Source organism: Ruegeria sp. CDSC025 (genome assembly GCF_059610805.1).
Genome location: NZ_JBXWOJ010000001.1, coordinates 55,128 through 285,813, shown reverse-complemented (window position 1 = coordinate 285,813; position 230,686 = coordinate 55,128). Strand labels below are relative to the sequence as shown.

213 protein-coding genes, 2 tRNA genes and 1 riboswitch (1 of these 216 running past the window's edge) are annotated in these 230,686 nt (G+C 56.9%); of the genes, 113 read left to right on the top strand and 102 right to left on the bottom strand.

The genetic code is table 11. The annotated features are described in order from the left end of the window. The first annotated feature begins 546 nt into the window (after positions 1-546). From AC2FH8_RS01385 to brxL, 9 genes are all read left to right on the top strand, one after another. Entirely contained in the window at positions 547-747 is a 201-nt protein-coding gene (locus tag AC2FH8_RS01385) for a helix-turn-helix transcriptional regulator (RefSeq protein ID WP_248408550.1), read from the top strand. 155 nt (positions 748-902) lie between these two features. Next, positions 903-1,781: a BrxR family helix-turn-helix transcriptional regulator gene (locus AC2FH8_RS01380; RefSeq protein ID WP_496687809.1), complete on the top strand. Its 879-nt coding sequence runs from the start codon at positions 903-905 to the stop codon at positions 1,779-1,781. Further along, positions 1,782-2,294, top strand: a complete 513-nt coding sequence (locus tag AC2FH8_RS01375; RefSeq protein WP_496687806.1) for a BrxE family protein — start codon at positions 1,782-1,784, stop codon at positions 2,292-2,294. Further along, a complete protein-coding gene (locus AC2FH8_RS01370; RefSeq protein ID WP_496687804.1) occupies positions 2,291-3,079 on the top strand; it encodes a DUF1819 family protein in 789 nt (262 codons plus the stop codon). Before AC2FH8_RS01375 ends, AC2FH8_RS01370 begins: the two co-directional genes overlap by 4 nt. Then, entirely contained in the window at positions 3,060-3,635 is a 576-nt protein-coding gene (locus tag AC2FH8_RS01365) for a BREX protein BrxB domain-containing protein (RefSeq protein WP_496687802.1), read from the top strand. The genes AC2FH8_RS01370 and AC2FH8_RS01365 overlap by 20 nt, the downstream gene beginning before the upstream one ends. Positions 3,636-3,661: 26 nt before the next feature. Next, entirely contained in the window at positions 3,662-7,288 is a 3,627-nt protein-coding gene (brxC, locus tag AC2FH8_RS01360; RefSeq protein ID WP_496687799.1) for a BREX system P-loop protein BrxC, read from the top strand. A 2-nt stretch (positions 7,289-7,290) separates the two neighbouring features. Next, positions 7,291-11,076, top strand: a complete 3,786-nt coding sequence (pglX, locus tag AC2FH8_RS01355; protein ID WP_496687797.1) for a BREX-1 system adenine-specific DNA-methyltransferase PglX — start codon at positions 7,291-7,293, stop codon at positions 11,074-11,076. 3 nt (positions 11,077-11,079) lie between these two features. Then, positions 11,080-13,608: a PglZ domain-containing protein gene (locus tag AC2FH8_RS01350; protein ID WP_496687795.1), complete on the top strand. Its 2,529-nt coding sequence runs from the start codon at positions 11,080-11,082 to the stop codon at positions 13,606-13,608. A gap of 5 nt (positions 13,609-13,613) precedes the next feature. Continuing rightward, positions 13,614-15,701 (top strand): BREX system Lon protease-like protein BrxL, encoded by a 2,088-nt coding sequence (brxL, locus tag AC2FH8_RS01345; RefSeq protein WP_496687792.1) that lies wholly within the window; start codon positions 13,614-13,616, stop codon positions 15,699-15,701. Positions 15,702-15,714: 13 nt separating this feature from the next. On the opposite strand, the gene AC2FH8_RS01340 is transcribed toward brxL, so the two are convergent. The 8 genes from AC2FH8_RS01340 to AC2FH8_RS01305 all read right to left on the bottom strand — a co-directional run bounded on the left by AC2FH8_RS01340 (position 15,715) and on the right by AC2FH8_RS01305 (position 21,860). Beyond that, positions 15,715-15,843 (bottom strand): hypothetical protein, encoded by a 129-nt coding sequence (locus tag AC2FH8_RS01340; RefSeq protein ID WP_496687789.1) that lies wholly within the window; start codon positions 15,841-15,843, stop codon positions 15,715-15,717. Between the two features lie 31 nt (positions 15,844-15,874). Next, on the bottom strand, positions 15,875-16,132 hold the full coding sequence (locus AC2FH8_RS01335) for a hypothetical protein (protein WP_496687787.1): 258 nt from the start codon (positions 16,130-16,132) through the stop codon (positions 15,875-15,877). Next, a complete protein-coding gene (locus AC2FH8_RS01330) occupies positions 16,129-16,803 on the bottom strand; it encodes a YcbK family protein (RefSeq protein WP_496687784.1) in 675 nt (224 codons plus the stop codon). The genes AC2FH8_RS01335 and AC2FH8_RS01330 overlap by 4 nt, the downstream gene beginning before the upstream one ends. A gap of 74 nt (positions 16,804-16,877) precedes the next feature. Further along, positions 16,878-17,132, bottom strand: coding sequence for a DUF6127 family protein (locus AC2FH8_RS01325; protein WP_199908126.1), 255 nt, complete (start codon positions 17,130-17,132; stop codon positions 16,878-16,880). Positions 17,133-17,164: 32 nt separating this feature from the next. After that, on the bottom strand, positions 17,165-18,160 hold the full coding sequence (locus AC2FH8_RS01320; RefSeq protein ID WP_496687781.1) for an FscB: 996 nt from the start codon (positions 18,158-18,160) through the stop codon (positions 17,165-17,167). After that, entirely contained in the window at positions 18,157-21,498 is a 3,342-nt protein-coding gene (locus tag AC2FH8_RS01315) for a VWA domain-containing protein (protein ID WP_496687779.1), read from the bottom strand. The genes AC2FH8_RS01320 and AC2FH8_RS01315 overlap by 4 nt, the downstream gene beginning before the upstream one ends. A 3-nt stretch (positions 21,499-21,501) precedes the next feature. After that, complete coding sequence (locus tag AC2FH8_RS01310; RefSeq protein WP_496687776.1) at positions 21,502-21,720, bottom strand: hypothetical protein; 219 nt, start codon at positions 21,718-21,720, stop codon at positions 21,502-21,504. Further along, positions 21,717-21,860, bottom strand: a complete 144-nt coding sequence (locus AC2FH8_RS01305; protein WP_496687773.1) for a hypothetical protein — start codon at positions 21,858-21,860, stop codon at positions 21,717-21,719. Before AC2FH8_RS01305 ends, AC2FH8_RS01310 begins: the two co-directional genes overlap by 4 nt. Here AC2FH8_RS01305 and AC2FH8_RS01300 point away from each other — a divergent pair. The 3 genes from AC2FH8_RS01300 to AC2FH8_RS01290 all read left to right on the top strand — a co-directional run bounded on the left by AC2FH8_RS01300 (position 21,813) and on the right by AC2FH8_RS01290 (position 25,787). After that, positions 21,813-22,124, top strand: coding sequence for a S24 family peptidase (locus AC2FH8_RS01300; RefSeq protein WP_496688213.1), 312 nt, complete (start codon positions 21,813-21,815; stop codon positions 22,122-22,124). The genes AC2FH8_RS01305 and AC2FH8_RS01300 overlap by 48 nt on opposite strands. A gap of 48 nt (positions 22,125-22,172) precedes the next feature. Continuing rightward, complete coding sequence (locus AC2FH8_RS01295) at positions 22,173-22,343, top strand: hypothetical protein (protein WP_496687771.1); 171 nt, start codon at positions 22,173-22,175, stop codon at positions 22,341-22,343. A gap of 243 nt (positions 22,344-22,586) precedes the next feature. Beyond that, positions 22,587-25,787 carry a phosphoribosyltransferase-like protein gene (locus tag AC2FH8_RS01290; RefSeq protein WP_496687769.1) on the top strand — a complete coding sequence of 1,067 codons (3,201 nt, stop codon included), beginning with the start codon at positions 22,587-22,589 and terminating at the stop codon, positions 25,785-25,787. Positions 25,788-25,999: 212 nt separating this feature from the next. On the opposite strand, the gene AC2FH8_RS01285 is transcribed toward AC2FH8_RS01290, so the two are convergent. After that, positions 26,000-26,443: a hypothetical protein gene (locus AC2FH8_RS01285; RefSeq protein WP_496687766.1), complete on the bottom strand. Its 444-nt coding sequence runs from the start codon at positions 26,441-26,443 to the stop codon at positions 26,000-26,002. A gap of 57 nt (positions 26,444-26,500) precedes the next feature. Between AC2FH8_RS01285 and AC2FH8_RS01280 the strand changes: the two genes are divergently transcribed. Genes AC2FH8_RS01280 through AC2FH8_RS01270 form a run of 3 tightly spaced genes read left to right on the top strand, consistent with a single transcriptional unit; the run spans position 26,501 to position 28,703 of the window. Then, positions 26,501-27,001, top strand: a complete 501-nt coding sequence (locus AC2FH8_RS01280; protein WP_496687763.1) for a DUF2924 domain-containing protein — start codon at positions 26,501-26,503, stop codon at positions 26,999-27,001. Beyond that, positions 26,998-28,323 carry a recombinase family protein gene (locus AC2FH8_RS01275; protein ID WP_496687760.1) on the top strand — a complete coding sequence of 442 codons (1,326 nt, stop codon included), beginning with the start codon at positions 26,998-27,000 and terminating at the stop codon, positions 28,321-28,323. The genes AC2FH8_RS01280 and AC2FH8_RS01275 overlap by 4 nt, the downstream gene beginning before the upstream one ends. Continuing rightward, entirely contained in the window at positions 28,323-28,703 is a 381-nt protein-coding gene (locus AC2FH8_RS01270; RefSeq protein WP_496687757.1) for a hypothetical protein, read from the top strand. Before AC2FH8_RS01275 ends, AC2FH8_RS01270 begins: the two co-directional genes overlap by 1 nt. Before the next feature lie 3 nt (positions 28,704-28,706). On the opposite strand, the gene AC2FH8_RS01265 is transcribed toward AC2FH8_RS01270, so the two are convergent. The 10 genes from AC2FH8_RS01265 to pyrH all read right to left on the bottom strand — a co-directional run bounded on the left by AC2FH8_RS01265 (position 28,707) and on the right by pyrH (position 40,217). Further along, positions 28,707-29,537: a protein NO VEIN domain-containing protein gene (locus AC2FH8_RS01265; protein WP_496687754.1), complete on the bottom strand. Its 831-nt coding sequence runs from the start codon at positions 29,535-29,537 to the stop codon at positions 28,707-28,709. Between the two features lie 390 nt (positions 29,538-29,927). Beyond that, a tRNA-Ser gene (locus tag AC2FH8_RS01260) sits at positions 29,928-30,017 on the bottom strand. Positions 30,018-30,105: 88 nt separating this feature from the next. Next, entirely contained in the window at positions 30,106-32,532 is a 2,427-nt protein-coding gene (locus AC2FH8_RS01255) for a DUF3772 domain-containing protein (protein WP_282027444.1), read from the bottom strand. Then, positions 32,532-33,566, bottom strand: coding sequence for a cysteine synthase A (locus AC2FH8_RS01250; protein ID WP_142634220.1), 1,035 nt, complete (start codon positions 33,564-33,566; stop codon positions 32,532-32,534). The genes AC2FH8_RS01255 and AC2FH8_RS01250 overlap by 1 nt, the downstream gene beginning before the upstream one ends. A 66-nt stretch (positions 33,567-33,632) precedes the next feature. Beyond that, positions 33,633-34,751, bottom strand: a complete 1,119-nt coding sequence (locus AC2FH8_RS01245) for an NUDIX domain-containing protein (RefSeq protein ID WP_496687751.1) — start codon at positions 34,749-34,751, stop codon at positions 33,633-33,635. A gap of 28 nt (positions 34,752-34,779) precedes the next feature. Beyond that, positions 34,780-35,220, bottom strand: a complete 441-nt coding sequence (locus AC2FH8_RS01240) for a TrgA family protein (RefSeq protein ID WP_142634225.1) — start codon at positions 35,218-35,220, stop codon at positions 34,780-34,782. Positions 35,221-35,236: 16 nt separating this feature from the next. After that, positions 35,237-36,445 carry a class I SAM-dependent methyltransferase gene (locus AC2FH8_RS01235; RefSeq protein ID WP_496687748.1) on the bottom strand — a complete coding sequence of 403 codons (1,209 nt, stop codon included), beginning with the start codon at positions 36,443-36,445 and terminating at the stop codon, positions 35,237-35,239. A gap of 69 nt (positions 36,446-36,514) precedes the next feature. Further along, positions 36,515-37,939 (bottom strand): cryptochrome/photolyase family protein, encoded by a 1,425-nt coding sequence (locus AC2FH8_RS01230; protein WP_496687745.1) that lies wholly within the window; start codon positions 37,937-37,939, stop codon positions 36,515-36,517. Positions 37,940-37,987: 48 nt separating this feature from the next. After that, the gene (locus AC2FH8_RS01225; RefSeq protein WP_496687742.1) at positions 37,988-39,214 is read right to left on the bottom strand and encodes an aminotransferase class V-fold PLP-dependent enzyme; all 1,227 of its coding nucleotides are present in this window, start codon (positions 39,212-39,214) and stop codon (positions 37,988-37,990) included. Positions 39,215-39,464: 250 nt separating this feature from the next. Beyond that, positions 39,465-40,217, bottom strand: a complete 753-nt coding sequence (gene pyrH / locus AC2FH8_RS01220) for a UMP kinase (protein WP_142634233.1) — start codon at positions 40,215-40,217, stop codon at positions 39,465-39,467. Between the two features lie 95 nt (positions 40,218-40,312). Here pyrH and miaA point away from each other — a divergent pair, with 95 nt between their 5' ends. The 5 genes from miaA to AC2FH8_RS01195 all read left to right on the top strand — a co-directional run bounded on the left by miaA (position 40,313) and on the right by AC2FH8_RS01195 (position 48,018). Next, entirely contained in the window at positions 40,313-41,206 is an 894-nt protein-coding gene (gene miaA / locus AC2FH8_RS01215) for a tRNA (adenosine(37)-N6)-dimethylallyltransferase MiaA (protein ID WP_281994721.1), read from the top strand. Positions 41,207-41,526: 320 nt separating this feature from the next. Next, positions 41,527-43,197 carry an ABC transporter substrate-binding protein gene (locus AC2FH8_RS01210; protein ID WP_142634235.1) on the top strand — a complete coding sequence of 557 codons (1,671 nt, stop codon included), beginning with the start codon at positions 41,527-41,529 and terminating at the stop codon, positions 43,195-43,197. 117 nt (positions 43,198-43,314) lie between these two features. Further along, positions 43,315-44,361, top strand: a complete 1,047-nt coding sequence (locus tag AC2FH8_RS01205; RefSeq protein ID WP_496687738.1) for an ABC transporter permease — start codon at positions 43,315-43,317, stop codon at positions 44,359-44,361. A gap of 13 nt (positions 44,362-44,374) precedes the next feature. Then, positions 44,375-45,838 (top strand): ABC transporter permease, encoded by a 1,464-nt coding sequence (locus tag AC2FH8_RS01200; protein WP_496687735.1) that lies wholly within the window; start codon positions 44,375-44,377, stop codon positions 45,836-45,838. 92 nt (positions 45,839-45,930) lie between these two features. Then, on the top strand, positions 45,931-48,018 hold the full coding sequence (locus AC2FH8_RS01195; RefSeq protein WP_496687732.1) for a dipeptide ABC transporter ATP-binding protein: 2,088 nt from the start codon (positions 45,931-45,933) through the stop codon (positions 48,016-48,018). Between the two features lie 141 nt (positions 48,019-48,159). Here AC2FH8_RS01195 and AC2FH8_RS01190 read toward each other — a convergent pair whose 3' ends face one another. Beyond that, positions 48,160-48,738, bottom strand: a complete 579-nt coding sequence (locus AC2FH8_RS01190) for a lytic transglycosylase domain-containing protein (protein WP_496687729.1) — start codon at positions 48,736-48,738, stop codon at positions 48,160-48,162. Between the two features lie 207 nt (positions 48,739-48,945). Here AC2FH8_RS01190 and ssb point away from each other — a divergent pair, with 207 nt between their 5' ends. Together ssb and AC2FH8_RS01180 are read left to right on the top strand one after the other, a co-directional pair. Beyond that, on the top strand, positions 48,946-49,443 hold the full coding sequence (gene ssb / locus AC2FH8_RS01185; RefSeq protein WP_142634245.1) for a single-stranded DNA-binding protein: 498 nt from the start codon (positions 48,946-48,948) through the stop codon (positions 49,441-49,443). 18 nt (positions 49,444-49,461) lie between these two features. Then, a complete protein-coding gene (locus AC2FH8_RS01180) occupies positions 49,462-50,532 on the top strand; it encodes a site-2 protease family protein (RefSeq protein ID WP_496687725.1) in 1,071 nt (356 codons plus the stop codon). Here the strand turns inward: AC2FH8_RS01180 and aroB are convergent, their stop codons facing one another. Both aroB and AC2FH8_RS01170 read right to left on the bottom strand, forming a co-directional pair. Continuing rightward, positions 50,533-51,639 carry a 3-dehydroquinate synthase gene (aroB, locus tag AC2FH8_RS01175; RefSeq protein ID WP_496687722.1) on the bottom strand — a complete coding sequence of 369 codons (1,107 nt, stop codon included), beginning with the start codon at positions 51,637-51,639 and terminating at the stop codon, positions 50,533-50,535. Further along, on the bottom strand, positions 51,640-52,227 hold the full coding sequence (locus AC2FH8_RS01170; protein ID WP_281994724.1) for a shikimate kinase: 588 nt from the start codon (positions 52,225-52,227) through the stop codon (positions 51,640-51,642). 79 nt (positions 52,228-52,306) lie between these two features. Here AC2FH8_RS01170 and AC2FH8_RS01165 point away from each other — a divergent pair, with 79 nt between their 5' ends. The 10 genes from AC2FH8_RS01165 (at position 52,307) to AC2FH8_RS01120 (ending at position 64,260) form a co-directional block, all read left to right on the top strand. After that, complete coding sequence (locus AC2FH8_RS01165; RefSeq protein ID WP_185956616.1) at positions 52,307-52,456, top strand: hypothetical protein; 150 nt, start codon at positions 52,307-52,309, stop codon at positions 52,454-52,456. Beyond that, positions 52,446-53,969: a hypothetical protein gene (locus AC2FH8_RS01160; protein WP_271946686.1), complete on the top strand. Its 1,524-nt coding sequence runs from the start codon at positions 52,446-52,448 to the stop codon at positions 53,967-53,969. Before AC2FH8_RS01165 ends, AC2FH8_RS01160 begins: the two co-directional genes overlap by 11 nt. 2 nt (positions 53,970-53,971) lie before the next feature. Further along, entirely contained in the window at positions 53,972-54,925 is a 954-nt protein-coding gene (locus AC2FH8_RS01155) for a site-specific tyrosine recombinase XerD (protein WP_271946685.1), read from the top strand. Between the two features lie 63 nt (positions 54,926-54,988). Then, positions 54,989-56,296, top strand: coding sequence for an HlyC/CorC family transporter (locus AC2FH8_RS01150; protein ID WP_142634257.1), 1,308 nt, complete (start codon positions 54,989-54,991; stop codon positions 56,294-56,296). Between the two features lie 93 nt (positions 56,297-56,389). Next, positions 56,390-58,807, top strand: coding sequence for a GcvT family protein (locus tag AC2FH8_RS01145; protein WP_496687717.1), 2,418 nt, complete (start codon positions 56,390-56,392; stop codon positions 58,805-58,807). Between the two features lie 31 nt (positions 58,808-58,838). Further along, complete coding sequence (locus tag AC2FH8_RS01140; protein ID WP_142634260.1) at positions 58,839-59,438, top strand: nucleotidyltransferase family protein; 600 nt, start codon at positions 58,839-58,841, stop codon at positions 59,436-59,438. Between the two features lie 753 nt (positions 59,439-60,191). Further along, the gene (locus tag AC2FH8_RS01135; RefSeq protein ID WP_496687714.1) at positions 60,192-61,628 is read left to right on the top strand and encodes a Do family serine endopeptidase; all 1,437 of its coding nucleotides are present in this window, start codon (positions 60,192-60,194) and stop codon (positions 61,626-61,628) included. A gap of 183 nt (positions 61,629-61,811) precedes the next feature. Beyond that, positions 61,812-62,492: a response regulator transcription factor gene (locus AC2FH8_RS01130; protein ID WP_142634264.1), complete on the top strand. Its 681-nt coding sequence runs from the start codon at positions 61,812-61,814 to the stop codon at positions 62,490-62,492. Further along, entirely contained in the window at positions 62,485-63,855 is a 1,371-nt protein-coding gene (locus AC2FH8_RS01125; RefSeq protein WP_496687711.1) for a sensor histidine kinase, read from the top strand. The genes AC2FH8_RS01130 and AC2FH8_RS01125 overlap by 8 nt, the downstream gene beginning before the upstream one ends. Before the next feature lie 57 nt (positions 63,856-63,912). Then, entirely contained in the window at positions 63,913-64,260 is a 348-nt protein-coding gene (locus AC2FH8_RS01120; RefSeq protein WP_496687709.1) for a TfoX/Sxy family protein, read from the top strand. 54 nt (positions 64,261-64,314) lie between these two features. Here AC2FH8_RS01120 and ndk read toward each other — a convergent pair whose 3' ends face one another. Both ndk and AC2FH8_RS01110 read right to left on the bottom strand, forming a co-directional pair. Further along, positions 64,315-64,737, bottom strand: coding sequence for a nucleoside-diphosphate kinase (gene ndk / locus AC2FH8_RS01115; protein WP_142634270.1), 423 nt, complete (start codon positions 64,735-64,737; stop codon positions 64,315-64,317). Positions 64,738-64,853: 116 nt separating this feature from the next. Beyond that, a complete protein-coding gene (locus AC2FH8_RS01110; RefSeq protein ID WP_271946668.1) occupies positions 64,854-66,056 on the bottom strand; it encodes a multidrug effflux MFS transporter in 1,203 nt (400 codons plus the stop codon). Between the two features lie 106 nt (positions 66,057-66,162). Here AC2FH8_RS01110 and AC2FH8_RS01105 point away from each other — a divergent pair, with 106 nt between their 5' ends. The 7 genes from AC2FH8_RS01105 (at position 66,163) to AC2FH8_RS01075 (ending at position 73,093) form a co-directional block, all read left to right on the top strand. Next, positions 66,163-68,016, top strand: coding sequence for an ABC-F family ATP-binding cassette domain-containing protein (locus AC2FH8_RS01105; protein ID WP_281994729.1), 1,854 nt, complete (start codon positions 66,163-66,165; stop codon positions 68,014-68,016). Next, positions 68,013-68,633, top strand: a complete 621-nt coding sequence (locus AC2FH8_RS01100; protein ID WP_142634274.1) for a MarC family protein — start codon at positions 68,013-68,015, stop codon at positions 68,631-68,633. Before AC2FH8_RS01105 ends, AC2FH8_RS01100 begins: the two co-directional genes overlap by 4 nt. 40 nt (positions 68,634-68,673) lie before the next feature. Then, entirely contained in the window at positions 68,674-69,255 is a 582-nt protein-coding gene (locus AC2FH8_RS01095) for a retropepsin-like aspartic protease family protein (protein WP_142634277.1), read from the top strand. A 48-nt stretch (positions 69,256-69,303) separates the two neighbouring features. After that, complete coding sequence (locus tag AC2FH8_RS01090; RefSeq protein ID WP_496687704.1) at positions 69,304-69,930, top strand: ImuA family protein; 627 nt, start codon at positions 69,304-69,306, stop codon at positions 69,928-69,930. 61 nt (positions 69,931-69,991) lie between these two features. Then, the gene (locus AC2FH8_RS01085) at positions 69,992-71,206 is read left to right on the top strand and encodes an MFS transporter (protein WP_271946656.1); all 1,215 of its coding nucleotides are present in this window, start codon (positions 69,992-69,994) and stop codon (positions 71,204-71,206) included. Further along, on the top strand, positions 71,203-71,799 hold the full coding sequence (locus tag AC2FH8_RS01080) for a YceI family protein (protein WP_281994730.1): 597 nt from the start codon (positions 71,203-71,205) through the stop codon (positions 71,797-71,799). Before AC2FH8_RS01085 ends, AC2FH8_RS01080 begins: the two co-directional genes overlap by 4 nt. Positions 71,800-71,869: 70 nt before the next feature. After that, positions 71,870-73,093, top strand: coding sequence for an MFS transporter (locus tag AC2FH8_RS01075; RefSeq protein WP_496687701.1), 1,224 nt, complete (start codon positions 71,870-71,872; stop codon positions 73,091-73,093). A 33-nt stretch (positions 73,094-73,126) separates the two neighbouring features. On the opposite strand, the gene AC2FH8_RS01070 is transcribed toward AC2FH8_RS01075, so the two are convergent. Further along, positions 73,127-74,788 carry a flotillin family protein gene (locus AC2FH8_RS01070; RefSeq protein WP_496687698.1) on the bottom strand — a complete coding sequence of 554 codons (1,662 nt, stop codon included), beginning with the start codon at positions 74,786-74,788 and terminating at the stop codon, positions 73,127-73,129. Positions 74,789-74,822: 34 nt separating this feature from the next. Next, entirely contained in the window at positions 74,823-75,539 is a 717-nt protein-coding gene (locus tag AC2FH8_RS01065) for an OB-fold-containig protein (RefSeq protein ID WP_496687695.1), read from the bottom strand. 256 nt (positions 75,540-75,795) lie between these two features. Between AC2FH8_RS01065 and metG the strand changes: the two genes are divergently transcribed. From metG to AC2FH8_RS01050, 3 genes are all read left to right on the top strand, one after another. Then, complete coding sequence (metG, locus tag AC2FH8_RS01060) at positions 75,796-77,514, top strand: methionine--tRNA ligase (protein WP_281994733.1); 1,719 nt, start codon at positions 75,796-75,798, stop codon at positions 77,512-77,514. 289 nt (positions 77,515-77,803) lie between these two features. Then, a complete protein-coding gene (locus AC2FH8_RS01055) occupies positions 77,804-78,982 on the top strand; it encodes an efflux RND transporter periplasmic adaptor subunit (RefSeq protein ID WP_142634293.1) in 1,179 nt (392 codons plus the stop codon). Between the two features lie 3 nt (positions 78,983-78,985). Beyond that, the gene (locus AC2FH8_RS01050) at positions 78,986-82,123 is read left to right on the top strand and encodes an efflux RND transporter permease subunit (RefSeq protein WP_142634295.1); all 3,138 of its coding nucleotides are present in this window, start codon (positions 78,986-78,988) and stop codon (positions 82,121-82,123) included. Between the two features lie 37 nt (positions 82,124-82,160). Here AC2FH8_RS01050 and glpD read toward each other — a convergent pair whose 3' ends face one another. Beyond that, positions 82,161-83,738, bottom strand: a complete 1,578-nt coding sequence (glpD, locus tag AC2FH8_RS01045; protein ID WP_271946636.1) for a glycerol-3-phosphate dehydrogenase — start codon at positions 83,736-83,738, stop codon at positions 82,161-82,163. Positions 83,739-83,941: 203 nt separating this feature from the next. Between glpD and AC2FH8_RS01040 the strand changes: the two genes are divergently transcribed. The 6 genes from AC2FH8_RS01040 (at position 83,942) to AC2FH8_RS01015 (ending at position 88,694) form a co-directional block, all read left to right on the top strand. Beyond that, positions 83,942-84,724, top strand: a complete 783-nt coding sequence (locus AC2FH8_RS01040) for a DeoR/GlpR family DNA-binding transcription regulator (RefSeq protein WP_496687690.1) — start codon at positions 83,942-83,944, stop codon at positions 84,722-84,724. 97 nt (positions 84,725-84,821) lie between these two features. Further along, positions 84,822-84,977 carry a DUF5993 family protein gene (locus AC2FH8_RS01035; protein WP_271946630.1) on the top strand — a complete coding sequence of 52 codons (156 nt, stop codon included), beginning with the start codon at positions 84,822-84,824 and terminating at the stop codon, positions 84,975-84,977. Positions 84,978-84,986: 9 nt separating this feature from the next. Next, positions 84,987-85,556: a disulfide bond formation protein B gene (locus tag AC2FH8_RS01030; RefSeq protein ID WP_496687687.1), complete on the top strand. Its 570-nt coding sequence runs from the start codon at positions 84,987-84,989 to the stop codon at positions 85,554-85,556. A gap of 34 nt (positions 85,557-85,590) precedes the next feature. Then, positions 85,591-85,953, top strand: coding sequence for a DUF3302 domain-containing protein (locus AC2FH8_RS01025; protein ID WP_142634304.1), 363 nt, complete (start codon positions 85,591-85,593; stop codon positions 85,951-85,953). Between the two features lie 21 nt (positions 85,954-85,974). Continuing rightward, the gene (locus AC2FH8_RS01020; RefSeq protein WP_281994737.1) at positions 85,975-87,120 is read left to right on the top strand and encodes an HlyD family secretion protein; all 1,146 of its coding nucleotides are present in this window, start codon (positions 85,975-85,977) and stop codon (positions 87,118-87,120) included. A gap of 11 nt (positions 87,121-87,131) precedes the next feature. Further along, a complete protein-coding gene (locus AC2FH8_RS01015) occupies positions 87,132-88,694 on the top strand; it encodes an efflux transporter outer membrane subunit (protein WP_281994738.1) in 1,563 nt (520 codons plus the stop codon). A 3-nt stretch (positions 88,695-88,697) separates the two neighbouring features. Here the strand turns inward: AC2FH8_RS01015 and mprF are convergent, their stop codons facing one another. Beyond that, complete coding sequence (gene mprF, locus AC2FH8_RS01010; RefSeq protein ID WP_496687682.1) at positions 88,698-91,307, bottom strand: bifunctional lysylphosphatidylglycerol flippase/synthetase MprF; 2,610 nt, start codon at positions 91,305-91,307, stop codon at positions 88,698-88,700. Positions 91,308-91,405: 98 nt separating this feature from the next. Beyond that, positions 91,406-91,834, bottom strand: a complete 429-nt coding sequence (locus AC2FH8_RS01005) for an Lrp/AsnC family transcriptional regulator (RefSeq protein WP_142634311.1) — start codon at positions 91,832-91,834, stop codon at positions 91,406-91,408. Between the two features lie 86 nt (positions 91,835-91,920). Here AC2FH8_RS01005 and rocF point away from each other — a divergent pair, with 86 nt between their 5' ends. The 3 genes from rocF to ocd are packed head-to-tail and all read left to right on the top strand — an operon-like array spanning position 91,921 to position 94,811. Then, entirely contained in the window at positions 91,921-92,841 is a 921-nt protein-coding gene (rocF, locus tag AC2FH8_RS01000) for an arginase (protein ID WP_496687679.1), read from the top strand. Next, on the top strand, positions 92,841-93,761 hold the full coding sequence (gene ctlX, locus AC2FH8_RS00995) for a citrulline utilization hydrolase CtlX (RefSeq protein ID WP_271946611.1): 921 nt from the start codon (positions 92,841-92,843) through the stop codon (positions 93,759-93,761). The genes rocF and ctlX overlap by 1 nt, the downstream gene beginning before the upstream one ends. Before the next feature lie 9 nt (positions 93,762-93,770). Beyond that, a complete protein-coding gene (gene ocd / locus AC2FH8_RS00990) occupies positions 93,771-94,811 on the top strand; it encodes an ornithine cyclodeaminase (protein ID WP_282027451.1) in 1,041 nt (346 codons plus the stop codon). Between the two features lie 67 nt (positions 94,812-94,878). On the opposite strand, the gene AC2FH8_RS00985 is transcribed toward ocd, so the two are convergent. From AC2FH8_RS00985 to AC2FH8_RS00975, 3 genes are all read right to left on the bottom strand, one after another. Next, positions 94,879-96,282, bottom strand: a complete 1,404-nt coding sequence (locus tag AC2FH8_RS00985; protein ID WP_142634319.1) for a TRAP transporter large permease — start codon at positions 96,280-96,282, stop codon at positions 94,879-94,881. A gap of 3 nt (positions 96,283-96,285) precedes the next feature. Then, positions 96,286-96,915, bottom strand: coding sequence for a TRAP transporter small permease subunit (locus AC2FH8_RS00980; RefSeq protein WP_142634321.1), 630 nt, complete (start codon positions 96,913-96,915; stop codon positions 96,286-96,288). Positions 96,916-96,980: 65 nt separating this feature from the next. Next, positions 96,981-97,997, bottom strand: coding sequence for a C4-dicarboxylate TRAP transporter substrate-binding protein (locus tag AC2FH8_RS00975; RefSeq protein WP_496687677.1), 1,017 nt, complete (start codon positions 97,995-97,997; stop codon positions 96,981-96,983). A gap of 428 nt (positions 97,998-98,425) precedes the next feature. Here AC2FH8_RS00975 and acs point away from each other — a divergent pair, with 428 nt between their 5' ends. From acs to AC2FH8_RS00935, 8 genes are all read left to right on the top strand, one after another. Continuing rightward, positions 98,426-100,390, top strand: coding sequence for an acetate--CoA ligase (gene acs / locus AC2FH8_RS00970; RefSeq protein WP_142634325.1), 1,965 nt, complete (start codon positions 98,426-98,428; stop codon positions 100,388-100,390). 7 nt (positions 100,391-100,397) lie between these two features. Then, on the top strand, positions 100,398-101,081 hold the full coding sequence (locus tag AC2FH8_RS00965) for an adenylate kinase (protein ID WP_496687676.1): 684 nt from the start codon (positions 100,398-100,400) through the stop codon (positions 101,079-101,081). Positions 101,082-101,265: 184 nt separating this feature from the next. Then, positions 101,266-101,550 (top strand): DUF4212 domain-containing protein, encoded by a 285-nt coding sequence (locus tag AC2FH8_RS00960; protein ID WP_142634329.1) that lies wholly within the window; start codon positions 101,266-101,268, stop codon positions 101,548-101,550. A 6-nt stretch (positions 101,551-101,556) separates the two neighbouring features. Beyond that, the gene (locus tag AC2FH8_RS00955; protein ID WP_142634331.1) at positions 101,557-103,341 is read left to right on the top strand and encodes a sodium:solute symporter family protein; all 1,785 of its coding nucleotides are present in this window, start codon (positions 101,557-101,559) and stop codon (positions 103,339-103,341) included. 111 nt (positions 103,342-103,452) lie between these two features. Further along, complete coding sequence (locus AC2FH8_RS00950) at positions 103,453-105,276, top strand: DUF294 nucleotidyltransferase-like domain-containing protein (protein WP_271946600.1); 1,824 nt, start codon at positions 103,453-103,455, stop codon at positions 105,274-105,276. A 26-nt stretch (positions 105,277-105,302) separates the two neighbouring features. Further along, complete coding sequence (locus tag AC2FH8_RS00945) at positions 105,303-105,821, top strand: hypothetical protein (RefSeq protein WP_496687674.1); 519 nt, start codon at positions 105,303-105,305, stop codon at positions 105,819-105,821. A 1-nt stretch (position 105,822) separates the two neighbouring features. Continuing rightward, positions 105,823-107,235 carry a 3'-5' exonuclease gene (locus AC2FH8_RS00940; RefSeq protein ID WP_496687672.1) on the top strand — a complete coding sequence of 471 codons (1,413 nt, stop codon included), beginning with the start codon at positions 105,823-105,825 and terminating at the stop codon, positions 107,233-107,235. A gap of 88 nt (positions 107,236-107,323) precedes the next feature. Continuing rightward, positions 107,324-107,824, top strand: coding sequence for a flavin reductase family protein (locus AC2FH8_RS00935; RefSeq protein ID WP_281994740.1), 501 nt, complete (start codon positions 107,324-107,326; stop codon positions 107,822-107,824). A gap of 3 nt (positions 107,825-107,827) precedes the next feature. Here the strand turns inward: AC2FH8_RS00935 and AC2FH8_RS00930 are convergent, their stop codons facing one another. Genes AC2FH8_RS00930 through AC2FH8_RS00920 form a run of 3 tightly spaced genes read right to left on the bottom strand, consistent with a single transcriptional unit; the run spans position 107,828 to position 110,060 of the window. Beyond that, on the bottom strand, positions 107,828-108,307 hold the full coding sequence (locus AC2FH8_RS00930) for a DUF6505 family protein (RefSeq protein ID WP_281994741.1): 480 nt from the start codon (positions 108,305-108,307) through the stop codon (positions 107,828-107,830). Further along, complete coding sequence (locus AC2FH8_RS00925) at positions 108,307-109,002, bottom strand: biotin/lipoate--protein ligase family protein (protein WP_496687669.1); 696 nt, start codon at positions 109,000-109,002, stop codon at positions 108,307-108,309. Before AC2FH8_RS00925 ends, AC2FH8_RS00930 begins: the two co-directional genes overlap by 1 nt. Then, a complete protein-coding gene (locus tag AC2FH8_RS00920) occupies positions 108,999-110,060 on the bottom strand; it encodes an Mrp/NBP35 family ATP-binding protein (protein ID WP_142634347.1) in 1,062 nt (353 codons plus the stop codon). The genes AC2FH8_RS00925 and AC2FH8_RS00920 overlap by 4 nt, the downstream gene beginning before the upstream one ends. 110 nt (positions 110,061-110,170) lie before the next feature. Here AC2FH8_RS00920 and AC2FH8_RS00915 point away from each other — a divergent pair, with 110 nt between their 5' ends. Further along, positions 110,171-110,899: a hypothetical protein gene (locus AC2FH8_RS00915; protein ID WP_496687667.1), complete on the top strand. Its 729-nt coding sequence runs from the start codon at positions 110,171-110,173 to the stop codon at positions 110,897-110,899. Here AC2FH8_RS00915 and AC2FH8_RS00910 read toward each other — a convergent pair. Beyond that, positions 110,893-112,845, bottom strand: a complete 1,953-nt coding sequence (locus AC2FH8_RS00910) for a 4Fe-4S binding protein (RefSeq protein ID WP_496687664.1) — start codon at positions 112,843-112,845, stop codon at positions 110,893-110,895. The genes AC2FH8_RS00915 and AC2FH8_RS00910 overlap by 7 nt on opposite strands. Positions 112,846-113,075: 230 nt before the next feature. On the opposite strand from AC2FH8_RS00910, the gene AC2FH8_RS00905 reads away from it, so the two are divergent. From AC2FH8_RS00905 to AC2FH8_RS00860, 10 genes are all read left to right on the top strand, one after another. After that, complete coding sequence (locus tag AC2FH8_RS00905) at positions 113,076-113,630, top strand: DUF3305 domain-containing protein (protein WP_142634353.1); 555 nt, start codon at positions 113,076-113,078, stop codon at positions 113,628-113,630. Next, entirely contained in the window at positions 113,627-114,208 is a 582-nt protein-coding gene (locus AC2FH8_RS00900; protein WP_496687661.1) for a DUF3306 domain-containing protein, read from the top strand. The genes AC2FH8_RS00905 and AC2FH8_RS00900 overlap by 4 nt, the downstream gene beginning before the upstream one ends. Before the next feature lie 4 nt (positions 114,209-114,212). Continuing rightward, positions 114,213-114,824 carry a TorD/DmsD family molecular chaperone gene (locus AC2FH8_RS00895; RefSeq protein ID WP_496687658.1) on the top strand — a complete coding sequence of 204 codons (612 nt, stop codon included), beginning with the start codon at positions 114,213-114,215 and terminating at the stop codon, positions 114,822-114,824. A gap of 59 nt (positions 114,825-114,883) precedes the next feature. After that, positions 114,884-115,072: a ubiquinol-cytochrome c reductase iron-sulfur subunit N-terminal domain-containing protein gene (locus tag AC2FH8_RS00890; RefSeq protein ID WP_142634359.1), complete on the top strand. Its 189-nt coding sequence runs from the start codon at positions 114,884-114,886 to the stop codon at positions 115,070-115,072. Between the two features lie 107 nt (positions 115,073-115,179). Further along, the gene (locus tag AC2FH8_RS00885) at positions 115,180-118,074 is read left to right on the top strand and encodes a formate dehydrogenase subunit alpha (RefSeq protein ID WP_496687656.1); all 2,895 of its coding nucleotides are present in this window, start codon (positions 115,180-115,182) and stop codon (positions 118,072-118,074) included. 11 nt (positions 118,075-118,085) lie between these two features. Beyond that, positions 118,086-118,679 (top strand): formate dehydrogenase FDH3 subunit beta, encoded by a 594-nt coding sequence (fdh3B, locus tag AC2FH8_RS00880; RefSeq protein ID WP_085821701.1) that lies wholly within the window; start codon positions 118,086-118,088, stop codon positions 118,677-118,679. A 121-nt stretch (positions 118,680-118,800) separates the two neighbouring features. Then, positions 118,801-119,982, top strand: a complete 1,182-nt coding sequence (locus AC2FH8_RS00875) for a formate dehydrogenase subunit gamma (protein ID WP_496687653.1) — start codon at positions 118,801-118,803, stop codon at positions 119,980-119,982. Next, positions 119,983-121,245: a c-type cytochrome gene (locus AC2FH8_RS00870; protein WP_496687651.1), complete on the top strand. Its 1,263-nt coding sequence runs from the start codon at positions 119,983-119,985 to the stop codon at positions 121,243-121,245. Between the two features lie 13 nt (positions 121,246-121,258). Next, complete coding sequence (locus tag AC2FH8_RS00865; RefSeq protein ID WP_271946568.1) at positions 121,259-121,384, top strand: hypothetical protein; 126 nt, start codon at positions 121,259-121,261, stop codon at positions 121,382-121,384. Continuing rightward, the gene (locus AC2FH8_RS00860; RefSeq protein ID WP_281972249.1) at positions 121,385-122,257 is read left to right on the top strand and encodes a substrate-binding domain-containing protein; all 873 of its coding nucleotides are present in this window, start codon (positions 121,385-121,387) and stop codon (positions 122,255-122,257) included. A gap of 2 nt (positions 122,258-122,259) precedes the next feature. Here the strand turns inward: AC2FH8_RS00860 and AC2FH8_RS00855 are convergent, their stop codons facing one another. The 9 genes from AC2FH8_RS00855 to AC2FH8_RS00815 all read right to left on the bottom strand — a co-directional run bounded on the left by AC2FH8_RS00855 (position 122,260) and on the right by AC2FH8_RS00815 (position 131,151). Beyond that, on the bottom strand, positions 122,260-123,075 hold the full coding sequence (locus tag AC2FH8_RS00855) for an ABC transporter substrate-binding protein (RefSeq protein WP_496687647.1): 816 nt from the start codon (positions 123,073-123,075) through the stop codon (positions 122,260-122,262). A gap of 18 nt (positions 123,076-123,093) precedes the next feature. Beyond that, a complete protein-coding gene (locus tag AC2FH8_RS00850; RefSeq protein WP_142634372.1) occupies positions 123,094-123,828 on the bottom strand; it encodes an ATP-binding cassette domain-containing protein in 735 nt (244 codons plus the stop codon). Continuing rightward, positions 123,821-124,534: an ABC transporter permease gene (locus AC2FH8_RS00845; protein ID WP_281972252.1), complete on the bottom strand. Its 714-nt coding sequence runs from the start codon at positions 124,532-124,534 to the stop codon at positions 123,821-123,823. The genes AC2FH8_RS00850 and AC2FH8_RS00845 overlap by 8 nt, the downstream gene beginning before the upstream one ends. Before the next feature lie 153 nt (positions 124,535-124,687). Then, positions 124,688-125,677, bottom strand: coding sequence for an ABC transporter substrate-binding protein (locus tag AC2FH8_RS00840; RefSeq protein WP_496687643.1), 990 nt, complete (start codon positions 125,675-125,677; stop codon positions 124,688-124,690). 60 nt (positions 125,678-125,737) lie between these two features. Further along, positions 125,738-126,583 carry an ABC transporter permease gene (locus AC2FH8_RS00835; RefSeq protein ID WP_496687640.1) on the bottom strand — a complete coding sequence of 282 codons (846 nt, stop codon included), beginning with the start codon at positions 126,581-126,583 and terminating at the stop codon, positions 125,738-125,740. Next, on the bottom strand, positions 126,580-127,512 hold the full coding sequence (locus AC2FH8_RS00830) for an ABC transporter permease (protein WP_496687638.1): 933 nt from the start codon (positions 127,510-127,512) through the stop codon (positions 126,580-126,582). The genes AC2FH8_RS00835 and AC2FH8_RS00830 overlap by 4 nt, the downstream gene beginning before the upstream one ends. Further along, entirely contained in the window at positions 127,505-128,299 is a 795-nt protein-coding gene (locus AC2FH8_RS00825) for an ABC transporter ATP-binding protein (RefSeq protein WP_281972254.1), read from the bottom strand. Before AC2FH8_RS00825 ends, AC2FH8_RS00830 begins: the two co-directional genes overlap by 8 nt. Positions 128,300-128,353: 54 nt before the next feature. Further along, positions 128,354-129,808 (bottom strand): dihydropyrimidinase, encoded by a 1,455-nt coding sequence (hydA, locus tag AC2FH8_RS00820; RefSeq protein WP_496687636.1) that lies wholly within the window; start codon positions 129,806-129,808, stop codon positions 128,354-128,356. Positions 129,809-129,900: 92 nt separating this feature from the next. After that, entirely contained in the window at positions 129,901-131,151 is a 1,251-nt protein-coding gene (locus AC2FH8_RS00815) for a Zn-dependent hydrolase (protein ID WP_496687633.1), read from the bottom strand. A gap of 169 nt (positions 131,152-131,320) precedes the next feature. Between AC2FH8_RS00815 and AC2FH8_RS00810 the strand changes: the two genes are divergently transcribed. Further along, positions 131,321-131,929 carry a TetR family transcriptional regulator C-terminal domain-containing protein gene (locus tag AC2FH8_RS00810; RefSeq protein WP_142634388.1) on the top strand — a complete coding sequence of 203 codons (609 nt, stop codon included), beginning with the start codon at positions 131,321-131,323 and terminating at the stop codon, positions 131,927-131,929. A gap of 253 nt (positions 131,930-132,182) precedes the next feature. Here the strand turns inward: AC2FH8_RS00810 and preA are convergent, their stop codons facing one another. From preA to AC2FH8_RS00795, 3 genes are all read right to left on the bottom strand, one after another. Further along, positions 132,183-133,487, bottom strand: coding sequence for an NAD-dependent dihydropyrimidine dehydrogenase subunit PreA (gene preA / locus AC2FH8_RS00805; RefSeq protein WP_496687631.1), 1,305 nt, complete (start codon positions 133,485-133,487; stop codon positions 132,183-132,185). A 45-nt stretch (positions 133,488-133,532) separates the two neighbouring features. Beyond that, positions 133,533-134,867, bottom strand: a complete 1,335-nt coding sequence (locus tag AC2FH8_RS00800; protein ID WP_496677798.1) for an NAD(P)-dependent oxidoreductase — start codon at positions 134,865-134,867, stop codon at positions 133,533-133,535. 157 nt (positions 134,868-135,024) lie between these two features. Then, on the bottom strand, positions 135,025-135,657 hold the full coding sequence (locus AC2FH8_RS00795; RefSeq protein WP_496687629.1) for a cupin domain-containing protein: 633 nt from the start codon (positions 135,655-135,657) through the stop codon (positions 135,025-135,027). Between the two features lie 171 nt (positions 135,658-135,828). Here AC2FH8_RS00795 and AC2FH8_RS00790 point away from each other — a divergent pair, with 171 nt between their 5' ends. From AC2FH8_RS00790 to AC2FH8_RS00780, 3 genes are all read left to right on the top strand, one after another. Further along, positions 135,829-136,824 (top strand): GT-B fold glycosyltransferase domain-containing protein, encoded by a 996-nt coding sequence (locus AC2FH8_RS00790; protein ID WP_496687626.1) that lies wholly within the window; start codon positions 135,829-135,831, stop codon positions 136,822-136,824. A 72-nt stretch (positions 136,825-136,896) separates the two neighbouring features. Beyond that, positions 136,897-138,189, top strand: a complete 1,293-nt coding sequence (locus AC2FH8_RS00785; RefSeq protein WP_496687624.1) for an O-acetylhomoserine aminocarboxypropyltransferase/cysteine synthase family protein — start codon at positions 136,897-136,899, stop codon at positions 138,187-138,189. Positions 138,190-138,192: 3 nt separating this feature from the next. Continuing rightward, positions 138,193-138,909 (top strand): GNAT family N-acetyltransferase, encoded by a 717-nt coding sequence (locus AC2FH8_RS00780; protein ID WP_496687622.1) that lies wholly within the window; start codon positions 138,193-138,195, stop codon positions 138,907-138,909. Here AC2FH8_RS00780 and AC2FH8_RS00775 read toward each other — a convergent pair. Beyond that, positions 138,906-139,601: an SIMPL domain-containing protein gene (locus tag AC2FH8_RS00775; protein WP_496687619.1), complete on the bottom strand. Its 696-nt coding sequence runs from the start codon at positions 139,599-139,601 to the stop codon at positions 138,906-138,908. The two genes, AC2FH8_RS00780 and AC2FH8_RS00775, sit on opposite strands and share 4 nt — an antisense overlap. A 164-nt stretch (positions 139,602-139,765) precedes the next feature. On the opposite strand from AC2FH8_RS00775, the gene AC2FH8_RS00770 reads away from it, so the two are divergent. Further along, a complete protein-coding gene (locus AC2FH8_RS00770) occupies positions 139,766-141,643 on the top strand; it encodes a hypothetical protein (RefSeq protein WP_496687617.1) in 1,878 nt (625 codons plus the stop codon). Between the two features lie 43 nt (positions 141,644-141,686). Here AC2FH8_RS00770 and hppD read toward each other — a convergent pair whose 3' ends face one another. Further along, positions 141,687-142,784, bottom strand: coding sequence for a 4-hydroxyphenylpyruvate dioxygenase (hppD, locus tag AC2FH8_RS00765; RefSeq protein ID WP_281994757.1), 1,098 nt, complete (start codon positions 142,782-142,784; stop codon positions 141,687-141,689). A gap of 146 nt (positions 142,785-142,930) precedes the next feature. Between hppD and AC2FH8_RS00760 the strand changes: the two genes are divergently transcribed. After that, positions 142,931-143,386: an Lrp/AsnC family transcriptional regulator gene (locus AC2FH8_RS00760; protein ID WP_142634408.1), complete on the top strand. Its 456-nt coding sequence runs from the start codon at positions 142,931-142,933 to the stop codon at positions 143,384-143,386. A 19-nt stretch (positions 143,387-143,405) separates the two neighbouring features. After that, on the top strand, positions 143,406-145,286 hold the full coding sequence (locus tag AC2FH8_RS00755; RefSeq protein ID WP_496687615.1) for a monovalent cation:proton antiporter-2 (CPA2) family protein: 1,881 nt from the start codon (positions 143,406-143,408) through the stop codon (positions 145,284-145,286). A gap of 28 nt (positions 145,287-145,314) precedes the next feature. On the opposite strand, the gene cobT is transcribed toward AC2FH8_RS00755, so the two are convergent. Beyond that, positions 145,315-146,328 carry a nicotinate-nucleotide--dimethylbenzimidazole phosphoribosyltransferase gene (gene cobT / locus AC2FH8_RS00750; protein ID WP_496687613.1) on the bottom strand — a complete coding sequence of 338 codons (1,014 nt, stop codon included), beginning with the start codon at positions 146,326-146,328 and terminating at the stop codon, positions 145,315-145,317. A gap of 79 nt (positions 146,329-146,407) precedes the next feature. On the opposite strand from cobT, the gene cobS reads away from it, so the two are divergent. Next, entirely contained in the window at positions 146,408-147,172 is a 765-nt protein-coding gene (cobS, locus tag AC2FH8_RS00745) for an adenosylcobinamide-GDP ribazoletransferase (protein WP_496687611.1), read from the top strand. An 83-nt stretch (positions 147,173-147,255) separates the two neighbouring features. On the opposite strand, the gene AC2FH8_RS00740 is transcribed toward cobS, so the two are convergent. From AC2FH8_RS00740 to AC2FH8_RS00720, 5 genes are all read right to left on the bottom strand, one after another. Then, on the bottom strand, positions 147,256-147,774 hold the full coding sequence (locus AC2FH8_RS00740; RefSeq protein ID WP_142634416.1) for a CarD family transcriptional regulator: 519 nt from the start codon (positions 147,772-147,774) through the stop codon (positions 147,256-147,258). Positions 147,775-148,056: 282 nt separating this feature from the next. Next, positions 148,057-148,395, bottom strand: coding sequence for a ferredoxin FdxA (gene fdxA / locus AC2FH8_RS00735; RefSeq protein ID WP_085821728.1), 339 nt, complete (start codon positions 148,393-148,395; stop codon positions 148,057-148,059). 66 nt (positions 148,396-148,461) lie between these two features. Next, positions 148,462-148,827, bottom strand: coding sequence for an RNA-binding S4 domain-containing protein (locus AC2FH8_RS00730; protein WP_496687609.1), 366 nt, complete (start codon positions 148,825-148,827; stop codon positions 148,462-148,464). Positions 148,828-148,833: 6 nt separating this feature from the next. Continuing rightward, complete coding sequence (locus AC2FH8_RS00725; RefSeq protein ID WP_496687607.1) at positions 148,834-151,653, bottom strand: helicase-related protein; 2,820 nt, start codon at positions 151,651-151,653, stop codon at positions 148,834-148,836. A 22-nt stretch (positions 151,654-151,675) separates the two neighbouring features. Then, complete coding sequence (locus AC2FH8_RS00720) at positions 151,676-152,245, bottom strand: tetratricopeptide repeat protein (protein ID WP_416383904.1); 570 nt, start codon at positions 152,243-152,245, stop codon at positions 151,676-151,678. Positions 152,246-152,314: 69 nt separating this feature from the next. Between AC2FH8_RS00720 and AC2FH8_RS00715 the strand changes: the two genes are divergently transcribed. The 3 genes from AC2FH8_RS00715 to AC2FH8_RS00705 all read left to right on the top strand — a co-directional run bounded on the left by AC2FH8_RS00715 (position 152,315) and on the right by AC2FH8_RS00705 (position 155,469). Then, on the top strand, positions 152,315-152,605 hold the full coding sequence (locus tag AC2FH8_RS00715; protein WP_142634424.1) for an SCP2 sterol-binding domain-containing protein: 291 nt from the start codon (positions 152,315-152,317) through the stop codon (positions 152,603-152,605). After that, entirely contained in the window at positions 152,605-153,546 is a 942-nt protein-coding gene (locus AC2FH8_RS00710) for an alpha/beta fold hydrolase (protein ID WP_496687604.1), read from the top strand. Before AC2FH8_RS00715 ends, AC2FH8_RS00710 begins: the two co-directional genes overlap by 1 nt. A gap of 102 nt (positions 153,547-153,648) precedes the next feature. Next, complete coding sequence (locus AC2FH8_RS00705) at positions 153,649-155,469, top strand: M3 family oligoendopeptidase (protein ID WP_496687602.1); 1,821 nt, start codon at positions 153,649-153,651, stop codon at positions 155,467-155,469. A gap of 53 nt (positions 155,470-155,522) precedes the next feature. Here the strand turns inward: AC2FH8_RS00705 and AC2FH8_RS00700 are convergent, their stop codons facing one another. Continuing rightward, complete coding sequence (locus AC2FH8_RS00700; protein WP_271946496.1) at positions 155,523-155,741, bottom strand: GDCCVxC domain-containing (seleno)protein; 219 nt, start codon at positions 155,739-155,741, stop codon at positions 155,523-155,525. Between the two features lie 4 nt (positions 155,742-155,745). Continuing rightward, complete coding sequence (locus AC2FH8_RS00695) at positions 155,746-156,069, bottom strand: hypothetical protein (protein WP_271946493.1); 324 nt, start codon at positions 156,067-156,069, stop codon at positions 155,746-155,748. Positions 156,070-156,158: 89 nt separating this feature from the next. On the opposite strand from AC2FH8_RS00695, the gene AC2FH8_RS00690 reads away from it, so the two are divergent. Then, positions 156,159-156,548 (top strand): MerR family transcriptional regulator, encoded by a 390-nt coding sequence (locus tag AC2FH8_RS00690; protein WP_496687599.1) that lies wholly within the window; start codon positions 156,159-156,161, stop codon positions 156,546-156,548. A 33-nt stretch (positions 156,549-156,581) separates the two neighbouring features. Here AC2FH8_RS00690 and AC2FH8_RS00685 read toward each other — a convergent pair whose 3' ends face one another. The 4 genes from AC2FH8_RS00685 to AC2FH8_RS00670 form a co-directional block, all read right to left on the bottom strand. Then, on the bottom strand, positions 156,582-156,851 hold the full coding sequence (locus AC2FH8_RS00685) for a DksA/TraR family C4-type zinc finger protein (RefSeq protein WP_281972270.1): 270 nt from the start codon (positions 156,849-156,851) through the stop codon (positions 156,582-156,584). Between the two features lie 59 nt (positions 156,852-156,910). Next, on the bottom strand, positions 156,911-157,888 hold the full coding sequence (locus tag AC2FH8_RS00680; RefSeq protein ID WP_496688211.1) for a Gfo/Idh/MocA family protein: 978 nt from the start codon (positions 157,886-157,888) through the stop codon (positions 156,911-156,913). Positions 157,889-158,018: 130 nt separating this feature from the next. Beyond that, positions 158,019-158,915 carry an RNA polymerase sigma factor RpoH gene (gene rpoH, locus AC2FH8_RS00675; RefSeq protein ID WP_142634432.1) on the bottom strand — a complete coding sequence of 299 codons (897 nt, stop codon included), beginning with the start codon at positions 158,913-158,915 and terminating at the stop codon, positions 158,019-158,021. Positions 158,916-159,060: 145 nt separating this feature from the next. Then, positions 159,061-160,095, bottom strand: coding sequence for an RluA family pseudouridine synthase (locus tag AC2FH8_RS00670; protein WP_496687596.1), 1,035 nt, complete (start codon positions 160,093-160,095; stop codon positions 159,061-159,063). Here AC2FH8_RS00670 and AC2FH8_RS00665 point away from each other — a divergent pair. Beyond that, positions 160,094-160,396: a DUF6476 family protein gene (locus tag AC2FH8_RS00665; protein WP_496687594.1), complete on the top strand. Its 303-nt coding sequence runs from the start codon at positions 160,094-160,096 to the stop codon at positions 160,394-160,396. The two genes, AC2FH8_RS00670 and AC2FH8_RS00665, sit on opposite strands and share 2 nt — an antisense overlap. A gap of 2 nt (positions 160,397-160,398) precedes the next feature. On the opposite strand, the gene AC2FH8_RS00660 is transcribed toward AC2FH8_RS00665, so the two are convergent. From AC2FH8_RS00660 to AC2FH8_RS00620, 9 genes are all read right to left on the bottom strand, one after another. Further along, entirely contained in the window at positions 160,399-161,382 is a 984-nt protein-coding gene (locus tag AC2FH8_RS00660) for a hypothetical protein (protein ID WP_496687592.1), read from the bottom strand. 26 nt (positions 161,383-161,408) lie between these two features. Further along, positions 161,409-162,407, bottom strand: coding sequence for a glycosyltransferase family 2 protein (locus AC2FH8_RS00655; protein ID WP_496687589.1), 999 nt, complete (start codon positions 162,405-162,407; stop codon positions 161,409-161,411). A 106-nt stretch (positions 162,408-162,513) separates the two neighbouring features. Beyond that, entirely contained in the window at positions 162,514-164,532 is a 2,019-nt protein-coding gene (locus tag AC2FH8_RS00650) for a hypothetical protein (protein WP_281994765.1), read from the bottom strand. Continuing rightward, complete coding sequence (locus AC2FH8_RS00645) at positions 164,529-165,464, bottom strand: hypothetical protein (RefSeq protein ID WP_496687585.1); 936 nt, start codon at positions 165,462-165,464, stop codon at positions 164,529-164,531. Before AC2FH8_RS00645 ends, AC2FH8_RS00650 begins: the two co-directional genes overlap by 4 nt. A gap of 5 nt (positions 165,465-165,469) precedes the next feature. Next, entirely contained in the window at positions 165,470-166,453 is a 984-nt protein-coding gene (locus AC2FH8_RS00640) for a glycosyltransferase family 2 protein (protein ID WP_496687582.1), read from the bottom strand. Positions 166,454-166,719: 266 nt separating this feature from the next. After that, positions 166,720-167,502 carry a dimethylarginine dimethylaminohydrolase family protein gene (locus tag AC2FH8_RS00635; protein ID WP_271946472.1) on the bottom strand — a complete coding sequence of 261 codons (783 nt, stop codon included), beginning with the start codon at positions 167,500-167,502 and terminating at the stop codon, positions 166,720-166,722. Positions 167,503-167,520: 18 nt separating this feature from the next. Continuing rightward, positions 167,521-169,116, bottom strand: coding sequence for a 5-guanidino-2-oxopentanoate decarboxylase (locus tag AC2FH8_RS00630; protein WP_496687580.1), 1,596 nt, complete (start codon positions 169,114-169,116; stop codon positions 167,521-167,523). Next, positions 169,113-170,300, bottom strand: a complete 1,188-nt coding sequence (locus AC2FH8_RS00625) for a pyridoxal phosphate-dependent aminotransferase (RefSeq protein ID WP_496687578.1) — start codon at positions 170,298-170,300, stop codon at positions 169,113-169,115. The genes AC2FH8_RS00630 and AC2FH8_RS00625 overlap by 4 nt, the downstream gene beginning before the upstream one ends. Then, a complete protein-coding gene (locus AC2FH8_RS00620) occupies positions 170,297-170,947 on the bottom strand; it encodes a TetR/AcrR family transcriptional regulator (RefSeq protein ID WP_281994769.1) in 651 nt (216 codons plus the stop codon). The genes AC2FH8_RS00625 and AC2FH8_RS00620 overlap by 4 nt, the downstream gene beginning before the upstream one ends. Before the next feature lie 96 nt (positions 170,948-171,043). Here AC2FH8_RS00620 and AC2FH8_RS00615 point away from each other — a divergent pair, with 96 nt between their 5' ends. Genes AC2FH8_RS00615 through AC2FH8_RS00600 form a run of 4 tightly spaced genes read left to right on the top strand, consistent with a single transcriptional unit; the run spans position 171,044 to position 174,156 of the window. Next, positions 171,044-171,820, top strand: coding sequence for an ABC transporter ATP-binding protein (locus tag AC2FH8_RS00615; protein WP_142634458.1), 777 nt, complete (start codon positions 171,044-171,046; stop codon positions 171,818-171,820). 31 nt (positions 171,821-171,851) lie between these two features. Beyond that, entirely contained in the window at positions 171,852-172,625 is a 774-nt protein-coding gene (locus tag AC2FH8_RS00610) for a transporter substrate-binding domain-containing protein (protein WP_271946456.1), read from the top strand. Positions 172,626-172,672: 47 nt separating this feature from the next. Then, positions 172,673-173,386: an ABC transporter permease gene (locus AC2FH8_RS00605; protein WP_416383908.1), complete on the top strand. Its 714-nt coding sequence runs from the start codon at positions 172,673-172,675 to the stop codon at positions 173,384-173,386. Further along, positions 173,386-174,156: an ABC transporter permease gene (locus tag AC2FH8_RS00600; protein WP_496687575.1), complete on the top strand. Its 771-nt coding sequence runs from the start codon at positions 173,386-173,388 to the stop codon at positions 174,154-174,156. The genes AC2FH8_RS00605 and AC2FH8_RS00600 overlap by 1 nt, the downstream gene beginning before the upstream one ends. A 157-nt stretch (positions 174,157-174,313) precedes the next feature. On the opposite strand, the gene AC2FH8_RS00595 is transcribed toward AC2FH8_RS00600, so the two are convergent. Then, positions 174,314-174,400, bottom strand: a tRNA-Leu gene (locus AC2FH8_RS00595). 142 nt (positions 174,401-174,542) lie between these two features. Here AC2FH8_RS00595 and AC2FH8_RS00590 point away from each other — a divergent pair. Together AC2FH8_RS00590 and lipB are read left to right on the top strand one after the other, a co-directional pair. After that, positions 174,543-175,202: a DsbA family oxidoreductase gene (locus tag AC2FH8_RS00590; RefSeq protein WP_496687573.1), complete on the top strand. Its 660-nt coding sequence runs from the start codon at positions 174,543-174,545 to the stop codon at positions 175,200-175,202. A 38-nt stretch (positions 175,203-175,240) separates the two neighbouring features. Beyond that, entirely contained in the window at positions 175,241-175,900 is a 660-nt protein-coding gene (gene lipB, locus AC2FH8_RS00585; protein ID WP_271946447.1) for a lipoyl(octanoyl) transferase LipB, read from the top strand. Positions 175,901-176,192: 292 nt separating this feature from the next. Here the strand turns inward: lipB and AC2FH8_RS00580 are convergent, their stop codons facing one another. Next, a complete protein-coding gene (locus AC2FH8_RS00580; protein WP_496687570.1) occupies positions 176,193-177,119 on the bottom strand; it encodes a cation diffusion facilitator family transporter in 927 nt (308 codons plus the stop codon). 81 nt (positions 177,120-177,200) lie between these two features. Here AC2FH8_RS00580 and AC2FH8_RS00575 point away from each other — a divergent pair, with 81 nt between their 5' ends. After that, the gene (locus tag AC2FH8_RS00575) at positions 177,201-177,614 is read left to right on the top strand and encodes a MerR family transcriptional regulator (protein ID WP_281972282.1); all 414 of its coding nucleotides are present in this window, start codon (positions 177,201-177,203) and stop codon (positions 177,612-177,614) included. Positions 177,615-177,629: 15 nt separating this feature from the next. Here the strand turns inward: AC2FH8_RS00575 and AC2FH8_RS00570 are convergent, their stop codons facing one another. Together AC2FH8_RS00570 and AC2FH8_RS00565 are read right to left on the bottom strand one after the other, a co-directional pair. Further along, on the bottom strand, positions 177,630-178,049 hold the full coding sequence (locus AC2FH8_RS00570) for an HIT family protein (RefSeq protein ID WP_281994787.1): 420 nt from the start codon (positions 178,047-178,049) through the stop codon (positions 177,630-177,632). Positions 178,050-178,130: 81 nt separating this feature from the next. Beyond that, the gene (locus AC2FH8_RS00565) at positions 178,131-178,886 is read right to left on the bottom strand and encodes a glutathione S-transferase family protein (protein ID WP_282027462.1); all 756 of its coding nucleotides are present in this window, start codon (positions 178,884-178,886) and stop codon (positions 178,131-178,133) included. Between the two features lie 188 nt (positions 178,887-179,074). Between AC2FH8_RS00565 and ctaD the strand changes: the two genes are divergently transcribed. The 3 genes from ctaD to AC2FH8_RS00550 all read left to right on the top strand — a co-directional run bounded on the left by ctaD (position 179,075) and on the right by AC2FH8_RS00550 (position 182,023). Beyond that, complete coding sequence (gene ctaD / locus AC2FH8_RS00560) at positions 179,075-180,748, top strand: cytochrome c oxidase subunit I (protein WP_142634476.1); 1,674 nt, start codon at positions 179,075-179,077, stop codon at positions 180,746-180,748. Positions 180,749-180,887: 139 nt separating this feature from the next. After that, positions 180,888-181,487 carry a 2-hydroxychromene-2-carboxylate isomerase gene (locus tag AC2FH8_RS00555; protein ID WP_142634478.1) on the top strand — a complete coding sequence of 200 codons (600 nt, stop codon included), beginning with the start codon at positions 180,888-180,890 and terminating at the stop codon, positions 181,485-181,487. Positions 181,488-181,531: 44 nt separating this feature from the next. Beyond that, positions 181,532-182,023 carry a DUF2244 domain-containing protein gene (locus AC2FH8_RS00550; RefSeq protein ID WP_142634480.1) on the top strand — a complete coding sequence of 164 codons (492 nt, stop codon included), beginning with the start codon at positions 181,532-181,534 and terminating at the stop codon, positions 182,021-182,023. A gap of 21 nt (positions 182,024-182,044) precedes the next feature. Here AC2FH8_RS00550 and AC2FH8_RS00545 read toward each other — a convergent pair whose 3' ends face one another. Next, the gene (locus AC2FH8_RS00545) at positions 182,045-182,524 is read right to left on the bottom strand and encodes a GatB/YqeY domain-containing protein (RefSeq protein ID WP_142634482.1); all 480 of its coding nucleotides are present in this window, start codon (positions 182,522-182,524) and stop codon (positions 182,045-182,047) included. 184 nt (positions 182,525-182,708) lie between these two features. On the opposite strand from AC2FH8_RS00545, the gene carA reads away from it, so the two are divergent. Together carA and AC2FH8_RS00535 are read left to right on the top strand one after the other, a co-directional pair. Continuing rightward, positions 182,709-183,875, top strand: a complete 1,167-nt coding sequence (carA, locus tag AC2FH8_RS00540; RefSeq protein WP_281972285.1) for a glutamine-hydrolyzing carbamoyl-phosphate synthase small subunit — start codon at positions 182,709-182,711, stop codon at positions 183,873-183,875. 73 nt (positions 183,876-183,948) lie between these two features. After that, positions 183,949-185,820 (top strand): glycosyltransferase, encoded by a 1,872-nt coding sequence (locus AC2FH8_RS00535; RefSeq protein ID WP_496687566.1) that lies wholly within the window; start codon positions 183,949-183,951, stop codon positions 185,818-185,820. Between the two features lie 3 nt (positions 185,821-185,823). Here the strand turns inward: AC2FH8_RS00535 and AC2FH8_RS00530 are convergent, their stop codons facing one another. Continuing rightward, a complete protein-coding gene (locus AC2FH8_RS00530; RefSeq protein WP_142634488.1) occupies positions 185,824-186,471 on the bottom strand; it encodes a GntR family transcriptional regulator in 648 nt (215 codons plus the stop codon). 99 nt (positions 186,472-186,570) lie between these two features. On the opposite strand from AC2FH8_RS00530, the gene AC2FH8_RS00525 reads away from it, so the two are divergent. From AC2FH8_RS00525 to AC2FH8_RS00515, 3 genes are all read left to right on the top strand, one after another. Further along, entirely contained in the window at positions 186,571-187,215 is a 645-nt protein-coding gene (locus tag AC2FH8_RS00525) for a pyrimidine 5'-nucleotidase (protein WP_142634490.1), read from the top strand. Positions 187,216-187,300: 85 nt separating this feature from the next. Next, on the top strand, positions 187,301-187,549 hold the full coding sequence (locus AC2FH8_RS00520; RefSeq protein ID WP_271946430.1) for a hypothetical protein: 249 nt from the start codon (positions 187,301-187,303) through the stop codon (positions 187,547-187,549). A 74-nt stretch (positions 187,550-187,623) separates the two neighbouring features. Continuing rightward, positions 187,624-188,820: a UbiH/UbiF family hydroxylase gene (locus AC2FH8_RS00515; RefSeq protein WP_496687564.1), complete on the top strand. Its 1,197-nt coding sequence runs from the start codon at positions 187,624-187,626 to the stop codon at positions 188,818-188,820. Between the two features lie 10 nt (positions 188,821-188,830). On the opposite strand, the gene AC2FH8_RS00510 is transcribed toward AC2FH8_RS00515, so the two are convergent. After that, positions 188,831-189,958, bottom strand: a complete 1,128-nt coding sequence (locus tag AC2FH8_RS00510) for an aminotransferase class V-fold PLP-dependent enzyme (RefSeq protein ID WP_496687562.1) — start codon at positions 189,956-189,958, stop codon at positions 188,831-188,833. A gap of 229 nt (positions 189,959-190,187) precedes the next feature. Between AC2FH8_RS00510 and hutC the strand changes: the two genes are divergently transcribed. Next, complete coding sequence (gene hutC / locus AC2FH8_RS00505; protein WP_142634498.1) at positions 190,188-190,889, top strand: histidine utilization transcriptional repressor HutC; 702 nt, start codon at positions 190,188-190,190, stop codon at positions 190,887-190,889. 7 nt (positions 190,890-190,896) lie between these two features. Here hutC and AC2FH8_RS00500 read toward each other — a convergent pair whose 3' ends face one another. Then, positions 190,897-191,355, bottom strand: a complete 459-nt coding sequence (locus AC2FH8_RS00500; RefSeq protein WP_142634500.1) for an Lrp/AsnC family transcriptional regulator — start codon at positions 191,353-191,355, stop codon at positions 190,897-190,899. Then, complete coding sequence (locus AC2FH8_RS00495; RefSeq protein WP_271946422.1) at positions 191,352-191,807, bottom strand: Lrp/AsnC family transcriptional regulator; 456 nt, start codon at positions 191,805-191,807, stop codon at positions 191,352-191,354. Before AC2FH8_RS00495 ends, AC2FH8_RS00500 begins: the two co-directional genes overlap by 4 nt. 132 nt (positions 191,808-191,939) lie before the next feature. On the opposite strand from AC2FH8_RS00495, the gene ilvC reads away from it, so the two are divergent. Continuing rightward, a complete protein-coding gene (gene ilvC, locus AC2FH8_RS00490) occupies positions 191,940-192,962 on the top strand; it encodes a ketol-acid reductoisomerase (RefSeq protein WP_142634504.1) in 1,023 nt (340 codons plus the stop codon). A 39-nt stretch (positions 192,963-193,001) separates the two neighbouring features. On the opposite strand, the gene AC2FH8_RS00485 is transcribed toward ilvC, so the two are convergent. After that, positions 193,002-193,346: a hypothetical protein gene (locus AC2FH8_RS00485; RefSeq protein ID WP_496687560.1), complete on the bottom strand. Its 345-nt coding sequence runs from the start codon at positions 193,344-193,346 to the stop codon at positions 193,002-193,004. 77 nt (positions 193,347-193,423) lie between these two features. Here AC2FH8_RS00485 and AC2FH8_RS00480 point away from each other — a divergent pair, with 77 nt between their 5' ends. Next, the gene (locus AC2FH8_RS00480; protein WP_496687558.1) at positions 193,424-194,332 is read left to right on the top strand and encodes a DMT family transporter; all 909 of its coding nucleotides are present in this window, start codon (positions 193,424-193,426) and stop codon (positions 194,330-194,332) included. Here the strand turns inward: AC2FH8_RS00480 and glmM are convergent. From glmM to AC2FH8_RS00435, 9 genes are all read right to left on the bottom strand, one after another. Beyond that, entirely contained in the window at positions 194,329-195,672 is a 1,344-nt protein-coding gene (glmM, locus tag AC2FH8_RS00475; protein ID WP_496687556.1) for a phosphoglucosamine mutase, read from the bottom strand. The genes AC2FH8_RS00480 and glmM overlap by 4 nt on opposite strands. Before the next feature lie 35 nt (positions 195,673-195,707). Continuing rightward, positions 195,708-196,706, bottom strand: coding sequence for a dihydropteroate synthase (gene folP, locus AC2FH8_RS00470; protein ID WP_496687553.1), 999 nt, complete (start codon positions 196,704-196,706; stop codon positions 195,708-195,710). After that, a complete protein-coding gene (locus AC2FH8_RS00465; RefSeq protein WP_496687550.1) occupies positions 196,703-197,623 on the bottom strand; it encodes a dihydroneopterin aldolase in 921 nt (306 codons plus the stop codon). Before AC2FH8_RS00465 ends, folP begins: the two co-directional genes overlap by 4 nt. Positions 197,624-197,723: 100 nt before the next feature. After that, positions 197,724-199,052, bottom strand: coding sequence for a multicopper oxidase family protein (locus AC2FH8_RS00460; RefSeq protein WP_496687547.1), 1,329 nt, complete (start codon positions 199,050-199,052; stop codon positions 197,724-197,726). A gap of 116 nt (positions 199,053-199,168) precedes the next feature. Further along, on the bottom strand, positions 199,169-199,843 hold the full coding sequence (locus AC2FH8_RS00455) for a cell wall hydrolase (protein ID WP_271946407.1): 675 nt from the start codon (positions 199,841-199,843) through the stop codon (positions 199,169-199,171). A gap of 153 nt (positions 199,844-199,996) precedes the next feature. Further along, positions 199,997-202,558 (bottom strand): putative PEP-binding protein, encoded by a 2,562-nt coding sequence (locus AC2FH8_RS00450; RefSeq protein ID WP_281972295.1) that lies wholly within the window; start codon positions 202,556-202,558, stop codon positions 199,997-199,999. Positions 202,559-202,594: 36 nt separating this feature from the next. Next, entirely contained in the window at positions 202,595-204,859 is a 2,265-nt protein-coding gene (glyS, locus tag AC2FH8_RS00445; protein ID WP_496687544.1) for a glycine--tRNA ligase subunit beta, read from the bottom strand. 9 nt (positions 204,860-204,868) lie between these two features. Continuing rightward, a complete protein-coding gene (gene gltS, locus AC2FH8_RS00440) occupies positions 204,869-206,071 on the bottom strand; it encodes a sodium/glutamate symporter (RefSeq protein WP_496687541.1) in 1,203 nt (400 codons plus the stop codon). Next, positions 206,068-206,595 carry a DUF6446 family protein gene (locus AC2FH8_RS00435; protein WP_142634525.1) on the bottom strand — a complete coding sequence of 176 codons (528 nt, stop codon included), beginning with the start codon at positions 206,593-206,595 and terminating at the stop codon, positions 206,068-206,070. The genes gltS and AC2FH8_RS00435 overlap by 4 nt, the downstream gene beginning before the upstream one ends. Positions 206,596-206,687: 92 nt before the next feature. Here AC2FH8_RS00435 and AC2FH8_RS00430 point away from each other — a divergent pair, with 92 nt between their 5' ends. Beyond that, positions 206,688-207,320, top strand: a complete 633-nt coding sequence (locus AC2FH8_RS00430; RefSeq protein ID WP_142634527.1) for a MarC family protein — start codon at positions 206,688-206,690, stop codon at positions 207,318-207,320. 8 nt (positions 207,321-207,328) lie between these two features. Here the strand turns inward: AC2FH8_RS00430 and AC2FH8_RS00425 are convergent, their stop codons facing one another. Further along, the gene (locus tag AC2FH8_RS00425; protein ID WP_496687531.1) at positions 207,329-208,258 is read right to left on the bottom strand and encodes a glycine--tRNA ligase subunit alpha; all 930 of its coding nucleotides are present in this window, start codon (positions 208,256-208,258) and stop codon (positions 207,329-207,331) included. A gap of 204 nt (positions 208,259-208,462) precedes the next feature. Here AC2FH8_RS00425 and AC2FH8_RS00420 point away from each other — a divergent pair, with 204 nt between their 5' ends. Next, positions 208,463-210,199 (top strand): serine protease, encoded by a 1,737-nt coding sequence (locus AC2FH8_RS00420; RefSeq protein WP_496687528.1) that lies wholly within the window; start codon positions 208,463-208,465, stop codon positions 210,197-210,199. A 45-nt stretch (positions 210,200-210,244) separates the two neighbouring features. Here the strand turns inward: AC2FH8_RS00420 and AC2FH8_RS00415 are convergent, their stop codons facing one another. From AC2FH8_RS00415 to metZ, 5 genes are all read right to left on the bottom strand, one after another. Continuing rightward, complete coding sequence (locus AC2FH8_RS00415) at positions 210,245-211,828, bottom strand: thiamine pyrophosphate-binding protein (RefSeq protein ID WP_496687525.1); 1,584 nt, start codon at positions 211,826-211,828, stop codon at positions 210,245-210,247. Further along, entirely contained in the window at positions 211,828-213,276 is a 1,449-nt protein-coding gene (locus AC2FH8_RS00410) for a TrkH family potassium uptake protein (protein WP_142634535.1), read from the bottom strand. The genes AC2FH8_RS00415 and AC2FH8_RS00410 overlap by 1 nt, the downstream gene beginning before the upstream one ends. 50 nt (positions 213,277-213,326) lie before the next feature. Next, the gene (locus AC2FH8_RS00405) at positions 213,327-214,088 is read right to left on the bottom strand and encodes a hypothetical protein (protein ID WP_281994798.1); all 762 of its coding nucleotides are present in this window, start codon (positions 214,086-214,088) and stop codon (positions 213,327-213,329) included. Between the two features lie 275 nt (positions 214,089-214,363). Beyond that, a complete protein-coding gene (gene folE2, locus AC2FH8_RS00400; RefSeq protein ID WP_142634540.1) occupies positions 214,364-215,467 on the bottom strand; it encodes a GTP cyclohydrolase FolE2 in 1,104 nt (367 codons plus the stop codon). A 171-nt stretch (positions 215,468-215,638) separates the two neighbouring features. After that, complete coding sequence (gene metZ, locus AC2FH8_RS00395) at positions 215,639-216,829, bottom strand: O-succinylhomoserine sulfhydrylase (RefSeq protein ID WP_281994799.1); 1,191 nt, start codon at positions 216,827-216,829, stop codon at positions 215,639-215,641. Positions 216,830-216,891: 62 nt separating this feature from the next. After that, positions 216,892-216,969, bottom strand: a riboswitch (SAM riboswitch). A 130-nt stretch (positions 216,970-217,099) separates the two neighbouring features. On the opposite strand from metZ, the gene AC2FH8_RS00390 reads away from it, so the two are divergent. The 4 genes from AC2FH8_RS00390 (at position 217,100) to AC2FH8_RS00375 (ending at position 219,691) form a co-directional block, all read left to right on the top strand. Then, positions 217,100-217,789 (top strand): glutathione S-transferase N-terminal domain-containing protein, encoded by a 690-nt coding sequence (locus AC2FH8_RS00390; RefSeq protein ID WP_271946383.1) that lies wholly within the window; start codon positions 217,100-217,102, stop codon positions 217,787-217,789. A gap of 60 nt (positions 217,790-217,849) precedes the next feature. Beyond that, complete coding sequence (locus AC2FH8_RS00385) at positions 217,850-218,476, top strand: GNAT family N-acetyltransferase (RefSeq protein ID WP_281994800.1); 627 nt, start codon at positions 217,850-217,852, stop codon at positions 218,474-218,476. A gap of 136 nt (positions 218,477-218,612) precedes the next feature. Then, positions 218,613-218,936 (top strand): 2Fe-2S iron-sulfur cluster-binding protein, encoded by a 324-nt coding sequence (locus AC2FH8_RS00380; RefSeq protein WP_142634548.1) that lies wholly within the window; start codon positions 218,613-218,615, stop codon positions 218,934-218,936. Then, positions 218,936-219,691, top strand: a complete 756-nt coding sequence (locus tag AC2FH8_RS00375; RefSeq protein ID WP_271946377.1) for an FG-GAP repeat domain-containing protein — start codon at positions 218,936-218,938, stop codon at positions 219,689-219,691. Before AC2FH8_RS00380 ends, AC2FH8_RS00375 begins: the two co-directional genes overlap by 1 nt. 86 nt (positions 219,692-219,777) lie before the next feature. Here AC2FH8_RS00375 and purD read toward each other — a convergent pair whose 3' ends face one another. Further along, positions 219,778-221,040: a phosphoribosylamine--glycine ligase gene (gene purD / locus AC2FH8_RS00370; protein ID WP_496687516.1), complete on the bottom strand. Its 1,263-nt coding sequence runs from the start codon at positions 221,038-221,040 to the stop codon at positions 219,778-219,780. Between the two features lie 75 nt (positions 221,041-221,115). Here purD and xseA point away from each other — a divergent pair, with 75 nt between their 5' ends. Then, positions 221,116-222,609, top strand: coding sequence for an exodeoxyribonuclease VII large subunit (xseA, locus tag AC2FH8_RS00365; protein ID WP_496687513.1), 1,494 nt, complete (start codon positions 221,116-221,118; stop codon positions 222,607-222,609). Between the two features lie 12 nt (positions 222,610-222,621). On the opposite strand, the gene AC2FH8_RS00360 is transcribed toward xseA, so the two are convergent. Next, entirely contained in the window at positions 222,622-223,017 is a 396-nt protein-coding gene (locus tag AC2FH8_RS00360; RefSeq protein ID WP_496687511.1) for a hypothetical protein, read from the bottom strand. 133 nt (positions 223,018-223,150) lie between these two features. Here AC2FH8_RS00360 and AC2FH8_RS00355 point away from each other — a divergent pair, with 133 nt between their 5' ends. The 5 genes from AC2FH8_RS00355 to AC2FH8_RS00335 all read left to right on the top strand — a co-directional run bounded on the left by AC2FH8_RS00355 (position 223,151) and on the right by AC2FH8_RS00335 (position 227,390). Beyond that, on the top strand, positions 223,151-223,789 hold the full coding sequence (locus AC2FH8_RS00355; RefSeq protein WP_496687509.1) for a lysoplasmalogenase family protein: 639 nt from the start codon (positions 223,151-223,153) through the stop codon (positions 223,787-223,789). Positions 223,790-223,847: 58 nt separating this feature from the next. After that, the gene (gene ftsY, locus AC2FH8_RS00350; RefSeq protein WP_496687506.1) at positions 223,848-224,966 is read left to right on the top strand and encodes a signal recognition particle-docking protein FtsY; all 1,119 of its coding nucleotides are present in this window, start codon (positions 223,848-223,850) and stop codon (positions 224,964-224,966) included. 87 nt (positions 224,967-225,053) lie between these two features. After that, complete coding sequence (locus AC2FH8_RS00345) at positions 225,054-225,956, top strand: EamA family transporter (protein WP_271946361.1); 903 nt, start codon at positions 225,054-225,056, stop codon at positions 225,954-225,956. Positions 225,957-225,973: 17 nt separating this feature from the next. After that, positions 225,974-226,579 (top strand): inner membrane-spanning protein YciB, encoded by a 606-nt coding sequence (locus AC2FH8_RS00340; RefSeq protein WP_142634562.1) that lies wholly within the window; start codon positions 225,974-225,976, stop codon positions 226,577-226,579. A 142-nt stretch (positions 226,580-226,721) separates the two neighbouring features. Further along, positions 226,722-227,390 (top strand): Crp/Fnr family transcriptional regulator, encoded by a 669-nt coding sequence (locus AC2FH8_RS00335; RefSeq protein WP_142634564.1) that lies wholly within the window; start codon positions 226,722-226,724, stop codon positions 227,388-227,390. A 215-nt stretch (positions 227,391-227,605) separates the two neighbouring features. On the opposite strand, the gene AC2FH8_RS00330 is transcribed toward AC2FH8_RS00335, so the two are convergent. The 4 genes from AC2FH8_RS00330 to hflK all read right to left on the bottom strand — a co-directional run. After that, the gene (locus AC2FH8_RS00330; protein WP_496688209.1) at positions 227,606-229,042 is read right to left on the bottom strand and encodes a Do family serine endopeptidase; all 1,437 of its coding nucleotides are present in this window, start codon (positions 229,040-229,042) and stop codon (positions 227,606-227,608) included. A gap of 184 nt (positions 229,043-229,226) precedes the next feature. Next, positions 229,227-229,421: a DUF2065 domain-containing protein gene (locus AC2FH8_RS00325; protein WP_142634568.1), complete on the bottom strand. Its 195-nt coding sequence runs from the start codon at positions 229,419-229,421 to the stop codon at positions 229,227-229,229. After that, complete coding sequence (gene hflC, locus AC2FH8_RS00320; protein WP_142634570.1) at positions 229,421-230,317, bottom strand: protease modulator HflC; 897 nt, start codon at positions 230,315-230,317, stop codon at positions 229,421-229,423. The genes AC2FH8_RS00325 and hflC overlap by 1 nt, the downstream gene beginning before the upstream one ends. Continuing rightward, a protein-coding gene (hflK, locus tag AC2FH8_RS00315; RefSeq protein WP_142634572.1) for an FtsH protease activity modulator HflK crosses the window boundary here: on the bottom strand, positions 230,317-230,686 show its 3' end. The gene runs 773 nt beyond the window's last position; 370 of the gene's 1,143 nt are visible here — the last part of the coding sequence; its start codon lies beyond the right edge, outside the window; it ends in the stop codon at positions 230,317-230,319. The genes hflC and hflK overlap by 1 nt, the downstream gene beginning before the upstream one ends.

The following is a 230,686-nucleotide window of genomic DNA, read 5'->3' as shown; positions in this document are numbered from 1 at the left end:
CAGCGAACAAGCCGAGCGCCGAGTTTTCACCTGTAGTTACCCAACCGACACAGGAATAGGCCCTACCCAACAGTTTGACTGCCTCGCATCCTGAAATTCCCTTGCCTGCAAGAAACAGTAATTCTGGGCCATCTAAATTGGATGAATTCGCTCAACATGGGTTATGTGAATCGCTTACCGAGCCTTTTTTGCTGGGGGGCTCCAAAACAATGTCTGAGATGTGAAACACCTAAGCGTCCAAGACAAGAGCTGGTGTTGTGGCGGAGGGAATGACTCGCTCCGCAATTCGGCTGTTTTGGCGTTTCGGATCGAGTCTAGACGCCACGAAAATCCCTGAAATTTTGAGAAAAGTGTCCGACCCCTTGCCGATAGGCATCTCACTACCGCGAAGGGTCCGACTTAGCTTCGATGGCATGCGCCGTTTTACTCTAGCCCCGCCTGTTTCGGACATAGCCTCGGGACACTCAACATACCGACTTGAATAGGTTTTCTTCTCACGCCTTCGTTCTGCTGCGACCAAAGTGAGTTGCGCAAAAGGAGACGAAAATGAGCGAAGTATGTCTGAGTCAGATCGAACTAGCGGCCCGTTGGAAGATCAGCCACCGAACACTTGAACGCTGGCGTTGGGCCCAGGAAGGTCCACGATACCTGAAAATTGGCGGCCGGGTCGTGTACAGAGTGTCCGACGTCGAGGCATTTGAACGCGAGGTTCAAAGCTTTCCGGACGAGCTACCGGCCGAAGGCTGAGCAACCCGCCTCGCCCCTCCCGGGGCTGCGTCAGCGCGAAAAAGACAATCACACGAAGCATTTCGATTGAACACGACATGACTCCCCGCTAGCGTGCAGACAGCACAAAAAATGGGCGCGTATATTAATCATACGCGCCGAGTCGGGAGTGCGAAGTGGATAACGACAAGTCGGAGCTTCGTTGGGGAGTCGCGCAGCGCCTCGAGTTCATCGAGTTCCGCTTGTTTTGGGAGGGGCATGTGAACCGCAGCGACTTGATGGAACAGTTCGGGCTTTCAGTGAACCAAGCGTCCGCCGACCTGAACCGCTATATCGGGGTCGTGCCGGACAACATGGTTTACGACAAGAGTGCGCGGACATATGTCCGGGGACCAGACTATGCCCCACACTTCCTCAAACCTAATGCCAGCCGCTATCTAGCGCAGCTACGCTCTTTGGCTGATGGCATAATGGACAGCGACGATACCTGGATCGCTGAACTGCCGTCATATGATGCCGCGCCAACGCCCACCCGCGGTGTAAACCCTGTCATTCTGCGATCCGTTGTCGGCGCCATCCGCCGTTCAGAGGCCATCGAGGCGAAGTATCAATCCCTCTCACGGCCTGAGCCGACTTGGCGGTGGATCGCGCCACACGCCATCGGATTCGATGGCTTTCGATGGCACACACGGGCGTTCTGCAAGACCGACGAGGTGTTCAAGGACTTCTTGCTCTCTCGCATCATCTCGACGCGCGGCGTTGAAGCCAGCGAGGTCACGGATGCAGCCGATGCGGACTGGCAAGAGCAAGTAACGCTTGAAATCGGTCCCCACCCAGAGCTGTCCGAAAGCCAGAAAAATGTAGTCGCGCTCGACTATGGAATGCGAGATGGCAAAGCAGAGATTCAAGTGCGCCGGGCGCTTCTCTATTATGCACTCAAGAGACTGGGGCTCGACAACGACGCCGCAGCCCGCCCTCCTCACGAACAGCAAATTGTCCTGGTGTCCCCAATTACAGGCCTGCCAGAGGGCAGTTCTATAGGAAGAGAGGGCTAGATGGTTCTTAGTGAACAGTCCGATTTGATGCGGCGAATAGTAGGTATTCGATATCTTGTCGGGTTCCTCGGCGAGAAATCGCAGTGCAATTGGTGGCCGACATCGTTTTACGAGGCGTCGAGCATTCGGTTTCTAGAACCGGTGTTTTCGCGAACGGCTCCCCTGGCACAGTACCATGGCGCAGTGGAGGCAGCACGTCGGTTTCATGACGAAAACTTAAACGTGGGCTCATTCCATATCTTCCGGCTTCCAGAAGAGATCGAACAAGACCTGCACGAAATGGTGCAGGCACGACTACTCGAGCTCTTTGATCCCGACTTGATCGTTGATCAGGCTGCCGCTCTCAACGCTCTTTCAAAGGTTAGCAATGGAACGGTCGATGAGGCTGTCGGACCTGTGCTGGTTGGAAGAATCGACGAACTCCGCGCATCCGATCTTTTGGACAAGGTTGGTGCAATCTACCGGATGGCGCTGTCCTCCGACACGCAAGCTCTTCCTTACTTGGTCGCATGATGGAACGGGCGCCTTACACAACTCAGTTGCAGGCGGGGCTTGGTCTTGTGAACGAGACGAGAGCTCTTCTCGAGTTGTGGTCGCCTGGCATGTCGGCGAGTCAGTTGCACGATATTGCTCTGAAATCTGGAAGATTTCCGGAAATTACTGCGCGACGGTTACGAAACATCGTCTCAGAATGCTTTGCGCCGCGCTATCTGACGGCCGACGCCGAACCGGCGCTCCATTTGAAGAAACTGTCCGCCGATCTCCCGGCATCGGAGCTCATTCAGCTTATGCTCGTGTTTACAAGCCGAGCAAATCCCATTCTTGGCGACTTTATTCGCGACGTCTACTGGGCACGTTACGCGGGCGGCTACCAAGAGATCTCCAGCGAAGACGCGCGGGCGTTCGTGGAGCGAGGAATTGACGATGGGAAGACATCAAAACGGTGGTCTGAATCGACGATCCGCCGAGTGTCTGCATACCTAACTGGATGTTGTGCCGACTATGGGTTGCTTGAACGTGGACTACGGTCGAGTCGTCGCATTCTTCCGTTTCGGATTTCACCAATAACGAGCGCATATCTGGCCTACGAGCTGCATTTCCGTGGCATTGGCGACAATGCCGTTCTGAACCACGACGATTGGAAGCTCTTTGGTTTAGAGCGAGACGATGTGCTTGAAGAGATGAAGCGTCTTTCCCTGAAAGGCCTCGTCATCATTCAGTCCGCGGGAGATGTCGTGCGGATCAGCTGGAAACAACGCGACATGGAGGAGCTTTGCGATGTCCTCATTAAGGGCTGACTTTGACGAACTTCGTGAGAGGATACGGCATGGCCGCGAGCTCGGGCATGCGAGCTTCGAGCCCATCTACTACCTCATCTTTTCTCCGGAACAGATTTTGGAGGTCAAGCGGCAAACGCCAGCTTGGGAGGCAAAGCTGCACCAAGAAGGATGGGACGTGCACGTTTTCTCGGTCGCCGAAAACCTATGGGCGCTATTGCAAGAGGACCCCTTCTGGTCGTTGTGTGTCCAACAAGACAAAGCCTCACCAACAGATTGGGCTCGTACCAACTTGGCACTGGCTGACATTGTTGCAAACGGTGGTGGCCTACTGCGTAGGCTCGAAGATGCTCTCAAGCCCCTCGAGGGCAACGCGAGCGCGTTGCTCTTAGTCACAGACCTTGAGGCCCTGCATCCATTTCTACGAATTGGTGCGATTGAGAGCCAACTTCAGGGCAAGTTTCACGTGCCGACCATCTTCCTCTATCCGGGGGTTCGCACGGGCAAGACCCGCCTCAAGTTTCTCGGGTTCTACCCCGAAGACGGAAATTACCGCTCTGTCCACGTTGGCGGCTAGAGGCAGAAAAGTTCAGGGATACAAAAATGAGCATTAGATCTCTATTCGATCCAAGCAAAGACATCTACAGGACCATCGAGAAGGTCATCACTTATGGCGCTGCTCAGGAAGACCGCCTGAAGTCAGAGATTGCCGAATACGTTGTGACTGAAAGCATCGAGGAGCAGTTCAGACGGCTTCTCGATCGCATGCAACTCGCAATGGAAGCGGGCGGCGAAAACGAAGTGGGTGTTTGGGTCTCAGGCTTTTATGGATCGGGCAAGAGCTCGTTCACGAAGTATTTGGGCCTTGCTTTCGATGACCAGCGCACGATCGATGGAACGCCGTTCATCAAGTATCTCCAAGACCGCCTGCACAAGCCCCAAACCAAAGCCCTGTTGAACACGGTTGCACAGCGTTTTCCTGCGGCCGTCGTGATGCTGGACTTGGCAAGTGAGATGCTGGCAGGCGCGACGATGGAGGAAGTATCCACCGTCCTTTACTTCAAGGTGCTCCAATGGGCTGGCTACTCCCGCAACCTTAAGGTCGCGGCATTTGAGCGAATGGTAGAAAAAGATGGCCGCACCGAAGAGCTACATCGACTCGTCGCAGAAGCATTGCCAGGAGCGACATGGGATCGTGTTCAGAACAACCCTCTCGCCATTGATGGCCTGATCCCTAAGATCGCGCACGAGATGTATCCGGCGTTGTTCCCAGAAGCGAAAAGCTTCTCTTCGAGCACGGACGGGTTCTTCCAGTTCGAAGACCAACGCGTCCAGGAGATGATCGACATTGTTCGCTCCAAGAGTGGCAAGCAGAACATCATCTTTATCGTCGATGAGGTCGGCCAGTATGTTGCCTCTCGCGACAACCTGATCCTCAACCTGGATGGTCTTGCCAAGAACCTGAAACGTCTTGGAGATGGAAAAGTCTGGATCATCTCTACGGCCCAGCAAACGCTGACCGAAGACGATCCGCGGGCCGCACTGAACTCAGATAAACTCTACAAGCTCAAGGATCGTTTCCCGATTCAGATCGATCTGGAATCCAGCGATATTAAGGAAATCTGCTATCGTCGACTGCTTGGCAAATCGCCAAGCGGTGAAGAGCAGCTTGGGAAATTGTTCGATGCGCATGGTCAAGCGCTGCGACACAACACGAGGCTTCAGGACGCAAAATACTACGATGCCGACTTCACCCGCGAGACGTTCATAAACCTATACCCGTTCCTTCCCGCGCACTTTGACATTCTTCTCCACTTGCTCGGTGCACTGGCCAAGTCGACCGGCGGCATTGGCCTGAGATCAGCCATCAAGGTCATTCAGGATGTTCTAAAGGGTGAAGGTGGAACGACCGCCATGGCAGATCAGCCGGTTGGCTGGCTCGCCACGACCGTTACGCTCTATGACGAACTTGAGAAGGACATTCGACGGGCTTTTCCGTCTGTACATCAAGCTGTCGGCAAGGTGCTCATCCGCTTCCCTGATGGCGACCTTCATCAAGATATCGCGAAATCAGTCGCGGTTCTTCAGATCCTCGGGAACTTGCCAGTTAGTGTCCAGAATGTCGCTAGCTTGATGCATCCATCAATCACCTCAGGGTCCCAACTCGACAAGGTGAAAGACGCTGTCGATGAAATGCTTGGCGACGTGTTGGTTCCGCTCGGAGAGAAGGACGGAAACCTTGTCTTCTTGAGTGAGAAACTTCGGGACATCGAGCAAGAGCGTGGAGCCCTGGCACTTCGCTCCGTCGATGTCCGGCGGATTTTCAGCGACTCTGTGCGTGAAGTTTTCGACCCTTTGCCAAGGGTCAGCCTTCACGGGACATTGGCTGTTGCATCGGGGATCAAAGTCCAATCTGGCAGCGCCGTGACAAGCCTTGCCGGAGACCAGAACACCGTCCAGACAGTCCTGGAGTTGGTGGCTGCCGCCGACTATGACGCAGCGCGCAACCGGATGCTCGACGATTCTCGCAGTCGTACCGGGCGGAACATCATCGGTCTGCTTGCGCGCTCCAATCCAGAACTGGATGATCTGGCAAACGAAATTTATCGGTGCCAGCGAATTGCCGAACTTCATCGGAACGAACCGGACCAGGAGGTTCGCGACTACTGTTCCGGCCAATTGGACCGGGCGGCCAAGCAGGCCACGCAACTTCAAAGCAAGATCAAGCAAACGCTCCAAGCTGGTTCGTTCGTCTTTCGTGGCCAGGCAACAGCCGTGTCTGCGCTAGATTCCAATCTACTGGATGCGGCCAAGAAGCTCCTGAATGATGTTGCGACGCAGGTGTTCGATCGCTACGTCGAGGCGCCTGTGCGCGCAGGTACCGATACTGCCGAAAAATTTCTGAAGGTGGCGAATCCCGCTGCCATAAGCAGCAGTATTGATCCGCTTGGGCTCGTTCAAACCACCTCCGGTCGAGCGTCATTCAAGACCGACCACAAGGCGATGACAAGCATTCGGGACTACATCGACAAACGTGGCACCGTAGATGGGAAGCGACTTCTTGACGACTTCAGCAGCGATCCTTTTGGATGGTCGCCTGACACGACCCGATACATTCTGGCCGCCATGCTGATGGCTGGAGAGATCAAATTGAAGGTCTCTGGTCGAGAGGTGACGGCCGCGGGTCAGCAGGCCATCGATGCGCTCAAGACAAACAATTCGTTCAAACAGATTGGCGTTGCCCTTCGGGATGAGCGTCCGTCAAACGAAACGCTTGACCGCGCTGCAAACCGGCTGACGGAGTTGATCGGCGACATTGTCATCCCGCTTGAACAGGAAATCAGCAAAGCTGCGGCAAAGCACTTCCCACGTTTCCAACACGACTACGGCTCGCTGGGAGAGAAGCTCAGCGGTTTGGGGCTTACTGGAGGCGACCGTGTCCGAGCGATGAACCAGGAGCTTGCGGACGTCCTGTTCACTGACGCGTCAGACGCGCCACAGCGCCTCGGCGCGGAGACGTCAGCTCTCTTCGACAACCTTAAATGGGCACTTGAGGTGAAGCGTTCGCTTGACAATGGCCTTGATGGAACCCTGCGCGAACTCCAGTCGCACCGCCAAGATATCGAAGCGCTCCCGGATACAGGCGTGCCGGGTGAACTGCGGAACGAGCTGAGCGAAGACCTGTCGGCACTCTCCGAACGCCTTAAAACTGAGGACTTCTTCAAGCATAGCGCAGACTTCAGTTCGCTGCTCACGCACGTCAAAGGCCGCGTCCGTGAGGCGGTGATCTCGCTTACAGACCAGCAAAAACTGCGCATCAAGGAAGGTGCGGAAGAGCTTCAGCGCGTGCCAGAATGGGGGGAGTTGACCCAGGAAGAGCGCGGGAGCGCCATCGGCCAGCTGGACGGCCTTGAGCTGACTGCGTCCCACGATCTTGCGGGCCTGCGGAGGCTGTTGGCCCGTGACTATGACATCAGCAGCACGATCGACGAGCTCCGGCGCTCGATTCAACGACAAGGCCAGGAACGCATCCGGCAACGGATCGAGGACGAGCGCGCTGAGAAGGGCAAGAAGGGCCCGGCCAAGTTCGAGCAAGCGGTTTCTGTGCCCACCAAAATGACAACGGCCGCCGACCTGGATGCCCTCATCCTCAAACTCAACGAGATCAAAGCCCAGCTCGCGCTCTACGACGAAATCGAAGTCTCATTCAGCTTCGGCAGTGAGGAGTAAGAATGGCGTTTGATCAGTCCACCCGTAACCGCCTCCAGCGCTTCGTCACCGACGCACGTCGAACTCTGGAAGAGGAATTTACCCGTCAGCTCCAGAACGATTTCGGGCTGGATCCGATTTCCGGCACGGCGTCCCCGCTCGAAAGCCTACGCCACATCAACGACCAGCAACGCGAGACGGCGCGGATCCTGCGCGACACGCTGGCTCACTACTGCGCCAGCGCGGACACCGACACAAAGGCCGGCCTCGATCGCATCGTGCGCGAACAGGCCTTCACCGTTCTGAACCGCCTCGCGGCGCTCAGGATGGCCGAAGCCCGCGGGCTTCTGATGGAATCCGTCGGCAACGGTTACCAGGCCAAGGGGTTCCAGCTTTACGCCCGTCTGGCAGGCACCGGTCTTGGTGAAACCGGCGACGCTTACCGCGTCTATCTCCAGAGCGTCTTTGACGAGCTGTCACAGGATCTACCCGGCCTCTTCGACCGCTTCTCGCCCCAGGGCCGCCTTTTTCCGCGTGAAGCTGCACTGATCCAGGTCCTCACCCTCATAAACCACGGCGAGATCGAACCGCTCTGGGCCGAGGATGAGACGATCGGCTGGATCTACCAGTACTTCAACTCGAAGGAAGAGCGCAAAGCGATGCGCGATGCGTCCCAGGCGCCGCGCAACAGTCGCGAACTGGCGGTGCGCAACCAGTTCTTCACCCCGCGCTATGTGGTGGAGTTCCTGGTCGACAACACGCTGGGGCGGCTCTGGTTCAACTGGACCGGCGGGCAAACCGACCTGCGCGACCGTTGCCAATACCTACTTGTGAAACCGGATGAACAGCCCGAACCCGACAAGCGCCTGCGCGACCCGCGCACGATCAAGCTGCTTGATCCGGCCTGCGGGTCGATGCATTTCGGGCTCTACGCTTTTGATCTGTTCCTGGAGATCTATCGCGAGGCTTGGGCGTGGGAGCAGACCCATGGCCCCGGCTGTCTGGATACTGAGACCGGCGGCAACGCCGATCTGAAACCGCTCAGCCAGACCTATGCCGACCAGAATGCGTTCCTGCACGACGTGCCGCGGCTGATCATCGAACACAACATCTACGGCGTCGACATCGACCCGCGCGCGGCGCAGATCGCGTCGCTGGCGCTGTGGTTGCGGGCGCAGCGGGCCTGGCATGAGGCGGGCGTCAAGGCCAAGGATCGGCCCCAGGTGGGGCGCGGGCATGTGGTGGCGGCCGTCGCTCCCCCGGCCGAGGTGGATCTGCGCAAGCGGTTCATGGAAGAGCTCGATCCGCTGGATGCAGAGCTGTTCGAGAAGACGCTGTTCCTGCTCAAGGGCCTGCCAGAGCTCGGCGTGCTGTTGCAGGTCGAGAAGGAATTGCCTGCTCTTGTGCGCGCCGTGTTTGGCGAGCACGGCGACCTCTTCCGCGAAGAGGATATGGCGCAATGGCAGAAGGCTGAGGCACGGTTGCAGGACGCCCTCACCGAGTTCGCACGCGCCGCGCGTGCCACCTATCAAGGACGGTTGTTTGCGGAAGATGCCCTTCAAGGGCTGCGGATGATCGACCACTGCCGCGAGGTGTTCGACGTGGTGGTGATGAACCCGCCATTCGGCGACGTCTCAAGCGGTTCCAAAACCTACATTTTCAAAACCTTTCCCGTTTCGAAGGCCGATGTGTATGCCGTATTCATCGAACGAGGGCTTCAGCTTCTTAGATCTGGAGGTCAGCTCGGCGCAATCACGTCAAGAACAGGCTTCTATTTAACCTCGCTTCGAAATTGGCGAGAGCTTTTAACAAAAGTAGCGCCAATCACAGGTTTTGTAGATCTTGGACTCGGAGTCCTAGACTCTGCAATGGTAGAGGCAAGCTGCTTTACCGCGAGCAAGCAAGAAGAACCTGTAGATGCTGCATTTATCAACTGCATAAAGGCAAAGGACAAAGACAAGGATTTGCTCGAAGGGATACGGGAGGAGCGAATCAAATGGCTCGATGTGAAAAAATTTGATGAAATACCCGGCTCTCCCTTCTCGTATTGGGCTCCAACTGAACTTGTCGATCTGTTTGCAACGAATGAGCCTTTCTCAGCTAGCGGATTTAGGGTCCGCCAAGGGCTTGGATCAAGCGACAACTTTCGCTTCTTGCGTTTGTGGTGGGAAGTAAATCCCGATACGATCGGATTTAATCGACGCTGGTCCCCATATGCAAAGGGCGGCGGTTATCGCCCTTACTGGGGTGATCAAGAGTTGCTAGTTCTCTGGGAAAACGATGGCCGGGAAATAAAAGAATTTAGTGCTAGTCTTTATGGGTCTTGGTCGAAGCAAATCACCAATGTCGACTTCTACGGACGGTCGGGCTTGACGTACTCGTCACGAACCTCGTCGGATTTTGCTCCGCGAATTTTCTTTGAGGGATCCGCTTTCGACACCAAGGGATCATGTATTTTTGACATCATGGGTCCAGATAAGCCAGAGCGTTTAGCAAAGGCTCTGGTGGTTCTTCAATCTCCAGTGTTTCGAAATCTGTTGAACCTTTGTGTAGCAACGTCAGGCGATACCGCGCGATCATATACTGAAGCGCTAGTCGAAAAGATGCCAACGCCCGACATTGATTTGATCCCGGATCGGGCTGTCGAGATGCTCATGGAAGTTTTGGCGAGTGTGAAAGAATTCACTCGCCTTTCTGAAGTAAGTCAGTGCTTTGATGGCAGCGTAGCTGGCATCGGATCAGCAAAGTCGGCTCTTGATGAAATCAAGCTGAATGCGAAATCGGCCCAGGCGAGATACGAAGCCATCGTCCGAGAATTGGACGATTTGGTGGCTAGTGCATATGGCATTGGAGTAGACGCGATCGATTTCGAACAATCTACATCCTCTCATCCATTTGTTGCACTAGACAATATCCCGGCGGACCCCGAACAGCTAATTGAGCGCCGATTTTCCTGGGCAGTAGGTGTTTCCTTTGGACGTTTCTCTTTGGAAAGGCCAAAGAACTCATCTGCAGGCATATCTGCGATTGAGGTGTTCAAGTCCCAGCCGGTTGTGAACTTGGCTATGGTGAGGGCTCTGGAGGAGCGCACCGCCCCCACAAACCCAATACTAGTTGATGATCAAGGTCATCCTCTAGATATCGTAAGGCATATTGAACAAGTTTTTGAGGATAAGAAAATTGAAACACCTGACTCGCTTCGCGGTTTCTTGAGGCGTAATTTTTTTGCTAAGCATTTGACGACCTATTCAGAAAGCCGCCGCAAGGCCCCGATCTACTGGCCGCTCTCAACCAGTTCAGGCAACTACACGCTCTGGCTCTACTACCCCAGCCTGACTGACCAGACCCTCTTCACCGCCGTCAACGACTTCATCGAGCCAAAGCTCAGCCAAGTCGGCCAGGACGTCGCCGCCCTGCGCACCAAAGGCAGCGCCCGGTCCCGCGACGACGAGAAAACCTTCGAAGCGCTCCAGACCCTCGAGCTCGAACTGATCGAGCTGCGCGACACCCTGTTGGCCATCGCCCAGACCTATCGCCCGAACCACGACGACGGTGTCCAGATCACCGCCGCCCCGCTCTGGCAGCTGTTCCGCCACAAGCCATGGCAGAAGGTCCTGAAGGACACCTGGGCTAAGCTGGAAAAAGGCGACTACGACTGGGCCCACCTCGCCATGGCCTATTGGCCGGACCGCGTGCGCGAAAAGTGCAAGACCGACAAGTCCCTCGCCATCGCGCATGACCTGGAACACCTCTACGTCGAGCCCGAACCTAAACCCACAAAGGCCCGCGGCCGCAAGAAAGATGGGTAACGCATGAGTATTGCCACCTTCATCCGCGACACCGTTTTGCGCCCCCGCCTTCTGCAAGCGGGCTGCATGGTCGTCTATGACCCCGATCACCGGTACCACGACCTGTGTTTGGGACTTGGCGATGACCGCATCCGTGTGATTGACGCCTCTGAAAGCAGCATCGAGAGCCGCCAGGAAGCGATCATGGCACTGCGCGAAGTCGGCAAGGCGAAGCGTGAGATCGATGCGCTGGTGGTCTACGTACCGCAGCGACGCACGGAAACCGATGAAGAAAAGCAAGCTGACCCCTTTTCAATTTATGCGCAAAGCGGAGCGGTTTTTCCCCAGGACGACGGTGACGATTACCTGAGCCTTTGCCTGCGTGCGAAGCCAGATCACGCGACTGAAATACGCCGCATCTTTGCAGGGTCGCCTAATGGCCCGTCCTTCCCTGTGATTGATGCGATTGGCGGTGGTGCCAGCTGGCCACAGCTAAGGGCTGCGCTGAGGGTCGAATCCGGACGCGAAATCCTGACGGCGCTGTTGGCGCCGAGTGCCAAGCAAGCTGACGCCCTCAAGTCTCAAGAAGGCTGGAGCGACGAAGCCCGGGAATTCCTGCGCGCGACCTTGGGGATGAGCGTCAAGACACGAGGCAAGACCTGGACTTCGATCGCCGACGAACTCTGGAGGTTCGTTCTCTTCAGCGAGTTCGTCTTTGATCTGCCGGTTCCCTTGCCGGAGTCTCTCAAGGGCGTTCCTCACTCACCGGTCGAAGCAAAGCCGATCGTCGAGGATGTGTGCGATCGCCTCCGCACCAACCCCGTAACTCGGGACATCTACATTGAGCGCGCGGAGGCCATTGAGGCTGAGCTCTCTCTTCCAGAGCAGTGCCGCGATATCGATGACCTTGGCGATCGCGACACGTTCCCGTTCGAGGAACGCACCTTCCTCAAGGCCGCGATCAAGGGCATCTCGACCAACGAAACTGACACGACCCGCGGCATCATCGGTCGCCATAGGAACTCTGTCTGGATCGGCAAAGGAGAAAGCCAGGCACAGTGGGAATTGATCCGCACCGGCCTAGCGCTGATTGAATGCTGTGACGACAACGAACGCCAGCTACCGGAACACGCTCGATCACAAGCAGATTTGCTAGATTTCTATCTTGGAAGCCTGCGAGAAGCGGACCGCCTTCAACGCGAATTTGAGCAGGCGGTTGGAGACTTTCTCGATCCCCACGACATCATGCACGAAGTCATTGACCAGGCCCGGTCTCGATATCGTCGCCTGGCGGAAAAAATCCAAACAGTCTTTATTAAGCACATCGAGGGTGCGGGTTGGCCTCCGGAAGGCAGATTGGCCAATGCCGACGTCTATGACCGACTTCTGGCCGACCGCCTGAAAGAAAATGGACGAAGAGTTGCTTACCTCATGGTCGACGCTCTACGGTATGAGCTTGGCGTGACACTTGAAAAGCAGCTGTCTGAAGACGGGCCAGTCGAGCTTCAAGCTGCCTATGCCCAATTACCGACAATAACCCTTGTCGGTATGGCCAGCCTTCTTCCTGGTGCCCGAACGCAGTTGTCGCTCGAGATCGAAGGCGACGCGCTCGCTCCGAAACTTGGAACGGCCAAAGTCGGAAACGTCACCCAGAGAATGGATGTGCTTCGAAAGAAGCTTGGTGATCGATTCCAGGAGATGCCTCTGAGCGACTTTGTTCGGGGAAAGCCGAAGATCACGCCCACCGTCGATCTCCTAGTGCTACGATCAACAGAGATCGATAGTCAGCTCGAGAGCAATCCTGAGACCACGCTCGGCTTGATACCAAGCACTTTGAAGCTCATTCGTGTCGCCCTGCACAAGCTGCGTGGAATGGGGTTCAAAGAGGCCGTGATCGTCACGGACCATGGCTTTTTTCTCAACGGTCACGCTGCAGCCGGTGACGTTTGCACTAAGCCGCAAGGAAATTGGCCGGTAAATGCGCATGACCGAGCCCTACTTGGAAATGGAAACAGCGACTCTCACAGTGTTGTTTTAAACTCCGAGAAGCTTGGTATTCGGGGGAGCTTCGCGCAAATCGCTCTCCCCAAGAGCATGGCGCCCTACAGAGCTGGACACCTTTACTTCCACGGCGGAGCTTCCTTGGCGGAGGCCGTTGTACCTGTGATCATTGCCCGCCTCGATAATGAAGAACACTCGACCGCCGCCAAAATGAGTGTCGAACTCAGCTACAAAAACGGCGCGAAACGAATTACGACACGAGTTCCCGTGGTCGAAATTGCATTGGTTTCTGACGACATGTTTGCTCAAGAAGAAAGTGTCGAGGTGCTAATTGAAGCTCAGGACGGAAAGGGGAATGTGGTTGGTGAGCCGCGAGCAGGTGGTGACGTGAACCCCGCAACGCGCACGATCACGTTAACGCCTGGCCAGCGCAAGCAGATTGCCCTGCGAATGGATCCCGACTTTGAGGGGAAATTCTCGATAAAAGCCCTGAACCCAACAACTCTAGCGAGCCTAAGCGCGCTGAATCTTGAGACGGATTATACCGTATGAACGACATGGATGAACTGGACCAACAGCTAACATCAACATTCGATGGCAAGGTTGTTCGAAAAGATCTGCTTCACCGGATCAAGAAGGGCACAAACGTACCAACATTCGTGCTTGAGTTTCTCTTGGCACGCTACTGCGCAAGCGACGACCAGGCTGAAATGGATGCAGGTATGGAAGCCGTGCTTGCAACCCTTCAGGATAATTACGTAAGGCCTGACGAGGCCAATGCCGCTCAATCGAAGGTGGCAACCAAAGGCAAACATCGCTTCATTGACAAGGTTCACGTCCGATACGTTGAAAAGGAAAAAAGGCACTGGGCTTCGCTAGAGAACTTCAACTCGCAGCGCATCGCTATTGGAGAGAAATTCTATCGGGACAACGAGCGGCTCCTCGAGGGTGGAATCTGGGCAGAGGTCACACTTTCACATAACGATATCGAGGAAGATGATTACGCCTTCTACATAGAAGACTTGCGTCCGATTCAGCTCTCACGCTTTGACTTTGAACAGTACACGGATGGCCGCAGCACCTTTACTCGAGATGATTGGCTCAACGTCATCATGAGATCGGTCGGCTTGGAACCGTCCAAGCTTTCTCAACGAGTCAAAATGCACTTCGTGGCTCGTTTGGCCCCCCTTGTAGAGCCCAACTACAACTATATCGAGCTAGGCCCTCGCGGAACCGGAAAGTCGTATTTCTTCAGTGAATTTTCGCCCTACGCGACGCTCATATCTGGCGGTCAGGCAACAAAAGCAACACTCTTCTATAACAACGCTCGTCGTAAGGTTGGTTTGGTTGGCTACTGGGACACAGTGGCATTTGACGAAGTTGGGGGGATCAAGGTCCGTGATCCGGATACGATCCAAATCATGAAGGACTTCATGGCGAATGGACGATTTTCGCGTGGCGCAGAAGTCATCGCTGATGCCAGTCTCAGTTTTGTAGGCAACATCGACCTGTCCGTGAGCCAGGTCGTCAACTCGACAGAATACGACCTCTTTCAGCCGCTGCCGCCCGAACTTGACCTGGCAATAATGGACCGGTTCGCAGCATATATTCCTGGCTGGGAGTTCCCAAAGAACAGCAGTTCATTCTTGACCAGCAGGTACGGATTTATCACTGACTATCTTGCTGAGGCATTCCATTATCAATTTAAGCATACGAATAGATATGAAGAGGTGAATCGGCGCATTCAGCTCGGGAAAGCCGTTGAGGGGCGTGACGAGAAGGGCATCAAGAAAACTGTGGCGGCGTTCTTGAAAATACTTCATCCAAATGGAGCGCCGAGTGACGAGGAATTCGAGGAGTATGTAGCGTATGCGGTGGAATGCCGTCGCCGGGTAAAGGAACAGATGAACAAGCGCAAACCAGATGATGAATTTGCCTTAATTAATCTTTCGTACTTCACTTCAGATGGGACAGAGGTGGTTGTGTATTGTCCGGAGTCAAAAGATGCGGCAGCCACTCAGGAACCGACACGGAGAAGGCTCAACGTTGCTGAGCAGACGGAATCTGAACCGGATGAGGAAGAAGCGTCGACCACCAGCGCCCCCGAGGTTCAGAGTAGCCCGGCCCCAACAACACCGGGTGAGACAAGCCCTGTTCAACCCCAGCTCCGCGAACAACACTTCACCATTATGTATGGAGACACGGGTCACAGTTACGAGTCGATCATCGGCCCATATCTTTCTGGTGCGAAGTCGGTAGTCATAGAGGACCCATACATCCGCCTTCAGCACCAAATTCAGAATTTTGTCCGATTCTGCGAAACAGTATTGCGGTCAGGAACAGTAAAAAAGATTGATTTGGTAACTGGGTATGACGACAAGACCCAGCTCGCGGAAATACATGAAAAGCTTGATGACTTGAAGCAAAGCCTGCTGGAGGTGGACGTTGTACTGGATGTTAAAATCAATTCAAACATGCACGACCGTGAAATCCGCTTAGATAATGGGTGGGTAATCAAGATTGGGCGAGGCCTTGACTTCTACCAGCGCCCCAGCAGTTGGTTCGAGGTTGGGGCGAGTGATTTAAGCTTACGTAAATGCTTGGAGACTAAGGTCGACATCTACAAAGTCGAAACTGCAAAGTAAGGCGTTTGCACTATTACTGGCAGTTACGTGCTTGATCCCGCATGAGAGCATAGTCGCCCATCATCTCGACGACGGCTGATCCATTCGGCAGCGCCGCCAATTCCTCGGCCGCTCGCGCCTGAACCTCCCGGCTGTACTCCACGACCGGCGGACATGTCGCCAACCCGCCTGCTTCAAAACCCTCCGTCGCGCAGCCGGTCAACCAGCTCGTCGCGATTACGAGGACGGCGAGCCGCCGCCTCCAGCATCCGGCGTTGGATTTCAATAGTCTTCTCCCTGGTTTCGAAACGTTCCGCCATGCGACCGACACGCTCACCGGCGCGCCGGATCGAAATCAGGAACAGGACAATGGCGGCGGCGATGGCACCGTAGCGCAAAATGGCCCGCGCCCATGGGTTGGCGGTGATCCCTCCGAGTATGGTGGTGATCATCGCTGCCCCCGCTTCCAATCATCGAGGCGGGCGTAGATCGTGACCGCAATGCCAACGAGCGCCACGGCGATGAAGACCCAGCGAACCGTGTCGAGATATGGCACCAGAGGCAGGACGGCGGACTGGGTCTCGGACAGGACGCTCTGTGCGACTTCGACCCCCGCCGCGCCCAGCGTCGCCACCCCGGCCGCTCCGCCACCTTTCATCGTGCGGCTGTGGCCTAAAACCTCGCGCGCGGGACGTGCTTCCTCGGCGAAAGCCCTCGCTCGGATCGGAAACCGCTCGCCCCATTGGCGGGCCGGGCCAAGATCGACATGGATGAAACCCGAGCGCGGATAGAAGCCGAACCCAAGGAACCCGACTGCGCGTGCCGCCGCCTCGAACACGACCGGGTCATGGTTAGACATTGCGATATCGAAGGCCGCGCCATCCATGTGCTTGGACCGCGTCGCGCCACCGACTGCGCGGTTGTGCTCCGGGCTACGATATGCGGACCGCACGATCAGCGGCTTGCCCAGCCGGTCGCGCAGCGCCTGCAGCTTGTCCAGCGCGGGTTCGTTGATCAGAAGCTTGCCGGTGCCCCGGCATGCGATTTCGGCGGGCGAGAAATTGGGCCAGCGCCAGGTGTCCTCGGGCACGTCGTGCCAATGGTCGTAAAAGGTCGTGGTCATGGTGTCCTCCAGAAACGAAGAAACCCGCCACAAGGGCGGGTGCAGGTGGTCAGGTAAATTGAGGTGGAGCGCGGCTACGGACCGCCGCCGAAGATCTTGAGCTTCAGGGCGATCCCGGCGAGGAGCGCCAGCATCACGCCAGTGGTGATGAGATGCACCGCTGTCTGAACGGCCGTGCGCCGCACGAAGCGGATGCAGTCGAGCAGTGAACGCAGATCTCGGATGTCGAGGGCCGCGTCCTTGCCATCGATTCCGGCATCAGCAAGCGCGCGCTTGGCACCCGCTTCAGCAGCGCGCGTCAGCATCGCCTGGAATTCGATCTCGGACATGCGCATGTCGCCCTGATCGGCGCGAGGAGGCGTCATGACGAGACAATCCCGACTTCCGTCGGCAGCGCGGCCGTGGTCCAGGGCGTGCTGTCGGCCGGGTTAACGTCCCAGGTCGAATAGACCGGACTGGCCATATCCGGCGACGGCGTACCCGGCGACGCATCATAGTCGACCCCGCCGATCCGCAGAAACCCCGCAATACCGGTTGGCCCTGCCGTTCCGAGCTGCGCCAGTTGCTTTACGTGCACGCCCGCGATGGCCGAGGCCCCGGCTGGACCTGTTGGCCCCGCCAGCGAAAATGACAGGCGCTGACCGGCGATGTCGCTCGCGGCGCGAGTGGCGATGTCGCCGTCCTTCACCGCATCGACCCCGCCCGAAAAGGCGTCATAGGTCGCCACCAGATCGGGCGTGCGTCGCGCGAACCGCCTCCCGATGGTCGAGACGCCGTCGAGCACCGCGATATGGGCGTAGTAGCAGGTGGTGTTGGTGTAATAGTCGTGGAGTCCGAAGTTTTTCCAGATGCACTTCACCGGCTTGCCCTTGCCGCCGGTGTTCGGTGCGGTGGCGCTGCTCTGCAGGACGCCGTCGACGTAGAATTCGATGGTAATGTCGGTACCAACCGAGATCCGGGCATCAACCCAGTACGGTTGGCCATCGGCGGCGCTGAACGAGGACGCGCCCTCCTGCGTCGTGTCGCCATAGGCCATTGCGTGGTATTTCTCATCATCACGCTCCGTGCGGACACTGGCGATGAGTCTGCTGCTATCGTCATAGAACTCGAGGAAGCTGCCATCCGTGCCGATGAAACTCGCGGTGTTCGCGGGAGCCCGGTAGCGGAACCCGAGCCACACATCGCCGGTAGGCGGACCCCAGGAGGCCGAGAACGGGACGGAGGCCGTCTCCGTCGTCGTGATCTTGATACAGTTGACGTCGAGATCGGCGTCGAACCCGGCGGCGTCAGCGCTGATGCGGCCCTCGACGCCCGCAAGATCGGTGACCTGGTGGCCGAGATGGAGGATGTGGCTCATGGAAGTACCTCTATGTAGAGAGCGGCCACGGCGGCCGTGAGACGGGACTGGCCGCCCCATTCGTTGAAGATGTCGATGTCCGGTATGGTGAGGCGCGCATCACTGCCAAAGGCGATCCATATGGCGGCGTCTGCGATGGTCAGCTGTGCCGCCCCGCCGCGATCGAGGAAGATTACCGTCTCGGCAACGGTCAAGCGCGCGTCGGCCCCGATCTCGGTCCAGGCGGAGACCTCGGCGACCTTGATACCGTCCGGCATGAAGAGCCGGATCGACCGCGCCTGCCAGGCCTCATAGCTTATGGTCCCGGTCGTGCGCCGCGCCTGCACCCGGACCTCGAAATGTTTCGTGCCGGTGGGTGCTGCGAGGATCGGCACATCCTCCTTGGTCAGCGTGATGCTGTTGGCGGCGCCCACGTCTATCACGGCGGCGGGTGGCTCGATGGTTGTATCGGTATCGGGATCGACCCAGCGAATTTCGACCGCATAGGTGACACCCGGCTCTGGCCCGATGTCGGCCGCGTCATAGGCATCGAACACGCTGCTGGTCTGGGTGAGCCTGTCGCGATGGGACCAGGTCAGCAGGACCGGCCCGAGGTTCAGGACGTTCGGGTTCACGACCGAGACGCCATTGCCGCGCAGATCACCGGCTGGCAGCGGCCGGATCGCGCGGCTGGCCAGCGACACGACATCTTCGGGTGCCTGCGCGAGCGGCAGTGTCCCGAAACCCGTCTCGGGCAGCATCTTGATCGTGACCGACTCTCCGGCAGCAAACCCCGCCTCTGAAGCATTGGCCAGCTGCTGCCAACAGATCACCGGCGTGCCCGCGGGATGGGCCAGCGGAACCGTGTCGAGACACCCGCGCCCGACGGTCAGCGTCGTCGCGCTTACCCCATCGATCCGGACCAACTCATCGCCGATCACGGCCAGCGTGCCGATGGCCACGTCCCCGAGCCCGGTCCAGCTGCCGACGGTAAGGACGCGTTCGGCCGGATCGTCACTGACGTCTGACACGAGCAGCCCCGTCGGCACGAACTCGACCGCTTCTTCCAGCGTGTAACCCGCGCCGTTGTCGCTCCAGACCTGAGCCGAGAGCGCATCGGCCGAAGGCCTTTCCCCAGCCGCGACAATCGCGCCAGCACCGGGGTCCTCATCAAGGAGTGCGTCCGCCTGCGCATGCCCCAACTCCTGGACCAGCAACCAGTATGGCGCTTCAGCCACCCAGCGGCGAGTCAGCGGCTTGGGCGGCAGGATCAGACTGCCGGGATCGCCGCTTTCGCCACCAACAAGGGCGGTCTCGCCAAGCGCGAAGACATCCTCGGCGATCCTGAGGCGCACGCCATTGGCGCGCCCGTCGCCATGATCGATCTCGACGATGCGGACCACGACGCCTTCGAGCCCGCGCCTCGGGTTTGACAGCACGATCACGTCGCCCGGATCGAGATTGGCGCCAACCCGGGAAACGGTGATCTCGCCCGACAGGATCGGTGCCGACAGCGCCCGCAGATCGCGATCCGCGACCCGCACTGCAAGGGACTCGAAGCGAATGCCGGGGTAATCGACTGTGGCGCTAATAACCTGGCCGAGGTCTTGGACAAGAGCCGTGTCTGTTACGCTGACCGATCCGATTTGATCGGTGCGGGCGTCAGAAAACTTTGCCGTGACGCAGTTCACGAGATCTGCGGCCTCACGACGGCCGAGCTCGCCCCAGTCGACGACATTGGTCTCGTCGAAGACCGGCAGCGTCTCTGGATCATAGTCAGCCCGGATCAGGCGCAACTCCCAGCGACCCGAGCGGCGGTCGACATAAAGATAAGCGTCGATGTGCTTCAGCACGTCAGCGATGAAATCCTCGATGGTCGATTCCCGCTGCCAGAGCAGCGACAACCCGAAGCCTTCGGAGAAGAGCGCGTCCGCAGCGCTGGCAAAGCTGGGGCCGATGTCCGAGAACGTGTGCCCGAGCCCCCAATCCCCGTTGGTCAAACACTCCCGGATGATGTGCGCCGGGTTCATGTCGGGGCCTTGCCCGAAGGCTGCGCGAAGCGAGGCGACCAGTGCATCGGGATCGCCGGGCGGCACCACCGGCACACCATCGACGGGCGTGTTGTCGATCTGGGCGGTCGCGCTGGTGTCCGACAGCGCGATGTTGAAGGCGAAGACATCGACCTCCGAGATGCCTGCGAGCGTTGCGATGGCGGTCTGCAGGGTCGAGGCCGGGCTCGGTTCTCCATCGGTCACGAAGATCAGGATGCGGCGTTTGCCGCCCGATCCGTTGAAAAACGCCCCTGCCTGGCTGACCGCGACGCCGAAATCCGTCCCGCCACTGACGGAGCTTGAAAGCGCGTCGACCCAATCCTTGAGCTCGCCGTAGGCCGTGGCATCGGCGTCGCGCCGCAGGATCGAGCCGGAAACGGTGGAGTTCCAGGTGACGATCTGGACGTCGTTGGGCTCCAGGGCATTCTCGCCGATCTCTTCGACCAGACGCGAGACGGCAGCTATTTGAGCCGCCATGCGCGATCCCGACATTGAGCCCGATGCGTCCATGGCGATGTAGATCGCGGCATCCCCGATCCGCACTTCGGGCACGATCTGTGCCTTTTCGGGATACCATTGTTGGCCGCCATCCTCGGCCTTCAGGATCCGCGTCAGGCGCACCGACCATGGCTTGAGGTAGGGGTTTAGGCCGAGAAACACTTGCCGCAGCACCAGCGAGCAGATCCCACGATAGCCCGGCGCGTCTGCCCCGGCATTGGCCGCGAGATAGTCGTTCTGCGCCTGGCTCGGCGCGCCCATCAGCACGTCGATGTCGCCGACGATGCCGCCTTCGCGCTTCTCGCCGCCGAAGAGATCGGGCTTGTTGATCCGGATGCGTCCGCCTGCTGCACCGCCGTTCAGGCTTGGCACGCTGGCCGCATCCGACACCGCCACCGATTGGGCCGTGAAGGCTGTGGCGGCGGGCTCGACGAGCCAGGTGGTGATGCCGCTGCCCGCAGTATAGCTTACAGCTTGGACGGTCACAGTGCGGGTTGTGTTGTCCGTCAGAAGTTGCAGGTCATAGCTCTGGCCGAGCCTAATGCCGCTGAGCATGCCCGGGAACCGGACCTCGGCCACGCTATCGCCCGCTGCGGCAGCAGTGGCGGACATGCCCGTGACCGTGCCGTAGCTTGCCAGCGCGCCGACACCGGTTCCTTGTAACGTGCTCTGACCCGTTCCGATCGACCAGGCTGTGCGGTCATCAACACGGATCTCGTGGATCGCATCCACAGGTCCGTGACAGAGCGCCAGATGCGCCCCAAGCGAATAGCGGTAGCCGACAGTTTGTGACTTGGAACGACCGCCCATGGCTCAAGTCTCTCTCGCGGCGTGTGCGGCGCGTTTCTCAGCCTCTGCGATCACGCGGAATGCCAGGGCGTCACCGGTCGCGGCGAGCACGTCGGCTGGAAGTCCGTCTGCTAGGAAAACCTGCCAGTCGAGGCCATGGCGGCGGAACCATGGCCGCGCGCCCTGAAAGCAAAGCCGTGACGCGCGCAGGTCCTGCACCGTGACGATCAGATCTTCGCTCATTTCTTGCCGCCTTTCTTGCGGATCGGATCGACTTTGAGATCTCCCGCCCAGACGACACCCCGGGCCGCGCCTACCATTTCCGCCGCTCCTGGATAAAGGGCAGCCTCAAGGCCAGTCCGTCGCAGCTGCGTATCATGCATGTGGAGGGCGATAGCATGGCGCCGACCCTGCTGGATGGGGACACTGTGCTGGTCGACATGACCCGTCGCGCACCGAACCCGCCCGGTATCTTCGTTCTGGATGACGGCATGGGGTTAGTGGCCAAGCGACTCGAGCATGTGCCCAACAGCGATCCGCCCGCGGTGCGGGTGATCTCGGACAACGGTTTCTACAGTCCCTATGAGCGCAGCGCGGAGGAAATCCACATCGTCGGCCGCATCCGCTGGTTCGCACGGGAAATCTGACATGATCGAATTTTGCCAGATCGACGAAGCAAACCCGGCGCTGGGGCATTGACCGATGGTGCGGGCGCTGGAAAAGACCTTCGCCCCCTTTGCTGGACAGGCTTGCTGCAAGAAACCCGTGCCAAGGGGCTGCTTCGGACAAAGGAGAGCACATTCACCAAAACGCCGCTGTGGAGAGCGGCGCTGCGGCTGGAGACGGATGAAAAGTTTACCTCGTGACAACATGAACTCCGAGCACTACGACGGTTCGTCGCAAGCATCTGAAAAGTATCTCTTTACCGAGAGATGCGTCCTGACATGCTCGCCTCGTTTCGGTGCCAACGTCGAGCTCTCTGAATCTTTGTGGAGACCTGAGCGCAAGACTTGCAACCCGAAAGCAAGGCACTCATGGTTAGGATGAATCATAGTGAGCAAACGACAGGCAACCTCCGCCTGTAGCAGTACGCTAGCAATAGGCTGAAAATGCACAAAAAATCATCAAAAAGTGGCAAGCACATTTATCTCGTAGAGCAAGCCGTAAGACAGCAAAAACCAGATATTGCTCGCACCGAACTACGCAATTGGCTAACCGACGTTGTAAAAGGCGAGAGTTTAAGTGGATCCTTAGCCGAAATGCTGTCCGAGACAGCACGTAGATCTGTTAAAGACAAACGCATTCCTCCTGTTCTGCTTAGATTTCTTGCCGATGGTGAAGTGATATTAGTTGATGGCTGGAAAAACGACACGCAGCGGTCGATAGTTGAAATCTGTGAAAGTGCCGTCCCTGAGATGTGCAATTTCTTGAAACTAGAAAGTAAAATGCAGACCTTTGAGAAATTTTCATTACTTGAGGGCGCTCATTCAAATTTCTGCAACATACTTAATCCGGTAAAAGTTTCATACGGAGACATAGATTCACTCCTAAACTCCCAGAAGTCGATACTGGCACCATTCAATCATAAGCAGGTCCGTGCCTATTGCGAACCTTTCGGCGTCGACGATCTAAAAGTTGGCATTGAGAGCGTAATTGGTCACCTAAAGAAAGTTGCGAACCCCACAGTCACCTTTCTGGAGGATTTTGAAGACTGTAAACGCGCACTGAAGCAATTAAGAGATGTTGCAAGAGAAATTGGCTCGTTCTTATCTGAAGACTACGCACTGCCATTTGTTGATATGGTCGAGGATCTTCTTAGTAAATACGTGTCGGCGGCCCGGACACGGTTTGCAACCGAAATTAATCCAGGGTGGCCATCTTCAGGTCTGCAAAAGAAGTATCCGCTTCATGAGTTCGAACGAGAGTTCATTCTATCCTTTCCACTTCGCAATGATGGACAAGGAATGGCTGTCGAAATCCGTGCAGAAATTGCCCTAAGTTCAGATTCAATCGTACTTGAGGCACCTTCTGCCTCACTTGGCAACGTGATGCCAGGCGAATTTTCACTGGTTGTAAAAGCCATGGTTATGGCTCCTTGCCAATCGTTCGATGGCCTGCTCGAGCTAGAGTGGTCTGAATTTGGAACTAGTGCAAGAAAAAGCAAAACGCTTGAGTTCACGGTGTCAGCTCAGGCACATGATATTGATTGGGCAAGTCTAACTTATTGGACGCCTTATAGCACTGATGTTGCACAGGGAGCCAACTTCATCGGAAGGGTGGAGCAAGTTCAGCACCTTGCAAGTAAGCTACTTCGCTCACCAATGGAACCCTTCTACATCACGGGACAAAAACGAGTAGGCAAAACTTCCCTAGTTCGTGCGGCAACGACGTTCGCGGAGCAGAATGCGCCAAGTGGTGAGATAAGAAACCATTTCATTCTTTGGGGCGACGTCGCGCACGCCGACCCCAGCATCGCAATGCAGCAAATTGGAGAAAGTATTGAAGATTTTGTTCTCGACAGCCTTCCGGTAAAATCTGACTTGCAAAGGCAGGATTACGGAGGCTCGCTATCTTCACTTCTGAAAGTTTTCGACCTCGCAATGAAAATTGCTCCTCAATCTAAATATGTAATTACAATAGATGAATTTGATGAAATCCCACAAGAGCTTTATCTTTATGGCAATCTCGCCGAGACATTTTTCGCGAATCTGAGATCAATTTCTCGACGCAGCAACGTCTGTATTGTACTTGTTGGCGGCGAAAATATGTCTTACGTCATGTCTCGACAGGGCCAAAAATTAAATAATTTCACAAAGATAAGTTTAAGTTACTTTTCTCGCGACGAGGATTGGCCTGACTTCCAAGAAATGGTAAAGAGGCCTTCTGCAACAAAATTGAGCTGGCATGATGACGCCGTAGCAGAAGTGTTCAATATATCGAATGGGAATCCCTACTACGCAAAACTGGTATGCGCCGGGGTTGCTAGAAGGGCAATTTCCGATAGAGATGCTGATATAACCAAAAACGAGGTCTCTTTGGCCTCGCAGGAGCAACTCTCAACGCTTGGGTCAAATTCATTTGCCCATCTTTGGCAGGACGGCATCCCAAAGTCACCTGAGGATCGAGAGCCAGACATTTTAAGGCGAAGCCGTGTCCTTGTTGCCGCCGCGCGGTGCTTGCGTGATAGCGTACCGCTCACTTTGGATAATTTGGTTGAGCGAAAGGTTTCTGTCGATTTAAACTCGGGAGAGATCCAGAGTGTCCTGAACGACCTTCAGATGCGTCAAATCATTGAAGAAAAATTTGGTGAGTATCATTTTTCCCTTCCGATTTTTAGTGGTTGGTTAGCTGACGTTGGCGCGAGTGAGCTCGTAGCGGACACGCTCAGTGAAGAACTTGCTCAATCAGTTTTGGCTGAAGAGAACGCAGCGATGGTTCGGTCCAATGAGGTGGTCGCTCTTGCGAAGTCATGGCCAACATATCGCGGTAGATCAGTTGGCGCCGATGAAATTCGGGCGTGGTACCAGCAGGTTAAAGAAATAAAAGAACAACGCATCCTATTCGAATTGCTAAAAAAGGTACGAGTTTACAGTGAAGCCCAACTGAGGGAACGCTTGGAAACTGCACATACCTTTGTCAGGAGGGCAATCCCTCCAGAGGTCCAAAAGACCAAAAACCAGCGCCGGAATGATATTGCGGTCGTGTATGTGGATGGAGAAGGAAAGAGCGGATCAGCATATGCGGCGATGTACGCGGAGCAGAACAGAATATCGGCTAAGGCCGTTTTCAGCTCAAGTTCGTTTAAAGAAAAGATAAAGGAGCATAGTGATTTACATGGCCTGCCCGCCGCAGTGGTCATTGTGGATGATATTGCTGCGACAGGAGGCTCTTTAGAAGGTAATGTGAGGAGATTTGTTGATGAGCATGAAGTTATTTTCGGCACTGCAAAACTGAGGGTAATATCTCTGATCGCCACTCAGACCGCTTATGATCGACTAGTTGGTGCGTTTCAAAATATGGGAGTCGATGCGGATTTTCGCGCCTGTGAAGTAATTGGTGATGAGCATATTGCTTTTCCTACGAGCAAAGAGGGATGGGGGTCAGGTGAAAACTGGTTGCGAGCAAAGGCACTTTGCGAGCAAATTGGTTCGAACATTTACCGAAACAATCCGCTAGGTTATGGGGACATGGGCTTGCTAGTGGTATTTCCTACAACGGTACCGAATAATTCTCTCCCAATCCTACACTCCTACTCTAAATCAGGCGGGGATCGGAAATGGTCTCCAATCTTTGAGCGCGTGACACACTAAGAAGCGCAAGAACCCGATGCTTTTGGCATATGAAAGTGAAGATCTTACTTGGATGCATGAGCACCTCAGCTCTACAGAATCTCGTTTTATCAACGCCTCTAGACCAAAGATGTAACTACGTCCTATTTCGCTGGTTGCCCGCCAATGTTTTTGGCGGTCAGGCGACTTCAGTTTTTTCTTGTTTTGGCACACGAGTTTTCGGATCATTTGATTCATGCAAACCGTCGAACCGTTGCTCCGGCAGGAACCCAAGCTTCTACTTTCCGAGCATTGCAATCGTTGGTGAACGACGGTCTTAAAGTCGGGTAGCTATGCATTCCCTGCATTTTTTGCTTTGTGCAATGAATGCCAGTGTTTCGTTCATCCACCTCAAACAAAATCAATCGCTGGGCTTCTCTTGATTTCGCAGGACTACGACAACCCATTGTTTTACCTTGAAATCCCGTCAGCATCGCGGCCACCACAGGGCAAAACAACACCTGAGGTTCGCCCACCATGCCCAATTCCGACGTCAATTTTGCCCCTTCGCCCGAAATGCTCACCACCGATGAGCGTTTGGCAGAACTCGCCCGGATCCTCGCTGCAGCCGTGGATCGCACCAACCCACCGAAAATAAATGAGAATTCTTCGGACGAAGGAGACAGTTCGCTGGACATCCTCGCCCTTGTTCGCCGTCGTCGTCACCAGTTGCGAAACCGAGTTGGAGAGGACGAATGACGAAAACAACAACGAAATCAGTGGAAAAGAGAATAGGCATTGGTGCTGCGCCGAACCACGCTGTCTTGGCGGACCTGGTCGCGCTGAAGGCCATGACCGTGTCGGAGCTGCGCGAGAAATGGGCGGCGATCTTTGATGCGCCCGCGCCGAACACCAGCCGCCAGAACCTTGTGTTGCGGCTGGGCTACCGCATCCAGGAACTGGCCCTTGGTGGCATTGGCCGTGACGCACGGCGAACGCTGGATGCGCTGGCGGCGGAGGTGGCTTCCGGCGAGCCCGGTCAGGTGATGACCGACCCACGACGTCCTTTGCCGGGCACCAAGCTGGTCCGTGAGTGGAACGGCGTCGAGCACACTGTCACGGTGTTGACGAAGGGCTTCGAGTGGCAAGGTCGTCGGTACAAATCGCTTTCTGGCGCGGCGCGGGCCATCACCGGCGCGAATTGGAACGGCTGGAAGTTCTTCGGCTTCACCCCACGCCCGAGGATCAGCAAATGACGCGCCAGACACAGCCGCAACTACCCCGCCGCCTGCGCTGCGCCATCTACACCCGCAAATCGAGCGAGGAAGGGCTCGACATGGAGTTCAACAGCCTCGACGCGCAGCGGGAGGCCTGCGAGGCCTATATCGCCAGCCAGAAGGCCGAGGGTTGGGTCTGCTTGCGTGATCGCTACGATGATGGCGGTTTCTCTGGCGGCACGCTGGAGCGGCCCGCGCTGAAGGATCTGATCGCCGACATCGAGGACGGGCTGATCGACATCGTCGTGGTCTACAAGATCGACCGCCTCAGCCGCGCCCTGATGGATTTCTCCAAGCTGGTGGAGATCTTTGATAAGCACGGCGTAACCTTTGTGTCGGTCACGCAGTCCTTTAACACCACCACATCCATGGGGCGGCTGACGCTGAACATCCTGCTCAGCTTTGCCCAGTTTGAGCGCGAAGTCATCGGCGAGCGGATCCGCGACAAGGTCGCTGCGTCGCGCAAGAAGGGCATCTGGATGGGTGGGCCGGTGCCGCTGGGTTACAACGTGAAAGACCGCAAGCTGATCGTGGACCCGGACGAGGCCGAGGCGGTGCGGACGATCTTCACGCTCTACGCGCGCTCAAGTTCCACGGCGCAGGTGGTCCGCGAGTTAGATGCGCGTGCGATCCTGACCAAGACCGGCAGACCCTACGACAAGACCTCACTCCTCAAGACTTTGCACAACAAGGTCTATCGTGGCCTCGCGGTCCACAAGGGCAACGCCTATCCCGGCGAGCACGACGCGATCATCGACGAGACGCTCTGGGACGAGGTGCATGAGGTGATCGCGAACAACAGGTATCTTAGGAAGGCCGTGGCTCAGGAGCCGTCACCGGCGCTGCTGCGCGGGCTGATCTTCACCGAGACCGGCGTGGCAATGACTCCGCATCACACCAAGAAAGGCACGCGCCGCTATCGCTACTATGTCTCGATGGACGTGATCAAGAAACGCCCCAAGGCAGAGCTTCGCGGGCCGCAGCGGTTGCCGGGTGGCATGGTCGAGGATGCCGTGGTCGGCGAAATCCGTCGCCTGCTGCGCACGCCGGAGGTTGCCGCGCGGGTGTCGCGGACCCTGCGCAAGGATCGGCCAGACCTTGGCGAGGCGGACATCAGCGCCTCGCTGACCCAATTCGACGACATGTGGAAGGCACTGATCCCGGCAGAACAGGCGCGCGTGGTCCGGCTCTTGGTGGCGCGGGTCACCGCCAGCGACGCCGGTCTGGCGGTCGATCTCCGACATGAGGGCTTGGGTGCGATTGCCGCGTTGATGGCACCGGCCAAGCCGGAGGTGGCGTGATGGCAGAGCCGGAAACCCTCCGCGTCCACATTCCGCTCACCCTGCGCAATCGCGGCGGCCGTCCGCGCATCCTGCCGCCCAAGGAGATAGAAGTAGCCATGGATCGCGGCCAGGACGCCCGCCTGCTGCGCGCCATCGGCCGGGCGTGGGACTGGCGGCGCAGGCTTGAGCGCGGCGACGTCAACACCATCGCCGATCTCGCCAGAGAAGAAGGCATCTCTGACCGCTATGTCAGCCGCGTGATCCGGCTGGCATGGCTATCGCCATCGGTGCTGGAACGGCTCGTCTTGCGGCGCGAACCCACGGTACTGTCGGTCTTCGACCTCTGCGGCATTGCGGAAATGCCGTGGGCCGAGCAACCGGGTCGGGTGTTTGATTGAGGGTCAGTGAAAGCTTGCCTGAAAGCTCGTGGCGGTCAGCGAGACGTGGGCGTCCAGCGGCGGGCGCAGTTCGAACGCCTTCGGTTCCCGTGAAAAGTGGTAGAGACGCATGAGGCACCAGTCGGCACGCTGTTCGTCGGCAACAGCCAGCTCGTTGCGCGAGATATGGAATGGTGTGCGTTCCCAGCCGTTGGTCGTCTTCACTTCGATCAGACGACGCCGACCATCCGGCGCATAGCTGGCGATATCATACCCCGCGCCATCGCCATCCTCCTCCGAGACCCACCTGACCTTTGATGCAAGATCGGAACGCCCGGCGCCAGCCAGCACCGATTTCTCGTGCGCCAGCGTGCGTTCCTCTCCAGCCCGGCCAAGCGCACGGTTGCGCTCGTCACGCTCCGCCACATCGAATTTGCGGGCGGTGGCGATGGTTTGCTCAAGCTCAGGAGGGGGCGGCTGGTTGCTGAGCGTCGGGGGCGGTCCAATCCAAAGTTGAGCCGCCTCGCGGAGGCCCATCGCGGGCCGGTCCGGAATGCGGGACAGCCAGCCGGGGTTGAGTTCCAGCCAACGCGCCACCGCCTCTTCAAGTGTGCCCTGGTAGTTTTGCGCGGGCTTGTAGCCGGGGATCCAGTCCTCTCCGATTGCCCGGAGAACCGCGCTGATGTTCTGGTGCTTGAACTCAATCGAACTGCGGTTGCGGTCGATCTGGGCCTGAAGATCGCGATTGTGCGCGGCCTTGTTATAGGACTGACCAGCGAAGTCCGCAGCCAGCATCGCGAAGTAATCGGCGACGATCAGGTCATTCTCTGCATCTGTCCAAGGCCCGTTCGACATGCGGCCAGGCTAGACGCGGGAAAATCATTTGTCATCAGCGGTTTCGGTTGGGGGAATGGGATGCAAACCTACCCAAGGAATCCGTCGATTTACGCTGGCATCCCGAGCAACGCGCCTACCGCATGTTCTGGCTATGTTGCCATCGATGTCGTTCGGAACGCACGTTTGGGTTTTGGCGGGGTTCGGCAGCAGTGCATTGAAAGGTAACGAGAAAACGAGACCGAACCGAAACGGGTGAGGTTCGCCCAAACTGAGACTGAGGGCCATTCTGAGCCCAGCTTCGGCTAGGCGGCGCGTCTATGAGGTTCGGTCGGTTCCTGCAAACCCCTTTGATAACACGGAAAAATCCGTGCCCATCAGGGCGCTGTCACTGGTTCGCAATGGGGATAATGGCGGAGAGACAGGGATTCGAACCCTGGAGACGGTCTCCCGCCTACACACTTTCCAGGCGTGCGCCTTCGACCACTCGGCCACCTCTCCGTGCGGGCGTTATTTGGACTATCGCCTGGGGATTTGCAAGGCCCGATTAGTGTAAAATTCTCTGGCTCGTTTCAGGCCCGAACTTGCCTCAGGGTTCGTCACCATCACCGTCGGAAAGATCAGCCTCGGTCAATTCGGCGGGCGAAGAGGCCGGGGGCGCTTTTGCCTCTGAAACAGGCTCAGATGGGGGCATTTGCGCGTTATCTGACGATTGAAGAGCCTCGGGGTTTCGCAGCCAGACATCACGCTGAGCAAACGGTATCTCGATCCCCTCTTCCACAAAGCGGCGATTGATCTCATGGTTCATGTCGGACTTCACCGAAAGAACCCAATTCACATCCCGCAAAATGGCGCGGATTTCAAAGTCCAGAGAATCCGCACCGAACCCCTGAAACACAACGTTGGGTGCCGGATTCGCCAATACCATCGGATGTGCGTTGGCGATTTCGCCCAGGATTGTCTCGACTACGCGGGTATCGGTACCATAGGCCACCCCGACCGGGACAATGACGCGTCCGATCGTATTTCCACGGGTATAGTTGGTGACAACACCGCTGATCAGGTCCGAGTTTGGGACAATGACATCTGTTCGATCGAAGGTCTCAATCCGGGTCGAGCGTACCGAGATGTCGCGCACATAACCCATCATCCCGTTTACGTCGATCCAGTCGCCTTTTGAGATCGGGCGTTCGACCAAAAGAATAATGCCAGACACAAAGTTCGAGACAATGGTTTGCAGACCAAATCCGATCCCGACAGAGAGCGCCCCGGCCACGATGGCCAGGGACGACAGATCGAAACCCGCAACCATGATGGCGACCAAGGCTGCCAGGAAGATACCGACATACCCCGTCCCTGAAACAATCGCGTTTTGACCACCGGGATCAATGCTCGTCTTTGGTAGCAAAGAGGTCCGCAACCCACCCTGCAGGGCGCGTGTCAGTCCGTATCCGATCAGGAAAACCACCAGAAAAGTAAAGAAATTACTGGGCGAGACTGTCACGCCCCCAATGTCGAATCCCAAAAGAAGCCGCGACCATGCCTCTAACAAATCGGTCTCGCGTGCGCCCCAGATCAGCGCCAGAACCGGCAGGGCCAAAATGGCCATGGCAAAGCCAATCAGAACCGAAAACAATGTGTCTCGGGCTGCCTCACCCTTGCGGGTTATCAATCCATAAACCGAAGTCAGGAATCGTTGAAGGATGATCAGTGCGGCAATCAGGATCAACGATTTTACCGCTGGAAAAACAATGGCCTCAGCAGCGTTGTTATAACCGATGGCGGCCAGAACTGGGCTGACAACTCCCAACAGGAACAATGCTCGGCGCAAGAATTCGACCAGCTGGATGACCCCGGTTCCACGGGCATTGCCATCAGGTTCTGCCTGCACCTCGGCAAGCCGTATCTGCCGCGCACGCAACAGAACCAGAGCAGTTGCAAGAATAACTGGGAAGCCCACAACCGCGCGCGTCGCATCCGAAGTATTCTCGATCTGTTCGAAAAGGTTCCCAAGATCATGCAAAATGAGAAAAACGGCAAGCAGATCCAGGTAGATTCGAAGCTCGGTGATCCGCTTTGGCGAGAGCTTTCTGAAACCCCGCGCCTGCTGCATTACATAGACCTGACGACCAATCCAGTCGTAGTACAGAACAATGGCCGCCCAGAACGGTACGTTTTGTATCAGAAGGGTTCCCCGCAATCCCAATATCCCCGTCAGGACGACGGCTTTTACCAGCAACAAAACACCCAGCCATGGCAGAATTATCCGAAACAGCGATGTCAGGAATGTCCATACGCCAGTTCCCTGCCCCCCTATGGTACGCAGATAGTTCCCAGCAGCCTCGGACCAACGTTTTCCATAGCCCAGCAAAACAATGGCCACAAAGACCAGCAAAAGAATTCCAAGCCCCTGTTTGCGAAGCTGCTCATGCACCACGTCCGTTTGGTAGTTCTGCACAGCCTCGTTGAAAAGGCTTCGGCCCGCTTCAGTCAGGTCAACCCAGGCTGGCCGCCAATAGCTGGGGTTCAGTGGCGATGGGCCGCGCTCCAACAGCTCTTTTTTCTGCCTATTTCGCAGGATCTGGTCAATTTCTGCGATCAGTCCGTTGGCGCGACTGAAGGCCTCGTCGGAAATGATATGCGGCACCCGCAGCGCGTTCAGTTGGTTTTCAAGATGTGAACGCAGCGTAGCAATGTCTTCCGGTTCGGTTGCATCACCTTCCGGTCCGGGACCCAAAGCCTTGATCTGGCTTTCCAGGGTCTGGATACGTTCGGTATTTGCACCACGCGCGCTGTTGAAAACATCTCGATAGGTATGAATTTCCGATCGCAGATTTTCCAGCGAAGCGTTCGAGGCCCGATTGGCCTCGATCACATCTTCGGCCCGATCCGCCGTTTTCACCCAACCCTGATAGTAGTCACTTTGCCGATCCGAAAGCTGTGCCGTTGCAGGACCAGACAGAACTGCAAACAAAAGTGAAACAAGGGCCAGAAACAGGCGGACCTGCCGCAACATCATACGTCCTCGAAAACGCCCGGAATGCTACGCGGCGCCTCGGTCATCCAATCAGGAACAGGCAATTCTTTTTCGCGCAGGAATTCCGGGTTGAACAGCTTGGATTGATAGCGCGTGCCATAATCACACAGGATGGTAACAATGGTATGGCCCGGACCCAGATCCTTGGCCAGGCGCACGGCGCCAGCCATGTTGATGGCGGTCGATCCGCCCATGACCAGACCTTCGTCGCGCAGAAGGTCAAAGATATAGGGCAACGCTTCGTTATCCGTCATCTGATAGGCGAAATCCGGTTTGAACCCCTCAAGGTTCTTGGTGATCCGCACCTGCCCAATACCTTCCGCGATCGAGCTTCCCTCCATCGCGATCTCACCGGTTTTGTAATAGGAATACAACCCGGCCCCCATCGGATCGACCAATGCGATCTTGACGCCTTTGGGCTGCAGGGCCTCGGCCACACCGGCCAACGTGCCACCTGAACCAACCGCACTAACAAAGCCGTCGACCTTACCGCCGGTTTGCTCCCAGATCTCGGGGCCGGTGGTCTCGACATGGCTCTGACGGTTGGCGACGTTGTCGAACTGATTGGCCCAGATTGCGCCATTGGGTTCCGTCTGCGCCAGTTCTTCAGCTAGACGGCGAGAGTAATGTACAAAGTTGTTCGGGTTGCGATACGGCGCTGCCGGGACCTGAACCAACTGTGCACCCGCAAGACGCAGCATGTCTTTCTTTTCTTCGGACTGGGTCTCCGGGATCACGATCACGGTCTTGAAGCCCATCGACGCCCCGACAAGCGCCAGACCGATACCGGTGTTTCCAGCGGTGCCTTCAACGATGGTGCCCCCAGGTTTCAGGTCGCCCCGTGCTATGGCATCGCGAATGATATAAAGAGCGGCACGGTCCTTGACCGATTGACCAGGATTCATGAACTCGGCCTTGCCAAGAATTTCACACCCGGTTTCCTCACTGATACGGCGCAGCCGGATCAATGGAGTTTTCCCTACTGCGTCGGCAAGGTCTTTCGCAATGCGCATGGCGCCCTCATTTCTTTACGTATCAACGAAGATTTACAGATGCTACGCAACAACCACAAGCCGCGATCACGCCCCACGCAGCCTGTCTCTGTTCCGAGCCAGCCAATGCGCCAGTGACAATAGCGGCAAATCCTTGAACCCATGCCCGTCGACTTGATCCATGAACTGAGCATAGGGAATGATTTTGGTGCGGATATCCTCACCTTCCGAGGCCAACCCGCCATCGTCTATCGTTTTCTCAAGATCGGCCAACCCTACGTAAAGATAGACGTATTCGGTGGACGATCCGCTGGACGAATAGGCCTCTCCGGCAAATTCAAGCGACTTGAGGCTGATCTGGGCCTCTTCCATCGCCTCACGCCGCGCAGCCTGTTGCGGCGTTTCACCGGGGTCAATCATGCCTGCAACGGGTTCCCACATCCACGGCTCGGGGTCTTCGATCAGGAAAACCGGCGTCCTAAATTGTTCAACCAAAAGCACCGCATCACGCCCCGGATCATATGGCAGAACCACCACAGCACTGCCCTGCATCAAGCCGTTGCGGTTCAGCACCGACCCCATTGTGCCGTTATTCCGGCGGTGTTGAAGCTGAACCTCCTGCATGCCGAAATAGTCAATATAGGCATGGGTATGCTCGTGTACGAGCACATCCTTCTTCGGATCACGCGCGTCACCGGTTCCGCGTTTGCGCGCAGCCAGCTTGGCCCAGGCGCGGGTTCGGATCGACGGAAAACTGCGCGCGATCTTGACGGCATCGGCCTTGCCGTAATAGCCCATGACCTCTTGCGCGGCGGTTAGGGTCAGATCCGCCCACGCGTCTGCCCAGTCCTGCAAGGACCATAGCTCACCGGGCGACCACAGGTCAGGCTCGGGAAAGAACACGCTGACTTCGACAACAGAGCCATCGGGCAATTCAACGGGCTGCCGCTGCAGATCATAATCAAACCCCCCTTCATAGAAAATCAGTCGCCTGAAATCCTCGGGTTCGAGGCCCTGAACCAGAAGGCCATCCGCAACGGCCCCACGTTCTGGCTTGATCATCGGAAATGCCTCGTCGCGCACGCCGTAAACCGCGTGATCCTTCAGCTTGGCCTCTGACAAAGTCAGGCATGACAGCGGACGGCCAAGCACCAGTTGCAGCAGTGGCAGATGCCGAAGCGTGCCATAGAAAAACAGATCGTTCACAAGGGTATCTCGCGTTGGTGTTTGGGTACTAGCGCCAGCGGCGGCTTGCTTCTTCCGTCGCCAAACCGGCGATAAGAGCGCCAATAGCCAAAGTCCACAGAATTTCCGGAGCTAACAACTGTTCGCCATAGCCAACGCCAATCTTGAATATCGCCATAAGGGCCTCGAACGGGCCGTCATAGCGGTGGCGCATGGCCAAGCGGAACATCTCATAGGTGCCCTGAACGAAAAGACCCCAAAACACCAGCGAGGCAATGCCTGTCAGTCCGTTATTGACGGCAGCGGTCCACCCCTTGCCGGTCCGTTTACCCATGATTTTCCAACCACACGCGACCCCAAGGGCCATGTTGACGACAGTGAAGTAGCCATAGCTTTTGCCTTCTTCACCATTTGCTATGATCATGCTGGAAACCAGAAATGCCACCACCGCCAGACAAAGGGCTGCGACAAGACGTGAGGCGCTGGGCATTCTAAAGGTCCGTTTACTAAGTAGGTTTCGCTATGGTGATCTGTGTCACATCACAGTTGCCGGTGTCAAAGGCCGCGCCGCAAGCGGTCAAATAATAATTCCACATGCGGCGAAAACGCTCATCAAACCCCATTCCCGAAATCTCGTCCCATTTGTCATTGAACGTCTCGTACCAGCGGCGCAGTGTCAGATCATAGCTTTTGCCGAATTCTTTTGACTTCACCACGGTCAGACCCGCATTCTCCACCTGCTCCTGCAGAATTGTCGGAGCCGGAAGCATCCCCCCCGGAAAGATATATTTCTGAATGAAATCAACACCATTCTTATACACATCCCAGCGATGATCGCCGACGGTAATGATCTGCAAGGTTGCCTGTGCGCCAGGTTTTAAGCGATCACGGATAGTGTCGAAATAGACCGGCCAATATTTCTGACCAACTGCCTCGAACATCTCAATAGAGGCGATCCCGTCATATTGGCCCCGTTCGTCACGATAATCCTGCAGCTTCAGATCAACTAAATCTGTAAGTCCTTCTTTTTCAATGCGTTGACGGGCAAAGCTCAACTGTTCCTTGCTGATCGTCAAGCCTGTGACCCGCAGGCCACGCTCTTTTGCTGCATATTCGGCGAAACCACCCCATCCGCAGCCAATTTCCAGAATATGGTCACCGGGTTTGGCACCCATTTCATCAACCAGACTGGCGTATTTAGCGGTTTGTGCCTTTTCCAAGCTTTCCTGTCCGGTTTCGAACAAGGCACTGGAATAGGTCATGGTATCATCTAGCCATAACCCATAGAATTCATTACCTAAATCGTAATGATAAGAGATATTCTTTTTAGCCTGTCGACGGTTGTTTCGATGCAACCAAAAGCGCAGGCGTTCATAGGCCTGTACCAGAAATTTCCCGGTGAAATCGTCGTACACGGTCTCGGTACCCAGATGCACTAGATCCATGAAGGCACGCAGATCTGGTGTGCTCCAATCGCCTTCCAGATATCCGTCTGAAAACCCCAGCTCACCCTCCCGGATAAGTCGTGCAAATACGTCCGGATTGTGAATATCGACCCGTGCGACAGGCCCAGGGCGTTTGCCTTCGGTTCGAAATACACGACCGTCTGGCAAGGCAATATCAAGCTGCCCCTGCTCCATCTGGTTCAGCATATTCAGAACATGTGCAAAATATCTTGGCAGGTCTGTCTGCCCTTCGATTGTAGTTAGAACCATCCGCTCTCCCCTGTGCGGTTGTTGTAGAAGGCTAAAACGAGTTTGTGTTTCTGGCAAGTTTTCAGTTCTTTACCGGCTTTTTCGGCCCTCGTAGGCCGACAAGGCGCGCGCGCGCCCTTCGGCCAAACCCACAACAGGGTTTGGGTATGGCGCAGACGGATCAAGACCCCACTTGCAGGGAATGGCTTCAAAATAATCAAGTGCGCTTGAGGGCGGGTTTGACTGTCCTTCGGCCACCCATTTCCGCACATAGTCGCAATAGGGATCATATTTTTTTTGCTGCGCCTCGGGGTTAAAAATACGGAAAAACGGGGACGCATCTGGGCCGGACCCAGCAACCCATTGCCAACCCATCGCATTTGAGGCCGGATCCCAATCGGTCAGGCAATCGGAAAACCAGCCCATACCGATTTTCCAGTGCGCCATCAGATGTTTGGTCAAATAACTGGCGACAATCATCCGTGCGCGATTGTGCATGCGACCCGTGACGTACATTTGTCGCAACCCAGCATCGACCACGGGAATGCCTGTCCTTGCCTGCTTCCAAGCAATGATCTCGGGGCTAGAGGCGTTTTGGCCCCAAGGGAACTGATCCCATTCCGGTTTCCAGTTGTTGCTTAACAAATGAGGCGTATGGAACATCAAATGATAGGCAAATTCACGCCAAACCAACTGCCGCAAATAGGCTTCGGTACCGGACATGCCGAACATCTCTGCGCCCTGAAGGGCGTGCCAGACGCTACGCGGTCCAATCTCACCCAGCGATAGATATTCGGAAATGCCCGACGTTCCTTCCTCGGCCAGCTGATCCCGGGCTTCGGGATACCCCGAAAGCCGTTCCAAGAACCGATGGAGCGTTTTGAACGCTGCGTCTTCCCCTGGCTGTACATAGCGGGCGCAAACTGATGCCCCGCGGTGCATTCCCGCGGCCATTTCCCACGACTCCAGAGTATCTGTATGCGGCCATTCCTTCGGCGCGGTCAGCGCGGCGGGTCGCGCATGTGGGAATGGAACCTCGCGTTTCTGTACCGATCGCCACATTGGTGTAAACACGCGAAAAGGCGTTCCGGTCTTGGTCTGGACGGTCCAGGGCTCAAAAAGCAGGTGCCCGGAAAACGATTTGGGCTGTACGCCCAATTTGGTCAGAGCCGTCTTGATCCTTGTATCTCGGGCAATCGTGTCCGGATCGTAAGCCCGAGACCAATAGACCTCGGTGGATCCGGTTTCCTTGATCAGGTTTTGCAGAACCTCCAATGCATCCCCGCGCCGCAAGATCAGACGGCTTCCCAACTGCGCCAACGCACGGTCAAACACCTCAAGGCCATTGCCGAGGCGCCATTTAGGAGCCGCACCCAAGGCCTGCCCGAGATCGTCGAAAATATAGACCGGAATAACTGGCCTCCCCGTTGCCGAAGCAGCGCTGAGTGCAGGATGGTCCGACAGTCGCAAATCCTGTCGGAACCACATAATTATCGGCGGGCTCTTGGGTCCCATGACTGCTCCGTATTGTTTACCTTTCTACGCAGCAGTGTCAGAACTGGATCACAAAACTGCGTCCAACGCATTCAAAAGCTGATCAATTTCCCGTTTCGATGTGTAATGCGTAAAGCTGACTCGCAAAACACCTTCACCCAGATCCACACCCATGGCCTGCAAAGGACGCACGGCATAGAAATCGCCGCCACCGGCCATAACCCCATGCGAGGCAAGATTGGCAGCAACAGATTCAGCATTTCGGTTCAGCGCCAGCGCGACCGTTGGCGCACGCCGCGAGGCATCAGAGGTTCCGATCAGACGGACTGCATTGCGATCTTTAACCGCATCCAGAACCGGTTGTAGCAGGGCGATCTCGTGCCCGCGCATCAGGTCGTGGACAAACGCCCCCCGCGCTGCAGCACCAGTTCCGGGTCCGTCATGATGTTCGCATAATAGATCGACGTAATCCGCCATTCCCGCGCTGGCGGCGATCTGTGCGTGATCCGGCCCTGCAGGGGTAAAGCGTTGATAAAGAACATCGCCGTTGAAATAGTGCCCCTGATTGGGCAACAGCTCACCCAATGCCCGGCGGATCACCATGCACCCCTGATGAGGACCATAGGTTTTATACGCCGAAAACAGATAGATATCCGGTCCCAGATCACCGACATTCGGAAATCCATGCGGCGCGTAAGAGACACCGTCGACGCAGACAAACGCGCCAGCCGCATGTGCAATCGCAGTTATCTCGGTAACCGGATTGATTTCCCCGACCACGTTCGAACAATGTGGAAAACAGACCAGACGCACCTTTTCGTCCAGAATGTCCTCAAGATCCTGCGGGTTCAGAGACCCGGATTCGGGGTCTATCTGCCATTCGCGAACCTCTATGCCCTCATCAGCAAGACGGCGCCAAGGCCCCGAATTGGCCTCATGATCTTGATTTGTCACGACAATCGCATCACCCGGCTGCATCCACTGTCGGAATGCCTGCGCCAGAACATAGGTGTTCTGCGTGGTCGACGGGCCAAAGCTCAGTTCATCTGCATCCACACCCATGATCGCAGCCATCCGGGCGCGGGCCTCGTCCATTTCCTCTCCGGCCAGACGGCTGGCATCATAGGGGGCATAGGGCTGAACCTTGCGCTGGGTGTAATAGCGCGTCAAACGATCAAGCACCGGCTTGCAAGTATATGATCCACCAGCATTTTCGAAAAATGCCTGTCCCTTTAGGCTGGGTTCGGAAAAAGCTGGGAACTGCGACCGAACGAAATTGATATCCAGAGTGCTCATGGCACGTGCCTCCTTGATCATGCTTGCCTATCCAAGAGGTGCCCGAGCATGATTTCGGAACCCTCAGAAATCATGGCAGGTCTTCCAGCCCAGCCGACACGTTCAGGTGCCCGCAGAACCTGCGCCTTTGCCGCGCAAGTACGCTGACAAATTGCCCACAGCTTTTGCCATCGTCAAGAACACTGTGCCCTGAACCAAAGAAAAAGCCGGGCAATCATGCCCAGCCTTGAAAATGAGTACCGTTCGGGTGTCAGCCTTGAACTTTTGTGTAGGTTCCCTCACCGGCCAGGATACCGCGGAAACCGCCCGGCTCATCCAATCCGAATACGATCAGAGGCAGGTTATTGTCGCGCGCTAGCGCAATGGCCGATGCATCCATGACTTTCAGCCGCTTTGCCAACACGTCATCGTAGCTGACCGAGTCATAACGCACCGCATCCGAATGTTCTTTGGGGTCTTTGTCATAGACACCGTCCACGCCGTTCTTACCCATAAAGATCGCCTCGCAAGCCATCTCATTGGCGCGCAGTGTCGCTGCGGTATCTGTGGTGAAATACGGATTCCCTGTTCCAGCGGCAAAGATGCAGACCCGTTTCTTTTCCAGATGCCGCACAGCGCGGCGGCGGATGTAAGGCTCGCAAACCTCATCCATACGAATGGCCGAGATCACACGAGTAAATACGCCAACCTCCTCAAGCGCCGATTGCATGCCAAGCGCATTCATGACCGTAGCCAGCATACCCATGTAATCCGCCGTCGTCCGTTCCATCCCCTGGGCTGAACCGCTGAGGCCGCGGAAGATGTTGCCACCGCCGATGACCATGCAGATCTCGACCCCAAGGTCATGCACCGACTTTACCTCTTGCGCGATGCGCTGAACGGTGGGGGGATGCAGGCCAAAACCCTGATCTCCCATCAGCGCCTCGCCCGAAATCTTCAGCATCACACGGCTGTATTTCGCCTTGGTCGTATCGACAGTGTCGGTTGTGGGGGAAAGGGTCATATTGCGCTCCGGGCTGGCACGGGTTTAATTCCGGCGCAAAATGAAGCAAAAGCTCCGCGGGTTCAATGCGGATCATAAGGAATGAGGCAACCTGAATGGCCAATGCCAAGATGACGCAGATTTGGGACCGCCTTCCCCCTATTCCTGACGACAAACCCGTCTTGATCGCTGGGCCCACCGCATCGGGGAAATCAGCATTGGCGCTGAAGATCGCCGAAACGTTCGGCGGCGTGATCGTCAATGCAGATGCAAGCCAGGTTTATGATTGCTGGCGCGTGATCTCGGCGCGTCCCTCCGCCGAGGAAGAAGCCCGCGCGCCGCATCTGCTTTATGGTCATGTGCCTTATGATCAGGACTATTCGACTGGCCACTGGTTGCGCGAGGTCAAGCCATTGCTGTCCGGCGGAAAGCGCCCCATCATTGTGGGCGGTACAGGTTTGTATTTTTCTGCCCTGACCGAAGGTATGGCCGATATCCCGGCGACTCCGACCAAAGTTCGGGCTGCCGCGGATCAACTGGACCTAGCTACACTGATTGATGGGGTCGATGCTAAAACCCTGGCCGGGATTGACACCCGGAATCGCGCCCGCGTTCAACGCGCGTGGGAAGTTCAGCAAGCCACCGGGCGCAGCTTGCGGGACTGGCAAGCCGACACCCCTCCTCCGGTCCTGAACCCGCAAGACGCCGTGCCCATTGTGTTTGATGTCGACAAAGAATGGCTATTGGATCGGATCAGGCGCCGGTTTGACCTGATGCTGGAAAGTGGTGCTTTGGAAGAAGTTGAGGCGATGCGAAACCGGTATGACGCCTCGCTGCCGTCTTTCAAGGCCATCGGCGTTCCCGAGTTGGTAGCCTATCTTGAAGGCCGTATCACACTGGATGACGCGCGCGAGCGTGCCACAATCTCGACCCGTCAATTTGCCAAACGTCAGCGCACGTGGTTTCGCGCACGCATGAGAAACTGGATTCGCGCTGATTTATCAAAGTGATACTTAAGGTCGTTACAAACACATTTTCAAGACAACAGCCGCAGGTTCGAAGTGATCGAATCTGATTGGCGGTCACTTATTTGAATTACCCGGAGCACAGATTAAGCATCCGCGATGACGGAAACTTCGGCCTCAAAATGTCGCTTTTGTGCAGTTGATGACGATTTCCGACATTGACCTCATGGGAAATCTGGTGCCGAATGACGCCATGGGGATGCTGCATATCCAAAAAAAAACACACGAACCTGCTGCCTGACACCAACCGGTCTGAGCGGTTCAGAGCTACTTCATCAAAATCGATGTCACAGGGAGAGACATTAATGAAACACCAAACCATTACCGGAGCGCCGATCCATCGTGCCGCGGAAATGCACGCGCAAGAGTACCGCGACGGGCAACTAAGCCGCCGCGAGTTTTTGGCGCGCGTGACGGCATTGGGGGTTACCGTCCCCGCCGCCTATGGAATGATCGGCCTGGCGTCTCCGGCACAAGCACAAGAGCCACCGCGCGGTGGAACTATCCGCTATCAGATGGAAGTGCGCGCCCTGAAAGATCCACGTACTTATGACTGGACGCAAATTGCGACCTTCACGGCTGGATGGCTGGAATATCTGGTCGAATACAACAATGACGGTTCGTTCAAGCCGATGTTGCTGGAAAGCTGGGAATCCAACGATGACGCGACTGAGCACACGCTGAACGTTCGCAAAGGCGTCAAGTGGAACAATGGTGATGACTTCACCGCAGCGGATGTCGCCCGCAATATCGAAATGTGGTGTGACGCGGCAGTCGAGGGGAACTCGATGGCATCGCGCATGTCATCCCTGGTTGACGAGGCAACCCAGAAAGCGGGTGAAGGTGCAATCACTGTGGTCGATGATCACACGGTCAAGCTGACTTGCAACACGCCCGATATCACGATCATTCCTGGTATGGCCGACTACCCCGCAGCCATCGTGCACAGCAGCCACGATCCCAACAATATGCTGGCCAACCCGATTGGCACTGGCTTCATGATCCCTGAAAGCCACGAAGTGGGCGTAAAGGGTGTACTGGTCCGCAATGAAGAGCACGACTGGTGGGGATATGCTGCGGGCAAAGGTGGCTATATCGATCGGATCGAATTCATCGACTACGGCACCGACCCTGCGGCCTTCCTGGCTGCTTATGAGGCCGAAGAGATCGACATGAACTGGGAGTCGGTCGGCGAATTCGTAGACATCTTTGACAGCATCGGCCTGACACGGTCCGAGATTCCATCGGGCTTTACAATCGTCATCCGCCCGAACCAGCTGGCCGAAGATGCCGACGGCAACAAGATCTACGCCGACAAACGTGTGCGGCAGGCCCTGGCCATGGCCGTCGACAACGCCGTCTGCCTGGAGCTGGGCATGTCGGGATACGGCATTCCTGCCGACAACTGCCATGTTGGCCCGATGCACCCGGAACATGATTCCGCTGTAACCCGCCTGCCCTTTGATCCCGCAGCGGCCAAAGCGCTGATGGACGAGGCCGGAATGGGTGACTTCGAGCATGAGGTTCAGTCCATCGACGACGACTGGCGCCGCAACACGACCGCGGCCGTGGTAGCTCAGTTGAACGATGCTGGCATCAAGGCACGTCATACGGTTCTTCCGGGTTCGACTTTCTGGAACGACTGGACGAAATACGCCTTCTCGTCGACCAACTGGAACCACCGCCCGCTGGGCACGCAGGTTCTGGCGCTGGCCTACAAATCGGGTGTAGCCTGGAACGAGGCTGGTTTCGCCAATGACGAGTTCGACGCGCTTCTGGCCGAGGCAAACTCGATCGCGGATGTCGACAAGCGTCGCGAAGTCATGGCCAAGCTGCAGGCGATCATGATCGAAGAAGGCGTGACCATCCAACCCTATTGGCGGACGGCGATGCGTCACCACCGCGATAATATGGTTGGGGTTGAAAAGCACATCGCCGACCTGCCACAAATCTATAAGTTCGGCGTTCTTTCCTAAGCCGACAGATACAAGCCGCGCCGATTGGGCGCGGCTTTTTCGTCCGTATCGTGGCGACCAAAAAACAGCGAAGTGTGGGGCTTTTGACACCTGCACTGGCCACCAACAGGGGCTAATATGGGACTATTCATTCTAAAGCGTGTCGGCATCATGCTCATCACAGCTTTGTGCCTGACATTCTTGGTCTTCTTCCTCACCAACCTGTATCCAAACCTCGAAAAGCTTGCGAAAACGCAGGGCAATTTTCGTATGTCCGACGAACAGGTTGAAAGCTATCTTCGGAAAAACGGGTATCTGCAGCCGACGCCGATCAAATACGGCGAGTGGTTGGGCGTGCTGCCATCCTATCGGCACACCAACGAAGACGGCAGCGTACAAGGAAGATGTATCCTGCCCGGTGAAACCGCAGAAAGCTCGCCAAGCTTCTGTGGCATCCTGCAGGGATACTGGGGATACTCGTCCGTTTTCAAAGAGGAAGTTTCGAAAGTTGTTGGCACCCGGTTGGCCCTGACCGGTCGGTTGATGCTTTGGGTTATGTTGCTGATGGTCCCTTCGGCGCTGATCCTTGGGGTTCTGGCGGGTATGAAAGAAGGATCGGCCACCGACCGGACCCTTTCAACATTCGCCATCACGACGACAGCGACCCCGGAATATGTCTCGGGCGTGATCTTTATCGCGATCTTCACTTCGTCCGCCGTTGGCCTGAAATGGTTCAAAGGCACCGCGACACAGGCGATGGAGAACCCAACCTTTGAAAACTTCTTCCTACCGGTACTGACTATTGCTCTCTACGGGATGGGCTATATCGCTCGTATGACCCGCGCCTCGATGACCGAGGTGATGACGGCGCAATATATCCGTACCGCGCGGCTCAAAGGTGTTTCCTTCCCGAATATCGTTATGAAGCACGCGCTGCGAAACGCGCTGATCGCACCGTTCACAGTCATCATGCTGCAGTTTCCCTGGCTGCTGAACGGCGTGGTGATCGTCGAGACCCTGTTTAACTATAAAGGTTTCGGCTGGGCGCTGGTTCAGGCAGCAGGCAATAACGACATCCAGCTTCTGCTGGCGATTTCGGTAGTGTCGGTCTTTGTGGTGCTAGTAACGCAGCTGATCTCGGATATCGGCTATGTCTACCTCAACCCGCGCATCCGAATTTCGTAAGGAGGGACAGAACATGGAACCACTTACCTGGACCGGCTCTATCGCCATTCTGAACCCCTTGCTGATGATCGCACTGGGTGCACTAGGGGTATCAATCATCGTCTGGATCTTGGGCAGCATCGTGTTGCCCGAAACGCCGGTCGTCGTGAATATCGACGGCACAATCAATGCAGATACCGGCCTGCGCGGCCTGACGCAGATCGCGCTAAGATACAGCTTTTTCGCCTGCGTTGCGCTGTGTCTGGCATATGTGGTGCTTGGCATTTTGATGGGGACAAGCGCCGGGATTATCGGAGCGATCTCTCGGCAGTTTTTACCTGTCTGGATGTCGCTGATCATCCTGTTTGCAATGTCGATCGCCTTCAAGCGCAAGCTTGGCCTTTACGGCAAACTGTTCGACAGCCCCATCGGTATGATCGGTTTTGGCCTTGTGATGTTCTGGGTCTTTACCGGCATTTTTGGTGCGCTGGACCTGATCGTCACGCATGATCCGCTGGCGCAAGTTTCAGGTATGAAGAACAAGTTGCCCGGAACTCCAATGCCCAGCACCGAGGACGGAACATATTCCTGGTATCTGCTGGGTGGGGACAATCTGGCCCGCGATGTGTTCAGCCGGATGGTCAAAGGGGCATGGATCGTGGTGCAGATCGCACCGATGGCAACCATATTTGCCTTCATGGTCGGGATTACTCTGGGCCTGCCTGCGGGGTTTTATGGCGGACGTCTGGACACGTTCCTGTCCTTCCTGGCAAACCTGATCCTGGCCTTCCCGGTAATCCTGCTGTTCTATCTGCTGGTCACGCCCGAGATCGTGGCAACCGGTGTGCCGAACTATATGGCAGCCGTGTTGTTCGTCTTTCCGATCCTGTTTCTTTGCGTCCTGCTGAATTCGCGGTTCTATACGCGGCCCAATTTCCGCACACCTTTGCTGATCGGAGTGTTGGGCATCGCGATGTGGCTCTATCTATCTCTGATTTCAACAGACGGCTACATCATCGAAACCAACAGCTACAACATCTGGGGACTGCCCACCTATCTGGACCTGTTCAATATCCCCGGCGGCATTCTGGTCGTGTTCGTTTCGGTGGTTTTCGTAAACTCACCCACGGTATTCCGCATCGTGCGTGGCCTGGCGTTGGACATCAAAACCCGCGATTATGTTGCCGCAGCGCAAACCCGTGGTGAAGGTCCATGGTACATCATGCTTTGGGAAATCCTGCCCAATGCGCGCGGGCCGCTGATCGTCGATTTCTGTCTGCGCATTGGCTATACGACCATCCTTTTGGGAACCTTGGGATTCTTTGGCCTCGGGCTACCACCCGAAAGTCCCGATTGGGGGTCGACGATCAATGAAGGGCGCAAGCTCTTGTCGATCTATCTGCACCCTGCCCTGCCACCTGCGCTGGCGCTGTTGACACTGGTTCTTGGGTTGAACCTGTTGGCTGATGGCCTGCGCGAAGAAAGTCTGAAGGACTGATGTATGAGCGGCCGGGGGCCCTGCCCCCGGACCCCCGAGGTATTTTTGGCCAGATGAAGGGGATCCCCGGGATCTGGTGAGGAGCAACACAGATGACCAAACTTGCGTCCTATGAGGGCCCGATATTGGAGATCGACAAGCTGTCGATTTCGTTTTTCACGCGGTTGCGCGAGATCCCTGCAGTGATGGATTTTTCGGTCAGCGTGCAGCCTGGTGAAGCTGTGGGGCTGGTTGGGGAATCGGGGTGCGGGAAATCCACCGTTGCGTTGGGCGTGATGCAGGATCTGGGCAAGAACGGGCGTGTTGTTGGCGGATCCATCAAGTTCAAGGGTCGTGACCTATCCGAGATGACGGCCGAAGAACTGCGCGATATTCGCGGCAATGAAATAGCCATGATCTATCAGGAACCTATGGCCAGCCTGAATCCCGCGATGAAGATCGGTCGGCAGCTGATGGAAGTACCGATGATCCACGAGGGCGTCAGCAAGGACGAGGCCTATGCCCGTGCGCTGGAAGTGGTCACCGATGTACGCCTGCCCGACCCTGAACGGATGCTGAATTCTTTCCCCCACCAGCTGTCGGGAGGCCAGCAACAGCGCATCGTGATCGCGATGGCGCTGATGTCCAAGCCATCGTTGCTGATCCTGGACGAGCCCACCACCGCGCTTGACGTGACCGTCGAGGCCGCGGTGGTCGAGCTGGTCAAGGATCTGGGCAAGAAATACGGCACCTCTATGCTGTTCATCAGCCACAATCTGGGGCTGGTGCTGGAAACCTGCGACCGGCTGTGCGTGATGTATTCCGGCGAAGCGGTCGAGCGCGGCTCAATCAAGGATGTGTTCGACGAAATGCAGCACCCCTATACGCAGGCGCTCTTCCGGTCGATTCCACTGCCGGGTGCGGACAAGAACGCGCGCCCGCTGGTGGCCATTCCGGGCAATTTCCCCCTGCCCCATGAGCGCCCTCCGGGCTGCAACTTTGGCCCACGCTGCGACTATTTCGAGGAAGGTCGCTGTGACGCGCAGAACATTCTGATGGAGGCCGTGCCAGGCAATGACCGGCATCATACCCGCTGTCTGAAATTTCAGGAGATCGACTGGAACGCGCCCATCACCCTGGCCGACCAAAAGGAAAAAGGTGAGATTGGCCGCGTTGTTCTAAAGATGGAAAATCTCAAGAAATACTATGAGGTTGCGGCAAATGCACTGTTCGGCGGCGGCGAAGCTAAGGTAGTCAAAGCCAACGAAACGCTGAGCTTTGAGGCGCATGAATCCGAGACACTCGCCATTGTGGGCGAATCCGGCTGCGGCAAATCCACCTTTGCCAAAGTTCTTATGGGGTTGGAGACGGCCACGGACGGGCAGATCCTGTTGGACAACCGCAATATCGAGGACGTGCCCATCGAAGAGCGCGACGCCAAGACGGTGGGCGAGGTTCAGATGGTGTTCCAGAATCCATTCGACACGTTGAATCCTTCGATGACCGTGGGCCGTCAGATCATCCGCGCTCTGGAAATCTTTGGCGTCGGTAAGTCCGAAGCCGAGCGCAAGAAGCGGATGCTCGAACTGTTGGACTTGGTGAAACTGCCCCGCGCCTTTGCCGAGCGGATGCCTCGACAGCTGTCGGGTGGTCAGAAACAGCGTGTCGGCATCGCCCGGGCCTTTGCCGGGGATGCGCGGATCGTGGTGGCGGATGAGCCGGTCTCGGCGCTGGATGTATCGGTGCAGGCGGCGGTAACCGACCTGCTGATGGAGATCCAACGCGAGCACAAAACCACACTGCTGTTCATCAGCCACGACCTGTCGATCGTGCGCTATCTCAGCGACCGGGTGATGGTGATGTATCTGGGCCATGTGGTCGAGCTGGGCACCACTGATCAGGTGTTTGCGCCGCCCTATCACCCCTATACAGAAGCCCTGCTGAGCGCAGTCCCCATCGCCGATACCTCGGTCGAGAAGCAGCACATCGTCTTGGAAGGCGACATCCCATCAGCGATGAACCCGCCTCCTGGCTGTCCGTTTCAGACCCGCTGTCGCTGGAAGTCCGAAGTCCCCAACGGTCTTTGCGAAAGAGATGTCCCACCCGTGAAAACCCTGGCAGACGGTCATCAGGTCAAATGCCATCTGGCAGACGACATCCTGGCACGTATGGAACCCGTCATAAAAATCGCCGCTGAGTAATGGGATTGGGTACGCAACAAGGGCGTCGGTAAGGTGGTTCCGGCGCCCTAATTAAGCGACACGACCGCAAGCAGCCTGTCACTGAACGCGCTAATTTGGCCAAGCCGCATCACCTGTTGATCCGGCAATTCATCGGGTGGCCTAACCGCCCCAAATCACCTTCACGTAATTCTGGGTTTCCTTGTAGGGTGGTACGCCACCGTGTTTTTCAACAGCCTGAGGTCCGGCATTATAGGCGGCCAGCGCAAGCCGCCAGGATTTGAACTTGCGGAATTGCCAGGACAAATACCGGGCTCCACCTTCAAGATTCTGTTTCGGGTCGCGCGGGTTCACGCCCAATAATTGTGCGGTCCCGGGCATCAACTGGGCCAGACCCAAGGCGCCTTTATGTGACACGGCATGGGGATTCCATCCACTTTCCTGCTGAACAAGGCGCAGGAACAGTTCTTCGGGAACATCGTGTTTACGAGCCGCTTGCCGCGCCATCGCCAGGTACTCACCCCGATAGTTGCCGGAATATCGCTTACTGAATTGTGGTTGAGGCGTCTTAGGCTTCAACCGATCTGAATCGCGGTACTGGGTGGCCGCACGGCCGTCCAAATATTTGGATTGCTTCAGAAAGATATCCTTACGGCTTTTGGTAGACAGCGTATCCGCCGCAGCGAGTCCACAGGTCAACGCAAAGCATAGAACCAATAAAAAACCAAATCTGAAACGCATTAATGCCTGTCCCGCACTGTCACGAACCCGAGTGAGTATATGTATTTCAGCCAATAATGAAAGCATGGTAAATTTTCTATGTGCAAACTCCCGACCAGTTCATTTCTCATGATCCATGTTCCAACCATGGTTCAGGGCGTATAGGGTCTCAGAAATACACAGCGCCAGATTCGGGCGCACTCAAGTCAGTTAAGAACGGGGAAATACATGGCGGGTTCTGTCAACAAGGTCATTCTGGTGGGAAATCTGGGGCGTGATCCCGAGGTACGGTCGTTCCAGAACGGTGGCAAGGTCTGCAATCTGCGCATCGCCACTTCCGAGACCTGGAAAGACCGCAACACCGGCGAACGCCGCGAGCGGACAGAATGGCACTCGGTCGCGATTTTTTCAGAACCATTGGCCCGCATTGCCGAGCAATATCTGCGCAAGGGCAGCAAAGTTTATATCGAAGGTCAGCTGGAAACCCGCAAGTGGCAGGATCAGTCCGGTCAGGACCGCTATAGCACTGAGGTGGTTTTGCGCCCCTATCGCGGCGAGCTGACTTTGCTGGATGCGCGTGGAGAAGGCGGCGGCGGTGGCGGTGGTCAATCCGGCGGTTACGGTGGCGGCCAGGCAGGTGGTGGCTATGGTGACCCCTATGGCGGACAATCCAGCGCCCCGGCACCCGCATCTGGTGGAATAGACGACGACGAGATTCCGTTCTAAGCACACCGGAGACACATCATGACATGGTCCTTCTCGCTCGGCCGACTTTTGGGGTCGGAACTGAAGGTCCATGTCACCTTTTTCCTCTTGTTGGCATGGGTTGGATTCGCTGCTTATTCTACCGGAGGGATGCAGGCCACGATCGGGAATCTGATTTTCGTGCTTGCCCTTTTTGCATGTGTGGTCGCGCATGAGTTTGGTCATGCGCTGATGGCGCGGCGCTATGGCATAAAAACTCCGGACATTACTTTATTGCCGATCGGCGGTCTTGCCCGATTGGAACGGATGCCAGAGAACCCCATGCAAGAGGTATCGGTGGCTTTGGCCGGTCCTGCGGTAAACGTCGTCATCTGGATCATCCTCGTCTTTTTGGGCGCAGGAATGCCATTTGAAACACTCGCCAATATTGATTCACCCGAGACCGGGCTTTTGAACCGCCTCGCCTATGTGAACCTTCTTCTGGCTGCCTTTAATCTCATCCCCGCATTCCCGATGGATGGTGGACGCGTTTTTCGCGCACTGCTCTGCCTGAGGATGGATCGGGTCAAGGCCACGCGCATTGCCGCATTTGCCGGTCAGATAGTGGCGGTAGGATTGGGGTTTCTGGGGCTAAGCACAGGCAATCCGTTGTTGGTTCTGATCGCGGTTTTTGTATTCGTTGCCGCCAATGCAGAAAGCCAGGACGTCGCAATGCGATCAGTGGCGCGTCAGGTTCTGGCCCGCGACGCCATGATCACCGAGTTTCACGCCCTATCGCCAACCGACACGCTTGCGACCGCCGCTCAAGCAGTTATTCACACCACTCAGCATGAATTTCCATTGTTGGACGCAACAGGGAAACTGCAGGGCTTTGTCACGCGCGACCGGCTGTTTGCTGCCCTCGCCAAAGATATTCCCCGGTCAGAATTGGCCAGTTCAATCATGGTTGAGGATATCCCGACAGTGACCCTGAGCAGCGGGTTGGAAGCGGTTCTGAAACAGTTCCACGGGGGTGCCCCCGCAGTTGCCGTCTGCACGCGGTCAGATCAAATGGTCGGCTATATTACCCGTGAAAATATTGGCGAGTTAATGATCATTCGCGGACGTTGATCAACCCAGCGCGTCCTTGAGGACACTCAAAACCGCATCCCGCGGAACATCCGACGTGACAAATGCCTGCCCGATGCCTCGGGCCAGAATGAAACGCAGTTGGCCATCGATAACCTTCTTGTCTTGCGCCATCAGCTCGACCAGCGCTTCGGCGTCGGGCAAATCCCCGTGGATATCGGAAATGTCGGTTTTCATGCCCATCGCACGCAGATGTGCCCGAACCCGGCTTGGGTCCTCTTGCGAACATAATCCAAGTCGCGCCGACAGTTCGAATGCCAGTGCGCATCCAATCGCAACGCCTTCTCCATGCAGCAAACGATCAGAATACCCGGTAGCAGCCTCAAGCGCATGACAGAACGTATGCCCGAGATTCAGCAGGGCGCGATCCCCTTGCTCGGTCTCATCACGAGCGACGATGTCGGCTTTCATCTGAACGGATCGGGTGACGGCCCGAACCCGCGCGGCCATATCCCCGCCCGAGACATCGGGGCCATGGCCCTCGAGCCATTCAAAGAATGCCGCATCCCCCAACAGCCCGTATTTTACGACCTCACCATAACCGGACAGGAAATCCCTGTCGGTCATTGTGCCCAGAACCGAAGTATCCGCCAGCACCAGTGAGGGTTGATGAAATGCGCCAATCAGGTTCTTGCCCTGCGGTGCGTTGATCCCGGTTTTGCCGCCGACCGAACTGTCGACCTGCGCAAGCAGCGAAGTTGGTATCTGAACAAACCGTACGCCCCGGCGCAAAACGGCCGCGGCAAATCCGGCGAGATCACCTATAACCCCACCTCCGAACGCAACCACCACGTCACGCCGCTCGATTTTCTCGGCCAACAGCCATTCGACCGCACGCTCAAAATGCGGCCAGCTTTTGGTCGCTTCGCCCGCGGGCAGCGCCAATGCGGACATTTCGATCCCTGCGCTGGCCAACCCATCCCGCAACGCGTCAAGATGCAGGCTCGCCACGTTTTCATCGGTCAGAACCGCTACTTTGGGTCGCGGTAGCAAAGGCGCTATGCGCTGACCGGCCTGCGCCAGCAGATCGGGGCCGATCTCAACATCATAGGACCGATCCCCAAGCTCAACATGTACGGTTTGGTGCATCTATTTCCGTTCCAAAACATCAGGTCGCGTCATCAGAGCTTTGACGACACGCTCTACCATATCTTCAATCGAGACATCCCCGTCGGAGGAAACCGCCAGATCGGCGCGTTCATAGATCGGAACACGCTGATCGTACAATGCACGAAGGGTCGCAAACGGATTTTCGGTGCGCAAAAGCGGGCGCGTATCCTTGTGGCGAACGCGGTTCCACAAGACACCCAAATCGGCGCGCAACCAAACGGACACCCCGCGTTGAGTGATCATGTCGCGGTTTTGTTCAGTCATAAAGGCACCGCCGCCAGTAGAAAGGATACCTTTTTCCTCGACCAAAAGCCGCCCGATGACCTGGCTTTCCTTGCTGCGAAAAAAGGCTTCGCCATCACGCTCGAATATCTCGGGGATGGTCATGTTGGCCGCTGATTCGATTTCGGCATCGCTATCGAGGAAAGGAACCCCCAACCGAGCGGCCAAAGCGCGGCCTACGGCGGTCTTTCCGGCCCCCATCATACCTACAAGCACCACTGTTTTGTGCAGTGTATAGTCCGAAACGGCAGATGCCGCATGGGTGTTATGCTTAATTTCGCTCATTTCATCGTGAATGACGTGATCTTAGGAAAAATGCCAGTTATAACTTGGTCAAAAGAGAAAATTGAGGCAGCGTTTGACCATGGGCCGTCTGATCAAGTTCCTGATATATCTGATTTGCCTGTGTTTCATCGGGCTGGTGGGATATGTCTACCTGGGTGAGTTTTTTGGTGCAGATTTCTCTGCGCCGCAAAGCGAGGTCAGGGAGCCGGTAATACTGAATGTCGAATAAAGTGGCGGTGGTTGCACTGTTTCTTGCAGGAACAGCGCAGGCGCAGCAGGAACCCCTTTCTGTTATTGAATGGCTGGCCAATCCTCCGGAAAACCTTCCGGGGACGGTTTTGCTTGAGCCACCCGTGGCGCAGCCCGGCGGTCAGCCCGATGTTCTTGTGACCCCGCTTCAGGCATTGTCACAACCCCTGGGCCTGGTTGCTTCGACTGTCACAGGATTGCCTGTCGACATGTGGCAGAACAGCGATCCCCAACGCTTGTCCGAACTGATCGAAAGCGTCCCGGTCAAGTACAACCCTGCAATGCAGCGTTTGCTGTTCACGTTGCTTTTAACCGAAGCTCGGGCACCGACGTCCAGTAAAGGGGAAGAGATTTTGCTTTTGGCGCGGCTCGACCGCCTCATGCATCTTGGCGCTGCGGACCCCACGCAATCATTGGTACAGCTGGCAGGCCCGACGAACAGTCTTGACCGGTTTCAACGCTGGTTCGACGCCACCCTTCTGACCGGGGATGAAGATCGCAGTTGCACGGCGCTGATTGCTCAGCCGCATTTGTCACGGGACTATGCCGCTCAGATTTTCTGCAAGGCCCGGCGTGGGGATTGGGACTCGGCCGCTCTCACGCTTGAGGCAGCCCATGCCCTACAGGTTCTAGCACCACAAGAGCTGGAGGTTCTGGACAGGTTTCTAAGCCCTGAACTGTACGAAGACGCCGAGTATCTGCCGCAACCGGACGACCCCTCGCCCCTGATGTTCCGCTTGTTCGAAGCTATTGGCGAACGTTTGCCCTCGGCTGCTTTGCCCCGCGTCTTCGCAAATGCGGATCTGCGGGATGTTGCGGGCTGGAAGGCTCAGGTCGAAGCCGCGGAACGGTTGACACGCGTTGGGGCGCTAACGCCAAATCAACTGCTGGGGCTCTATACAGAACGGTCTCCGGCTGCGTCTGGAGCCGTATGGGACCGGGTATCGTCGATACAGCGGTTCGAAAATGCACTTGATTCTGGCAATTCGGCAAAGATCGCCAAAGCTCTGCCGGTGGTTTGGAACCAGATGCGCAATATCGGCCTGGAAGTGCCATTCGCTGAACTTTTCGCCGGGCGCCTCTCTCAGGTCAAACTACAGAAACCCGCGGCCGAGGATCTGCGGTGGCGCATTCTGTTGCTGTCAGATCTATATGAAACAGCGGCGTTGTCGGCTCCGGACAATTCTGAAGAAAGTCAGTTTCTGGCTGCGCTGGCTCAGGGTGATCCGGGGCGCGCGCCCTCCCCTTCGCCGCTGGCGGATGCCATCGCAGAGGGGTTTGCATGGGCGGCGCCGGTGCCAACCGATATCAGCAACATGCTGGACGAAGGCCGCCTCGGTGAGGCGCTTCTGGAGACGATGGTCCTGTTTGCCCATGGATCGCGGGGAAATCTGGTCGACCTGACAGCAGCCATGGCAACCCTGCGCCGGGTCGGTCTAGAAGATACCGCGCGCCGCGCCGCGCTGAACCTGCTGATCCTGCAGGGCAGGTGATCATGACGTCTCCGGGCTCTGACGAAATCTGGATTTCGATCTTTCTGGAAGCACAGGCCGCCGAGTTAGGCGCTGCCCAAAATACGCTTGTTGCCTATGGCCGCGATCTCAAGGATTTTTCGGCCTGGCTGCGGCGCCGGAAAATTGGGTTTGCAGAGGCCGACGCCAAGCAGGTTGAGGATTACCTGATCAGTTGCGACGCACAGGGATTGGCTCAATCCACCCGCGCGCGCCGTTTGTCTGCTATAAAACAGATTTATCGGTTTGCATTCGAGGAAGGTTGGCGTTCGACAAACCCCGCGATCAAGATCAAAGGCCCAGGACGGCCAAAGCGGCTGCCGAAAACTCTGGATGTATCCGAGGTGGACCAGTTACTGGCTGCTGCGCGCGAAAGCGGGCGAAACAACATCGAAAAGCTGCGCAATACCTGTCTGATGGAAATCCTGTATGCCACCGGGATGCGTGTCACTGAACTGGTATCGTTGCCGGTGTCATCGGCGCGCGGCGATCCAAGGATGCTCTTGGTATTGGGAAAAGGTGGCAAAGAGCGGATGGTTCCACTGTCCCCACCGGCTCGACAGGCGCTTTCGGCATGGTTGGCGGCTCGGGATGAGACTGACGAAAAGCGTGTTTCAAAGGGTGGGCAGAGTTCCCGATTTCTTTTTCCCTCACGTGGCAAGGCCGGGCATCTGACTCGGCATATGTTCTATCATCTGATCAAGGAACTGGCGGTTCACGGTGGGGTCTCGCCCGAAAAGGTTACACCGCACACCTTGCGTCACGCTTTTGCGACACATCTTCTTGCCAACGGTGCCGATTTGCGATCGATTCAAACATTGCTTGGTCACGCGGATGTGGCGACCACAGAAATCTATACTCATGTCCTGGAAGAACGGCTGGCTGAACTGGTGTTGCAGCATCACCCATTAGCTAAAGATCCAGTTGAAAAGGGCTAACTCCTTGATCCAGTCAAGCCGCGCCCCCATAACAGACGCAGAAACACAAGCAGCTAAGGACCGATGGAACCCTCAACTTCTCTGATCGACGGCACATTCTGGCTTACGTCCGGTGCCATATTGCTATTGCTCTTCTTATCGGGGTTTTTCTCGGGTTCTGAAACGGCTCTGACGGCCTCGTCACGCGGCAAGCTGCGGGCGCAGGCGGACAAAGGGTCGCGCGGGGCGCAGAAGGCGCTGGACATCACCGACGACAACGAACGGCTGATCGGATCGGTTTTGCTGGGCAACAACCTGGTCAACATTCTTGCGGCCTCGTTGGCCACAGCGATGTTCACGCGCCTCTTTGGCGAAAGCGGCGTAGCATTGGCAACCCTGGTCATGACCTTGCTGGTTCTGATCTTTGCTGAAGTTTTGCCCAAGACCTATGCCATAACCAATTCGGAAAAAGCGGCATCCGCCGTTGCTCCGATCATCAGCGTGGTTGTCACCCTATTCTCACCGGTCGTTTCGGCCGTACGCCTATTGGTACGGGGAGTTTTACGCCTGTTCGGTGTACAGATCGACCCGGACAGCAACATTCTGGCCGTGCGCGACGAAATCGTTGGGGCCCTGCATCTGGGCCATTCCGAAGGCGTGGTCGAGAAGGAAGACCGTGACCGTATTCTGGGCGCCTTGGATCTGGGTGAACGTGCGGTTGAAGAGATCATGCTCCATCGTTCGAATATCGAGATGGTTGATGCGGATGACGCTCCCGAGGCGATCCTGAAACAATGCCTTGAAAGCCCCCATACACGCCTGCCTGTCTTTAGGGACGAACCAGAAAACATCGTTGGGGTTGTTCACGCCAAAGACCTGTTCCGCGCTATGTATGCCCATGCAGGAAGCAGCGAACGTGAAAACAACCGATTGAAAGAGTTCGATGTCTCAAAGGTAGCGAACGCCCCTTATTTTGTGCCTGAAACGACCACTCTGGACGATCAGATGCGGGAATTCCTGCGGATGCATAGCCATTTTGCGCTGGTGGTCGACGAATATGGTTCACTCAGGGGTCTAATCACGCTTGAAGATATCCTCGAAGAAATCGTCGGCGAGATCGCTGATGAGTTTGATATTGATGAGGACGTCCCGGTAACGCGAACCGAAGACGGCCAGTACCTTGTTGAAGGCGCCATGACGATCCGCGATGTAAACCGCGCGATGGAATGGTCTTTGCCCGACGAAGAGGCCAATACCGTGGCCGGTCTGGTCATCCACGAAGCGCAGATGATCCCGATCACGGGTCAGGTATTCTCGTTCCACGGTTTCAGATTCGAAGTCGTCGCGCGCGAAGGCAACAGGATCACAGAGCTGAAGATCCGTCCCCTCTGATCCTCTCGCCGCGACAGCCTATGTCGTGAACGGAACAGTATCCCTGGTTCTGCGATTGCAGGCTTTGACTATATCGCAAGGGGAGACTGTGACGTGAAGACAACAACTCAGGTAGCTGTAATCGGTGGCGGCGTTGTCGGGTGTTCGGTTCTTTATCACCTGACCAAGCTGGGCTGGTCGGATGTGATGCTGCTGGAGCGGTCCGAATTGACCAGTGGCTCGACCTGGCACGCGGCGGGTGGTTTCCACACATTGAACGGCGACACCAATATGGCCGCACTGCAAGGCTATACGATCCGGCTGTATAAAGAGCTGGAAGAGATCACCGGCATGTCCTGTGGCCTGCACCACGTTGGCGGCATAACGTTGGCCGACAACCGCGACCGGTTTGACATGCTCCTGGCCGAACGTGCCAAGCACCGCTTTATGGGGTTAGAGACCGAAATCGTAGGCCCTGAAGAGATAAGGAAAATCGCACCGATCACCAATACCGACGGCATCATCGGCGCGCTCTATGATCCGCTGGACGGGCATCTTGATCCGTCCGGAACCACCCATGCCTATGCCAAAGCGGCGCGGATGGGCGGCGCAACAATCGAAACCCATTGCATGGTGCACGAAACAAATCAGCGCGCCGATGGCACCTGGGATGTGGTCACCAACAAGGGCACGATTCATGCTGAACATGTGGTCAACGCTGGTGGGCTCTGGGCGCGCGAGGTTGGCGCCATGGCCGGTGTCTATTTCCCGCTGCATCCGATGGAACATCAGTACCTGGTCACCGACTCGATCCCCCAAATTGAGGCAATTATCGACGCAGGTGGCGAACATCCCCATGTCATGGATCCCGCCGGCGAAAGCTATCTGCGGCAAGAGGGACGCGGTCTGTGCATCGGCTTTTATGAACAAACCTGCAGGCCCTGGGCTGTCGACGGCACCCCGTGGGATTTCGGTCACGAGCTTCTTCCCGATGATTTCGACAAGATCACCGATAGTATTGAATTCGCTTATCGCCGCTTTCCTGTTCTGGCCGAGGCTGGTGTGAAATCGGTGATCCACGGGCCGTTTACCTTTGCACCGGACGGCAATCCTCTGGTCGGGCCGGTTCCGGGGTTGCGCAACTATTGGTCGGCCTGCGGCGTGATGGCCGGGTTCAGCCAGGGCGGCGGCGTTGGTCTGACACTGGCGCAATGGATGATTGAGGGTGAGCCAGAGCGCGACGTCTTTGCGATGGACGTGGCGCGGTTCGGGGATTGGATCAGCCCGGGCTATACCCGTCCAAAGGTCATCGAGAACTATCAGAAGCGGTTCAGCGTCTCTTATCCGAACGAGGAATTGCCGGCAGCTCGCCCAGCCCGCACAACGCCGATGTATGATATCTTTACCGATCTTGGTGCTGTGTGGGGTCAGCAATACGGGCTTGAGGTGCCCAATTACTTTGCCCAAGGGGATGAACCGGGCTATGAAACGCCCTCGTTCCGCCGATCCAACGCATTCGATGCCACCGGGCGCGAAGTTCGGGCCGTGCGATCAGGTGTTGGCATCAACGAAGTGCACAATTTTGGTAAATACCGCATTGTTGGACCTGCTGCCCGTGATTGGCTGGATCGGATCATGGCGGGTCGAATCCCGAAACCGGGCCGCGTGTCGCTAACCCCGATGCTATCACCAAAGGGCAAGCTGATCGGTGATTTTACCGTTTCCTGTCTTGATGAGACCGAGTTCCGTCTGACCGCCTCCTACGGCTCTCAGGCGTTTCACATGCGCTGGTTCCTGCAAAATGCGCAGAATGGCGTGACTGTCGAAAACATCAGCGATCGGCAGAACGGGTTCCAGATCGCAGGCCCAAAAGCCACGCAGGTTCTGGCGGCCTGCACCCGTGATGACCTGAGCGGATTTCGGTTCCTCGATCTGCGCCGCATGACCGTTGGGATGACCGACTGTATCGTCCAGCGCGTCAGCTATACCGGCGATTTGGGGTACGAGGTCTACTGCGATCCCATGGCACAAAGGCAGTTGTGGTGGACCTTATGGCAGGCCGGGCAAGAACGCGGCATCGTCCCCTTTGGTATGCGCGCGATGATGAGCCTGCGACTGGACAAATTCTTTGGCTCCTGGATGCGAGAGTTCTCGCCCGATTACACGGCCGCGGAAACCGGTCTGGATCGGTTCATTTCATTCTCTAAGAACGCCGATTTCATTGGCCGCGCAGCTGCCGAGGCTGAACGCGCCTCTGGCCCTGCCCGTCGACTGGTCGCGTTCGAGGTTGATGCCGAGGACGCTGATGTCAACGCGTATGAGCCGGTTTGGCTGGGCGGAAAGGTCGCCGGGTTTTGCACTTCGGGTGGCTATTCACACTATGCAGGCAAGTCCATTGCCATGGGGTTTCTGCCAACAGACCGCGCTGCGGACGGGCTGGAAGTAGAAATCGAAATACTTGGCCAGTTGTGCAAGGCACGCGTGATCTCAGAACCGTTATTCGACGCCGATGGCGCGCGTATGAGGGGATGACACTGCTTTCATACGTCTGCATTGTCGGCGCATGACGCAAATACCCATCATCCTTCTGGCCGCCGGACAATCCCGGCGTATGCGAGGCGCAGATAAGCTGCTGCAAGAAATTGATGGCTGCCCGCTGCTGCTCCGTTCCGCCCAGACGGCACGGGCTGCATCGTCGGTTATTGTTGCCCTGCCGTCCAAGCCTCATCCCAGGTACGACGTGTTGCAGGGGCTGGACCTGCATCTGGTCGAAATCGCAGATGCGGAAGAAGGTATGAATGCCAGCTTACGAGGGGCCCTGTCTGCTGTTGGGCAAGAGGCCGAAGCCGTCATGGTTCTGCTAGCTGACCTGCCTGAAATCACTCTGGATGACCTTCAGACGCTGATCAAGGCAACTAAGGCGTATCCGGATAAGCTGATCTGGCGCGGGTCGACCGCGTCAGGACAGCCTGGCCACCCTGTGATCTTCAGCCGTCTCCTGTTCGATCAGATCAGCCGCCTGACCGGAGACGAAGGCGCACAATCTGTGGTTCGGGACCATCCGGACAAGGTCCATCTATGTGTGCTCCCCGGCCAACATGCCGTGCTGGATCTGGACACGCCCGAAGCATGGGATATCTGGACCAAAAATCGCAACAGTTAAAACGAGTACGGCCCGGTCAATGAAGACCGGGCCGGTTACCCAATTAAGGACTACCACTTTTCACTGATCCTGAAAGCGCGTCCAGAACACACTAGGCATTCCGAATATTCCGCAACCGAACCTAAACAAGACCCCCTCGTTAACATGCCGCTCAGCGCTTCCAGAGACTGTGACAAGCCGTTGGCACCCCCTAGTGCCGCCGACTTCCCTTCGCTTGGGCAAGACCATCGTCACCTATCAGATGCTCTCAAACAACGTAAAATTGGCCTAAACTTGCATTTTCTGATGTATCAGTTTGGTTTTTACGCAACATTTCTCTCAATGTGTTTCTACTATAGGTTGTTCGTCCGAGAAAATCTAAATGCAAGTACACTCCATTTATCACAGACCATATATATAACATGTTCATAATATGATATGTTTCCGGCAAATTCAGCCTATGACATCAGATCTACTCACAACCAATGGCTGTGTCATAAATCCATCAATTTCTGAGCGCTCGCTTTGTTTATCAAACAGATTTAATTCAACTAAAATCATCATTTGACTGCCGAACAGGCAACAATCCACCGATTCTCACCTTATGATTCGGAAGATTTCCGCGAATCTTTGCCACCCGACGCCGGGATAGAGCCTCTCGTTTGTGGCAAAATTAAGATTTATTAACCAACCAATCAGGAAAGTCACAGACTGATGCAGCATCTCTTGATCCAAGGCGCGGCCAGTGTCGCGTGCTTCAATCAGGAGACCAAAATGAGCATCCGTAAATCCTCTCTTCTTATGCCACGCACATCAAACTGGATAGGCGTCTCAGCGCTGAGTGCGGCATTGTTGGCGACGGCCGCCCTGCCCTCGAAAGCTGACGAAGCGCTGGCTGATTTAGTTGAGAGCGTGTCACCTTCTGTCGTGACCATCATCGCGGAACAAAACGCCGCCAAGGGCCCGGAAAATGGACAGCAGTTTGATTTCGAAGGCCAACCTTTCGGTGAGTTCTTCAAACGCTTTGGCGTGCCTGAAGGGTTCGATGCCCCGCGTCGTGGTCCGTCTCAGGGTTTGGGGTCAGGTTTTGTACTGGATGAAGCCGGGTACATCATTACGAACCATCACGTGGTCGACGATGCCGCGACCGTGACCGTGCGCCTGAATGATGACCGAACTTTTGAGGCTGAGGTGATCGGTACCGACCCGTTGACCGATATCGCGGTTCTCAAGATCGACGCGGGCGAGCCACTTCAGGCCGTAGAGCTTGGCAATAGCGATGTAATCCGTGTGGGCGAGGATGTCGTCGCCATCGGGAACCCGTTTGGCCTCAGCTCGACCGTGACGACCGGGATTGTATCGGCCAAGGACCGCAATATTTCGCAGGGACCTTATGCCGAGTTCATCCAGACGGATGCGGCCATCAACAAAGGCAATTCCGGTGGCCCGCTGTTCAACATGGATGGTGAGGTTATCGGCGTGAACTCGGCCATCTATTCCCCGAGCGGTGGGTCGGTCGGGTTGGGTTTTGCCGTCACGTCGAACATTGTGGACCATATTGCCGCGGATCTGCGCGATGATGGCCAGGTCAGCCGCGGTTGGCTGGGTGTGTCAATCCAGAATGTCAGCCCTCAGATCGCTGCGGCGATGGGAATTGATGCCTCTAACGGCGCATTGGTTTCGGACGTTGTTGCCAACAGCCCTGCCGAAGGCATCCTGGAACAGGGCGACGTCATCCTGACCTTTAACGGCGAACCCGTCGCGTCCAGCAGCGACCTGCCGATCCTTGTCGGGACTACCAAGGTTGGAACAGAAAGCACGCTTACAGTTTTACGCAACGGCAGTGAGCAAGACATAAAGTTGACGATTGGACAACATCAGTCCGCATCGGCCGAAATGGACAAGTCAGTGGATGAAGGCATTTCGGGCACCGCCCTGGGCGTCACCGTTGCACCACTAACAGAAACCAACCGTGCGGAACTGGGCGTGGCCGAGAATATTGACGGTGTGATCGTCACGGACCTGAAACCGGACAGCCCTGCAGCAAAAGCCGGTCTTCAGCGTGGCGACGTGATCGTGAAGCTGGGCAACCAGGATACGGCCACACCTGACGCGCTGAAAGAAGCGCTGGACAGCGAAAAAACCGATCCCGCGCTTGTCCTGATCAACCGTGGCGGCAACCAGATCTTTGTTGCGGTGGAAATCGCCTGATCGAACACCTGCGCGCGCCACGTGATGGGGAGATCTGGCGGGCGCCTCTCTGGCATGATTGAATTGTCCGCAATCTGCCGGAGCAGCCGGGTGCGCAACGACGCACCCGGCATCTAAACCGGTCAAATCTTGTACTTTGTTTGAAAAATTGTGTTTAAGTTCCGGTAGAAAGGATTTCAGATCATGAGCCGACGCCTGTTGATCGTTGAAGATGATGAAGACACCCGGGAATTCATAGCAAAAGGATTCAGCGAGGAAGGATATGTCGTCGAACAGGCCGCGGATGGGCGCGAAGGGCTGTATCACGCCACAGATGGTGGCTTTGACGCCATCGTTCTGGACCGAATGCTGCCCGGTCTAGACGGCCTGTCACTGATCAAATCCATGCGCGCCGCGGGTCTGAAAACTCCGGTTCTGATGTTAACCGCAATGAGCGCGGTCGATGAGAGAGTCAAAGGCCTGAGGGCCGGTGCAGATGATTATCTGGTCAAACCGTTCTCTTTTCAGGAACTGCATGCGCGGATCGAAGCTCTGTTAAGACGCCCGCAGGAATCTGAGGAAAACCCGACCCTGACCTGCCGCGATCTGGATATGGATTTACTGACCCGCAAAGTCACTCGCAACGGGCGAGAGATTACCCTGACACCGCGTGAATTTCAGATTTTGGAGTTCTTCCTGAGACGCAAGAACCGCGTGGTGTCACGCACTATGTTGCTGGAAGGTGTCTGGGATTATCATTTCGACCCGAACACCAATGTGGTTGACGTCCATATCTCGAAACTGCGCCGCCAATTGGATGAAGGCGGAGAGATCCCGTTGATTGAAACAGTCCGGGGCGCAGGTTACATGATATCTGATGGATAACCTGCGGCTTTCGTTCAATAATTCCAGAACACGTTTGGTTCTGGCCAGCATGGTTCTGAGCACATTGCTGACAGCCACCGTGCTGGCCCTTGTCTATGTCACCGCAAATCGCAGTATCGAAAGCGAAACCCGCTCGGTGGTTTCCGCGGAATTGACCGGTCTGGCCGATGAATACGAAAGGCGCGGGCTCATCGGTTTGCTGACAGCCATCGAACGCCGTATTCCCACCGCCTCTGAACGGGATGCCCTTTACTTATTGACCGACCGCAACGGGTCGAAATTGGCTGGCAACCTGAGGCAATGGCCCGATGACATCACTGCCGGAAGTGGTTGGGTCCAACTTGAGCTGCGACGCTCGGACAGCGAACAGCTGGTGCCAATCTCGGCTGCATCCATTCGTCTGCCGGGCGGAGAACGCCTGCTTGTCGGGCGGGATGCGTTGGCACGACAGCAGTTTGACCGTGTTCTTTTACGCTCGGTCGGCTTCGCGCTGGCAATCGCGCTGGCGCTGAGCGTCCTGACAGGCTGGCTGTTTACCAGGCTCGTCTTTTCGCGCCTGTCTGACATCGCCTCGACCGCAGAAAATATCGTTTCAGGCGACCTGTCGCGCAGGATGCCCTTGCGCGGGACCGGTGATGAATTCGATCAGGTTTCAGGTACGCTCAATACGATGCTGGACCGGATCGAGGAATTGGTCAGCAATCTAAGGACAACCTCGAATTCGATCGCGCATGATCTACGCTCTCCTTTGTCGCGGTTGAAACAGCGGGTCGAATCCCTGTCAGATAGCCGCAAATCCGAACAGGATCGCGAAATCGACATCGCGCGCGCGACGACCGAGGTTGATCATGTCCTGCGGGTTCTAGGCCAACTGACTGAGATTTCGCGTGCCGAAGCAGGTGTCGGGCGAGAGCAGTTCGAAGATGTCGACCTTAATCAACTCGTGGCGGACGTGGTCGAGCTCTATGATCCGGTTGCCACGGATCAGGGCGTAACACTTGAAGTTACAGGGTCAACTGCCCCCCTTCCCGGCCACCGCCCCCTTTTGTCTCAGGCACTGTCCAACCTGTTGGAAAATGCTCTGCGATACGCGCCTGATGGTTCGACCATCACGATCAATATTGCGGATGACGGCCGGTACGCTAACCTCAGCGTGCGGGATCGCGGCCCGGGGGTTCCTCAGGACGATCTGGCCCGCCTGCAGATGCCCTTTGTGACGCTTGACCCCGCAAGAACCGAGCGCAATGCAGGTCTTGGGCTGGCTTTGGTTGCCGCGATTTCACATATGCACAAAGGCATGTTCGACGCCCGCAACTGTGACCCGGGGCTTGAGGCCACAATCCGTCTGTCACGCAAACCCTGACCCCCAAGGCAAAAGGATCGGGTGACAGTAATTCTGACACCGGTTAAAACGTCGATTATGTCTGACCCGATCTCAACTATCCGTAATCTCGGCCCGGCCTATGAACAGGCTTGCGCGCGTGCCGGTATCCACTCGGCCCAGCAACTGCGCGAGATAGGCCCCGACGCGGCCTATGCAAAACTCTTGCAGGCAGGATCGCGCCCTCATTTCATCGGCTATTATGTTTTGGTGATGGGGCTGCAAGGCCGCCCCTGGAACGATTGCAAAGGCGAAGAGAAAAAAGCCCTGCGGCAAAGGTTCGACGCAATCAAAGCCAGCAACAGCACTGCGCCGCAAACGAAGATGATCGCCGACTTGGATGCGATCGGCGTCCGGATATCTTCGGACGATTTGAAACCCGCATAGAAAAAGCCGCCCCCGACCCCGGGAGCGGCTTTATAGGCTTGATCTTAAAACAGATTAGCCGACCAGTTCGATGCCCGAGAAGAAATAGGCGATCTCAACCGCTGCGGTTTCCGGTGCGTCTGAACCGTGGACCGAGTTCTCGCCAACCGATTCAGCGAACTCGGCGCGGATGGTGCCGGGGGCCGCATCTGCGGGGTTGGTAGCGCCCATGACTTCGCGGTTCTTGGCAATGGCGCCTTCGCCTTCCAGAACCTGTACAATAACCGGCTCGGACGACATGAATTCGCACAGTTCGTCATAGAACGGGCGCTCGGCATGGACGTCATAGAACTTGCCAGCTTGTGCTTTGGTCATGTGAATGCGCTTTTGCGCTACGATGCGCAGACCGGCCTCTTCAAACTTGGCGTTGATCTTGCCAGTCAGGTTGCGGCGGGTTGCATCGGGTTTGATGATCGAGAATGTGCGTTCCAGTGCCATGTCGGCCTCTCCTTAAAATAGGGCGCGGGGCCCGCGCCGAAATCCATCGCGGGCCGCGTATCATGGTCTGTAGCTTATGAAAAGTGTTATGATGCCCTGCTCCGGCGCTTTGCCGGTCACAATGTGCTGGGCAACGGGTCCAGACTGTCGATCCGACGAACATAGAGCACGGCCAGAAGGCCGATAAAGCTGCACCCGCACATCATGCCAAGCACAAGAAAAGGTCCGTTTTCAGGGCTGACAAAGGCGCCGGTGATCGTGGTCAGAACCGCCCCCAGCGCAACAATCATTGCACCTGACAGGCCCGCCGCGCTGCCTGCCAGTTTGGGACGAACCGACATCACGCCCGACGATGCATTGGCGTTGGTCAGTCCATTGCCGAAACCGACACAGATGGCCGAGCCGAAAAAGACCCAAACCGTACCAAGCCCGACCCAAAACAGAAGCAGCCCGCAAAGCGGCCCTGCCGTGGCCACATTCCGCCCTATCAGGATCATCGTTGTTAACTGCGTCCGCGCCGCCAATCGGCCAGTGACAAAATTCCCGACCATGAACCCGCCGGTGATAATGCCGATCCCAAGACCCAGCATCGCGGGGCTCAGATCAAACCAAGCAGCTGCAACCAACGGTGCACCGGTGATAAAACTGAAAAAACCGCCGATCGAAAATGCCGCGCATAGGGCATAACCCCAAAACCTGCGGGCGCGGAACAGATGCGGATATTCCTTCAGCTGCGCCGCGAATGTTGGGGCGCGGTTTATATTGGTCTCTCCCATATCAAACCACAGCAAAGCCAGCAGACCGGTGCCAAGTAAGGAATACAGAACAAACCCCGAGCGCCAGCCAAACAGCATGTCCAACGCGCCGCCCAACATCGGTCCCAGCATTGGCGCCAATGCCATAGCCATTGCGACATAGCCCAGCTTGCTGGCCGCCTCGTTGGGGGGATAGCGGTCGCGGATTGAGGCGCTGGACAGCACAGACCCGGCGACGACCACAGCCTGAATGAGGCGAAAACCCAGAAACACCCAGATTGACCCAGCCAGCACGCAGCCGATGGATGCGACCACGAAGATCGACATGCAGATCAACAGGACCGGTCTGCGCCCATATCGATCCGACAGAGGACCCATGATCAGTTGCAGCACAGCAGAAACCGCCAGATATCCCGCAACCGCCAGATTCATAAGGCCGTAATCCACCTGAAAGTCCACGCTCATATGCGCCAGCGATGGCAGGAACATATTCAGCGTCAGCACCGACAACGCCGTGGCAAAGACCAGCGTGACCAACGACGGAGGTGTTCGGGCTGTATGCATGATGGAACCGTGTGAAAACTTCAGGCAAAACAGCGCTAACACATTGAATGCCGGTTGAACATGCAAGCTGCTGGCGGCGGCATAACGGCTCTGCTAAGAGCAGCATATGTTACGGATTCAAGACATCACCTATGCCGTTGAAGGCCGCCCTTTGTTCGAGGGCGCAAGCGCAACCATCCCCGATGGCCACAAGGTTGGACTAGTGGGGCGCAATGGCACCGGCAAGACCACCCTGTTTCGCTTGATCCGGGGGGAGCTGGCGCTGGAATCGGGCAGTATCGCTGTCCCGAAACGGGCGCGTATTGGTGGCGTGGCGCAAGAGGTGCCCTCGTCCGATGCCTCACTGATCAATACCGTTCTGGCCGCCGATACCGAGCGCAGCGCGTTGATGACTGAAGCCGATAGTGCCACGGACCCCGGACGCATCGCCGATATTCAGACCCGGCTGGCCGATATAGACGCCTGGTCGGCCGAAGCGCGCGCAGCCTCGATCCTCAAGGGGTTGGGGTTCGATGACGAGGATCAGCTGAAACCCTGTTCGGACTTTTCCGGCGGTTGGCGCATGCGCGTCGCGCTAGCAGCGGTACTGTTCTCGCAGCCTGACCTGTTGCTGCTGGACGAACCGACCAACTATCTGGATCTGGAAGGCGCTCTGTGGCTGGAAAGCTATCTGGCGAAATACCCGCACACGGTGATCATCATCAGCCATGACCGCGGCTTGCTGAACCGCGCTGTGGGGTCGATCCTGCATCTGGAAGACCGCAAGCTGACCTATTACGCGGTGCCTTACGATAAATTTGCGGAACGCCGCGCCGAACGTCTGGCACAGGCGGAATCGGAAAACACCAAGGCCAAGGCGCGCATCGCGCATCTGCAAAGCTTCGTGGATCGCTTTCGCTATAAGGCGTCCAAAGCAGTTCAGGCTCAGTCGCGCCTGAAGATGATCGAACGCATTCAGTTGGTCTCGACCCCGCAAGAGGCTGCTCTGCGCGCTTTTTCCTTCCCAGAACCCGAAGAACTATCGCCCCCGATCATTCAGATCGAAGGCGGTGTGACGGGATACGGCGAGACCGAGGTGCTGCGCAGACTGAACCTGCGCATTGATCAGGATGACCGCATCGCGCTGCTGGGCAAGAACGGTCAGGGCAAATCGACCCTGTCCAAGCTGCTGTCTGATCGTCTGCCGTTGATGGCTGGCAAGATGAGCCGCAGCACCAAGCTGCGCATCGGCTATTTTGCACAGCATCAGGTGGATGAGCTGCATGTGGACGAGACGCCCTTGGATCATCTCCGCCGATTGCGCCCGAATGAAGCACCGGGCAAATGGCGCTCGCGTTTGGCCGGGTTCGGATTGAATGCCGATCAAGCAGAAACCAAGGTCGGGCGGCTGTCCGGCGGTCAAAAGGCGCGCCTGTCGCTGCTGCTTGCCACCATCGACGCCCCGCATATGCTGATTCTGGACGAACCGACCAACCATCTGGACATCGAAAGCCGCGAGGCGCTGGTTGAGGCATTGACCGCCTATTCCGGGGCCGTGGTGCTGGTCAGTCATGACATGCACCTACTGTCGCTGGTGGCGGACCACCTCTGGCTGGTCTCGGACGGATCCGTCAAACAGTTTGACGGGGATCTGGAATCTTATCGGTCCCTACTGCTGGGCCGCGACAAACCTGTTAAGGAAAAGCCGCTGACGGCCAAGCCCAAACGCCCATCGCGCGAGGCGGTTCTGAACCTGCGCGCCGATCTGCGCAAATGCGAGGAACGGATCGAGAAATTGACGGATATGCACGAAAAGCTCTCGGCCAAACTGGCGGACCCCAGTTTGTATGAAGACGACAAGATCAACGACCTAGCGACCTGGAACCGGAAATTTGCCGAGGTGGTCGAGGCAATGCAAAAAGCCGAGGCGCTTTGGGTGGTTGCGGCAGAGCGGTTGGAACAGGCAGAGACCGCAGCATGATGGATACAGCCTTTCTCATAACCTCGTTTACAACATTGCTTGTGGTCATTGATCCGCCAGCACAAACGCCGATCTTTGTGGCCCTGACACAAGGCATGGATCGGCATGCGCGCTATACAATAGCGGTGCGCGCCTGTCTGACGGCGGCTGGGATTCTGGCCATGTTCGCCGCATTCGGCGAGGCGGTTCTGGGCTTTATTGGCATCTCGATGGAGGCGTTCCGCGTTGCGGGCGGCGTTCTGTTGTTCCTCACAGCGCTGGACATGCTGTTCGAACGGCGCACCAAGCGGCGCGAAAACAGCGCCGAAGAAGAAGAGCATCCTGATCCTTCGGTATTTCCGTTGGGTATTCCCCTGATTGCAGGACCCGGCGCGATTGCCACAATGATCCTGCTGGCCGGGCAGCATCCGGGCATAGAGGGTCTGGCCGTGGTGATCGGCATGATGCTGATCGTAGTGGCGATGGTGTTCGTCACCTACCTGTCTTCAGGCGCGGTGGCACGAATTCTGGGCAAGACCGGGCTGAATGTGCTGACCCGCCTGCTGGGCATGCTGCTGGCGGCCTTGTCAGTTCAGTTTATCTTGGATGGGCTAAAAGCCTTTGGATTTGCGTCATAAATCCCCATATTGGATTCGAGTGACTCAGTAAGGTAGCGGTATGGACGGCGACAGCATTGCAAATCTGGCCTATCTTGGATTGCTGGGCGCAGCGGTCGTGGCCTGGTTTATCTCTCAGAACCGGCAAAGCCTGAACAAAACGTTGCAACAGGCTCTGGCCTGGGTGTTTATTTTTATCGGCATCATTGCCGCCTATGGACTATGGGGCGATATCCGCAGCACTGTGGGCCCTGCCCCGCAGATGACCGTGACCGGCGAAAGCATCGAAGTGCCGCGCGCTTATGACGGGCATTACTATCTACCGGTTCTGGTCAACGGAGAACCCATCACCTTTTTGGTCGATACCGGCGCCAGCCAGATTGTGTTGAACGAGGCGGATGCCAGACGCATCGGTGTTGACCCCGATCAGCTGAACTATTTCGGGCGGGCCCTAACGGCCAATGGCGAGGTGCGCACCGCCCCGATACGGCTGGACAGCCTTGAACTGGGGCCGATCACGGATCGCAATGTCTCGGCCTGGGTGAATGAAGGTGCGCTGGATCAGTCCTTGCTGGGCATGGATTACCTGCACCGGTTCTCGAATATTCAATTCGCGGATGGGCGTCTGATCCTGTCGCGCTGATGCCCTCTCGATATTGAGAACATAATAAGAACATGCTAGAGTAATAGCATGTCCACACATCTTCTTGGCCGCAAACCCGCACGACAAATGGCAGGGCTGAATCTCCATCCGCAGATCACCCTGCAACTGGCCCGCGTGCACGAGGCCTGCGGCCCCGCCCGGCGCAGCTTTGCCATGTGGCTGGCCGGTCAGGCACAGGGGCCGGTGTTGTGGATTTCCCCCGCGTGGGAGGCCAGCCAGTTGCACCCAGGCGGGATGATGGCCTTTGCCGATCCTGCTCGGTTCCTGTTTGCCCGCCCCAACCATGCCGAGGATCTGCTGTGGTGCATGGAAGAAGCGTTGCGCAGCGGGGCAACCCCACTGGTGATCTGCGATCTGCCCGAGGCGCCCGGCCTGACGTCGGTCCGACGGATGCATCTGGCCGCGGAACAAGGCGGCACGATGGGGCCAGCCCCGCTGGGCCTGCTACTGACCCCTGGAGATGGCGGCGCACAGGGGGTTGAAACCCGCTGGCACATGGCTGCGGATCATCACGCCGGGGTTCCCTGCTGGACCCTGACCCGCCGTCGCGCCCGCGCCCTGCCCCCGGTCAGCTGGCAGGCCACCCAGACCAAGCCTCATGCCGGGCTGAACCTGACGCGGATCAAAGCCCAAGATGTGTATTGGGGGGAATAAGTTACGCGGCTCACGGCACTTGTGACTAGCCAAGTGCCACATCCAACCCTAGCGTTCCGGTATGAGCCATCCAATCCATGACAGCCGCTATTCTTGGCTTCGCCTTCTGATCACCCTCGCAATCGCTACGGTGGCGAATGTGGGCATGTGGGCGGTAATCGTCGTGATGCCCGCGATCGAGGCGCAATTCAGCGCCGGTCGGGCCGAAGCCTCATTTCCCTATGTCTTGTCGATGATCGGGTTTGCACTGGGGAACATGTGGCTGGGACAACTGGTTGATCGGTTAGGCGTGACCAAGGCACTGATCGGTGCCGCCCTTCTGAGCGCGGTCAGCTATCTGTTGGCAACATGGGCGCCGAATATGCTGCTCTTGTCACTGGCCCATCTGCTGTTGGGGTTGGGCACGGCTGTTGGTTTTGGCCCTCTGATCGCGGATATCTCACACTGGTTCATGAAACGCCGCGGGATTGCGGTGGCGTTGGTTGCCAGCGGAAACTACCTGTCCGGGGCGATCTGGCCAACGCTTCTGTCAGGCATCCTTGCACGTGAGGGATGGCAGCAGGTCTATCTGACGCTGGCGGTCATAACGCTGCTCGTTGTCATCCCCCTGTCTCTGCTGTTGCGCCGGCAAGTCCCGATCGAGGCCCATCAAACCGCCGCCGCCAATGCGCAGATCAACGCGCGCAGCGTGGGAATATCGCCGCGCAGCTTGCAATACGTTCTTGGTCTGGCCGGAATCGGCTGTTGCGTGGCCATGTCGATGCCGCAGGTCCATATCGTGTCCTACTGCGTCGGGCTCGGATATGGCCCGGCGGTCGGGGCCGAGATGCTCTCGCTGATGTTGCTGGGCGGCGTGGTCAGCCGAGTGATCTCGGGGTTGGTCGCCGACAAGCTAGGCGGGTTGATGACATTGCTGGTCGGCTCTTTCCTGCAATGTATCGCCCTATTTCTGTTCCTGCCCTATGACGGGATGGCCTCACTTTACATTATCAGCCTCATGTTCGGTCTGGCGCAGGGCGGCATTGTCCCCAGCTATGCGCTGGTCGTACGTGAATATATGCCCCCGCAAGAGGCCGGAGCACGCGTTGGCTTTGTCATGATGATGACCATCATGGGCATGGCACTGGGCGGATGGATGTCCGGGTGGATTTACGACTTAACCGGAAATTATCAACTGGCCTTTATTAATGGCATCCTCTGGAACGGGCTGAACATCGTTATCCTGCTGATGTTGCTAAGGCGATCGCGGCCCCGCAGGCAGGAGGTCATGATATGACCCAACTGACAAGGCGCGCTGTACTGTCCGGGTTGACCGCCCTGCCATTTGCGCACCCGGCTCTGGCCGGGTTGCGTCCCTATGAACTGGTCCGCAATGGCACTTCCGTAGATTTTACGTTCGAGCTGTCCGGAATCACACAGTCCGGAACCATGCCGATACGATCTGCAGATATCCGAATTGACATGACCGACCTGGCCAACAGCCGGGTGGATGTTTCGCTGAACGTTGCCAAGGCGCGAACCAACCTGCCCTTTGCCCGCAAACCCATGCTCAGCGCTGGGGTTCTGGACGCCACAGGATTTCCCACAATTCATTTCACCTCGACCGATATTCAGCTTGGCAACGGTGGACGTATCTCGAACGGGGCCGAGATCACAGGAGATCTGACCTTGCGTGGTGTAACGCGACCAATCACATTGCGCGCCAATATTTTTCGCCCGCCCGGCAGCGCCCGAGACAACTTGAATAACCTCTCCATCCAACTCAGCGGTTCACTGAACCGTCACGAATTTGGCGCCTCGGGTTATTCCGACCTCGTAAAGGAAACTGTTGGCCTTGATATCCGGGCCAAGATCAAAAAGACTGGATAGATCAAAAACGACGCCACAAAGTCGATAAGCCGCGCGCACCGCGCTGGAAATATCGCAATCTGAGCCCATCATGCGCACGATCATTTCCTTTGCCGCCCTATTTCTTTCCGTCATTCTGCTTCAACTGTCCACCGGTGGCGTTGGCCCGCTGGATGCGATTTCCGGCCTGACCCTGAATTTCACCACTGGGCAGATTGGTCTGTTGGGCTCGGCTCATTTCGTTGGCTTCTTTGTGGGATGCTGGTGGGCCCCGCGCCTGATGGGAAGCGTCGGCCATTCGCGGGCATTTGCCGTTTGCACAGCTTTGGGCGCAATGGGGTTGCTGGGGCACACCCTGACGGACAACGCTTATATCTGGGCGGCCCTTCGGATCGCGTCAGGCGCCTGTGTCGCCGGGTGCTACACAGTGATCGAGGCCTGGCTGAACGCAAAGGTCACGAATGAGACGCGCGGGCGCGCCATGGGCACCTATCGCATCGTCGATATGGGCGCGTCCCTCTGCGCCCAGCTGATCATCGCAGTTCTGCCGCCAGCATCATATGTCTCGTATAACTTGCTGGCGATCCTGTGCTGCGCTGCCCTGTTGCCGCTAACACTGACGCGCGCCAGCCAGCCCGAAACGCCCGACGCCCCGCGGCTGCGCCCGAAACTGGCCTGGAACAGCTCTCCTCTGGCGGTGGCCGGGGTGGTAGTTGCCGCTTTAAGCTCGGCGTCCTTTCGGATGGTCGGCCCTGTTTACGGGCAAGAGGTCGGGCTTGGCGTCGATCAGATCGCGTTTTTCCTGGCGTCTTTCGTGCTGGGCGGCGCGTTGGCGCAATATCCGATGGGATGGCTGGCCGATAAATACGACAGGCGCTGGGTACTGATCTGGCTTTCGGTAGCCGCCGTCCTAAGCTGCGGTGTGACCATGGCCGCCAGCAACACCGGGACCGTCGGCGTCATGCTGGCCGCGTGTTTGTTCGGCTTTACGACCTTCCCGATTTTCTCGGTTTCATCCGCGCACGCCAATGACTTTGCCACAACCGAACAACGGGTCGAGCTCTCTGCCGCGCTGATGTTCTGGTATGCGCTGGGTGCGATTGCCTCGCCTTATGTGTCATCCACCTTGATCCAATCCTTTGGACCCGGCGCGCTTTTTGCCTTTGTAGCGCTTGGCCACGTGTTCCTAATCATCTTTGGTCTGGCGCGGATGCGGTCTCGACCGACACCCGAGGAACGCACCAGTTATGTCTATTCACCGCGGACCTCGTTTACCATCGGACGCTTGCTGAAACGTTCGCGCGAGGGGCGATAGAAATAGGGCCGGGAATATCCCGGCCCATTCGCTTTAGTGTTCGGTCCGTAGTTCCTTGTCGACCTCTTCCACCGGATCAACAGTCGGTTCGAGCGCGCCGTTGACGATACCGCCTACACCGTTCTCCATCGACAGGCCCAGCTCTTCGCCCAGCTTTTTCAGCGCGGGCATCTGCACGGCCATACCCATGATCGAATCCAGCGCCTGGTTCACCACCGGCTTGTCGCCATTGGCGCCTCCGCCACCACCGGCGGCACCGATCCCGCCAACCTGATGGATCTTGATCGAGTCGATCTTTTCGGCAGGTTTGACCATTTCCGCAATGATCGTCGGCATCGCCTCAATCCGGGCCAGATCAACCTTCAGACGGATCTGATCAACGGACAGGGCATTGTCAGCCTCGACAATCGCGCGCTTACCTTCCGCTTCGGCCAGCATGTCGTTCTTCTTGGCCTCGGCGCGGATGTTCAGCGCATCCGCTTCGGCTTGCGCCTCTTCGCGGCGCGCCTCAGCACGGTCAGCGGCGGCCTCTTTCTCGGCCTGGGCGGCCAGACGGATGGCTGTGGCCTGACGTTCCGCCTCACGCGTCGCTTCGATCAGAACGATCTGCTTCTGTCGCTCGGCCTCGGCCACCTGACGGGCGGTAACCACCGCTTCGGTCGCTTTGGTCGCCTCAGCGCGGGCCAGATCGGCAGAGGCACGGGCGCGGCTTTCCTCTTCGGATTTCTGCGCGATGATGATCTGACGCTCTTGCTCGGCAACCTCCAACTCACGCTCTTTCGAGATCTCGGCCTCACGGATTTTACGCTCGCGTTCAATGTCAGCCGCTCGAATTGCTTCCTCGCGCGCAATCCGGGCACGCTCGGTTTCACGTACAGAATCCTCGGTCCGCGCGGCGATCTCGGCCTCTTGCGCCACGCGCAGGGTTTCGATCTGTTGCGTCTGTTCGATGCGCGCCTGCTCTTCGTCCTTGTCGATCAACAGCTTCTGACGCTGAGCTTCCATCGCTGCACGGCGCACTTCCACCTCGGCATCCGCATCAATCTGCGCGCGCTCTTTTTTCGAGGTCGCAATCACCTCGGCCAGCTTGCGCATACCCACGGCGTTAAAGGCGTTGTTCTCATCCAGCGCTTCGAACGGCGTCTGGTCCAACGCGGTCAGCGAGACCGATTCCAGCGACAGGCCGTTTTTCAACAGGTCTTCGGAGACCGCATTCTGCACCTCTTGCACAAAGTCAGCGCGGTTTTCGTGCAGACCGTCCATGGTCATCTGCGCGGCCACGGCGCGCAGACCGTCGATCAGTTTGCCTTCGATCATCTCACGCAGTTGTTCGATATCGAATGTGCGGGCGCCCAGGGTTTGGGCGGCACGTGCGATGCCTTCGTCCGTAGCCATCACCGAGACATAAAACTCGACACCTACATCGACACGCATCCGGTCTTTCGTGATCAGGGCAGCCTCAGCGCTGCGTTGAACTTCAAGGCGCAGCGTTTTCATGTTTACTGGGCTGACTTCGTGCAGAAGGGGGATAACCCAAGCGCTACCGTCCATAATAACTTTCTTGCCGCCAGCACCAGTCTTAACAAGACTGATCTCGCGGGTGGTCCGTCGGTACAACCGTTTCAAAACCAATCCAATTAACACTAGTATCGATAAAACGGTCGCAACAATAATGATCAGGAGTTCAAGTCCCATGCAAAATCCTCCAAGATTGGGGTTTGAAATTTAGTTAGTCTGACAAGCCGACCAGAACGAACCGGTCTTGCCGTCGGTCGCGCAAGACAAGCACTTCGGTGCCTTGTTCCAGCGTATCCTTGTCCTGCAGGGGCTCAGCGCGCAGGTAATGCGCATTGCCAAAGCGATCCATGACCCGCACTTCGGCCGGGCGGCCACGCGATGCTGTCCCTTGCGAGATGAAACCGCGACGGCGGGCCAGCATCCGTTCAGACATCGCCTCGGTCTCGGTTTTCGGCAGCAGGCGGGCAAAGACCGCGCTAAAGCCACGCGCAAACCAGATGCCAAAGGCCCCGGCCGGGATCGCGGCCATCCATGAGGGCAGATCAAAGCCCATCACATCACGCAGGCCCAGCTGCAGACCGATGCCCGACAGGCCGAAGCCAGCCAGCAGAACCACCAGCCAGATCATGAACGGCACTTTGCCAAAGCCCAGCCAGCTTGCAGGACCGTCCGAGGCCACAACCGGCGTTTCCGCCGCGACCTCGGCCAGCTCGAACTCACCCAGATCGACATCCGCGTCCAGATCAAGTTCGAAATCACCAATGTCCAATTCCGGAGCGTCAACCACATCAAGGTCAACCTCGCCCTCACCCGCCATCAGGCTTCCACCCAGCAACAGCGCCACCAGTTCCAGCCCCAAAAGGCCAAACAACAGCGCAATCGCAATGGTAAAGGGCACAAATGCACCCTCGAGTAGAAAACTGAGCATCAGTGGGCTGTCTCCGTAATTGTATACTATGGTATGCAGTAAATATGGGGAGTCATGACAAAGTTTCAAGAGGTTGTGATTCTATATTTCAACCTATGGGTAATTAACATGGTGACACAGCGGCAGTCGGGAAATCCGTTCTTTGGGGTTTTTTCGGTGCCTGGGGCCGGAAAGTGGCATCCGGGCAAAAGCCGGGCTTTTGCTGGGCTGTGACATAAGATAGACGGGCCTGCAGTTACATACGCGGAAACGGAACATGGCTCGGATTCTCATCACCTCGGCGATCCCCTATATCAACGGGATCAAGCACCTCGGCAATCTGATCGGCTCGCAACTGCCTGCCGACCTGTATGCGCGGTATCAGCGCGGCCGGGGGAATGAGGTCATGTTTCTCTGCGCCACCGACGAACACGGCACCCCGGCCGAGCTGGCCGCCGCCAAGGCAGGCAAGCCGGTCGCGGATTACTGTGCCGAGATGCATGGTGTGCAGGCCGATATCGCACAGCGCTTTGGCCTGAGCTTTGATCACTTTGGCCGCTCATCCAGCCCCCAGAACAAGGTGCTGACCCAGCATTTCGCAGGCAAATTGGATGACGCCGGGTTGATCCGCGAGGTGAGCGAGAAACAGGTCTATTCCCACGCCGATGGGCGCTTTCTTCCTGACCGCTATATTGAAGGCACCTGCCCCAACTGCGGGTACGACCGTGCGCGCGGTGATCAGTGCGAAAACTGTACCAAACAGCTGGACCCGACCGACCTGATCGAGCCGCGCTCGGCCATTTCCGGTTCGACCGACCTTGAGGTGCGCGAAACCAAGCACCTGTATTTGCGCCAGTCATCAATGAAGGATCAACTAAACGCCTGGATCGACTCCAAGACCGATTGGCCGATCCTGACCACCTCCATCGCCAAGAAATGGTTACATGACGGCGACGGCCTGCAAGACCGTGGCATTACCCGCGATCTGGACTGGGGCGTGCCGGTCAAGAAAGGCGATCAGGACTGGCCCGGCATGGAGGGCAAGGTCTTTTACGTCTGGTTCGACGCGCCGATCGAATACATCGCCTGCGCCAAGGAGTGGGCTGATGCGACCGGCAAGCCGGATGCCGAGTGGGAGCGCTGGTGGCGCACTGACAAAGGTGCCGATGACGTGCGCTATGTTCAATTCATGGGTAAGGACAACGTGCCTTTCCATACCCTGTCCTTCCCGGCGACCATTCTAGGTTCGGGTGAGCCGTGGAAGATGGTCGACCATCTGAAATCCTTCAACTACCTGAACTATGACGGCGGCCAGTTCTCGACCAGCCAAGGTCGCGGCGTGTTCATGGACCAGGCGCTGGACATCCTGCCTGCCGATTACTGGCGCTGGTGGCTGCTGAGCCATGCGCCCGAAAGCAGCGATAGCGAATTCACCTGGGAGAACTTCCAGCAATCGGTGAACAAGGATCTGGCCGATGTGTTGGGCAACTTCGTCAGCCGGATCACCAAGTTCTGCCGCTCAAAATTCGGCGAGGCGGTGCCCCAAGGCGGCACCTATGGCGACCGCGAGCAGGCCCTGATCGAAGAGCTGACCCGCCGCGTCCGCGCCTATGAAGGGTTCATGGAGGCAATGGAAGTTCGCAAATCCGCCCAGGAATTGCGCGCCATCTGGGTTGCCGGGAACGAGTATCTTCAATCCGCGGCACCCTGGTCGACCTTCAAGGAAGATCCCGAACAGGCCGCGGTACAGGTGCGTCTGGGTCTGAACTTGATCCGGCTCTATGCCGTGCTCAGTGCGCCGTTCATTCCCGAAACCACCGCCCGTATGCTGAGCGCGATGAACACGATGGATACCGCCTGGCCTGACGATGTTGCGGCGGCCCTGTCCGCCCTGCCCGCAGGCCACGACTTTGCCGTTCCCGATGTTCTGTTCGCCAAGATCACCGACGAACAGCGCGAAGACTGGCAGGACCGTTTTGCAGGTGTCCGCACCTAAGACACCCGACCGGGAAAAGAATACAGGGGGCTTAACGGCCCCCTTTTTTCATTTTGCGTTTGATCCAGATTGCCGGAAACGACCTTGCCAGATCAGGGAACTAGCCCTGGCCGATTTGCGTAAACCTGCCGCCCTACAGAAAAATATCCTTGGGTAAGCGATTGCCCTACGGGCTAACACGCTTGAGAAACCTAGCAAAACCAGCCATCCTCACGAAGAGTTTAGGCGACTCGGACCGCTGGCGGCGACCCGAGTTGTGTCCAGTTTTTGTTTCAATGGGGCTTCTGCCATGATCCTTGCATCAACACTTTTCAGCTTTCGACCGAATGACCCCATAGCCAAATCCGTTTGGTATGCCGCAGCTTTGGCCCTGTGTGGGTTGGTGGTGCCAGCTGCCGCGCAGGATAAAAGTGACGCCCCACCGCCCAAAGTGTCCATCGCAGCGGCCTACACGCAAGAAATCACGGACGAGGCGACTTTCATCGGTCGAGCTGAGGCGCTGAACAAGGCCGATATTGTCGCCCGGGTCAGCGGATTTCTGGACAGTCAGAATGTTGAAGACGGCGCGATGGTGAATGAAGGCGACCTTATGTTCACGATCGAGCCGGACCTGTATCAGGCGACACTAGATGCACGGAATGCCGATCTGGACCGTGCCGAAGCAAATCTTGAGCTCGCCAAAGTTGACCTGGCCCGGAAGGAAGAACTTTACAAACGCGATGCCACTCCGGAAAGCGAACGGGATATCGCCCGTGCCAACGAACTTGTAGCCATTGCCGAAGTCAAAGCCGCGAAAGCCGCGATCCAACAGGCCGAACTTGATCTGAGCTATACGAAGGTCCACGCACCGTTCACCGGCCGTATCGGGCGGGTCGCTATCAGCGTCGGGGATGTTGTTGGCCCGAACAACCCACCATTGGTGAATATCGTCAGCGAGGCACCAGTGTATGTGAATTTCTCGTTGAACGAAAAACAGTTTACCTCGGTTCTTGAACAATATGGCGAGAATGCATCGTCGCTGGCCGAAAGCCCCAAAAGCCCGAATGTGCATGTAACGCTGCCCAATGGATCGGACTTGGGCGAAACAGGTTCGATTGTTTTCGTTGACAACCATATCGACCCGCTAACTGGAACGATTGCAATGCGGGCCGAATTCACAAATGCCGACCGGCTGATCCTCGATGGTCAGTTCCTGAGCGTTCATATCGAAGCCCTGGAGCCGACCTTGCAGGTTCTGATCCCGCAGGCGGCCTTGTCACGTGATCAGCGCGGTGATTTCGTTCTGGTCGTTAACGATAAGCAAATGGTCGAACAGCGCTATATCACCACCGGCGACAATGTCGGAACTGCTGTGATCGTTCTAGACGGCCTGCGCGAAGGGGAAAGCGTGATCGTCGAGGGCCTCCAGCGCGTGCGCCCGGGTGTGGCAGTGGATGCTGTCACCGCATCCGAGCAGCCGGGAGAGTAACAGATGTTCTCATCCCTGTTCATCAGCCGGCCCAAGCTGGCCCTAGTTATTTCGCTTGTCCTGACGATCATGGGCGGGATCGGCTATATGGTTCTGCCGGTCGCCCAGTTTCCTGATATTACGCCACCGGTCGTCAGCGTTTCCGCCACCTATACCGGTGCCAATGCCGAAACGGTCGAGAACACCGTCGCCGCGCCGATCGAGGCGCAGGTCAACGGCGTGGATGACATGATCTACATGACGTCCACCTCTTCGGATAACGGCTCGTATTCGTTGAATATTACCTTCGAAGTCGGCACCGACCCCGACATTGCATCCGTTAACGTGCAGAACCGCGTTGCGCAGGCCATGTCTTCGCTTCCGTCAGAGGTGACTTCGTCGGGTGTCGTTACGCAGAAGGCATCGACCAATATGCTGATGCTGGTCACGCTGACCTCACCCAAAAGCACCTATGACAGTGTATTCTTGTCGAACTACGCTTCGATCAACCTGAAAGATGCGTTGGCGCGGGTACAGGGTGTTGGTAAAGCCGACGTTCTGACTAACCTTGAATATGCAATGCGGATATGGATGGATCCCGACAAGATGACCGCCCTGTCGATTTCACCGGGTGATGTCATAAACGCTATCCGAGAACAGAATATCGAAGTGTCTGCCGGTTCGATAGGCTCGCCGCCGGTCCCTGAGGGACAGACATTTCAATATACGATCAAGACCAAGGGCCGGCTGACCTCGGCCGCTGAATTTGGCAATATTGTCATCCGTACTGGTGATGCAGGGGCAATCGTACGCATAAGGGACATTGCCAGAACCGAACTTGGAGCGCAGTTCTATTCGGCTTCGGGTTATTTCCAGGCAGAACCCGCAACGGTTATCGGTATCTATCAAGCCCCCGGTGCCAATGCGTTGGCTGTTTCAGATCGTGTTCAGGCCGAATTAGACCGGCTGTCGCGTTCGTTCCCAACAGATGTTGAATATCAGGTTCCGTTCAACACGACCGACTTCGTGGAACAATCTCTGAACGACGTGGTTTCCACCCTGATGCTGACGTTCGTTTTAGTGATTTCGGTCGTATTTGTCTTTTTGGGCAGTTGGCGTGCCACGATCATTCCGGCGGTTGCTATTCCTGTTTCGCTGATCGGGACGTTCGCGTTCCTGCTGGCGTTTGGGATGTCCCTGAACACAATTTCTTTGTTCGCGCTTGTACTGGCCATCGGGATCGTGGTCGATGATGCCATCGTGGTGGTTGAAAACGTTGAACGCATTATCGCCGACGAAGGGTTGTCCCCGCCTGAGGCGACACGGAAAGCGATGGGCCAAATCACCGGACCTGTCATCGCAACCACACTGGTTCTGCTGGCCGTTTTTGTGCCCGTAACCTTTATGCCTGGCATCTCGGGGCGACTGTATTCTCAGTTTGCAGTCACCATCTCGACTGCGGTCGTGATTTCGTCAATCAACGCTTTGACCTTGTCTCCGGCGCTTTGCGGATTGGTTCTGCGCGCACGCTCAGGTCCGCCCAAGGGTATTTTGGCCCTGTTTGAGCGTTTCATCGGAACGCTGCGTGACGGTTATGTTGTCATTGTCCGAAAACTGTTAATTCTGCCAGTCGCCGGACTGGGCGTCATCGTTGTTCTGGCCATGGGTACAGGGACGATCATGTCGAACACATCAAGCGGTTTTATTCCGCTTGAAGACAACGGCTATCTCTTTGTAGACATCCAGTTGCCAGATGCGGCAACACTGGAACGAACCGAGACTATCGCAGGTCGGGTCGACGACCAAATCCGCGATATCTCGGGGGTCGCCAGTACGGTTCTGATCAACGGGTTTTCGCTGCTGAACGGCACAACCACAAATGGAGCGACCGTTTTTGTGAACCTCGACAACTGGGACGAGCGGCAAGATCCCGACCTGTCTGCCGATGCCATTCTGGGCAAGGTTCTGGCGATTGCAAATGGCGAATCCGCAGCTTCGATCGTGGCCTTCAACCCGCCACCGATTCAGGGCCTCGGCATGTCAGCCGGTGTGGAAATGGAGGTTCAGCAAGTCGGGGGCGGTACGCCTCAGGATCTGGCCTCGGCCGTTGGGTCCTTCGTCTATGCTGCAAACCAGCGACCCGAGATTGGTCAGGCCTATACAACATTCCGGGCCAATGTTCCTCAGCTATTTGTCGATCTGGACCGTGAGAAAGCGAAAACCCTGGAAGTGTCTGTTGCTGAGATTTTCCAGACGATGCAAGCCCAGCTAGGCTCGTACTATGTGAACGATTTCAACCTGTTCGGCCGCGTCTACCGCGTGATGATTCAGGCCGAGGGGAGCTATCGGAACAAGGTCGAAGATATTTCGAACCTGTATGTGCGCTCGACCAAGGGCGATATGGTTCCATTGGGTACGTTGATCGACGTGGAAAACGTGTTGGGGCCAGTCCTGTTAAAACGGCATAACCTGTTCCGTTCGGCAACTGTTACAGCTGTACCTGCGCCAGGGCTGTCCAGTGGCGACGCTATCACTGTGATGACAGAAGAATCCGCCAACGCCCTACCCTCGGGATACGCGTTTGAATGGACAGGTACCGCGCAACAGCAGCTTGCATCCGGCAGCCTTGTGATCATTATCCTCGGGCTTGCTGTCCTGTTCGCCTATTTGTTCCTGGTGGGGCAATACGAAAGCTGGTCGATGCCGGTGTCCATTCTTCTATCGGTTATTGTTGCCCTATTCGGGGCGGTTGCGGCGGTGGCCATCGTGGGTAGCGACATAAACCTGTACACGCAGATCGGGATGATCATGCTGGTGGGGCTTGCGTCGAAGAACGGTATCCTCATCGTTGAATTCGCAATGGAACAGCGTGCCAATGGCCTTTCGATCAAAGATGCTGCAGCCGAAGCCGCCCATCAACGATTCCGCGCGGTGATGATGACCGCCCTCTCCTTCCTGTTGGGTGTTGTACCGTTGCTTGCCGCGAACGGCGCGGGAGCGGCTAGCCAGAAGGCCATCGGTGTCGCCGTCTTTGGCGGAATGCTGGCGGCGACTCTGGTTGGCGTTATCCTTGTGCCGGTACTTTACGCCCTGATGCAGGGGCTGAGGGAATGGCTCAAAGGGACAAAGAACGACCCCGACCCTTCGGAAGAAGCCGCATAAATCAAAAAAAGCCCCGCCAAAAACGCGGGGCTTTTCTTTAATGGGCCAGGCGCTTTTCGATCCAGCGCTGGATGGCAGCGATCTGATCGGCATCAAGTCTTAGGCCCAGCTTGTTTCTGCGCCAGATGGCATCTTCAGCGCAGCGCACATATTCCTTGGTGACCAGCCATTCCATTTCGCGTTCGGTCAGCGTCGCCCCGAACTCTTCCCCCAGATCCTCAGCGGTCTTTGCATCGGCCAGAATAGCGCGCGCCTCGGTTCCATAGGCGCGCACCAGCCGTTCCGCCCATGTGCGATTCAAAAAAGCATAGTCGAATTCCAGACCGGCAATAAGGTCTTGCACTGCGCTAACGGGGAAATCGCCACCCGGCAAAGAAACTCCAGCGGTCCATGGACCGGGCAAATCCGGGAAGTACTCAGCGATTTTCTCAAGCGCACTTTCGGCCAATCTGCGATAGGTCGTAATCTTGCCGCCGAAAACATTCAAAACCGGAGCACCGCCAAGCCCATTGACCTTCAGAGTATAGTCTCTGGTCGCGGCCGTTGCGCTGCTGGCCCCATCGTCATACAGAGGGCGCACACCGGAATAGGTCCAGACGATGTCTTCGCGGGTCACAGGCTGCTCAAAATATTTTGACGCAAACGCACACAGATATTCCTGTTCAGACTCGGTACAGACTGGAGGAACCGATGGGTCTGGGTGATCCTGATCAGTTGTTCCAATAAGGGTGAAATCTCTCTCATAGGGAATGGCAAAGATGATGCGCCCGTCTTCGCCCTGAAAGAAATAGCATTTGTCATGGTTGAATAACCTGTGGGTTACGATATGGCTGCCGCGGACCAACCGAACCCCCTCGCGCGAGTTCACGTGGATTTTTTCCTGGATGATATCGCCAACCCAGGGCCCACCGGCATTGATCAACATCTTTGCCAGGACGATACGGGTTTCGTCATTTTGGTTATCGCGGATCGTCACATGCCAAACATCATCCACCCGCTCGGCTGAAAGAACTTCGGTCCGAACCAGAATATCGGCGCCACGGGCCTCGGCATCACGGGCATTCAGAACTACCAGACGGGAATCTTCGATCCAGCAGTCGGAATACTCATACGCGGTCTCAAACCTATTTTGCAGCGGGACACCTTCAGGCGCGGAACGCAAATTCAGCGCAGAGGTCCCGGGTAGAATTTTCCGCCCTCCAAGGTGATCGTACATGAACAGGCCAAGACGGATCAGCCAGGCTGGACGACGACCACGCATCCAAGGCATCACTGTACTCAGCAGCCGTGAGGTCGGAGTGTCCGAGTCAAATCGCATCCCATCGTGGTAGGGAAGCACAAAGCGCATCGGCCAACTGATATGAGGCATTGCCCGCAGCAGCGTTTCCCGCTCAATCAGCGCCTCGCGGACCAACCTGAACTCAAAATATTCCAGATACCGTAGGCCGCCGTGGAACAATTTGGTCGAGGCCGAGGACGTGGCCGATGCCAAGTCGTTCATCTCGGCCAATGTCACCGACAATCCCCGCCCGGCCGCATCACGCGCGATCCCGCAACCGTTAATACCGCCACCGATGATGAATAGGTCAGTAACCTGGCCAGTCTGCTGTGCCATTTGCAGGTCAGTCCTTTTGCTGAAAACGTGCGGCAATTAACCCGCTCGATACTCGGTTCGTCAATGTAGATTTTCGTTTTTTTTCGCTTAACGAACAAGAATAGTGATTTTTTGTTGTTGTACAAACAATGCTTGATTTCTGCCGGTTGCAATATTGCGAAAAAAGGAACAAAAACGAAAGAACCCAATAACCGGAGCTTCCCTTGTCTCTTTCGTTCCGCCAGTCAGACATCATAGAAATCGCCAAGCAGAATGGTCGCGTCATGGTCGAGGATCTGGCGTTGCAGTTTGGTGTCACGGTCCAAACGATCCGGCGCGATCTTTCCGAGCTTGCGGAATTGGGCAAGCTGGACCGGGTTCATGGCGGCGCGGTCCTGCGATCCGGCGTTTCGAATATCGGTTACGAGGACCGGCGCGCCCTGAATGCTGAAATCAAGACCCGTATCGCACAGGTTTGCGCTGCCAACATACCGGATGGTGCATCGCTTTTTTTGAACATCGGTACATCGACCGAGGCTGTCGCGCATCAGTTGCTAAACCACAAAGATCTTATGGTGGTGACAAATAACATGAATGTCGCGCGTATCCTGGTGGAAAACACGAACTGCCAGATCGTCGTCGCCGGTGGTGTTCTGCGCCGGTCGGACGGTGGTCTGATCGGCAACCTGACAAATTCAACGATTGAACAATTCAAGTTCGATTATGCGGTAATCGGGTGTTCCGCACTGGACGCCGATGGTGATCTTCTGGATTTCGATTTCCAGGAGGTCCGTGTCAGCCAGACTATCATTGCACAGGCCAGACACAGCTTTCTGGTTGCCGATCATTCGAAATTTCAGCGCTCGGCCCCTGCCCGTATTGCCTCGATGTCCGAAGTTGACGTTTTCTTTACAGATCAACTTCTTCCAAGTGGGCTTGCACGTAAATGTAAGGAATGGGGAACGCGGGTCGTATACAGCGGCCGAACCACCGGAGATTCGCATTAAACGCGTAATTCCAAACGTGGTTCTTGTCATAGGCGACCGGCCCTGACAGTATCGCAACATATTGCAATCAGTGCACGGCAAGGGGGAGATCCGGGCCATGATCGCGCTTTTATTTGCGTTACTCACAGCTACTATGGGGCTGAATTATTATAGAAAAACCAAAGCGGCCAATGTTGTGTTCTTCATCACTATGGCCCTAAGTGTTTATTGGCTGAAGTTTCATGCCACCAGCCAACTGACCATTCAGCTGTAGGAGGCCACAATGACACCCGAGCTTTCCCGCACCCTGAACGCGTTGGGAACCCTGGCGGTCAGCCTCGTTCTTGTACTGGCCTTCGGATACCAGCTGGCGCTGAACGAACTGCCCTGCCCGCTTTGCTTATTGCAACGGGTCGGGTTCGTAGCGGTGGGCGTTGGTTTGGGCCTGAACCTGCTATACGGAGCCCGGCCGCAGCATTATGCGTTGATGTTGCTTGCGGCACTGTTTGGGATCAGCGTTTCCGTTCGCCAGATCTTGCTGCATATCGTACCGGGTACCGGCCACTATGGTTCGCCTGTTTTTGGGTATCACTACTACACATGGGCCGCGATCTGCTTTTTTCTGATCCTTCTGGGCACGGCAATCATGCTGCTTTTCGACCATCAATATCAGGACACAACCGACGATCAACCACGGTTCGGGGGCAATACGCTGGCCAAAACCGCGTTCTTTGTGATGCTAGGGCTGGCCGCGCTGAATGCGGGGTCGACCTTGTTGGAATGTGGCCCAGGTATCTGCGCTGACCCGCCGACAAGCTACAAATTGATTGACGAACTGGACACCAACAACTGAGGATGGATAAACCTTCCCTCATGGAGGCATCGGAATGGGACTACTGGGGCAGCCGCTAGGCTATTATGACTATCTGACATTTATCGCACTTATACTGCTGCTGGCCGCTGTAATGGCGCTGTTTCTGTTCATAATGGGACTGCCCGGCCGCATCGCAATCAAACGCAACCATCCGCATGCTGAGGCAGTCAAGATCATGGGCTGGATGGGGTTTCTGGCTGTCGTTCCCTGGATTCACGCCTTTATGTGGGCTTTCCACGATGCAGCCACTGTCGATATCCGCCGTATGCCTGATGATGAACGCGATGCGATACGGAAGGATATCAAACGGTTAGGCGGTGATCTGACCGAAGAATATCGCGATCCACTGGACCCGGACGAAACACAAAAAAGCTAAGGCTAAAGGAAGTCCCACAATATGTTTGTCGCTCTTGGCATTACGCTTTTCTACATCATTTTTGTCTGGCTGATCTTCTTCAAACTACAATGGCTTAAGTTTAGTATCGCCTGGGGCATCGTTTCCTTCTGGGTGGGTGCTCATCTGTTATTGATCTTTATGGTTGCGCTGCGGTTCTTCCAGCCATTTTCGATCGACAGCCACGTGGTCCGCTCAACCATACAGATCGTACCGCGCCTGACTGAACCAACCATCCTTTCCGAGGTTCTGGTCGAGCCGAATACAGAGGTGAAGAAAGGGGATCCGCTGTATCGGTTCGACGACACCGTCTTTGCGCTTGAATTCGAAGAGGCATCCGCACAGTTGGTTGCAGCCCAGCAGAACGCCAAAATTCTGGAACAGGATGTGATCGTCGCGGGTGAAGCCGTCGAGCGAGCAAACGCGCAACTGGCATATGCACTGACCCAGCAGGCACGGTATGAAAACCTTGTCCCTGCGGGTGGTGCCCGAGAGGATGAGCTGGATCGCTGGAACGAGCAGGTCACGGAAGATCAGGCCAAGATAAAAGAGGCCGAAGCCAATCTGGAAAAGGCAAAGCTGGCGCTGGATTCGCAGATCGACGGGGTCAATACCGGAATCGTTCAAGCTCAGGCTCAGTTGGAAAAGGCCCGGTACTTTCTGGACAATACTACGATCTACGCGCCCGAAGATGGTATGATCGTTTCACAACAGGCACGCCCGGGTCTGGTTGTCGGTGACATCCGATTGGGCGCAATCGCCAGCTTTGTGACCAAGGAAAATCCCTATATTCTCGCCACTTACCGGCAGCAGAACCTGAAATTTGTGAAACCCGGGCAACAGGTTGAGGTCGCGCTGGACTTATATCCCGGAGAAATCCTGACCGGCAAAGTCGAGGCAATCTGGTGGGCAACCCGCCAGGGTCAATATCTGCCATCAGGCCGCCTGCCCGGATTTGAACTGCCAAAAATTCCTGGACATATTGCCGTGCAGATTTCGGTCGAAATTCCAGATGGCCACGTCTTTCCCGCCGGTGGACATGCCGCGGTGGCAATCTATACCGGCCAGGGCAAAAGCTTTGAGTTCCTGCGGCGCATCAATATCCGCCTCTATTCCTTCGCAAACTTCATCCGACCACTGGACATTTAAGGACACGCTGTATGACACGGGCCAGGCTAAACCGCAGTTTGATGGGCACAGCCCTGTGTGCCGCGCTGCTGGTGGGATGCGCACCTGTCGGTCCTGATTTTGTGCGACCGAACTCTCCGGTCGTGAAGGAATGGATCGAGGTAAACAACCCCTCAGTCGGTCCCAGCGGCCTCACCTCGCGTAGTGCCCCTGTGGCAAAATGGTGGGAGACCTTCAACGACGCCACTTTGAACCGGTTGATCGCCGAAGCCTATGCCCAGAACCTGGCGCTACAGGTGGCCGGTGCGCGCGTATTGCAGGCCCGCGCACAGCTTGGGATTGCCTTTGGTGAGCTTTACCCCCAATCGCAGGCCATCGGAGGTTCGATCGAGCGGCGCCAGATCAGCGACAATATCGGACCGATTTCCGATATCAATCGGATCATCCCTCTGGATACCGAATTCTCGACCTCGCAGGTTGGCTTCGACGCCCAATGGGAACTGGATGTGTGGGGGCAGCAACGCCGGGGTGTGCAGGCCGCACGATCCAATCTGGCACTTCAGGTCGCTAATTACGATGACGCTTTGGTCACGCTGACCGGCGATGTAGCAGCGTTATATGTAAGCTTCCGCGCGCTGCAAGAAACCCTGTTCGTGGCACGAGAGAATATCAAGCTGCAACAGGAATCGGTTGATCTGACGCAACTGCGTTTCAACAACGGCGTCACCACTGAACTGGATGTGCAAGAGGCCACCGCCCTGCTGAACAATACCATGGCGCTGGTGCCGGAGATTGAAAGCGATCTTCAGCAGACCAAGAATGCTTTGGCTGTTTTACTGGGAACAACACCCTCGCGCATGGCCGGGTTGCTGGGTAATTCCGGTCGTATCCCTTCGGCCCGATCCAACGTCGCCGTTGGAGTACCAGCGGAATTGCTGCGCCGACGCCCGGATGTACGCGCCGCAGAACTGGCCGCTGCCACACAGTCTGCGCAAGTTGGGATCGCGATTGCTGACCTGTATCCCCAGTTCATCCTGTCCGGTTCGATCGGCCTGCAGGCCTCGGGCAGTCAGGACCTGTTTTCATCCGCCAGCAATACTGGGCTGGCCAGTGCCGGAGTGGTCTGGAATGTGCTGAATTATGGGCGGATCAAGAATAATGTCCGCGCCCAGGACGCAGCTTATCAGGCCTTGATTGCGAACTATCAAAACACCGTCCTGACCGCCTATTCCGAGGTTGAAAGCGCCATGGTCGCCTATGCGCAATCACGCAAACAAGTGACATTCTACCAAAACAGCGTCACCGCATCGCGCAAAGCTGCCGAGATCGCGGTGAACCAATACCGGGATGGCATCGCCAGCTATTCCCGCGTTCTGAACACGCAAACCGCATTGCTGCGATCACAGGCCAATCTGATCGAAGCCCGCCAGCAGGTCTCGAGCAATCTGGTTGCAGTCTACAAAGGTTTAGGCGGTGGTTGGCAAATCCGGCAAAATCAGGAGTTCCTGCCGGAAACCGTGCTGGCCGAAATGGCCTATCGCACCGATTGGGGAGACCTGCTGCAACAGGCTCCGATCCAAGCCAGCCTGAACTGAGCGCTATTTCGTCAGACCGCGCAAGCCGCCCGAAATCAGAATGTTGACCTCGTAGAGAATACGCGGCGCGGCCAGTCCTCCGGGGCTGGCCAAATAGTTCGGGCTCCATTCTGGTTCGAATTTCTGCTTGAACGAGCGCAGCCCCTCGAAGTGATAAAACTGTTCGCCATGTTCATAGACAAAGCCGCCAATGCGGTTCCACAGTGATGCCAGTTGCCGGTTTTCGATCCCGGAAAACGGTGCCGCCCCCAGCGAGAACCAGTGGAACCCCTGCTCGGCGCCCCATGACATCATCTCGGCAAACAGCGCATCCATAACAAAACTTGGGCTATCTGGTTCATACCGCATCAGATCCAGCGACAGTTCTGATTTTTGCCCGCCCTGAAACAGGTTAGCAAACGCGACGATCTCACCTGTTTCGCCATTCCGCAGTACCGCGTGGTCGAAATAGGACAGATAGGTTTCATCAAATCCGCCAAGCGCAAAACCTTTCTCGGCCCCAGCCTTTTGCGCCAGCCAGTCATCCGAAATCTTGCGCAACTCGGGCAGGATCAGGGTTAGTTCCTGTTTTGGAATAATCTCGAAAACATACCCTTCGCGTTCGGCCCGGTTCTTGGCCTGACGGAACCGCTTGCGGGATTTTCCGTCCAGCGAAAAATCTTTCAGCGGCACCCGCGCTACTTCGCCAATTTTCAGGATCGACAGGCCAAGGTCTAGAAAGGTCGGCAGGTATTTGGTGGAAACGCTGTAGAAGGCACAAAACTTACCCTCACGGTCCGCCATCTCGCGCAGCTGCCATATCAGCTGTTTACCGGCGGTTTCATCCCCTACTGGCTCACCTTTGGTGACCAGTGCGTTGCCGGTATCGGCATAAGCCAGAAAAGCGGTTTCATCCGGCGCGATCAGGAACTGCTTGTCCCCGGTCAGGGAAATCTGGGATTCTGTGTCTTCGCTTTCCATCACCAGACGTTCGACTACTTCGGGGATTTCTGTGCGGGCTGGAACAGGAATCTCGCGCCCGAACAGAGAGCTAACGGCAACCACCCCAAGGATGACCGCAACCACAAGGCTGGATCGTAGGAACCGCGAGGCGTCGCCGTTCCAGGCAAACTCCCACCACAGGGCATTTTGATATTCGACATGGGAATAAGCAAACAGACCCACCCAAAAGATCACCGCAAGCAATGCAAGAACGCTGACCAGCCAAGGTATGTTCAACCTGAAGATCGAAGCGCCGCTAACCCGATAGAAAGCATCCCGGAACATGGCCAGCAGAACGATGCTACCCACCATGCTGAGCGCTTCGTGCGTATCCAGCCCTTTGGTCAGCGAAGCGACAAAACCGGCCAGCATCAACAGCATGGCCACAACCCAAGCCCGGTAAAGCTTGCGAAACAGCCCCCGTGACACAAGGATCAGCAAGACCCCTACCGCACTTCCGGCCAAGTGGGACGCTTCGACAAAGGACAGGGGTAGGAAATCCCGCAGCACACCCAGGTTACCGCTGCTTGCAGGCAACGCGCCGGAGACCAGAAGTATCACACCGGCCACTGCGGCCACGCCTGCGGCCACCATGGGCACGATCGGACGGATCACTCGATAAACCCAAGTGGCTGCACCAGTAATATGTCGCCGGTGGCTCAGCGCTGATGCCACAGCGATTGAAAGCGTGGCGATGAGGAAGGGAAGAAACGTATAGACCAGGCGGTACAGCAGCAGCGCGGCAATGACATCCGACCGGCCTGACGCGCCAAGTCCCGCGATCATAGTCGCCTCGAAGGCGCCAATTCCACCCGGCGCATGGCTGAGGATACCGACCGCAATCGCGCCAATAAAGATGGTGAAGAAATAGGGGTAGCCGATCCCAAGGTCTGTCGGCAGCAGCACATACAGAACCATCGACGCACCAAACACATCGCCCAAGGCCGCCAGCGTCAGCAACCCGGCCAGTTTGCCGCCGGGAAGGTTAAATCCAACCCCGCCATAGGCCAGCCTGCGCCCGCCTTTCGACAGCCAGATGAACAGCGTTGCCAGAGCGATCAAAAGGCCCAATCCTATGACCGTCTCGACCGTATCGCTGATTGGCAAAACCTTCGATATCCCGTCGGGATGAAAGGTCAGCAAAGCCCCTAACAGCAAGGTCATGCCGGACCAGAAAGCGATCCACGAGGTCGCAATAACCCCAGCGACACGCCCCAGATCCAGCCCCAAAGATGCGTAGATCCGATACCGGATCGCCGTGCCCGTGATGTAGGAAAACCCAAGGCAATTTGACACCGCATAACCACAGGCCCCGGCCATGCCCGCAACCGGCAAAGGGACCTCACCGTCGGCAACGCTCTGGACTGCAAAGACATCGTATAAAGACAGGGAAACAAAGCTAAAAGCGGTCCAGCACAAGGCGATGAACAACAGCGTCCAAGAGGTGTTCGCCACATCCGTCTGAACGGATGACCATTTCACATGTGCAGACAGTTCATGCAGCACGGTCAGGGCGACCAGCATGACGATTACGGGAATGGCGGTTCTGACCAGGGGTCGTTCCAGAAAACCGGATACTCTTTCGGCAAGTCTGATGGCCCAGAGTTCTTTGCCTGTATCCTGATCAGTCATGTGATTTCCCTGTTTCAGGTTTGCAGCTGCCTTTGCGCGGGTGGCGAACGCATCGCAACTTTTACACATATTCCTTGCTGCTCAAAGCACTACAGCAATCAGACGCGGCCTTTCCGAGTAGAAAGAAGCAAGTTGGTTTCGGATCGCGTAATCCCTTCGATCCTGCGGATGCGAAACAGGATTTCATCCAGTTCGGCCAGGGTCTCGGTCCCAATCTCGGCAATCAAGTCCCAACCGCCATTTGTCGAATGGACAGCCCGCACCTGTGGCATGGCGGCAATTTGGGCCATGGTGCGCTCGGTGCCGCGCCCTTCGATTTCCAGCATCATCAACCCTCTGACCGGGCTTTGCGCCACATCCTGCCGTGTCAGAACCGTAAAACCTACAATCTCACCGGATTGCTTCAAACGTTGCAGACGGCTGCGCACTGTTGTGCGTGTGACTCCCAGTGTTTCAGCCAGTTCCGAGAGTGAAGCACGGGCATCCCGATGCAGAGCGCTGAGAAGCTTGCCATCCAAATCGTCCATTCAATACTTCCGTTATGTCACTTGCGGTTCCATTTTGAGCATTTTGATCCCTATCCGCAAGCCACATTGCCGGAGTAGTATTCCATATGGATACAAACAACGTAATTCTGGTTGGCGCCCCGATGGATTCGGGCAAGCGTCGACAGGGCTGCCGGATGGGCCCCGATGCCTATCGGGTTGCGGGGCTTCAATCAGCTCTTTCCGATCTCGGTCTTCACCTACGGGATCTCGGCGATGTCACACCTGACATTCCGGATATGTCCGAACATTCGCATCTCTTCGCCCTGCCCGAGTGTGTCGGCTGGACCAAAGCTCTCAGCCGTGTCGCGCAGGATGTCGCCCCACAAGGCCTGCCAATTTTCATGGGCGGCGATCATGCGCTTTCGATGGGCACGGTTTTGGGCATGGCACAGCACGCCGAGCGGATCGAACGCCCACTGTTCGTTCTCTGGCTGGACGCGCATAGCGATTTCCACACACCCGAGAGCACCGATAGCGGCAACCTGCACGGGACACCCGTAGCCTATTTCACCGGACAGCCCGGATTTGACGACTTCCCACCGGTTTCATCGCCAGTTCCGACCGACCGGGTCGGCATGATCGGTCTGCGCTCGGTCGACCCAGCCGAACGGGCTCGGCTGGAACAGGATCGCGCAATGCTGGCCGATATGCGAAGCATCGACGAAAACGGCATCAAAGCACCGCTGATGGCCTTTCTGGAGCGGGTCCGGGCAGCGGATGGCATCCTTCATGTTTCGCTGGATGTGGATTTCCTTGATCCGTCCATTGCTCCTGCAGTTGGCACAACAGTTCCAGGTGGCGCGACCGAACGCGAGGCTCATCTAGTGATGGAACTGCTGCACGAAAGCGGTCTTGTCTGCTCGCTGGATCTGGTAGAATTGAACCCGTTTCTGGACGAACGCGGCCGCACTGCAAAATTGATGGTGGATCTGGCCGCCTCATTGCTGGGCCGCCGCATCTTTGACCGCCCCACCCGGAGCTTCTGATGCAATCTCTACAAGCCCCACCAGCCGTTGTGATGATCCGGCCCCATGCGTTTGCTTCGAACCCCGAGACACGCGACGACAATGCGTTCCAGACCTTGGCCAACCGCTCGGCAGCGGCCACGTCTGTCCAAGCACGCGATGAACATGATCAGGCGGTGGCGCTGCTGCGCGATGCGGGTATTAAGGTTCATGTCTTCGACGATTTCGGAGACCTCGACACACCAGACAGCGTATTTCCGAACAACTGGTTCTCGACCCATCCCGGCGGACATGTGGCAATCTATCCGATGTTTGTGCCGTCGCGCAGGCGCGAACGTCGCGCCGACGTCATAGAAATGTTGAAACAGGAGTATCGTGTTCAGGACGTGATCGATTATTCCGGGCTTGAACAGGACAGACTGGCGCTGGAAGGCACCGGAGCGATGGTTCTGGACCACATTGGCCGCGTGGCCTACACGGTCAAATCCAACCGCGCCGACCCCGTTCTGTTGGAGCGTTTCTGCACCCATTTCAACTATGAGCCCATCGCATTCGAGGCGCATGATGCCGCAGGACGTGATGTCTATCACACGAATGTTCTGATGGGCATCGGCTCCAAATACGCGCTGATCTGTCTTGATATGATCGCGGACCCCGAACGCCGCGCGACAGTGAAAGCCAGGCTGGAAGAATCCGGTCGCACGGTCATCGACCTGACACATGATCAGATCGCTGAATTTGCTGGCAACGCCATCGAACTGAGCGGCCTGAATGGTCCCGTGCTGGCGCTGTCCAGCCGGGCACTTGCCGCCCTGACCCCGGAACAAATCGCTACAATCGAAGCCAGCGCGACACCTCTGCCGCTTTCGATTCCCACCATTGAAACTGCCGGTGGATCCGTGCGCTGCATGATTGCGGGCATCCACCTGTCCCGCCGATAGGAGCCCCTAATGCAACCATCTGAAAAGGCCCTGGTGCCGTTTGTGTCTGTCGACAATATGATGAGACTGGTCCACCACATCGGCGTCGAACGTATGATCGCCGATATTGCGGCGCAAATCGAAGCTGATTTCAAACGGTGGGAAAGCTTTGACAAAACACCCCGCATCCCTGCCCACTCGCCACATGGGGTGATTGAACTGATGCCAACCTCAGACGGTGAGGCCTATGGGTTTAAATACGTCAACGGCCACCCCAAGAACACCTCCGAGGGCCTACAGACCGTTACCGCATTTGGATTGCTGGCAGACGTCTACACAGGCTATCCGACCCTGCTGACCGAAATGACCATGCTGACTGCATTGCGCACCGCAGCAACCTCTGCCCTGGTCGGCAGTTATCTTGCGCCCAAATCGGCCTCGACCATGGCAATGATCGGGAATGGCGCGCAATCCGAATTTCAGTGCCTCGCCTTCAAGGCCATGTGCGGGATTGATACTGTTCGCTTGTACGATACCGACGCGGCTGCTACCGAAAAATGTGCGGCCAACTTGGCGGGCTCTGGCCTCTCGGTCGTGAAATGCAAATCCCCTGAGGACGCCATCGAAGGCGCGCATATCATCACGACCTGCACGGCGGACAAGAAAAATGCCACGATCCTGACCGATAACTTGGTCGGCCCAGGCGTCCACATCAACGCGATCGGCGGCGACTGTCCCGGCAAAACCGAACTGCACAGGGATATCCTGCTACGCTCTGAAATATTCGTCGAATACCCGGAGCAAACACGTATTGAGGGCGAGATTCAGGCCCTGGAAGACGATCATCCCGTCACCGAGTTGTGGCAGGTCATGACGGGACAGGCCGAGGGTCGCAAAGATGATCGTCAGATCACGTTGTTTGACAGCGTAGGTTTCGCGATCGAGGATTTTTCAGCCCTGCGCTACATCCAGTCCGCAGTCCGGGGCACAGATTACTACGAACCCCTGGACATGCTGGCAGACCCTGACGACCCGCGCGATCTGTACGGAATGCTGATGCGCGCGAAATAGAGATACCCTGCCCCCACGCGCCAGCCGGGGGCAGGTATCACCAAAGATTGACTTCGTCAGATGCCAATTACCCGGCCAGCGAAGGCAGGTACAGAACGATGCCCGGAAAGGCGACCAGCAGCGCAATCGTCACGGCGTCGGCGATGAAAAACGGCGTCACGCCCTTGAACACGTCCTGAACGCTCAGATCAGGGCGGACGCCGGCAACGACAAAGCAATTCAAACCGATCGGTGGCGTGATCAGGCAGAACTCGGCCATTTTCACCACCAAAATACCAAACCAGATGGCGCACATCGGACCGGACATCCCAAACGTACTTTCCGCAGCGGTGACGGCCTCGCCCCCGTTCAGCGCCATAACTGCCGGATAGACAACCGGCAGAGTCAGTAATAGCATCCCGATGGCATCCATGAACATGCCGAGCACCGCATAGGCCAGCAGGATGCAGATCAGGATCAGCATGGGTGACATTGTCAGCGACGTGATCCAGTCGGAAAACGCGCTTGGCAAATCGGCGAAACCCAGGAACCTGACATAGATCAGCACGCCCCAGATGATCGAAAAGATCATCGCGGTCAGTTTGGCGGTCTCAAGCAGTGCGGATTTCAACTCTGCCCATCTCATGCCGTGGAACAGCGCGAAGCAGAACACGATAAAGGCACCGATTGCCCCGCCTTCGGTTGGCGTGCCCCAGGCTTTTTCACCAAACGGGTTATAGACGAAGCAGATGATGATCAGGATCACCGCAACAATCGGTAGGGCACCAGGCAGCGCGGCAAAACGCTGTTTCCAAGTAAAGCCAGTGACCGGCGGGCCGACATTTTTGAACACAACGGCGATGCCGACGATCAGCAGACCATAGATAACCGCCGAAAACGCTCCCGGTATGAACCCGGCGAGCAGCAGTTTGCCCACATCCTGTTCCACGATGATCGCATAAATCACAAGGATCGCCGAGGGCGGGATCAGTGAGGCCAAAGTGCCACCTGCAGCAACTACGCCCGCCGCAAATTGTTTGTTGTACCCGACCTTCAGCATTTCCGGGATCGCGATCCGGGCAAATACCGCAGATGTCGCGACCGATGCCCCCGAGACTGCAGCAAACCCAGCGGTGGCGAACACGGTTGCGACCGCAAGCCCACCCGGAACCCAGGCCACCCAGCGCTTGGCCGCCTCGAACAGCGCGCGCGTGAGGCCTGCGTAATAGGCAAGGTAACCGATCAGGATAAAGGTCGGGATCAGGCTGAGCGTATGGGCTGCAACCTTGGAATGCGGCACTTGCCCTGCGGTTTTTACCGCAACGGTCAGCGCCTTGCCAAATCGGTCAGGATCATATCCGAATTTGGCCCAGAATATCCAAACCAGACCGATCAGCCCCGCCAAAGCCGCGGCAAAAGCCACACGCATTCCGGTGATAACCAGAACCAGCAGACCACCGGTGACCCAGAGGCCAATCTCAATCGAGTCCATATGCTAGTCCTGCCCTTCGAATTGTTCGGCTTCAGCGGCAGCCTGCGCAGCAGCGTCCTGTATCATCGGCACCGCAACTGGGTTTTGTAGGCCCAGCACAAAGGCCCGTCCATAACCCCAGATTTGCAGCACAAGCCGCAAGCAAAGTACCGAAAACGCAATAGGTGCCAGTAACTTGGCAGGCCAGAGCGGGATGCCAATGTCGATCGAGCTGTCCCGGCTCCACAGAGGTGCGCCAAAGTCGAATGATCTGTCGAAATGGGACCAGCTGCCCCAGACCAATGCCAACATGAGCACCAGGATGAGAACGACCGAAATCAACTCGAACAGCCACAAAGCCCGTCCGTGTAGCCGCGAAATGACAATATCCATCCGGATATGGCCCCCATCGCGTTGTACGTAAGAGATACCTAGAAACGCAATCAAAGGCATGGCTTGCTCGATCCAATCGACATAGCCCGGCAATGGCGCGTTATAGGCGTTGCGCCCACTCACCGAGACAACTGCCAGCACCATTAACCCGAACACGGCAATTCCGCTGATCAGTGCAAGCGTACGCTCGGCCCTTAACAGCAGCTGGTCCAGCCTGCTCAGACGGCTATCATCCGCAAGCACCGTCGCCTGTCCTGCCATTCCGCTGGCCCTCTCTGTATTGGAATCAGTGTCCGGGTACCGCGCAGGGTACCCGGAACGCGTGATCAGTTCCCGCCACGCTGTTGTTTCAGCGTCAGTTGAACAAGATCATATAGATCCTGCGCAGGCAGACCCTGCGCGGACATGTCAGCGATCCACTGCTCGCGGATCGGATCAGCAGCCTTGGTGCGGAATTCCTCCAGCACGGCTTCGTCGATCTGAACTTTCTGCACGCCTTTTTCGGTCAACACACCATCCCACTGCTCCAGCAGACCGCCGTAATTGGTGAGATAATGGGCAATGGCCTCGTCGACAGAACTGTTAAGCGCTTCACGATGTTCCGCAGGCAGCGCTTCGTAGGCGTCGATATTGACCACAACCGGACAGTTTACAGTGCCGGGGTTCAGGTTGGCCGTCCACCAGTCGGCTTCGTTGATAGTGCCGAAAGACAAATGTGCGTGCTGAGCAAAGGCCACTGTATCAACAACACCGGATTCCATCGCATTAAACGCCTCGGTCGCGGGCACCGATGTTGGAACACCGCCAACGGCCTCAAACGCCTGGCCCAGCCCGCCAGTCGCACGTACACGCATGCCGTCAAAATCTGCAAGCGTTGAGCGCGGATCACCGGTTCCAACGATATTATACTGGGGCATTGGCGACGTCATGATGATCCGGGCATTCCACTGAGCCATCTCATCCTTAACGGCGGGATGATCATATACAGCGTGGCTGACGGCCACCTCTTCTTCCAAATTGTTCACACCCAGGAACGGCAGTTCAAGTACAGTGATCGCCCGATTTTTGTCGCGGTGATAGCCTGCGCAGAACTGCGCCATCTCGAATGCACCGATCTCAATCCCGTCCAGATTCTCTTTCGGCTTTGACAGCCCGCCATAGCTGACATTGATCGTGAATTCGCCACCGGTTTTTTCGCTGACCAGTTCAGCCAGTTTCTCGACATGTTCGGTAAAGGCCCGGCGTTTGCCCCAGACCGAAGCATTCCATTCTGTTGCTGCAGCTTCGGTAACGAATGCAACAGTCAGGGCGGCGACGGCGGCACCGCTCAACATTTTAGTCATAGTGATTTCTCCCATTGATGCGCCCCCTTTTTTGGGTCGCTTGCGCGTAAAGCTAGCGCCAACATCGATATGTGCCAACCCCTGCCAGACCACCCACCAAAATCTGCAATCCGCCCGCCAGCGCTAACAATCATAAGGTGTATATGAAATGTGTAAATTTCACGGGCGAGCACTTTGAAAACAGTTGAAAAGTGATTAACATCTATATTGCTGTTTTAAATATGCTTTTTTGACATCTTACGATTTCCTTTACAATTCCTTCAAAGGGATTGAAATTTATTAACAAATAAACCCTGCTATTTCTGTAATTTATTTCTTTGTTTTCTGATCTCCGTATTATCCTGCATCGGGAGGAAACAGGTCGACATTGCCTGTTCAGCGGGCAAGATTGTCCCAGTGAATTTAAGTCCAGAGGGAGGAACCTCAGAATGACAACCGCTGCTCAGGCAGATGCCAAAGTTTATCCGCCATCCGCAGAAATTTCAGCGCGTGCGCATGTCGATGCCAAGAAATACGGCGAAATGTACACGGCTTCTATAAACGACCCCGTTGCATTCTGGGGCGAACAGGGCAAACGCGTTGACTGGATCAAACCCTATACCCAAGTGAAAGACGTCAGCTATGATTTGGGCTCGGTCGGGATCAACTGGTATGCGGATGGCACTCTGAACGTTTCAGCCAACTGCCTGGATCGTCATCTGAATACACGCGGCGATCAGACTGCGATCATCTGGGAACCTGATGACCCGAATGAACCCGCCCAACACATTACCTATGCCGAACTGCACCGCCGTACCTGCCGGATGGCAAATATCCTGGTTTCCATGGGCGTGCGCAAAGGCGACCGTGTGGTCATTTATCTTCCGATGATCCCCGAGGCTGCATATGCGATGCTGGCGTGCGCACGTATCGGCGCAATCCACTCGATTGTTTTTGCAGGGTTTTCCCCCGATGCCCTGGCTGCACGCGTCAACGGATGCGACGCCAAGGTACTGATTACAGCTGATGAGGCCCCTCGCGGCGGCCGTAAGACACCGTTGAAGTCAAACGCAGACGCGGCCCTGCTGCACTGCAAGGACACCGTGAAATGCTTGGTTGTCAAGCGTACCAACGGCCAGACCACATGGATCGACGGGCGCGACTACGACTATAACGAGATGGCGCTCGAGGCGGATGACTATTGCGCGCCTGCGGAAATGGACGCCGAAGACCCTCTGTTCATTCTGTATACCTCCGGTTCGACCGGTCAGCCGAAGGGTGTCGTGCACACGACCGGCGGATATCTGGTCTATGCGGCAATGACGCATGAGATCACCTTCGATTACCATGAAGGCGACGTCTATTGGTGTACCGCCGATGTCGGTTGGGTGACCGGCCACAGCTATATCGTCTATGGCCCGCTGGCCAATGGCGCGACCACGCTGATGTTCGAAGGTGTTCCGACCTATCCGGATGCATCCCGCTTTTGGCAGGTCTGTGAAAAGCACAAGGTCAATCAATTCTACACGGCCCCTACCGCTTTGCGCGCCCTGATGGGGCAAGGCAATGAATGGGTCGAGAAATGCGATCTGAGCGATCTGCGCACGCTGGGCACTGTGGGTGAGCCGATCAACCCGGAAGCGTGGAACTGGTACAATGACGTTGTCGGCGGTGGGCGCTGCCCGATCGTGGACACCTGGTGGCAAACCGAAACCGGTGGTCACCTGATGACCCCCCTGCCCGGCGCCCACGCGATGAAGCCCGGCTCGGCCATGAAGCCGTTCTTTGGCATCCAGCCTGTGGTTCTGGACCCGCAATCCGGGGTCGAGATCGACGGCAACGGCGTCGAAGGCGTGCTGTGCATCAAGGACAGCTGGCCCGGCCAGATGCGTACGGTCTGGGGCGATCATGAACGGTTCGAGAAGACTTATTTCTCGGACTACAAAGGCTACTACTTCACCGGTGACGGCTGCCGCCGGGACGAGGATGGCGATTACTGGATCACCGGACGTGTGGACGATGTGATCAACGTCTCGGGGCACCGCATGGGTACGGCCGAGGTCGAAAGCGCTCTGGTGGCACATGCTGCCGTGGCCGAGGCTGCGGTTGTGGGCTATCCCCATGATATCAAGGGGCAAGGCATCTATTGCTATGTCACCTTGATGAATGATCGCGAACCCTCGGACGAGCTTGTGAAAGAGCTGCGCACCTGGGTTCGGACCGAGATCGGACCGATTGCCAGCCCGGATGTGATCCAATGGGCTCCTGGCCTGCCAAAAACCCGCTCGGGCAAGATCATGCGCCGTATCCTGCGTAAGATCGCCGAGAATGATTTTGGATCGCTCGGTGACACATCGACCCTGGCTGATCCGTCCGTGGTCGACAACTTGATCGAAAACCGCGCAAGCAAGTGAGGATGTGATGGACGCTGCCACGATCACTACACCCACCGTACTGATCCTTCTCGGCCCCCCGGGTGCCGGGAAGGGTACACAGGCCCGTATGCTCGAAGACAAATTCGGGCTTGTCCAACTCAGCACGGGTGACCTGTTACGGGCGGCAGTTGCCGCGGGAACCGAAGCCGGAAAAGCCGCCAAAGCTGTCATGGAGGCGGGTGATCTGGTCAGTGACGATATCGTAATTGCAATCCTGCGGGATCGTCTGGCCGAACCGGACTGCGCCAAGGGCGTCATTCTGGACGGCTTCCCCCGCACCACGGTTCAGGCACAGGCGCTGGACGCGCTGCTGTCAGAGACCGGTCAGCAGATCAACGCAGCCATCAGTCTTGAGGTTGAAGACGCTGAAATGGTGATCCGTATTTCCGGCCGTTACACATGTGCCGGATGTGGCGAAGGGTTCCATGATCGGTTCAAAACGCCCGCAGTCGAAGGCAAATGCGACAAATGCGGCAAGACCGAGTTCAAGCGCCGCGCCGATGACAATGCTGAAACCGTCGCCTCACGGCTGGCTGCCTATCATGCGCAGACCGCGCCGCTGATCACTTATTACCAAGACCATGGCGTTCTGAAAGGTCTGAACGCCATGGGCTATATCGAAGACATCGCCGGCAATCTGGAACGGATCGTCAGCGACACAATGAACTAGGGGAATATGACCCGCCCTCAATAAGGGCCGAATTCCTAAAGGAAAACTTCAAAGGACCCGCTCTGGCGGACCAGAGAAGTCTTGCCTGATGCCACCTGGCATCAAGCATATCGAAAAGTGGCCCCGCGCGCTGGAGGGTTAGGACAACGGGCCGCTCAAAGAGGAAGCGAAGGAGGAACCCGCGATGGCGGATCAATCAACACACTCCGCGCAGACTGCCGAAGCCGATAAGGGCTATTGGCAGGCCAACCTGCGTCTTATCTACATCAGCCTGGTGATCTGGGCGCTGGTGTCGTTTGGATTCGGCATTTTGCTGCGTCCACTTCTGTCCGGCATTTCCGTCGGCGGAACCGATCTCGGCTTTTGGTTCGCGCAACAGGGATCCATCTTGGTCTTTCTGCTGCTGATCTTCAACTACGCCTGGCGGATGAACAAGCTAGACGCTGAATACGGCGTTGAGGAGGAGTAAGACCCTATGGACCAGTTTACCATCAACCTGCTGTTTGTGGGCGCGTCCTTTGCGCTTTACATCGGCATCGCGATCTGGGCCCGTGCTGGGTCCACATCAGAATTCTACGCCGCCGGTCGCGGCGTTCACCCGGTCACCAACGGTATGGCGACAGCGGCAGACTGGATGTCTGCAGCCTCGTTCATCTCGATGGCGGGCCTCATCGCCTTTACCGGTTATGACAACTCGTCCTTCCTGATGGGTTGGACCGGTGGTTATGTGCTGCTGGCGCTGCTTCTTGCCCCTTACCTGCGTAAGTTCGGCAAGTTCACCGTGTCAGAGTTCATTGGCGACCGCTTTTACAGCCAGACCGCGCGTATCGTGGCGGTGATCTGTCTGATCGTAGCGTCTGTGACCTACGTGATCGGCCAGATGACCGGCGTTGGCGTAGCTTTTGGCCGCTTCCTTGAAGTGTCAAACACCACCGGGTTGTTAATTGGTGCAGCCGTTGTGTTCGCCTACGCGGTGTTTGGCGGGATGAAGGGCGTGACCTACACACAGGTCGCTCAGTACTGCGTGCTGATCACCGCCTACACAATCCCAGCCATCTTTATTTCCCTGCAACTGACTGGCAATCCGGTTCCGGCTCTGGGTCTGTTTGGTGATACCGCCAGCGGTGAACCGCTGCTGACCAAGCTGGATGCGATCGTGACCGAGCTGGGCTTTAACGAATACACCGCCCACCACTCGGACACGCTGAACATGGTGCTGTTCACGCTGTCGCTGATGATCGGTACGGCCGGTCTGCCGCACGTTATCATGCGTTTCTTCACCGTGCCGAAAGTGGCTGATGCCCGCTGGTCTGCCGGTTGGGCGCTGGTGTTCATCGCACTGCTGTACCTGACCGCCCCTGCGGTTGGCGCAATGGCCCGTCTAAACATCAGTGACATGATGTGGCCAAATGGCGGCATCGAAGGTGGCGCCGTATCCGTCGAAGATATCGACAACGACGCCCGTTATGACTGGATGGCCACATGGAAGAAAACCGGCCTGCTGGACTGGGAAGACAAGAACGGCGACGGCAAGATCCAGTACTATAACGACAAGAATGCCGACATGCAGGCGCTTGCGGAAGAGAAGGGCTGGGTCGGAAACGAGCTGACCAAGTTCAACCGTGACATCCTGGTTCTGGCCAACCCCGAGATTGCCAACCTGCCGGGTTGGGTGATCGGTCTGGTCGCTGCCGGTGGTCTTGCGGCTGCTCTGTCGACCGCTGCGGGCCTGTTGCTGGCGATCTCGTCCGCTGTGTCACACGACCTGATCAAAGGCGCGATCAACCCGCAGATTTCGGAAAAATCCGAGCTTCTGTCGGCGCGGATCGCAATGGGCGTGGCCATTGTTGTGGCGACATATCTGGGCCTGAACCCTCCAGGTTTTGCAGCGCAGACCGTTGCCCTGGCGTTTGGTCTGGCAGCTGCCTCGATCTTCCCGGCGCTGATGATGGGGATCTTCTCGACCCGCATCAACAACACCGGTGCAGTTGCTGGTATGCTGGCTGGTCTGACTGTGACCCTGGTCTACATCTTCCTGCACAAGGGCTGGTTGTTCATTCCGGATACCAACTCGTTCACGGATGCTGATCCTCTGTTGGGTACGATCAAGTCGACTTCGTTCGGCGCGATCGGTGCATTGGTCAACTTCACTGTCGCCTATGTGGTGGCTGGCATGACCAAAGAAACCCCGCAAGAGATCAAGGATCTGGTCGAAAGCGTCCGCATTCCCCGTGGGGCGGGTGCCGCTCAGGATCACTGAGTAGAGATGCGGCCCCTGAGCACCTTGCCAAAGGCCGTTTCTTTCGACTGACTACTCCCGCCCGGCATTCCACCGGGCGGGATTTTTCGAATAGAAACCGAGGAGTATCCGATGCCCCTGCCCCAAGCCGAGATCACGCGGTTTCTGAAATCCGTTCACCCTTATGACGCCCTGCCCGCCGATGATTTGGCAACGCTGTCTGATCAGATCGAAGTTTGGGAGGTCGAAGAAGGATCCCCGGTGTATCAACTGGGCGCGCCCCTGCCCGGCGTATTCGTGATTTACGAAGGACAGGTTGAAATCACTGACAGGAACGGCGCGATTGTCTCTCATCTGGGGCTGCGCAATTCTTTCGGGGAACGCGGTTTACTGAAAGACGGTAAAGCCGCGACCAAAGCGCAGGCGCACGCAAACTCGGTTTTTCTGGTGATCCCGCCCAACCTGATCCGAGACCTCATTGACGAACATGAAATCGTCGCCAAATTCTTTGATCGGACCCGCACGGAACGCTCCAGCCCCCAAAGCCTTGCAACCAGCGCTATCGACGTTCTGATGGCACATAACCCCGCAACCTGCCCCCCTATTACCACCGTTCGCGAAGCGGCGCAGATGATGAGGGACAGACATATTTCCTCTCTCTGCATCACCGAGGGGGACATTCTTTTGGGGATCGCCACCTTACGAGATATCTCGGGCAAATACGTTGCCGATGGGATGTCTGTGGATACCCCTGTATCGGCAATAATGACGGCAAACCCGGTGACGCTGTCGCCGTCGGATATCGGATCGGATGTTCTTCACATCATGATGGAGCGCGGCATCGGCCATATTCCGGTATCCGAAGCTGGGCGTCTGGTCGGAATTGTCACCCAGACAGACCTGACCCACTATCAGGCGGTCAATTCCGCCGAGTTGGTGCGCCGGATAGCAAATGCGCAAACCGCGCAGCAGATGGCAGAAGTGACCGAAGAGATTCCCCAGCTTCTGGTCCAGCTTGTCGCTGCCGGAAATCGCCACGAGATCGTTACGCGCCTGATTACCGATATCGCCGACACAGCCACCAGACGTTTGCTGGCAATGGCGGAAAAACAGCTTGGACCACCACCTGTGCCTTACCTATGGCTGGCCTGTGGATCGCAGGGACGACAGGAACAAACCGGGGTGTCGGATCAGGACAACTGCTTGATGCTGGATGACAAAGTAACCGATGACGACCTGCTATATTTCCAGGCACTGGCAAAAATCGTGTCGGACGGGCTGGATAAATGTGGGTACTTTTATTGCCCGGGCGACATGATGGCGACAAATCCACGCTGGTGCCAACCGGTAAGTGTCTGGCGTGATTATTTTCGCGGGTGGATCGCCAAACCAAACCCCGAGGCGCAGATGCTGGCCTCGGTCATGTTTGACCTGCGCCCCATTGGCGGCGCATTTCACCTGTTCGATGACCTGCAGGCCGAAACGCTGGCCGCGGCCCAAGCGAATTCAATCTTTGTGGCACATATGATCTCGAACTCGTTAAAGCACACGCCGCCGCTAGGCCTGTTACGCGGGTTTGCTACGGTACGCTCGGGTGAACATCGCAACACGCTGGATCTAAAGCATAATGGCGTTGTGCCTGTGGTTGACCTGGCCCGGATATACAGCCTTCAGGGGCAACTGTCCCAGGCCAATACACGTGCCCGCCTGAAAGCAGCTGGGGCGGCAGGCGTCCTCAGCCCCTCAGGTACCCGCGACCTGCTGGACGCTTACGATCTGATCGCCGAAACGCGGCTGGACCATCAGGCCCGTCTGGTGAAAGGCAACAAGAAGCCGGACAATTTCCTGCCCCCTTCCGATCTTTCGGACTTTGAGCGAAGTCATCTGCGAGATGCCTTTGTCGTGGTAAAAACAATGCAATCGGCGGTCGGCCACGGTAAAGGAATGCTGGGCTAAACCCTCAGGAACCTTGGAGAGTATTCATGTTCTTAGAACTGATCGGCACGATATTTGCAGGCGTCGCCCTAGCCGGCATCGTGATGGTGATCAACAAACTGACAGGTGGACGCCTGCCTCGTTGGTCCGCACCAGTCGCGGCGGGCATTGGCATGATCGGGATGACGATCAACAGCGAGTATTCATGGTTTGACCGCACGCGCGATACGCTTCCAGATGGTCTGATCATCATTCAAGAGGTCGAAAGCCGCGCTTTGTACCGTCCCTGGACCTATGCGATGCCCTTTGTTGATCGTTTTGCCGCAATCGACATCCTATCTGTGCGCACCAATGACCAAGTGCCTGAGCAGCGCCTCGTTGAACTGTATTTCTTTGGTCGTTGGGCACCGGTTTCAAAATTGCCGGTCGCTGTGGATTGCGACAAGAACCAACGCGCCAATCTGGCGGATGGGGCAGAGTTTGGTGACAACGGCCAGTTGCTGAACGCCGATTGGGTAACAGGCTCTACGAACGATCCGATCATCGAGGCCACTTGCGGAGTGTAACATGCTGACCCGATTAAGCCTGCGCCTGCGGATTTTCCTGTTCTTCTGCCTACTGGCGGTCGGCGGAGTTGCCGTCAGCTCGGTTGCGCTTTGGGTAAGCTACAGGCGGGCGGCGGATCCGGCCCTTTTTGACGCGTTCATCTTTGCAGAGATCGTCATCGGGTTCGGTCTGCTGGCCGTGATCGCCGCTGTCTGGCTATTGTTCGACGATAATGTCGCCAAGCCGATCGAAAGGCTTTCCGCTGAACTGCGCGCACGAGCGCATGCCGGTGTCAGCCGCGACCTCGATCTGCAAGCCGCACGGTATCTTGGCGACCTGGCCCCTGCGGCTGCCGGTCTGGCCAACCAACTGTCCGACAAGACCATGGGCGTGGCAGAGGCTGTCGCTGCTGAAACCGAGCATCTGGCTGCGGAACAGCAAAGGCTTAGGGCGCTTTTGACTGAAATTCCTGTAGCCATATTGCTGGCTAGCGCCTCTCACAGGCTCGTTTTGTATGACGGACAGGCCGCCGAGGTTCTGGCACAGATTTCGCATCCACGCCTGAATGCGCCACTGTTCGATTACTTCCAGCCAGACGCGCTGCAGAAAGCCTATGCTAAACTGACCAAGACCGGGATGGAGGCATCCTGTTCGCTGACCAGCATTGATGGGGCGCAGACCTATTCAGCCCGCATGAAACCGCTGGGGGAAACTTCCGGCTATATGCTAATCCTAGATGACAGCGCCGCCAATATAGCGCCTGAGGCTGCCAGACCTCTGGTCTATGACTTTGGTTTGCTGAACACATCCACCGACCAATCATTCGAGACATTGCCTCTGCGCGAGCTTTGTTTTGTTGTCTTCGACACCGAAACCACAGGCCTGCTGCCGCACAAAGACGAGATCGTCCAGATCGGCGCAGTCCGTGTGGTAAATGGACGGATGGTCGAAGGCGAAAGGTTGGATATGCTGGTGAACCCGGTCATGCCGATCCCTGCCGCCTCGACCAAGGTTCACAAGATCACGGATCGAATGGTCGAAGGCGCGCCGGAAATCGCCGAAGCCGGGCGTATCTTTCACGAATTCGCGCGAAATGCTGTAATCGTGGCTCATAATGCACCTTTTGATATGGCGTTTCTACGACGCCACGCCGACCGTATGAAAGTTGAGTGGACGCATCCCGTACTGGATACGGTCCTGCTATCAGCGGTCCTGTTCGGCGCCAGCGACACGCACACTTTGGACGCGCTGTGCGAACGGCTGGACATTACAATTCCGCATGAGCTGCGCCATACGGCATTGGGTGATGCAGTTGCCACCGCCGAGGCGCTGGTTCGGATGCTTCCGATGCTGCAAGCGCGCGGGATGAATACGTTTGGCGAGGTCATCGAAGCAACCCGCCGGCACGGTCGTCTGCTTGAGGACCTGAACTGAGGGCGAAATATGCACCTCAGGCGCAGCTTTTCATGGACAATCCCGACTTGCCGTGGCACCTGAGGCGCGGCCACAGAATGAGCGTGAGATGACGGACCGCACCTTCACCCCAACCCCGGACAACAGCACCGCGTTTCGCGAGGCATTGGGGTGTTTTGGAACCGGGGTCACGGTCGTCACCACCGAAACAGCGCTGGGGCCCCGCGCAATCACGGTCAATTCGTTTTCCTCGGTCTCGCTGACGCCTCCGCTGGTGCTGTGGTGCCTGGCGAAGGATTCGAACCGGTTCGACGCTTTCAAAGACTGCGATCACTATTCGATCCATGTGATGGCTGAGGAACAGCAGGAACAGGCCCTAAAATTCGCGCGCGAGGGTGCGGATTTTTCACATGCCAACTGGGCCGCAGATCACCGTGGTCGCCCTCGTCTGGCGGATTGTCTGGCGCGGTTCGACTGCCAGCTTCATGCCCGGCACGAGGCAGGGGATCATCTGATCATCGTGGGTGAAGTCGAACAGGCCATGTACCGCACCGGCAAAGGCCTGATCTTCAAACGCGGTCAATTCGGCGGCTTTGCTGATCTGCTATAAGCCCTATTCGTCCAGCGATCCGTGGACCGCCAGCGCCTCAAGCTGGGTTTCCTGCGGTGTGATGATGCGAAACGCCTCAAGCACCCCGGTTTCAGACAGTTCACGGGCGACGGTCAGCAGAGTATTGGCGGCGTGTTCATCACATAGCTCTGCCATATGCGCGATCTCTTCCTGCGCAACACCCAGGGCGGCCTCGACCGATGGGGCCCCGTAGAATTGCACGAAATGTTCCGCCAAATTCCGGGCAATCTGGTCGATCTCGGCCTGTTCAACCTGCGTCACCGCTACAAAGGTCACCCGGCCGAATGTCTCAACCCCCAACCAACCATTCGCAAAGGCCTGGCGGGCTTTACCCTCCAAATCGCCTTCGCCCCAATTCGAAAACTCGAACCCGCCTGAAATGCACCACTCACCCGTTCGCGCCGGAGAATGAAACACATTCGTGTCGCTTTCATCGAAATGGATCGCACGGGCCAGTTTCATCATCCGTTCTCCAGTAAGTCAGTCAGCGGGTGCAGGCGGGTGTCCGCACCATTGCGGATAAGCATGCCAAACCGTTCATCAGTGCCCAAAAAGACCCCGATCTCGCCAAAGGGTTCGCCAACACCACGCAGCAGGCCCAACCATTCGCTGTGCAACGGCGCGTTGCCGTCTTCTTGCCAACGGTTGAGCCATGTCAGCATATGGCGCGACCAGCTTTCAATCAGTTGGACAGGCTGGACCTCGGCACACCCTTCATCGTAGAGCGCTGTGATATCCGGGGCCTGGCCTGGCGCGGTGCTGGTCTGTAGCAAGGCCAGCTCCCAGCCGACAATCAACCAGTCAGGCTCAATCTGAGGGTCTGAAGTCGACGCAGCAACCTGAAACTTGCCGCAGGTCGCACCATTCACACAGATAGGGCCGCCCCAGTCCAGATGAACGGCAACCTCGGGCGGGGCTAGAGCGCCCAGCGCATTCTGAAACCCAACTCCGCAAAGCGGCAACATCACCATGGCGTCCTGCAATGGAACCTCAGGTGCAAATACAATGGCAACGCGCAAACGGTTGGCCTGAATGTTGTAGACCACCGTTCCGGCATCACAGCCCAGCGCTGCCATCGCCTGGGCGCGTTCGAACGGGTCTTCCCCGCCCTGAACGCCATGTCCAGTCAGCAACGGAGGAAAGACCGGCTGGGTCATGCATTGCCCTTGGTGATCATGTCGCGGGCAATCTTGCGGAAAGCTTCGGCCTGTGCGCTGTCCGGCTTGCTGACAACGATGGGCGCCCCCCCATCCGCCGCAACCCGGATATCCAGATGCAGCGGAATCTCACCAAGCAGCGGAATGCCCAGCGCCTCGGCCTCAGCGGCGACGCCGCCATGTCCGAACACATGTTCCTCATGCCCGCAGTTGGAACAGATATGGGTCGACATATTCTCGATCATCCCAATAATCGGCGTCTTGAGCTGATTGAACATATCGATCCCTTTGCGCGCGTCGATCAGGGCCACGTCCTGCGGGGTCGATACCACGATGGCCCCGTCCACCTTGAACTTCTGGCTGAGCGTCAGTTGCACATCGCCGGTGCCCGGCGGTAGGTCGACAATCAATACATCCAATGCTCCCCACTGAACCTGTCCCATCATCTGTTGAAGCGCGCCCATCAGCATCGGACCACGCCAGACGACCGCCTGACCTTCGTTGGTCATCAGTCCCATCGACATCATCGTGACGCCATGATTGCGCAGGGGCAGGATCGTTTTGCCATCCGGGCTGGCCGGGCGGCCAGAGACACCCAGCATCCGAGGCTGTGAAGGGCCATAGACATCAGCATCCAACAACCCGACACGCCGCCCTTCTGCAGCCAAAGCACAAGCCAGATTTGCGGATACGGTGGATTTACCGACTCCGCCCTTACCGGATGCAACGGCGATGATCCGATCGACACCCGGAACGGCCTGCGGACCTGTCTGAGATGGTTTCGGCTTGGGCTTCAGTTCAGGCGGGGCCTTTTCGGAATGCGCAGTCATCATGGCGGAAACCTTGTCGACCCCCTCCACCAACTGCGCAGCCTGCTCGGCGGCGGCGCGCACCGGCTCCATCCGCTCTGCCTGTTTCGGATCAATCTCAAGCACAAAGCGCACTGTATCGCCATCGACATTCAACGCGCGGACAACTCCGGCGCTGACGATATCCTGGCCTGAAACCGGATCGGTGATTTTCTTCAGGTTCGCCAGAACCGCGTCACGAACACTCATGCCATTACCCTTTTGGTTTGCCCGGTCGTTGGGATACGTTTCATTGCATGTGTCTCCGTCTTTTTTTCGTTCATTTGACGCATTCGGGCGCAGGCCGATAAGCTGCCTTTATGCGGGTTACCTTCTTTTGCCTGAGCTTGCTGCTCTCTGCTACCCCCTCTTGGTCGCAAGAGGCGCTGGGGCTTGCCGCCCCGGATGAGGTTACAGACTCTGGTCTGTTGCAACATATTCTTCCGCGTTTTTCTCTCAAGACCGGGATACGCGTCGTTGCAGACGATTCCGGCGCTATGGCTTTGGGCGGTTCACCGCCAGGTGATCCGGTATTCGAGCGTCATGGCGTCACCTATCACCTGCGCATTGTGGACGACCCAAGGCAGATTCGGTTTCGGGAGTGGCTGCTTTCTGACATCGGCAAACGCACCGTTGAAAGCTTTAGCCCCGATAGCGGCCCGTCCTATTCGGCCAGTTTCACTGTCGAAGCCGCAACAGAGGGTCCGAAGATCGAAGGCGACGCTGTCCTGGGTGCGGAATTGTCGATGACCCATTGCGGGCGGTGCCATGTGATCGGTCCAGAGAACCGAATGAACGGGCTTGGCTCCACCCCCTCTTTCGCCGTGCTGCGGGCTATGCCGGACTGGTCCGAACGGTTCGAGGCCTTCTTTGCCCTGAACCCTCATCCCGCTTTCACACAGATTGAGGACATAACCCCACCCTTCGATCCTCTGCGTCCCCCTCCAATCCACCCGGTCGAGATGACGCTAGAGGAGTTAGAGGCCATTCTGGCCTTTGTCTCGGCCATCAAGGCAGCAGATCTGGGCGCGCCGCTACAGCTTCAATGATCCTTTCTTTTCGAGAAATAGTCCTCGGTCGTGACGACTTTGGGTTTCGGGTTTGACTGAAACGGGTTGTCCTTGTGTTGGAACTGCGCGTTCACGCGACAGTTGTCACACATCTGGATCATGCGCGCCTGCTCGGATGTCGCAAACATCGGATGCGTACCAGACAACTTTTCCATGATACGTTCGACGGTCGATTTGACACCAAAGAGAGCACCGCATTCCACACATGCAAAAGGATCTTCTTCGTTCAACACGTCCTGAGACAGGGCCGCATCACTTAAATCCAGTTGCGGAACCAGAGTTATTGCATTCTCGGGACAGATTGTCCGGCACAGACCACATTGCAGACAGGCATCCTGTTGAAAGTTCAGCTGCGGCATATCCGGGTTGTCGGCCAAAGCGCCTGACGGACAAAGGGACACGCAGCTGAGGCACAATGTACAGGCGTCCGTATCCACCGCGATGGCCCCATAGGGTGCATTCTCGGGCAAGGGCAACGGGGCTGCGGCCTGCGGGTTCAGCGCCTGTGCGGCCAGTCGCGTAATCTGCCTGCGATTTCCCAGCGGCAGAACCGGGTCGGCCAAGGGGGGCGGCACCTCCTGCGCATATAGCAGGTCAGACAGCGCATCGGGATCAGCCTCATCGATCAGGGCCAGACCGCCCGCGCCAGCGATCGCCTGCGCCAACGCCAGTTCTCTGTCCAATGCATCCCTTTCGGTTGTTGGGGCTAGCAGCACATCAACCCGCGCAAACCCATGCGCCAGCGCGGCCAGCATCTCGGCATGGCCAAAGCCCGAGATCACGTTCAGCTCCAGCGGGATCACATCCGCTGGAATCCCGCGTCCGAAACGGGCGGACAGACGGATCATTTCGGCCCCATGCGCGTCATGCACCAACAGTCGGGGGGCTTGCCCGCCTGCACGCCGGTAGGTTCGCGACAGAATGTGCATCCGTGACAGCAGCGCAGAAACGGGCGGATCCTCGTATGTGATCGCAGTCGAAGGGCACACCGCCGCGCATTCTCCACATCCCGCGCAAACCATAGGGTCGATGGCTACATGTTCGCCCGCAGGGGTGATCGCCCCCGTCAGGCAGATATCCAGGCAATTCGTACACCCGACCTGTTCGGCACGGGAATGCGCACAGAGGGATTCTTCCAACCGGACATAGAGAGGTTTTTCAAATGTCCCGACCAGTTGCATGGCCTCGAACGACAGACGCTCCACGGCCACCGCATCTTTGGGATCTGCCCGCAAATACCCCTCGCGCTTGGACGGGGCCTGCACCAGAGGCATGCCGCCCGTCAGATCCACAACCATATCGCATGAGGAGTTCGCCCCGTCGCGCGGTTCGGTCCAGCCAAAGGCCCCGCGCCCACCGGGTTCAAGCTGTTGCAACGCATCCAGCTTTATCGAAAACCCGCCCAGCGCACCTTTCACAGTACGAACGCGCCCGCGCACCACATCAAAGCTGCGCGACATGGGGTCCATGTCATCAGTAGCCAAGACCGTCACGGCCAACTGGTCCGACAGGCGTTCTGCCACTTCAAAGCTCAGCGCGCCGGGCCCGACGATGAAACACGTCCCTTCGCTGACCACATCGACACTGGGTGTGATCGGCTGAGGCAACACCGCCTCAGCAGCCAGCGCGGCCATTTTGGGGGCAGCATCCTGCCCTTGTTCAGACCACCCAGCACGATCGCGAAGATCGACAAACCCTGGCACTTCGACACCTAACTCATCGGCCAGTGCCAGAAAAACATCCTGCTCTTGTGTACAGGCTATTACGACTTTGCCCTCTTGCAGCGGCTGTGCGACGCTTTCCAGTTCTTTCGTACATAATGCGGTGTGAATTCTGGAGCAGGCGACATCGCAAGCTGACGATAGTTTCTCAGCGTCAATGGTTTGCGTTCCCGCACAGTCACATAGCAGCAATCTCGTACCCATAACCTCCCCCGGATGTCCTCCCCAGTCCAAGGTCAGCTTAGAACCTCTGAAGAAAGTAGCAATGCCCGTGGGGGCCGGATCGCCGGAACAAAGCCCGATAATAGCCGCGAGGACCGTAAACAATCGGTGAGGGGTGCATATTCGACCACCCAAGGACTTGGCAGGAAGCTACTTTGTGTACCATAGTAGACCCTGAGGAAGGCAGGGGAGAGCTTTCCAGGGAGGACTTAGTGGCCAAGGCCGCCAGCCAGATTGAAATGCCAATCGGCGTCGTCGTGCGCAAAACACCCGGGGTTACACGCTGGGCGCAATGGAATTGGCGCGCCGTCGCCGTGCTGCCCGGCGCTGGACCGGCCGATTGGCTGGAGATGCGGCGCGAGGGTGAAGCGGTCGAATACCACGCGGCCACCCTGCCCCTGACCCTGTGGTCAGATGAGGCCGAAGCCTACATGGTCAACCTGTCGGACGGGCAACCCTCGATCTATCTGGTCCTGCGCGATGCGCTGGATGGAACACAGCCGATGGACGCTGTGCTGGTGACCGCCTCACCCTTCGAAGGACAGGACTACGCCGATACCGGCGAAGAGCTTGTCGAGAAAATCCCAATGACTGATGGGCTGATCGCTTGGGTACGTGATTTCGCACTGGAGCATCATCGCAACGAAGTCTTCGTCAAGCGCCGCCGTGATAAGAAACGCACCGATCTGGTTGAGGACGGCAAAGGGGATGTACGCATCCGGCAGGACTCGGATGTTTTCCGCGCCCCGCGGAGGATTGTGCAATGACAGAAACCCGCGATTTCTGGTCGCGCCGCAAAGCCGCCGTTCAGGCTGAGGCCAAAGCCGAGGTTGTAGCAGCACAAGAACAGGCTTTCGCTGAACAGCGGGGCGAGCTGGAAGAAAAGACTGACGCTGAAATTCTGGCGGAATTCAATTTGCCCGACCCTGATCAGTTGCAAGTTGGTGACGACGTCTCGGGCTTTATGGCCAAGGCAGTGCCTGACCGATTGCGCCGCCGCGCCCTTCGGCAGCTCTGGCGTCTGAACCCGGTTCTGGCCAATGTCGATGGGCTGGTGGATTACGGCGAGGACTATACCGACGCCGCCTGCGTGATCGAAAATATCCAGACCGCCTATCAGGTCGGCAAGGGAATGCTGGCCCATATCGAGGCTTTGGCCGCTCAGACCGAAGAGGAAGACACAGACCAGATCCCTGAGGTTGAAGAAACCACGCAAGAGCCTGAGTTGCCCGAGGTACCCGAGATGCAATCGTCAGAGCCTGTAATGACTTCTGAAATCGACGACTCGGAAGAGGCAGAGCTTACGCTTGCCCCACGCCGCATGAAGTTTGAATACGAAGGATAACGTTATGACCGCAAGCAACGCGCAAAACCTAGACGTCTCAGCCGAGGATCGTCTGCGCGCGGATTTCTATAACTTCCTTGGGCTGTTGCTGGCCTCTCCACCGGATCATATGTTGCTGTCTCAGGTGGTCGGTCTGACCGGCGATGACACCGATCTGGGACAGGCCATCAAGGCGATGTCGCGGGTGGCAAAAGTGACAAAACCTGCGGCTGCCGAACGCGAATTCAATGCCCTGTTCATCGGGCTAGGACGCGGAGAACTGCTGCCCTATGCCAGTTTCTACCTGACTGGTTTCCTGAACGAAAAACCGCTGGCGCAACTGCGCAACGACATGGCGGTTCGTCAGATCACACGGGCGCAGAACGTGTTTGAACCCGAAGACAATATCGCCTCGTTGATGGAGATGATGGCGGGCATGATTGTCGGACGCTTTGGCGCGCCCGCCTCATTGGAAGATCAAAAAGCGTTCTGGAACAAACACATCGGCCCCTGGGCCGCACATTTCTATTCAGATTTGGAAGCTGCGGAAAACTCGGTTTTCTATGCCTCGGTCGGCACCGCCGGTCGGGTTTTCATGGAAATCGAGCGTGAAGCCTTTCGAATGACGGCGGGATGATCCCGCCATTCGCCAGCGCCCCAATAGGCGCTAGATCGCAATTGGGAAAGGAGGATCCCATGAGCAAAACCAAGGAAGAAGGCGCCACGCGCCGTGACTTCTTGAAACTGGCCGGAACCGCAGCGCCCGCTGCAGTTGCCGCCGCCAGCCTGAGCGGACAAGCCGAGGCAGCCGAGCTGCCGACGGATGAGACCCGCATGCAGGACACCGCGCATACGCGCGCATATCTGGACAGCGCCCGGTTCTGAACCCCGGACGATGTCACCACCCGACTGACGGTTGCGATTGGCCCTGACGTCGGCACCAACAGTACCAAGCCAGCCATAGCTAACATGGCCAGCAAGGGAGGAAAGAAATGCTTAGGAAAAAGACCAACGGGGTTGCGAGACGCTCCCAGCGGACAAGTATCCTGTCCCAGGTCGGCGAGAAAACCGTCGATCGCCGCGCGTTCCTGCGCGGATCGGGCCTGACGATCGGCGGGTTGGCCGCGATCAGCGCCACGGGTGGAACCGTGACGCCAGCCAGTGCCCAGTCAGCGGCCAATCAAGCCGTTGAAAACATCAAATCCATATGCACGCATTGCTCGGTCGGCTGTACCGTAGTGGCCGAGGTGCAGAACGGCGTCTGGATCGGGCAAGAACCCGGCTGGGACAGCCCTTTCAACCTAGGTGCGCACTGCGCCAAGGGGGCCTCGGTCCGTGAGCACGCCCATGGTGAACGCCGCCTGAAATATCCGATGAAAAAGGAAGGCGGCGAGTGGAAGCGCATCAGCTGGGAAGAGGCGATCAACGAGATCGGCGACGGCATGATGAACATCCGCGCAGAATCCGGACCGGACAGTGTGTACTGGCTTGGTTCCGCGAAACATAACAACGAACAGGCCTATCTGTTCCGCAAGTTCGCCGCCTATTGGGGCACGAACAACGTGGACCATCAGGCCCGTATCTGCCACTCGACCACTGTTGCGGGTGTTGCGAATACATGGGGCTACGGCGCCATGACCAACAGCTACAATGACATCCACAACTCCAAGGCTATCTTCATCATCGGTGGCAACCCGGCTGAGGCACACCCGGTCTCGCTGCTGCATGTTCTGCGCGCAAAAGAGCAGAACAACGCGCCGCTGATCGTTTGCGACCCGCGCTTTACGCGCACCGCCGCGCATGCGGATGAATATGTCCGCTTCCGCCCCGGCTCAGACGTGGCTCTGATCTGGGGTATCCTCTGGCACATCTTCGACAACGGCTGGGAGGACAAGGAGTTCATCCGCACCCGTGTCTGGGGCATGGATCAGATCCGTGAAGAGGTCGCCAACTGGAACCCGGAAGAAACTGAGCGTGTGACCGGCGTACCCGGATCACAGCTTAAGCGCGTGGCGCGCACCATGGCCAACAACCGTCCTGGCACGGTGATCTGGTGCATGGGCGGCACCCAGCATACCAATGGCAACAACAACACACGCGCCTATTGCGTGCTGCAGCTGGCGTTGGGCAACATGGGAACGTCGGGCGGTGGCACCAACATCTTCCGTGGCCACGACAACGTGCAGGGTGCGACGGACCTTGGTGTTCTGTCCCACACCCTACCCGGCTATTATGGGCTGTCCGCAGGGGCATGGGGCCATTGGGCGCGCGTTTGGGGTGAAGAGCCTGAATGGCTGTCCGGCCAGTTCGCCTCGATCAAAGACAAGGAGGGCAAGGATAAACCGCTACAGAACGAGCGCGGCATCCCGGTCTCTCGTTGGATCGACGGTGTTCTGGAAGACCCCGCCAACATGGATCAGGACAACAATGTCCGAGCCATGGTTCTGTGGGGGCACGCTCCGAACTCGCAAACCCGCGGGCCGGAAATGAAGACGGCGATGGAAAAGCTGGACATGCTGGTCGTGATCGACCCGTATCCCACCGTTTCCGCCGTTCTGCATGATCGGACCGATGGCGTTTACCTACTGCCGGCCTGTACGCAGTTCGAAACCCGTGGCTCGGTCACGGCCTCGAACCGCTCGTTGCAGTGGCGCGACAAGGTGGTCGAACCGCTGTTCGAAAGCCTGCCGGACGAGGTCATCATGGCCAAGTTCGCCAACAAATTCGGCTGGGCAGATCGGTTCTTCCGCAACATCGAGATGGAGGACCCTGAGACCCCGAATGTAGAAAGCATCACGCGTGAGTTCAACTCGGGCCTCTGGACCATCGGCTATACCGGCCAGTCGCCAGAGCGTTTGAAAAGCCACATGGCCAATCAGCACACGTTCGACAGAACCACGCTGCAAGCTATAGGTGGACCAAACGACGGCGAATATTACGGTCTGCCCTGGCCGTGCTGGGGAACGCCAGAGATGGGTCATACGGGGACACCAAACCTCTATGACATGTCCAAACCGGTGGCCGAAGGTGGCCTGACCTTCCGCGCGCGCTTTGGCGTGGAACGTGATGGCGACAACCTGCTGGCGGAAGGGGTCTATAGCGTTGGGTCGGAAATTCAGGACGGATATCCCGAATTCACGATGCAGATGCTAATGGATCTTGGTTGGGACGGCGATCTGACGGCCGAAGAACGTGCGGCCATCGACGCCGTTGCGGGGCCAAAGACCAACTGGAAAACCGACCTGTCAGGCGGCATCCAGAGGGTTGCGATTGCACATGGCTGTGCGCCCTTTGGCAACGCCAAGGCCCGCACCGTGGTCTGGACTTTCCCGGACCCGATCCCACTGCATCGCGAGCCGCTCTATACCAACCGGCGCGATCTGGTAGAGGACTATCCGACCTATGAGGATCGTCAGTCCTATCGCCTGCCAACCCTGTATGCCTCGATCCAGAAGAACGATTTTTCAAAGGATTACCCGATAATCCTGACGTCAGGTCGTTTGGTCGAGTATGAGGGCGGAGGTGAGGAATCCCGGTCGAACCCGTGGCTGGCCGAACTGCAACAGGACATGTTTGTCGAGATCAACCCCCGTGATGCCAACAACCTGGGCATTCGCGACGGGGCTCAGGTCTGGGTCGAAGGGCCTGAGGGTGGTAAGGTCAAGGTGATGGCGATGCTGACCAACAGGGTTGGTGCCGGCGTGGCCTTTATGCCATTCCACTTTGGCGGCCATTTCCAGGGTCAGGATTTGCGGGACAAATACCCCTCAGGCGCTGATCCCTATGTGCTGGGTGAAAGTTCCAACACCGCCCAGACCTATGGTTATGATTCAGTAACCCAGATGCAGGAGACCAAAGCGACTCTCTGCAAGATCTCAGCAGCGTAAGGAGGACGACAATGGCTAGAGCAAAGTTTCTCTGCGACGCTGAACGCTGCATCGAATGCAACGCCTGCGTAACCGCGTGTAAGAACGAGCACGAGGTGCCTTGGGGCATCAACCGCCGCAGAGTGGTGACGATCAATGACGGCGACCCGGGCGAACGCTCGATCTCGGTTGCCTGTATGCATTGTTCGGATGCGCCCTGTATGGCGGTGTGCCCGGTTGACTGCTTCTATCAGAACGAAGAAGGGGTCGTCCTGCACTCCAAGGACCTGTGCATTGGCTGCGGCTATTGCTTCTATGCGTGCCCGTTCGGCGCGCCGCAATACCCACAGGCAGGCAACTTCGGATCACGCGGCAAGATGGACAAATGTACCTTCTGCGCCGGTGGCCCCGAGGAAACGCACTCGACCGCAGAGTTCGCCAAATACGGTCGCAACCGGATCGCAGAAGGCAAACTGCCCATCTGCGCCGAGATGTGTTCCACCAAGGCCCTGCTTGCCGGTGACGGCGACGTGGTATCGGCCATCTATCGCGAACGCGTCGTGGCGCGCGGTTTCGGGTCTGGCGCCTGGGGGTGGGGCACAGCCTACGACCAAAAAGACGGCTGATCCTTGGCCAAACCTTCCCCGGCGCGCAAACCGTGTGCCGGGGAGCACTAAGATTTTTCGACGAAAAATCTCTGCCCGCCCGGAAAAGGGCCTACGCCAATGACCGCGTCACGAGGTTCATATGACTTTCCTGCGACTTCTGTTCTGTCTCATTGTTTTGACTGTTCCTGCCCTTGCTCAGGATGCTCCGGATCGCAATTCGACGGGTGGGGCGACCACGCTCGAGGATATCTTGGCCCGGCAGCGTGGCGAGACGGTCGATAACGGTTATCGCTCAGGTAACACCGGTCAAGGCAACGCCGAAGGTCTGATGGGCCAGTTGGGCACACGTGGCGTGGCGTCTGACAGCGACGTCTATCGCGCTTTGCGCTATGGCTCGGCGGATGTGACCGTTTCGTCGAACGGTCCTGCGGCCAGCGTCTTGATACAGGACGGAGGCATGTGGTGGTTGAATTTCCGAACAGGCCCGTTACGCGATTACGGCACGTATATTCTGGCCGGGATGCTTGGCATCCTGCTGCTGTTCTTCTTGATCCGGGGTAAAATCCGCATTGATGGTGAAAAGACGGGACGCACGGTTACGCGTTTCTCGGGCTTTGAGCGGTTCGGACATTGGCTGTTCGCGGGCTCTTTCCTTATCCTTGGCCTGACCGGATTGCTGACCCTTTATGGTCGAGACTTTCTGATCCCAATCTTCGGGAAAGAAGGCTTTGCGACCATAGCGCAGGGCTGCAAATGGCTGCATAACAACCTCGCCTGGGCCTTCATGCTTGGTTTGATCATGGTCACTGTGAACTGGATCGCCCACAACATCCCCAACCGCACCGACCTGAAATGGCTGGCCGCAGGCGGCGGGTTGTTCACGAAAGGCAGCCATCCCCCGGCCAAAAAATTCAACGCGGGTCAAAAGATCATCTTCTGGGCCTGTATCCTGCTCGGCGTATCGATCAGCCTGTCGGGCCTGTCTCTGCTGTTCCCGTTTGAGATGCCGCTGTTTGCTAAGACCTTCTCAATCGCAAATGCCACCGGCATCCCGCAGATGTTGGGTCTGAACCTTCCGGTGCAGATGTCACCACAAGAAGAGATGCAATATGCGCAGGTTTGGCACGTGATGGTCGCCTATGTCTTCATCGCCATCATCATCGCGCATATCTACCTGGGCTCGGTGGGGATGGAGGGCGCTTTCGACGCGATGGGCACCGGCGAGGTCGAGGAACAATGGGCGCGTGAGCACCACTCGCTTTGGCTCGAAGAGGTACAGGAAAAAGAGGCCAATAAGGCAGTGGCCTCGCCTGCGGAATAGATGCGCAGTCTAATCCTAGCACTGGTGTTGACCCCCCTGCCCGCTTTGGCCGAGTTCTTCACGCTGAAAGGTCATGGCGGTCCGATCATGGGGATTGCCTCCGCGCCGGACGGCCGGATTGCGACGGCCAGCTTCGACAACTCCGTCGGCCTGTGGTCAGACCGCACGCCGCAATGGCTTGAGGGGCACGAGGCTGCCGTGAATAGCGTCGCCTTTGGCGACACAGCGATCTATTCCGCTGGTGACGACTTTACCCTGCGCCGGTGGCCGGATGGCCAAATCCTCGGGCGGCACAAGGGCAAGATCGTCGATATTGCTGTTTCAAACTCCTACATCGCCACTGCCAGTTGGGACGGCACGATAGGGGTTTGGCCGCTTGACGGGTCAGAGCCAAAGATATTGGGGCCCACAGGCAGCGGTGTGAATGCTGTTGTGTTCACACCAAACGGAGATGCGGTGTATACCGGCGGGGTTGATGGGGCGGTTCGTCTTTGGGATGTCGCAACCGGTCAGGAAAAACTGCGACTGGTTGATAACGGGTTCGGCATCAACGAACTGGTCCTGAATCCCCATGAAAACTGGATTGCCTATGGGGCCGTCGATGGCGTCACGCGCATTCGTGATCTGACTACAGGCGACGAGCATGATTTCACCCTGGACCGCCGTCCAATCCTTGCGCTGGCTCTCAGCCCGGACCGCAGCTTGCTGGCGGTGGGGGACGGAGAGGGTCATATCATGTTGGTCGATACCATCGACTGGCGCATCGCACAGGATTTTCGGGCCACATTGCGCGGCCCGGTCTGGGCGCTGGCCTTCTCAACCGATGGTAAAAACATCTATGCAGGTGGTATAGATGAGGCGATGTATAGCTGGCCGGTATCTGACCTTGGCGACCAACAACAGATGGCCGCGACTGAACCTAGTTTTCTGAAGAACCCTGACCAGATGGACAATGGCGAGCGCCAATTCGTGCGCAAATGCTCGATCTGCCACAGCCTGACGGCGGACGGGCACAGACGTGCTGGACCTACGCTCTCTGGTGTATTTGGTCGCCGGGCGGGCAGCTTACCGGAATATTTCTACTCGGACACGCTGCAAGACTCTGATATCATTTGGAATGGCGAGACGATAAATGCCCTTTTCGACCAAGGACCAGACCATTACATTCCGGGATCGAAGATGCCCATGCAACGGATTACACAAGCGGATGACCGCAAAGATTTGATCGCCTTTCTGCGCCGCGTCACGGCACCGGAAAACTGAACCGGAGGTAAATATGAAAGCCTTTCTAGCCGCTGTTGCCACGATGGCTGTAATTGCCGTCGCTGCGCCATTTGCCTTAGGCCAATTCGGATTCAGCGCGGCGAATGCCAGCGCGGGTTCGGCCGTGCGCCTCGACTGAATGTCAGAATACCTGACCACCAAAGAACTGGCCGACCTGCTGCGCATTGGCGAGCGTAAAGCCTATGACCTTGCTTCATCCGGCGAGGTCCCCTGTGTCCGGGCCATGGGCAAACTCTTGTTTCCAAGGGCCGAAGTCATTGCCTGGCTGAACGCATCGCGCAGCGGACCGCAGGTCGCAGAACCGTCGCTGCCGCCGATCGTGGCGGGCAGTCATGATCCGCTGTTGGATTGGGCTCTGCGGGAAAGCGGGTCGGGCCTGGCAACTTATTATGACGGCTCATTTGACGGCTTGAATCGCCTGAAAGAACGATCAGCGCAGGCTGCGGCGCTGCATATCCACGAGACAGACGGATTTAACACGCAATCTCTCCAGGACCATCTGGGAGAGGCACCCGTCATTCTGTTCGAACTAGCAAAACGCCAGCGTGGGCTACTGATGGCCCCCGGTGTGACTGGGATATCGGACTTTTCTGACCTCCGGGGCCGTCGCATTCTTCTTCGTCAGGACAGTGCCGCCAGTCAACGGTTGTTCGACACGCAACTGCAGGCGCACGGCCTGAACCGAGACGATCTGGATACCCTGCCGACCTGCGCACGTACCGAAGAAGAGCTGGCCATAGCCCTGCATGACAGCAAAGCCGATGCCGGATTCGGCCTGGGTGCGCTTGCGGGGCTGTACAATCTGGGCTTTGCCCCGACCCATACCGAACGCCTGGACCTTGCCATCTGGAGGCGCGCCTATTTCGATGGCCCGATGCTTCGGTTGCTCGGCTTTGTGCAATCCGACCGCTTTGCCACCCGGGCAGAAGAATTCGGCGGGTATGACTTGTCGGATCTCGGAACCATCCATCACAATGGAGCCAGCGGATGACCCTATTGGGCGTTGGGAAAGAACAGCTGCTGGCCGTCGTGCGTGTAAGATGCGATGGCCGCCTGCCCTTCGGGCCCGGTCAACCAGTCAATAAAGCGCTGCCCCGAGGCCGCCCGCACTTTGGGATGCTTGTCAGGGTTCACAAGAATAATCCCATATTGATTAAACAGGCGCGGATCGCCCTCAACCATGACCTCAAGGTTTCCCTTGTTGCCAAAGCTCTGCCAGGTCGCCCGATCCGTCAGCGCATAGGCACCCATCCCACTAGCCACGTTCAGTGTCGCCCCCATCCCGGATCCAGTTTCCCGGTACCAAGTGCCCGAAGCGTCGGTCGGGTCGATACCGGACGAGGCCCAATGGCCCAATTCTGCCTTATGCGTCCCGCTGTCATCCCCGCGTGAGGCGAAGGGCGCCTTGGCCTTAGCCACGGCGGTCAGCGCCGCGATAATGTCAGTCCCACCTTTCACTTTGGCGGGATCGGATTTTGGCCCTACAAGGACAAAATCATTGTACATCACGTCCAACCGCTCAACACCCCAACCATCTGCCACAAACTTCTCTTCGGCAGGTTTGGCGTGAACCAGCAAGACGTCCCCGTCACCGTTGATCGCATTGCGGATCGCCTGCCCTGTACCAACAGCCACCACGCGGACATCAATCCCGCTTTCGGCTTCAAAGCCTGGCAGGATATGGTCGAACAAGCCCGAATTCTGAGTCGACGTGGTTGATTGGACTACAATAAATGGGGTTTCGGTCAATGCGGCTGTAGTGTTCAGGCCAAGCGCTATTACTGCAGCCCCGACGAATTTGCGGATCATTTGAACTCCATATTCAGATTAGGTTACCAGACCACCGGCAACAAACCGGCGCGCGGCGTCACTTGTCGGGGCATCCAGAACTTGTTTGGCAGCACCGTGTTCGACCACGTGCCCGGCCTGCATCATGACGATATCCGCTGCCAGACGGCGTGCCTGACCGATATCGTGGGATACCATGACAATGCGTACCCCACGGTTCGAAGCGCGCAAGATCATCCGTTCGATCATCTGCGTAGCACCAGGATCAAGCGAACTGGTTGGTTCGTCCAGGAACAAAGTCTCCGGGTCCAGCGCCAGCGCGCGCAGGATGGCCAGCCGTTGCGCCTCGCCCCCGGACAGCGATCTGGCGGACTGGCGCGCCTTACCCTCTAGCCCACCTTCGGCCAGCAATTCGTCGATCCGGGATTTGCGAATTGCACGGGACATGCCCTGACGCTTTAGCACAAAATCAAGATTGGCTGACACGGACCGGCGCAACAGAACCGGTCTTTGAAACACCATCGCCTGTCGTGATTTGTGATACGCATTCAGGGCAATCCCGTCCTGCTGAACCCTGCCGCTATCCGGGACGATAAGCCCGTGCAAACAGCGCAAAAGCAGGCTCTTGCCCGCTCCGTTCGGCCCAAGGATCAAAGTTGGTCCCAGCCCCATCAGGGATAACTCTGGCACTTGAAGCAGTGTCTTTCCCTTGCGGGAAATCTGTAAACTGTGAACAGAAAGACATTTCACCATCTCGGGCACCAGATCACGCATGGCGCAACCCTTCCTTCTCGGCCCGCAGGCTAAGCGTGCTGACCATGGCGTTTACTGCGATGGCTATGGCAATCAGGATGGCCCCAAGCGCAAGCGCCAACGCCAAATTTCCCTTGGACGTTTCAAGGGCGATTGTCGTCGTCATCACCCGCGTGACGTGGTTGATATTGCCGCCAACGATAATAACCGCTCCAACTTCGGCAATCGCACGTCCAAACCCTGCCAGCAATGCAGTAACAAGAGACAGCCGCGCATCCCACAATAGCACCGGAATCGATGCCATCCGCGACACGCCGAGTGAGCGGAGTTGCTCGGAATATTCCTCGGCCAGCATTTCGACCACTTGACGTGTCAGTGCGGCAACGATCGGGGTCACCAGAACGACCTGAGCAATAATCATCGCCGTCGGTGTGTAGAGCAATTCAAGGACCCCCAACGGGCCGGAACGCGACAGCATCAGATAGACCAGCAAACCAACCACAACCGGGGGCAAGCCCATCAAGGCATTCATCAAGACGATCAGAATCCGCCGCCCTGGAAAACGCGCAACGGCCAAAGCCGCGCCCATGGGCATCCCGATAACGGCAGAAATCAGAACGGCAAAAACAGAGACTTTCAGGGACAACAGAACAATCGCCCACAGCTCCGGATCCCAATGAAGGATCAAAGCAAGCGCCGACCTGAATTCTGTTGTGAAATCCTGCATTATCTACCTAATACTCCCCATATTGAACAGTTTGCAATAATTTACAGGTAATTACTATGACAAACGCGCTACAAGTGCAGTCACATTTTCGACGCTTCCAACAAAAAACGCGGCCCCATTTGGGACCGCGCCATATTCCATCGTGAACCTGACTCAGTTCAGTGCTGCATCCGAAATCTGATGCGTCCAGGCACCTTCGGGTTGTTTGGTGATAACGGGGTCAGAACCACCGGCAAGCAGCGTCCCTACAGTGCGCTCAAAATCCACCGGATCAAGCGATCCGTTTGAGCCCGCAGTCAGCTTGGCAATCTCACCCATCATACGTTTCTGATGCGCTTCGGTTTGGGCACCAGTCGCGTCATTTTCAAGCACGATATCGGCCGCTTCATCTGGGTTCTCTTCGGCATATTTCCACCCCTTCATCGACGCCCGTACGAAACGTTCCATCTTGTCGACAAATGCCGCGTCGCTCAGGTTCTCTTCAAGAACGTACAGGCCGTCTTCCAGCGTGGCGACGCCCTGATCTTCGTATTTGAATGTGACCAGTTCGTCGGGGCTGACGCCGGAATCTATGACCTGCCAGTATTCGTTATAGGTCATGGTGCTGATGCAATCAGCCTGACGCTGCAGCAGCGGGTCGACATTAAAGCCCTGCTTCAGAACCTCGACACCATTTTCGCTCTTGCCACCGGTATCAATGCCCAGCTGGCTCATCCAGCTCATGAAGGGGAATTCGTTGCCAAAGAACCAGACGCCCAGTGTCCGGTTCTTAAGGTCTTCTGGTGCGGAAATACCGGCATCTTTCCAGCAGGTCAACATCATACCCGAGCTTTTGAAAGGCTGGGCAATATTCACCAGCGGCAGGCCCTTTTCGCGCGCGGCCAATGCAGCTGGCATCCACTCGACCGTCACGTCAGCGCCGCCACCGGCAATGACCTGTGTCGGCGCTATGTCCGGGCCGCCTGGCAGAATTGTGACATCAAGACCTTCTTCTTCGTAGAACCCTTTGTCTTTGGCCACGTAATAACCTGCGAACTGAGCTTGCGTGACCCATTTCAACTGCAATGTCACCTCATCCGCCGACCAGGCTGCACTGGCGGCCAGGCTAAAGGCGGCAACCGCCCCGCTGAGTATCTTTTTCATCTTCACATCTCCTAGTTTCAGTTGGCGCCCCATTTTTCATTTTTGGGGTCTGTTGAATTCTTATCCGCGTTGCGACGGGTGCCAGAAGGTCACCGCCTTTTCGATCATGGCCACCAGACCATAAAATGATGTCCCGGCCAAAGCCGCCACTACGATCTCGGCCCAGACCATATCCAGTGAGAGCTGCCCCACGCTGGTAGATATCCGAAACCCCATGCCAAGCGTCGGTGAGCCAAAGAACTCGGCCACGATAGCGCCGATCAATGCAAGGGTGGTGGATATCTTGAGACCATTGAAAACAAATGGCATCGCGGCAGGCAAGCGCAGCTTCAGAAAGCTCTGCCAATACGTGGCGGCATAAGTCTCCATCAGGTCGCGCTGCATTGCTGTCGCCTCGCGCAGCCCGGCGACGGTGTTCACCAGCATTGGGAAAAAGACCATCACGACAACCACCGCCGCTTTGGAGTGCCAGTCGAACCCGAACCACATGACCAGAATCGGCGCGGTGCCAACAATCGGAAGAGCGGCCACGAAGTTGCCCACGGGCAAAAGCCCAAGGCGCAGAAAATCCCACCGGTCCACTGCAATCGCCATCAGGAAGGCGGCTCCACAGCCGATGATGTAACCGCTCAGCGCGCCCTTGATGATGGTTTGCACGAAATCCATCCAAAGCGTTGGCAAACTGTCCCAGAACCGAATCCAGATAACCGATGGAGCGGGCAGAATGACCAAAGACACCTCAAGGCCGCGCACTAAAAGCTCCCAGATGACGATGATAGTCAGACCAAAGATCAGCGGAGCCAGAAACCGGACCATCCGCGTATCAGCATAAGGCCCGCTGGCCAAGCGGCTGTTCAACCACCATCCCAACAGCCACACACCGAGTGCGCCCAGAATTGGTATCATTGCGCAATCCCCATCCGTTTCAGGACCGACTTTTCAATCAGCCCCAGAAGCCCCACAAGACAGGCCGCCAGAATCGCCGCCGCAAACAGGGCCGACCAGATTTGCACGGTCTGACCATAATAGCTGCCTGCCAGCAGGCGCGCGCCCAGTCCCGCAACTGCCCCGGTGGGCAATTCCCCCACGATGGCCCCTACCAATGAAGCCGCAATGCCTATCTTCAGCGATGTGAACAGATACGGCATCGAGGCCGGCAAACGCAGTTTCCAGAACCCCTGCGCGTGGCTCGCGCTATAGGTACGCAGCAAATCCAGTTGCATCGCATCCGGGCTGCGCAAACCTTTGACCATGCCCACCACGACAGGAAAAAAGCTGAGATAGGCCGATATGACCGCCTTGGGGATAATCCCCTGCACGCCAACGGAATATAGGACCACAATGATCATCGGGGCCAGAGCGATGATCGGGATGGTTTGGCTGACTATCGCCCAGGGCATGACCGACAGGTCCATGACCCGGCTATGTACGATCCCAACAGCCAGCAGAATTCCCAGACCGGTGCCAATGGCAAAACCCAGTATCGTCGCACTCAGCGTCACCCAGCCGTGATAAACCAGCGAGCGCTTTGAGGTGATTTTCTTCTCAACCGTTGTCTTCCATATCTCAACGGCCACCTGATGCGGAGCGGGCAACCGCGGACGATCCTGTTCCCACGTGGCTGGAATGGCAAAGCTATTGTCCAGAACCAGGCTGAATTCGGACAGATCGCGACGATCTTTTGCCGAGGGTGGCTGAACAGTGGCGCCGGCCCGTTCCTGTTCGGTCAGAACGCCTTTGATATTCATCGGAATACAAGCGGCGTACCAAAAGGCTACTATGACGGCCAGTACCGTCAATACAGCCCAGAATGCCTTGAACCCGCTACTATTCATCCGAATGCCCCGCGCGCAACCCTTCTCGCACCCTATGGGCAACTTCGATGAATTCCGGCGTGTCGCGAATATCGAGCGGCCGCTCTTTCGGCAACGGACTGTCGATCACGTCAGTGATCCGTCCGGGCCGAGGGCTCATCACAACGATCTTGGTGCTCAGATAGACGGCCTCAGGGATGGAATGGGTGACAAACCCAATGGTCTTTTCAGTCCGCGCCCAAAGTGCCAGAAGCTGCTCGTTCAGGTGATCGCGGACAATCTCATCCAACGCGCCAAAAGGTTCGTCCATAAGCAGGATATCCGCATCAAAGGCCAGCGCCCGTGCAATGCTGGCCCGTTGCTGCATTCCACCCGATAACTGCCAGGGAAACTTTCCACCAAACCCTTCAAGATCAACAAGTTCCAAAACCTTGTTTACGCGTTCTTCCTGCTCGGCAGCTGTAAACCCCATGATTTCAAGCGGGAGCTTGATGTTCTTGGAAATGGTGCGCCAAGGGTACAGACCCGCGGCCTGAAATACATAGCCATAGGCCCGATTCCGCCGCGCCTCATCCGGGGTCATACCGTTGACGGTCAATGTCCCGCCGGTCGGTGTTTCCAACGCAGCGATGCACCGCAAAAAGGTGGTCTTACCACAGCCGGAGGGTCCGATGAAGCTGACGAATTCTCCCTTTTCGATGGTCAGGTTCACATCCTTCAGAGCGTGGACCGGCCCGTCATTGGTCTGAAAGGTCAGATCCAGTTGCCGCGCCTCGATTACAGGCGGTGCAGCGGTTTCAATATTCATTCCATCCCCTTGAACTTAAACCGTAATAAGACGTGATATCTGCCACATATTCAGTCATACACCGGTTGCTGGAATACCCGTGCGTACCACCGGTCGCGGCGCTGTCAGCTCTTTCCAAGTACTCAGCGCCTTGTTGACGGTTGTATTGGCCTCGCGTTCAACAAATTGGCCATGGCCTTCCTGAGTCCTGATCTCTCCGTCATGCACTGCAACCTGCCCACGGGTCAGAGTAAAGCGCGGCAAGCCTTTGACCTCTTTGCCCTCAAACACGTTGTAGTCGATCGAAGATTGCTGCGATTTCGCGCTGATCGTCTTGCCTTTCTCAGGATCCCACACCACCAAATCGGCATCGGCACCTACAAGAATTGCGCCTTTTCTTGGGTAACAATTCAATATCTTAGCGATGTTTGTTGAAGTGACTGCCACAAATTCATTTGGCGTCAGCCGACCAGTGTTCACCCCATGAGTCCACAGCATCGGCATCCGGTCTTCCAACCCTCCGGTACCGTTCGGGATCTTGGTGAAATCCCCCACGCCAAAGCGTTTCTGATCCGTCGTAAAGGCGCAATGGTCGGTGGCCACGACACTCAACGAACCAGATTGTAATCCGTTCCACAGGCTATCCTGATGCTGCTTGTTTCGGAACGGAGGGCTCATGACCCGCCGCGCCGCGTGGTCCCAATCCTGGTTGAAATACTCGCTCTCATCCAAAGTCAGATGCTGGATCAAAGGTTCCCCCCACACCCGCTTGCCCTGCATCTTTGCACGCCGAATGGCCTCATGCGCCTCTTCGCACGATGTGTGCACCACATACAGCGGCACTCCGGCCATATCCGCGATCATGATTGCGCGGTTGGTCGCTTCGCCCTCGACCTGCGGCGGACGGGAATAGGCATGTGCCTCGGGGCCTGTATTGCCTTCGGCCAACAGCTTTGCGCTGAGTTCGGCAACAACATCGCCATTCTCGGCATGCACCATGGCCGTTCCACCCAGCTCGGCAAGACGCTTGAACGAAGCATACATTTCATCGTCATTGACCATCAACGCGCCCTTATAGGCCATGAAATGCTTGAACGTGTTGATGCCGCGTGTCTCGATCACCGTCTTGAGGTCATCAAACACCTGCTCGCCCCACCAGGTCACCGCCATGTGGAAAGAATAGTCGCAATTTGCACGTGTCGACTTGTTATCCCAGCGCTTGAGCGCATCCAACAGGCTTTCACCTGGGTTGGGCAGAGCGAAATCAACCACCATCGTGGTTCCTCCAGCCAATGCCGCCCGGGTTCCGCTCTCGAAATCATCGCTGGAATAGGTGCCCATGAACGGCATTTCCAAATGCGTATGCGGGTCGATCCCGCCAGGCATCACATAGCAGCCTGTCGCATCCAGTTCCGTATCACCTTTTAGGTCCGGCCCAATCTCGGTGATCACCCCATGCTCGACCCTCACATCCGCCTGGTAAGACAAATCCGCGGTTACGACGGTCCCGTTCTTGATAACAGTGCTCATATCAATCTCCCTGATGCGGTCTGCGCCGCTTGCTTCATCTGGCTACAAATACCTCGGGGGAGTCGCCCAACGGGCGACGGGGGCAGAGCCCCCTATTCCACAATTCCAGCCGTCTCTACGACCGCATGAAACAGAACATCCGCCCCGGCGGCAGCCCAAACCTTGCTGATTTCTTCGGCTTCGTTATGGCTTAGCCCATCCACACAAGGGCACATCACCATCGCTGTTGGTGCAACCCGGTTGATCCAGCAGGCATCATGACCGGCGCCCGAAATGATATCTGTATGAGAATAACCCAACCGTTCAGCCGCATCGCGTACAGCTGCCACGCAGCCATCATCGAATTTCACCGGATCAAATCCGCCAACTTTCTCGAACTCGATCTGTAGGCCCATCTCATCCACGATATCTTCGGCCGCTACGCGCAGACGATTTTCCATATCGGTGATCACGTCCAGATCGGGCGAACGGAGATCGACAGTAAACACAACTTTCCCCGGGATCACGTTACGCGAATTCGGAAACACATCAATATGCCCCGCCGCACCCACCGCGTGGGGCGCATGGGACCAAGCAATCTCGTCAACCTTTTCAAGGATACGCGCCATCGCCAATCCGGCATTCTTGCGCATCGGCATCGGCGTAGACCCGGTATGGGCGTCCTTTCCGGTAACGGTAATCTGGGTCCAGCTGAGACCCTGACCATGGGTGACAACGCCGATATCCTTCCCCTCGGCCTCAAGAATGGGGCCCTGTTCGATATGCAGCTCAAAAAAGGCGTGCATCTTTCGGGCACCAACCTCTTCGTCACCGCGCCAGCCAATGCGGCTCAGCTCATCTCCGAACTTCTTACCATCGGCATCCTCACGGTCATAAGCCCAATCCTGCGTATGCATCCCGGCAAAAACCCCCGAGGACAGCATCGCAGGTGCATAGCGCGTGCCTTCTTCATTCGTCCAGTTGGTCGCAACGATTGGATGTTTGGTCTTGATTCCCAATTCATTGAGCGTGCGAATGATTTCCAACCCGCCCAATACACCCAGAACACCGTCATATTTGCCGCCTGTCGGCTGCGTATCCAAATGTGAACCCACATAGACCGGCAATGCCTCGGGGTCCGTGCCCTCTCGATGCGCAAACATATTGCCCATTTGGTCCAGCCCCATGGTGCACCCTGCCTCTTCGCACCATTTCTGAAACAACGCGCGGCCTGCCGCATCTTCATCCGTCAGGGTCTGACGATTATTGCCCCCCGCAACACCCGGGCCAATCTTGGCCATCTCCATCAGGCTGTCCCACAACCTGTCGCCATTGATCCTGAGGTTCTGCGCCGGAGCTGCCATCCTAGTCTTCCCTGTTGCTTGCGATTTGCTCGCTTTTGGTGTCTTGATTTGACCATCTGGTCAAACTCACGCTATCACGGGTTCGACATCAGTCAAGAAATAGCAGAGCTCGGTGGGAATTTTTGGCATATTCCGCACTTGCGAGCCCAAAAATCAGACAGGCAAAGACATGTCCAAAGACCGCGCACCAACACGAATTCAGAAAAAAAACCGCGCTGCAATTCTAGAAGCCGCTTTGAACGTGTTTTCTGCCTACGGTTTCCGCGGTGCCACCGTCGACCAGATTGCTGCCGAGGCCGGGTTGAGCAAGCCGAATCTTCTGTATTATTTCCCCTCAAAAGAAGCGATTCACACGGCCCTTCTATCTGGCCTTCTCGAGATTTGGCTGGCCCCCCTCCATGATCTCGACGCCGACGGGGACCCTTTGGAAGAGATACGCGCTTATATCCATCGCAAACTGCAAATGAGCCGGGAACTTCCGCGCGAAAGCCGTCTGTTTGCCAATGAACTGGTCCAGGGTGCGCCACGCATACACGATGCATTGTCCAATGATCTCAAAACTTTGATGGATGAGAAGACCGCAATCCTTACGGCCTGGATGGAGCAGGGTAAAATCGCGCGCCTCCATCCCTACCACCTTATTTTCTCCATCTGGGCTTTGACACAGCATTATGCGGATTTCGATGTCCAGGTTCGGGCCATTCTTGGCGACGAAGACCCGTATGAAGGTGCTGAACCGTTCATCGACACGCTCTACCGCAAATTGCTGGCGCCTTAGGTTTTCGTTAGCCGGAACCCGCTCACCCTGAGCCTAGGATGACGCTACTCTTTTCTTCCCTGTCCACACACAGGTGCCGTGGTAAGGCTTTCGTTGGGTGGGTAGAGCGAGAAGTGGGGCATAAGGCGTTCCAAGACTAAGTGAGGAGGCGCGGATATCATCTGATCCGCACCGCCACCCAATATGTCGCAAACTGCCACAACGCCCCCTCATCGACATCCTGCTCTAAGAAAATTCGACGAGTTTTCTTGGACTACTCGGCGGCTTTCGCCATTGGATTGTTGGGATGGGTTGTCCAGTTGCCATATTCGGGCTGCACTTCTTGTCCCGTGCGCGGGTCGATTTCGCCAGCGGCCATCGGCACCATCGAAATACATCCTTCAACCGGGCACACATCCACGCACAGGTTACAGGCCACACATTCGTCATCCATAACCTCGAACACGCGCTCTTCGGACATTGAAATGGCCTGGTGGCTGGTGTCTTCGCAGGCGGCATAGCATCGGCCACACTTGATGCACTGATCCTGATCAATCTTGGCCTTGGCGACATAATTCAGGTTCAGATATTGCCAGTCGGTCACGTTTGGAACCGCAAGACCGACAATTTCCGAGACGTCCTGATACCCTTTTTCATCCATCCATTTCGACAGACCCGCCGTCAGTTCGTCAATGATCTTGAACCCATAGGTCATCGCCGCCGTGCAGACCTGAACATTGCCGCAACCCAATGCCATAAACTCTGCTGCATCGCGCCAGGTGGTCACACCGCCAATACCCGAGATCGGCATTCCTTTCGTTGCCTGTCCACGCGAAATCTCGGACACCATCGACAGGGCAATCGGTTTCACCGCGGGGCCACAATAGCCACCGTGGCTGCCTTTGCCGTCAATCGAGGGTTCAGGGCTGAAGCTATCCAGATTGACACTGGTAATCGAATTAATCGTGTTGATCAGCGATACCGCATCCGCACCACCATTCTTTGCGGCTTCGGCAGGCTTGCGGATATCAGTGATATTCGGCGTCAGTTTCACGATGACCGGTCGGTCATAGTATTTCTTGCACCAGCGCGTCACCATCTCGATATATTCCGGCACCTGCCCTACGGCCGCCCCCATCCCGCGCTCGCTCATCCCGTGTGGACAGCCAAAGTTCAGTTCGATCCCGTCGGCACCGGTTTCGGCAACACGCGGCAGGATAGCCTTCCAGGCCTCTTCCTCGCACGGCACCATGATCGAGGCGATCAGGGCGCGATCTGGATAATCAGCCTTAACCCGCGCCATTTCTTCAAGGTTTACCTCTAATGGGCGGTCTGTAATCAGCTCGATGTTGTTCAGACCCAACAACCGACGGTCTGCGCCGTAGATCGCCCCATAGCGGGGGCCATTAACATTGACGACCGGTGGACCTTCGGACCCGAGTGTTTTCCACACCACACCGCCCCATCCGGCCTCAAAGGCGCGGCGGACGTTATATTCCTTGTCCGTCGGCGGCGCAGATGCCAGCCAATATGGGTTGGGGCTTTCAATTCCCAGAAAGTTCGATTTCAAATCAGCCATTTATCCGGCCTCCCTGATGCTTGCAGGCATCTTGATCATTGAGTTTCACGCAATCAGACTTGCGTGGATATCCATCGCGGCATCGCGCCCCTCGGCCACTGCGGTCACGGTCAGGTCATCCCCGCCTGCGGCGCAGTCGCCTCCGGCCCAGACCGCTTGTACCGATGTGCGCCCGGCGCCCGTGACGGCGATCTTGTTCCCGTCCAACGTCAGCCCTTCGGGCGCTCCTTCCAGCGTCTGACCTATTGCCTTCAGCACCTGATCGGCAGGCAGGCGGGTTTTCTCGCCGGTGCCCTTCAACTGACCGTCATGGCTGGCAGTATACTCCAATTCGATCTCGGCGGCTGCCCCGTTGCCGTGTACGGCTATGGGCTGAACATTGGTCATGATCCTGACACCGTGCGATGCGGCCAGATCCTGCTCATAGCGGCTGGCACCCATCGCCTCGCGTCCGCGCCGGTAGGCGATGGTGACGTTTTCCGCGCCCAGCAATTTCGACTTTACAGCTGCGTCAACCGCGGTCATGCCGCCTCCGATGACGACGACATTCCGCCCAACGGGCAGCTCAGCCAGATCGGCCGCCTGACGCACATCCGAGATAAAGTCGACCGCGTCGCGCACGCCGGTCAGATCCTCGCCGCCCGCTCGCAATGCATTCACACCTGTCAGACCGATGGACAGGAAAACCGCATCATAGTTGTCAACAAGGCCATCCAGCGACAGGCCCTCGCCCAGCACCGATCCGGTCTCGATGGTGATGCCGCCGATCCTCAGCAACCAATCGATCTCAGCCTGAGCGAAATCATTGGTCGATTTATAGGCGGCAATTCCATATTCATTCAGACCACCGGGTTTTGGGCGGCTTTCGTGAATGACCACATCATGCCCCAGCATCGCCAGCCGATGCGCACAGGCTAGCCCTGCGGGCCCTGCCCCGATCACGGCCACCGTTTTGCCGGTGAATGCGGCGCGCTGGAACGGATGGTCGCCCGATGCCATAACGCTGTCAGTAGCAAACCGCTGCAAACGCCCGATCTCGACTGGCGATCCTTCGGCGGTTTCGCGTACGCAGACTTCCTCGCACAGCGTTTCGGTCGGACAAACACGGGCGCACATGCCACCCAAGATATTCTGGCCAAGGATGGTTTCACCCGCAGCTTCAGGCTGACCGGCCTGAATCTGGCGCATGAACAATGGAATATCAATGTCTGTCGGACAGGCCGTCACACACGGCGCGTCATAGCAGAAATAGCACCGATCCGCGGCCACTGCGGCCTCATGCGGGGCAAGTGGTGGATGCAGATCCGTGAAATTCGAGGTCAGCTCATCGCTGGAAAGCCTCCCGGAGACTATGCCGGGGACCATCTGGCCCTGTGCCATCGCTCTACTCCCTGTAGATATGTTGTTATGGCCTCAGCTTGGCACAATCTGATTTTTTATCAAATGGTAAATTTTGCCAAATGGTCAAAAAATGAATAACCAGGCCGAAACACCCGGTTTTTTACTGTACATTGCTGGTTTTTTGGGCCGGAACCGCTCAGATCATCTGTGACAGGTGCCCCGATTTGATCCAAATTCGCGCGCCCTCTGCTCCTGCCAAAGCAGTGGAACGCGCACCTGGCGGTAATCTCAACCAGTCCCAGACCGAAAATTCTTCGTCGGATTCCTGCACCGAACCTGCGATGACAAACAACTCCAACCCATCGACTGCATCCAGATCCAGCTTTTCGCCAGGTGACAGATTCAATACGCGAACATCTTCGCGTGAGTCCTTGAAAAGCTGAAGATTCGAATCCACGGTAATCGACCGACGAATTTCGGTCCTGTCCTCAGGGTCAAACTGGTGCAGTTTGACTAGTATCGTCGCGCCTTCGTTTGACGAAGGCGTATGGGAAGATGTCGGAGGATTGCGCACATAACTACCTGCAGGAAAATCACCGGTCTCGTCCTGAAACACACCGTCCAGCACCAAATACTCCTCTCCTCCATCATGCGTATGGGCGGCAAAGGCGCTTCCTGGGGCAAAGCGGACAATCGTGGTGGCGCGGGCGACCTCTTCCCCGATCCGGTCCAACATCTTGCGCTCGACCCCTGCGGCAGGTGACGCAATCCAGTCATTCCGGTCGAAATGCACAGCAACACGTTTTGTGAAATCTGCGTTAACTCTCATGCGGCTTCTCCTGTTGGGTCTGGTCTCTAGATGGTTGCGCAAGTCCTGAATTCAAAATTCAGATGCATGATCTATGATCACATCTGGTTTTGTGCCACGTCTCTACCTAGTGTACGCCCAACCAAAATTCGAGCAGTGCTGGCCCAACGCCACGAACCCGAGAGACGCCCGATGCAGACCGCCAACAATAAATTCAATATCGTGGTCATCGGCCAAAACAACCGGCTGCAATACGAGGCACTGCTGTTTGCAGCCTCGTTACGACACAGCTGTCCCGATTTCGCTGGCCGCCTGTTCGTTGCCGTTCCTCAACCGGGGGCCCGATGGTCACAGGACCCCAGCATTCAGGATGAGGATGTCCTGAAAGCGTTACACCAGCTTGGGGCCGAAATTCTACCGTTTGAAAACCGGGCTTTCGGTGGAAGCTATCCCTATGGAAACAAGATCGAGGCGCTCTTGTCCTTGCCCAAGGGGGAACCATTTGTCTTTTTCGACAGCGATACGCTTGTCACCGGAGACCTGAATAGTGTGCCCTTCGATTTTGACCGCCCCGGTGCCTCGCTGAAAGTTGAGGGGACATGGCCGCGCCCGACCCTGTATGGTCCGGGGTATGACGGTATCTGGCGCGCCCTGTATGAGCGGTTCGAACTGGATTTCGACAGCTCCTTGGACAAGGCCCAACCAGCCGAATACTGGCGGCGCTACCTGTATTTCAATGCGGGTTATTTCTTTTACAGATGCCCACGCCAGTTCGGCGAACGGTTCCTGGAATATGCCTGCACCATCCGGGATGAGGATATCCCGGAACTCGCGGGCCAAACACTGGACCCATGGCTGGATCAGGTCGCATTGCCGCTGGTTATCCATGCCCTTGGCGGCGGCCGCGACGCACTGCCCACTGGCCTGCTGGACGGGTCGGTCACGTGCCACTACCGTCTGTTTCCTCTGCTGTATGCACGCGAAAGCGACCATGTGATCGAGGTTCTGGAAACTGTGGTTGCGCCCAACAAGTTCAAGAAAGTGCTCAAGGGCTATGACCCAATAAAGAAACTGGTGCTCCAGCGCAAAGGGCACAAAATACGCGAGATGTTCGATCGCGAAAACCTGCCTCAGCGCGAGCAGGTCATTCGCAACAAGATCAAAAGCAAAGGTCTATGGATGCGCTGACAGCAATGTTGTGCGCACGCGTCCAATCGCCTAGAGATTCTGCAACACATAGTCCAACAGGAGATTTCCACCATGTCTGACGGCCCCACCTACGGTTTCGACACGCTTCAAATTCACGCAGGCGCGCGCCCTGATCCGGCAACAGGTGCCCGTCAGACGCCGATTTATCAAACAACGGCATATGTGTTTCGCGATGCTGACCACGCGGCGGCTCTGTTCAACCTGCAGGAAGTCGGCTTTATCTATTCCCGCCTGACCAATCCCACCGTGGCGGTTCTGCAGGAACGCGTGGCAACGCTTGAGGGTGGCGTTGGAGCAGTTTGCTGCTCGTCCGGTCATGCCGCCCAAATCATGGCACTGTTTCCGCTGATGGGACCTGGCTGCAACGTGGTGGCCTCGACCCGGCTGTATGGCGGCACGATCACTCAGTTTAGCCAGACGATCAAACGGTTCGGCTGGTCTGCCAAGTTTGTGGATACTGACGATCTGGATGCTGTGAAGGACGCGATCGACAAAAATACACGAGCGGTGTTCTGCGAATCCATCGCCAACCCGGGCGGCTATGTCACCGATATCCGCGCACTGGCGGATGTGACGGATGGCGCCGGCATTCCGCTGATCGTCGACAACACCTCGGCCACACCCTATCTGTGCCGCCCGATTGAGCACGGCGCGACGCTGGTTGTGCATTCAACCACCAAATACCTGACCGGCAACGGCACTGTCACTGGCGGCTGTATCGTGGATTCGGGCAAGTTCGACTGGTCCGCGAATGACAAATTTTCCTCGCTCAGCCAGCCGGAACCGGCCTATCACGGGCTGAAATTCCACGAGACATTCGGTCCGCTGGCCTTCACATTCCACGGCATCGCCATCGGCCTGCGTGATCTGGGCATGACGATGAACCCACAGGCGGCGCATTACACGCTGATGGGGATCGAGACTCTGTCTCTGCGAATGGAGCGTCATGTAGAGAACGCGCAAAAGATCGCAGCCTGGCTAGAGGCCGATGACCGCGTGGAATATGTGACCTATGCGGGCTTGCCCTCGTCGCCCTATCACGACCGGGTCAAGACGCACTACCCCAAAGGGGCCGGTGCGCTATTCACCTTTGCGGTCAAGGGCGGCTATGACGCCTGTGTCAAACTGGTGAACGCGCTGGAGATCTTCAGCCATGTGGCCAACCTGGGCGACGCGCGGTCGTTGATCATTCATTCGGCCTCGACCACCCACCGTCAGCTGACCCCGGAACAGCAAGAGGCCGCAGGCGCCGGTCCCAGCGTGGTTCGGGTGTCCATCGGCATCGAAGACGCCAACGATCTGATTGCCGATCTGGATCAGGCGCTGGCCAAGGCAACGGCCTGACAAATGGCCGGGCACGATACCAACGATCTAGGCCAACCCATCGGCCGGCCGGTTTCGGGCAAGTTTCCGCGCCCGACGCCGCCTTATACACCGATGGAAGGTCAATATTGCTCGGTCGTGCCCCTTGATGTGAACAGGCATGCGCCCGGTCTGTACCGGGCGTTTGCCAATGACACTGATGGGCGGAACTGGACTTATCTGCCCTATGGCCCATTCGACAGCGAAGAAGATTTCGCCGCCTGGACCCGCGCGTCCTGTATGGATGCCGATCCCATGTTCCACACAGTGCTAGACGATGATGGCACCCCGATTGGCATGGCCTCGTTCCTGCGGATTGAACCTGCGGCCGGTGTGGTCGAGGTTGGGCACATCCATTTCTCACCGCTGCTGCAGCGCAGCCCGAAATCCACCGAGACGATGTACCTGATGATGCGCCGCGTGTTCGACGAGCTGGGGTATCGCCGTTACGAATGGAAATGCGACGCGCTGAATGCCCCGTCCTGCAGTGCGGCCCAAAGGCTGGGCTTTACCTTCGAAGGCGTCTTTCGGCAGGCCACCCATTACAAAGGGCGCAACCGCGATACAGCCTGGTATTCAATCCTCGATACCGAATGGCCGCGCATCCGCTCGGCTTTCGAGGCCTGGCTGTCGCCGGACAATTTTGATCAGTCGGGCCAGCAGCGGCAATCCCTGATGGCCCGAACCAGCGACACATCCTAGTCGGAAATCAGAAATTCCATCGACACGTTGACCGAGACCGAAATCTCGCCCCCGGAAACCGGAACGCCGCCCTCAGCTGCCATGTTCATTGCACGCATTTGCGGCATGGGATTGAATCCTCCGGCCTGTTCGCGGATCATCTGAACCGGACCCAGCGTGACTTCGGCCGCCTGTGCCAGTTGGTTGGCCTTTGCCCGCGCCTCACCGACAGCTTTGGCCCGCGCCTGTGCCTCAAGCGGTGCAGGGTCCTGAATTCCGAAATTCAGCCCGCCGAAATTGTTGGCCCCGTCGTCAATGACCGCATCCATGATGGTACCCAGCTGCGACAGATCGCGAACACGCACCACGACGCTGTTGGATGCGACAAAGCCGGAAATCTCGGGCGGCTCTCCGCTAGAACTGTTCCGCCCAGACCATACCGGCGACAAAGACAGATCACGTGTCTGCACATCACGGGTTTCGATCCCCATCTCATCCAGTCGAGTCAGAATTTTGGTCACCGCGTCCGAAGTCGCCTGCATCGCATTTGATGCCTGTGCATCTTCGTTTGTTACACCCAGGGTAATGGTGGCCATATCCGGGGCCGCATGCACCATGCCTACCGCATCAACAATGATGCGACGTTCTTCCGCAGTTGCCATCCCTACCGACGTCATGGCCAGCACAGCGGCCAGAAAAGCGATTTTCTTCAATATCTTCCCTCCAATTATCCTGATTTCAACATGGGGTTGCACCGGGTCACGGGGCAAGAGGAGACGCAGGCTTTTTCTTTCCCTCGGCGAGATCCTGCTTTAATGTCGGTCTGCGGACGAGGCATCGTTTGCATTGCAACTGACAATTATGGTTCCTCCGGATTATGAAACCCGCTTTTGCGCTGTCCATTTCTACAACCGGAATTTCTTTGCACCACAATTCCGATGGCGACTGGTTCGCCATAGGTGAGGTGTCGTTGGATGCCTCCAACTTGGAAGAGCAGTTGAAAGCGCTTCGGGACAAGGGGTTTGCGCTTGAAAATGACCTGAGCTGCAAGGTCATCATCCCAAGGGATCAGGTCAAATTCATCAAAGTCGATACCGCCGGATCATCCTTCGAAGACACCGAACAGGCTGTGCAAAACGCTGTATCCGATGCCACCCCTTATGACCTGACAGAGCTGGTATATGTCACGGCACATGACGGGGCGACCACATGCGTCGCCGTCGTTCCACGCGATACACTGGAGGAAGCTCGGGGGTTTGTGCTGGGATACGGATTCGTTCCGGTCGCGTTCAGCGCTGCATATGAAACAGATGATTTTCCGACCGAACCGTTTTTCCCGCTTGGGGACGCGCCTGCGACCACAAACGCGCCCAAAGTGATCCCCACAGACCCCGCGCAGGATAGTCCGGTTGTTCACGCGATCGCCGATTCTACCGCTCCGACCAGCTTTTGGCCTGTCCAAAAAGTGGCCGCACCTAACTGGGCCTCTCTGCCATCAGTGCGAATTGCAGCGGCGGTGGCTTTGATGTTGGTGGCCGGTGGCATATGGAGCCTTTTTGGAGAAGACAGCCCTGCCCCTGCCGATTCAGAACTGGCCCTGCTGGACGAAACAATATCCCAACCCGAACCGAGTTCTGGACCTGTCGAGCCTGCAGAGACACCCGCAGCACAGGCCGAAGTCACAGTGCCTGAGACCGCAGAGCCAGAAATGGCACCGACCTCTGAATCAGAGCCCGAGCTGTCTGCAACCGACCAGGCCATTCTTGAGGCGCTGAACGTTGCGCCCGCGTTGGTAGACGAAATCGAGCTTGAGCCTGAACCTCAGTTAGTTCCTACACAGCCGGAGATCGAAATCACGTCACCGGGCCTTTTGATAGCGCCAGCGCAGGATCCGCAAATTGAGCTGTATCTGGCCTCCAAAGACGACTCGAATCTGTCGCGTGATGCAATCGCATTGCCGCCAGTACACACATACGACACCGACCTGCCATTTGATTTCGAACCACTTTCAACCGCTGCCGGGGCAAGGTTCAGCCTTGACGAGCGCGGGCTGGTAATACCAACCAAAGAAGGCGTCTTGAACCCGGACGGAGTGGTTGTCTATTTGGGAACACCTTCTAAAACTCCCCCTCCATCGGCTTTGGTCCGGCTGGAAAAGGCACCTGTTGAGGAAGTGGTCGACAACAGGCTGGCGACATTGCGACCAAAACCAAGGCCCGAGAACCTGACCGAAAATTTTGAACGGCAACGGCTTCAAGGGCGTACATTGAAGGAATTGTCCGGAATTCGCCCGAAACCGCGCCCGGAATCCCTGTTGCGTGCTCCGCCGCCCCCGGAATCGACTGAGCCCCTTGCGGAAATGAGGGTGCCGCGCCCCAAACTCCGACCGGCCGGACTGACCCGGCAGGCCAGTGCAGGTACTGCGACTTTGGGTTCGGCAGCTGGAATTGAACAGCTCAACAATGAGGTCGGAACGTTCCAGCCCAAAACCACAGCGCCCAAAATCCCATCCTCGGCTTCGGTTGCACGGCAGGCCACAATCGACAATGCAATCAACCTGCGGAAACTGAACCTGATCGGGGTTTACGGCAGCCCATCCAATCGCCGCGCATTGGTTCGGCTGCCCAGCGGCAGGTACAAAAAGCTTAAGATCGGGGACAGGCTTGACGGCGGCAATGTCATTGCTATCAGCGACAATGAATTGCGCTATCAGAAACGCGGGCGAAACGTAGTTCTCAAGATGCCACGTGGTTAAGAGGCGGCCTGCGCGGGTGACCACGCAGGATTACCTTCTTGCATCAAGCTGCTGAAATTTCTCCACTTTCAATCTGCTCTCGCTCAATGGATTCGAACAGCGCCTTAAAGTTACCCTCGCCAAACCCATCGTCGCCTTTGCGCTGAATGAACTCGAAGAAAATCGGTCCGATGACCGTTTTCGAGAAGATTTGCAGCAGAATCCGGGTCTCACCACCGTCCAGAACGCCCTCTCCATCAATCAGAATGCCGTGCTTCATCATCCGGTCCAACGGCTCTTCATGATCGACCACGCGGGTTTTGGACAACTCATAATAGGCTTCGTTCGGGCCGGGCATGAACTTCAGCCCCTTTTCGGCAATCGCATCGGTCGAGGCATAGATATCCTCGCTGCCCACAGCGATATGCTGGATGCCCTCGCCCTTGTATTTCTTCAGGTAGGAAACGATCTGCCCGGTTTCACCGCGATCTTCGTTGATCGGAATGCGGATACGCCCGCATGGAGACGTCAGCGCGCGACTAAAAAGACCGGTGAATTTGCCCTGAATGTCAAAAAAACGGATTTCACGGAAGTTGAACAAATCACCATAGAACTTGAACCACTTGTCCATATTGCCCTTGTAAACATTGTGGGTCAGGTGATCGAGATAATAGAACCCATCCCCCCGGGGCTTGGACTGTTCTGTCCATGTGAATTCCTGATTATAGGGCGATGTTTCGTAATATTGATCAATGAAATAGATCAACGATCCGCCAATCCCCTTGATTGCAGGCACATTCAGTGTCTTGTCTGCCGCGTCATAAGGTTCAGCCCCTTTCGCTACAGCGTGCTCATAGGCTTTCTGCGCATCCACGACGCGCCATCCCATCGCCGGAGCACAAGGGCCATGCTCGCCCACGAACCGGGCAGAATAGCTGTCGGGATCTGCATTCAGGATGTAAGTCACATCACCCTGTTGCCACAACTCAATCGCAGGCTTGTCCTTGTGGTGACCTACCAGCGCGAATCCCATCTTTGCGAACAGATCGCGCAGCTCTTGCGGCTCGGGATGTGCGAACTCGACAAACTCGAACCCATCGGTTCCGGCGGGGTTTTCATCCGATATGATTGATTTCGGGGCGTTGTGAGGGAAAGGACCCATGGCGCGTCTCCGTTAATACAGGAATTTATTTGCTGATTTCAAAATACGTCTTAATCGGCACTTTTTTCGCGCATAGTTTTCCAATAACTTAAAGGGGCGCGCGTAAATTGCGCATAAGATTGGCCAATCACGGAGTTTTTCCGCACATGCTTGATTCCACTGATACGCGCCTGCTGTCAGCGCTGCAGAAAAACGCCCACCTAACAGCACACCAACTTGGAGAGATGTTGAACCTGTCGCCCAGTCAGGCTGGTCGCCGGCGCCAACGGCTGGAGGCTGAAGGGTATATCACCAGCTATGTCGCTCGCCTCGATCCTCTAAAGTTAGGGTTGCAGGTGCAGGGTTTTGTTCAGGTTCATCTGAGTACGCACGGCCCCGAGCAATCTGAAGGCTTTGCCCGTATGGTCGAAACACGCGCCGAAATCACCAGCGCATGGACAATGACAGGTGAGGCCGATTATTTACTACATGTCTATTGCGACGATCTATCCGCGCTTAATCGCTTGCTTCATCAGGTAATCCTTCCACATCCTGCAGTGGCTCGGATACAAAGCCAAATCGTTATGGATCAGCTCAAACGCGACGCCCCCCTGCCCACCTGAGCGCATTGAAAGGACGATCATGGACAACTTCCTTTACCAGGCGACGATCTATCTGGCTGCGGCTGTGATCGCCGTGCCGCTTTCGGCGCGTCTGGGACTGGGCTCTGTACTGGGATATCTGGCCGCGGGCCTTGTCATAGGGCCGTTGTTCGGATTGGTGGGTGCGGAAACGGAAAACCTGCAGCATGTGGCTGAATTCGGCGTAGTCATGATGCTGTTCCTGATCGGACTTGAACTGGAACCGCGCGCTCTTTGGGATATGCGGGACAGGCTTTTGGGGCTTGGCGGCCTCCAGGTGCTTTTATCGACCGCAGTGATCGCCAGCGTCGCCATGTATGCAAATCATCCATGGTCCGTAGCCCTGGCAGTGGGGTTGACGCTTTCCCTGTCATCAACTGCGATTGTTTTGCAGACCCTGTCGGAAAAGGGCTTGATGAAAACGAACGGAGGACGGGCGACCTTTTCAGTACTGCTGACTCAAGACATCGCGGTCATACCAATCCTGGCACTGCTTCCACTGCTGGCTCTGCCTGCCATTCCCCAGATTGCAAATGACGGATCTATCAACCGCATATCCACGGGGCACCACGGCGCGGCGAATCATAGCTTGTCATTGGTCGAGGGGTTGCCAGGGTGGGCGGTAACGCTTGTCACCATTGCCGCGATCGGTTTCGTCATTCTCGCCGGAGTGTACCTGACCAGGCCCTTGTTCCGCTTTATTCATGCGACCCGCCTCCGCGAGATGTATACGGCGCTGGCGTTGATGATTGTGGTTGGCATTTCCTTCCTGATGACGCTGGTTGGCCTGTCACCCGCTCTGGGCGCGTTTCTTGCAGGTGTGGTGCTGGCCAGTTCCGAGTTCCGGCATGAAATGGAGAGCGACCTAGAGCCGTTCAAAGGCCTTTTCCTTGGTCTGTTTTTCATCACCGTTGGCGCGGGCATCGATGTCGCCTATTTCTTTGACGACCCCTTCGATCTGATCGGACTGGCCCTGTTGGTAATCTTGGTCAAAGGGATCATTCTGTTCCTGGTTGGCCGCGCATTTAAACTGCGCGGACGCGATCACTGGCTGTTTACACTGGGGCTGGCGCAAGCAGGTGAGTTCGGCTTTGTCCTGCTGGCGTTTTCGACCCAGCAGAATGTGATTCCAGGGGATCTGTCACAAAAACTTTTGATGATCATTGCGCTGACCATGCTGATCACGCCGCTTTTGTTCATCATTTATGATCTTCTCTCGCGCCGGATGGGGGATGGCACACCGGCACCCGAACCGGATGAGATCGACGAGAAAGGCCCGGTCATCATCGCCGGGATCGGGCGATTTGGTCAGATCGTCAATCGTCTGGTGCAGGCAAGCGGGTTCAAAACCATCGTTCTTGACCATAACATCGAAACCATCCAGCTGATGCGTCGCTTTGGCGTAAAAGGGTTCCTGGGGGATCCGACCCGTCCGGAATTGTTGCGCGCGGCCGGCCTTGAAAAAGCATCTGTTCTGGTGGCTGCGATGGATGATCGCAAGAAGGTGACGCGTCTTGTCGGCTATGCGCGCCGCCAGCGCCCAGACCTACATATCGTCGCGCGGGCACGGGATCGGACCCATGTGTACGAGCTGTATCAAGCCGGCGCGAACGACATTGTGCGCGAGACATTCGATGGCTCATTGCGGGCCGGGCGATATGTGCTCGAGAATGTGGGTCTCAGCGAATACGAGGCAGCGCAGGCCGAACAGACTTTCTACCACCATGATCGCATGTCGGTTCGTGAACTGGCAGAGCTCTGGATTCCCGGGCTGCCCACCGCCGAGAACAAAAAATACATCGAGCGTGCGCAGCAGCTGGAAAAAGACCTTGAGACCGAACTGCTGGAATTGGCGGAAGAAAACGACAAAAAATCGGCCTGACCTTCAACTGACGGTCAGGCCGCGCGGATCAACTGTCCGAGACGCCAGCTTCGGCAAAGGTCGCCATGCCGGAATGACAGGCAACAGCGCTTTTGAGGATATTGATCGCCAGCGCCCCGCCAGAGCCCTCACCCAGTCGCAGCCCCAGCTTCAGCAAAGGCTCTTTACCGAGCTTGGCCAACACAGCGCCATGCGCACCTTCCGCGCTCTGGTGCCCGGCGATCGAGTGATCCAGCGCGCTCTCTGAAAGGTCAGACAGACACGCGGCGGCCGCTGAGCAGATAAAGCCATCCAGAATAACCGGAATGTGCAGCGCGCGTGCGGCGGCAATGGCTCCGGCCATAGCGGCGATCTCGCGTCCGCCCAGACGGCGCAGAATCTCTAGCCCATCGCCCGAACCGCCATGTAGCGTAACACCTTCGGCCACCACACGGGTTTTGTTTGCTAATCCCGCATCATCGACACCTGTTCCGCGACCAGTCCAATCGCCCGCCTGACCTCCGAACAAGGCGCAAGCAATCGCCGCTGCGGGGGTTGTGTTGCCGATACCCATTTCACCAACAACAAGAAGATCGGCGTTTGGTCTGACCGCAGTCCACCCGGTGCGCAGCGCCTGCAATAGGTCGTCCTCTGACATAGCTGGACCTGATGTGAAATCCGCGGTCGGTCGTTCAAGCTCCAGCGCGTGGACATCCATCGTAGCACCAGCCGCCTTGGCCAGCTGGTTGATGGCCGCCCCGCCATGTTCAAAGTTCAACACCATCTGCACGGTCACTTCCGGCGGAAAGGCCGAAACACCCTGTGCTGTGACACCGTGGTTTCCGGCAAACACGATAACCTGCGGCGAGGTGATCTGCGGGCGGGCATCCCCGCGCCAGCCTGCATACCAGATTGCCAGGTCTTCCAACCGACCAAGCGCGCCCGGAGGTTTGGTCAGCTGCCCATTACGGTCAGTCGCCCCTTGCGCAGCGGCATCATCGGGCCCGGAGGCTTGCCGGACAGCTTCGCGGAAAGAATTCAGATTGTTAATTTCGGGCAGCATCCAAAGCCTCGTTGCATCAGAGTGGTCCTGCGTGTTTAACCGAAGCGATCAAACCGACAAGACCCTGAAAGGCGCAGGAGTGCTAAAAAACGACACCAAGCTCATTTCTGCCTGGGATATTCCGCTGGCTTTGGTCCTGTTGACGCGTTTGCCCGTGCCGCGGCTGCCTGACAGAGTGTTCTCGCGTCAGGCCAGCGCCGTTTGGGCCTTTCCATTGGCGGGGCTTGTTGTCGGCCTGTTGGCCTGTGCCGCAGGATGGATGGCGACGGCTATGGGGCTGCCGTCGATAGCGTGTGCCATACTTGTCGTTCTTGTCCTGACCATCACCACCGGCGCGATGCACGAGGATGGGCTTGCAGATACCGCCGACGGGCTGTGGGGCGGTTTCACGCCTGAACGGCGGCTAGAGATCATGAAGGACAGCCACATCGGCACCTATGGCGTCCTTGCCCTGATTTCTTCGCAACTGCTGCGCGTGTCGTTGATTACTGCGATCCTTTCGAATGCGGGTTTTGCCACCATATTGGCCGCATGCATCGTTTCGCGGGCTATGATGCCTGTTATTATGTCCGTCCTTCCAAATGCCCGCCAATCAGGCCTTAGCCATTCAGTGGGCGCACCCGGGTCGACCGCGGTGATACTCGGCGGGGCCATGGCGCTGCTGCTCACTCTGCCCATAATCGGGTTGCAGGTGGTTTTCCCGGCGCTGATTGCCACTTTGTCTGCGGTGGCAATGGCGATGCTAGCCAAGGCCAAGATCGAGGGTCAGACCGGTGACATACTGGGCGCTACTCAACAACTGGCCGAGATAGGGTTTCTTATGGCCGTAGCTACGCAGGTTTAGTGGCCCCGATTTCAATAGGTGACTGCAATATAAAAAGGCCACCTCCTTGCGGGGATGGCCTTAAAACTTTGATTTTAGCAGGTTCAGGCCGCCGCTGCCGCGCGCGAGGTCAGAACCTCATCCACCTGCCTGGCCGCAGACACTTCGCCTGCGCCGGATACTGCCGCGACTTCGCGGGTCAGACGCTCAAGCGCGGCTTCATAAAGCTGACGTTCGGAATAGCTCTGTTCGCGCTGATCATCGGTGCGGTGCAGATCGCGGACAACTTCGGCAATCGAGATCAGATCACCCGAGTTGATCTTTTGTTCATATTCCTGTGCCCGGCGGGACCACATGGCACGCTTGACCTTGGCCTTGCCCTTCAGCGTTTTCATCGCTTGGCTGATGACATCTGGCGAGCTGAGCGACCGCAGACCAGACTCGGTCGCTTTGTTGGTCGGCACGCGCAGGGTCATTTTGTCTTTCTCAAAGGAAATGACGAACAGCTCGAGCGAGTATCCGGCAACTTCCTGCTCTTCGATCGAAATGATCTGACCGACACCATGGGCCGGGTAAACAACATAGTCGTTGGGGCGAAACTCAAGCTTCTTCGACTTAGACATACAGGTTCTTCCTTGGTTACGAGAGCGCGGGACAGACAACAAAACGACCCACCCCGTGCCAGTACGGCCCGGTCAGGTTGCTGTGTTTTCAACTAATCAGAACTCCAAAGCGAGCATACTTACGGAGTCATCCCCATCTCAATCAACGTTCAATTTCCGAGTATATCACAAAATTGAGACACTCGAAAGGCTGCCCCTTTCCACATGAAAGAAAGGTGTTAAGAAACAGATAGATAAGGTGCCATCTCACTGCTGAACTGACAAGTTCAGAGCGCGAATCGCTTAGCCGCCTTCGCCGGGGGCCTCAGAGAAGTATTTCTCCATCTTACCCTCTTCGCCATCACGCTCTTCTGCATCAGGCAGCGGGTCTTTCTTCGTCACGATCACCGGCCACTGCTCGGAGAACTTACGATTAAACTCGACCCATTGATCCATGCCTGGCTCAGTATCCGGACGGATCGCATCAGCGGGACATTCAGGTTCACATACTCCGCAATCGATGCATTCATCGGGATGGATGACCAGTGTATTCTCACCTTCGTAGAAACAATCCACCGGACACACTTCGACACAGTCGGTGTATTTGCAGGCGATGCAGTTTTCAGTGACAACATAGGTCATGGTGAATTTCCCGTTTGCGGTTTGGGCGTCTAGCTAAATCAGTATGGCGTCAGCTTCAAGATATGTTCAGCTATCTTGATTGCGAGAAAGATCAAGTACACGCCGATCCTTCTTGGTGGGACGACCTTTTCCCTCAAACCCTGGATTTCGCGGCTGCGTGTCCTGCTTTTCAGTCAAATCGGTATATAGTGTCTGCGCCTCGGTTGCCGGTCCGCGCCGATCACCCAGTTTTTCGATACGCACAACGCGCACAATCCGCCCCTGAGGGAAGGTCAGAACATCACCGGGGGCCACAGGCTGCGCCGGTTTCAGGATCCGGTTTCCGTTGACGCGGACATGGCCGCCACTGACCTGTTTGGCGGACAGGCTTCGGGTCTTGAAGAACCGAGCCTGCCACAGCCATTTATCGATCCGAAGCCGGGCCTCGGTCATCAGGCTTTAGTTGCCTTCCTTCAAACCCATAAGCGCGGCCGCGAACGGGTTATCGGGATCAATGGGCTTTTCTTTCCTGGGCGGACGAGATGAGAAGGTCTTGGCACCCTGCGGCTTGCCACCTTTCTTGCCCTGCGGCTTGCCCCGGCCATCCTGAGGCTTACCGCGCGGCTTACCTTTGCCCTGCCCCTGTCGCTGTTCGCGGCGTGGGCCTTGGTTGGCCTGACGCTGACGGCCCCAAGTGAAGGTATAAAAGACCTCAACTTCGGGTTCATCTGTTGCGGCTGTCGGCGCGGTGGCCTCGGCTGCTGCCCCGGTGCTTTCGGTGGCCTCGGCTGACGCCTCGGTGGGTGCGGCGACCTCTTCGGGGGTTCCCTCTGGTGCGGGCACTTCCTCGGAGGCAGCTGCTTCCGTGGCCTCTGCGGCAGGTAGCTCTGCCGGTGCGGGCTTAACCTTTTCACGCTCGGCGCGTTCGGCCTTGTAGCCCAGCCCCTGCATCAGGTCGGCGAATTGTTCCAGCGTCATACCGGTGATCGACAGCATGTCAGGCTTGGCCTCGAACCCACCACGGCTGTCTTCAGCGCGCAGCATGTCGGCCAGACGTTCCAGCATGTCGATCCGGATCGAGCGTTCGCCCGCATCGCGATAACCACACATAGTGTCATAACCGTCAGGTGCGCCTTTGGCGATGGGCACAGTAACAAGACCCGGAGGCGGCGCGTCTGGAAATTCCTGCAGGCCATTTGCCAATGCCCACAGAACAAGACGCAGACGCGTTGGGGCCGGTTTCAGCAGCAGCGGCATGAAAATGGTGAACTGACCAAAGCGGATACCGTGTTTGCGCAGCGCGCCACGGGCGTCCTGATCCAGATCCTTGACGTCTTGCGCGACACCTGCGCGCGGCAATACGCCTAGCGCCTCAACCATGCGGAAGGCAAAGCCCCTAGCCAGCCCATTGAGTTCTTCATCGCGCGACAGGTTCAGCAACGGCTCGAACAGAGCGGCCACTTTGCGGTCGATGAAATGCTGCAGGCGACGCTGAACTTTCTGTTCAACATCGGGGCCCGCGGCCTCGTCCACAAAAACCTCGACCAGCGGCTTGAGAGGCTCTGCCCCGGCAACCAGCTTGCCAACGGCATATTCACCCCACATCAGGCCACCCTGATCGGTAAAATCAATTTCGGTATCGGGTGCATTATAGAAGCGATCGGCACGCAGATGGAATTGCGGCGCGAGGGCTTGCAAGGACGCCGATTTCAAGGCTTTCGCCTCGGCTCCTTGCGCGCTTTTGTCCGGACTGAACCGGAACCCTTCCAGACGACCGACGAATTCACCTTCGACGGTCACTTCACCCTTGTCATTTACTTCGGCCAAAAGGGCCTCCTTCTGTTTGAGCCGGCGCAACAAAACGGATGTGCGCCGGTCCACAAATCTCTGAGTCAAACGGTCATGCAGAGCGTCTGACAGCCTGTCTTCTACAATGCGCGTCTCATCACGCCAATGGGATTCGTCACGTACCCAACCATTTCGTTGCGCAACGTAAGTCCAGGTGCGAATATATGCCAACCTTTTTGACAGTGCATCTATATCGCCATCCGTTCGGTCGATCCGGCGGATTTGCCGCGCCATAAAGTCATCCGGGATCGAACCACCTTCATGCAGGTGGCCAAAAATCACTTCGATCTGGCTGGCATGTTCGGCATGGCTGATGCCGCGAAAATCGGGGATTCGGCAAACATCCCACAACAAACGAACGGATTGCGGATCACTGGCACGGGCCGCAATTTCGGCAACTTGCGACAAGGATTTAAGCACATTCAGATCATCTGCCGGACGGGCTTTGATCAGGTGTTCGCTATCCGGGCTAATCTCGAGCGTGTGGATCAGAGCGTCAATCGAACCAAACTGCAAGGCGGCATTCCGCCAATTCAGTTTTTTCATCGGCGCAAAGCGGCTGTCCATAATGGCCTGCGCGACACCATCGTCCAGAGGCGGCGCCTCGCCGGTCACGCCGAAGGTTCCATCGGACATTCCGCGCCCTGCGCGGCCAGCAATTTGGGCAAGCTCATTCGGGGCCAGGGGCCGCATCCGCCGGCCATCGAATTTGGTCAGGGACGAGAATGCAACATGGTTCACATCCAGGTTCAACCCCATCCCGATGGCATCGGTGGCAACCAAATAGTCGACCTCACCATTCTGATAGAGCTCAACCTGCGCATTCCGTGTACGCGGACTGAGCGCCCCCATGACCACAGCCGCCCCACCCTTTTGACGGCGTAGCAGCTCGGCGATGGCATAGACGTTGTCGACCGAAAACCCGACGATGGCGCTGCGCGGTGGCATGCGGCTGATTTTCTTGGAGCCGGCATAGACCAGTTGCGACATCCGCTCCCGCCGGACGAATTGTGCTTCGGGCACAAGTGCCGCGATGGGACCGCGCATGGTATCGGATCCCAGAAACAGGGTTTCATTGGTGCCGCGCGCGCGCAGCAACCTGTCGGTGAAGACGTGGCCGCGTTCCGGGTCGGCGCAGAGTTGGATTTCGTCGATAGCCACAAAATCGGCACCCATGCCTTCGGGCATCGCCTCGACCGTACAGACCCAATATTTCGCACGTGGCGGTACGATACGTTCTTCCCCGGTGATCAGCGCCACCACCGACGGTCCGCGAATGGCGACGATTTTGTCGTATACCTCGCGCGCAAGCAGGCGCAGCGGCAGGCCGATCACCCCCGTGCGGTACCCCAGCATACGTTCGATTGCGTAATGGGTTTTGCCTGTATTGGTTGGGCCAAGTACGGCCACGATTCGGGATGACCCGCTCACCTTTGCCCCCTGCCCCCGGTTCTCAGAGGGCCGAGCCCTCGACCTGGGCTTTCAGTCGATTCACTGCATTGGTTACTTCTTCGTAATGGGGATGTATAGCCAAGGCATGGGAATAGGCCGCAAATGCCTTTTCGGGCTGACCCAGAATCTCAAATATCAATCCAAGCCCGTAGATGGCCTCATAGTTGTTCGGGTTCAGCGTCAGAGCATGTTCCAGATCTGCGGCAGCCATCCCGAACCTTTCGATCCCAAAAAACGCAGAGGCCCGCGCGTGCCAGCCTTCGGCGAAATCAGGCGCGTGGTCTGTCAGGGCCGTCAAATGCTCGATCGCGGCATAGGTGTCACCATCATCCAGTGCTTCGCGCCCACGCTCCAGCAGCAGGTCGGCGGAGGCCGAACCCGATTGCGACCAGAGCGCCCGTAACTGGCGGTCGATTCCAGTCGCTTGGTCCGGTGTGGCCTGTGCAAGGTTCTGCAACAACTCGGCCTCGTCGCGGGAATCCTCCTGCTGCGCAAGGCAAGTGGAGGAAAACATGACTAGGACAAAAAGTGCCGCAACGGTACCTTTGAGATTGTTGATTGCATTGCTCATAACAAGTGTCAGTGTAGCGTTGCGACCGAGGATGTCCATTCACGGCGTACTAACAAAATGAGGAAGATCATGAGCGATTCATTGGAAAAAGCCGCAGCAGTGCTGAATGAGAAACTGTCGGGCGGCGATTTCGACGCATCGGCTAAATTTGCCATCGCGGATTTGGGCGCGATCGTAGTTGATGCAAGCGGCGCGCGCATCAGCGATGAAGAAACGGACGTGACTTTGAACGCTGATGCGGACACGTTCGAGCAAATTCTCAATGGTGATCTGGACCCGACAAGCGCCTTCATGGCCGGAAAACTGAGCATCGACGGCGACATGGGCGCGGCAATGAAACTCGCCTCGGCCCTGGCCTGATGGAATATGCGTCGGCCCCTTTGTTCGAAGACGTGGCTGGCGGCCCCGCTGGCGGTGTTGCACATTGGTTGAACACCGCCGACGGTACCCGAATTCGCGTGGCGCATTGGCGCCCCGAAGGTACAGCGAACGGGACTGTCATGCTATTTCCCGGTCGCACTGAATACATCGAAAAATACGGTGATGCAGCGAGTGAATTCGTCAAGCGTGGCTTTGCCGTGCTGGTGATCGACTGGCGGGGTCAGGGATTGGCAGACCGGTTGCTTGACGATCCGCGGGTTGGCCATGTCAATAAATTCACTGACTATCAGCAAGACGTAGATGTGTCGCTAGAGCTGGCCACAAAGCTTGATCTGCCCAGGCCCTGGCATGTTATCGGCCACTCTATGGGTGGTGCCATTGGATTGCGGGCAGTATTGGAAAACGATTGTTTTGCTACCTGTGTTTTTACCGGTCCGATGTGGGGGATTTTCTTTACGCCCCTTATGAAACCCATCAGCCGGTTGACCGCAAATTGGGCCCCGCGTCTGGGGTTTGGCGAAAAGACCCCCCCGACCACTTCACTGGACAGCTATGTTCTGACACAGCCTTTCGAAGGCAATAGCCTGACGCGCGATCCTGCCATGTACAAAATGATGCAGGATCATCTGGCCAAGTATCCCGAACTTTCCCTTGGTGCACCGTCGACGATCTGGCTGCGCGAGGCATTAGATGAATGCGACTGGTTGATGGTGCAGACTGCCCCAGCCATTCCATGCCTGACATATCTTGGCTCCCACGAGCAGATTGTGGACCGCAAGGCCATCCGCGCACGCATGGCAAACTGGCCCAACAGCACGTTGATCGAAATTCCAGACGGTGAACACGAAGTCCTGATGGAACCACCAGAGGTGCGCGACCCTGCATTTGACCAAATCGCCGCGCATTTCAAAGCTGCATAGACGGATCACCCCCTGGAACCGGCGCTTTCCCTTTGACTGTCCGCTTGTGATCCTCGCCGGTCGCGCCTAGATGTTTGCCAAAGCAGATTTTCGAGGTGATCCATGCGCGACCTTCCTTTTCCAGTACGTGACGCAAACGCGGTCGGCGGGGCCGATAATCTTGGCAACCTGCCGGAATGGGATCTGACGGATCTCTATGCTTCGGAAGACGCGGCCGAGCTTGCGCGTGACCTGGACTGGTTGGAAACCGAATGCGCCGCCTTTGCCGCAGATTACGAAGGCAATTTGGCGGATCTTGATGCCCAGGGCTTGCTGACCTGCGTGTTGCGGAACGAAAAGATCAATTCGATCTCCGGGCGTATCATGTCCTTTGCCGGACTGCGCTATTATCAGCTGACGACCGACGCCGAGCGCGCCAAGTTCCTCTCGGACATGCAGGAAAAGATCACTGTCTTTACCACGCCGCTGGTGTTCTTCACGCTGGAAATCAATCGCCTCGACGACGACGCGCTAAAAGCGCATTTCGACGCCAACACCGATCTGGCCCGTTACGAGCCCGTATTCCGCCGCATCCGCGCAATGAAACCCTATCAGCTATCTGACGAGCTAGAAAAATTCCTGCACGATCTGGGTGTTGTTGGCGATGCCTGGGAACGCCTGTTCGACGAGACCATCGCGGGCTTGACCTTTGATGTTGACGGAGAAGAGTTGAACATCGAAGGCACACTCAACCTACTGACCGAGCAGGACCGCAGCAAACGCGAAGCGGCTTCTCGCGAATTGGCCCGCGTGTTTCAGGACAACGTCAAGACCTTCGCGCGCGTTCACAACACGCAGGCCAAGGAAAAGGAAATCGTCGACCGCTGGCGCAATATGCCGACTGCGCAGACTGGTCGCCATCTGTCGAATGACGTCGAACCCGAGGTCGTCGAGGCCCTGCGCGAGGCGGTCGTGGCTGCCTACCCCAAGCTGAGCCACCGGTACTACGAGCTAAAGCGCAAATGGCTGGGTCTGGACGTGATGCAGGTCTGGGATCGCAACGCACCCCTGCCGATGGAAGACACGCAGATTGTCGGCTGGGATGAAGCCGAGAAAACCGTGATGGATGCCTATGAGGCCTTTGATCCGCGTATGGGTGAGATCGCCGCGCCGTTCTTCTCGAAGGGTTGGATTGATGCGGCGGTGAAACCGGGCAAGGCGCCGGGCGCCTTTGCGCATCCCACCGTAACTGACGTCCACCCCTATGTGATGCTGAACTATCTTGGTAAGCCCCGCGATGTGATGACCCTGGCGCATGAGCTGGGCCATGGCGTTCATCAGGTGTTGGCCGCCGATCAGGGCGAGATGCTGTCATCCACCCCGCTGACGCTGGCCGAAACCGCTTCGGTTTTTGGTGAAATGCTGACTTTCCGCAAAATGCTGGACAAGGCCGAAACCCCTGAGCAGCGCAAGATTCTGCTGGCTGGCAAGGTCGAGGACATGATCAACACGGTCGTGCGCCAAATCGCCTTCTATGACTTCGAATGCAAATTGCACGCCGCACGCCGCGAGGGCGAGTTGACCCCGGACGACATCAACGCCTTGTGGATGAGCGTTCAGGCCGAAAGCCTCGGCCCCGCATTTGAATTCATGGAAGGGTATGAGACGTTCTGGGCCTATATCCCACATTTCGTGCACTCGCCCTTCTACGTCTACGCCTATGCCTTTGGTGATGGACTCGTGAACGCGCTCTATTCCGTCTACGAAAGCGGCGCCGACGGGTTCGAGGACAAGTATTTCGACATGCTGCGCGCCGGTGGATCAAAACACCACAAAGAGCTGCTGGCCCCGTTCGGTCTGGACGCCAGCGATCCCAAGTTCTGGGACAAAGGCCTGTCGATGATCTCGGGCTTTATTGATGAATTGGAAGCGATGGAGGGCTGAAGTCGCCTGAAGCGGAGACGGTGATGTCTGCTTTGCGGACAAAGCGGACTTTGTCATCCGCAACAACTATCGCCATTCTGGATCGGGGGGCAAGGCACCGTGGCATAGGAGCAGTAGACACAACAGTCCCCTTCCAATGGCTTCAAGACCGCTGCGCAAGACTTGCATTCATAGAACCACTGGCAAGCATCCGTCGGCATTATTTCGCTTTCGCTGTGACCGCATTTCGGGCACGTCAGAGTGCTTTCAAGCACTACAGTTTGCTCTGTCATTGTTTCACATCTGCATTATCAGGTAATCGTTGATACGGGCCTCGTTATAGACGACGACCCAAGCTGACGCGGTGATTGCGGTAGTCCCCGAAAGCCACCATTTCAACTTTGTTAGGGAACCGCGCTGATAAGATACAAGCCACGATATAGCGACAAGCGCCGTCGATATCGCCAATACGTAGTAGCTTGCCGCCGCGATCTTTCCGAAAATGGCTAGCCAACTGCCCCCCAGTCCCAGCAACATCATTGTCATGGGCAATACACAGCAAGTCGCGACGCCAAGTGCTGTCAGTGATCCCAGATAACTAACGCTAAGGTACTTCTGCATCTCATTCCCTTGATTAGTTGGAGTTGTCAAAGTGACTGCTTCTCGTATAACTTCTGTAGTCGCTACAGGATCAAGACGGGAAAACTCACATGTTAGCGATTGGGGAAGCATCCCGGCAAAGCGGTGTCGGCATTGAAACGATCCGCTACTATGAACGCGAAGGGATCGTGCCCAAACCAGAACGAGCACCTAATAACCGGCGGATGTACTCCGCGCACGATGTTGGAAGGCTTCGTTTCCTGAAAAAATGCCGTAATTTGGGCTTTCCACTAGCCGATACAAAGACGCTTCTAAGCCTGTCCGAAGGCGACGGAGAAGATTGCCGATCCGTAAAAGAACTGGCTGAGCTTCATATCTTCAATGTGCGTGAAAAGATAAACGAGCTGAAGCGATTGGAAGCAGCGCTGAACGAACTCACAGCCAACTGCGACAGCGGGAATGTCTCTTGCCCCATGCTCTCAAAACTGCGTACCGACTAGTGAAACTTTGGGCTCAAAGCAAACATAGTAAACTCACCTCAACTGACTGTCCTTCGACCCGCGCCGGTTGATACCGCCGCGCATTTTATGCGCCCCGTCACGTTCTTGCTGGCACTCGAGGCACAGTTTCACGCCCGGCAGTGCTGTGCGGCGCTTTTCGGGGATTGGTTCTTCGCATTCGGCACAATGGGTCAGGCTTTCGCCTACGGGCCGTTTCTGGGCCTGCATTCGGGCCAACTCATCCGAAATGGATGCCTCGATCTGTTCGCTTACTGCGCCGTCGCGCGCCCAGCCACCTGCCATCGGGATGCCTCCTGTTAAGGTGTTAGCCGATTTTGCGGCGATTCAAGAAGCGTGGCAAGTCATGGCAGCGCCACTGCATTCTCCAGCACACGGTCAATCACTTCCTGCGTGCCGCGTGAAAACTCAAGCGGGCACGGATATTCAGCACCCTCACGGACCGACCGACAAAAAGCTTCGACCTGCAGCTTATAGTGATCGTCTGCGGGGAAACGTGTGACCTGTATTTCCAGGCCGGGGCGGTGCAATTCGACGCGCGCCTCTCCGAACACACGCGGATTGAACGGCGCAGTCAGCCGGATCATGCCGCGGTCGCCATGAAACACCATCTCTTGATGCGGATGCATTCGGATCGAGACATAGCTGGAATAGGTGAAATCCGGGAACTGAGCGCGAATCTCGGTAAAAGCGTCGACCCCATCCTCCCACCGGATGGCAGATTCGACCTGAACCGGCTCCTGCCCGGTGACAAAGCGCGCGCTGCCAATCACATAGACGCCAATATCACGCAGCCCACCTCCGCCGGTCTCAGCCCGGTTGCGAATGTTTGCCGTATCTGCCCGGCTGTCAAAGCTGAACGCACCCGTCACATGGGCCAAATTCCCGATCGCCTTGTCGGCGATCAGCTTGCGTACAAACTTCCATTGAGGGTGTTGGACGATCATATAAGCCTCGACCGCCAACAATCCGGTCTCATCCCGTTTGTTGATCAATGGGGCAAATTCGGACACGGTCATAGCCATCGGCTTTTCACACAGCACATGTTTACCGGCGTCCAGTGCCTTAAGGCTCCATTCGACATGCAAATGGTTGGGCAGCGGGATGTAAACGGCCTCAATCTGTGGGTCGTTCAGCAACGCATCATAGCTGTCATAAACCGTCAAATCCGGGCAAAAGGCCTGAAACGGTTCGGCTTTGGTGGGATCGGACGTCGCAAGGCCTGCCAGACGCGCGCCCTCAGCTGCGTGGATTGCTGGGGCCATATATTGCCGCGCGAATTTCGCAGCTCCCAATACGCCCCAATTCACCGGATTCTGCATCATGGACACCCCTTATGGCTTTGATCCGGTCTGTTGTAATCGCCCTCAGTCCGAGTGTCATTAGCGCTAACACAAATAGAAAACCCGGCACGACCAATGTCGCACCGGGCCCGTTCAATTAACGAAGAGGTCAGGCTGTGGCCAGCATCCCCTTTTCTCGGGCAAGCTCTCGCATCTTCTTCTGAAGTTTCTCAAAAGCGCGGACTTCAATCTGGCGAATGCGTTCGCGACTGACATTGTACTGCGTACTCAGCTCTTCCAGTGTGACGGCCTGATCCATCAGGCGGCGTTGGGTCAGAATGTCTTTTTCCCGGTCATTCAAAACTTCAAGAGCAGCCGCCAACAGCTCGCGGCGGGCGTCGAGCTCATCGCGGGCCTCATAGTCGCCCGCCTGATCGGCATCCTCGTCCTCAAGCCAGTCCTGCCATTGCATGGTGCCTTCGCCCTCGGACCCGACGGTCGCATTCAGAGAGGCGTCGCCACCGGACATCCGGCGGTTCATGCTGATCACTTCTGCTTCGGTCACACCAAGGTCATTTGCGATCCGGGCCACGTTTTCCGGACGTAGGTCGCCCTCTTCAAGCGCACCGATGCGTGCCTTAGCTTTGCGCAAGTTGAAAAACAGCTTTTTCTGCGCCGAGGTTGTACCCAGTTTGACCAAAGACCATGACCGCAGAATGTATTCCTGAATCGAGGCGCGAATCCACCACATGGCATAGGTCGCCAGCCGGAATCCTTTTTCCGGGTCAAACCGTTTCACGGCCTGCATAAGACCGACATTGGCCTCGGAGATCACTTCGGCCTGTGGCAGCCCATAACCGCGATAACCCATAGCGATCTTGGCCGCCAACCGTAGGTGGGAAGTCACCATTTTATGTGCAGCTTCAGTATCTTGCTTCTCAACCCAGCTTTTGGCCAGCATGTATTCTTCTTCTGGCTCCAGCAGGGGAAACTTCCGAATTTCCTGCATATAGCGGTTCAGCCCGCCTTCCGGCGTCGGCGCGGGGAGATTTGCGTAATTGGCCATGTTTCTTGTCCCTCCGACAAATGTTTAAGTCGTTAACATGGATATGGGAGGTCGTCCCGATCCGTTCAAGAGGTACCGTTAACAGTTTGAAATTAACGTTTGATAAAGGAAACCTAAGAAAACGTTATTCACGTAACTTTGCTTATTATGTCAGCGGTGTGCGCAGCTGTTCAATCAGATTTTCCATATCATCCGGCAACACAGCCTCGAAGCGAAGGTTTTCACCCGATATCGGGTGCTCAAAACCCAAAACCGCAGCATGAAGCGCCTGACGAGGAAAGTCTCGTACGGCCTCTGCGGCAGCCGCGCTAAAGGCTTTGGCTGCGAGTTTCCGCTTGCCCCCATAAACCGGATCACCGACCAGACCATGACCGGCATGGGTCATGTGAACCCGAATCTGATGCGTGCGGCCTGTTTCCAGCCAGCATTCGATCAGAGCCAGCCCTTGCGGGGCCCCAAACGTTTCGACCAGACGGGCGCGCGTGACAGCGTGGCGCCCACCGTGAAACAGCACAGCCTGTCGTTGCCGGTCTGTCTTGTGACGGGCCAGCTGAGTGGTGATCCGCATGATATTTCCGGGCTCAAAGCTGACACCTTTGACGCCGCGCAACCGGGGATCATTGGCATCCGGGACACCGTAACAGATGGCGCGATAATAGCGTTCTACACTATGCGCCTCGAACTGCGCGGCAAGCCCGTGATGGGCCGCGTCGGATTTGGCCACCACCAGCAACCCGCTGGTTTCCTTGTCGATACGATGCACGATGCCGGGGCGCTTTACGCCGCCTACGCCAGACAGGTCATCACCGCAGTGATGCAGCAACGCATTGACCAATGTCCCGTTCGGAGAGCCGGGCGCAGGATGCACGACCATACCCGCAGGTTTATTGACCACGATCAGGTCGGTATCCTCGAATACGACCTCCAGCGGGATGTCTTCCGGGCCGATATGGCTGTCTTCGGCCTCGGCCACAGTGATCGCCACCACTGCGCCTTCGACCACCTTGGCCTTGGGGTCGCGGGCGGCGGTTCCGTTGATCATCACGGCCCCCTCTTCGATTAACTTCCCCAATCGGGTCCGCGACAGGCTTTCCCCCGCTGGCACATCCCGGGAAAGCGCCTTATCAAGGCGGGGCGGCGGATCGGCCGCGATTTGAAACTCAATCTGGCGAGTGCCCATGACTGTCCCTTCCGAACCCCAAGAACCGCAGGAAACGCCGCAGCTTCGCCTGCTGCGGAGAATGGTCATGCTGCTGACCGCGGTGATGATTGGCGGGGTTCTAGTGACATTCGCACTGATTGTCATCCGGCTATCGGACCGGACCCCTACCCTGCCCGATCAGGTTGAGTTGCCCGTTGGCGCAAAAGCGCAGGCGGTCACCATTGGAAACAACTGGTTTGCAGTTGTGACTGATGACAATCGCATCCTGATCTTTGACAAAACCACTGGCCGGCAGCGCCAGGAAATTACCGTCGAATAAGGTCAACCCTCTAGCGCCATGCGAAACACGATCTCGGATGCCTGGCGCAGCGCCTGATATTCCGCGGCTGTGTCCCGGCGAAACGACTGATCATGCATGCTCAACCTGACAGGGGCAAAAAGCTGCGTCCGGTCGGGAAAGAACTCTTGATGAAAACTCACATCTTCATTTGCCACAAACGCGTCCAGCCAGGCGCGTTCATCCGGTTCAAGCACATCATTCTTACGCATCATCACGGGATCATCGACAGCCCGACGTCGCAACTGGCGACTTTTCTTGCGTCCCATGGCCCTTGTGACCACACCAAACGCCTCACACGCGGCCCTTGAATGCGAAGGATTGGACGATGTTTCGGTCTTGCTGCCCAAGGGCAGTTGGACGCCGATGCGATCCAGAAAATCATCGACAATGTTGCCATTGGCCATTTCAGAGCGCTCATACAGCATAGGCACCAACGAGACGCCCGGAAAAGCTGACCTTATCCGAGCCGCAGCACTGGCAAAGCTGAAACGCTCAGGATGTGCACGTATCTCGTCCAGCTGGGTACGAATATATTCAGAACCGCCCCCGGCAAGCCTGCCGTTCTTTGCCCTTTGTTTGTAGTCGGCTTCGAAAAAGTCAGAATATCTACGGCAGTAGAAAGCAATCCTCATCTCACGCGCGGGGATCTCAGCGAAAATCTCGGCCAGTTTGTGCAGATCGACTGAGTACAACATCTCAGACGATACCAAGCATGCCTTATTCTCATGCTCAGCATATTCCCTTGCCATCGCTTCGCGCAGGGCGGTGACCGGCTGATCGGTTTGGTTCATGTGGAAGGCAATCAGGTTATGACTGCTGGCCAGACGCCCCTGCCCCTCGGTTCGCCTGCGGCCCGTTTCCATATAGTGTAATCCGGCCCCAGCCATCACTTGACCGTTTTTGCGAACAAACCCCTGTAACGCGGTCGACCCAGTCTTGGGCATTCCTATGTGTAGCCAAAGCATGAAACGTTCCTATTCGCCAAGCGACCTCAGGTCTCGGCCTTGGCTGAGAACCCGGCGGTCATCTGAAGCATGAGGTCTTGCATCTCGGGTTGTTCGCGCAACTGGGCAACCTGCTGGCGATGCAGATCGCAGGTCATATGGTGCAGGCGGGCCGTCTCAGCGTCTGACAGCATTTCGTAATACAAAGCCCGTTTCCGATCGAGGATTGTGTCGATCGAGGTCTCAGTTTCGGCGTTTTGGTTCATCATGTTCCAATATTCCATCCCAAGGCTTTCCCCCAGATGATGGGCCCGACCACGCATTTTCTTGACCAGATAACTTTCACAGGATTTCAGAGCATAGTGATTGATCTGAACATGCTCGTACCCGACGGAGTCCCGCGCCGATCGCCAACTGGCAGTAAAATACCTTTCGGGCATCGGTTGACCGGATCCGTTGTACCAATGGCATTCTTCCATCGTTTCAACGGTCGGCCTTTTCGGTCGATGGACACCGAGCGCATCCCACAGGCCGCGTTGGAACATGGTCTTAAAGCCCCAAGCTTGCGGCGGTCGAAAAATACGCTCAGGTGCAGCTTGGCGAAACTGATCCGACAGGAAACGGTCCTCGTACCGAACAATGCCGGCGTTTCCGAATAGACGCCAAGTCATTGAAATCGTTTTTGCATCCGGCATGGCACCCGTCAGCGCACGCAATGTATGGTCGCCGGTTCTGACGTTAATATGTTCATCCGCGTCGATAACGATCACCCAATCCTGTGGACGGGCCACTTCCATTTTCAGAAAGGCGTTATAGGCGCGTTTTTGCGGGCTGGTCTGACGTCTCGAGTTGTTGTCGACATGCGTGACAATGCCAAGGTCATGCAATCGCTGCAGCAAGGCATCAGTACCATCGGTACAGTCATTGGTCATGACCACAATCTGGTCCACACCAATGGCACGATTATGGGCGATCCATTCAAGAACGAATGGTCCTTCGTTCTTCATAGGGGTAACGCTGATATATCGAGGATCCTGTTCGGCCATACCTGACTGCCCTGCTTGTTTTCATTGCCCCGGTGGTATCGGAGATTTGTTTAAGATTTTGACCGCAAACTACCGGTATTCAAGCCGGTCACCAAGAGAAATTCGTCTATTTTCCACCCGCACGTTTCAGCTGATTGGAATATCGTTTCAGGGTTGGGCACAGCGCGTGGGCCTTGGAAAGATGAACGCGCGCATTCTGCTTTTCACCTCGTTGCAGATATATCCTGCCGGCCTCGCCTTGAATCGCCGCTGTATTGTCATCCAGTTCCGCAGCCTGAATAATTTGGTTTTGCCCCTGTTCTTCTGCCCCGTTCCTTTCAAGGTATTGCCCCATCGCAAAGACCAGAAATGTGTTGCCCGGATCACAGGCCAACGCATCTGCCATGGCCAGCCTTCCGTTTACAAAATCTCCATCTTTCTCATACAGTTCGGCCAGTCGCTTTAAGTATAACGGGTTATCCGGAAGGCGCTTGGCTACTTTCCGCGCAATATCCAAAGACTGCGCCAAAGATGTATTTCCCAAATGCAAACGCAGCAAAGATTGCACCCCTTCAAAGCGCGGGTCTTCGCGGGAAATACGAACGTCCTCGGGCAACTGAGTTGAGCTTTCTAGCCCGTCAGCCAAAGTCTGCAAACGGGATCGGTTGGAGGTTAGACGGCGCGCCCTTTGATCTACGGACAGACTAGCCCAATCCAATAGGATCAGGTCGAAATTACAGGGCAAGCGCACCAGAACTTTTCTTTGGGCAACGTGGGAATTATAGTTGAACCAAGGCCTCCGAATAATCTTTTGCATTGCCCAATCTATCGGCGGCATAGCGCGATGGGCGATTTGATCGCGATACAAAAGCCGAGAGCCAAATATGATGACATCCGGCCGCATTGGTTTGGTCCAGAACGCCCGGCTAAGCACTTGCGCTGCCATCCAGCGCTTTTTCTGCCCCCCCAAGATTGCTGCCTTTAGTGCCGTAGCGACTGCAAAATCTTCCGGCCAGATATGTGGGTTCTTCAGGGCCTCTTCCGTCAATTCCAACGCTTCAGCCCATCGGGTCAGGTAAAAGTAATTCAATGCCTGAAGCAGCGGCACAAAGGCATTATCAGAACCCGCATCCATCAGCGGCTGAACGAGTTCCAATGCCTCTTCGGCCCTATCTCCAGCGCCCAAACCATGAAGGTAAAAGGACGCTTTGGAATAGATATGAGCGGCTTCTGAGAGATTTAGAAATTCTTCCGGACCAAGGCGCAACCGTTCAATCATCTGTTCGTTGGCCTGGTTGATGTCCTTTTCCGCTAAAACATCCCGAAAAACCTTCCTTTGTTGCCCGGAAATCCGCGCTGCTGCCATGGAAAACGCCGAGATAAACGGTGCAATCACCTGATCCGCGCGCGACATGGTATAGAGTTCCAGAAAGTCTCGTTGTGCGCGGGTCAGACTGGAAAGATCCGCGATATCTGACATTTGCATAAGGTGCGGAAACTGCACTTGGAATCGAGCCACAAGCTCGGGCTGATCTGAAAACATGATCGCGGCACACCCTGCGTTTTTTTCAAGATGTGCCGCATACAGTTCTTCCGGTTCGATCTTTGCCGGCCAGGTCGTATGCTTCCACGGCAGACCATTCAGGATGTCGCCACGGCGAATGTGATAGGCCGACACCCCCTTGCCACTTAGTTTGGCATCTGCCTTTTCCATAATGTTCCGGATTTCATCCGTGAACCCGATCTGATGGATGAACTCTCGGTACCGGGGGCGGATCTGCTCGACATCTTCCCATTGAAAGGCCAGAACCTCAAAGCCTTCCTCGACGACAACAGAGCGGCCGGAATTCAGATGGGATATCAGCCGATCCGGTGTCGCATCGCCCTGAAACGACCAAATCGGCAGGGCGTTCTCGCCTAGAGCATCAAAGGATTCGGTGCTCAGGAAATGCTCATCCATCCACTCTTGTGAGAACAATTCTTGCGGCTGGTCCAGCTCTGGCGCATCCGCACCTTTGGGAAACCAGTTGACCCGATAGCTGGTGTCAAAATCCTCGGCCAACCGGATGCAGGTCAGCATCATCAGCAACCGGGCACCCATCCGGTCTTTGCGCTGGCCGATAAAGACCCCCTTTTCGGGCTTCATGAGGCTGCTTCGGCCAAGGCTGCGCGCCGCAGCCGTCGGAACCTCTGCCTTGCTTGCGTAACAAGCTGTGGGTGACGTTCGCCGCCAATCGCCTCGATCCCGCGCATATACAAAGGCAGTCGCCGCCGTGCCCGCATCATCCGGTAATAGGCCTGGGGTTCCAGTGTGCCGTCCATCGCCTCGAGCATAACCGGCTTCAGTATATCCAATTTGCGCAGCATCGGGGCCGCGAAATGGTTTGAAAACCATGTCTTCAGCAGCACGACATTATCGCCTTTCAATCGCGTCACCTGCTGGCGATCAAGATCAAAAAAGGGATCATAGAAAACGTAGGCTATCCCCACATTTTCAACGGTTTGCGCGGCATCGCTAAAGGGAAGATCCCAGTCTTGCACCTGCCCGAACCGATACCGGGTCTCCCACGGGACCAGCCGTTCATCCAGCGTTGTCTGCGGATTGAAAGCGATGACATTGGCGCCGGGAACAAGGGCCGAGAATGTCAGCGCTCCAAATCCGCCCATCGAAGCGCCCGCAAACACAACCTGATCAAACTGTGCAAAAAAACCCTGATCCGCTTGGGTCTGAAAATACGAGATGATCTCGGGATCGCGGTACCAAGCTTTGGTCCGCGCAAATATCCCCATATGGGACCAGCCTTCGTCACGGAAGAACTTCCAGCCCCAGGGTTCGCGGGAAAAAGACAGGTCGTTGGCATTGGCAATGTTGTCAAAGCTGACCACAAGCCGGGACGCAGACCTTTGGTGAAACAAAACCGAGTGTCTGTTCAGCTTTTGCAGAAACCCGGTCCCGTCCCCACCTGGATACAGCTCGACAAACCAAGGGGGCGCAGGGTCTGTCAGAATCCGTTCATACCCCGTCTTACGATCGGGGTGATCAGGCTTGAGCTGCTCTTTTGAAAGGTCTTCTGCCATGGTGATCAGACCAGATTTTCCGCAAGCCAGAGGCGGAAATCCACCCAGTCAGGCCGCAACTTGATCTCTGATATCTTGGTGCGATGCCAGTCACATGCCTGCGCGTGCAGGCGGCCGAGTTCTTCATCGGCTTTCAGTTCGGCCAGCAGTGGGGCCGCGCGATGCGCTGCTGGCAGTATCGAGTGATCTGTTTCTTTGTTGGCATTCATGTCCTGCCAATAGGCTTGCCCTTGGTCTACGCGGATATGATTGGTCCGGCCCCGATCCCTTTTAACCAGAAACCCATCCAAAGACCGGACGGAATAGTGATGAATCCGCCCCAGCGAATGATCAAATTTCCTCCATGCGCGCCACCCGACCTTCTCGGACGGAAACAGCCTGCCACCTGCATCGGACCAAGCGATTTCGCTTTCTTTCCCTTCTTCGACCCCTTTCGGGCGATGCGGGCCGAACCGCGTAAATTTTCCGTTGTTACGAAACAGGGTTTTCAGACCATAGGCCCGGCCGGAATGATACGGGAATTCCTGATCCCCCATCGAAAAGGACTCGGTCACAGGTTTGTCTTCAAAGCTGATATTCCCCGAACTACCAAACAATTTCCACGCGAATGAGATCGCATCCACCGGCTTTCCGGCCCGCTGTTCGGTTTCTGCGATCAGCGCCGCAAAGCTGTTGTCACCGCAGCGGATGTTCCAGAATTCATCAACATCCAGACACATCAGCCAGTCGGCCTCTTTCACTTTGGGCTGACGCCGCGCGCGCCGTAGCATCTGATGCTGCGGGTTTCCCCCTTCTTTGACCTCGTTCGGGACATGTGTGGCAAGACCCAATTCCTGCAGCCTGCGGGCAATGGCATCCGTGCCGTCTTCACAGCTATTGGTGAAGATCACAAAGTGATCGACTCCCAGTGTTTTGTGGAATGCTACCCATTCCAGCATATAGGGGCCTTCGTTCTTCATCGTCGTGAATACGGTGAGCGCCTGAGACATGTATTTCCTGCCATAACTTCTTTGCCCAAGTCATACACAACCCGGCAAGCACGAGCGAGATGGGATTTGGGTGCAAAAGAAATACTGCGCGAAACTGGTGCAAAGCTACACCCACTGGATAGGGATCATACTATTTCGAATGAATATCCAAGCGGTTGAAGCGGCTAACCTTAATCACGCCAAAATGCGCCCACTCTTTCTTTGGTTGCAGCAGGACGCATTTGGCTGGTTCAAGGTTAGTCGGTTCTGAATCGTCGTGAATCAGGTCAGAATCTCAGCGACAGACATGACATTCCGCCATCCAGTTTGGCGCATTCCACATTGTCGATTTCGACCACATCATAGCCGTTCTGGCGCAACATCTCGGTGGTACGCGGGAAGCCGGCCGGAGCCAGGACAAATTGGTTGAACCGGATCGAGTTTGCAGCGGCTTCTTCGCCTTCTGCCACATGCAGAACCCGATACCCTTCGAAGCAGCCGGATGCGTCCAGCCGCTTCGTGGACAGGATGGTTTCCCCATCCAGCAACGAACAATCCGTTTTGAAGTGCAACACGCCCGGTGGTGTAAAAACCTCGCGTACAGTGTGGCCCCAGTCGGAAACGATTTCGGTCAGCTCTGTGACACCGGCCGCATCGGTCCGATCTGACCGGCCAACCAGAATTTCGCGACCCGTTACCAGAATGTCCCCGCCTTCAATATGGCCGGGCCCAGCGATCTGCCGAACCTCGTCATAAACGCCGCGGATTGTCGGCTCCATCTCGGCCACCTCACCCATGCGGCTGGGTGCACCGGGGCGCATCATCACCGCACCCTGAGGAAGACACAGTGTGGTATCTTCAACAAAGACGGCATCCGGATACGTCTCAAGGGGAGCCAGTTCGATAACCTCTGCTCCGGTTTTCTTGAGGGTTTCAACATAATGCGCATGAGATGCAAGCATTCGGTCTAGGTCCGGCGTACCGATATCTTCTGCACGCAGACCATCGGTGATGGACGCTGCTGGGCGACGGGTGATCGCGCGCGAGAACTCATAGGTCGGGTCAGTCATTTTCGGTCTCACTTTTCATCAAGAGTGTGATTGGTTGGGCGCGCGGATTTCAACAAGCCGCGGGCCATCTTGGGATTGTGCAGACGACAAAGCTTGGGCCACGTCCAACGGGTCAGGGCCTGTGCGCCAGAACGGCATGCCGCAAGATCGGGCGACGTTTTCAAAATCCGGCGGGGTCGGATCACATCCCAGCACGGTCACGCCGACCGCCTGCATTGATGTTGCGATTTCCTGATAACCGTGATTGTTCCAGATCACGAAGGTGATCGGCAGTTTTTCATCAACGGCGCACATCAGTTCAGGAAGGCTGAACTGCGCCCCGCCGTCGCCTGCGATACAAATGACCGGAGCGTCAGGGTCCGCCAATGCAGCGCCGATCGCGGCGGGTATGCCATATCCAAGCGCTCCGAACCCGGTCGCGGCGTTGAACCACCCGCCGGGCCGATCATGATCGTAGTACAGGTTTCCTGCATAGATCGGATAAGCAGAATCGCCCACCATGATCGCGTTAGGGACTGCATCGCGCATGGCGTTCAGCACAGCCAGTAACGCCTGCATTTCCGGCCCGATTTCTTCGACCGCGTTCCGCCGCGAGGTAGCCGCGCGCGCGGCACCGTTTGCCGACTTGGGCGATGCGGCAAACCGATCCACAAGCTCGGCCGCTGCCATCGCCGCATCACCAACAATGGCAATGTCCGTCGCGTGGCGCTTCAGCTGATCGGGGCATAGGTCCACACGGATCAGGTATGGCATTTCAGCCATCGTGCCGGTGGCGTACATATCGTAGTCCGTCTGGCCCAGCTCAGTCCCCAAAGCCAGAACCACGTCGGCCTGTTCGATCAAAGCACGCACTGAATTCAGGCTCGGGCTTGCTGGTACACTCAACGGGTGATCGTACATCAACCCGCGCGCATTCACGGTTTGAACAACCGGCGCATCCAGCGCTTCGGCCAGCTGCCGGATCGACCTGCCGGCGCTGCGCCCACCTCCGCCGACCAGAATGACCGGCGCTTTTGCCGACCCCAGTAGCTTGGCAGCACGGTCAAGAAGCGCCGGATCAAGAGACTTATCGACGGGACCTTTCGCAGCATCGGTCGGACCAGCAAACTCGTCCCCCGCAACGTCTAGCGGGATTTCGATGTGTGTTGGCCCTGGGCGACCGGATTGAAACAGGGCGAAGGCGCGGTCCAACGCGGCTGCTAGTTCAACTGACTTTTCAACTCGGTCCGATGACAGAGCGACTGTTCGCGCCATCGCTCGTTGATCCGGTAACTCATGCAAGTGACCAAGCCCTTTGCCAAGACTGGACAACGTGTTGACCCCCGACACCACCAGCATCGGAACGCTGTCTGCCCGAGCCTGCCCCATCGCCGTGAGTGTATTGGTCAGACCGGGGCCGGTAATCACAAAGGCCACGCCGGGCTTGCCGGATACCCTGGCATAGCCATCAGCCATGAACCCTGCCCCCTGCTCGTGTCGTGGGGTGACATGGCGAATGCCCGATGCGGCCAGCCCGCGGTACAGTTCGACCGTATGGACGCCGGGGATGCCAAACACGGTATCCACATCGCGCCTGACCAGTTGATCAACCAGCGCCTCACCAATGCTTGTCATGCGTTTTCCAGTTGCAGTTGGGTCGCGTGGGCAACGATCCGGTCACAGGCTTCGGTAAAGATCGCGTCGTCCACCGTCAGCGCGATACGGACCCAGTCATCAACCGTGTCACCGAAAGACGGCCCCGGCATCACCGCGACTTTGCCATGTTCGAGCAGATGAAAGGCGTACTCGTTTCCATTCATCCCTGTGGCCGAGACATCAATCATTGCAAACATACCTGCCTGTGGAAGATGCACACGCAGATGTGTCTCGTTCGGCAGCCTGTCGTTCAGCATCCGGGCGCGGCGGGCGTACCGTTGCGCCATGCCTTCAGCCACGGTTGAACCGTTGCGAATAGCCGTCTCGGTCATGTCGGCGATGAAGGGCTGATTTCCAAACAGCATGGTTTCCGACAGCGACAAAAGGCGCGCGGTAAATTCCTCGGGACCAATGCACCAACCGCTGCGGAATCCGGGGGCGGCATGGGATTTTGATATCGAAGAGACGACGATTACCCGATCCGCTAGCTCGGACCGCGACAGGGGTGAGGAAAACACAGATCCGTCAAAGATCAGTTCTTCATAAACCTCATCAGAAATGATCCATAGATCATGCTCGATAGCCAGCTTGCCGATTGCGTCGATGTCTTCGCGTGTCAGGATCGACCCGGTAGGATTATGCGGTGTGGTCAACAATAGCGCAGTGGTCTTCGCGGTAATCCTGTCCGCGATATCATCCGCAGAAATACGAAAACCGTTTTCCGGCCGCAATGGAACCGGCACAATATCCGCACCGCTTGCGCGTACCACACCTTGATAGGTTGCATACATCGGATCGCCCACCAGCACCTCACAACCCGCCTCGGCCACGCCCATCAGGACGGTAAAAAGCGAGGTCTGGGTGCCTGGAAAACACAGCACTTGATTATCCGTGATCGTGCGCCCGGATCTGGCCGAATAACGATCGGCCAGTGCAGAGCGCAGTCCAGCCTCACCACGCCCATTGGAGTAGGTGGTTCGCCCGGCGCGCAAAGCGTCCACAGCGCTTTCCACCAGTTCGGTGGGCGTTGGCACATCCGGCTCGCCAATGGTCAATTCGATGATATCCCGCCCCTGCTCGACAAGTTCTTTGGCCTTGAGATAAACTTCCCATTTGGCGCCACCCAGGCCGGCAAGGCGTTCGGTAATCGCTGTTTTCTTCATGTCTGCCTCTGCTCAAGATCCGTCAATTCAACACCGATAATTGCCCCAACCGAAGCCAGCCCAATCTTGGGCAGCTCATCCGGCTCAAAGGCGTATGGCAGGGCGCCGCCTTCCATCCACAAGCCGTCGACCACGGCGTTGCATGCGATAGCCAACCTGCGCAGTTCCGCCGGGCTGGCTGGTATGCCTACCTCGTTCAGCGCATCTGCAATGAGTGATTCCAAGCGGTCACGAAAATCCCGATATGTCTGTTCGTGGATCGCTTGCATTTTGTCGTCCGCCAGAACTTTGTTCAAAAAGCCCGCCCATAGGGACACTGACCCCGGATCGACCACCGGATGGGTCAGCCCGGTCGTTACAAACGTCGCCAGCCGCAATCTGGCTGTGCTATAATCTCCGTCTGCAGGGGCCGACGTCAAATCCGTCAGTCGCCGCATATGAAAGTCATAAGCTGCTGTAATTAAATCTTCTTTCGAAGAAAAATAGTGCCGGATCAGACCCTGAGTTACACTGGCCCGCTCGGCAATCGCCCGAACGGTCGCACCTTGCAAACCTTGCTCAGCTATCAAAGACAGCGTGGCCTGGATCAACGCCTCTTTGCGCTGCTCCGCGGGTTCTCGCTTGAATTTTGTTGCGTGATCCGACATCTATCTTTCCAGAAATTATAATTATACAGTTGCATAATTGTAGGGATTTGCTAAAGCTGCAAGTAAAAAAACGGTTGAGAGGGATGAAACTGCAAAATGAACGCTGACCCAGAAACCACGCCGGATGAAGCCATTCGGGTCACTGACTTGCACAAGTCTTTTGGCTCGCTCGAAGTTCTCAAAGGCGTTTCACTTACTGCCCATCAGGGTGATGTCGTCGCCATCATCGGAGGCAGTGGTTCGGGGAAATCCACGTTCCTTCGCTGTATCAATTTCCTTGAAACGCCCAGTTCCGGAGAAATCGTCGTAAACGGCGAGCCGATTGAGATGCGCCCGGATGGCACGCCTAAGGACCGGCGTCAGCTGGAACGCATCCGCACCCGACTGGCAATGGTGTTTCAGGCCTTCAACCTTTGGACCCACCGCACGTTGCTGGAAAATGTCATCGAGGTGCCCGTTCACGTGCTGAAAGTACCGCGGGACGAGGCGATCAAGCGCGCGCACCAGCTGCTGGAGCGCGTTGGGCTTGGCGACAAGGCGGATACCTTCCCTTCCTTTCTGTCAGGCGGTCAGCAACAGCGCGCTGCGATTGCGCGTGCTCTTGCCGTTGATCCCAGCGTAATGTTGTTTGACGAGCCAACCAGCGCGTTAGATCCAGAACTTGTTGGTGAAGTACTGACCGTAATTCGCGATCTGGCGGCCGAGGGCCGAACTATGTTGCTGGTCACGCATGAGATGAAGTTTGCGCGCGAGGTTGCGACCCATGTTGTGTATCTTTTCGAAGGAAAGATCGAGGAACAGGGGCCACCCGACGAACTTTTCGACAATCCGAAATCCGCAAGGCTGCAACAATTCCTAAAATCAGTCGGCTGAACAAACAAAATATCAAACAGGGAGAATATCAATGAAAAACAAAAAGCTAATCGTGGCCGCTTTGGCTGCTGCTGTGCTTTCGGCTGGAACGGCTGGCGCAGATGAAGTCAAGATCGGGATCGCAGCCGAGCCTTATCCGCCTTTCGCATCGCTGGATGCCTCTGGCGAATGGGTCGGTTGGGAGATCGAGGTTATTGATGCGGTCTGTGCCGCCGCCGAGCTTGAGTGTGTGATCACTCCGGTTGCGTGGGACGGGATCATCCCATCACTGACCGGTCAGCAGATTGATGCCCTGATGGCGTCGATGTCGATCACCGAAGAGCGCATGAAAACGATCGATTTCAGCGACCCTTACTACAACACTCCGGCCGTTATCGTCGCCGACAAGTCGATGGACATTGAACCGACACCAGAATCTCTGGCCGGTAAGATCATCGGCATTCAGGCCTCTACGATCCACCAGGCCTATGCCAACGAGCATTTCAAGGATGCCGCAGAAATCCGGGTGTATCAGACTCAGGACGAAGCCAACCAGGATCTGTTCGCCGGCCGTATCGACGCGACCCAGGCCGACAGCATCGCCATGGCAGATTTTGTCTCTTCTGACACTGGTGCCTGCTGTGAAATCAAAGGCGCGGTCGAAAATGACGTCTCGATCCTGGGTCGCGGCGTCGGCGCGGGTGTCCGCAAGGGCGATGACGCGCTGCGTGAAAAGCTGAATGCGGGTATCGCGGCAATTCTTGCCGACGGCACGCATGACGAAATCACCTCGCGCTATTTCACAGCCAGCATCTACAGCGAGTAAGATCCGTCGTGGAAGCTATCCTCGAAAGCCTGGGTTTGGCCCAAAGCATGGAGTTGCTTGCCCTTAGTCCTCCGGGATGGGGCGGCAACCTTCTGCGTGGCCTCGCTAACTCGTTGCAGATCGCTTTTGGAGCGTTCGGGTTCGGGTTGATCATCGGGCTTTTCGGGGCCTATGGAAAACTATATGGCGGGCCGGTCACACGTGACCTGCTCGGCATATATACGACTGTAATGCGCGCCGTGCCTGAACTGGTGCTGATCCTGATCCTGTATTACGTCGGGACCGACCTGATCAATCAGGCCGCGCAGGCAATGGGATACGCCCGGGTCGAAATCAGCGGCGTTGTCGCCGGTATATGGGTTTTGGGCATTGTTCAGGGCGCCTATGCGACCGAGGTCCTCAGGGGGGCGATTCAAGCGGTTCCTACTGGTCAGATCGAAGCCGCCCGTGCCTATGGCATGCCCTCTCTTTTGCTGATGCGACGGGTGACGATACCGGCGATGATGTCTTTTGCCACGCCTGGATTGGCCAATCTGTGGCTCATTGCAACCAAAGATACGGCCCTGCTGGCCATTGTCGGCTTTAGCGAATTGACGCTGGAGACCCGTCAGGCTGCGGCCAGCACCCGCGCCTATTTCACCTTCTTCCTTGCTGCAGGTGCCTTGTACTTGATCGTCACGCTTTGTTCCGGTGTCGTGTTCGCGCGTATCGAGAAATGGGCCCGTCGTGGGCAGCCTTCGCTGAAGGGAGGAAGCCGATAATGGACTGGCGAGCACTCATGCAGCCGCATCGGATCGTGCTGATGGCACTTTTTGCTGCTTTCGTTATCTGGTGCGCCGTCTCACTGCGCTGGGATTGGATTCCAACCTATGCCCCGCTGGCGCTTGAAGGTCTGTGGAGGACCATTTGGCTGTTGGCCGTCACCTGTGTGCTTGGGTTCTTGCTCGCCGTTCCACTGGGTCTCGCTCAGGCGATTGGTCCCTGGTACCTTTCGGCACCGGCAAAAGTGTTCTGCACCGTCATTCGCGGCACCCCAATTCTTCTGCAAATCTGGCTGTTGTACTATGGGCTTGGATCGCTTTTCCCTCAGATTCCATGGATACGCGGCAGTGAGCTATGGCCCTACCTGCGACAGGCCTGGCCCTATGCGGTGCTGGCCCTGACCCTGTCTTACGCGGGTTATGAGGGCGAAATCATGCGCGGCGCCTTTGCCAGCGTTAAGAAGGGTCAGCTCGAAGCGGCGCAATCCTTTGGCATGCCGCGGTTCACTATGTTCCGCCGGATCTGGCTGCCTCAGGCCATTCGCAGCGTGCTGCCGACACTGGGCGGTGAGACGATCCTTCAGTTGAAAGCGACCCCGCTGGTGGCGACGATCACAGTGGTCGAGATCTACGCCGTGTCGTCCAGAATTCGGGCGGACACCTTCGTGGTCTATGAACCGCTGCTGCTGTTGGCACTGATCTATCTGATCATTGCAGGCATCATCACACTGATCTTCCAGCGTATTGAGCTGCAGGTCCCTGCCCGGTAACGCGACGCCGGACACCTAAGACACCTGGTCAGATTCCCGGCTGCCAGCCCTGAAACCTGCTTAACAGCAGGCGGCTGGCGACCGGCTTTGACACGTCGACTGAACGCACCGAGGGCGTCGCGAATACAAGCTATGAGAAGATTGGAAGCCAATCACTTGGTGCGGTCGAGAAGACTCGAACTTCCACGGGTGTTACCCCACAGCGACCTCAACGCTGCGCGTCTACCAATTCCGCCACGACCGCACTGTTAGTGACTTGGTAGTGGGGCGTATAGACCTTGATGATCAAGATGTGAAGAGGCAAAAATCACGTTGGTTTGAATTCCCATTCGGCGCTCTTATCTTTAACAGGTTGTCGTCCAAATGACCCCGTCAGGAGCCCCGCCATGACCTCGCCCGACCCTCGCCCCATCGTTCAGATCGACATAGTCTCGGATGTGGTTTGCCCCTGGTGCATTGTTGGATTCCAGCAGTTGGATCTGGCGCTCAAACAGCAAAATATTCTGGCAAAGCTGCGCTGGCATCCGTTCGAATTGAACCCAAACATGGCGCCCGAAGGTCAGAACCTGCGCGAGCATATCGCCGAGAAATACGGATCCTCTCGGGAACAAAGCCAGATGATGCGGGATCGTTTGACGCAAATCGGGACTGACCTGGGCTTTACCTTCGCCTTTGACGACGACAGCCGCATCGTAAACACCTTTGCCGCGCATCAGCTTCTTGACTGGGCCGAGGCTCAAGGGCGCCAGCATCCGCTGAAACTGGCCTTGTTCGAGGCCTATTTCACCAATCAAAAAGACGTCTCGAATATCGATATCCTGCTTGAGGCCGCCGAAACCGCCGGTCTGGATCGGAACGCAGCGCGCGCGGCGCTGGAATCGGGCGCTCATGTCGGCCCGGTCCGAGAGAAGCAGCAATACTGGACCAGCCGTGGCATTTCCGGCGTGCCCTCAATGGTGTTTGGCGGAAAGTATCTGCTGACCGGAGCGCAGGGGGCGGACACCTATGCGCAGGTCCTGCAGCGCTGTTTGACCGAAGCAGCCTAGGTCTTTCCATCCATGCATCCAGCCGCTAAGGAGCCGACATGGAATGGAAGATTACTGACGGATTGACCGACTATGATGAGGCCATCGCCTTTATGGAGGCGCGCGTGGCCGATATCGCGGCGGGTGAGGCGGATGAGTGTATCTGGCTACTTGAGCACCCTGCCCTGTACACAGCGGGCACTTCAGCCAAGGTCGAAGACCTGAAAGACCCGGACAGATTTCCAGTCTATACGTCAAAACGCGGTGGTGAATACACCTATCATGGTCCGGGGCAGCGCGTTGCTTATGTCATGCTGGACCTGAACAAACGCGGCAGGGATGTGCGCAAGTTTGTAAAGCAGCTTGAGAATTGGGTGATCGCAGCTTTGGCCGAGTTCAACGTGACCGGGCAAATCCGCGACGGCCGCGTTGGTGTCTGGGTGCAACGGGATGACAAGCCGCTGACGCCTGCAGGCGAAAAAGCCGAGGACAAAGTCGCGGCGATCGGCCTGCGATTGCGTAAATGGGTCAGCTTTCACGGCATCTCGATCAATGTCGAACCGGATTTGAGCCATTTCTCTGGGATCGTACCCTGCGGCATCTCGAACCATGGCGTGACTTCTCTGGTCGATCTGGGTCTTCCGGTCGCGATGGATGATGTGGACAACGCGCTTAGAAAAACATTCGCTGAGGTTTTTGGACCCGCGGGGGCGGATTAACTCGGATCACGAATCGAAAAACAGCCCGGCACCGACTACAATCCAGCCGTCAGATCCGCTCTGCTTCATAATTTGGAAACAATTCTCGATTGGTCCGTCTGGTTTCCGACGGAATCTAGTTAAATTTCACAAATATGAATACTTGGGTCCGATTAACGCCTAGTATGAATTTACCGTTCTAGAGTGAGTGGTGTGTTAAGCCGGTGATCGCAGGTATACCCTGGGAAAACAGGTATGTGTTTTGGTTACGAGTCTGCCGTTCCGACCCCAAATCGGAACGGCAATTTCTTTTTTAGTGCTCGTGTTTGTCATGTCCAAACCGGGCCGGATGGCCACAAACCTCTTCCCCACTTTCAATTTCAAGCGTTGCATGGCCGATCCCGAACTGATCCTGCAGCGCATTCTTGATGGTTGTGGAAAGCCACCTGGCATCTTCGTCTGCGTGGCTGGTCGCAACCACATGTGCAGTCAGGGCAGGTTCATGCTCCTGCATACTCCACAGATGAACGTGATGGACCGAAACAACGCCCTCGGTAGCCTCGATCATCGAAGCGACCTCTTCTGGGTCAAGGTCGGATGGTGCACCCAACATCAAGACGTGAATGGTTTCGCCAATTTCAGATTTCACATGCCAAAGGATGTAGACCGAGATCATGATGGTCACAGCCGGGTCCACCCAGGTCCAGTTGAACAGGATAACCAAGGTTCCGGCGACGATCACGGCCAATGAGCCTAAGGCATCTGCCACGTTGTGCAGAAAGGCGGCCCGGATATTCATGCTGTCCTTTGCCATCGAATAGGTCAGGACAGCCGTGATCAGATCGACGATCAGGGCCAGCACTGCGATCCAGACGACGATCCAGCCATTCACCGGTTCGGGCTCTATAAACCGCATGACACCTTCGTACATCAGATAAACGGCCAGAACGACAAGAATGGTGTAGTTAACAAGAGCGGCCACAACCTCTGCCCGGCCATAACCAAAGCTCATCCGTGGATCTGCCGGGCGTCGCGCAATCTTACGAGCGAAAAACGCGATGATCAGCGCGATGGCATCTGAAAAATTATGCAAGGCATCTGCGATCAAGGCCAGTGAGCCAGACAAAATGCCCCCCACTATTTGTGCAAGCGTCAATACCATATTGACGCCGATCGCTCCGACCACCCTCCGGTCACCGGCATTAGGATCAATGTGAGAGTGGGTGTGGTTATGTGACATGGCAGATCAGATCCTTGTTTTGAACTGCAATCCTATGTAATTCCTCTAGTCACTAGAGGTTCAAGAGGCAAAAAGCACAAAATGTACTCAATCGGAGATTTGTCGCGGCAAACCGGGGTCAAGGTGCCCACGATCCGTTTCTATGAGGAAAAAGGCTTGTTGGCCAAGCCGTATCGGACGGCGGGCAATCAGCGCAGATATGACGAGACTGCTCTGAAACGCCTCCAATTTATCCGCCACTCGCGTGATCTGGGCCTGCCTTTGCCGGATGTCGAGGCGTTGCTTTCTTTGGAAGGGGCGCAGGGGGCGGATCTGGACCATGTTCATGAAATCGCGGATCGTCAGCTGACTGAACTGCGCAACCGGATAACATTGCTGCGCAGCCTTGAGGCCGAACTGGAACGCATCACAGCCGCCTGTGACGGCACCCACGACCATGTATGTGAAGTGCTGAACGCGTTTGGCGACCATAGCAAATGCCTTGGATCGCACTGATCCTGTAGCGGGTGATCAGGCCAGCGTGTCTTTGATTTTACCGGCGTGTTCAGCGATCAGGTCAAAATCACCCATATTGCCCGGTGGTCGCATCGAAACGCCTTCGTGCCGCGGCAGAACGTGAAAATGCAGATGAAACACTTCTTGCCCGCCTGCAGCCTCGTTGAACTGCTGGATGGTGACGCCATCCGCATCAAAGGCCGCTTTCACCGCCTGCGCCATCTTCTGAACCGTTGAGATCACAGAAGCAAGCTGTTCTGGGCTGGCATCCAGCACGTTGCGACAAGGCGTTTTCGGGATCACCAGCAGATGCCCGTCCGTGCGCGGCATGATGTCCATGAAGGCCAGTGTGTCGTCGTCTTCATAGACCCGGTTTGCAGGGATTTCACCACGCAGGATCTTGGCGAAAATGTTATCGGGATCATAGGCAGACATACTCGGCCTCCGTTTGGACGTTTTTCATGAGGTGTTTGTGCGGTGCCGCATCTTGGCGGTCAAGACGCAATGCACATGCGATCAAAGCGACAAGGGTGTTTCCAGAAAATCGCGGTATATCCTGTCCCGATGCAACAGCAAACCTGCCGAAAGCGTATCCCGTACAGGATCGGATATATGCTCGAAAACCCTTCGGGTACTCGGCCGCATAGCACACAACTCTTCCGGCAACGGTGCGAACAAAGCCATGAAGGCAGCACAATAAATATCTGCTGCAGTGAGCGTGTTGCCAAACAGAAAATCACCACTTTCTGCGAGCTTGCTGCTGACGCGTTTCAATATCCCATCAGCGCGACCGGCAGCCATTTCACCTGCTTCTGTATCATAGCCGCATTTCTTGCCAAGATAGTCGGCAATCTTGGGATGGAACCCACCTTCTTGGCCTCGCATACCAGCATGGATTTGCTGAAGCCGCCTTTGCCAGCCCAATCCATTTGGGGCCGTAAGTAAGTCAATGAAGGCGAGAATGTCGGGCGCCATTGATGCTGGCAACAAATCTGGTTCAGGCGCGATTCGTTGTGCCAAGGCGACAATATCGGCCGTTTCGGAAAGCGGTACTTCATCTTTCCAGAACACAACCGGTGCGCTGTCCGTTTGCGCCCAGATGGTCTGCGCCCGGTCCTGATGGTCCAGATAAACTGGCAGCCAAGGCAGACGCTTTACGTGAAAAATACCCTTTGCGGCTTCGCTCCAAGGGCTTGGCACACCTCCGACAACGATCATGCGTAGCCCGGTGGCCGCCTGAGCCTTTTCGGTCGTCACGTAGTTCAGAACCATCCGGTCTCCTCCATTTGCCGAAAGTTGTGCTCTTTTTCGAAGCCCTGCAACCGGCACCCGCGACAATTAATCTTGATCCAGATCAAACTCGACCATTGAAGGTCGCCCCCACGCAATCTAAAACCAGCAGGAATCCCGCGCGTTGGAGAGGTCCGACAGCGCGGTGTAGTTGCAACAGGAGGCACCTAATGGCAGACGCAGCCATTCATGGTCACGACCATGAAGACCAGCGCGGGTTCTTTACCCGCTGGTTCATGTCGACCAACCACAAGGACATCGGGATTCTGTACCTGATCGTCTCGGCCCTGGCCGGTCTAATCTCGGTTCTGATGACTGTTATCATGCGGATCGAACTGATGGAGCCCGGGGTACAGCACATGTGCATGGAAGGGTTCCGCTTGTTCGGCAGCGGTGCCGAGCTCTGCACTCCGAACGGGCATTTGTGGAACGTGATGATCACCTATCACGGTGTTCTGATGATGTTCTTCGTGGTCATCCCTGCCCTATTCGGCGGATTTGGCAACTATTTCATGCCGTTGCAGATTGGCGCGCCGGACATGGCGTTCCCGCGGATGAACAACTTGTCCTTCTGGCTCTATGTCGCCGGTACTTCGCTGGGCGTGGCCTCGCTGCTGAGCCCCGGTGGTAACGACCAGCTTGGTTCGGGCGTCGGCTGGGTTCTGTACCCGCCGCTGTCGACGAGCGAGGGCGGAATGTCCATGGACCTCGCGATCTTTGCCGTGCACGTATCGGGCGCCTCCTCGATCCTCGGCGCGATCAACATGATCACCACCTTCCTGAACATGCGTGCCCCGGGCATGACCCTGTTCAAGGTGCCGCTGTTCAGTTGGTCGATCTTCATCACCTCGTGGCTGATTCTTCTGTCGCTGCCGGTTTTGGCAGGTGCGATCACCATGTTGCTAATGGACCGCAACTTTGGTTTCACCTTCTTTGATCCGGCCGGTGGTGGTGATCCAATCCTGTATCAGCACATCCTGTGGTTCTTTGGCCACCCAGAAGTGTACATCGTGATCCTACCTGGATTTGGCCTTATCAGCCACATCATCGCGACCTTCTCGCGCAAGCCAGTCTTCGGTTACCTGCCGATGGTTTGGGCACTTATTGCGATCGGTGTACTGGGCTTTGTCGTGTGGGCACACCACATGTACACAGTCGGCATGTCGGTCCAGCAGCAAGCCTACTTCATGCTGGCAACGATGGTCATCGCGGTTCCTACCGGCGTTAAGGTCTTCTCGTGGATCGCAACCATGTGGGGCGGCTCGATCGAGTTCAAGACACCGATGCTGTTTGCTTTCGGTTTCCTGTTCCTGTTCACCGTTGGCGGTGTGACCGGTGTGGTTCTGTCGCAGGCCGGTATCGACCGCGCCTATCACGACACATATTATGTGGTTGCACACTTCCACTATGTGATGTCGCTGGGCGCAGTGTTTGCGATCTTTGCCGGAATCTACTTCTACTTCTCCAAGATGACAGGCCGTCAGTATTCAGAGTTCTGGGGCAAGGTTCACTTCTGGCTGTTCTTCATCGGCGCCAACCTGACCTTCTTCCCCCAGCACTTCCTGGGCCGTCAGGGCATGCCACGTCGCTACATCGATTATCCCGAAGCGTTCGCGCAGTGGAACTATGTCTCGTCGATTGGCGCCTTTGTATCCTTCGCCTCGTTCCTGCTGTTCTTTGGTATCGTGTTCTACGCCTTGTTCCGTGGCGCACGTGAGACCCGGAACAACCCGTGGAACGAATACGCGGATACGCTGGAATGGACGCTGCCCTCGCCGCCGCCCGAACACACGTTCGAGCAGCTGCCCAAGCAAGAAGACTGGGACAAGGGCCACGCGCACTGATCCCTCTGAACCAACAGAAAACCCCGCCAACTTGGCGGGGTTTTTCATTTCTAAGTGGCGTGCCACCGGAAATTCGCCAGATCGGTCAAAATAGGGTACTCTGGTAAAGGCAAAACAATCGGCAACCCCGAGGGTTCATATGCCCGATCTTGATTTCTGGTACTCTATCGGAAGCACTTACAGCTTTCTGACGATCATGCGCCTGGACGATTGGTGTTCTGAACACGATGCGTCCGTCACATGGCGGCCGTTCAATGTACGCACAGTGATGTCGCAGCAGAAGAACATCCCCTTTGCAGGGAAACCCGTCAAATCCGCCTATATGTGGCGCGACATTGAGCGTCGGGCGGCCAAGTACCATATGCACGCCCAGCTTCCTGCGCCCTACCCCATTTCTGACCTTGCCTTGGCAAATCAAGTAGCGCTGTTGGGAATGGAAGAAGGCTGGGGCAAGAACTTTACGCAAATTCTATATCGGATCTGGTTCGAAGAAGGTGTAGAGGCCGGCAGCGAAACCGCCCTGTCCGAAGCGCTACATCGCAGTCAGCAGGATCCCCGACTGATCCTGTCCCGCGCGCGCAGCCCCGACATTGTTGCCGCACTTGAGGCGGAAACACTACGCGCAATCAAGCTGGGCATTTTTGGCGCCCCAAGCCTGGTTGTGGGGAACGAAGTCTTTTGGGGGGATGATCGGCTGGACGATGCCCTATCGTGGGCCCGCGTCGGGCACGTCATCTGAATTTTCAGCGTCGACTCGGACGCGCTTTGGGCTATCTTCCGGCCATGCCCTACAGATGGAATCAAACCACCACATCAGAACTTGAGCTGCGCTTGTGGCCGCATAACTCGCTGCCGCGTCATTGGGCAGTTCGGGTTGTGTTTAGTGTCTTTTTGTTCGGGTTGATCCCGCTTTTGGCCGTGCTCGGCTCGGCCTTGCTTTGGGGGTTGCTGCCCTTCCTGCTGCTAACAGTTATTGGCCTTTGGCTGGCTCTCCGGTCAAACTATCGGGCCCGTAGCATATTCGAAGTCCTGACGCTGACCGGAACACAGGCGCATCTGATACATCATGACCCGCGACGGGGGCAGCAGGAATGGGCCTGTAATCGCTATTGGGCCCGCCCCGAGATCCATCAGAGCGGCGGCCCGGTTCCGAACTACGTCACCCTCAAGGGTGAAGGTCGCGAAGTAGAAATCGGCGCATTCCTGTCCGAGGAAGAGCGGATTGCGCTTTACGATGACCTCAAAGAAAAACTGCGCGAACCAGTCGCGCAGTAAGCTCTCAGCATGTCACGGCAGTCAGCCGCTGGCAGCCGCACAAAGCTGATCTTTGACCATGGGCCCAACTTTCCCAAAATCCATCTGGCCAGTATAGCGTGTCTTGAGCTCGCCCATGACCTTGCCCATATCCCGGATCGACCCGGCACCAGTGGCCGTAATCGCTGATTGGATGGCTTTCGTCACCTCATCGTCGTCCAGTTGCTCGGGCAGGAATTCTTCTATGACTTCTATCTCGCGCAGTTCACGCTCCGCCAGATCGAGGCGTCCACCCTCTTCGTAAGCACGCGCACTTTCCTTACGCTGCTTGGACATTTTCCCTAGAATTTCAAGAACTTCGGCATCACCGCAACCCTTGGCTTCCTCGTTGACCGCAGCACGAGACGCGATATCCCGGTCCTTGATTGCTGCATTGATCAGACGTAGGGTCGACAGACGCTCGGCGTTCTTGTCTTTCATTGCTTGCTTCAGGGCGGAATTCACCCGTGATCGCATATCCATTTAGTTTGTCCATCCCCATGACAAAAGGAACCCCGACCATATCGAAACAAAAAGCGTGATACAACCGGGGGCCTCAACATCTAAGTCATTGATATTGCTCAATAGCCCAAAAATTGAACACACTTGACCCAAGCGCATAACCCCCTTAGGTATGCGCCGATTTACCCTGCAGGAGAGTCGCGCTATGGCCCAGAACGCCCCGTCTAAGCCCACCGCATGTCTGGCTTTGGCCGATGGAACACTGTTCTACGGGGTCGGTTTCGGCGCCACAGGCCAGACCGTGGCCGAGCTGTGTTTCAACACCGCAATGACCGGCTATCAAGAGATCATGACCGATCCTTCTTATGCCGGACAGATCGTGACCTTCACTTTCCCTCATATCGGAAATGTTGGTGTGAACCCCGAGGATGACGAAACCGGTGATCCTGTCGCGGCAGGAATGGTCGTCAAATGGGACCCAACCGAACCGTCCAGCTGGCGGTCTGCTGAAGAGCTGAAATCATGGCTTGCCCAGCGTGGGCGTATTGCCATTGGCGGTGTCGATACCCGCCGGTTAACCCGCGCAATTCGCCAGCAAGGCGCACCTCATGTGGCATTGGCTCATGATCCTGAGGGCAATTTCGACATCGAAGCTCTGGTTTCGGCAGCGCGTGGCTTTGCCGGGCTTGAAGGTATGGATTTGGCCAAGGAAGTGACTTGTGCGCAAAGCTATCGCTGGGATGAGATGCGTTGGGCCTGGCCAGATGGCTATAAACGGCAAGAGGCCCCAGTACATAAGGTTGTGGCACTGGATTTCGGGGCAAAGCGCAATATCCTGAGATGCCTTGCCTCGACCGGGTGCGATGTCACTGTGCTGCCCGCAACGGCCACCGCGGCTGAGGTTCTGGCCCATAATCCCGACGGCGTATTCCTGTCCAATGGCCCCGGTGATCCAGCGGCTACGGGTGAATACGCAGTACCGATGATCAAAGAGGTATTGGACACCACCGACCTACCCGTATTCGGGATTTGCCTTGGTCATCAGATGCTTGCGCTGGCCCTTGGCGGTCAGACTGTCAAGATGAATCACGGCCACCACGGGGCGAACCACCCGGTAAAAGATCTCGAGACTGGGAAGGTGGAAATAACGTCGATGAACCATGGGTTTGCGGTAGACGCTCAAACCCTTCCCGACGGTGTCGTTGAGACTCATCGTTCGTTGTTTGATGGTTCAAACTGCGGAATTCGCATGACGGATCGACCGGTCTATTCGGTACAGTACCACCCAGAGGCATCTCCAGGCCCACAAGACAGCTTCTACCTGTTCGAGCGGTTCTCGCATGCGATGGCCGCCCGAAAGGCACAGGCATAATCATACAGCCTTAACGGCCTGTTAACCTTAATCGCTCCACCCTGACGCAGATTACCACGTCTGGGTTGATTGAATGGTTGAACTGAACCTGCAGCATTTCGCATCGGCCGCGCCGATTTCTGCAACGGTGCGCAAGCCTTTGGGGGCTTGCCTGATCGACCGCGGGCTGCTTTCGAACCATCAGTTGCAAAAAGCCCTGCACCTGCAATCCAGACAAAATGTTGCACTGGGCGAAATCCTGGTCGGCGAAGGCTGGGTAGATCGGTCCGAGGTTCTGACGGCGCTGTCTGAACAAACAGGATTGCAGATCGCGGACCTGGATCTGCATCCACCAAATCCGGACCTTTGCAAAACCCGCCCCGCCAGCTTTTGGCTGGATCACAACATCATTCCCTGGATGCGCATCGGTCCCATTCTGCTGGTCGCTACCGCCAATCCCGATCAATTCGACGCAGTTCGCAAGCAGTTGGCAAAGGAAAAGCAAACGATCATACCCGTGCTTGCCGATGCGGACCGGATCGACGACGCGATCGCCAGAATTTTCTCGGAAAGCCTTGCTGAAAAGGCTGAAACCCGTGTGGCAATAGCTCATAGTTGCCGATCCTGGAATCGGCGCTCGCGTATTGGGCCGATTGCCATAGTGCTTGGCCTCGCCACACTGTTCCTGGCGCAACCCATTCCGGGGCTGCTGGCTCTGGTCGTTTTGGCCGTTACGTCGCTTGTATTATTCCTGACATTGCGTCTGGCGGGATTGCTCTCGTTTCTATGTTACAAAGGAAAACGCCACAGTCAGACCGCCACCACGCTTCCTCTTCGACTGCCTCGCGTTTCCATCATGGTCCCTTTGTACAAAGAGCGAGAGATTGCTGGCGCTCTGATCCGCCGATTGCGGCGTCTGACATATCCCAAAGCTCTTTTGGACGTCATTCTGGTTTTGGAAGAAACGGATATGGTAACCCGTGCAACCCTGGCCAAAATCGAGCTGCCCTGTTGGATCCGCACGATCGAAGTACCGGCATTAAGCGGGCTGACGACAAAACCGCGCGCGATGAATTATGCGCTGGATTTCTGTCGTGGTGACATTCTAGGCGTTTGGGATGCCGAGGACGCCCCTCTTCCCGATCAAATCGAACGCGTCGTCGGACATTTCACCCAAGCCAGTGAAGACGTCGTCTGCTTGCAAGGCGTTCTGGACTATTACAACCCGCGCACCAACTGGCGGTCTCGCTGCTTTACCATCGAGTATAACAGTTGGTTTCGGGTCATCCTGCCTGGCATTGCCCGGTTGGGACTGGTGGTTCCACTTGGTGGTACAACCTTTTTCTTTCGTCGCGAAAAGCTGTTGGAACTGGGCGGTTGGGATGCCCATAATGTGACCGAAGACGCGGATCTGGGCGTCCGCCTCAGCCGCGCGGGTTATCGGACCGAGATGGTTGATACCGCCACTTTCGAAGAAGCAAACTTTCGGGCCTGGCCTTGGGTCAAACAGCGTTCACGATGGCTCAAGGGCTTTATGGTCACATATCTTGTCCACATGCGCTCGCCGATCCATCTGCTGAAAGAGCTGGGTGTGCTGCGCTTCCTTGGGCTCCAGGCGTTTTTTCTGGGCACCGTCGGACAATTCCTGCTGGCCCCGGTTTTGTGGCTGTTCTGGCTTACCACATTCGGATTGGCCAGCCCGCTGGATCCCGTCATTCCGGGCAAGGTCATGACCATACTGATAGCTCTGTTCGTATTTGCAGAGATCACGAATGTGACCATCGGGATACTGGCTGTCGCCGCCCGTGAAAGACAGTTTCTGATGCCGTGGGTGCCGACAATGCCGTTGTATTTCCCCTTGGGTGTGCTGGCAGCTTACAAAGCCCTTTGGGAATTGGCTATCAACCCGTTCTTCTGGGACAAAACCCAACACGGTCAAGCCAGTGAAGAAGCCTTCGACATGTGACCGTCAGCTTTCGCGACGAACCGCATCCTGCTTGAGACGCGTCATGAAAGCGACCGAGATATGCTCTTTCAACGCACGTTCCGCGGCTTGCTCGTCACGGGCGGCTATCGCCTCGACGATGCCTTTGTGTTCACTTTGCGCGATTTCACCGCGCCCGGAAACCGCAAGCGATGTCGTTGCCATCAAGGCCATTGTGCGGTGCACAAGGTTCAGCTGTTGCACCAAATAGCGGTTGTGCGAGGCCAGATGGATCTGTTCGTGAAACCGCCGGTTCGCCCGAGACAGGGCGTTTGGATTGTCCACCAGCGCATCATCTTCGGCAACCATTTCCTGCAGCACCTTGATCTCTTCCTCGGTCGCGTGCTTGGCGGCCAAACTTGCAGCGAGACCTTCAAGTTCACGGCGAACGACATATAGCTCTGCCATCTGATTGTGGTCCAATGAGGCCACAATCAGCGAACGCCCGTCGCGTTCAAGCAAGGATTGGGTCTCTAACCGCTGCAATGCCTCGCGGATTGGCGTGCGCGAAACACCGAACCTTTCGGCCAGCTCGCTTTCGACCAGCCTGTCACCGGGCTTGTAGATGCCCACATCAATCGCTTCGAGAATAAGGCTGTAGGCGTCGCTGTTGGACTGCTTGGATTGGGGCATCTTTAGTTTTTCTCCTCGTTCGGACATGTCTATCCGTCTGCAGTGCGCACAATCAAGTACTGCATTGAAAACCTGCGCTGCGCGGCTTAAACGGCAGGCATGGTCAAACCTGCCTTCAGCCATGTCTCCCAATGGGTGTTCGATCTGGACAACACCCTGTACCCGCCGCATATGCGCCTGTTCGATCAGATCGAGGTGCTGATGACGGATTATGTGGTCCAGGCCATCGGCGTCGACCGGGCCGAGGCCGACCGGCTGCGATCCCATTACTGGCGCGAATATGGCACCACGCTGGCCGGGCTGATGGCCGAACATGATCTGGATCCCGACCCTTACCTGCATGCCGTGCATCAGGTGGATATGAGCCATATGGACCCGGACGTGGATCTGGCGGCACATATTCGTGCTCTGCCCGGTCGCCGCATTGTCTATACCAATGGCAGCGCGCCCTATGCCGAACGCGTCCTTGCGGCGCGTGGCCTCAGCGGTTTGTTCGATGCCATCTATGGGGTTGAGCATGCGGGATACCGTCCTAAACCCGAGAAGGCAGCATTCCAGGCCATCTTTGCGCAAGACGGAATCAAGGCAGAAAAAGCGGCCATGTTCGAAGACGATCCGCGCAATCTGGCGGCCCCGCATGAGATGGGGATGCGCACGGTTCATGTCGCGCCCGAACCGCACATGGCCGATCACATCCACCACCATACAGACGACCTGACCGCCTTTCTGGCCCGCCTGCGATAGGCTGTCACACTGCGACGATCTGCACGTACTGCGACCCGGGCGCCGCCCCTATATCCCAACTGCGACGAACAGAACGGAGACCCAGATGTCCGCAATCGAAATGCCCCCGCGCTCACCCATCTGGCAGCGCCTGCTATTTGCTGTTCCTCTGTTTGGCTGGATGGCGCGCGATGCGGCCGATGCAGATGGGGACGACTGGTATTACACCGCTGCCGCCATCTTCAGCATGTGGGGCTGTTCAGTGATGCTGTTTGGCTTGCCGGGCTTGTATATCCCCGCCGTCGTGATGGTGCCCGTGATATTCCTGATCCTCATCCTGATCTCGCGCGGCTGACCTGCGAGACAGGATGTCACTTGGCGCGGGAAGTCGAACCGCTCTAGGGTCGGCTCAGAACCAAAGAGGGCGCCATGAACGACCAGTGTGACATCCTGATTTCCGGCGGCGGAATTGCCGGTTTGACCGCAGCAGCGGCCCTTGGCGCGGCTGGATTCAATGTGGTCTGTGTTGATCCTACCCCACCTGTGACCCAGCGGGACGTGGACGGATCGGATTTACGGACCACCGCGTTTTTGCAACCAGCCCACGGTCTTTTGGAACAATGCGGGCTGTGGGAAAAACTTGACGCGCATGCCGCCCCTCTTCAGATCATGCGGATTGTGGATGCAGGCGGCGATGTGCCCGAGCCGCGCGTGGTGCGCGACTTCAATGCCGCGGATATCTCGGACCAGCCCTTTGGTTGGAACCTGCCAAACTGGCTCTTGCGGCGCGAAATGGTGGCCCGTCTCGCTGAACTGCCCAATGTCGATTTTCGCCCCGGAACGGGCACAGTCAGCTTGTTCACCCGTACAGCCGAAGCCCGCGTTGGCCTGAGCGACGGGACGCGCATCCGCTGCAAACTGGTGATCGCCGCAGATGGTCGCAACTCGCCCATGCGAGAGGCCGCCGGGATCAACGTGCACACCACGCGCTATGGGCAAAAGGCGTTGGCCTTCGCGGTTACACACTCGATCCCGCATCAGAACGTCTCGACCGAGATTCACAGGTCCGGCGGCCCGTTCACGCTGGTTCCCCTGCCCGACTGGCAGGGTCAGCCCTCGTCCGCGATTGTGTGGATGGAGCGTGGCCCGCGCGCGGTCGAATTGCTGAACACCGAACCGGAAAGTTTTGAAGCGCTGATGACCGAACGGTCCTGCGGGTTGTTCGGTCCGTTGAAACTGGCTTCACGCCGAACAATCTGGCCGATCATCAGCCAATCGGCAGAGCGCCTTTCGGGCGAACGCGTGGCCCTGATGGCCGAAGCCGCCCATGTCGTGCCCCCCATCGGTGCGCAGGGGCTGAACATGTCCTTGGGTGATCTGCGATGCCTGCTGGATTTGGCACAGGCCCGTCCCGAGGGCCTGGGTGACGCGCGGATGTTGGATGCCTATCACAAAGCGCGTCACACCGAGATCGAGGCCCGGGTCAAAGGTATCGACCTGCTGAACCGCGCCTCGATGATCGAAGCGCGGCCTTTACGGGACATACGTGCAATGGGGTTGAACGCGCTGTATTCGCTGCCGACCGTGCGCAAGACGCTGATGCAGATGGGCCTCGGCGTCCGCTAACGCCCGATTGTCACAAAACCTGGTCCAGCACGCGCTTTAGACGCGCGATTGTGCCGTCAACATCGTACAGCTTGTCCAGACCGAACAGGCCCAGACGGAAGGTGCTGAACCCGTCTGGCTCATCACATTGCAAGGGTACACCAGCAGCGATCTGCATGCCCAAGGCGGCGAATTTGCTGCCGTTCTGGATATTGGGATCCGAGGTATAGCTGACCACCACACCCGGCGCACCAAACCCATCGGCAGCGACAGAAACAATGCCCTTCTCCTTCAGCATTGCCCGTACTCCGTCCCCCAATGCCCACTGGGCGTCACGCAGTTTGTCAAAGCCATAGTCTCGAGTCTCAGCCATCGTGTCGCGGAAGGCTTTCAGCGCATCTGTTGGCATCGTGGCGTGATAGGCGTGACCGCCATTTTCATAGGCTTGCATGATCTGACGCCATTTCTTCAGGTCGACGGCAAAACTGTCCGAAGTCGTCTCCTCCAGCCTTGCCTCAGCCTGTTCGGACAGCATGACAAGACCCGCGCAAGGCGATGCGCTCCACCCTTTCTGAGGGGCCGAGATCAGGATATCCACACCCGTCGCCTTCATATCCACCCATGCGCAGCCCGAAGCGATGCAATCCAGAACCATCAGCGCCCCAACCTCGTGGGCTGCGGCTGCCATCGCCGAAATATAGTCGTCGGGCAGAATGACCCCGGCCGCTGTTTCGACATGCGGCGCAAAGACCACATCCGGGCGCCCATCGCGGATCGTTTCGATGACTTCCTCGATCGGAGCAGGCGCAAATGGGGACGTTGCCGAGTTGCCGGTCTGGCGCGCCTTCAGAACTGTTGCCGACGCCGTCAACCCACCGGACTCGATGATCTGGCTCCACCGATAGGAAAACCAGCCATTCCTGACCACCAGAACATTGGCATTGCGGGCAAACTGGCGCGCGACTGCTTCCATTGCATATGTACCACCGCCCGGGATAACGGCCACACCGTCAGCGTTGTAAACGCCTTTCAGCATCTCAGAGATGTCGCGCATCACATGCTGAAACTGAACCGACATGTGATTAAGCGAGCGATCGGTGAAGACGACCGAAAACTCCTCTAACCCATTGGGGTCAATTTTGTCCAAAAGCGGGGGCATTGGTATTCCTTTCAAATTCCACGAAACGAGCGGGTGTTCGCAACTTCGCTCACTGCCTCTCAGTTATTACTGAAAATTGACCCAACGGAACCCGGTTTCCTAAGAAAATTTTAACGCCTCAAAGGCCCTATCGACAACTAATGACGCCAAACAGTGTCAGCAACCCTTTACACCCCTACGTGTTTCTGACCAGATACATACACTTTGGAGAAGAAAGGTATTTTCACTCGTGACTGCGCATAAGCGGATCAGTTTTCAGTTTGTACGTGACGAAGTAAAACGACGAATAGAAACCAGAGTTTGGCCACAGGGGTCGGTGCTGCCGACAGAAACCCAGTTGGCAGAAGAATTTAATTGTGCCCGTGCCACGGTGAATCGTGCTTTGCGGGAACTGGCAGATCAGGGCTTCGTTGAAAGAAAACGTAAAAGCGGAACGCGGGTCAAAAAAGAACCCAGCAAACACGCAAAACTGGAGTTTTCCCTGACCCGACTGGATGTCGAGGGGCAGAACTCCACCTATCGTTATGCGCTGGTCGAGCGTAATATCGTCTCCAGCCCCGGATGGCTTGCCTCTCAGTTAAGCGTCTCGCAAGAAGCGCGTGTTTTGCATATTGTCTGCATGCACTATGCAGACAACCGGCCGTTTCAACTGGAAGAGCGCTGGATCAATATCGATGCAGTTCCAGAAGTGGAACATGCTGACCTCGACACCAAAGGCCCGCATGAGTGGCTGTTGCACGCCGCCCCCTTCACCGATGCTGAAGTCGCCTTTTGCGCGATTTCGGCAGATGGACGGCTGGCTGAATTCATGGGGACAACCTCGGGGACGTCCATGATCCAATTAGAGCGCACGACATGGAAAGACGGGCAGCCAATTACCTTTGCGCGCATGACACATCATCCCGGATATTACATCCGTACCAGGTACTGAAACGGGCCTAGCCGATAGGCCCGGGTAGCCTCTCTTCGCTCAGCAATACATTGGCTTCGACATCTCCGGCCCCGGGCAAAGTCATTATCCGGCGGCGCAGAACACGTTCAAAGTCCGAGAGATCCCGTGCCACGACGCGCAAACGGTAATCATAGAGGCCCAACACATGTTCAACGGTTTGAACCTCGGGGATCGCACTGACGGCACGTTCGAAATCTTCAAGGCTGACCTGACCTTTCCGCGCTAACTTGACCCCCAGAAAAACTGTCACCCCAAACCCCAACGCTTCTGCATTCAAACGCAGGTGGCGCCCCTTTATGATCCCCGTCGTTTCAAGCCTCCGGATACGGCGCCACATCGCGGGCTGAGACAGGCCAAATCTACGCCCCAAGGCACCCGCGCTTTGCGTTGCATCCTGGATCAGAGCGCGCAGAATTTTGCGGTCGAGCTCATCCAATTCGGTCATAGCGGCAGCACCTCATCGCTTTTGACCCGCGCGATATGCATCAATGCCTCGATATCTGCGATATGCGGCAAAGTCAGGATACGGTCACGATACAGCTGCTGGTAATGTGCCATATCCTTGGCAAGCACAGATAAGCGCACATCCACGCGGCCCAAAAAGGTCTGAATCTCGATCACCTCGGGAACCTCGCGCGCGACACCCATGAACTCGTCGAATGCACGCGGTTGGGTCTTATCCAGCGTCACCCGCAATGAAACCTCGACTGCATATCCCAATGCGGCCCAGTCAATGATCGCCTCTTGGGCTTGAATAATCCCGGCCTCTTGCATTTTTTCGATACGTCGCCAGCAGACACTTGTGCTGATGCGACAAAGCTCGGCCAACTCAGCGGTTGTCAGCGTCGGGTCGGCCTGGAAATGACGCAGAAGCCTGCGGTCAACATCATCAAGCATGATTTTTTCTTTTTTATTATACTTCAAGAATAGATACTCGAGTTATTCGTGATAATTCAAGGATAACAGTATCGCTATCCTTGGAAAATCGCCTTAAAACCCACAGCAATCGAAACAGAAAGGACCAGCATCATGCGCGTCTATTACGATCGCGATTGCGACATCAACCTGATCAAAGACAAAAAAGTGGCCATCCTGGGTTATGGCAGCCAGGGTCATGCACACGCGCTGAACCTGCGCGACTCGGGCGCGAAGAATCTGGTCGTTGCCCTGCGCGAAGGCTCGCCTTCGGCTAGGAAAGCCGAAGCCGAAGGCCTGGCGGTCATGGGCATTGCAGAAGCGGCAGCCTGGTGTGATGTCATCATGTTCACCATGCCCGATGAATTGCAGGCCGAAACTTACAAGAAATACGTGCATGACAACATCAAGCCGGGTGCTGCGATTGCGTTCGCCCACGGCCTGAATGTTCACTTTGGCCTGATCGAACCGAAAGCAGGCGTAGACGTCATCATGATGGCCCCCAAAGGCCCCGGCCACACCGTCCGTGGTGAATACACCAAAGGTGGCGGCGTTCCCTGCCTTGTGGCTGTTGACACTGACGCAACCGGCAAAGCGCTGGAAATCGGTCTGTCCTATTGCTCGGCCATCGGTGGCGGCCGTTCGGGCATCATCGAGACCAACTTCCGCGAAGAATGCGAAACCGACCTATTCGGTGAACAGGCGGTTCTGTGTGGCGGTATCGTCGAGCTGATCCGCTGCGGCTTTGAAACTCTGGTCGAGGCAGGTTATGCACCCGAAATGGCCTATTTCGAGTGTCTACACGAAACCAAGCTGATCGTGGACCTGATCTATGAAGGCGGAATCGCCAACATGGATTACTCGATCTCGAACACTGCTGAATACGGTCAGTACGTCACTGGTCCGCGCATCCTGCCTTATGAGCAGACCAAGAAGGCAATGAAAGAGACCCTGTCGGACATCCAGAGCGGCAAATTCGTACGCGACTTCATGCTGGAAAATGCTGTGGGTCAACCCACCATCAAAGCCTCGCGCCGTTCCAATGACGAGCACCAGATCGAAGTGGTCGGCAAAAAGCTGCGGGACATGATGCCCTGGATTTCGGCCGGTAAACTGGTCGATCAGGAAAAGAACTGATCCTATCGTGACGCCGCCCCCCGGGGCGGCGTCATTCATTTAATGGGCGTTAAAAATTTCTATCGACGGCCCGCCAACAATATCCACATGGGTATACATCGGGTTCGAATGCTGCTCGAACCGCACCGGCTTGTCGACAACCACCGAGGGCCATTTCCCGGGCTTCTGACAGAGGAAGATGTTGAGCAGCAAATGGCTGGGATTGATCCCCTGCGGATTGGCGATAACCAACATGGGCTCGACCCCTGGATTACCAACCGTGACAATGCCCGTCACAATCAACCTAGCGGGCCCCGGAGGCATCTTGTTGTTCCAAGCATACCAATCTCGTGAAGCCACATCGTCTCCGGGCTGGCAAACAGCATTCACTTCTTTGTAGTCCATAATTTGTCTCCAAATTCTTTTTCCAATACCCCTACAATACCACACTCGCAGCTAATTGTGACGAAGCAGGCAATACCATGAGAGAACCCTCTGAAATCACCAACAAAAACTGGCTTATGGTCGCTGTACTTGGCTTCATCTGGGGCGGCACATTTATGGTCGTGGCCATCGCGCTCGAAGGGTACGGGCCCGTCACAGTAGCAACAGCGCGCACGACTCTGGGCGCGCTCACCCTTATACTGCTGATGGGGGCGACGGGTCGCAAATTGCCAACAACCACGCGGGGCCTTTGGCCCTCAATCATCGTGATCGGCATTCTGTCGACGGCCCTACCTTTTTTGCTTCTCAGCTGGGGCCAGCAATATGTTCCGTCCGCCTTTGCGGGCCTTTCGATGGCGGCCATCCCGTTGATGGTGTTGCCACTGGCACATTTCTTTTCGGATGAGCCCCTCAACGCGCGGCGTTTTGTTGGCGTATCACTTGGATTTGCAGGCGCACTGGTGCTGATTGGCCCTGGCCTTGCACAGCTTGGTCAAGGTGCGGAACCACTGGCACAGCTGGCCTGTATTGGTGCTGCACTGTGCTATTCCTGCGCTTCTATATTCACGCGCAGATGCCCTCCGGTCGATCCGGTTGTTCTGGCTGCGCTCACTTTGCTGGTCGGCGCGGCAATCTTGTTGCCCATCATGCTGGTAACCGAAGGGGTGCCAAATTGGCATGGCGCACGGCCTAGCCTCGCCATAATCGCATTGGGCCTTGTTCCAACCGCCTTTGCCACGTTGCTGCGCGTCTCGATTATTCGCAGCGCCGGGTCTGTTTTTCTGACGCTGGTCAACTACCAAGTTCCGATATGGTCGATGGTGTTTGGCGCGTGGGTTCTGTCCGAGGCATTGCCGATACGGTTTTACGTTGCTCTAGCGATGATCCTGACCGGGCTAGCGATCAGCCAGTGGTTCAGCCTGCGCAAAATGCTGGCCGGTCGCTAGCCTGCAACCGCCGCGACCTCAGCAACGATACTGTCAACGACTTTGGCCAACAGCTGATCATCTTCACACTCCGCCATGACGCGGATCAGAGGTTCAGTGCCGGATTTACGGATCAGTAATCGGCCTTTTCCTTTCAGACGCTCTTCGGCATCCGAGATTGCGGCTTTCACACCAACTGTTTCCAGCGGGGCCTGCCCCTCGCCATAGCGCACGTTCTTCAACAGTTGCGGTACTGTTTCGAACTGAACCGACAGTTCGGATGCGTTGCGCCCGGAATGTACCATTTCAGCCAGGAAATGCAGGCCCGCCATGAGGCCATCGCCTGTGGTGGCATAATCGCTCATGACGATGTGGCCAGATTGTTCACCACCCAGGTTGAAATCTCCTTCACGCATCCGCTCGACTACATAGCGGTCGCCTACGGCCGTTCGTTCAAGCCTGAGCCCCTGCGAAACGAGATGGCGTTCGAGACCAAGGTTGGACATGACTGTCGCGACCAAAGCGCCGCCGCGCAAGCGGTCGGCCTTGGCCCAAGAGGTCGCTAACAACGCCATCAACTGATCGCCGTCGGCCACGTGTCCGTGCTCATCCACGATCACAACCCGATCGGCATCACCATCCAGGCAGATCCCCACATCGGCCCCGTGCGCCACCACCGTTTCAGCTGCTAGCTGAGGTTTGGTCGAACCGCAATTCAGGTTGATATTCTTACCGTTAGGAGAGGTGCCTACAGGAATGACCTCGGCCCCAAGTTCCCACAAAACTTCGGGCGCAGTACGGTGCGCGGCGCCATTGGCGCAATCCACCACCACTTTCAAACCGTCCAGCCTAAGATCGCGGGATAGCGAAGATTTCACCCGCTCGCCATAGCGAAACCGCGCATCGTCTACCCGGCGGGCCCGACCGATATTTTGGGCCTGCGCAGGCTTAACCCCTTCTTCGATCAGCCGTTCGATTTCAATTTCCGCCTGATCCGACAGTTTGAAGCCATCAGGCCCGAAAAACTTGATCCCGTTGTCTTCGGCGGGGTTGTGACTGGCCGAGATCATCACGCCCAGATCGGCGCGCATTGACCGCGTCATCAGGCCGACAGCCGGCGTTGGAACCGGTCCCAGCAACAAAACATTCATCCCGGTCGAGGTCAGCCCCGCCGTCAGCGCGTTTTCCAGCATATACCCAGACAGGCGCGTATCCTTGCCAATAACAACACGGTGCACGCCGGATTGGTCACGTCGGAAGTACCGCCCAACCGCGGCCCCCATGCGCAGGGCCATCTCAGCCGTGATCGGATGCGTATTGGCGGTGCCCCGCACCCCATCGGTTCCGAACAGCTTACGCATTGGTGTCCCTCCGTAAATTCTTGCTTGCGACCGGATTACCGGACGGCGGCCCATAGACGCAAGGCCTGAGCGGTTTCAGCGACGTCATGAACACGAAGGATCTGCACGCCCTGTGCCAATCCGGCCAGCCCCACGGCGATTGATCCCGGCGCACGGGCATCTTTGCGGGGTTCTTTGCCTATCTGACCAATAAACCCCTTTCGGGACACGCCCAGCAGGATCGGACACCCCAAACCGTGAAACAGGCTGAGATTCTGCAGAAGGATAAGATTGTGCTTTTCGGTTTTGCCAAATCCTATGCCCGGGTCGATAACGATCTGGTCCCGGCTCATGCCGAGGTCTTCAAGAAAACCAACCTGCCCATGTAGGAAGTCATAAACATCCAGCAAAACATTGTCGTAAGTCGGGTCATCCTGCATCGAACCGGGATCGCCCTGCATGTGCATCACGCAGACAGGGGCTCCAACCCGGGCACAGAACGGCGCAAGGTCCGGATCGAAGGTAAAGCCCGAGACGTCGTTGATCAGCCCTGCCCCGGCTTTCCAAGCGGCTTTGGCAACGGCGGCTTTGCGGGTATCTATGGAAGTCAACGCATCGGTGGCCGACCTGATCGCCCTGATCAGCGGTTCGGTCCGGGCGATTTCCTCATCTTCAGGGACAAAGGTTGCACCCGGGCGTGTCGACTCGCCTCCGATATCAAGAATACTGGCGTCCTGCGCGACCATGTCCCGCGCCGCAGCCTGTGCCGCCTCGACCGAGTTATGCACCCCGCCATCCGAGAAACTGTCCGGCGTGGCATTGAGGATGCCCATGATCTGGGGCCGATCCATCGCAACGCCAGAAATAGCGGCCCGTGGACGTGTCAGCCGATCCAGCACATCGCCGGGAACCTGCGCAGCCGGGATGATGCACGCGGCTTCAGTCCGGCTGAGGCGTTCGACATGGGTGAACCACAGCGTCTGACCGGCTAAGGTCACCGCCCCTTCAGGGCGCGCCTCACCATGCTGAACCAAGGGTCGGTAGTAAGCAGTCACAGATTCGCCTGATCCACCGGCACAGCGCGCAGCGGAGTCTGGGGTGAGTCCGGCAAGGCGCCTCCGAATACCATCAGCTCGCTCGCTTCGAATGTCGCGGCAAACCACGCCGCCAGAGCGACCGCATCCGAGGGCGCAGCCGACGGGCCGTCCACTGCATCAAGCACGATCTTGGACGGCGCCCAGACGCAAATCTGCCCGTTCTTCATGGCCCAATCCAACTCGGTCCGGGTGGAAACGACAACGCAGCGCAGGTCGCGCGCGGCCAGTACCCAGGCGTTCTGTTCAATGGCCAGCAGGTCGATCCGGCGCTGAGTCATCGCGTGACCGGTTTGCGAAACGGCCATATCCGCCGCCCCGACGCAGAGGATCAGGGGGCGTTTCCGGTTTTCCAACTGGTCAATCCAGCCGGTCAGATTGTCCGACGCGATTGCTTCGTTTGACAGGAAGGCCAAACGCGGGTGCGGACGCTCTTCCTCGACCAGCTCGTGGTGAGTTGCATCTTTACCGCGCACGATCTCAACGCCCAAAGCGCCGGGGCCACGATCCAGCTTTTCTATTCTGACAAAGGCTCTTACAGCCTGAGGTTCAAGCAGAATTCTCTCGGCAATCCGGTCCGCCAGAGTTTCCAGCAGGTTCAACCGCTCGGCCGACAGCTCAAAGCCGATGGCCTCGGTCACACGATCATAGGACAGGATGCGATCAACATCATCGTCAATAGGATCGGTCAGCGGGCGCACCTCGACAACGATATTAAAGCAAATGCGTTGCGTCGTTCCACGCTCGGCCTGAAAGGCGCCGATCTCGACCTCGACAATATGGTCACGCAGAGAGATGCGATCCAGAGGTCCCCGCGTGGCAGTCGCCTCGGACCGCTCGGACGGGTGCGCAAAGGCAAGACGGATTTCAGAACTCATGCGATTGACCCTTTGGGCTTGGTGGGCGTATCGGCCCTAATTACACATTGCAGGCCCTATAACATCGCAGCAAACGCCATTCCAGTCTTCGAATGCGGCGTCAGCTGACGCGAAACCAGCTCATCATTCCGGATGCGGAATGACCCAGCATATGGCAGTGTAACAACCAGTCGCCTGGATTGTCAGCAATCAGCGCGATTTTACGGGTCTGACCCCGCCCTATCAGTATCGTGTCGCGCCAGGGGCCCAGCGTGCCGTCATCCAGGATGATGCGGAAATGGTGCCCATGCAGGTGCATAGCGTGGGGAAACGCCGTTTCATTGACAAACTCAATCTGATGAGCACTTCCCAATCGCGCATCCAGAAACGGCTCATCCGGTCGATCAGAATAGCCATTCAATGCCCAAAACCTCCCGAGTTGGGCCAATTCACGGCCTGATAGTTCGGTCTCGCCCATATTGGCGGAATCCAGCCAGCGCATGGCCCCGCCTTGCAGCGTCATGCGATGGATCGGTGCGTCGTCCAGCCGAACCTTAGGCATCTCATTTGCTGGCAAAGGGCGGATTCCAGTCCTGTTTGCCGCCGCCTGACCGGCCACCGCAAGCCGAACCAGACCGAAGCTGTCACCGCGTTCTTGACTTACAAGCCCGGCAATCTGACCCTCATCACTTTGCACATCCACAATCAGATCCATCCGCTGAGCAGGTGCAAGCGGGACGTTCCCGGAAACCGGCAAAGGGTCAACCAGAGGCATTCCATCCAAAGCGACGATCCAACCTGTCAGACCATCCAGCCCCAGATCGAATATCCTGGCATTTGCCGCATTGATCAGCCGCAGCCTCAGGCGCGCGCCGCGCGCCACTGCATATTCTGGATCAAACTGGCCATTAACTGTGACGAGATTGCCCAAACGCCCGGCGTGGCTGAGGTCGTGCTGGTTATCAAAATCTTCTACGATCTGCCCGGTTTCCGGGGCTAACCTCCAGTCGTCCAGGACAAGGGTCAAATCCTGATCCACATCAGGCAGATTATCTTCTTCGACAATCAATGGGCCGTAGAGGCCACGCGCAACCTGCTCCATGGATCGGTTATGGGCATGATACCAATATGTCCCCGCATCCGGGACCACAAAGTCATAGGTAAAACTGTGGCCTGGCTGAACAGCGTCCTGCGTCAGACCCGGGACTCCGTCCATTGCATTGACAATTCGAATGCCATGCCAGTGGATCGTAGCGGGTTGGGGCAAATCGTTTACCAATCTGCGCCGGACGTTTTGCCCTTTGCGCAGGCGAATTTCTGAACCGGGCACATTTCCACCAAAGGACCAAACCGAGGTCTCGGGGTACCCGTCAGGGGCCAGCTGTCGGGAGACGATCTGGGCAACCAAATCATCTATTGCGGCATGCACTGCCTTGGGCAACAGCAACATTGCTGTACCGGATTGCAATATCTGTCTGCGTGATAACAACAATACGGACCTCCTTGGCCCGCAATCTAAACCGATTTTCGTCCCGCGCCAGTAGGGTTCCAGCGCGGGTGCGTCAATCAGTTGCTCGCCGTCTGATAGTTGTGACGGTAGAAAATATGAACACCGATACGCGCAGTTTCCTTGTAGACCTTGGCCCAAGACGGGCGCACTGCGGTCGTGTGATAATGCGTAGCCCCTTCGGTGAGCTTTTTGGCAGCCCCGTCGATGGCTGTACGCGCGACTTTCGCTACACGCTCATAGGCCTTCTTTTCTCGGATCACTTCCTCTTGACCGTCACAGGTATAGGTGAACTGGCACTGGTATTTCTTACCTGTGCCCTGATTGATCACACCACACAGCGTGTCGGGAAAGCGGCTGCTGGCAACACGGTTGAGGATAACCTCCGCCACAGCAAACTGACCGCGCACACCTTCGCCGCGCGCTTCAAAGTACAACGCCTCGGCCAGGCACTTGAACTGTTCACCTCCGGTGGCGGTGGGTTGCTCGTCCAACCAGCTCTTGGAGTAGGACACTTCTTTCGGCTCAGGCTCCTGTCGGGGCTTGAACAAATTCAGATAATCGCGAAAATTCTGACCGGGCAGTTCGCTACGGGCGACCAGCTCACGTTTCGCAGTATCGGTTGCTTCCCTCTCAGCGAAGGACACACTAGGCAGCATGGTTGTCGCCATAACGGCAACAGCCAGAATATATCTTAGCATCAGATAACCTCGCACAGGCACATTCTGCGCCATACCCTCCCCCGGCGGGCGCGATGAGGCTCATACCGAATTGAATCGGAAACGTCCAGATCAGAAGAAGTTGCAAGTGGAAAATCGCCGTAACGTCAAAATAAGTTGACGACGGCTACCTTCTTTTCACACTAATCCTTGGGTCGGCAGTTACTGTCAACCCCCAAGTCTGGACGAAATCGCCAGTTGAGCGGCAGCCAGCCGAGCGACAGGTACCCGGAAGGGTGAACATGACACATAGTCGAACCCCAAATCCCGACAAATTGCGATTGATTCGGGGTTTCCGCCATGTTCGCCACAGACCGACAGGGTCACGTCCGGCTGAACCCGGCGTCCGCGTTCAGACCCCAGCTTCAGCAATTCCCCTACACCATCGGGATCTAGCACGTGGAACGGATCCTCGGCGAAAACACCCTGACGCACATAAGCAGACATGAAACGACCAGCGTCATCACGAGACAATCCATAGGTCATTTGGGTCAAATCATTGGTGCCGAAGCTAAGGAACGCAGTTTGTGGAGCGATTTCGTCCGCCCGCAGGCAGGCACGCGGCGTTTCCACCATGACCCCCAGCCGATATTCGAACTCTTGCCCTCGTTCAGCTGCTACCGACGCCGCAACCGTGTCTATCCGAGATTTGACAAGCTCAACCTCGCGCTTGGCCGAAACCAGCGGTATCATCACCTCGGGGACCACCAGAGCGCCCTCTTTGCTGGCCTCAAGCGTCGCCTCAAAGATTGCCCGGGCCTGCATATCATAGATTTCCGGCACCGTGATGCCCAGCCTGACGCCGCGCAATCCCAACATCGGATTATATTCGGTCATCTCGGCGACACGGCGTTCCACATCCGAAACCGGCAGATCAAGTGCCTCTGCCAATTCACGCTGGCCACTGCGAGTCGTGGGCAGGAACTCATGCAACGGCGGGTCGAACAGGCGGATACAGACCGGTTGACCTTCCATAATTCGAAAGAGTTGCACGAAATCTGCGCGTTGCATCGGAAGCAGACGTTCCAGAACCGCCGCACGACCGGAAGAGGTTTGAGCAAAGATCATTTCGCGCATCACGATCAGGCGGCCGGGATCAAAGAACATATGTTCCGTCCGGCACAGGCCGATCCCTTGTGCCGAAAAGTTCCGAGCGGTCTGCGCATCCGCAGGCGTATCGGCATTGGCGCGGATCTCAATATCACGTTCGGCGTCTGCCCAGCTCATAAGCGTCTGAAAACAATCGTCTAGCGCCGCCTCAAGCATCGCGGGTTGCCCCGCCAGAACCTGCCCCGAAGTTCCGTCTATCGTCAGCTTGTCGCCCGTTTTGAAAACGCGGCCATCCTGGGCTGTCAACATCTTCTCTTTGGTCTGAAACCGCATTTCAGAGGCGCCAACGATGCAAGGCAGGCCCAAGCCGCGACCGATCACGGCCGCATGGCTGGTCATCCCACCCTTTTCGGTCAGAACAGCCACTGCGGCGTGCATTCCCCGGACATCTTCCGGGGACGTCTCTCGGCGCACCAGAATACAGGGCTCGCCCCGCGCGGCACTGGCCTGCGCCTCGGCCGCAGTAAACACAAGCTTTCCGGTTGCCGCCCCTGGACTGGCTGCAATGCCTGTGGTCAGCACATCACGGCGCGCGTCGGGGTGAACCTGCCGGTGCAGCAACTCGTTCAGAGAATGCGGATCGACCCGCATCACCGCCTCTTGCTGAGGAATGATGCCATCCTCGGCCAACCGAACGGCAATCCGCATGGCAGCACGGGCACTGCGCTGCACGCGCACACCGTCCAGAATGTGAACGTGCCCATTTTCGATGACGAATTCGACCTGCATTTCCTCACGCAGCTTTTCGCGCATGATTGCAGCATGTGCCTTGAGTTCCGCGAATGCCTTGGGCGCAACTTCCTCAAGCGACTTACCACGCGGATCCTTTTCCAGATACAGCGCAGCGACCCCCTCGCCCAACGCATCGCGACCCTGGCTTTGGCTGAGGTAACGACCGGTTATCTGCTGCAGCCCTGTTGTCGGATCAATCAGTTGCAGAACGCCGGACCCGCATTCGCCCTGCCCCACACCCGGGACCATCTCCTGAATGACCAGGCCCAGACCTGCATCCGCTGGCGCACCTTTTGCCTGGCGTAACAGCCGGGCTGAGGTTCCATCCCAGGCCCGCGCCATCGATCGCAGAACCGCAACCAGCTGCTCACCACGATCCTGTGGGAAAGGCTCGTCGGTTTCATCCTCATAGGCCCGCAACGACTGGCGCAGACCTTCCAGCCCATCGGCCTCGATGTCGTCAAACACATCCGCATCCAGACGCGCCACATGAATGGCATAGCTTTGAACAAAGCGCAGCGACAGTGCAGCCGCGGCCTCGTTCCCCATCTCGTCTGACAGGTCCACATAGCGCGCATCATTCATACCGATGTTGAGGATTGCCCCCGGCCCGCCCCAATCGGGATCCTCGGAGCTTGGGCGAACACACAGCAACGCCGCCTCGTCGAACTGTTCGAGAATGGCCGCAATGTCGGGCACCTGCCCGCCGGCGATCCGCTGCACTGCATCAAAGGACAATGCAACCGTTCGTGGTACGGGAAAATCCAACCGAACCAGGCGCTGCAGGCATTTCGCGCGCCCGCCATGAGTATTCGCCGCTACGGGCGCTTCGGCTGTGATCAGCGTGGTATGCGGGTTATTCTGCACTGCGGCACCTTTTGGTTTCACCGCAGCATAGGCCGCTGCGCCCGTGGCGCAAGAGCGTTAACCTTCGATCCGGGCCAGATCGGCCACGCTGGAACAGACCTTCCTGATCTGGCTGAGCAGGTTCAGACGGTTGCGGCGTAGGATGTCATTGTCGGTATTGACCTGCACATCCTCAAAGAACGCATCCACCGGCCTGCGCAGCGCGGACATAGCCGTCATCGCGGCCGGGAAATCTTCGGACGCCAGCGCTGTGTCGATCTGTGCCTTAGCCTGATCCAATGCCGCAAACAGTGCTTTCTCGCTGTCTGTTTCGGCGAATTTCACATCCGCGCCATAGGAGTACTCGACCCCATCCTTTTCCTCGGCCTGAGACAGGATATTGTTGGCTCGCTTGAACCCCTGCACGAGGTTTTCGCCATCCTCGGTCGCAATCACCGCGTTCAGCGCGCGGGCACGTTTGACCAACAGGTTGAGGTCGTCATTGCCCTCCATCGCGATACAGGCGTCGATGATATCGTGCCTGATACCCTCATCGCGTAGGAAGGTCTTGAGGCGGTCGTGGAAGAAAGAGAGGAGGTTTGTTTCAAGGTTGGCACCTAACAATACGCTCAAATCCAGCGGTCCATAACGGCGCTCGTATTCTGCAACTTCGGCTTCGATCTGCTCGACACTCCGATTTCCAAGTCCTTCGTCTCGAAGGGATTCCACCTCACTTACTGACATGCCAAGATAGTTGGCCACTTGCTCAAGCCGGTGACGCTCGGTACCGGACGACTTAACTACCCTATCCGCGACAAAGCCCACATTTCCTGTTTTCAACATTGGGATTAGGGGCAACCTCAACCCATTCTCCAAAACCAACCGAATAACCCCCAACGCCGCTCGACGCAGGGCAAACGGGTCCTTCGAACCGGTCGGCTTTTCATCAATCGCCCAGAACCCGGTCAGCGTGTCCAGCTTATCCGCCAGCGCCACGGTCACTGACAAAGGCGCGGTTGGCACGTCGTCTGACGGGCCCAGCGGCGAGTAGTGCTCTTGCGCCACGGCGGCCACGGCGGCGTCTTCGCCTGCAGCCTCAATATAGTACCGCCCCATAAGCCCCTGAAGTTCGGGGAATTCATAGACCATTTCCGAGCTCAGATCGGCCTTGGCCAGACGCGCGGCTTTCTCGGCCTGATCCGCATCTGCTCCGACCACTGGGGCCAGTTCGCGGGCTAGTGCCGCGATTCGGTCGATCCGTTCCGCCTGTGTGCCCAGCTTGTTATGGAAGGTCACGTTCTCCAGCGCGCAGGTCCATTGGGTCATATCCGACTTGGCAACGCGCAGGTCATTCTCCCAAAAGAACTTGGCATCCGCCAGACGGGCCGACAGCACCTTCTGGTTCCCCGCCAGAATGGTCGCGCCATTGTCGGCGGTCTCGCGGTTGGCGACGGTGATAAAGCGTTCAATCCGGCCCGTTTTGGGGTTCTTCACGGAAAAGAATTTCTGGTGTTCCTTCATCGAGGTTTGCAGCACCTCAGGCGGCAGCTCCAGAAACTCTTCGTCAATCTGCCCCATCAGCACCACGGGCCATTCGACCAGCCCGGCCACCTCGGCCAGCAGACCCTTGTCGTCGACCACTTCCAGACCCGCGGCAAACGCCATGTTCTGCGCGTCGTTCCAGATGTGTTCGGCGCGTTCCTCAGGTGACAGCACAACAAAAGCGCGTTTCAGCTTGGCGGCGTAATCCTCGAACGATGTTACAGAAAACTGGTTCGGGGCCATAAAGCGGTGACCCTCGGTTGTGTCGCCGGATTTGATCCCTTCGACCTCAAGAGGCACGACCTGCGCTCCGGTCTCATCATTGAGGATGCACAGGATCGAATGCAGCGGACGCACCCAGCGCATCGACCCACTGCCCCAGCGCATCGACTTGGGCCAGGGGAAATTGCGTATGGTCGCCTCAAGCACTTCGGCCACGATATCAGTCGCCGGTCGCCCGGGCTTTTCGATCATCGCGAAATACACCGTGCCTTTGGGCGTTTCGCGCTCTTCAAGCTGATCACGGGTTACACCGGCGCCGCGCAGGAAGCCTTCGATGGCCTGATCCGGTGCGCCCACTTTCGGACCCTTGCGTTCTTCGCGGATGGACGGGCTTTCGGCCAGCAAGCCTTCGACCACCAAAGTCAGACGACGGGGCGTGGTCAGTGAGGCAGCCCCGGCATAGGTCAGACCGGCCTCGACCAAACCATCGGTGATCCGCTTTTTCAGGTCTTCACCGGCACGGGTTTGCATGCGTGCAGGGATTTCCTCGGAAAACAGTTCGATCAGCAGGTCGGGCATAGTCAGTCCTTAGAAATTGACGATCGTCTGGATGACGATGGCATTGGCGATATCCACAAAGAATGCGGATACAAGGGGCAGTACGATAAAGGCAATAGGGGACGGGCCATATCGCTTGGTTACGGCGGTCATATTGGCGATGGCGGTGGGGGTCGCGCCCAGCGCAAACCCACCGAAGCCTGCGGCCAGAACCGCGGCGCGATATCCCGACCCCATCACCGGAAACAACACGTAGATAACGAAGATGACCGTAAAGGCGGTTTGTGCCGCCAGTACGACCAAAATGGTCACACCAAGTTCCGCAATCGTCCACAACTGCAGGCTCATCAGCGACATGGCCAGAAAGGTACCCAACGCAAGCTCTGAAACCAGCCCAAGCGCGGATGTGCGGCTGACGGGAACTGCATTTGGCCGCAACCAACTGCGCAGGTTGCCGATCAAAATGGCAATGATCAGACAAGGTACAAACAGGGGAAGTTTCAGGCCGGCCTCTGCGATCAGAACATTCACACCGTAGCCAACGATAATGGCAAGATGGAGGTACAGCATGACCCGCATCAGACCAAGCGGCGTAATATCGGGATAACGCTGTTCTTCGGTTGCCACACCAACTGTCAGTTCTTCGTTGGGGCGGTCGGGGGTCAGATTATAGCGTTCGACAAGATACTTGGCCACGGGACCACCAACCACCGCGGCCAACACCAGGCCCAATGTCGCCACTGCGACCCCCAACTCGGTCGCGCCTTCCAACCCAGTTACGGCGCCAACGTCCGGCGCCCACGCGATGGCGGTTCCATGCCCTCCGATCAGGGCAGCTGATCCGAATAACACTCCGGACTGGGCAGGAAAGCCAAATGCAACTGCCCCGACGGCACCAATGCCGTTTTGCATGATGATGGTGATCAGTGTCAGAACCAACAGCAAGAACAGAGGTTTGCCGCCGGTAAGCAGATCCAGGAACCGGGCATTCAGGCCGATTGCCGCAAAAAACAGCACCAGCATGTAATCCCGCGTGGCCATCTCAAAATCGAATGAGATGCCTGTGGCCATGTATAATCCCAACATCACCAGCGCTGCGACCAACCCGCCGCTGACCGGTTCGGGTATGTTGAAGCGCTGAAGCAGTTTCACCTGCGTGTTCAACTCCGCCCCCAAAAGATAGACAGCCAGACCCAACGTGGCGGCGATCATATCCGGGATGAGATAAGTCATTGCCCCGTTTCCGGTTGCTGCGGGCATTCCTCTCCGACGACCGTGCCGTCATAGGCCTTTTCCCCGCAGTTGTTCAGCGCGTGCCAAACATAGCCTTTTCCATCCTGGGTTACAGCGACGATCCGGTCCACGCCAAAGTGTATATTCTTAGCCCCGATAAAGGCCTGCGCCTGACCAGTCTGCAACGCGTTGGCAATCTCGATGGCATCGTAGCACTCAAACCATCCGGGCGCCGTCAACGGTTCGGGGTCATTGGCGGTCTGATAACCAGCCAGATCTGCGGGCGTCAGGTCAGTTTCAAAACAGGCGCGGTATCGAATCGGAGAGCTGTCGGCATCAATCGCCTGAAAGTCCGTATAGGCGATGGTCTCGGGCTCATCTGCGCCGATTGCAAGCAAACGGACATCCTGTCCCGGCTTTGAGACCACTCCATAATAAAAGCCGTAAACTTGCAGATAGTACATGGCCCCACCAGCCAGAACAGCCGACCCAAGAAGGAGAATAGCAAGTAGTTTTCCGGTCATCGTTCGAGCATCCTATTCACGTGGCCTCTTTCATTGAGGTCGAAAATGGGCCAGTTTCCAACCTGATACAGGCTGACTTTAGGGTAATGAAAATGGACACGACTCTCGCCGCAGGTTTTTTCGGCGCGCTTTTTGCGATCATGAACCCGATCACCAACTTGCCCGTTTTTCTGAGCGTGACTGATGGTCTGACCCCCGCAGATCAACGCAAGGTTGCGGTGAAAACCGTCACCTACTGTCTGATCCTGGGCGGTGCTTTTGCAGCCATTGGCAGCAAGACATTGGGACTGTTCGGCATCAGCGTCAATGATCTGCGCGTTGCGGGCGGTCTTGTTGTCCTGATGATCGGCCTGAACATGCTGAGCGGCACCGAGAGCACGGCGCATCACGGAACCGAAGGCGAAAAGAAATCTTATCCCGAGGCCGACACCGTCGCCTTTTATCCGTTGGCCTTTCCCATCCTCGTTGGGCCTGGCACAATCACGACGTTGATCCTCTATGCACATCAAATGTCCAAACCTATGGACGTCATACTCTATGCGGGCGTTTTTCTGGCAGTGCTGTTTTTGCTGTTCGTCACATTCTGGAACGCCGCGGCGCTGTCCAAGCGGCTTTCGGACAACGCTCGGGTGATCATGAGCCGCTTTATGGGTATGATCCTGTCCGCCATCGCCATCAGCATGATCGCGGACGGGCTTAAAGTTCTGCTTCCCGGTTTGGCGTAACTGCCGCATCAGACCTCGTACCCGGCGGCATCGGTCTGAACGAAGGCGTCAGCGCATTGCTTTGCCAAGGCCCGCACGCGCCCGATATAGGCCTGCCGTTCCGTCACCGAGATCACGCCACGCGCATCCAACAGGTTAAAGATATGTGATGCCTTGATACACTGATCATAGGCCGGGTGCGCCATTACGATACGCTTGCCGGTTTTTGGATCGTCATGCTCTTGCGCCAGAATACTGGCGCATTCGGACTCGGCCTCTTCGAAATGGCGCAGTAGGACTTCGGTGTTGGCCACGTCAAAGTTCCAGCGGGCATATTCTTCTTCGGTCTGTTTGAATATGTCACCATAGGTCAGCGGGCTGGGTGACTGCGGATCGTTGAAGGGCATGTCCATCACGTGATCAACACCCAGCACATACATCGCCAGCCGCTCCAACCCATAGGTCAATTCACCTGAAACCGGCGCGCAGTCATGGCCTCCGACCTGTTGGAAATAGGTGAACTGGCTGACTTCCATGCCGTCGCACCAGACCTCCCAGCCCAGGCCCCATGCGCCCAGGGTTGGGCTTTCCCAGTCATCCTCGACAAACCTGATGTCATGCAAATCCATGTCGATGCCGATTGCCTCAAGGCTGCCCAGATACAACGCCTGCAGGTCCGGCGGGCTAGGCTTGATCAACACCTGATACTGGTAATAGTGCTGCAAGCGATTGGGGTTCTCGCCATAGCGCCCATCTGTTGGGCGGCGCGAGGGCTGTACATAAGCTGCGGCCCAGGACTTGGACCCCAACGCGCGCAAAGTGGTCGCGGGATGGAATGTCCCTGCCCCGACCTCCATGTCATAGGGCTGCAGAATGGCGCAGCCTTTTGACGCCCAATAGGTCTGAAGGCGCAGGATGATCTCCTGAAAAGAGCGAGGTGCGTTGGACTTAACGGTCATCACATTCCCTTTGGACGCCATTGCGCCCTGTTCCGGTGGGTTTTGCCCTTCCTATGCAAGGGGCCAAGGGGCGTCAACGGGACAGTGTGCCCGGGAAGCCACTGAGCGGCCGAACTGGAAATTCCCCGTATTCCAGGCATGGTGTTTCAACCCGCATATCGCGTACTCTTCATCGCAGAAAAACACCGCGGACACAGGCACACAATGAGACGCATATTAACGGTAATTTCAGTTCTTTTCCTTTTCGGCGTGCGGGCATCATTTGCTCAGCAAGACGGAGGTGTTTGGGTCCAGGTCGAGGCGCAGCCTTCGCTGCGTGAAGCCCAGGAACGCGCACAAGCCTATTCTGGCGCGTTGCCAGACGTGAATGGATTTCGCCTGAATTCGGGCTGGTATGCCATTGTTATCGGCCCGTATCTGCGCGGCGATGCCGAGCAAGTTCTGCGGGTGTACCGTGCAGAGGGGCAAATTCCAGCCGACAGCTTTATCGCCTTCTCGAACACTCTGGGGCAGCAGTTCTGGCCGGTCAGTGCGAATACTCAGGACCAGGCCGCTGTGACAGCGCCGGTCGCACCTGAACCGGAACAACCAGTGGCCGAGGCAACCCCGCAAATTGCCGATGAAACCAGATCACAGGCGCTGCAAAGCGAACGATTGCTGAGCGCGCAGGAGCGTATGGGCCTTCAAACCGCACTTCAGGCAGCCGGTTTCTACAATTCGACGATTGACGGTGCCTTTGGTCAGGGGACACGCCGCTCGATGGGCGACTGGCAAAGTTTCAACGGATACGAGGCGACCGGGGTTCTGACGACGGCACAGCGCAAGGCCCTGATGGATGACTATAACGCGCCACTAATCAGCGCCGGAATGCAGCGCTACACAGACCCACAGGCAGGTATCGAGATGGCCATGCCGCTGGGTGTGGTTGCATTCGACCGTTACGAGGCCCCCTTCGTGCATTTCAACGGCTCGACCGACCTGAATGCTCAGGCCCTGCTGATCAGTCAGGATGGCACCAAAGCAACCCTGCGGGCCCTTTTTGAAGTCATGCAGTCGCTGGAAATCGTTCCGCTTGAAGGCCCTCGCCAGCTGCGCGGTGACAGCTTTACGCTGGAAGGTCGCGGCAATGACATTGTATCCTATACCGAGGCCAAGCTGAAAGATGGTCAGATTAAAGGTTTTACCCTGGTCTGGCCCGAAGGGGACGAGGCGCGCCGTACCCGCGTTCTTGCCGCCATGAAAGCGGGCTTTAGCACCACTGATGCGGTTCTTAACGCCGCCGCCGGATCGGACGCTGTGCAAAGCATTGATCTTGTATCCGGCCTGCAGGTTCGCAAACCGCGCCTGTCACGCTCGGGGTTCTTTGCGGATGCCAAAGGCACCGTCCTGACCGTGACCGAGGCGGCAGATAGCTGCTCGCGGATCACGCTGGACGGCGCGCACGAGCTTGAGGTCGCCTCGACCGATCCCAATATCGGCATCGCCGTTCTGCGGCCAAGCCGCGACCTTTCCCCGATCAGCGTGGCCGAGTTCAGCAGCACCAAGCCGCGGATTCAGTCCGAGGTTGCGGTCTCCGGATTCTCGTATCAGGGCGTTTTGGGCGGTCCGACGCTGTCATATGGGCAGATCGCCGACCTGCGCGGCCTGAACGGTGAGGATGGCGTGAAGCGTCTGGCGCTGGCCACCCAACCCGGCGATGCAGGAGGCCCCGTGTTTGACGGCAACGGTCAGGTGGTCGGGATGCTTTTGCCGACCCCGACGAATGGGCGGACCCTGCCCGCCTCGGTCAGCCTGTCTGCCAATACAGAGAGCCTGAACAAGGCGCTGAGCAAGGCTGGGCTGGCAGGTCAATCCAGCGCCACCGCCGCCACGCAGGTCTCACCCAATGAGCTTAGCCGCCGGGCAAATGGGATGACTGTTCTGGTACAATGCTGGGATTGAGTTCGTAAAATCGCGCATTAACGCCGCCCATCCGGGCGGCGTTTTTTATTCTGCGCGCCATATGTCCGGAGTGATCCGGATCAATGTCGGCCCCTTAGCGGAAAACGCTTTTCGCACCGCAGACTGCATGTCTTCCAGTGTTGAGGGCGCAGCAGACAAGGCGCCGAATGCCTCGGCCAGTTTGCAAAAGTCAGAATTTCGCGCAACGACAGCATTCGGCGCGATCTGACTGCCCACCATGCTGTCTTCGATCTCTTTCAGCTTGCCATTGTCCCAAAGAATGATCGGCAGGGGCAAACCCAGCTCTACCGCCACGCCCAATTCCATCATCGTGTAGTGAAAGCCATAATCCCCAGCAATCACAGCAGTCGGCCTGCCCGGCCGCGCGATAGCGCCACCTATTCCAGCCGGCAACGCATAGCCCAGCGTGCCAAAGCCGTTCGGGTGGTGCCAATGATAGGGGAAAGGCATTTCCCACACCCCCTTGGCAACATAGGCGAACTGGGTCATGTCAGAATACACCATCACATCCGCTGGCATTGCCTTACGCAAGGCATCCAACACCGGGACAATACCGGGCCGTTCCGCATCAATCTCGGCGCGCCATTTACTGCGGGCTTCGGAGACCTCATCCGAGGACCAGCCATTTGCCGGTTTGACATGGTCAATAGACGCCCACATCGCGTGGGCAAAGCTTCCGCCATCCGCCTGCAACTTGACAGAGGCCCGATGATGGTCCGACAGGACCTGAGGGTCCAGATCAATGCGGATCATATTGGCCGTATGCCCCAGCGCATCGCGCCACAGATCGACCTCACCCAGCTCGGCTCCGACGACCACCACAAGATCGGCGGAGGCGATGATCCGGGCGCTTTCGGGACGAGACAAGGCAGCGCCAAAATCCAACGCATAATCCAACCCCACCATTCCACGCCCCGCATAGGTGGTGAAACAGGCCGCTCCGATCTGTGTCAGAATCTGCCGCCACAAGTTTGATCTTGCACCACCTCCCAGAACGAACAGCGGCCTGCGCGCAATGTTCAGCATCGACAAGACCGGCGCGACGTCCGGCGGCAGAGCCTTTGTCCGCAAACCCGGCTGGTTCGGGAATGGGGCTGGGTCAGCCTGTGCCTTAAGTTGCGAAATCGGCACCTGTATGTGCTTGGGTCTGGGGCGGCTCAACGCGAACTCTTCGAAAGCACGTTCAACCAGGCCATAGGCGGCCGAAGCTGTATTAGCCTGCAACGACCAATCCGCGACCGTTTCTCCGGCGGCACGTTGATCCTTCATCTGATGAAGCTGTCCCTGCAGCGCCTGATCATCATCAAGGCAGGAGGACAGCACCAGCATTGGCACCGAATCCGAATACCCCTGCCCCATGGGTGTCATGATGTTGCACAGCCCAGGCCCTGTGATCACATAGGCCACGCCAGGATTGCCGCTTGCGCGCGCATATCCGTCCGCCATGAAACCGGCCCCCTGCTCGTGACGCGCAAGAACATGGGTGATGCCGGCTTCTTCGATCCCGCGATACATCTCTTGATTATGGACGCCGGGGATACCAAAAATCACATCAACACCCCGATCCCGGAGCATGTGCGAGATTTGAGCGCCAAGTGGTCTTTTCATCAACTTCTCCAGAAATGGACTGTGAACAGCGCATAGACCGCGAGCAGTTCAAGCCGACCGACCAGCATCCCCGCAGATAGTAACCATTTGGCTGTATCGCTGAGCCCGCTGAAATTACCCGCTGGTCCGATCTGATCCCCAAGGCCCGGACCAACATTGGCCAACGCTGTTGCTGCACCCGAGACAGAGGTAATGAAATCCAGCCCGGTCAGCGCCAGCGCCCATGCCAGAAAACCCAAAGACAATACGAAGAACATGAAAAAGCTCATGACCGAAGTCAGGACATCCGTTCCGATGGGACGCCCATCATAGAGAGGCATGAACACCCCATGCGGTGAACGGATACGCCGGATTTGAGTTTTGATGGATGCAAACAGCAGTTGATAGCGGAAAATCTTGATCGAACAGGCAGTTGATCCCGCACACCCTCCGATCAGGCCAATCAGGAAGAACACCATGATCGGAAAACTGCCCCAACCCATATAATCGACGCTGGCATATCCGGTACCTGAAATGATCGATGTGATGTTGAACAGCGATTCCCGCACCGCCTGTTCCCAGTGATGCGGAAAGACAGAGGTCAAAAACACCGCCATGACGGCTACAAGAATCAGGATCGTGGCCAAAAACGCCCGAATCTGACTGTCGCGGAACAGGGAGCCGGTGCTGCCATTGGCAAACTGAACATAACGCACAAATGGCAGGGCAGCGAGGATCATGAAAATCGACGCCGCATATTCCGCCGGACCCGAGAAGGTACCGAACGATGCATCATAGTTTGAAAACCCACCGGTCGAGATTGTGGTCATAGAATGAACCACGGCGTCAAAAAAGCTCATGCCAAGACCGGTGTAAACAAGCGCGCAGACCACGGTCAGGAACACGTAGATCAGGGAAATCTGGCCTGCGATTTCTTGCGCCCGCGGCAGGATCTTACCCATGGTTTCGAAACCTTCCGAACGGAAGATCTGCATTCCTCCGACCCGAAGCTCGGGCAGAAAAACCATTGCAACAACGATGATCCCGATACCGCCCAGCCATTGCAGCACACCGCGCCACAAAAGCAACCCCTGCGGCAGCCCGTCGAGCCCGGAAATCACGGTCGATCCCGTGGTCGTAAGGCCAGACATGGCCTCGAAATAGGCATCTACAAAGCGCAACTCGGTTTCCCCGAACAGGAAAGGAATTGCCCCAAATAAAGGCAAAGCCACCCAAACGCCGGTCGTGAGCAGAAAGGTCTGACGGATCGTCAACCCTTCGCCAACGCCATTTGAGCAGCTCATAGAAAGGACAGCGCCGGTCAGAATGGTGATAACGCTGCTTTCAAGGAATACATGCCATTCGCCGCGGCCCTCGATAAGGTCCGCAAGCATGGGCAACATCATGGTCGCCCCAAGAATGGCGACCAACAGGCCAATCACATATCCTACCGGGCGCATGTCCGTCATGAGGCGCAGCGTTGGCGCGCCTGCACGACTGTGTCAAGCGGATGTCCCGATTACTTTTCGGTTTTGCCGCTCGAGACGGGCATCACGGGCGGTTTCGAAGGCGCGCGTGACCGGCGTGCAGCTGCCGCCTGTCCCGACTGAGCCTTCGGCGCGGCCGGATTTGTAGGTGCAGGTTTGGCGGTTGCAACCCGATCTGCCTTCACCTTGGACGCTACGGGTTTAACAGCTGCGGTTTTTGCAACAGCAGCGTCGATCGCTGCGGCGGGAGCAGCAGTTTTTGCCACTGCAGGTCTGACTGCAGCAGGTTTAGCGGCTTCTACTTTGGGCGTTTCAGATTTGGCAGTTACGGTTTTGGTAACTGCAGGCTCTGCCGTAGCGGCTTTGGGGGCAGCGGGCCTAGCTGCGACCTTTGGGGCTGCGCCTTTTGCCACTGCAGGTTTTGCCGCGGACTTGGTCTGTGCCTTTTTCGCACCCCCCGACGTTCTGGCTTTTGTCACAGGTTTCGCCAGGGCGGGCTTGGGCGATTCGGCCTTTGCCTTGACTTCTGCCTTTTTCTGGACGGCCACTTTGACCTTTGCCGCAGGTTGCGGATCAGCATTGACCACAGGCATCGCCTGAGATTTGAACTCAGGTGCCTTCACGTCAGCAACAGTCTTTTCGGAGGCGACACGCAGGGCCTGAACCTGGGCGAAGGGCAGTTCAATCGCAGAGTTGGTCAGAATTTGCATGATTTTCAAATGGTTGGTCATTGCCTCACCGGCAAATCGAATTGCTGCTGCCTGAAATTCAAATGGCTGGGTAAACGGGTTCATGAGGTTGTTCTCCTGTGAAAGTGATGCAACCCGCGAATGAGTAAAGAACCCTGCCCGCCCTGACAAAACGGGCGGATTACGTTGCCTTGCAGTCCTTGGCGTCGCACGTGCCGGCTTCCTGATTGAGTGAAATGATCACCAGAACAGTGACCACGAGATGGCTGCATTCAAGGATAGTTTACAGCAAGAACTTCGCGCTTGCAGCATTTATCGCTGCAATGCGGCGAAATTTCACCACGCCGGCACTTAATCAAGGCTTTACAAAGGTTTAACACCTATCCGACATGAAACAATGTCGTAAACAGCCTCGGATCCAGGCTGGAGGACACAAAGGTCGGGCCCTCAGTCAGAACAGAAACGGCATCATGGCTGTGCAGGCTTTCTTGATGGCTGGCGATCACTCGGAAATCGCCGATATGATGGTCTGCCAAAAGTTCGGCACAAAACAGGCGTGCCGCGTCTTCGACAAAAATCGGGTTTGCGGCGTTCAGCTCGGCAAAGGCCTGCTCATCTTCACGTTTGACCATGACCTGCGTCTCGGTCGGCACCGCCCTGCGACACAGCGCAATCAGATCTTCGAACCAGAGGCAATCGGCATCGCAATCGACCGCAACCGATATCCGCGCAACCGAGCGCTGCGAATGCGGCGTCGCCAGTTGCCCTCGTGTAGACCGCGCATGCTCGCTGAGCTCCAGAGAACATGGGCACGTCGAGGAATACACATAATCCAGATGCATGATCTTTTGACGCACGCCATTCTGTTCGACCAGTTCCAGGGCGATATCGTAATATTGATAGCCTTCCAGACCCGAACGCAGGCTTTGAGTCCTGTCCGGGTAAGAGAACCGCATCTGGATACGTGCGTCAAAGCTGTCCAGATCGGTCATATAGTCGTTCAGCGCAGCCTCGATCACCTCAAAGCTGAACGTGCGCTCAGCATGTTTGTAGAACGAACGCATGATACGGGACATGTTGATGCCCTTCTTTTCCGCATCAAGGCTGACAGTGCCAGTCACTGAGGTCTCCAGCGTCAGGTCGTCGCCCTGCTTGCGGTGAAACCGGATCGGCAGGCGGAAATTCGATATGCCAACATGTTGAATCTGTTGCTTCGCCCCACGGATCAGGCTGGAAGGTCCATTCTGAAGGTCAGGCAACGAGGCGCGGTAGGCCTCATCCACAGCAAACCCCTCGGGGTAATGCCGCGACAGGGATGGGTAGTTGACCGGCAGGAGCCCCGGCACAAGCCGCGCGACAGCAGGATCAAGCTGACCGATTTCAGCCTCAGTCGCGTTCTCGGCCCATTTCCGCAGGGTTTTCAACGCTGCCGCGGCCTCATCATTGTTGGGGGCGTCATCAATGTCACGGGGATACACGTTCATCGATCAGGGCTCCTCGGGTTGGTCGCCGGACTATATATATGTTCGACGCGATTTCCAGTCTAATGGTATACGCGCCGAAACACAGCCCGGATCGAAACTTCGTGATGGGCGCATCATGCGCACAAGTCACAAACCGTTTTCGAACCATGGCTAACAGTTCAGCTGACGCCCCTATTGCTGAGAAACGTCCAATGCGCGCTTGATATCGGCAAGAAGATCATCGGCGTCTTCCAGACCGACCGAGAACCGGATGAGGCCCGGAGCAATGCCCAGCTCAACTTTTTGGTCGTCACTCAATCTTTGATGTGTGGTGGTTGCCGGGTGGGTGGCAATCGACTTGGCATCGCCCAGATTGTTCGAAATCACCGGAATCGTCAGGGCGTTAAGGAAGGAAAATGCCGCCTCTTTTCCGCCCTTGATATCCAACGACAGCACTGTCCCGCCTTTGCCGCCAAGCTGCGTTTGTATCAGATCATTCTGCGCATGAGACTTCAGACCGGGGTAAAGCGTCCGCTCCAACGCCGGATGGCCCTCTAGCGCCTCGGCAATCTTCTGGGCGGTTTCGGCCTGTGCGTTGACCCGCAACGCCATGGTCTCAAGCCCTTTCAACATGATCCACGCGTTGAAGGGGCTAAGCGCGCCTCCGGTGTGTTTCATATAGGGCTCGACCGTACCACGGATGAACTCTTTGGTGCCGATGATGACACCACCCAGGGCGCGGCCCTGCCCGTCAATATGCTTGGTCGCCGAGTAGACAACCACGTCAGCCCCCTGAGCGATCGCGCGCGAGAAAACTGGGGTCGAGAACACATTGTCCACGATGACCGTTGCACCAACCGCATGGGCCAGAAGGGAAACGGCTGAGATGTCGATGACCTCAAGCGTCGGGTTGGACATAGATTCGAAGAAAACCGCTTTGGTGTCCGGGCGGATCGCAGCCTCCCATGCGTCAAGATCGGTACCGTCCACAAAGGTCACTTCAACCCCGAACCGGGTCAGCACGTTTTCCAGAATATACAGGCACGACCCGAACAGAGCCTTGGCAGAAACAACGTGGTCACCGGCTTGCAACATCGAAGTCAGTGCCGCATTCACCGCAGCCATTCCAGAGGCGGTGGCAAAAGCGTCTTCGCCCCCTTCCAGAGCCGCGATACGCTGTTCAAACATCGAAACTGTCGGGTTTCCATACCGAGCGTAAATGAACTCATCAGGGCCGGTTTCGATGAACCGCGCCTCGGCCTGCTCGGCCGTATCATAGACAAATCCCTGGGTCAGAAAGATCGCCTCGCTCACTTCGTTGTATTGGCTGCGGCGGGTGCCGCCATGGACGGCTTGTGTGCGCTTGTTCCAGCTCTCGCTCATGTCATTCCTTTCAGCCCCGCTTGGGAGGCAAACAAAAAACCCCAGACGCGGCCAAGCGAAAGGGGTCTTTCATCCTGACCTTTTAGCGGTGTTGTTTAACGTGGCCCGCAATCCGGTAACAAATCGCCACTTGATGAGGATGCATTTACGCCCCGTCCCAGATCACGTCAAGACCGGCTGCACCAAGGTCACGCTTTCGTAACACACCTGCGCGCCCTCTTGCCGAACGCGCTGAAACCTCCATGATCGCGTCCAGTTTGAGGAGATGACATGATCGATCTATATTTCTGGCCCACGCCCAACGGCTGGAAAGTGTCCATCGCTTTGGAAGAGATGGAGCTGCCCTATAAAACCCACCTGATCAACATCGGCCAAGGCGACCAGTTCGACCCCGAGTTCCTTAAGATCGCCCCCAATAACCGGATGCCCGCGATCGTCGATCCGAACGGACCCGGAGGGACGCCGGTATCTGTATTCGAAAGCGGCGCGATCCTGATGTATCTCGCCCGAAAAACCGGACGCTTCTATGGTGAAACTGAACGTGACCGGATCGCTGTCGAAGAATGGCTGATGTGGCAGATGGGCGGCATCGGCCCGATGGCGGGACAAGCACACCATTTCCTGAAATACGCACCTCAGCTGGACCCGCCGCAAGACCTGCCCTACCCCAAGGATCGCTACCGTGCCGAAGTCGGACGTCTTTACGGCGTTCTGGATCGCAGGCTGGCCGAGAACGAATATGTGGCCGGCAATTTCTATTCCATCGCCGACATGTCGATCTGGGGCTGGGCGAGCTTGTGGGAAGGGCAACAACAGGTGTTGGAAAACAAGCCTCACTTTACCCGCTGGTTGGAAACCGTAAGCTCTCGCCGCGGTGTGCAAGCGGGCCGCGCCTTGCATGCCGAGTTGCGCGGAGATCACCGTGACAGGCAATCGCAGGGCGTTTTGTTTAAACGATAAGCGAGGGTATTGTTTACACGGTATGTCGCATTTTCTGGATGCCAGAATCAGGAGTGAATTTTGACCGTCCTAGTACAACCGGCCTCCAAATCTGTTCCACCCGAGGCTCTCGCCGATCTTCTATGGAGCACAGATCCAAAACTAAACGGTTACATATTTGGAAAAATGGATGTCTTGCTTAAGATCATCGGAACAGAATGGCCCGCGCAACTAGGTTTGTATTCGTTCAAACATGCCTTCACGGCCATGCACCGTGGCAAAGTCGCCGGCCTCCTTATTGGGCATACAGAAGAAGAATATGCTGCGAATTTCGATTTTTCCGTCGATCATCAAGCTAATGCTCTTGGCGAAGATGAAGCCCGTCATCTAAAATCTGCCTTGCATTGGATGGATCGGTTGTTTCCCGCCCCGCGTCAAAACTCTTACTACATTCTCGAATTCGCTGTGAACCCAGACATGCAGGGTACAGGCATTGCCAGCCAACTCTTTGCAATAGCAACGAAACGGGCTTTGGCGGGTGGGTGCAATCAAATATGCCTTGATGTAGCTGCCAACAATGAAGCCGTTAGTTTTTATGAACATATTGGATTTAGCGTCGAAATTGAATCGCGCGTGCCCGTTTTGGACGACGAGCATGGAATAGGAATGCACCTGCACATGGTTCTAGAGATCGGTCAAAGCGACTGACATCGGTGCAGGCTCGATTGCAATATTGTCGATAAGAATATTCAGCCGCGACCGTTCATGTCGCAATTCCCACTGGAAACAGGCAACGCCCTTCACTAAGGAAGAAATCGACAATCGAAAAAGGAAGACGCACGCAATGGCAAAGATCACCTATGTCGAGCATGGCGGTACCGAGCACACTGTCGAGGTCGCCAACGGACTAACCGTCATGGAAGGAGCCCGTGACAACAACATTCCCGGCATCGAAGCGGATTGCGGCGGCGCCTGTGCCTGTTCGACCTGCCATGTCTATATCCACCCCGACTGGGTTGAGAAAATTCCCGGCAAGGATGACATGGAAGAAGACATGCTGGACTTTGCCTATGAGCCCGACCCTGCCCGTTCGCGCCTGACCTGCCAGATCAAAGTCACAGACGAGATGGATGGCCTGATCGTTCAGATGCCGGAAAAACAGATCTGATGCCCTGCAAAGCGCCGCGCCTACCCTACCGAACTTGGCAGGGTCAGGCCCGCGGCGCAGCGCTGACGTTGTGCTTCTGGCTGACGGGCCATGTCCCGCTGGCACTGGCAGAGACCGTCCCAGCCGCTCGTTTCACCGAGCCGACTACACGTTACGCCCACGGAGTTCTGGGTGATAACATCGAATATGGCGCGTTGGAGCTGACTATCCAAAGCGGAAATGTGACCATCCGTCTTCCATCTGATCGCGTATTTGAAGATCTCGCTCCACGGCTTGTGGACGTGGATCAGGATGGGACCCCCGAGGCCATTGTCGTTGAATCTCAGGACCAAGCGGGCGCTCAGTTGGCCATCTATGATGCCAGAGGCGATAAAATCGCCGCAACTCCGCATATCGGTACCCGCTTTCGATGGCTTGCTCCGGTCGGGGCGGCGGATCTGGATGGGGATGGCAATATCGAAATCGCCTATGTCGACCGCCCTCATCTGGCCAAGACATTGCGCATATGGCGCTTTGTCGACGGAGAATTAATCCAGATTGCCGCCCTACCAAGGCTGACAAATCATCGGATCGGCGAAGATTTCATCACAGGGGGTCTGCGCGACTGTGGCAATGGCCCGGAACTGGTTGTCGCGTCTGCGGACTGGCGCGAAATTGTCAGCATCCGCTTTGACAATGGCTGGGTGCAGCATCTGGTCGCCCCCTTTAGCCCGAAAGCAATGACCTCTGCGCTTAACTGCGTACCCTCGCCCTGACTGCAGCCCGCGTCAGAGGGCTGCCCGGCCCAAGCCCATTGACGCTGCATCTCTGATGCAGTGGCTGGGCGCGGGAGCCGTCGCGATTACAGCGCCCGCCATCCGATATCCCGGCGAAAGAACCCCTCTGGCCAGTTGATCCCGTCGATCAGCTCATAGGCGCGGTCACGCGCTTCCTGCAGGTTCTGGCCGCGTGCGGTGACATTCAATACCCGGCCACCACTAGAGACGATCTGACCGTCGGATTCTTTGGTTCCTGCGTGAAACACCATATTACCGCTATCTTCAGATACGTCATCCAGCCCTTTAATCACGCTGCCTTTTTGGTAGGCGCCCGGATAACCATTTGCGGCCATGACTACCGTCAAGGCGTGATCATCCGCCCAGTTTACACGCGCCTCGGCCAACCGGCCTTCTGCTGCGGCGTGCATCAGGTCCATCGCCTGCGCGCCCAGGCGCATCATCAGCACCTGACATTCCGGGTCGCCGAAACGCACGTTATATTCAACCAACCGTGGCTGGCCGTCTTTGATCATCAAACCAACATAAAGAACGCCCTGAAACGGCGTTCCGCGCCGCTTCATCTCTGCCATGGTGGGGCGCACAATCTCGTTCATCGCGCGCTCTTCGATTACAGCGCTTAACACAGGAGCCGGAGAATACGCGCCCATGCCGCCGGTGTTCAGACCGGTATCGCCCTCGCCTACCCGTTTATGGTCTTGCGCCGTGCCAATGGACAGGATGCTTTCCCCGTCGCACAGCACGAACAGAGATGCCTCTTCACCTTCCATGAACTCTTCGACCACAACTTCGGCACCGGCACCACCAAAGGCTCCGCCAAACATGTCATCGATCGCATCCAAGGCCGTCGCTTCGTCCATCGCAACGATCACACCCTTGCCCGCGGCCAAGCCATCAGCCTTGACGACGATAGGTGCGCCCTGCTTTTTGATATAGGCTTTGGCTGGCTCGGCCTCGATAAACCGGGCGTATCCTGCGGTTGGAGCATTGGCGGCGTCGCAGATCTCTTTAGTAAAGCTCTTGGACGCCTCGAGACGTGCAGCCGCGGCCGAGGGGCCAAAAACCAGGACACCAGCCTCGCGCAAACGATCCGCAACCCCCGCAGCCAATGGCGCCTCGGGGCCGACGATCACAAAGTCGATCGCGTTCTCATCCGCAAATCTGACCACCTCACCGCCATTTTCGATGTCCAGTGCCGCACATTCGGCGATCCGGGCAATCCCAGCATTGCCCGGAGCCACGATCAGGCGGTCACATTTCGGGTTTTGCATCACCGCCCAGGCCAGGCTGTGTTCGCGCCCACCACTGCCGAGAATGAGGATGTTCATGACTGCTCTCCGATCTGCTTGGCCTCGCCTTCCGCGCGTTCTAAGCTGGCCGAGCATTTGACACAAGGCGCTGAAATGTCCGACCTGCTTGACGACCCCATTCCCGGCCAAAATACCCCTGAATACACTGTTTCCGACATCTCGGGCGAGGTGAAGCGGACGCTGGAAGGCAGTTTCGGCCGAATCCGTGTTCGGGGTGAAGTCGGTCGCGTGTTCAAAGCCAGATCTGGTCATCTGTACTATGACATCAAGGACGACAAGAACGTACTGGCCTGCACCACTTGGAAAGGCCAGGTTGCTGCCCTGTCCGTGGTTCCCGAGGAAGGTCTGGAAGTGGTCGTCACAGGCCGTCTGACCGCTTTTGGAGCGCAGTCCAAATACAATCTGAACGTGGATGAGGTTTCGGTGGCCGGACAGGGTGCCCTGATGGCCCTGCTTGAAAAGCGAAAGAAACAGTTGGAATCCGAGGGCCTGTTCGCACCCGAGCGTAAAAAGCCTCTGCCCTATCTTCCTCAGATCATCGGCGTGGTGACCTCACCCTCGGGCGCGGTGATCCGCGATATCCTGCACCGGTTGCGTGACCGGTTTCCGCGCAAAGTGCTGATCTGGCCTGTCGCCGTGCAAGGTTCGAATTGCGCGCCTGAGGTGGCGAACGCGATTACTGGTTTCAACCAACTGACCCCTGGCGGTGCGCTGCCACGACCTGACCTGATCATTGTCGCCCGCGGTGGCGGGTCAATCGAGGATCTCTGGGGGTTCAACGAAGAGATCGTGGCCCATGCTACGGCGGCATCAGAGATCCCGCTGATCTCGGCGGTTGGGCACGAGACCGACACGACCCTGATTGATTTTGTATCAGACCGCCGGGCCCCAACCCCCACGGCCGCAGCCGAGCTTGCGGTGCCCGTCCGCATGGAACTTTTGGCCTGGACCGGAGAGCAGGGCGCCCGCCTGTCCCGTGCAGCCACGGACGCTGTGCAAAGACGGTCGCAACGGTTGCGGGATTTATCCCGCGCATTACCACGCCCGGATAGCTTGTTGAACAACCCGCGACAACGCCTTGATTTAATTGCGGACCGACTGACACCAGCACTTGAGCGCGGCGTGCAAAACCGCCGTTTGCAAGTTGTGAAACTGTCCGCCCATCTGCGCCCGTCCACATTACGCTCACTGGTCGGAACCCGACAGGAAACACTGCGCAGCCTTTCGTCGCGCCTGTCTGTCCGGCCGATCCAGCGCGAAATCGACAGCCAACGGCAAAACATCAACCGCCTAGCCGAACGCTTGAGTACAGCGCAAGCCGCGCGTCTGGACCGGATGCGTCAATCCCTGGAAACCGCAGACCGGCTGCGTGAAACGCTCAGCTACAAGGCAACGCTGCAACGTGGATATGCGGTCGTACGCGCCGAAGGACAGGTACTGACAACCCGAAAACAGGCGGCAAATCACCAATCCTTTGACATTGAATTTGCAGATGGCGAATTGAAGACCGGCCCGTATACCGCGTCACCGTCAACTTCGAAAAAGCCGCCGAAAAAGGATGCGCCGGATCAGGGGTCGTTGTTCTGACCCCTGCACAGGCTAGACACCGACTTCGGGACCGTAACAGACCATCTCGGCGTCTGTGTCTTCGTTCTCATATAGTTCGGTCATCTCAGGATTTCCCTCGAACTGAGCGATCAGACCGCCGCCAGTTTCAGTGAATACCCAGCATTGCGGGTCATGTCGGTCTTCATAGACGAAACAGATCTGTCCTTCCTGCTCGTACCAGAGCCCTTCTTTGCAGTTCCCATCCAGAAAAGACCAAATCACGCGGCGATCCGGCAGATAACGCTCGACCCCATAGATCCTGCCTTCAAAGCCATAGAACAGGGTTTTTCCCAGCGTATAGCGGTCAAATTCCGCGCCGGACAGGGATGTGTCAGCACAAACCGCCGGGGCAGCCAACGACAACAGAATCGCAATTCGTTTCAGCATGGGTTCATTCTGTCAGATGGCAGGCCGCTAGGCCAATTCCCTTTTCATTCCAACCGGGTGCCTTCACGTCACCGATTGAGTTGTGCGGTTATGCGCTGCGAAAGTGTTCGGTACATGCTGCGGAGATAACTCTATGACCAATGCCCTCTTTCTGATTGCGACAGCTTGCGCTCTGGCTTACCTGCCATTGACCTCGCGTGGCGCTGGCGCTGTTCGGTCAATCCTAAAGACCCTATCCGTCGCAATTCTGGCGGTCATTGCCGCCCAAAGTGGCGCTCCATTTCTGTTGATCCTTGCGCTGGCATTCTGTGCGCTGGGGGACGCCCTTCTGTCCCGGGAAAGTGATGCCACCTTCATGGCCGGGATCGGTGCCTTTGCAACTGGTCATCTGGCCTATATCGGGCTGTTCCTGTCCCATCCGGCCAGCGACGCCGCGCTTATTCTGGAGAAGCCCGGATATTTCTGGTCTTTGATCCTCCTCGGTATTGTCGTAGTCACCCTATTACCGCCGCGTGCCGGAGACCTGAAATGGCCCGTTCTCGGGTATATTCCGATCATTCTGGGCATGGGTATCACGGTCCTGGCCCTGCCCGAGACAGGCGCGCTGCGTTGGGCTTTACCTGCGGCGTTGTCCTTTATCGCGTCCGACCTGATCCTGGCGACTGAGAAGTTTCTTCTGCCAGCGGACCATCCCAGCCGCCGTTTCACCTCCTATCTGGTTTGGGTATTGTATTGGGGGGCGCAAGCCGGTCTTCTGATCGCCTTCCTCTGACCCTTTGCAACTGCTGCAATTCCGCATTAGGTGAGAGGAACACCTGCGGAGACCAAAAATGGCGCTATTCTCAAAGCTCAAGGACAAGCTGTTCAAATCCTCATCCCGCCTTGAACAAGGGTTGGATGCCATCGTTGAAGATGGGGGCGAGGAAACAACTGCACCGGATTCAATCCCGCCAGCGCCAGCGCCGCATTCCGAACCGGCACCCGAAGTCGCGCAACCGGACATGGCACCGGAACAGGCAGTTGCCAAACCGGTGGCCACTACAGCCGAGTCTGCGCCGTCCAAATCCATGCTTGGGCGGCTTTTCGGGCGCGCCGAGACCGAGACAACAGTTCGCCGCACGCTGGATGACGACATGCTGGAACAGCTTGAAGAGCTGTTGATTGCATCCGACATGGGTGTGGACACAGCGCTGCGCGTCACCGCCAATATGGCCGAGGGCCGTTATGGCCGCAAACTTTCGACACAAGAGATCAAGCAGCTTCTGGCGCAGGAAGTCGCCCGGGTTATGGAACCCGTTGCAAAGCCCATGCCGCTCTATTCCAAACGCCCACAGGTGGTACTGGTCGTTGGCGTCAACGGATCGGGCAAGACCACCACGATCGGCAAACTAGCCAGCCAGTTCAGGGCGGCCGGCAAGAACGTAGTGATCGCAGCTGGAGACACCTTCCGCGCAGCCGCCGTTGAACAGCTGCAGGTCTGGGGCGACCGCGCAGGCGTTCCGGTCCTGACAGCCCCCGAAGGCTCGGACCCCGCCTCCTTGGCCTTCGATGCGTTGACCCGCGCACAAGAGGATGGCGCCGATCTGTTGATGATCGACACCGCCGGTCGTCTGCAAAATCGTGCCGACCTGATGGAGGAATTGGCCAAGATCGTCCGGGTGATCCGCAAAGTCGACGAAACCGCACCGCACAATACCCTTTTGGTTTTGGACGCCACCACCGGTCAGAATGCACTCAGTCAGGTCGATACCTTTCAGAAACTGGCCGATGTCTCCGGCCTGGTGATGACCAAGCTGGACGGCACCGCAAAAGGCGGCGTGCTGGTGGCACTGGCCGACAAGTTCGGCCTGCCCATTCACGCAATCGGCGTTGGAGAGCAGATCGACGATCTTTCCCCCTTCGATCCCGAAGAATTCGCAGCCGCCCTAACCGGCCTGGATAAAGGCTGATCCCTACTTCATCTGGCTAAAAATACCTTCGGGGGGTGTGGGGGGCAGACAGCCCCCCACCCTCTCCACCCGCGAAAGGTCGATGTCTTGAGCGACTGGCTCATCTCTCTGGAAGGCACGCCCAAGGGCCATGACCTTGCCCTTGGGCTCGCGCTGATGGCCGCCTTCTTGCACGCGGTGTTCGGAGCATTACAAAAGGGCCGTCACGACCCGTGGCTGTCTCGCGGGGCCATAGACGCCAGCTACTGTCTTCTGGCTGCACCTTTCGCGTTTTTTTTAGTACCCTGGCCCGAACCCTATATGTGGCCAATCTTCGCCACCGTCTGGCTGATCCACATCGCTTACAAGATACTGCAGGCAATGGCCTATACCAAAGGCTCTTATACAGTGGTCTATCCTGTTGTGCGCGGCACCGGGCCGCTGTTCACCGTTTTCGGCGCCTATCTTTTGTTTGGCGAGACCTTCTCTGCCACCCAATGGTTTGGCGTCGCGGTCTTGCTAGCGGGGATATTCGGGCTGGCGGCCTATAATCTGCGGTTTCTTGAAACCAACCGCGAAACGCTTGGGATCGCCCTAGCCTTGGCCCTCGCAACCGGCCTGTTTGTGGCGTTATATACCACCTATGACGCCTATGGCATTCGTGCGACGGCCGATCCGTTCACCTTTCTGGCCTGGTTTTTCATGATCGACGGGGCCGCCATGCCGATCTATGCGTTCTTTCGCTGGCGCGTGATGGCCCATCGCCCGGCCTTGGGACCCTTGGCGCTGCGCGGCATCGCCGGCGGGATCATCGCCCCCCTATCTTTCGGGGCCATCATGCTGGCCACGCGGTTGGACAAGGTCGGCGAAGCCGCCGTTCTGCGGGAAACCTCCACCGTCTTTGCCGCCCTGATCGGCTGGCTGGTTCTGAAAGAAACCGTCGGCCCAAGGCGGATCGCGCTGATGGCATTGATTGCACTCGGCGCCGTAATAGTTGAAATGGGCGGGTAAGCAGCAGGACAAAAGACATGACAGGCAAGACCGACATAAATCCATTTCTGAAACAGGTGCTGGAACTGGGTCCTCCGCTGGCCTTTTTCTTCATCTACCTGCGCTTGCGCGATGACAGCTTTATGATCGGCGGCATCGAGTATTCCGGTTTTATCATTGCCACGATCATTTTTGTGCCGCTGATGCTGGGGGCAATGGGCATCTTGTGGTACCTGACCGGCAAGCTAAGCCGGATGCAGATATTCACAGCTTTCATGGTCATTTTCTTCGGCGGCCTGACCGCCTGGTTCAATGACGAGCGGTTCTTCAAGATGAAAACCACGCTTGTTTATGGCCTGTTTGCTCTGATCCTGGGGATCGGGCTGCTGCAAAAGAAATCCTATCTTGCCTATGTTCTGGACGAGATGCTGCCCATGAAACACGAAGGCTGGATGATCCTGACCCGTCGTCTGTGTGCGTGTTTTGCTGTTCTGGCCGTCGCAAATGAATTCGTGTGGCGCACGATGTCGACTGACCTGTGGGTCAAGATTGAAACCTTCGGATTCCCCATTGCCCTTATGGCGTTCCTCATGCTGCAGTTCAGCCTGTTGCAAAGCTATATGGATGATCCCGATCATCAATGACGGCTAAATCCTCAACCGCCCTTCGGATGACTTTTCCGTGAAGCGCGGGAGGCCATAAAACCTAACAAAATCCTTGGCTAAACGCTTGGGCTATGAAAAGTTGTGTCACCACTCACCTTTTCCCGCCGGAGCACCACACCAAATGACGGCTTTCCCAAATAGTGGCTTTCTATCCGAAGCTTCAGACCGGCTGAGATCAATGCTCTCGGCACAGGCGACAGAGATTTCTCTCGAACCTGGTGATATCCTTTTCGAACAAGGGGATGAAGGGGATGCCCTCTATGCCATTCTTGCCGGCACGCTAGAGGTGTCCTTCTTGGCGATGAGCGGTCGAAAACTCTCGTTGACATTGATGAAGCCTGGCGAGGTCTTTGGTGAAATCGGCTTGTTCGACAATGGCCCCCGCACCGCAACCGTGGCCGCGGCCGAGGCCTCTCGGGTGCTGCGTGTGCGTAGGTCCGATGTCATGAACCAGATCCGCCAACATCCTGACCTTGCGGTGGATATGATCCGACTGGCCGGTTTGCGCATGCGGTGGATGGGGTCGCAACTGAATGAACAGGTCTTTTTGCCGATGCCTATCCGGCTTGCGCGCAAACTGCTGCATCTGTCCAACCTTCAAGACGATCCAACCACTCGCATTACCCTGTCCCAAAGCGAGCTGGCCGAATTCGTTGGTGCCACGCGCGAAGCTGTCTCAAAGACAATTTCAACCTGGAAACGCGACAAGGTTGTCGAAGCTTCGCGGGGCGGCCTGATGATCCATGATTTTGAGGCACTGCGGGAACTGGCGGATTCCGACCTCATTTGACCTGTTGTGACCTGCTTCACATACGACGGATCGCATTAAGATTACGTTAGGAACTGTTACCGTAGGAGGTCAGAGAATCATCCCCGATATCTGTCCACTGACCTCTCCCTGTACCAGAGCCATACGCCTTCCCCGGCGTGTGGCTCATCTTTTTTCAGCACAGAAAAAAGGCCAGAGCAGGTGCCCTGGCCTTTCTGTTTGTTCAACCTAAGAGATCACTCTTCAAGGCTCAGCGCGACAAAGCGTGGATCTCCACCGCGCCGCACCAAAAGCAGCAGTGACTTCCGCCCGGCCGTGCGGGCTTCTTCCATTCGGTCCTCGAGATCAGAAATCGCAGTGACCTCCTGCTGGCCAGCCTCGGTGATCAGATCACCGGCGCGCAAACCCTTGGCATAGGCTTCTGACGCCTCGTCCACTTCGGTCACAACCAGCCCCTCGGTATCCGGCTCCAGCCCCAGATCAGCACGCAGGGCTTCAGTCACGGGCGATATCGTCAGCCCCAGAATATCGGCATTTTCCTCAACCGGGGCTTCTTCTGCCTCACCCTCTTCGCTTTCGGCCCGCTCGGCATCTTCGCGGCGGCCCAGAGTCACAAGCACTGTCTGCGTGCTGCCATCCCGATGCACCACCACACGGACCGACTTGCCAACCGTTGTCTCACCAACCTGACGTACCAATCCACGGGTGTCATCGACCTCGACACCATCAAAGCTGAGGATCACATCGCCCGCCAACAGGCCTGCCTCTTTGGCCGGGCCCTCGGGTACATCGCTGATCAGTGCGCCACCCGGCTTGTCCAGGCCCATCGCCTCGGCCATATCCTCGGTCACGTCCTGAATGCGGACACCCAGCCAACCGCGGCGGGTCTCGCCGAACTCGCGCAGTTGGTCGACAACCTTGACCACCACATTCGAGGCCATCGAGAAGCCAATCCCGATCGAACCGCCATTCGGCGACAGGATCGCCGTATTCACGCCGATCACCTCGCCATCCATATTGAACAGCGGCCCGCCCGAGTTCCCCCGGTTAATCGCAGCATCGGTCTGGATATAGTCGTCATAAGATCCGCTGAGCGCGCGGTTCCGCGCCGAGACGATCCCCGCCGAAACCGAAAACCCTTGCCCCAGCGGGTTGCCCATCGCAATCACCCAGTCGCCAACGCGCGCAATGTCACTATCGCCGAACTTGACATATTTCAGCGGCCCGGTGGCTTCGACCTTCAAAAGCGCGATATCGGTTTTTTCATCTGTACCGATCACTTTCGCAGGCAGTTCTTTCTTCGGTTGACCGTCGCCCGGGAAGAATTCGACCAGTATCTCATCAGCCTCGGCAATAACGTGGTTGTTAGTAACGATGAAACCATCCTCGGATATCACAAACCCCGAGCCCAGCGAATTGCTGCGGCGGGGGCGGTTATCTTCATCCCCGTTACGGTCTTGAAACTCGCGAAAGAAATCTTCGAACGGAGAGCCTTCGGGAACGATCCCCTGCGGGCCGGTCTGTCCCTCGATCAGTGTCGAAGTGGTGATGTTGACCACCGCTGGGCTGATCTTATCGGCCAGCGGAGCCAGGCTTTCGCCCCGCGCCTGGGCGGCCACTGACTGCGCCAATACAAGCAGCATCCCGGCAAAGGCCAGCCACATCAACCGCATGAAACCAACAACGTCGTCCCGCCGGACGGATATAATGCGCGCTTGTGACTGCACGTGGGAACTCCTTGTCGTCAACACTATCTGGATCGCCCGCCGGCGGCCCTTCTTGATATCCAATGTAGCTGGTTTGTCCTTGCCCGCAACTGAGGATCGCGGGGAAATCACCATGAAGTGTAGCCGTTGTTCAAAACCCGACCTGATATGCACCCCATAGCAACACGAGACCTCCCACCATACATAACAATCCTGCAAGTCGACGTGCCTGCTCTGGCATCGACCGCAGCGCCTCTAGCATACGTTCAATAAGCGAAGGGGCCAGCGCATAGGCCAGCCCCTCGACAATCAACACCAGCCCAAAGGCCAGAAGGATCATACCCATTATTCAGACGCCTGCCCCGCCGATTGGCCCCGGCCGGTGGGTGATTTGAGATAGTTGAAGAACTCGGAATCCGGGCTCAATACCATCGAGCTGTTACCGCCCTGCAATGCATTCTGATAGGCGGTCAGCGAACGATAGAATTCAAAGAATTCCGGGTCCGCACCGTAAGCTTCGGCAAAGATCGCATTGCGTTCGGCGTCAGCCTCACCGCGAATGATCTCAGCCTCACGCCGCGCATCCGACACCAGTTCGACAACGGTCCTGTCGGCCTGGGCACGTACGCGCTGTGCCGCCTCATTACCACGGGCACGTTCGTCCGTTGCTTCGCGCTCCCGCTCGGCCTTCATCCGGTCAAACGTCGCTTCGAGGTTGGCCTGCGGCAGATCGGTCGCTTTCAGGCGCACGTCAATGACGGTCACACCCAGCGCACGTGCCTCGGCAATCGCACTATTGCGGATACGCAGCATCAGCGCAGCCCGGTCCGAGCTCAGGATGTCACGAGACGAAACTGAACCCAGAACTTCGCGGGTTTCAGCGCGCAAGATGCGGTCCAGACGATCCTCGGCAACCGGGATACCACCGACACCAACCGCCTGGCGGAACTGGTTCAGATCGGAAATCCGGTAGCGGGCGAAGGCATCGACGACCAGACGCCGATCATCCAACGGCGTCACTTCAAGCGGTTGAACGTCGATGGACAGGATACGGTCGTCATAACGGACAACTTCCTGAATAAGTGGAATTTTGAACGCCAGACCGGGATCTTCTTTCACCGCGACCACACGGCCGAATTGCAGAACCAGCGCACGCTCGCGTTCATCAACGATAAAGATCGAAGACAGCCCAGCGACGCCAAGGATCACCACAAGGATGAGGATAATGGGTGACTTACGCATCAGTTGCTCTCCCCGGATTGATTGCGGCGCAGTTCGTTCAGCGGCAGATACGGCACAATGCCCTGTCCCTGACCGGCCGAGTTTTCGTCCAGTATGATCTTGTCGACATCACCCAGAATCTGCTCCATCCGCTCCAGATACAAACGTTTGCGCGTTACATCCGGCGCTTTGGAGTATTCTTCCAGAACCGCGCTAAAGCGGCTGGCTTCACCTTGTGCGCTGTTGATCTGCTGGGCGCGATATCCTTCGGCCTCTTCCACAACTTGCGCGGCTTCACCACGTGCTTCGGCCAGTACCTTATTGGCATAGGCGTCGGCGACGTTCTGCAGACGGTCACGTTCTTGTGCGGCGGCCTGAACATCGCGGAAG

Bases quoted from the DNA above. Each gene is read 5' to 3' on its own strand.
- AC2FH8_RS01165 (WP_185956616.1), top strand. From the start codon at position 52,307: ATGGGCCGTCTGATCAAGTTCCTGATATATCTGATTTGCCTGTGTTTC.
- AC2FH8_RS00705 (WP_496687602.1), top strand. From the start codon at position 153,649: ATGCGCGACCTTCCTTTTCCAGTACGTGACGCAAACGCGGTCGGCGGG.
- AC2FH8_RS00640 (WP_496687582.1), bottom strand. From the start codon at position 166,453: ATGTCTCAGGCGCTCACCGTATTCACGACGATGAAGAACGAAGGCCCC.
- AC2FH8_RS00600 (WP_496687575.1), top strand. From the start codon at position 173,386: ATGGACTGGCGAGCACTCATGCAGCCGCATCGGATCGTGCTGATGGCA.
- AC2FH8_RS01015 (WP_281994738.1), top strand. From the start codon at position 87,132: ATGACACGGGCCAGGCTAAACCGCAGTTTGATGGGCACAGCCCTGTGT.
- fdh3B (WP_085821701.1), top strand. From the start codon at position 118,086: ATGGCTAGAGCAAAGTTTCTCTGCGACGCTGAACGCTGCATCGAATGC.
- AC2FH8_RS01270 (WP_496687757.1), top strand. From the start codon at position 28,323: ATGGCAGAGCCGGAAACCCTCCGCGTCCACATTCCGCTCACCCTGCGC.
- AC2FH8_RS00655 (WP_496687589.1), bottom strand. From the start codon at position 162,407: ATGGCCGAACAGGATCCTCGATATATCAGCGTTACCCCTATGAAGAAC.
- AC2FH8_RS00860 (WP_281972249.1), top strand. From the start codon at position 121,385: ATGTCAGAATACCTGACCACCAAAGAACTGGCCGACCTGCTGCGCATT.
- AC2FH8_RS01200 (WP_496687735.1), top strand. From the start codon at position 44,375: ATGGAACCACTTACCTGGACCGGCTCTATCGCCATTCTGAACCCCTTG.
- AC2FH8_RS01210 (WP_142634235.1), top strand. From the start codon at position 41,527: ATGAAACACCAAACCATTACCGGAGCGCCGATCCATCGTGCCGCGGAA.
- AC2FH8_RS00580 (WP_496687570.1), bottom strand. From the start codon at position 177,119: ATGTCACATAACCACACCCACTCTCACATTGATCCTAATGCCGGTGAC.
- AC2FH8_RS01075 (WP_496687701.1), top strand. From the start codon at position 71,870: ATGCGCACGATCATTTCCTTTGCCGCCCTATTTCTTTCCGTCATTCTG.
- AC2FH8_RS00940 (WP_496687672.1), top strand. From the start codon at position 105,823: ATGCTGACCCGATTAAGCCTGCGCCTGCGGATTTTCCTGTTCTTCTGC.
- AC2FH8_RS00780 (WP_496687622.1), top strand. From the start codon at position 138,193: ATGGCCGGGCACGATACCAACGATCTAGGCCAACCCATCGGCCGGCCG.
- AC2FH8_RS00685 (WP_281972270.1), bottom strand. From the start codon at position 156,851: ATGGCAGGTGGCTGGGCGCGCGACGGCGCAGTAAGCGAACAGATCGAG.
- AC2FH8_RS01275 (WP_496687760.1), top strand. From the start codon at position 26,998: ATGACGCGCCAGACACAGCCGCAACTACCCCGCCGCCTGCGCTGCGCC.
- AC2FH8_RS00800 (WP_496677798.1), bottom strand. From the start codon at position 134,867: ATGGCACAGGGCCAGATGGTCCCCGGCATAGTCTCCGGGAGGCTTTCC.
- AC2FH8_RS01285 (WP_496687766.1), bottom strand. From the start codon at position 26,443: ATGTCCAGCGAACTGTCTCCTTCGTCCGAAGAATTCTCATTTATTTTC.
- AC2FH8_RS00375 (WP_271946377.1), top strand. From the start codon at position 218,936: ATGCCCTGCAAAGCGCCGCGCCTACCCTACCGAACTTGGCAGGGTCAG.
- AC2FH8_RS00980 (WP_142634321.1), bottom strand. From the start codon at position 96,915: ATGGCAGGACAGGCGACGGTGCTTGCGGATGATAGCCGTCTGAGCAGG.
- gltS (WP_496687541.1), bottom strand. From the start codon at position 206,071: ATGACTTATCTCATCCCGGATATGATCGCCGCCACGTTGGGTCTGGCT.
- AC2FH8_RS00565 (WP_282027462.1), bottom strand. From the start codon at position 178,886: ATGGTTCTGAACTACGTGACGACCGAAAAGGCTCAGGCGGCCACCGGG.
- AC2FH8_RS01370 (WP_496687804.1), top strand. From the start codon at position 2,291: ATGATGGAACGGGCGCCTTACACAACTCAGTTGCAGGCGGGGCTTGGT.
- AC2FH8_RS01350 (WP_496687795.1), top strand. From the start codon at position 11,080: ATGAGTATTGCCACCTTCATCCGCGACACCGTTTTGCGCCCCCGCCTT.
- AC2FH8_RS01025 (WP_142634304.1), top strand. From the start codon at position 85,591: ATGGGACTACTGGGGCAGCCGCTAGGCTATTATGACTATCTGACATTT.
- AC2FH8_RS00975 (WP_496687677.1), bottom strand. From the start codon at position 97,997: ATGACTAAAATGTTGAGCGGTGCCGCCGTCGCCGCCCTGACTGTTGCA.
- AC2FH8_RS00695 (WP_271946493.1), bottom strand. From the start codon at position 156,069: ATGCAGAAGTACCTTAGCGTTAGTTATCTGGGATCACTGACAGCACTT.
- AC2FH8_RS00360 (WP_496687511.1), bottom strand. From the start codon at position 223,017: ATGCTGAAACGAATTGCGATTCTGTTGTCGTTGGCTGCCCCGGCGGTT.
- AC2FH8_RS01035 (WP_271946630.1), top strand. From the start codon at position 84,822: ATGATCGCGCTTTTATTTGCGTTACTCACAGCTACTATGGGGCTGAAT.
- AC2FH8_RS00625 (WP_496687578.1), bottom strand. From the start codon at position 170,300: ATGAAGAAAACAGCGATTACCGAACGCCTTGCCGGCCTGGGTGGCGCC.
- pglX (WP_496687797.1), top strand. From the start codon at position 7,291: ATGGCGTTTGATCAGTCCACCCGTAACCGCCTCCAGCGCTTCGTCACC.
- fdxA (WP_085821728.1), bottom strand. From the start codon at position 148,395: ATGACCTATGTTGTCACTGAAAACTGCATCGCCTGCAAATACACCGAC.
- AC2FH8_RS01335 (WP_496687787.1), bottom strand. From the start codon at position 16,132: ATGATCACCACCATACTCGGAGGGATCACCGCCAACCCATGGGCGCGG.
- AC2FH8_RS01315 (WP_496687779.1), bottom strand. From the start codon at position 21,498: ATGGGCGGTCGTTCCAAGTCACAAACTGTCGGCTACCGCTATTCGCTT.
- AC2FH8_RS01140 (WP_142634260.1), top strand. From the start codon at position 58,839: ATGACGCAAATACCCATCATCCTTCTGGCCGCCGGACAATCCCGGCGT.
- AC2FH8_RS01055 (WP_142634293.1), top strand. From the start codon at position 77,804: ATGATCCTTGCATCAACACTTTTCAGCTTTCGACCGAATGACCCCATA.
- ftsY (WP_496687506.1), top strand. From the start codon at position 223,848: ATGGCGCTATTCTCAAAGCTCAAGGACAAGCTGTTCAAATCCTCATCC.
- AC2FH8_RS01265 (WP_496687754.1), bottom strand. From the start codon at position 29,537: ATGTCGAACGGGCCTTGGACAGATGCAGAGAATGACCTGATCGTCGCC.
- AC2FH8_RS01095 (WP_142634277.1), top strand. From the start codon at position 68,674: ATGGACGGCGACAGCATTGCAAATCTGGCCTATCTTGGATTGCTGGGC.
- AC2FH8_RS00930 (WP_281994741.1), bottom strand. From the start codon at position 108,307: ATGAAACTGGCCCGTGCGATCCATTTCGATGAAAGCGACACGAATGTG.
- AC2FH8_RS00715 (WP_142634424.1), top strand. From the start codon at position 152,315: ATGAGCGATTCATTGGAAAAAGCCGCAGCAGTGCTGAATGAGAAACTG.
- AC2FH8_RS00680 (WP_496688211.1), bottom strand. From the start codon at position 157,888: ATGCAGAATCCGGTGAATTGGGGCGTATTGGGAGCTGCGAAATTCGCG.
- AC2FH8_RS00335 (WP_142634564.1), top strand. From the start codon at position 226,722: ATGACGGCTTTCCCAAATAGTGGCTTTCTATCCGAAGCTTCAGACCGG.
- AC2FH8_RS00485 (WP_496687560.1), bottom strand. From the start codon at position 193,346: ATGGACTACAAAGAAGTGAATGCTGTTTGCCAGCCCGGAGACGATGTG.
- mprF (WP_496687682.1), bottom strand. From the start codon at position 91,307: ATGACTGATCAGGATACAGGCAAAGAACTCTGGGCCATCAGACTTGCC.
- glpD (WP_271946636.1), bottom strand. From the start codon at position 83,738: ATGGCACAGCAGACTGGCCAGGTTACTGACCTATTCATCATCGGTGGC.
- ssb (WP_142634245.1), top strand. From the start codon at position 48,946: ATGGCGGGTTCTGTCAACAAGGTCATTCTGGTGGGAAATCTGGGGCGT.
- acs (WP_142634325.1), top strand. From the start codon at position 98,426: ATGACAACCGCTGCTCAGGCAGATGCCAAAGTTTATCCGCCATCCGCA.
- AC2FH8_RS00785 (WP_496687624.1), top strand. From the start codon at position 136,897: ATGTCTGACGGCCCCACCTACGGTTTCGACACGCTTCAAATTCACGCA.
- AC2FH8_RS00650 (WP_281994765.1), bottom strand. From the start codon at position 164,532: ATGAAGCCCGAAAAGGGGGTCTTTATCGGCCAGCGCAAAGACCGGATG.
- AC2FH8_RS00555 (WP_142634478.1), top strand. From the start codon at position 180,888: ATGCCCGATCTTGATTTCTGGTACTCTATCGGAAGCACTTACAGCTTT.
- AC2FH8_RS00760 (WP_142634408.1), top strand. From the start codon at position 142,931: ATGCTTGATTCCACTGATACGCGCCTGCTGTCAGCGCTGCAGAAAAAC.
- AC2FH8_RS00525 (WP_142634490.1), top strand. From the start codon at position 186,571: ATGGTCAAACCTGCCTTCAGCCATGTCTCCCAATGGGTGTTCGATCTG.
- AC2FH8_RS00890 (WP_142634359.1), top strand. From the start codon at position 114,884: ATGAGCAAAACCAAGGAAGAAGGCGCCACGCGCCGTGACTTCTTGAAA.
- lipB (WP_271946447.1), top strand. From the start codon at position 175,241: ATGGAATGGAAGATTACTGACGGATTGACCGACTATGATGAGGCCATC.
- AC2FH8_RS00325 (WP_142634568.1), bottom strand. From the start codon at position 229,421: ATGGGTATGATCCTTCTGGCCTTTGGGCTGGTGTTGATTGTCGAGGGG.
- AC2FH8_RS01170 (WP_281994724.1), bottom strand. From the start codon at position 52,227: ATGAGCGAAATTAAGCATAACACCCATGCGGCATCTGCCGTTTCGGAC.
- xseA (WP_496687513.1), top strand. From the start codon at position 221,116: ATGTCCGACCTGCTTGACGACCCCATTCCCGGCCAAAATACCCCTGAA.
- AC2FH8_RS01125 (WP_496687711.1), top strand. From the start codon at position 62,485: ATGGATAACCTGCGGCTTTCGTTCAATAATTCCAGAACACGTTTGGTT.
- AC2FH8_RS00435 (WP_142634525.1), bottom strand. From the start codon at position 206,595: ATGACCGGAAAACTACTTGCTATTCTCCTTCTTGGGTCGGCTGTTCTG.
- AC2FH8_RS00630 (WP_496687580.1), bottom strand. From the start codon at position 169,116: ATGACAAGCATTGGTGAGGCGCTGGTTGATCAACTGGTCAGGCGCGAT.
- AC2FH8_RS01135 (WP_496687714.1), top strand. From the start codon at position 60,192: ATGAGCATCCGTAAATCCTCTCTTCTTATGCCACGCACATCAAACTGG.
- ctlX (WP_271946611.1), top strand. From the start codon at position 92,841: ATGCAATCTCTACAAGCCCCACCAGCCGTTGTGATGATCCGGCCCCAT.
- AC2FH8_RS01005 (WP_142634311.1), bottom strand. From the start codon at position 91,834: ATGGACGATTTGGATGGCAAGCTTCTCAGCGCTCTGCATCGGGATGCC.
- AC2FH8_RS00900 (WP_496687661.1), top strand. From the start codon at position 113,627: ATGACAGAAACCCGCGATTTCTGGTCGCGCCGCAAAGCCGCCGTTCAG.
- AC2FH8_RS01090 (WP_496687704.1), top strand. From the start codon at position 69,304: ATGTCCACACATCTTCTTGGCCGCAAACCCGCACGACAAATGGCAGGG.
- AC2FH8_RS00510 (WP_496687562.1), bottom strand. From the start codon at position 189,958: ATGCCCCCGCTTTTGGACAAAATTGACCCCAATGGGTTAGAGGAGTTT.
- AC2FH8_RS00730 (WP_496687609.1), bottom strand. From the start codon at position 148,827: ATGACCGAGGCCCGGCTTCGGATCGATAAATGGCTGTGGCAGGCTCGG.
- AC2FH8_RS00500 (WP_142634500.1), bottom strand. From the start codon at position 191,355: ATGACCGAATTGGATGAGCTCGACCGCAAAATTCTGCGCGCTCTGATC.
- AC2FH8_RS01150 (WP_142634257.1), top strand. From the start codon at position 54,989: ATGGAACCCTCAACTTCTCTGATCGACGGCACATTCTGGCTTACGTCC.
- AC2FH8_RS00965 (WP_496687676.1), top strand. From the start codon at position 100,398: ATGGACGCTGCCACGATCACTACACCCACCGTACTGATCCTTCTCGGC.
- AC2FH8_RS00670 (WP_496687596.1), bottom strand. From the start codon at position 160,095: ATGGGCACTCGCCAGATTGAGTTTCAAATCGCGGCCGATCCGCCGCCC.
- AC2FH8_RS00545 (WP_142634482.1), bottom strand. From the start codon at position 182,524: ATGGATATGCGATCACGGGTGAATTCCGCCCTGAAGCAAGCAATGAAA.
- AC2FH8_RS00770 (WP_496687617.1), top strand. From the start codon at position 139,766: ATGAAACCCGCTTTTGCGCTGTCCATTTCTACAACCGGAATTTCTTTG.
- AC2FH8_RS01320 (WP_496687781.1), bottom strand. From the start codon at position 18,160: ATGAGCCACATCCTCCATCTCGGCCACCAGGTCACCGATCTTGCGGGC.
- AC2FH8_RS01385 (WP_248408550.1), top strand. From the start codon at position 547: ATGAGCGAAGTATGTCTGAGTCAGATCGAACTAGCGGCCCGTTGGAAG.
- AC2FH8_RS00405 (WP_281994798.1), bottom strand. From the start codon at position 214,088: ATGAACCCGTTTACCCAGCCATTTGAATTTCAGGCAGCAGCAATTCGA.
- AC2FH8_RS01235 (WP_496687748.1), bottom strand. From the start codon at position 36,445: ATGGTTCTAACTACAATCGAAGGGCAGACAGACCTGCCAAGATATTTT.
- AC2FH8_RS00645 (WP_496687585.1), bottom strand. From the start codon at position 165,464: ATGGCAGAAGACCTTTCAAAAGAGCAGCTCAAGCCTGATCACCCCGAT.
- AC2FH8_RS00840 (WP_496687643.1), bottom strand. From the start codon at position 125,677: ATGAAAAAGATACTCAGCGGGGCGGTTGCCGCCTTTAGCCTGGCCGCC.
- AC2FH8_RS01255 (WP_282027444.1), bottom strand. From the start codon at position 32,532: ATGTTGCGGCAGGTCCGCCTGTTTCTGGCCCTTGTTTCACTTTTGTTT.
- AC2FH8_RS00915 (WP_496687667.1), top strand. From the start codon at position 110,171: ATGCGGGTTACCTTCTTTTGCCTGAGCTTGCTGCTCTCTGCTACCCCC.
- AC2FH8_RS00635 (WP_271946472.1), bottom strand. From the start codon at position 167,502: ATGACTGACCCGACCTATGAGTTCTCGCGCGCGATCACCCGTCGCCCA.
- AC2FH8_RS00605 (WP_416383908.1), top strand. From the start codon at position 172,673: ATGGAGTTGCTTGCCCTTAGTCCTCCGGGATGGGGCGGCAACCTTCTG.
- glmM (WP_496687556.1), bottom strand. From the start codon at position 195,672: ATGCGTAAGCTGTTCGGAACCGATGGGGTGCGGGGCACCGCCAATACG.
- glyS (WP_496687544.1), bottom strand. From the start codon at position 204,859: ATGCCCGACCTGCTGATCGAACTGTTTTCCGAGGAAATCCCTGCACGC.
- ctaD (WP_142634476.1), top strand. From the start codon at position 179,075: ATGGCAGACGCAGCCATTCATGGTCACGACCATGAAGACCAGCGCGGG.
- AC2FH8_RS00380 (WP_142634548.1), top strand. From the start codon at position 218,613: ATGGCAAAGATCACCTATGTCGAGCATGGCGGTACCGAGCACACTGTC.
- AC2FH8_RS00935 (WP_281994740.1), top strand. From the start codon at position 107,324: ATGACGGACCGCACCTTCACCCCAACCCCGGACAACAGCACCGCGTTT.
- AC2FH8_RS01240 (WP_142634225.1), bottom strand. From the start codon at position 35,220: ATGCCCAGCGCCTCACGTCTTGTCGCAGCCCTTTGTCTGGCGGTGGTG.
- AC2FH8_RS00720 (WP_416383904.1), bottom strand. From the start codon at position 152,245: ATGAGCAATGCAATCAACAATCTCAAAGGTACCGTTGCGGCACTTTTT.
- AC2FH8_RS00615 (WP_142634458.1), top strand. From the start codon at position 171,044: ATGAACGCTGACCCAGAAACCACGCCGGATGAAGCCATTCGGGTCACT.
- AC2FH8_RS01155 (WP_271946685.1), top strand. From the start codon at position 53,972: ATGACGTCTCCGGGCTCTGACGAAATCTGGATTTCGATCTTTCTGGAA.
- AC2FH8_RS00660 (WP_496687592.1), bottom strand. From the start codon at position 161,382: ATGCTTTGGCTACACATAGGAATGCCCAAGACTGGGTCGACCGCGTTA.
- AC2FH8_RS01080 (WP_281994730.1), top strand. From the start codon at position 71,203: ATGACCCAACTGACAAGGCGCGCTGTACTGTCCGGGTTGACCGCCCTG.
- AC2FH8_RS00830 (WP_496687638.1), bottom strand. From the start codon at position 127,512: ATGAATAGTAGCGGGTTCAAGGCATTCTGGGCTGTATTGACGGTACTG.
- AC2FH8_RS00810 (WP_142634388.1), top strand. From the start codon at position 131,321: ATGTCCAAAGACCGCGCACCAACACGAATTCAGAAAAAAAACCGCGCT.
- AC2FH8_RS00710 (WP_496687604.1), top strand. From the start codon at position 152,605: ATGGAATATGCGTCGGCCCCTTTGTTCGAAGACGTGGCTGGCGGCCCC.
- AC2FH8_RS00420 (WP_496687528.1), top strand. From the start codon at position 208,463: ATGAGACGCATATTAACGGTAATTTCAGTTCTTTTCCTTTTCGGCGTG.
- AC2FH8_RS00520 (WP_271946430.1), top strand. From the start codon at position 187,301: ATGTCCGCAATCGAAATGCCCCCGCGCTCACCCATCTGGCAGCGCCTG.
- miaA (WP_281994721.1), top strand. From the start codon at position 40,313: ATGGCCAATGCCAAGATGACGCAGATTTGGGACCGCCTTCCCCCTATT.
- AC2FH8_RS00465 (WP_496687550.1), bottom strand. From the start codon at position 197,623: ATGAGTTCTGAAATCCGTCTTGCCTTTGCGCACCCGTCCGAGCGGTCC.
- AC2FH8_RS01180 (WP_496687725.1), top strand. From the start codon at position 49,462: ATGACATGGTCCTTCTCGCTCGGCCGACTTTTGGGGTCGGAACTGAAG.
- rpoH (WP_142634432.1), bottom strand. From the start codon at position 158,915: ATGGCCAATTACGCAAATCTCCCCGCGCCGACGCCGGAAGGCGGGCTG.
- metZ (WP_281994799.1), bottom strand. From the start codon at position 216,829: ATGAGCGAGAGCTGGAACAAGCGCACACAAGCCGTCCATGGCGGCACC.
- AC2FH8_RS00455 (WP_271946407.1), bottom strand. From the start codon at position 199,843: ATGGCGCAGAATGTGCCTGTGCGAGGTTATCTGATGCTAAGATATATT.
- AC2FH8_RS00530 (WP_142634488.1), bottom strand. From the start codon at position 186,471: ATGCCCCAATCCAAGCAGTCCAACAGCGACGCCTACAGCCTTATTCTC.
- purD (WP_496687516.1), bottom strand. From the start codon at position 221,040: ATGAACATCCTCATTCTCGGCAGTGGTGGGCGCGAACACAGCCTGGCC.
- AC2FH8_RS00575 (WP_281972282.1), top strand. From the start codon at position 177,201: ATGTACTCAATCGGAGATTTGTCGCGGCAAACCGGGGTCAAGGTGCCC.
- AC2FH8_RS01110 (WP_271946668.1), bottom strand. From the start codon at position 66,056: ATGCATACAGCCCGAACACCTCCGTCGTTGGTCACGCTGGTCTTTGCC.
- brxC (WP_496687799.1), top strand. From the start codon at position 3,662: ATGAGCATTAGATCTCTATTCGATCCAAGCAAAGACATCTACAGGACC.
- AC2FH8_RS01310 (WP_496687776.1), bottom strand. From the start codon at position 21,720: ATGAGCGAAGATCTGATCGTCACGGTGCAGGACCTGCGCGCGTCACGG.
- AC2FH8_RS01130 (WP_142634264.1), top strand. From the start codon at position 61,812: ATGAGCCGACGCCTGTTGATCGTTGAAGATGATGAAGACACCCGGGAA.
- AC2FH8_RS01120 (WP_496687709.1), top strand. From the start codon at position 63,913: ATGTCTGACCCGATCTCAACTATCCGTAATCTCGGCCCGGCCTATGAA.
- AC2FH8_RS00920 (WP_142634347.1), bottom strand. From the start codon at position 110,060: ATGAGTGTTCGTGACGCGGTTCTGGCGAACCTGAAGAAAATCACCGAT.
- hppD (WP_281994757.1), bottom strand. From the start codon at position 142,784: ATGGGTCCTTTCCCTCACAACGCCCCGAAATCAATCATATCGGATGAA.
- AC2FH8_RS01230 (WP_496687745.1), bottom strand. From the start codon at position 37,939: ATGGGACCCAAGAGCCCGCCGATAATTATGTGGTTCCGACAGGATTTG.
- AC2FH8_RS01050 (WP_142634295.1), top strand. From the start codon at position 78,986: ATGTTCTCATCCCTGTTCATCAGCCGGCCCAAGCTGGCCCTAGTTATT.
- AC2FH8_RS00340 (WP_142634562.1), top strand. From the start codon at position 225,974: ATGACAGGCAAGACCGACATAAATCCATTTCTGAAACAGGTGCTGGAA.
- AC2FH8_RS01225 (WP_496687742.1), bottom strand. From the start codon at position 39,214: ATGAGCACTCTGGATATCAATTTCGTTCGGTCGCAGTTCCCAGCTTTT.
- AC2FH8_RS00355 (WP_496687509.1), top strand. From the start codon at position 223,151: ATGACCAATGCCCTCTTTCTGATTGCGACAGCTTGCGCTCTGGCTTAC.
- AC2FH8_RS00390 (WP_271946383.1), top strand. From the start codon at position 217,100: ATGATCGATCTATATTTCTGGCCCACGCCCAACGGCTGGAAAGTGTCC.
- AC2FH8_RS00815 (WP_496687633.1), bottom strand. From the start codon at position 131,151: ATGGCAGCTCCGGCGCAGAACCTCAGGATCAATGGCGACAGGTTGTGG.
- ndk (WP_142634270.1), bottom strand. From the start codon at position 64,737: ATGGCACTGGAACGCACATTCTCGATCATCAAACCCGATGCAACCCGC.
- AC2FH8_RS01105 (WP_281994729.1), top strand. From the start codon at position 66,163: ATGTTACGGATTCAAGACATCACCTATGCCGTTGAAGGCCGCCCTTTG.
- ocd (WP_282027451.1), top strand. From the start codon at position 93,771: ATGCAACCATCTGAAAAGGCCCTGGTGCCGTTTGTGTCTGTCGACAAT.
- AC2FH8_RS00495 (WP_271946422.1), bottom strand. From the start codon at position 191,807: ATGCTTGATGATGTTGACCGCAGGCTTCTGCGTCATTTCCAGGCCGAC.
- AC2FH8_RS00870 (WP_496687651.1), top strand. From the start codon at position 119,983: ATGCGCAGTCTAATCCTAGCACTGGTGTTGACCCCCCTGCCCGCTTTG.
- AC2FH8_RS00895 (WP_496687658.1), top strand. From the start codon at position 114,213: ATGACCGCAAGCAACGCGCAAAACCTAGACGTCTCAGCCGAGGATCGT.
- AC2FH8_RS01190 (WP_496687729.1), bottom strand. From the start codon at position 48,738: ATGCGTTTCAGATTTGGTTTTTTATTGGTTCTATGCTTTGCGTTGACC.
- AC2FH8_RS01030 (WP_496687687.1), top strand. From the start codon at position 84,987: ATGACACCCGAGCTTTCCCGCACCCTGAACGCGTTGGGAACCCTGGCG.
- AC2FH8_RS01195 (WP_496687732.1), top strand. From the start codon at position 45,931: ATGACCAAACTTGCGTCCTATGAGGGCCCGATATTGGAGATCGACAAG.
- AC2FH8_RS00410 (WP_142634535.1), bottom strand. From the start codon at position 213,276: ATGACGGACATGCGCCCGGTAGGATATGTGATTGGCCTGTTGGTCGCC.
- AC2FH8_RS00535 (WP_496687566.1), top strand. From the start codon at position 183,949: ATGGTTGAACTGAACCTGCAGCATTTCGCATCGGCCGCGCCGATTTCT.
- AC2FH8_RS00620 (WP_281994769.1), bottom strand. From the start codon at position 170,947: ATGTCGGATCACGCAACAAAATTCAAGCGAGAACCCGCGGAGCAGCGC.
- AC2FH8_RS01365 (WP_496687802.1), top strand. From the start codon at position 3,060: ATGTCCTCATTAAGGGCTGACTTTGACGAACTTCGTGAGAGGATACGG.
- carA (WP_281972285.1), top strand. From the start codon at position 182,709: ATGGCCCAGAACGCCCCGTCTAAGCCCACCGCATGTCTGGCTTTGGCC.
- AC2FH8_RS00850 (WP_142634372.1), bottom strand. From the start codon at position 123,828: ATGCGTGATCTGGTGCCCGAGATGGTGAAATGTCTTTCTGTTCACAGT.
- AC2FH8_RS00910 (WP_496687664.1), bottom strand. From the start codon at position 112,845: ATGGGTACGAGATTGCTGCTATGTGACTGTGCGGGAACGCAAACCATT.
- AC2FH8_RS01065 (WP_496687695.1), bottom strand. From the start codon at position 75,539: ATGCTCAGTTTTCTACTCGAGGGTGCATTTGTGCCCTTTACCATTGCG.
- metG (WP_281994733.1), top strand. From the start codon at position 75,796: ATGGCTCGGATTCTCATCACCTCGGCGATCCCCTATATCAACGGGATC.
- pyrH (WP_142634233.1), bottom strand. From the start codon at position 40,217: ATGACCCTTTCCCCCACAACCGACACTGTCGATACGACCAAGGCGAAA.
- AC2FH8_RS00515 (WP_496687564.1), top strand. From the start codon at position 187,624: ATGAACGACCAGTGTGACATCCTGATTTCCGGCGGCGGAATTGCCGGT.
- AC2FH8_RS00790 (WP_496687626.1), top strand. From the start codon at position 135,829: ATGCAGACCGCCAACAATAAATTCAATATCGTGGTCATCGGCCAAAAC.
- AC2FH8_RS00960 (WP_142634329.1), top strand. From the start codon at position 101,266: ATGGCGGATCAATCAACACACTCCGCGCAGACTGCCGAAGCCGATAAG.
- AC2FH8_RS00835 (WP_496687640.1), bottom strand. From the start codon at position 126,583: ATGATACCAATTCTGGGCGCACTCGGTGTGTGGCTGTTGGGATGGTGG.
- AC2FH8_RS01085 (WP_271946656.1), top strand. From the start codon at position 69,992: ATGAGCCATCCAATCCATGACAGCCGCTATTCTTGGCTTCGCCTTCTG.
- AC2FH8_RS00945 (WP_496687674.1), top strand. From the start codon at position 105,303: ATGTTCTTAGAACTGATCGGCACGATATTTGCAGGCGTCGCCCTAGCC.
- brxL (WP_496687792.1), top strand. From the start codon at position 13,614: ATGGATGAACTGGACCAACAGCTAACATCAACATTCGATGGCAAGGTT.
- AC2FH8_RS00425 (WP_496687531.1), bottom strand. From the start codon at position 208,258: ATGACCGTTAAGTCCAACGCACCTCGCTCTTTTCAGGAGATCATCCTG.
- AC2FH8_RS01325 (WP_199908126.1), bottom strand. From the start codon at position 17,132: ATGTCCGAGATCGAATTCCAGGCGATGCTGACGCGCGCTGCTGAAGCG.
- AC2FH8_RS01290 (WP_496687769.1), top strand. From the start codon at position 22,587: ATGCACAAAAAATCATCAAAAAGTGGCAAGCACATTTATCTCGTAGAG.
- AC2FH8_RS00665 (WP_496687594.1), top strand. From the start codon at position 160,094: ATGACTGTCCCTTCCGAACCCCAAGAACCGCAGGAAACGCCGCAGCTT.
- AC2FH8_RS01100 (WP_142634274.1), top strand. From the start codon at position 68,013: ATGATGGATACAGCCTTTCTCATAACCTCGTTTACAACATTGCTTGTG.
- AC2FH8_RS00985 (WP_142634319.1), bottom strand. From the start codon at position 96,282: ATGGACTCGATTGAGATTGGCCTCTGGGTCACCGGTGGTCTGCTGGTT.
- cobT (WP_496687613.1), bottom strand. From the start codon at position 146,328: ATGCTGCCCGAAATTAACAATCTGAATTCTTTCCGCGAAGCTGTCCGG.
- AC2FH8_RS00845 (WP_281972252.1), bottom strand. From the start codon at position 124,534: ATGCAGGATTTCACAACAGAATTCAGGTCGGCGCTTGCTTTGATCCTT.
- AC2FH8_RS00480 (WP_496687558.1), top strand. From the start codon at position 193,424: ATGAGAGAACCCTCTGAAATCACCAACAAAAACTGGCTTATGGTCGCT.
- AC2FH8_RS01020 (WP_281994737.1), top strand. From the start codon at position 85,975: ATGTTTGTCGCTCTTGGCATTACGCTTTTCTACATCATTTTTGTCTGG.
- AC2FH8_RS00570 (WP_281994787.1), bottom strand. From the start codon at position 178,049: ATGTCTGCCTATGATCCCGATAACATTTTCGCCAAGATCCTGCGTGGT.
- AC2FH8_RS00865 (WP_271946568.1), top strand. From the start codon at position 121,259: ATGAAAGCCTTTCTAGCCGCTGTTGCCACGATGGCTGTAATTGCCGTC.
- rocF (WP_496687679.1), top strand. From the start codon at position 91,921: ATGGATACAAACAACGTAATTCTGGTTGGCGCCCCGATGGATTCGGGC.
- AC2FH8_RS00855 (WP_496687647.1), bottom strand. From the start codon at position 123,075: ATGATCCGCAAATTCGTCGGGGCTGCAGTAATAGCGCTTGGCCTGAAC.
- folE2 (WP_142634540.1), bottom strand. From the start codon at position 215,467: ATGAACGTGTATCCCCGTGACATTGATGACGCCCCCAACAATGATGAG.
- AC2FH8_RS00950 (WP_271946600.1), top strand. From the start codon at position 103,453: ATGCCCCTGCCCCAAGCCGAGATCACGCGGTTTCTGAAATCCGTTCAC.
- AC2FH8_RS00825 (WP_281972254.1), bottom strand. From the start codon at position 128,299: ATGAATATTGAAACCGCTGCACCGCCTGTAATCGAGGCGCGGCAACTG.
- AC2FH8_RS00430 (WP_142634527.1), top strand. From the start codon at position 206,688: ATGGACACGACTCTCGCCGCAGGTTTTTTCGGCGCGCTTTTTGCGATC.
- AC2FH8_RS01305 (WP_496687773.1), bottom strand. From the start codon at position 21,860: ATGCATGATACGCAGCTGCGACGGACTGGCCTTGAGGCTGCCCTTTAT.
- AC2FH8_RS01160 (WP_271946686.1), top strand. From the start codon at position 52,446: ATGTCGAATAAAGTGGCGGTGGTTGCACTGTTTCTTGCAGGAACAGCG.
- aroB (WP_496687722.1), bottom strand. From the start codon at position 51,639: ATGCACCAAACCGTACATGTTGAGCTTGGGGATCGGTCCTATGATGTT.
- ilvC (WP_142634504.1), top strand. From the start codon at position 191,940: ATGCGCGTCTATTACGATCGCGATTGCGACATCAACCTGATCAAAGAC.
- AC2FH8_RS00550 (WP_142634480.1), top strand. From the start codon at position 181,532: ATGCCCTACAGATGGAATCAAACCACCACATCAGAACTTGAGCTGCGC.
- AC2FH8_RS00330 (WP_496688209.1), bottom strand. From the start codon at position 229,042: ATGCGGTTGATGTGGCTGGCCTTTGCCGGGATGCTGCTTGTATTGGCG.
- AC2FH8_RS01280 (WP_496687763.1), top strand. From the start codon at position 26,501: ATGACGAAAACAACAACGAAATCAGTGGAAAAGAGAATAGGCATTGGT.
- AC2FH8_RS00460 (WP_496687547.1), bottom strand. From the start codon at position 199,052: ATGTTGCTGTTGCCCAAGGCAGTGCATGCCGCAATAGATGATTTGGTT.
- AC2FH8_RS01330 (WP_496687784.1), bottom strand. From the start codon at position 16,803: ATGACCACGACCTTTTACGACCATTGGCACGACGTGCCCGAGGACACC.
- AC2FH8_RS01070 (WP_496687698.1), bottom strand. From the start codon at position 74,788: ATGGGACTTGAACTCCTGATCATTATTGTTGCGACCGTTTTATCGATA.
- AC2FH8_RS00885 (WP_496687656.1), top strand. From the start codon at position 115,180: ATGCTTAGGAAAAAGACCAACGGGGTTGCGAGACGCTCCCAGCGGACA.
- AC2FH8_RS01375 (WP_496687806.1), top strand. From the start codon at position 1,782: ATGGTTCTTAGTGAACAGTCCGATTTGATGCGGCGAATAGTAGGTATT.
- AC2FH8_RS00795 (WP_496687629.1), bottom strand. From the start codon at position 135,657: ATGAGAGTTAACGCAGATTTCACAAAACGTGTTGCTGTGCATTTCGAC.
- AC2FH8_RS00755 (WP_496687615.1), top strand. From the start codon at position 143,406: ATGGACAACTTCCTTTACCAGGCGACGATCTATCTGGCTGCGGCTGTG.
- AC2FH8_RS00925 (WP_496687669.1), bottom strand. From the start codon at position 109,002: ATGACCCAGCCGGTCTTTCCTCCGTTGCTGACTGGACATGGCGTTCAG.
- AC2FH8_RS01250 (WP_142634220.1), bottom strand. From the start codon at position 33,566: ATGCGCATTGCGAAAGACCTTGCCGACGCAGTAGGGAAAACTCCATTG.
- AC2FH8_RS00700 (WP_271946496.1), bottom strand. From the start codon at position 155,741: ATGACAGAGCAAACTGTAGTGCTTGAAAGCACTCTGACGTGCCCGAAA.
- AC2FH8_RS00690 (WP_496687599.1), top strand. From the start codon at position 156,159: ATGTTAGCGATTGGGGAAGCATCCCGGCAAAGCGGTGTCGGCATTGAA.
- AC2FH8_RS00590 (WP_496687573.1), top strand. From the start codon at position 174,543: ATGACCTCGCCCGACCCTCGCCCCATCGTTCAGATCGACATAGTCTCG.
- hydA (WP_496687636.1), bottom strand. From the start codon at position 129,808: ATGAGCACTGTTATCAAGAACGGGACCGTCGTAACCGCGGATTTGTCT.
- AC2FH8_RS00610 (WP_271946456.1), top strand. From the start codon at position 171,852: ATGAAAAACAAAAAGCTAATCGTGGCCGCTTTGGCTGCTGCTGTGCTT.
- AC2FH8_RS00875 (WP_496687653.1), top strand. From the start codon at position 118,801: ATGACTTTCCTGCGACTTCTGTTCTGTCTCATTGTTTTGACTGTTCCT.
- AC2FH8_RS00415 (WP_496687525.1), bottom strand. From the start codon at position 211,828: ATGAAAAGACCACTTGGCGCTCAAATCTCGCACATGCTCCGGGATCGG.
- AC2FH8_RS01205 (WP_496687738.1), top strand. From the start codon at position 43,315: ATGGGACTATTCATTCTAAAGCGTGTCGGCATCATGCTCATCACAGCT.
- hflC (WP_142634570.1), bottom strand. From the start codon at position 230,317: ATGCGTAAGTCACCCATTATCCTCATCCTTGTGGTGATCCTTGGCGTC.
- AC2FH8_RS00740 (WP_142634416.1), bottom strand. From the start codon at position 147,774: ATGTCTAAGTCGAAGAAGCTTGAGTTTCGCCCCAACGACTATGTTGTT.
- AC2FH8_RS00955 (WP_142634331.1), top strand. From the start codon at position 101,557: ATGGACCAGTTTACCATCAACCTGCTGTTTGTGGGCGCGTCCTTTGCG.
- preA (WP_496687631.1), bottom strand. From the start codon at position 133,487: ATGGCTGATTTGAAATCGAACTTTCTGGGAATTGAAAGCCCCAACCCA.